Genomic DNA, 230,686 nt, shown 5'->3' with positions numbered 1-230,686 from the left:
AAAACTAAACCAGGATTTTTAGTAAAAATAAATAAGTTCCCCTTCTACTGACAGAAGGGGTTGATTTATTTAAAGAGTTAATATAGTTAAAGTTTTTTATTGAATAACTTGTAAAATATCATAAAATCCTTTAAAATAAAAATGTTGGAGGAATTTATGATTGTAAATCAAATTATGCGTATGATCCCGACGCTAAAGGTAAATAATAGAAATTTAAATGAATCATTTTATATTGAGACTTTGGGTATAAAACCCTTACTTGAAGAGTCAGCCTTCTTATCATTAGGAGACAAATCAGGCATTGAAAAGTTAGTTTTAGAAGAATCACCAAGTATGAGAAGCCGTAAGGTTGAAGGGGTAAAAAAATTAGCTAGATTGATTGTAAAAGTAGAAAATTCATCTGAGATTGAAGCGCTACTAGCTAGAATGGAAAAGCTTCCTCAACTCTATAAAGGAAACAAGGGATATGCTTTTGAGGTTCTTTCTCCAGAAGGCGATTGTGTCCTTGTTCATGCGGAAGATGATATTAGAGATTTGGAAAAGGTTGAAGAAGAAGTCACTTTTTCAAAAGACGAGAACGTGCAATATTTGACGGCGTTTGAAATCTCAGTGGAAGTTAACTTGCCAGAAGATACAAGCAGCTTACTTGAAAAAGAAGAAATCGAAAATCGAATCGCTTTTAGAGAAGCTCAAGGCGGTGATTTACTTGTTGAAAATAATGTAACTTGGGACTTGTCCATGTTGAAATTCCAAGTGAAAGAACTTGACCTAGCAAGTCTTCGCCAACGTTTTGAAGCTACAGGTTACTTTATTCCTAAATCTGAGAAGTTCTTCCTAACTAAGGATACCAACAATGTCGAATTGTGGTTTGAAGCAGTATGAAACAAAAAATCATTCAAAAAATAGAGCAACAAATTGAGGCAGGGATTTATCCTGGTGCCTCTTTTGCGTATTATCAGGATGGCGTTTGGTCAGACTGGTATCTAGGAAAAGCAAATCCTGAAATTGGTGAGAAGACGAGTGAAGGGTTGGTCTATGATTTAGCAAGTGTGAGCAAGGTCGTTGGAGTTGGGACGGTTTTAACTTTCTTCTGGAAGGAAGGAAAAATCGAGTTGGACCAGTCCATAACAGCTTATCTACCAGAGGCGGATTATCCAGATATCACCATTCGACAGTTACTGACGCATGCAACGGATTTAGATCCTTTTATTCCTAATAGGGATCAACTCTCAGCAGACCAACTTAAAGATGCCATGTTTCATCTTAATCGCCGAGAGAAACGAGCTTTTCTGTACTCGGATGTGCACTTTCTCTTGCTTGGTTTTCTCTTAGAATCCTATTTTGAAAGGGACTTGGACAAGATTTTGCAAGAGCAAGTTTTGAATCCTTGGGGAATGAAGGAAACTCGGTTTGGTCCAGTTAGCAGTGCTGTTCCAACGGTTCGTGGACAGAAAGCAGGAGTGGTACATGATCCCAAGGCGCGTTTACTAGGTAGACACGCTGGGAGTGCAGGTTTATTTTCAACTGTTCATGATTTAAAAATCTTCCTAGAGCATTATTTACAGGATTCCTTTGCTGAAGACTTAAGTCAAAATTATTCAGACTTGGATGACAAGGAACGTTCATTGGCTTGGAATGTAGAAGGTGATTGGCTGGATCACACAGGTTATACTGGAACTTTTATCATGTGGAATCGACAGAAACAAGAGGCGGCAATCTTTTTATCTAACCGAACCTATGAGAAAGATGAGCGTGCTCAGTGGATATTGGATCGTAATCAGGTCATGGACTTGATTCGTGAAGCAGACTAGGGAGGGCTCATGTCTAAAGCGTTAAAAGGAACTCTTTTTACAGTGATTGCAGGTATCGCATGGGGTCTATCAGGGACTAGCGGTCAATACTTGATGGCTCATGGAATTTCTGCTCTTGTTTTAACCAATATCCGTTTGATTATTGCAGGACTCCTTTTGGTTCTTTTGTCCTATATCAAGTCTAAGGAGCAATTCATATCTTTTCTAAAAGATAAATCAAGTCTGTTTTCTCTCTTGTTATTTTCTTTGTTTGGGCTCTTTTTAAATCAATTGGCCTATTTATCAGCTATTCAGGAGACAAATGCTGGAACAGCGACGGTCTTACAGTATGTCTGTCCAGTTGGAATCTTAGCTTATACTTGTATAAAAGATAGGGTAGCGCCTACTATAGCTGAAATTATTTCAATGATTTTGGCCATAGGTGGGACCTTTCTCATTGCAACCCATGGGCAGTTGGATCAGCTTTCTATGACACCAGCAGGACTCTTCTGGGGCTTGTTCTCAGCTCTGACCTATGCTCTTTATATCATTTTACCCATTAATTTGATTCAAAAGTGGGGGAGTATTTTGGTCATCGGTGTGGGAATGATGATCTCAGGTTTTCTAGCAGTGCCTTTTACAGGGATTATCGGGGCTGGTATTCCCTTATCTTTTGATATCTTTCTAGCTTTTGCAGGAATCATTCTGATAGGAACGGTCTTTGCCTATACTGCCTTTCTTAAAGGTGCCAGTATGATTGGACCAGTCAAGTCTAGCCTTCTAGCTTCGATTGAGCCTATCTCTGCAGTATTCTTTGCCTTTATGATTATGGGAGATATTTTTTATCCAGTAGATTTTCTTGGTATGGCAATGATTTTACTGGCTGTGACTATTATTTCTTTGAAGGATTTAATGTTAGAAAAGAAACAGACTCCAAAAAGGTCATAAAAAATCCACTCTTTATTTGAGTGGATTTTTTATATTTAGATATTTAAATATTTAATTTTTGTTTTCGTATGGCAAGATCAAGTTCAAGATGATACCTGTCATAGCTGAGAGAGCAGTACCAGAAAGTGTAACAGGTCCAAGTTTAAGGATTGCTCCACCAAGTCCAAGTACCAACATCGCACTTGCGATGATTAGGTTACGCATTTGACCAAAATCAACACGTTCCTTGATCAAGACTTTCAAACCGTTGCTTGCGATAACCCCGTATAGAAGGATTGACATACCACCAAGTACAGCGTTTGGAATTGTAGAAATCAAGGCAGTAAATTTACCAAGGAAGCTAAGGGTGATAGCGATAAAAGCAGCGTTACGGATAACAGAGACAGAAGCGATGCGAGTCATACCAATAACCCCTGTATTTTCACCGTAAGTTGTATTTGCTGGTCCACCAAGGAAGGCAGAAACAGAAGTTGCGATACCATCACCGAGAAGGGTGCGGTGAAGACCTGGATCTTTCAAGAATTGGCGTCCACAGATTTGACTTAGAACGGTGTGGTCACCGATATGTTCAGAAATGGTTACGATAGCGATTGGTAAGATGGCGATTGTTTCAGGACCAAAGTAAAGGTTGTATTGTTTGAAGGCACCACCTGTATTGAATGGTAGGTAGAAGCCAGGAATTTCAATCCAGTTAGCTTGAAGAACAGGAGTGAAGTCAACCAAGCCGAGCACTAGCGCAAAGAGATATCCTCCAATAATGGCAAAGAGGAAAGGAATAATACGAAGGAATCCCTTTCCTTTTGTATTGATAAAAGCAGCAATCAAGAAAGTAACAACGGCTACAAGAGCATTTTTCCAGTTGCCGTCAGCGACAAGGCCAGCGTTGGTTACGGCAGAACCAGCAAGCCCAAGACCGATAACGATAATCATAGGACCAATAATGATTGGAGGCAAGAGTTTATCAATCCATTTTGTACCTGCGAAGCGAACACTTGCAGCAACAAGGACATAAACAAAACCAGTTAGGATAACCCCTGTCTGAGCAGCAGATACATCACCCCCCATTTCTTTCATGGCAAGTGACATGGCTGTAATAAAGGCGAAAGAAGAACCAAGATAAACAGGAACTCTAAAACCTGTTGCAATCATATAGATGAGGGTACCAACCCCTGAAGCAAAGAGGGCAACGGATACAGGCATTCCCAAAATAAGTGGGACCAAAATTGTTGCACCAAACATAGCAAAAACGTGCTGGAAGCTAAGAAGAATTCCCTTACCAGCAGAAGGACGTTGATCGACGTCTAATAACAAATCAACAGTTGATTCTTGTTTCATAAATACCTCACTTTTGGGCATCAAAAAAGAGCCCATTATTTTACAGCAATAGGCTCTCAGAGTAAGACTTCATTAAAAAATAATTGATCACATTTTAATGAATGTTATGTATATCTGCGTCTTCGTCACCTCACGGGATGACATTAAAAACCTTTGCTTGTGATAGTATAGCAGAAAAAAATGATTTTGTAAATCATTTTTTCCCGAGCCCAGAAATAAGAAAGCGAGGTATGATTTTGTAAACGAATTTTTCCTGAGCCTAGAAATAAGAAAGCGAGGTTGATTTTGGCAGATGTCCGATTAATCATTCTAAAGTGGGCGTTTATTTGGCAAACCTGCTTTTCTTGGGTATTTATTTGGAGTTTCTTTTTTCTTTTCTACTATTGTTATGTAACGAGGGTCTCCATTGGGAAGAGTATAGCTGATGTTGTCCTCAACTTTGCTAAAGAGAAGGTTAAGAGCATTTTTTGCCTCTGTCAATTCCTCGGGTGCATTGCTTGCCTTGAGTGCGAGTAATTTGCCACCAACTTTTAGAAAAGGAATGGTTAATTCAGATAAGACTTGCATACGAGCAACTGCTCGAGCTGTGACGATATCAAACTGGGCACGAAAATTCTTGTCTTGACCGAAATCTTCTGCACGTCCATGGTAGAAGTGAACATTTTCTAACCCTAATTCTTGGGCTAAGAGATTAAGGAAGTTGATTCGCTTGTTTAGAGAGTCAATAATGGTCACATCTAGCTGAGGGTAGAGAATCTTCATAGGAAGACTTGGGAATCCTGCACCAGCGCCAATATCAAGTAACTTAATTTCTTGGTTTTCTATCAACCCTTGTAGGATAGGAGCGATGGAATCATAAAAGTGTTTAAGATAAACTTCTTCCTTTTCAGTAATTGCAGTCAGGTTGATTTTTTGGTTCCACTCGACTAAGAGTTCAAAATAGTGCTCAAATTGTGCTTTTTGCTGGTCAGTAAGATTAATATTCTGTTCAGCAAGTAGTGTGTAAAAAGTTTCTGGTTTCATAGTTATATCCTTCTTGTATATCATCTTATTTTACCACAAAAACATGGAAATTTGATATACTTGTACTAATCAAAAGGCAGAAAGGAGCTTTATGATGAATTGGATTTTTTATGGACTTCTTGCTCTAATTATTTTCTTGGTAATTGACTGCTATAATAAATTGGTGAAAAATCGTATGCAGACCAAGGAAGCTTGGAGTCAGATTGATGTTCAGTTGAAGCGTCGAAATGATCTCTTACCAAACTTAATTGAAACAGTAAAAGGTTATGCTAAATACGAAAGTTCCACTCTAGAAAAGGTGACTGAACTCCGTAGACAAGTAGCTGCAGCAACTACACCTGCAGAAGCCATGAAAGCTAGTGATGCACTGACTCGTCAGGTATCTGGTATTTTTGCGGTTGCAGAGAATTATCCTGACTTGAAGGCTAGTAGCAATTTTGCTCACTTACAAGAAGAACTGACTAACACAGAAAATAAAATTTCTTATTCACGTCAGCTCTATAATAGTGTCGTTAGCAACTACAATGTTAAATTAGAAACTTTCCCAAGTAATCTGGTTGCAGCTATATTTAGCTTCAAGGCAGCGGATTTCCTTCAAACTCCAGAAGAAGAAAAGGCTGTGCCTAGAGTTGATTTTAATGGTTTAGGTGACTAAGATGCTGTACAAACAAATCGCTAGTAATAAACGTAAAACTTGGATTCTTTTAATTGTCTTCTTTCTTTTGCTAGCCATAGTTGGTTATGCGGTTGGTTTTCTGTTCATGAACTCAGGTATCTGGGGAGTGACCATAGCTATGATTATCGGTTTCATCTATGCCTTGACCATGATTTTTCAATCTACAGAGATTGTCATGAGTATGAATGGTGCGCGTGAGGTTGATAGAAACGAAGAACCTGTTCTCTATCATGTTGTCGAGGATATGGCAATGGTGGCGCAGATTCCTATGCCACGAGTTTATGTAATTGATGACCCGGGTTTGAATGCCTTCGCCACCGGTTCGAATCCTCAAAATGCTGCTGTTGCTGCTACGTCAGGCCTTCTAGAGATTATGAATCGTGAGGAGTTAGAGGCAGTAATCGGGCATGAAGTTAGTCACATTCGCAACTTAGATATTCGAATCTCTACCATTGCTGTTGCTCTTGCTAGTGCCATCACTCTTTTATCGAGTATGGCTGGTCGTATGATGTGGTGGGGTGGAGCTAGTCGTAGTCGTAGAAGTAATGACCGTGATGGTGGAGGAATTGAAGTGATTATGTTAGTTGTTTCTCTCCTAGCCATCGTTCTAGCACCTCTTGCAGCAACTTTGGTGCAGTTAGCTATCTCTCGCCAACGAGAATTTTTAGCGGATGCTTCAAGTGTGGAATTAACACGCAATCCTCAGGGGATGATCAATGCCCTCCTTAAACTAGACAATAGTCAACCCATGAGTCATCATGTAGATGATGCTAGTAGTGCCCTTTATATCAATGATCCTCAAAAACCAGGTTTCTTAAAAAAATTATTTTATACGCACCCACCTATTTCAGAACGAATTGAGCGTTTGAAACATATGTAAAAAACATCCAGAGGTTTTTCTCTGGATGTTTGCTATTTTCTACAGTTATAAATCTTGTAAATCAACGACTTCCAACCCATTTTCGCTTAAATGATAGATACTCCTACAGACTTCTTTTAAGAAACGTCGATCATGCGAAACAGTGACAAGACCACCAGGATAATTGGCAAAAAGTTTTCTGATTTCTGGTTGAGAAGTTGGAGAAAAGTTTCGTGTGGGTTCATCCAGAAGGAGAAAGTTTGGTTTTCGCAGAACTAAATTCAAAAGAAGGAGTTTACCTTGTTGACCTCCAGATAAGGAGTGGATTTGGTGGTGCATCTCTGGATAGCTGAAATTAAGACTAGCTAAGTGAGATTGGATTTTCTGTAGTTCCTCTTTGTGTCCAGTTTGGCTGAGAAATTCTACTGGGGATAGATCCAATTGCAGTGTTTCTTGGTAATCTTGTGGCATAAAACCAAGCGAAATCTCTCTTTTGCCGCTTAGTAGTTGATGTAACTTTGCTAAAAGAGTGGATTTGCCAACGCCATTGGGACCGATAATGCCGATTTTATCTTGACCACGGACAGTTAATTGTAGCCCTTGAGACAGAATTCGTTGGCCAATGGATAAAGTCTCATTTTCTAGTCGAACTAAGACTTTTGAAGCCGCTAATGGCTCTATATCTGAAAAGAAAAGTTGGATTTGTTCCTCTTCAAGTGGCTTTTGGGTCATGGACTGATCTGCTTTTTCGTAGCGTTTTTCTTGTGAAAGAACATTTTTCATCTTTTTAGCCAATAGGCGACCAGCAGTACTGTCTTTGGTAGCTCGAAGTGCAGTTTCTACATTTTGCTTAACTCGGCGATGTTTTTCCATGGTTTTATCATAGGCTCTCTGGTCGTTAGCAGCTTGCTGACTTTGTCTGGCAAAATTAGCCTTTCTCTGCTCACTATAGCGATCATAGTCTAAATGCTCGACTAGCGTTTCCGCTTCTTTCCGATGCTTGACCAGTCGCAAGTGGACGATAGTATCAGCCGTTTGAGAAAGAAAGTCTTCATCATGGGAAATGAAAATAACTGTTTGCTTCATCTTCTGTATCTTCCTTTTTAGCCAATCAACCGTCTCAAGGTCTAGGTCATTTGAAGGTTCATCTAAAAATAGAACCTCAAAAGGTTTGGCTAACTCGTGGATGAGCTGAATTTTCAAAGCTTCGCCCCCTGATAGACTGCCAATTTCTTGGTCGCTAGCAAAACGGTCGCTATCAAAGTGCAATTCCTCCGCCAAACGATAAAGAATACTGTAGTCTAAATCAGCAGAATCGAAAAAGAAGTAGTCGTGTAGAGACTTTTTTTTCAGAATCTCAGGGAGTTTTTGAGGAATGTAGGCCAGTAATTGAAGGTCAGACTGGATGTCGCCCCTGATAGTAAAATCAGGTAATGCTTCTCCCATTAAAGCTCGTAGTAAAGTCGATTTACCATTTCCTTCTTCACCAATAATAGCAACCTTTTCTCCGTCTTGGATAGTCATGGTTAGGTCAGATACAAGATCTCGTAGATCTTTGTTTTGCGTGATAGTTAGATGATTGATTTTTATCATATTGTTGCCCTTTCTAGAATGTCGATAGTGCATAACAAAAAGCTCTACTTTATCTAGTAGAGCCAATCGTCTATGTCAAAAAATCCTCTTTTAAAAAGGCTGAAAATTCACAACAAAAAAGAGTACACAAAAAGAGACGAGAACAAGATCTACTAAATAAAGGTTCTTTATTTGATAGACTTAGTTGTTCATGTCTCCCTTACCTCCGAGTATTATTGCAATCATCATACTCTTTTTGAGAAAATTTGTCAAGATTAAGCTAGAAAATCCTCTATTTTTAAAACCCAAAAACAGGTCCGTAAAGTGTCAATGTATGTTTAACGTGATCGAAGTGGAACTTGTCATAGTTTCTCCAAGCAGTGCGGGCTTGATCAGTTAATTTCAGTGAACCAAGTCCAATCAAAAGACTGGTCCGTTGGTAAAAGCTTTCCAGTTCAATTAAGATAGAGTTGTCTAATTTCTCAGCTTTTTTGAGTGCTCTGAGAATTTCATCAATATTTTGCTGTAAGCGTAGGTCGTCAGGCAATCCTTGTTTGCAATTTTGGATAGCTTTATTCAAGTCGGAAACGAGTTGATAGGCTTCAGCTAAAAGAACTTTGTCTTCCATATGAGCGTCCTCCTTTGCTCATGTATTGACGCCTATAGTATAGCACAAAAAATAAAATTGTCATAATAAATATATCAAAAAAATAGAGAATGATTTTTTGAAAGTTTAGTTGCCTTGCTAGCGCTCTTTTCATGGTATAATCAAGTGAGTAAATCTTTATGGAGGAAGTATGAAATTAAATATTCAAGAAATTCGTAAGCAGCCTGAAGGCTTGCACTTTGAGCAAACTTTAGACTTGTCAGCTGACTTACGTGCTCGTAATCAAGAAATTATAGATGTAAAAGATATCCAAGCAGTAGGGAAGGTTCAGTACGAAGACCGTATGTTTTTCTTGGACTATCTCTTATCTTATACAATCGTTTTAGCTTCTAGCCGCAGTATGGAGCCGGTAGAATTGAAAGAGTCTTACCCAGTGACAGAAGTCTTTATGGAAGGTGCTACCAATCAATTGGACCAAGAAGTTCTAGATGATGACTTAGTATTACCGATTGAAAATGGTGAAATCGACCTTTCTGAGAGCGTATCTGATAATATCTTGCTAAATATTCCAATAAAGGTCTTAACAGCAGAAGAAGAGGCTGGTCAGGGATTTGTTTCTGGAAATGACTGGCAAATCATGTCCGAGGAAGAGTACCAAGCTCAACAAGCAGTTAAGAAAGAAGAAAATAGTCCTTTTGCAGGCTTGCAAGGGCTGTTTGACGGAGATGAGTAGATGGTTTTATCCAAAAAACGTGCCCGTCATGTCATAGAGGAAATCATTGCTCTTTTTCCAGATGCGAAACCAAGTCTAGATTTTCGTAATCATTTTGAGCTTTTGGTTGCCGTTATGCTATCTGCTCAGACGACAGATGCTGCAGTCAACAAGGCCACACCAGGTCTCTTTGCAGCGTTCCCTACGCCTCAAGCCATGGCAGATGCCAGTGAGAGTGAAATTGCAAAACATATTTCTCGTCTAGGTCTTTATCGAAACAAAGCAAAATTCCTCAAAAAATGTGCCCAACAACTTCTGGATGATTTTGGCGGTCAAGTTCCTCAGACCAGGGAAGAATTAGAAAGTTTGGCAGGAGTTGGGCGTAAAACAGCCAATGTAGTCATGAGTGTGGGTTTTGGAATTCCAGCTTTTGCGGTAGATACCCATGTGGAGCGCATTTGTAAACACCATGATATTGTTAAAAAATCAGCTACACCATTAGAAGTTGAAAAACGTGTGATGGAGGTCTTGCCACCAGAAAAGTGGTTGGCGGCGCATCAGGCCATGATTTACTTTGGTCGTGCTATCTGTCATCCCAAAAATCCAGAATGCGAACACTATCCACAGTTATACGATTTTAGTTCATTATAAGGCCAAGTATTGAATGTTTTTACTTGCTTTGCACTGGGCTTTGTGATATAGTAAGGACAATAAAATATTCCTTTAAACCTGTCCCGTGAGGCAGGCAAGGAGCTGGATTAAGTAGAAGGGTAAGTCTATACTGTTTACAGTAAGGCTCGCTTAGTTATACATTCTCAAGTCTCCTTGTGTAAGGAGACTTTTCTTTTTGGAGGTTTGTCATGAAGACAAAAGAAGTTGTAGACGAATTAACCGTCAAGCGAGCAATTACGCGTATCACTTATGAAATCATCGAACGCAACAAAGATTTGAATAAAATCATTTTAGCGGGTATCAAAACACGTGGTGTCTTTATTGCTCACCGTATCCAAGAACGTTTGGAACAATTGGAAAATATCTCTGTTCCTGTTGTAGAATTAGATACTAAACCTTTCCGTGACGATGTTAAAAGTGGTGAGGATACTTCATTGATTTCTGTCGATGTGACAGACCGCGAAGTCATTTTGGTGGATGATGTGCTCTATACAGGCCGTACAATTCGAGCTGCTATCGATAACATTGTCGGACATGGTCGCCCAGCGCGCGTGAGTCTTGCGGTGTTAGTTGACCGTGGACACAGAGAATTGCCAATTCGACCAGATTACGTTGGGAAAAATATTCCAACCAGTCGTTCTGAAGAAATCATCGTTGAGATGACAGAACTTGATGGCCAAGATAGAGTTTTGATTACTGAAGAAGCTTAATAGCTAAAGGAGTAGCCATGTCAGAAAATCAACAAGCACTCAACCATGTGGTGTCCATGGAAGATCTCACTGTGGATCAGGTTATGAAATTGATTAATCGAGGGATTGAGTTTAAGAATGGAGCTCAATTGCCTTACGAAGACCATCCCATTGTTTCCAATCTTTTCTTTGAAAATTCGACAAGAACGCATAAATCGTTCGAAGTTGCAGAGATTAAACTAGGATTGGAACGACTTGACTTTGATGTAAAGACAAGTTCAGTCAACAAGGGTGAGACACTCTATGATACCATCCTGACTTTGTCAGCGCTTGGTGTAGATGTCTGCGTTATTCGTCACCCTGAAGTTGATTACTACAGAGAATTGATTGCGAGTCCGACGATCACGACTTCGATTATCAACGGTGGCGACGGTTCAGGGCAACATCCTAGTCAGAGTCTGCTTGATTTAATGACAATTTACGAAGAATTCGGACATTTTGAAGGACTCAAGGTCGCGATTGCTGGAGACTTGGATCATTCACGTGTTGCCAAATCCAATATGCAGATTTTGAAACGTTTGGGAGCTGAACTTTACTTTGCAGGACCTGAGGAATGGAGAAGCCAAGAATTTGCTGACTATGGCCAGTTTGTTACCATTGATGAGATTGTTGACCAGGTGGATGTTCTGATGTTGCTTCGAGTCCAACATGAACGCCACGAGAGTGGAGCCGTCTTTTCAAAAGAAGGCTATCATGCTCAACATGGCTTGAACCAAGAACGCTACAATCGCTTAAAAGAAGAAGCAATCATTATGCATCCTGCTCCAGTAAATCGGGATGTAGAAATTGCTGACCACTTGGTTGAAGCTCCAAAATCACGTATTGTCCAACAAATGACCAATGGAGTCTTTGTTCGAATGGCAATCTTAGAATCCGTATTGGCAAGCAGAAAAGCCAAATAAGACACAAAACGTTAAAAGACGCCAGTGAGCGTCCACGAGAGGTGAGAATATGACAAAACGACTTCTAGTTTTAGAAGATGGCACAGTTTTTGAAGGTAAAGCCTTCGGTGCAGATATTGATGTAACAGGGGAAATCGTCTTTAATACAGGGATGACAGGCTATCAAGAATCCATTACAGACCAGTCTTATAATGGACAAATCTTGACCTTCACTTATCCACTGGTAGGGAATTATGGGATTAACCGTGATGACTACGAATCTATCAGCCCTACTTGTAAGGGAGTTGTAGTTTTCGAAGAGGCACGTAGAGCTAGCAACTGGCGTAACCAGATGACGCTGGATGAGTTCTTGAAAGCTAAGAAAATTCCTGGTATTTCAGGAATTGATACACGTGCGCTTACAAAGATTATCCGTAAACATGGAACCATGCGAGCAACTTTGACACACGCTGGAGACAGTATGGATCATGTTGCTGATCAACTTAAAGCGACTGTTTTACCGACTGATAATATCAGACAAGTTTCAACCAAGACTTCTTATCCAGCTCCAGGAGTTGGTTTGAGTGTTGTTCTAGTAGACTTTGGCCTTAAGCATTCTATTTTACGAGAACTTTCAAAACGTGATTGTAACGTGACTGTAGTTCCATACACAACTACAGCTGAGGAAATCCTACATTTGAATCCTGATGGAGTTATGTTGTCAAATGGTCCGGGAAATCCAGAAGATGTACCAGAAGCACTTGATATGATTCGTGGGATTCTTGGTAAGATTCCGATCTTTGGTATTTGTATGGGTCACCAGCTCTTTGCAATGGCAAATGGTGCAAAGACTTACAAGATGAAGTTTGGTCACCGTGGCTTTAACCATGCAGTTCGAGAAATTGCAACTGGGCGCGTGGACTTCACAAGTCAAAACCATGGCTACGCCGTTAGCCGTGAGGATTTACCAGATCACTTGATTATCACCCATGAAGAAATTAATGATAAGTCAGTTGAAGGGGTACGCCACAGATACCAACCAGGTTTCTCTGTGCAATTTCACCCAGACGCAGCTCCTGGTCCTCATGATGCAAGTTATCTATTTGATGAATTCATCGAGATGATGGAAGCCTTCAAACAAACAAATTAATGACGAGTGTGAAATCGTCGGAGAATTTATTTAATGGCAACCTGAGAGTTGCCGAATAGAAAGGCAGGTCGTTTCTTTTAGTTGCTATCAGGCGAACTAAAAACTCCCTGCACTAGATTTTTTACCGAAAATGATCGTTTCGCTAAAAAATCGTCGGAGAATTTATTTAATGGCAATCAGAGAGTTGCCGAATAGAAAGGAGAAGATACATTGTTCGCGGAAGTGAACACACCCTAAGAACTGTGTGAAAAAGATAAACATTGTCTTGACGCTGAAGGCGTCTGCACCAAGTTTCCTATTTTCACTGTGTTCTTTACGGGCTTTGTATCATAAACTATGCCTAAACGTACTGATATTCAAAAAATTATGGTGATTGGTTCTGGTCCGATTATTATTGGTCAGGCTGCTGAGTTTGACTATGCTGGAACCCAAGCCTGCTTGTCTTTGAAAGAGGAGGGTTACGAGGTTGTCTTGGTAAACTCAAACCCTGCGACTATTATGACGGATAAGGAGATTGCAGACAAGGTTTACATCGAACCGATTACACTTGAGTTTGTGACTCGTATTCTCCGCAAGGAACGTCCAGATGCTTTGCTTCCAACTCTTGGAGGTCAAACAGGGCTTAACATGGCAATGGAATTGTCCAAAAACGGTATTCTTGATGAATTGGGAGTAGAACTTCTCGGTACTAAATTGTCAGCCATCGATCAAGCGGAGGACCGTGACCTCTTTAAACAGTTGATGGAAGAGCTGAACCAACCAATTCCTGAATCAGAAATTGTTAACACAGTAGAAGAAGCAGTTGCCTTTGCAGCGACAATTGGTTATCCAGTTATCGTCCGTCCAGCCTTCACACTTGGTGGTACTGGCGGTGGTATGTGTGCCAACGAGGAAGAACTACGTGAAATTGCTGAAAATGGTTTGAAGTTGTCACCTGTTACCCAGTGTTTGATTGAACGTTCCATTGCCGGTTTCAAGGAAATCGAGTACGAGGTTATGCGTGACTCAGCTGACAATGCCCTTGTTGTTTGTAACATGGAAAACTTTGACCCAGTGGGGATTCACACAGGAGACTCCATCGTATTTGCCCCTGCGCAAACCATGTCAGACTATGAAAACCAAATGCTTCGTGACGCCAGCTTGAGCATTATCCGAGCTCTCAAGATTGAAGGTGGATGTAATGTTCAGTTGGCACTTGATCCACATAGCTTTAAGTACTATGTCATCGAAGTAAATCCTCGTGTATCTCGTTCTTCTGCCCTTGCTTCTAAGGCGACAGGTTACCCAATCGCTAAATTGGCTGCTAAGATTGCAGTAGGATTGACATTGGATGAGGTTATTAATCCTGTTACAGGTTCAACTTATGCCATGTTTGAGCCAGCCCTTGACTATGTGGTTGCAAAGATTCCACGCTTCCCATTTGACAAGTTTGAAAAGGGTGAACGTCGTCTCGGTACCCAGATGAAGGCAACTGGAGAAGTTATGGCCATCGGTCGCAACATCGAGGAATCACTTCTTAAGGCTTGTCGTTCGCTTGAAATTGGGGTGCACCACAATGAAATGCCTGAACTTGCAAATGTTTCAGATGATGCCTTGACTGAAAAAGTTGTCAAAGCACAAGATGACCGTCTTTTCTACGTATCTGAAGCCATTCGTCGCGGTTATACACCAGAAGAGATTGCAGATTTGACTAAGATTGATATCTTCTATCTTGATAAACTCTTGCATATCTTTGAAATTGAGCAAGAATTGGGCGCGCATCCTCAGGATGTCGATGTCTTGAAAACAGCAAAACTCAATGGTTTCTCAGATCGTAAAATCGCGGAAGTTTGGGGAACTACAGCTGATCAAGTTCGCCAACTTCGTTTGGAAAACAAGATTGTTCCAGTTTACAAGATGGTGGATACTTGTGCGGCAGAATTTGAATCAGAAACTCCATATTTCTATTCTACTTATGGTTGGGAAAATGAATCTATTAAGTCAGATAAGGAATCTGTACTTGTCCTTGGTTCTGGTCCAATCCGTATCGGTCAAGGTGTGGAGTTTGACTACGCAACTGTTCACTCAGTTAAGGCGATTCAAGCTGCTGGCTATGAAGCTATCATCATGAACTCAAACCCAGAGACAGTTTCAACAGACTTCTCTGTATCTGATAAACTCTACTTTGAACCATTAACGTTCGAAGATGTTATGAATGTTATCGATTTAGAGCAACCAAAAGGTGTTATCGTTCAATTTGGTGGTCAAACAGCTATCAACCTTGCTGAGCCATTGGCAAAAGCTGGTGTAACTATCCTTGGTACTCAAGTTGCTGACCTAGACCGTGCCGAAGACCGTGACCTCTTTGAGCAAGCCCTCAAAGACTTGGATATTCCACAGCCACCTGGCCAGACTGCAACCAATGAAGAAGAAGCGGTGCTTGCAGCGCGTAAGATTGGCTTCCCAGTCCTCGTTCGCCCATCCTATGTCTTGGGTGGACGTGCTATGGAAATTGTAGAGAATGAAGATGATCTTCGTTCTTACATGCGTACTGCGGTTAAGGCAAGTCCAGACCATCCAGTTCTTGTCGACTCTTATATCGTTGGACAAGAATGTGAAGTTGATGCCATCTCAGACGGACAAAATGTTCTCATTCCAGGTATCATGGAACATATCGAACGTGCTGGTGTCCACTCAGGTGACTCAATGGCTGTTTACCCTCCACAAACCTTGTCTCAAAAGGTGCAAGACACGATTGCAGATTATACTAAGCGTCTGGCAATTGGCCTCAACTGTCTTGGTATGATGAACATTCAGTTTGTTATCAAGGATGAGAAAGTATACGTCATTGAAGTAAACCCTCGTGCCAGCCGTACCGTACCATTCCTTTCAAAAGTAACCAATATCCCTATGGCACAGGTAGCGACTAAGTTGATTCTTGGTCAAAGTCTCGAAGAACTTGGTTACCAAGATGGACTTTACCCTGAAAGCACACGAGTTCATATCAAGGCACCAGTCTTCTCCTTTACCAAGCTAGCTAAGGTAGACAGTCTTCTCGGTCCTGAAATGAAATCGACAGGGGAAGTCATGGGTTCTGATACAACTCTTGAAAAAGCGCTCTATAAAGCTTTTGAAGCTTCATACCTTCACTTGCCTACTTTTGGTAATGTTGTCTTTACCATCGCTGATGATGCAAAAGAAGAAGCTTTAGATTTAGCTCGTCGTTTCCAAAACATTGGTTACGGAATCCTTGCAACTGCAGGAACAGCGGAGTTCTTTGCAAGTCATGGATTACAGACTCAACTTGTTGGTAAAATCGGTCATGATGAACACGATATCCCAAGCTACGTCCGCAAAGGAAAAATTCAAGCCATTATCAATACCGTCGGTACCAAACGGACAGCCGACGAAGACGGAGAACAAATCCGTCGATCTGCCATCGAACATGGGGTGCCTCTCTTTACAGCTTTGGATACAGCAGATGCCATGCTAAAAGTATTAGAAAGCAGAAGTTTTGTCACAGAAGCGATTTAATAAAAGAAGATTCTCATTTGAGAATCTTTTTTATTTATGAAAACAATGATAAGGTTTTTACAATCATTAAAATGTAATCAAATTGAAATATTTAGAAAAAGAAATATAATAAATGAAAAGATTATTAAATAAAAAAATCTTGTATATAAGGACTGATTTATGCATACATGTAAATATATATTATAAATTATAGATAGCTAAAAACACTGTTAAAATCCATAAGAAAGTGTTTTCCAGAGTATATAATTAATTGAATTAATATTGATTTTTTGATATGATGGAAATGCTAAAGTGGGTAAATTCTAGCTTTCAATTATTGTGCATAGGGTACAAGATTTGTAGAAATATTACTTTCTGTTAGTTAAATATATAAAAGGAGAACTTATCCATATGATAAGAAAGGAACAACAACGTTTTTCTTTGAGAAAATATAAGGTAGGTGTTGCATCTGTATTTTTAGGGACAACTCTTAGTTTTTTGATGGCTAATTGTGGTGCAGTTCAAGCTTCTGAGCTTCCTACACAATCAGCTTCTGAAGAAAAAACTGAGTTGGTGAAAAAGGATGTCAGCAGTGAGGATTCCTCTAAAAAGGAACAAGATGTTGTAGCAAATGTTGCAACTGCTGAGATTGCTGAAGGAAATAAAGCAGAAGAAGCAAAACCTACTTCTGAGTCTAAAGTAGAAGAAGCTAAATCTGAAGCGACTACTTCAGAAAAAGCATCAGAGGTAAAACCTGCTTCAACTAATACTGAAGTTGCCAATAAGGAAACTGCTAAGCCGGTCGAAAAAGCATCAGAGGTAAAACCTTCAGTTTCAGAAGGTGATAAACCGCGTGTACGTAGCCGTCGTGCTACAGCGGAAGATGCAGTTTCTGGAGACCACAACTCTAACCCAGTCAGTGTTAGTACATATCTAAAAGACGGTGAAACTGTTGACCCTGATATCACAAACCCAAATGGAGCTAAGGTTGAGTCACAAACTGTTCCTTCTGGTTATGCAAGAAAAGAAGGTGATTACTATACATATGCGGTTTGGGATTTAACTGAATTCAATAATCGTTATGGTACAAAATACTATGCACGTGCTTATAAGAGATTTGATGAATCTACAGATACAACAGTTGAATTGATTGATAAAACAACTGGTAATGTCGTAGAAACAAAAACAGTTACAGCTACAAGTGGTGTTCAAAAATTCACAACTACTACAACAGCGTCTAATAGTCAATTAACGTTCCAAGTAGATTATCAAGCTGGTACTGCTGAAAGAGGTAAAACAACTCAGCCATTTATTCAAAATGGTTATGAAGTTGGAAAGAGCATCACAGATTTAGTCGCACCAGGTCATAACCTTACACCTGCTGAACAAGCTCTTTATACTGAGGTTTATAACGCTCGTACGACAACAGATATTTTAAACGTTGTTGAACCAGCTTATAATGGTCGTACAATCACCGACTCAAACGCTAAAATCCCAGAAGCAATTAATAAAACAACTTACTATAGAGTAGTTGATAAAAACAATGCGACATTCAACGCAAATAAGACTGATAAAACTGTTCAAGATTATGTGCCAAATGGTAATGAAGTAGACCTAGCTAGATATACTCTTAAAGCTATGGAAGGTCAAAACTTCACAGCATCTGGTGAGCGTCAATTTGATGGCTATAAATTGTATCAAACAGCTGATGCAAATGACCAATCAGGTTATGTAAGTCGTCCTTACAAAGTTGGAACTAAATTCATGGACGCTGAGCGTGCAGGGATCAAACGGATTAAAGAAATCGTAGGTGAAGATGGAACTGTAGTTGTTCGTGTTTATCTTCTAGATCCAAAACAACAAAGCAAACGTTCTGATGGTTCATTAAGTACAGACGGTTACATGTTGCTTGCAGAAACAAAACCGATTAAACCAGGTGATTACAATAAAGAAGATTTAGTAGTTAAGAAATCACCTCTTACAACTATTGCGCACACAGTAACAGATCCAAGAACTGGAGCAAAAACAGAATATCCAAATGGTAAAGAACTTCCATTTGATTTCCAAACAGCAGCAGGATACACACCTAAGAAAACTGTATTCGTACCATTCTTGGGAGATAAGATTGGTCACCTTTCTCCAAATGCTCAATTGGAACGTGGAGTTAATGGAATCGGTACAAACGTTGACTTGCTCAACTCATTAACACCATACAAACAACCAATTTATTACTACGTCAAACAAAATCCAGTTGAAGTGACTCCGGAAGTTGAAAAACAATTGGACGGACGTGTCTTGACAGACGGCGAGTTCACATTCAAGTTAACAGAAGAGAAGAGCAGTCCTGATAAACACGAAGAAACTGTTACTAACAAGGACGGCAAAGCGACATTCAGCAAGCTTACATTTACTAAAGCTGGTACATACAAATACAAGATCACTGAACAAAAGGGTTCTGATGCAAATGTAGATTACGATTCGATGACAGTTACCATGACTGTCAATGTAACTGAGAACACTCAGGGTGACTTGGAAGCTACAGTTAAATACAGTTCAGAAGGTGGATTTAGCGCAAGTAATGATGATAAAATCTTCAATAACTATGTTGTTGCTCCAGTTGTTACAAGATTTGACTTTACTAAAAAATTAGCCGGTCGTAAGTTAAAAGCTGGTGAATTCAGCTTTGTTCTCAAAGATCAAGATGGTAATGTTATTGAAACAGTTAAGAATGATGAAGAAGGAAATGTGACCTTTACTGAATTGTCATATGACAATACTAAAATTGGTACCCACTCATACTCTGTTGAGGAAGTTATCCCAGCTGATGCAGATAAAGAATTTGGTATGACATACGATACCATGAAAGCATTTGTCCGTGTAAAAGTTGCTAAAAATGGCCATACCTTAACAACTGTTACAGATATTGCTTCAACAGGTGGTAAGAATGCTGCTGGGGAATCAACTGACACTCAAGAAGATACTGAATTCAACAACAAAGTCACTCCTCCAGCAACACCTGAATTCCAACCAGAAAAATTTGTCGTTTCTAAAGAGAAATATGATATTACTGGCAACAAGTTGATGAACGACGACGATGAGTTGGCAAATGAATACACTGAAACAAATGCAGATCCATATGTAGACAAGACCACTAACAACGAACCTGAAAACTTGAATACCAAGACAGTTAAACGTGGTTCTAAATTAGTTTACCAAGTATGGCTTGATACTACTAAATTCACTGAAGCGAATAACATCCAATACGTTGGTGTATCTGATACATACGACGCTGATAAATTGGACGTCAATGCAGCGGATATCAAAGCATATGATTCAGTAACTGGTGCAGAAGTAACCAATAAATTCGACATCAAAGTTGAAAATGGTACGATTACTGCAACTTCAAAAGATGAATTTATCAAAGATAAAGTGCATGCTCCTGTTATCGACACAACTGAGTTCGAATTTGGACGTTACTATAAATTTGATATTCCAGCAACTGTGAAAGAATCTGTTAAAGCTGGTGCTGATATTGAAAATACAGCCAACCAAACAGTTCACGTTTACAACCCAGTAAGCAAGACAGTTGAAAAACCTGAAAAACCAACACAAAAACGTGTCAACAGCGTTCCAGTTCCAGTGGAAATGAACTTCACTAAACGTTTGGATGGTCGTGAACTTCAAGCTAACGAATTCGAATTCGTATTGAAGAAAGACGGCGTTGAAGTTGAACGCGTGAAGAATGATGCTGCTGGTAATGTTGTCTTCAAGACTCTCGAGTTCGGTCGCGATGATCTTGGTAAGACATACAACTACACAGTAGAAGAAACTCCTGGTGCAGATGCAACTGTCAATTATGACACAATGGTTGCTACTGTTAAAGTAGTTGTATCACATGATGGTACAGCAAAGGCAATTGTTGCCAACGTAACAGATGCTGCTGATAAAGAGTTCAACAATACAGTTACTCCTCCAGAAGAACCTAAGTTCCAACCAGAGAAATACGTTGTTTCTAAAGAGAAATACGATATCACTGGTGATAAGCTCATTGATGACGATTCTGAGTTGACAGATAAATATGGTGAAACAAACGCGAATCCATACGCGGATAATACCATCAATAATGAAGTGGAAAACTTAAATACTAAGACTGTTGAACGTGGTTCTACATTAGTTTACCAAGTATGGTTGGATACAACTAAATTTGATGCCGCTAACAAGGACAACATCCAAACAGTTGGTATCTCAGATAACTATGATGAAGCTAAATTAAATCTTAATGCAGCTGACATCAAAGCCTACGACTCTGTAACAGGTGCAGAAGTAACTGATAAATTCGATATCGCTGTAAACGATGGTGTGATTACTACAACCCTTAAAGATGGCTTCACGAAGTCACTTGGTGACGCAGAAAACACACAAGTGATCGATACAACTAAATTCGAATTCGGACGTTATTACAAGTTCGATATCCCAACAACAGTGAAAGCTGATGTTCCTGGTGGTGTAGACATCGAGAATAGTGCGGCTCAAGTAGTAAACTACTACAACCCAACGACTAAAAAAGTTGAAAAACCAAGCAAACCAACTGAAAAACGTGTAAACAACGTCCCAATTCAAATTGAACTTGACTTCAAGAAAGCTCTTGCAGGTCGTCAATTGAAAGCGAATGAGTTTACTTTCCAATTGTTAGACGATGATGAATTCAATGTTCTTGAAACAGCAACTAATGATAAGGATGGTAAGATTAAATTCACTAGCCTTAAATACACAAACAATGATCTCGGTGTTTACCGTTACAAAGTAGTAGAAGTTGCTGGTACAGACTCAACCGTTACGTATGACAATATGAAGGCTGTTGTAACAGTCACTGTTTCTCATGATGGTACAGCTAAAGCTTTAGTTGCTAAGGTCGGAGATATTGCCGATAAAGAATTTAATAACACAGTTCGCCCTCCAGAAGAGCCTAAGTTCCAACCAGAGAAATACGTTGTTTCTAAAGCGAAATTCGATATTACAGGTACTAAGCTCGCTGATGACGATTCTGAGTTGACAGATAAATATGGTGAAACAAATACAAACCCATATGTGGATACAACTAACAACAACGAAGATGAAAATTTGAATACGAAACCAGTTGAACGTGGTCAAAAACTTTACTATCAAGTATGGTTGGATACAACTAAATTTGACGCAAACAACAAAGACAATATCCAAACAGTAGGAATCACAGATAACTACGACAAGGATAAATTGACTGTTAATGCTTCAGATATCAAGGTTTACGATTCCGTTACTGGTGCAGACGTTACGACGAAATTCGATATCTCTGATAACAATGGTGTTCTGACAGCTAACCTGAAAGATGGCTTCACGAAGTCACTTGGCGACGCTGAAAACACACAAGTGATCGATACAACTAAATTCGAATTCGGACGTTACTACAAGTTCGATATCCCAGCAACAGTGAAAGACGATGTCGTAGCTGGTGCAGATATTGAAAACAAGGCAGCACAAGTCGTTAACTACTACAACCCAGTAAGCAAGACTGTTGAAAAACCAAACAAACCAACTGAAAAACGTGTCAACAGTGTTCCAATCTCAGTAGAATTTAACTTCACTAAGAAATTGGAAGGTCGTGAACTGAAAGCTAACGAATTCACATTCGAGTTGAAAGACAGCGACAATGTTGTGATTGCGACTGCAACCAACGATGCGGCTGGCAAGATCAAGTTTGCTCCAGTAGATTACACTAATAAAGCTGGTGAAACTGTTACTGCCCTTAAATACAAGAAGGGTCAAGAAGGTACTTACAAGTACACTGTAACAGAGGTTAAGGGTACAGACGCAACTGTATCATACGATACAATGAAAGCAGAAGTAACTGTAACAGTATCTCATGACGGTACTGCGAAAGCCTTGATCACAAACGTGACAGAACCTGCGGATAAAGAATTTAACAACCGTGTGACTCCACCAGAAACTCCTGAGTTTAACCCAGAAAAATACATCCTTAATGAAGAAAAATTTGATATTACTGGAACTAAACTTCTGGATGATGATAAAGAGTTGACTGATAAAGTAGCTGATACCAACAAAGATCCATATGCGGATAAAGTTGATAACAATGAAGCACAAAATATCAATACTCAAACACTCCATAAAGGTGATAAGGTTGTTTACCAAGTATGGTTGGATACAACTAAATTCAAAGAAGGTCACAATATTCAATCTGTAGGAATTACAGATAAATATGACAACGAAAACTTGGATGTTAATGTATCTGAAATTAAGGCTTACGATTCAGTAACTGGAGCTGATGTGACTGACAAGTTCGATATCAAGGTTGAAGATGGTGTCATTACTGCTACATCTAAGGCTGACTTGACTAAGTCTCTTGGAGATGCGGAAGATACACAAGTAATTGATACTACTAAGCTAGCGTTTGGTCGTTACTATAAGTTTGATATTCTTGCACATATCAAGGACACTGCTAAGGAAGGTGTAGATATTGAAAATACAGCTTCTCAAATTGTTCACCAATATGATCCAACTAAGAAATCAGTTGAAAAACCAGAAAAACCAACTGAAAAACGTGTTGTTAATATCCCAGTAAAAGTTGAATTCAACTTCACGAAGAAATTGGAAGGTCGTGCGTTGAAAGCTGGAGAATTCAGCTTCGTATTGAAAGACAAAGATGGCAACGTAATTGAAACTGTAAGCAACGATGCAGAAGGTAAGATCAAGTTCTCAGCTCTTGAGTTCAAACGTGGTCAAGAAGGCACTCATATCTATCATGTAGAAGAAGTGAAAGGTACAGAGGCTGGAGTTGAGTATGACAAGATGGTAGTGACTGTTGGAGTTACTGTAACTAAGGATGGTAAAGTGTTAACCCTTACTTCACAAATGCCTGAAGATACTGAGTTTAACAACAAGGTAACACCGCCAACACCGCCAACACCGCCAACACCGCCAACACCGCCAACACCACCAACACCGCCAACACCACCAACACCACCAACGCCGCCAACACCACCAACACCACCAACGCCGCCAACACCACCAACGCCGCCAACACCACCAACGCCGCCAACACCACCAACGCCGCCAACGCCGCCAACACCACCAACACCGCCAACACCACCAACACCACCAACGCCGCCAACACCACCAACGCCGCCAACACCGGTAACACCACCAACACCGGTAACACCACCAACTCCAGAAAAACCTAAAGGTCCTGAGTTGCCAAATACTGGTGAACAATCTAAATCTGGAGTTGCCGCACTTGGTGCTGCGCTTGGTCTTGTAGGTCTAGGTTTGGTTGTAAAACGTAAAAAACGTGAAGAATAAAATATACAAAATCGCATTCATTTAGCGATGAACTAACGATTTTAGTTCTGAAATGAAAAGGCTTTGCTCGAAAGAGCAAGGCCTTTTTATTATTTTGAAATATTTATGAAATTTCATTGAAAGAAAATGAAAATTATTGAAATCACATATTTTTTTTGATAAAATTAGTATGTTTTTAAGAATCAAATCTTTTATACTTGAGAACATTTTAAATTTAAAATAAAAGAAGGAATTGTCATGTCATCGTTAAAGAATAATAAAACGATTAAGTATGCCTTGAGAAAAACCTCAGTTGCTTTTGGTTCTGTTGCAGTCGCAACAGTGATTGCTGCTGCAGGTATTGTCACTGTATCAGCCGATGAAACTTCATCAGTAACGACACCTGTTACTTCAACTACAACAGTAGCTGGAGAAGAAACAAAAGAAGTTGCGGTTCCAGAGAAGTTGGAAGAAGCTAAAACTGCTGCCACAAATGAAGGTCTTGAAGTTAAAGAAACTGAGACTAAAAAGCAAGATTCAGAGGAAGCTGCTGCTAAAGATTACGAAAAACAAGTTACTGATATTAATAAAACTGTAGCTGATTATAAAGCTGAAGTAGCAGCAAATCAAGAAGCTTACGAAAAAGAAAAAGCTGAAGTTGATGCTAAAAATGCTGCTGCACAAGCAAACTACGATAAAGAGCTTGAAGCTTACAACGAAAAACTTACTGCTTATAAAAAAGAATTGACTGAAAAATCAGCAGAAAAAACAGCAGTAGAACAGAGTAATGAAGAGGCACGTGTTGCTTATGAAAAAGCTCTTGAAGAATATAACACAGCACTTGCAGCATACAATGCATCTGTAACAGCAAATCAAGAAGCTACTGAAAGTAATAAATTAGCTCAAGTAGAATATGAAGCTAAATTAGCTGACTACAAGACTAAAAAAGCTGCTTATGATGAAGCACAAGCTGCTTACTTGATTGAGCTCGAAATTTACAACAAGAAAAAAGCACAATACGATGATGCTAAAGATGCCTTCAATAAGATGGTTGTAGAGCGTGGTGGAAATCCTGAGAAATACAAACAAGATTTGACATTCCTCTCTGAAGAACTTGCTGATGGTGAAACAACTAAAATCACACACCAAACAACTGGATTAACAACTTACTTGACAAAAGAAGGTCAAGCTCGTATGTACGGTGATGGTAAAGCTACTAAGATGTATGAAACTAAGAATCTACAAGATTCTGATGTGACAACTACAAATCCATATGCCAATAATGAAATTGAGTGGGGAGTAGTAAAAGTCGGAGACAAATTTGATGTGACATACACAGGACTTACTCAAGCTAAAATTGTAAAAGGTAGTGAAGAAAAACGTATTGCAAAAGTTGTTTATAAATACGAAGTGAAGAGCCTTCCATCATCAGATGGAAAAGGAATCGTTCAAATTTATAACGATCCAGCGGTTACAATGACAATTGGTAGCTCAACTGATACTGAAAACCCAGTTACAGTTGGTGTTGACATTGAGTTTTATGATGAAAATGACCAATTGATTGATTTGTCACAACACAATGCAATCCTTGCCCTTAACTCACTTAACCACTGGAATGGTGCATCTTATGTTGAAAATGACAAACCTCGTCCTCTAGTTGTTGAAGCTAAAGATAGCGAAGGCAATACAGTTCGTGGGACTTGGGATCCATATTCAGACGGAAGTGAACCAAAACTTGATGGTGCAGACGTTGTTGTGAAAAGCGGTAAAGCTGACTTCGGTAGTGCAGAAGTTGATATCAATGCTGATAATCCTTTGAAAATTGTTGCTCAAAAAGCAACATGGGTTGATGATGCCTTTAAAGTAACTGAAGAAGCAGTAGTTGATGCTACAACAGTGAATGCATCTGGTGGCGGAAATGGTCACTCAGTTGGTACTGAAGATTACACATTCGGTGATAAATCAGACGTTATCGGTTCTTACACTGTAGACGCTACATCAGGTGTTTTGAGATACACACCAAAAATGAAACACCAAGATACTCCTCACGTTGAGTCTGTAAACATTGGTGACAAAGAGTTTATTAAACTTCCAAATTCAAGTGTAGACCAATATTCATCGACAAAAGAAGTATCTGCTAAAGAACAAAACCAATACATGGCTCAAGGTGCTACATTTAATGCAGACTCTTCAAGTGAAACTAAGGGTTGGGATGATCCTAAGAGCCCTTACCTTTACTATGGTGGTGCTGCTGTTATTTTGAAAGATGGTCATCTTGAATTTACAGCAAAAGGTGCTAACGCAACAGACGAAGCAACTCTCTATTGGTTCTCTATCAACTCAAACGTTGGCTTCCCTCAAGATCCAGGTGAAGAGCCAGTTAAACCAACAGAACCAACACCTCCAGTTAAACCTGAAAAACCAGAATTGACAGAAGTACCAACTGTTAAAGAAAAACCAGTTCCACCGACAGAACCAGAATATAAAACTGTACCTGTCTTACCAAGTGAACCGGTTAAACCAGAAGCACCTGAGTTGGTGAAGGATCCTGTTAAGAAAGAAACAGAAAAACCAGTTGTTAAATGGAATAAAAATGTTGTGCTTATCAAGGAAAATGAAAAACCACAACCTAAACCAGAACCAAAACCAGAGCCTAAGCCAGAACCAAAACCAGAGCCTAAGCCAGAACCAAAACCAGAGCCTAAGCCGGAACCAAAACCAGAGCCTAAGCCAGAACCTAAGCTAGAGTCTAAGTCAGAGTCAAAATCAGAAACTAATCAAAAAGATTCAGAGAGAGTATTACCAAATACTGGTTCAGCTGATCAATCATTCATGACTTATTCAGCACTTATTGGTTTAGCTACTGCCGGTTATGCTTTGTCAAGAAAGAAAAAAGAAGACTAATTCATTCTGACAGTTTTAAAAAAGAAGACTAGTTTAGTCTTCTTTTTTTACTTAACTTTATCCAATAAAATTTAAAATATTAAACCGTTTACACTTGACAAAAATTGGTCTATACCATATAATGAAATAAAGAAATGTGGAGGAACAATTATGAAAGTTATTCAAGTAAAAAATCCTGAAGAAGGTGGAAAAGTAGCTTTTGAAATTTTAAAAGAAAAGTTAGCAAAGGGTGCTCAAACATTAGGACTTGCGACAGGTAGCAGTCCACTTGAGTTCTACAGAGAAATCGTAGAGAGTGACCTTGATTTTTCAAACCTTACAAGTGTCAACTTGGACGAATATGTAGGATTAGATGGAGATAATCCTCAATCTTATCGTTATTTCATGCAAGAACATCTGTTCAATAAAAAGCCATTTAAAGAAAGCTTTTTGCCTCGTGGAGTTAAAGACAATGCAGAAGAAGAAGTAGAACGCTATAATCAAATTCTTGCTGATCATCCGGTTGATTTGCAAATCTTGGGAATTGGTCGAAATGGTCACATTGGATTTAACGAACCAGGAACTCCGTTCGATAGCCAAACTCATCTTGTAGACCTTGATCAGTCTACCATTGAGGCTAATGCTCGTTTCTTTGATAAAATCGAAGACGTACCAACACAAGCTATTTCAATGGGTATTAAAAATATCTTAGATGCCAAATCTATTCTTCTCTTCGCTTATGGCCCATCAAAAGCAGAAGCTATTGCCGGAACTGTTGAAGGTCCAGTGACTGAAAATCTACCAGCAAGTAGTTTGCAAAATCATTCGGATGTGACTATTATTGCGGATGCAGAAGCACTTAGCTTGTTAAAGAAATAAGTTGACATTTATATAGACCAATCTATGGCTTACTTTGATTGGTCTTTTTGTTTGATATTTGATAAGTAAACATTTAAAAATATCTAGCAGTCAGGTTTAAAAAAGAACGGATTATAAAATAACAACACCTAATAAACGTAAAATATATAAAAAGTGTTTTTTTATAAATATATTTCAAACTATTTTATGAATAAAACTAGACTTTAGTAAAAAATACTGGTATACTGATATCGTTTAATGTCTAAACAATTAAATTTAAGGAGACTATTTAAGGTGAATAAGAAAAAAATAGCTTTTTTTTCGTTCATTATTTGCTTATTTACGATCATTTTTTCTCTTAGCTTGAACAAAGCTTTTGCAGAAAATGCAGCAAGTAGTAAGACTATTGATGCCATAACATCATTAGATATTGCAAATAATTCAGGTGGTAATCTTGAGAAAGATTTGGAACAGTGGGTTACATTTAGGCTTAACGCAACATATGATTTGACAGATAAAGATGTTAAAGCTGGTGATACCACGGTTGTAGATTTGTCAGATGCTTTATATATCGAATCAGAAAATTTTGAGATTCGTGATGAAAAAACAAATGAAGTCATCGCAAATGCTAAAATCGACGAAACTAAAAAACATATCGTATTAACGTATACGGATTATGTAGAAAAGCACTCTGATACCAGTGGATCTTTCTTTGTCTATACTCGAGTGGATTTCCAAAAACACCCTGAAAAAGGAGAAATCCCTGTCGAGGTAACAATTAATGGAAAAACACAGATCGTTGACAAGGTTAACTTTACCGGTGTTGGAGATGGAAACCCAGAGCTTTTTTCTAAAACAGGTTGGGTAAGTAATGCAGAGCAAAATATACTTTCTTACACTATCTCAATTAACCGTACTAAAGAAAGTGTCCAAGATGCAACTGTAGAAGACACGTTGAAGTTTTCTAATGCATCTTATATCAAAGATAGTATTCGAGTGATCAAGGGTAAGTTTGACTATGTGAAAGGTCTCTGGGAATTTACAGATAGAACAGATGTAACAGACCAACATACTGTTACAGTCAGTGAAGATGGTCAGTCATTTGTTATTCAACTTGGTGATATTACAGAAAATGACCAGTACCGCATTGAATATAATGTTCAAGCCAATTATTCACCAGCAGATGGCGAAATCTTGAATAATGACGCTGTCTTAAAAGGTAAAGGAATAACTATTAAAGAGGTTGTACAATCAACTGTAGTTCAAGTATCTGGTGGGTCAGGTATTGGATATGTATTCACGATTCACATCCATAAAGTTGATGATGAAAACCAACCGGTAGCTGGTGCTAAATTTAAGGTTGTTCGACAAGCTAACAATCAAGTGATTGGTGAGTATGTTACAGATGCTGAAGGGAAAATTACAGTAACTGGCCTTTTGAAAGACAAGTATATCTTAACTGAAGTTGAAGCACCAACAGGTTATGTGATAAATACAGCAGACACAGAAGTGAATGCAACAGATTTTGGAGCTGATAAATCAGTTACAAAAACAATCGTCAATCCAAAAGAACAAACCACAACTACGACAACCACAACAGAAGCGCCGACGACAACATCAACGACTACAACGACAGAAGCGCCGACGACAACATCAACGACAACCACAACAGAAGCGCCGACGACAACATCAACGACAACCACAACAGAAGCGCCGACGACAACATCAACGAGTACAACGACAGAAGCGCCGACAACAACATCAACGAGTACAACGACAGAAGCGCCGACAACAACATCAACGAGTACAACGACAGAAGCGCCGACAACAACCACAACGACTACAACGACAGAAGCGCCGACAACAACATCAACGAGTACAACGACAGAAGCGCCGACAACAACATCAACGAGTACAACGACAGAAGTGCCGACAACAACATCAACGACTACAACGACAGAAGCGCCGATAACAACCACAACGACTACAACGATAGAAGCGCCGACAACAACATCAACGAGTACAACGACAGAAGAGCCAACGACTACTTCAACGACTATAACAACTTCAAAACCAGAAGTATCTGAGACAACTACTACAGAAGATAAGCCAGGTCTTCCATATACTGGTGAGTCTACAGGTATTGCATTAGTAATTGCTGGTGTATCTATCTTGGCAGGTAGTCTCGTTATGAAAAAGAAATTTTCTAAATAATTGAGTTTAGAATAAGATAGTTAATAAAAAGGACTTTAGGGTCCTTTTTATTTGTCAATGAAAAATAATGAAATGCACTATTTTTCTTGACAATTTTCATCAATACATGTAAAATAGAATAGATCTTGAACTTGAAGGGAGTGAAAATAATGTCTAAAACAGTAGTACGTAAGAATGAATCTCTTGACGATGCACTTCGTCGTTTCAAACGTGCGGTTACTAAAGCTGGTACTCTTCAAGAAACACGCAAACGTGAATTCTATGAAAAACCTTCTGTAAAACGTAAACGTAAATCAGAAGCAGCTCGTAAACGTAAAAAATTCTAATTTGAAATGAAAGACTAGACTTATCTAGTCTTTTTTTGCTAATCACAAAGAGTAAAATCACAGTGAAGATTGTTAATTCAGTGTTAAACAGATATTCTAAACTTGGAAGCTTTTTGATTGTAGTTATGTGTTTTATATAAAGTTAAAATGTTGACGTTGAGAAAGTATCCTCGTTGAGGAAATTAAAAACATACTGACAGAAGTATAGGAAAACTGCTAGATATAGGTGCTGACAAAAACTATTAAAAGTCAATTTTTGAGAATAGATTTACTGATAAAAGAAAATTAAAACTCATCAATTAATCTGAAACAGTGTTGCTAAAGTCATTTGGCGCAGTAAAAATGACATTTTGTATTTTACCCCCCTTTTTTCTTGTTTTTTTGGTATAATTAAAAATATTAGTAGAAAAAATCTGAGAGGGCTTTATCATGAGAAAAACAAAAGTCGCAGTCGCTTTAGGAGCATTTTTGTTTCTTAGTGTCGGCGCGAGAGTAGAGGCGGACACAACTTCGCGGTCCGACGTCAATCGGATTCATTTCATTAATACCAAAGGAAGTCCAGGGACTGATGCCATTTTACTTGAAAGTAACGGGCATTATGCGTTGATAGATATGGGTGAAGACTATGACTTTCCAGATGGGAGCGATCCGCTTTATCCATTAAGATCGGGTATTATTACTTCAAATGTCTATGCAATTGAAGATCGACTTTTCCGTCATCTTGACCATGTAGGTGTTAAGAAGTTGGACTTTATGCTTGGAACGCATGTCCATAGTGACCATATTGGTGGAGCTGATGAAGTTCTAAAAAAATATAAGGTTGATAAATTTTATCTAAAACGATATTCGGATGATCGAATTGCCACTCAATGGGGCTTGTGGGATAATCTTTTTAACTATAATAATGCACTGAATGCAGCTAGAAAATATGGCGTTAATCTTATTCAAGATATCTCAGATAATGATAGTCATTTCAAATTGGGTGATATGGATATTCAGTTGTATAACTACAAAAATGAATATGGCCCAGATGGGAAATTAAAGAAAGTATATGATGACAATCCCAATTCTATTGTTGCTGTAGTTACAGTAAATGGGAAGAAAATTTATCTGGGTGGGGATCTTGATAACGTTTATGGAGCTGAAGATCGCTTAGGCCCACAAATTGGGAAAGTCGATTTAATGAAATGGAACCATCACCTTGACGGAAAAGTTTCAAACAGCATTAATTTTCTTAATAATCTTTCCCCATCTATTGTTGTGCAAACAACAGGATTGGATATAAATGTCCAAGCAACGAGAGATAAATTGAAACAGATGAATGTCCAAGTTGTTCATGCTTCAAGTGATAAGAAAGATGCGACTGTTTTTGATATAAAAACAGATGGTATTAATAATATTTCTCAAGAATTCCCGGATATTCCAAATACGAATTCACGTTGGATCACTGAAGATGGATATAAGAAGTATTATTTCGCTGATGATCAGATGGCAACAGGTTGGCATACAATTGATGGAGCAAAATACTTCTTCAATGGGAAAGGACATCTGCAACAAGATAAATGGCTTCAAGATTTTGATGACGAAGGTACTCTTAAGTCTTTATATATGGATAAAGATGGGAAGTTACAAACTTCCAAATGGCTTCAAATTGACAAGCAATGGTATTATGTGGATTCTAAAGGATATCGAAAAGAGTCCGAGTTAGCAATCATTGACGGTAAGACCTATTACTTTGACGAAAAAGGGATTATGCAAACTGGTACCAGAACAGTGAATGGAGCAACTCTGGTCTTTGATGATACAGGTGCGCTTTCAAATGAACTAAGAGCATCATCCTGGAATAAAATCGGTAATAAATGGTATTACCTAGATGAAAATAAAAAAATGACCATTGGTTTCAAAGAAATTGATGGAAAGATGTACTATTTCAATGAAGCCGGAGAAATGGGAACTTATTGGCAATATACGCACCAAAAATGGTATTACTTTAGTGCTTCAGGTGAAATGAAACGTGGTTGGCTCAATGATGCAGGTAAATGGTATTATCTAGATCCTAAAACTGGAGAAATGTTCACTGGTTCAAATAAAATTGACGGCAAACTCTATCGCTTCAATGATGGAGGCGTCATGGCAACTGGTTGGGAACAGTTTGATGGCAAATGGTACTATTATACATCTAGTGGCGATCAGAAAAAAGGCTGGCTTAAATACAACAATGACTGGTACTATCTCGAACTGAAAGATGGAGAGATGGTTACAGGAACCAAAGAAATCGATGGGCAACAATATAGCTTTAAAGATAGTGGTGCTATGGTTACTGGCTGGAAACAAACAGATGACAAATGGTACTATTATGCATCAAGTGGTGAATTGAAAAAAGGCTGGATTAAATATGCTGGTGATTGGTACTATCTTGATTCGAAAGATGGAGAGATGGTTACAGGAACCAAAGAAATCGATGGGCAACAATATAGCTTTAAGGCTAGTGGTGCTATGGTTACTGGCTGGAAACAAGCAGAAGACAAATGGTACTATTATGCATCAAGTGGTGAACAGAAAAAAGGTTGGATAAAATCTGCAGGTAAGTGGTACTACTTGAATCAAAATGACGGCGTTATGGTGACCGGCAGACAGGAAATTGATGGTCTCAAATATAGCTTTAACCAATCTGGAGCTATGGAAACCGGATGGGTATTTGACGGCAAAGATTGGTACTATCATAAAGAATCTGGAGCCATGGAAACTGGTTGGTTTAAATATTCTGGCAAATGGTTCTTCCTAGATGGTGATTCTGGAAAAATGCTTACTGGTATCCATGAAATCTCTGGAGATAATTATTACTTTAATATTGCAGGTGAAATGCAAGTTGGTTGGATTCAAGAAAAAGGGGACTGGTATTATTTCAAACCAAGTGGTGAAATGCTTCGTGATGGAATTACACCTGATGGCTATAAAGTCGCTAGTGATGGTAGATGGCGTTCAAATGGAGTGACTACCACAACGACGAGTGTAGAAGAAACAACTTCAAAAGATTCATCGCTTAGAGAAGCTTTTGAACCTACAACAGATGCTACCCAAACTAGTGAGGAAAAATCAGTTCCAGTTAGTGATGACAAAGCTTCTAACTAATCACTTTGTCGAATAGATTTTAAAGAAGGGATTAAATAACAGTTTGTTGTTTAATCTCTTTTTCTATAGGTTAAATCTTTTAAAGAGTTCTTCCTAAATAAATAGCGTAAAGACTGTTAAAAACATAAACTTATTTCTACAATCTGATATAATAGTAAGAGAACTCGATTTAAGGAGAAATATATGTCGGTTTTAGTCAAAGAAGTAATTGATAAGCTTAGATTAGACGTTGTCTATGGGGAGCCTGAATTACTTGAAAAGGAAATTAATACTGCAGATATAACGCGACCTGGTCTCGAAATGACAGGCTATTTTGATTACTATACTCCAGAGCGTATTCAATTGTTGGGAATGAAGGAGTGGTCCTATCTCATTAGCATGTCTTCTCACAACCGCTACCAGGTTTTGAAGAAATTATTTCAACCAGAAACACCTGCAGTTATTGTTTCGCGTGGTTTAGTAGTTCCAGAAGAAATGCTAAAGGCTGCTAGAGAATGTAAAATCGCTATTTTAACAAGTCGTACTGCAACCAGTCGTCTATCTGGTGAACTATCAAGTTACTTGGACTCTCGTTTGGCCGAACGCGCAAGTGTGCATGGTGTACTGATGGATATCTATGGTATGGGTGTTCTCATTCAAGGTGATAGTGGTATCGGTAAAAGTGAGACTGGACTTGAACTCGTCAAACGTGGACATCGTCTAGTAGCAGATGACCGTGTAGATATCTATTCTAAGGATGAGATGACACTTTGGGGAGAACCTGCTGAAATTTTGAAACATTTGTTAGAAATTCGTGGAGTAGGTATCATTGACGTCATGAGCCTTTATGGGGCTAGTGCCGTTAAGGATTCTTCACAAGTTCAATTGGCTGTCTATTTAGAAAATTACGATACTGATAAGGTCTTTGACCGTTTGGGGAATAATGCGGAAGAATTGGAAATCTCAGGTGTTTCTATTCCACGTATTCGTATCCCAGTAAAAACAGGACGTAATATCTCTGTCGTTATCGAGGCGGCTGCAATGAATTATCGTTCGAAGGAGATGGGCTTTGATGCGACACGCCTCTTTGAAGAACGATTGACAAAACTAATTGAAAGGAATGAGATGAAGAATGATTGATCCAGTTGCTTTTCAAATTGGTCCTTTGGGTATTAGATGGTATGCACTCTGCATCGTTTCAGGTCTTATTTTAGCAGTCTATCTTGCAAGTAAAGAAGCACCAAAAAAGAACATCTTATCCGATGACATTTTAGACTTTATTTTAATTGCTTTTCCTTTAGCTATCATTGGTGCTCGACTTTATTATGTCATTTTTAGATTTGACTACTATAGTCAGCACATGGGAGAGATTTTTGCCATTTGGAATGGAGGTCTTGCCATATACGGCGGTTTAATCACCGGAGCAATCGTACTCTATTTCTTTGCTGATCGTAGATTAATCAACACATGGGATTTCTTGGATATTGCTGCTCCAAGCGTTATGATTGCACAGAGCCTTGGACGTTGGGGGAATTTCTTTAACCAGGAAGCCTACGGAGCAGCTGTTGAAAATCTTGATTACCTACCTGGTTTTATTAAGAATCAGATGTATATCGATGGCTCATATCGGCAACCAACCTTCCTTTATGAATCTATCTGGAATCTCATTGGGTTTACGTTGATTATTATTTTTAGACGTCGATTAAAGAGTATTCGTCGTGGTTATATCACTGCCTTCTATCTAATTTGGTATGGATTTGGACGTATGATCATTGAAGGTATGCGAACAGATAGTCTCATGTTCTTTGGACTTCGAGTATCTCAATGGTTGTCAGTCCTTCTAATTGGACTTGGAATTTATATTATCGTTTATCAAAATCGGAAAAAAGCACCATTTTATAATGTAAAAAAGGAGAATTAAAATGTTAGAAGTTGCTTATATTATTGTGGCTATTGCCTTGATTGTATTTATTGTTTATTTGATTATAACCCTTCAAAAAGTTGGACGTGTAATCGATGAAACTGAAAATACTGTTAAAACGCTAACTTCGGATGTAAATGTCACTCTACATCACACAAATGAACTGCTTGCAAAAGTCAATGTACTTGCTGACGATATCAATGTCAAAGTTGCAACGATTGATCCACTCTTTACAGCAGTTGCAGACCTTTCTGTTTCTGTCTCTGACTTAAATGAGCAGGCTCGTGTCTTGAGTAAAAAAGCATCATCTGCAGGTTCAAAAACATTAAAGACTAGTGCAGGTTTATCTGCCGTTCGTATTGCAAGTAAATTTTTTAAAAAATAAAAAGGAGATAGCTCATGGGTAAATTATCATCAATCCTTTTAGGAACTGTTTCATGTGTGGCTGTTGCCTTGTTTCTAACAAGTGAAAAAGGGAAACGTGTTACTAGTCAGGCACAAGACTTTATTGAAGATTTGAGAGAAGATCCTGAATACGCTAAAGAACAAGTCTGCGAAAAGCTGACTGATGTCAAAGATCAAACCAAAGAATTTGTTCTTAAAACAAAGGAACAAATCGAATCTGGGGAAATTACTCTCGATACCGTCCTCGATAAAGCAAAATATCACGCTCAACAAGCTACTGAAGCTTCGAAAGAAACCTTGAACAGTCTCAAAGAACAATTGGAAGAAAAAGTAGTTGTTGAAGACCAAGAAGATGGTCAAGAAATTGTCATCGATATTCAAGAAGACTAAATAGAATCGCCATTTCCTGATTATCAAATGAATCAGGAATGGTGATTTTTTTCTTGAGTGAACTCTTTGTGGTATAATAAATACTATGCAGAAGAAACCGACATCAGCTTATGTGCACATTCCATTTTGTACACAAATCTGTTATTATTGTGACTTTTCAAAAGTTTTTATCAAGAATCAACCGGTAGATAGCTATCTAGAGCATCTGCTGCAAGAATTTCATTCTTATGACATTCAAAAGTTGCGTACGCTTTATATTGGAGGTGGGACACCGACAGCCTTGTCTGCGCCACAGTTAGAGTTGCTTCTGGATGGATTGACTAAAAACTTAGATTTATCAGTCTTAGAAGAATTGACCATTGAGGCCAATCCCGGTGATTTGGATGCTGATAAGATTGCTATTTTGAAAAATTCTGCAGTCAATCGTGTTTCACTAGGTGTTCAGACCTTTGATGACAAAATGTTGAAAAAAATTGGGCGTAGTCATTTGGAGAAGGATATTTATGAAAATATTGACCGCCTCAAATTGGCTGGTTTTGATAATATCTCTATTGATTTAATCTACGCCCTTCCTGGGCAAACCATGGACCAGGTCAAGGACAATGTCGCTAAGGCAATTGCCCTTGATATTCCTCATATGAGCCTCTACAGCTTAATTTTAGAAAATCATACGGTCTTTATGAATCGTATGAGACGAGGGAAACTACCTCTTCCTAAGGAAGAATTAGAAGCTGAGATGTTTGAGTATATCATTGCAGAGCTAGAAAAAGCTGGCTTCGAGCATTATGAGATTTCTAATTTTTCTAAACCAGGATTTGAAAGTCGTCACAATCTTATGTACTGGGATAATGCTGAGTATTATGGTATTGGTGCAGGTGCATCTGGCTATGTAGATGGTGTTCGCTATAAAAATCATGGGCCTATTCGCCATTATTTAAAGGCAGTAGAAGATGGGAATGCTCGTATCAACGAAGAACATCTGACTCAAAGGGAGCAAATGGAAGAAGAGATGTTCCTTGGACTTCGCAAGAAGTCTGGAGTTTCCATGGAGAGATTTGAAGAAAAATTTGGACAGTCTTTCCAAGAACTTTATGGGGACATCATCAAAGACTTGATTCAACAAGGTCTTATGCAGGTTGATGGCGATCATGTTCGTATGACTAAGAGAGGTCTCTTCTTAGGTGATACAGTAGCAGAAAGATTTATATTGGAGTAAAATTATGGGCTTAACTTATCAAATGAAAACTAAAATCCCTTTTGATATGGCTGACATGAACGGTCATATCAAGCTACCAGATGTTATCTTGTTATCCCTACAAGTATCAGGAATGCAATCAATTAATCTAGGAGTGAGTGACAAGGATGTTTTAGAACAGTATAATCTAGTTTGGATTATCACTGATTATGATATCGATGTGATTAGACTTCCTCGTTTTGCTGAGGAAATTACCATCGAAACAGAGGCCTTGAGCTACAATCGTCTATTTTGCTACCGCCGATTTACTATTTATGATGAAGATGGTCAAGAAATCATTCGCATGGTAGCTACATTTGTCCTTATGGATCGTGATAGTCGGAAGGTTCATCCTGTAGAACCTGAAATAGTCGCACCTTATCAATCTGAGTTTTCTAAGAAACTGATCCGTGGACCAAAATACGCTGAGTTGGAAGAAGCGATTAGCAAGGACTATCATGTCCGTTTTTACGACTTAGATATGAATGGCCATGTCAATAATAGCAAATACCTAGACTGGGTTTTTGAAGTTATGGGGGCAGATTTTCTAACCAATCATATCCCTAAAAAAATCAACCTCAAATATGTCAAGGAAGTTCGACCAGGTGGTATGATTACTTCTAGTTACGAATTGAATCAACTAGAAAGCAATCACCAAGTCACAAGTGATGGCGATATCAATGCTCAGGCAAAGATAACTTGGCAAAAAATTAACAAAGATTAGAAAGAAACGTATGACTTATAAAGGCTATTTGATAGATTTAGACGGAACGATTTACAAGGGTAAAGACCGCATCCCTGAAGGAGAAGCTTTTGTACATGAGTTGCAGAAAAGGGAAATTCCTTATCTTTTTGTAACAAACAACACTACTCGTACACCTGAAAGTGTTCAAGAGATGTTGGCAAATCAGTTTAATATTGACACGCCTGTATCGACAATCTATACTGCAACCTTAGCGACTATTGATTACATGAATGATTTAGGTCTTGAAAAGACTGTTTATGTAATTGGAGAAGCAGGGCTCAAGGAAGCAATCAAAGCAGCTGGTTATGTTGAATATAAAGAAAATCCAGCCTATGTGGTTGTAGGTTTGGACTGGCAAGTTGACTATGAAAAATTTGCTACGGCAACCCTAGCTATCCATAAAGGTGCTCATTTTATCGGCACCAACCCAGATTTGAACATCCCAACGGAACGAGGCCTTTTACCTGGTGCTGGTTCACTGGTTACTCTGCTCGAAGCAGCAACTCGCGTAAAGCCAGTTTATATTGGGAAACCTAATGCGATTATTATGGACAAAGCTGTTGAACATCTAGGACTTGAACGCCAAGAAATTGTCATGGTGGGGGATAATTATCTTACTGATATTCGAGCTGGTATCGATAATGGAATTCCAACTTTGTTAGTAACTACTGGTTTTACAAAACCTGAAGAAGTAGCGGATTTACCAATCGCCCCAACCCATGTCCTCTCAAGTCTAGCGGAGTGGAATTTTGATGAAAACTAAATATACTTTTGTAGGAAGTCTGTTCTTTCTCCTCTCGCTTGCTATTTTATTGACCATCTACCTGTCTTGGTTGATTTACCCTCTGGAGATTTCTTGGTTAAATCTGACAAGTCGCGTTCATGTCCAACCTCAGACCATCCAACATAACTTTAATGTTTTGATGGATTATTTGACCAATCCATTGAGTCAAGTATTAGCAATGCCAGATTTTCCTTCGTCTGCCTCTGGAATTCACCACTTTGTGGTTGTAAAGCGACTCTTTCACCTAGCGCAAGGAGTAGCGATAGTTACCCTACCGATTTTTTATCTTTTTTGGAAGCAAGTCATTCAGAAAGGTTTTCTGCCTCTATATCGCAGAGGTCTCTTGATTATGCTGTCTTTACCTTTGGTACTTGGTTTAGTTGGTGTCTTCATTGGGTTTGAACAATTCTTTACATTGTTTCATCAAATTCTTTTTGTAGGTGATGATACCTGGCTTTTTGATCCAGCAAAAGACCCAGTCATTCTTATTCTACCGGAGGACTTTTTCCTGCATGCCTTTCTTCTATTTTTCTGCTTGTATGAGTTGATTTTTGGATTCGTTTATCTTTTAAGTTGGAAAAAATTACCAAAAAGAGAAAAAATGCATAAAAATGTTTTAAAAAATTGTACGAAAAACCTATTTTCTTGAAAAAATAGGTTTTTTTACGGAAATAACTAGTCAAGCGCTTTATTTTTTTGTATAATAGAGTGAGAAAAGTATGCAAAGAAGAGAATAGCATGATTACACTATTTTTATCACCGAGTTGTACATCATGTCGTAAGGCAAAGGCCTGGCTTAATAATCATAAGGTGCCTTTCCAAGAGCACAATATTATGACCAGTCCTTTATCAAGAAAAGAATTGCAACAAATTCTTTCCTTGACCGAAAACGGTACCGATGACATTATTTCAACTCGTTCAAAAATTTTCCAAAAGTTAAATATCGATGTGGAAAGTATCTCGGTGACTGAGTTGCTTAGTTTAATTGAGCAATACCCTAGTCTTTTGCGTCGTCCTATCATTATTGATGATAAACGTATGCAGATTGGCTTTAATGAAGATGAGATTCGTGCATTTCTTCCTCGTAGTTATCGTAAGCAAGAATTGAAAGAAGCTACATTAAGAGCTGGTATTAATTAGATGAATAAACAGTATAGTTACCCACTAGATTTGTCGTGGAGCACTGAAGAACTTGCTTCAGTGCTTTCTTTTTTTAATGATGTTGAAGCTGCCTATGAGACACAGGTAGATGCTAAGAAACTATTAGATTCCTACAAGGTATTCAAGTCAGTTGTGCCTAGCAAGAGCGAAGAAAAACGTTTGGGACGTGAGTTTGAATCAGTTAGTGGATACTCTTTCTACCGTGCAGTCCAGTTGGCCAAAGAAAAAGGAGAAGGGAAGATTTCACTTGGAAAATAAATTTACATTTGCCAAAGAAATTGTCAGGGATGCTGGGGAATACATTCTCCAGCATATGAAAGAAGATCTCCATGTTGAGAGAAAGTCTTCCCCTACAGATTTGGTAACTAAGTTAGATAAAGAAGTTCAAGACTTACTTATTAAAAAAATCCGTTCTCGATATCCAGATGATCTATTTTGTGCAGAAGAAGGCTGCCTGCGTGCAGCAGTAGGACAAGGTTCGGTATGGATTATTGATCCTATTGATGGAACCAACAACTTCGTAGCACAAGGTGAAGATTTTGCTGTTATGCTGGCCTATTTTGAGGATGGTATTGGCAAGTTTGGTATTATCTATGATGTCATGAAAGGTGATTGCTACCATGGTGGAGGAGACTTCCCGCCCTGTCGCAATGATGAACCTTTACCACCATTTAAAAAGAAACCCTTGAGAGAATTTTTGGTAGCTGGTAATTCTGGAATGTTAGCGACTAACGAATGGGGCTTAGCAGATTTGGGAAACGCTGCACTTGGGACACGAGTTTATGGCAGTGCCGCTATTAGTTTTGCTAAGGTGCTATCAGGTCGACTTTTAACTTATATCACTTATTTACAACCTTGGGATTATGCAGCTGCAAGTATCCTAGGTGAGAGTTTGGGTTATAAGGTTCTTACAATTGCTGGTGAGGAAGTCGATTTTCAAACACGACAGGCCGTTATGATGGTGCCAGTCGAGATGAAAGATGAGATTCAATTCTATATCTATGAAAGGAAATAAACCTACATGCAATTTCCAGATGGATTTGTAAAAAAATATGAAGAAATACTTGGAGATGAGGCAAGAGCTTTTCTTGCCTCTTTTGATGATGAGGCTGTTTCTGCTTTTCGTATCAACCCTTTAAAAGAAAGACAGCTTTCTTTTTCAGATGCTATTCCCAATACACCCTGGGGCTACTATGGCAAGGTTTCAGGGAAATCACCAGAACATGTAACTGGCTTGGTTTATTCACAAGAACCTGCCGCTCAAATGGTCGCTCAAGTAGCTCAGCCAAAGCCAGGTATGAAGGTCTTAGACTTGGCAGCGGCTCCCGGTGGGAAATCCACTCAACTGGCCTCCTATCTTGCAGGAGACGGTCTTCTTGTTTCAAATGAAATTTCAAGTAAGCGAGCAAAAATACTGGTTGAAAATATGGAACGTTTTGGTGCGACAAATGTCGTTGTGACCAATGAATCAGCAGACCGTTTAGCCAAGATTTTTAAAGGCTATTTTGACCTAATCGTTTTAGATGCACCTTGCTCAGGAGAAGGGATGTTTCGTAAACAACCTGACGCTATGGATTATTGGAGTGTCGATTATCCTAGTCAGTGCGCTAGTTTACAACGTGAGATTTTAGCAGATGCAGTTACTATGTTGGCTGATGGTGGTCGACTAGTCTATTCAACCTGTACCTGGGCGCCAGAAGAAAATGAAGAAATCATTAGCTGGCTCATGGATAATTATGACTTTGAACTCATTCCAGTAGAACATATAAATGGTATGTCACAAGGAATCAACCAAGCTGAGACAGCTAGAATGTACCCTCATCACTTTAAGGGAGAAGGTCAGTTCGTGGCCCATCTTCAGTTTAAAGGTCAAAACAAGGCTGGGAAGTTCAAACCTTCTAAATCCAACCTATCTCGTGAACAGATTTCCTTATGGCAGGATTTTGAGAAAAAACACCTTAAAGAAAAACTGACCGGTGTCCTACAAGTTTTTGGAGACCAGCTTTATCTCTTGCCAGAAGTCCTACCCGATATAGGAAAACTCAAGATAGCTCGTAATGGTCTTCATCTTGGAACTTTTAAGAAAAAACGTTTTGAACCAAGTTTTGCTCTTGGCTTAGCTTTAAAACCAAGTCAGGTCAAGCAAGTCATTGAAATTCATCAAGAAGACTTTGTCAAATATGTGGCTGGTGAAACGGTCCAATTAGCTGAAACTCTTCCAAATGGTTGGTACCAAGTTTTGGTTGGTGGAAATGGTCTAGGATTTGCAAAAGTAACCGGAAATACCTTGAAGAATTATTTTCCCAAGGGCTTGAGGTTTCAGGTGAAAAACTAGTCAAAAACAGTATTCTATGTTATAGTGGAAGTATGGAATTTTCGTGAAAATCAATGGAAAATAAGGGCGAAATTCCAAGCTATTCATCATTATTTTCAAGGAGACAAATAGTGAAAAAATTTAAAAAACTCACCATTTCTCTTGCAACTCTTTTACTTGCTGGTTCGCTAGCAGGGTGTGCAAGTTGGATTGACCGTGGAGAGTCTATGACGGCTGTTGGTTCAACTGCCCTTCAACCTTTAGTCGAAGCGGCAGCAGATGAATTTGCGTCCGCACACGTTGGTAAAACAGTTAATGTTCAAGGTGGTGGATCTGGTACTGGACTATCTCAAGTTCAGTCTGGTGCAGTTGATGTTGGAAACTCTGATGTGTTCGCTGAAGAGAAAGATGGTATCGATGCGTCCGCGCTAGTTGACCATAAGGTTGCTGTTGCGGGGATAGCTGTTATCATCAACAAAGAAGTAGATGTTGATAATCTTACGACAGAACAACTTCGCAAAATATTTACAGGTGAAATTACCAACTGGAAAGAAGTCGGCGGTAAGGATTTAGCTGTTTCTATTATCAACCGTGCTGCGAGCTCAGGTTCTCGTGCTACCTTTGACAGTGTGATTATGAATGGTCAGTCAGCGGTACAAAGTCAGGAGCAAGATTCAAACGGTATGGTGAAGTCCATCGTTTCCCAAACACCTGGAGCTATTTCCTACCTAGCTTTCGCCTATGTTGATGATTCTGTTGGGACCATCAAACTTAACGGCTATGAACCAATTTCAGAGAATGTAACCACTAACAATTGGCCTTTGTGGTCTTATGAACACATGTATACACTTGGTGAGCCAAATGAATTGGTTGCCGAATTCCTAAACTTTGTCCTTTCAGACGAAGCTCAGAATGGAATCGTTAAAGGAATGGGCTATATTTCTGTTAAGGAAATGAAGGTTGAAAAAGATGCTGCAGGTACTGTGACAGCGATAGAAGGGAGTCAATAATGAATCAAGAAGAATTATCAAAAAAATTGCTCTCTCCTTCAAAAAACTCTCGTCTTGAGAAATTAGGAAAAGGGCTAACCTTTGCCTGTCTATCTTTGATTGTTATCATTGTGGCTATGATTTTAATCTTTGTAGCCCAAAAAGGTTTGTCGACCTTCTTTGTCAATGGTGTGAATATCTTTGATTTTCTCTTTGGTGCAACTTGGAATCCATCAGGTAAGCAATTTGGTGCCCTTCCAATGATTTTAGGTTCCTTTATTGTTACCATCCTATCTGCTCTTATCGCAACACCATTTGCCATTGGGGCAGCAGTCTTTATGACAGAAGTATCACCAAAAGGAGCTAAGATTTTGCAACCAGCTATCGAACTTCTAGTTGGGATTCCTTCGGTAGTTTACGGATTTATCGGTTTGCAGGTCGTCGTACCTTTTGTACGTAGTGTCTTTGGTGGAACAGGTTTTGGTATTTTATCGGGGATTTTCGTTCTCTTTGTTATGATCTTGCCGACTGTAACCTTTATGACAACTGATAGCTTACGTGCAGTGCCTCGTCACTACCGTGAAGCAAGTTTAGCCATGGGAGCGACTCGTTGGCAAACCATTTGGCGTGTGACCTTGAAGGCTGCTCGTTCAGGTATTTTTACAGCTGTAGTCTTTGGTATGGCGCGTGCTTTCGGTGAAGCCCTTGCGATTCAGATGGTTGTCGGTAACTCAGCAGTTGTTCCAACTTCATTGACAACACCAGCAGCGACTTTAACATCTGTATTGACTATGGGAATTGGTAATACAGTTATGGGAACTGTTGATAATAATGTTCTTTGGTCACTAGCCTTAGTATTACTCTTGATGAGCTTGGCCTTCAACAGTGTGATTAAATTGATTACGAAAGAAAGAGGAAAGAAAAACTATGCACGCTAAGAAATTAGATAAACTTGCAACAGCTGTCCTCTATACCATCGCAGGAATCATCGTGACTATTCTAGCTTCTTTGATTCTTTATATTTTGGTTCGAGGCTTGCCTCATGTTTCATGGTCATTTTTGACAGGAAAATCATCTTCTTATCAAGCAGGTGGTGGTATCGGGATTCAGCTTTATAATTCCTTCTTCCTTTTGGTCATTACCTTATTCATCTCTGTACCTCTATCAATGGGGGCTGGAATTTACTTGGCTGAGTATGCTAAAAAAGGCCGTGTTACCAATTTCGTTCGTACCTGTATTGAGATCTTGTCTTCTCTACCCTCTGTTGTTGTAGGTCTCTTTGGTTACCTCATCTTTGTAGTTCAGTTTGAGTATGGATTTTCTATTATTTCAGGTGCCTTGGCTTTGACCGTCTTTAACCTTCCACAGATGACACGTAATGTTGAAGACAGTTTGAAACACGTTCACCATACACAACGTGAAGCTGGTTTGGCGCTTGGACTTTCTCGTTGGGAGACAGTTCTTCATGTCGTTATTCCAGAAGCCCTTCCTGGTATTGTAACTGGTGTAGTACTTGCATCAGGTCGTATCTTTGGTGAAGCTGCAGCTCTTATCTACACAGCAGGACAATCAGCACCAGCACTTGACTGGTCTAACTGGAATGTTCTCAGCGTAAGCAGTCCAATCTCAATCTTCCGTCAAGCAGAAACCTTGGCTGTCCATATCTGGAAAGTCAACAGTGAAGGAACTATTCCTGATGGAACTCTCGTTTCAGCAGGTTCTGCAGCGGTGCTCCTCATCTTTATCTTGATCTTTAACTTTGGAGCACGTAAACTTGGAAGCTATCTACATAAGAAATTAACCGCTGCCTAAAGGAGAAGCCATGTCAAAATATAATTGGGATGAAAGGCATATCATTACTTTTCCAGAAGAAAAAGTGGCCCTCTCTACGAAGGATTTACATGTCTACTATGGTAAGAATGAATCCATCAAGGGCGTGGATATGCAATTTGAAAAAAATAAAATTACAGCCTTGATTGGTCCATCAGGATCAGGGAAATCAACCTACCTACGCAGTCTCAACCGTATGAATGATACCATTGATATTGCAAAGGTTACAGGACAAATTCTCTATCGAGGTATTGACGTTAACCGTCCTGAAATCAATGTTTATGAAATGCGTAAACATATCGGAATGGTGTTCCAACGTCCAAATCCATTTGCAAAATCAATCTATCGTAATATTACTTTTGCACATGAACGTGCAGGTGTTAAGGACAAGAAAGTCCTAGATGAAATTGTAGAAACATCTCTTCGTCAGGCTGCCCTCTGGGATCAGGTCAAAGATGACCTTCATAAGTCAGCCTTGACGCTTTCAGGTGGTCAGCAGCAACGTCTCTGTATCGCTCGTGCTATCTCAGTAAAACCAGACATCCTTTTGATGGATGAGCCGGCGTCAGCCTTGGATCCGATTGCGACAGCTCAGCTTGAAGAAACCATGTTGGAGTTGAAGAAGGACTTTACCATCATCATCGTGACCCACAGTATGCAACAGGCTGCGCGTGCAAGTGACTACACTGGATTTTTCTACTTGGGTGATCTAATTGAGTACGATAAAACGTCAAATATTTTCCAAAATGCTAAGCTACAGTCAACTAACGATTATGTAACTGGGCACTTTGGTTAGAAAGGGAGCAGTATGACAGAACCGATTTTACAGGTTTCAGACCTGTCTGTTTATTACAACAAAAAGAAGGCCTTGAATAGTGTTTCCTTATCCTTCCAACCCAAGGAAATCACAGCTCTTATAGGTCCATCAGGATCAGGGAAGTCAACCCTGCTCAAGGCTATTAATCGAATGGGTGACCTTAATCCAGAGGTGACAACTACTGGATCAGTGGTCTATAATGGTCACAATATCTATAGCCCTCGTACCGATACAGTTGAATTACGTAAGGAAATTGGGATGGTATTCCAACAACCTAATCCTTTCCCTATGTCTATCTATGAAAATGTCGTCTATGGTCTCCGTATCAATGGGGAAAAAGACAAGCAGATCTTGGATGAAGCTGTGGAGAAGGCTCTACAGCGTGCTTCAATCTGGGATGAAGTCAAGGACCGTTTGCATGATTCTGCAGTTGGTCTTTCAGGTGGTCAACAGCAACGTGTCTGTGTAGCTCGTGTATTGGCAACTAGTCCAAAGATTATCCTCTTAGATGAGCCAACATCTGCCTTAGACCCAATCTCAGCAGGAAAAATCGAAGAAACTCTGTATAGTTTGAAGGACAAGTATACCATGCTTTTGGTCACTCGTTCTATGCAGCAAGCATCTCGAATCTCTGATAAAACAGGATTTTTCCTCAATGGAGATTTGATTGAATTTAATGATACCAAGGAAATGTTCCTCTATCCTCAACACAAGGAAACTGAGGATTATATTTCAGGTAAATTTGGATAAGGAGAGAAAAGATGTTACGATCTCAATTTGAAGAAGATTTAGAGAAATTGCACAACCAATTCTATGCTATGGGACAAGAAGTTCTTTCCCAAATTAATCGCACAGTGCGCGCTTTTGTGACACACGACCGTGACCTGGCAAAAGAAGTCATCGAGGAAGACGCAGAAGTAAACGAATATGAAGTAAAACTTGAAAAGAAATCATTTGAAATTATTGCGCTTCAGCAGCCTGTTTCACAAGACTTGCGTACAGTTTTAACAGTACTTAAGGCAGTGTCTGACTTGGAACGTATGGGTGACCATGCGGTATCTATTGCAGAAGCAACTATACGTATGAAGGGTGAGCAACGTATCCCAGCAGTTGAGGAAGAAATCAAAAACATGGGACGCGATGTGAAAGCCTTTGTGGAAACAACTCTTGAACTTTACCTTAATGGATCAGTCGACAAGGCCTACGAAGTTGCAACCATGGATGAAAAAATTAACCATTATTTCGAAAATATTCGTGACCTTGCAACTGAAGAAATCAGAAAAAATCCAGATGCTATTGTCACAGGACGTGATTACTTCCAAGTCATTTCTTACTTGGAGCGCATTGGTGACTATGCAAAGAATATCTGTGAATGGGTTGTTTACTTTGAAACAGGTAAGATTGTCGAATTGTAAAATTGATTAAATATACAGAAAAGGAGCTGAATAATGAATAAAAGCTCCTTTTTTGTTAAAGAAATCGAAAAAAATAAATAAATATTAAAAATACACTTGACAAACAATTTTTATAGAGTTATAATTATACAAAATTAACAGAGAGGATGTTTATTTATGAAATTTAAAAAATGGATATTTGTTTTATGTAGTTTTCTTGCAAGTTTCTTTTTAGTAGCTTGCCAATCGTCTAGCTCAAGCTCACAGTCTGCAGTAGAGGCTATCAAACAAAAAGGGAAATTGGTGGTCGCAACAAGCCCAGACTATGCTCCATTTGAGTTCCAAGCACTTGTGGATGGTAAGAACCAAGTCGTCGGTGCTGATATTGATATGGCACAAGCTATTGCTGATGAACTTGGAGTAAAATTGGAAGTTTCAAGCATGAGTTTTGATAATGTTTTGACTAGTCTTCAAACAGGTAAAGCAGATTTGGCAATTGCTGGAATCAGTGCAACTGAAGAAAGAAAAGAAGTCTTTGATTTCTCAATTCCTTACTATGAGAACAAAATTAGCTTCCTTATCAGAAAATCTGACCTTGAAAAATACAAGGATTTAGATTCTCTTGCAAGTGCTAATATTGCGGCTCAAAAAGGAACTGTTCCTGAATCTATGGTTAAAGAGCAACTTCCTAAAGCGCAGTTGACTTCATTGACAAATATGGGAGAAGCTGTTAATGAACTTCAATCAGGTAAGGTTGATGCTGTTCATATGGATGAACCAGTTGCTCTAAGCTATGCTGGTAAAAACTCTGATTTGGCTGTTGCTACAGTAAGCTTGGCCATGAAAGAAGGCGAAGCAAATGCTGTAGCTATCAAAAAAGGCAATTCAGATTTGAAGGAAGTAGTTGATAAAGTCATTCAAAAATTGAAAGATGACGGAACTTATCAAAAATATCTTGAAAAAGCTGCTAAGCTAACAGAGGTTGAACAATAAAATAATAACAGAGGCTGGGACAAAAGTCCTAGCCTCTCAATTGTCATTGGATTATCAAGCAAGACGCAGTGGTTGAGTGGGCTCTACTACGCTGATTTCATCAGCTTTTACAGCCTTACTCAACTGTGCGGAGGTGGGACGACGAAATCGAATTCTAACGAATTACCGATTTCTGTCCCACTCTCTGTTTTTAAGTAATTTAATGTTGTTTCAAGATTTTCTAAAGGAACCTTAGCAAATTGATAAGGGCAAGTCTCAATGTAGGACGATTCGAAAAAGTCTAGATTTAAAGAGCTATGTTTGAGGCTTGCAATCTTAGGATAGTCTCTAAGATCAAGTAAGACTCCATCATGGAGAGAATAGATTGGCAAGGAAATGGGATAGTTATTTAAAAGTTGTTGGATGTGCTCCTGACTTTTCTCCTGAAGTGCCAATCTTGCTAGTCTGTTTTTCTCAAAGAGTTGACTATCAATATAAAGAGATAAGGCCTTTTGCATGATAAGGTTGTTATCATAGTCCAGAATGTTTTTATAGGCCACAAAAGCATTTTTAATAGCATTTGGAAGTATGAGAGCAGTGATTCGAAGTGCGGGGAAGATACTTGTAGAAAATGACTTGATATAGATGACTAAATCATTTTGGTCCAGATAATGAAAGGTTTGTCCTAACTTAGGATCTAGGTCTCCCAGATAATCATCTTCAACGATATAGATCTGGTATTTAGCTGCTAAGTCAAGGATAGCAAGTTTTTCCTCCTCGGAATAGGAATGGCCCAGAGGATAATGAAAACGGGGAATAGTATAGAAAAACTTAATCTTTCCACTCTTAAACTGTTTTTCAAGTTCGTTTAAATCAATACCGTCCACCCGACGTTCAATGGTTTGATAGGGAATGTTTTGAGCTAGTAGTAGTTGATTCATTCGATGATAGGTCGGTTGTTCAACCAGTATTTCCTGAGCTTGACCTGGAAAATCAATCTGAGAAAGAATAAACAGTGCTTGCTGGGTTCCAGATGTCATGACTAACTGATCTGCTTTACTATAAATCGCTTGATCAAAAAGTAATGTCTGAACAGATTTTCTTAATTCTTCTAGTCCCTCTTGGTTTTCATAGTAGTTGTAGAGATAATTTTCTCGTCCAATCAAGCTTTCATTGACGCAAAGCCGAAAATCATCATAGGCAGCCACATGTTCATCGTTAACGGAGATAATGAGGTCTTCGTGACTGGTTTGTTGCTCCAATACATAATAACCACTTTGAGGTTTGGAGTAGATGTATTTCTCGTATCGAAGTTCCATGAGTGCACGCTGAATAGTGTCCTTACTGCAGTGGAAATCTTGACTGAGTTTTCGAATAGATGGCAGGCGACTTCCTGTCGCAAATCTACCTGATTCTATCTTATTTTTTAGATAGTGTATGACTTGTTCGTACTTGCTTTCTTGCTTCATCCCAGACCTCTCTTGATTTTGTTACATTGTACCTTTTTTTAAAAAGTTTGGCAATGTTATACTTTTCGAAAATTAAATTCAAACCGCGTCAACGTCGCCTTGCCGTATATATGTTACTGACTACGTCAGTTCCATCTACAACCTCAAAACAGTGTTTTGAGCTGACTACGTCAGTTCTATCTACAACCTCAAAGCAGTGCTTTGAGCAACCTGCGGCTAGTTTCCTAGTTTACTCTTTAATTTTCATTAAGTATTAAAAGGCAGTCTAGCATTCAATTCTAATCAGAAATGTGATATACTTAGTAAGTAAAATTTTCAAAGAATAGTGAGATGATGAAGGTGCAAGAACCAGTGAAATTATTCCAATACAATACTTTGGGAGCCTTGATGGCTGGACTTTACGGTGGGACTATGACCGTTGGTGAATTGCTTGAACATGGAGATTTAGGACTAGGAACCCTAGATTCTATTGATGGAGAGTTAATTGTCTTAGATGGAAAGGCTTATCAAGCTAAGGGGTCAGGTGATAAACCTGAAATCGTTGAAGTGTCGCCAGATGCTCTGATTCCTTATGCGGCAGTTGTACCCCACCAGGCAGAAGTTATTTTTCGTCAGCGTTTTGAAATGACTGATCAGGAACTTGAAAAACGTATTGAGTCCTACTATGATGGGGAAAACCTATTTCGTTCGATTAAAATTCATGGTGATTTTAAACATATGCATGTTCGTATGATTCCAAAATCGACAAGCGAAACGAAGTTTGCTGAGGTTGCAACTCATCAACCTGAATATAGCTGTGACAATGTTTCAGGAACAATTGTTGGTTTCTGGACACCTGAAATTTTCCATGGCGTCAGTGTTGCTGGTTATCATTTGCACTTTATCTCAGATGACCTAACCTTTGGTGGCCACGTTATGGACTTTGTTATCAAGGAAGGAATTGTAGAGGTAGGTGCTGTTGACCAGCTGGATCAACGTTTCCCTGTCCAGGATCGTCAGTACCTCTTTGCTAAGTTTAATGTAGATGAGATGAAAAAAGATATCGATCAGGCTGAATAAAAGGAGAAAAGTATGAAAATTCATGTAATAATTACTATGATAGCTTTAGTTGTATTTCTTATAGCAGCCATTTGGTATGCAAAAAAGAAATACAAGATTAACCTTTCGGTACTAGGTCTTGGGGCAGTGGCATTCTTTGTTTCTTCTCAAGTCTTGGAGAAAATCGTTCACCTTTTGGTGCTTCATCCACAAAAAGACGGAACCATTTCGCTCATGCAGGAGCACCCTTTTTTATATGTCCTTTATGGAATTACTATGGCAGCTATCTTTGAAGAAACGGCTAGACTTGTCTTCTTTAAATGGTTAGAGAAGAAGAGAAACTTAGAAGATTCAGATGCCTTAGCTTATGGGTTGGGACATGGAGGTTTGGAGTTGCTCTACCTCGGAATGGGAAGTTTGATTAGTCTTTTGATCCTCCTATCATTATTAGAGTCTTCAAATCCCGATGTAGCGAATCTCCTTCCAAAAACTACACTCGAAACAGTTCAATCTCTATCTGCTTGGCAGGTTTATTTACTAGGTGTTGAACGTATACTTGCTCTGGTGATGCAAATCGGTCTTTCTTTCTGGGTTTATCAAGCAGTTCGTCAAAAGAATTGGATTTACTTAGTAGCTGCTTATGGTCTACATGCCCTATTTGATTTGGCTCCAAGTCTTTCACAGGTTGGTTGGATTTCAAATCCGCTTCTTGTCGAAGGATTGTTAGCAGTGGAAGTTGTTTTATTTGTATACTTTACAAAGTCAATTTTTTATAAAAAACAATAAACTAAAAGAGGCCTAGCCTCTTTTTAATATTGTCAGAGAAAAAGCTCATCAAATCATCGAAAAAAATCGCTAAAAATGGTATAATGGAATGAATTTTATAAAAGGATAAGAAAAATGACTGTATTAGATAAATTAAAAGAAAACCTAGAAGGAATTGATATTCGATTCGATGAGCCATTGAAAACTTATACCTATACCAAAGTTGGAGGGAAGGCGGATTACTTAGCTTTTCCTCGTAATCATTATGAGATGGCCCGTGTGGTTAAGTTTGCTAATCAAGAAAATATCCCATGGATGGTTCTTGGAAATGCCAGTAATATTATCGTCCGAGACGGTGGAATTCGTGGCTTTGTAATCATGTGTGACAAGCTCAACAATGTTTCGGTCGATGGTTACACGATTGAAGCAGAAGCGGGAGCTAACTTGATTGAGACCACTCGTATTGCTCTCCGCCATAGTTTGACGGGTTTTGAGTTTGCTTGTGGAATTCCAGGAAGCGTCGGTGGTGCTGTCTTTATGAATGCTGGTGCCTATGGTGGTGAGATTGCTCATATCTTGCAATCGTGTCAGGTTTTAACAAAAGATGGTGAAATCGAGACTTTATCTGCCAAAGACTTAGCCTTTAGTTATCGTCATTCAGCCATTCAAGAATCTGGAGCAGTCGTCTTATCAGCTAAATTCGCACTATCTCCAGGAAATTATGAGACTATCAAACAAGAAATGGAACGCTTGACTCATTTACGAGAACTCAAACAACCGTTGGAGTATCCTTCTTGTGGTTCTGTCTTTAAACGTCCGGTTGGGCATTTTGCAGGACAATTGATTTCAGAAGCTGGTTTGAAGGGCTACCGTATCGGTGGTGTCGAAGTCTCGGAAAAACATGCGGGCTTTATGATTAATGTAGCCGATGGGACAGCTCGAGATTATGAAGACTTAATTGAGTCTGTCATTGAAAAAGTTAAAGAACATTCAGGTGTTACCTTAGAGCGAGAAGTTCGTATCTTGGGTGAACACGAATAACATTATTATTACACATTATACAAAGATTGGGATTTTATCGCTAGATATGGTTTGGGTCAATTCCTTACAGTTATTGCTAGCATTTAACAAGGTCCCAATCTGTTAATTTACGAAGAAAAAGGAATTTAGAGGAATTGAAAAAACCAATTATCGAATTCAGAAACGTTTCTAAAGTTTTTGAAGATAGTGACACTAAGGTTCTCAAGGATATTAACTTTGAGTTGGAAGAAGGGAAATTTTATACACTGCTAGGAGCTTCTGGTTCAGGAAAATCAACCATCCTAAATATCATTGCAGGTTTGCTAGACGCAACGACGGGTGATATTTTGCTAGACGGTGTTCGTATCAATGACATCCCGACCAATAAGCGTGATGTTCACACGGTCTTCCAATCTTACGCCTTGTTCCCACATATGAATGTCTTTGAAAATGTTGCCTTTCCATTGCGATTGCGTAAGGTCGATAAAAAAGAAATCGAAAAACGTGTCTTAGAAGTTCTCAAGATGGTACAGCTTGAAGGCTATGAAAAACGTTCTATCCGTAGGTTATCTGGAGGACAACGTCAGCGTGTAGCTATTGCGCGTGCGATTATCAATCAACCTCGTGTGGTACTCTTGGACGAGCCCTTGTCAGCACTTGATTTGAAGTTGCGAACAGACATGCAATACGAACTCCGTGAACTCCAACAACGCTTGGGGATCACCTTTGTTTTTGTTACCCACGATCAGGAAGAAGCCCTGGCCATGAGTGACTGGATTTTTGTCATGAATGACGGTGAGATTGTTCAGTCTGGCACACCAGTTGATATCTACGACGAGCCTATCAACCACTTTGTAGCCACCTTTATCGGGGAATCAAATATCCTACCAGGTACTATGATTGAGGACTACTTGGTTGAGTTCAATGGCAAACGATTTGAAGCGGTCGACGGTGGGATGAAGCCAAATGAACCAGTCGAAGTCGTCATTCGTCCAGAGGACTTGCGCATTACTCTGCCAGAAGAAGGAAAACTTCAAGTGAAGGTCGATACGCAGCTCTTCCGTGGGGTTCACTATGAGATTATCGCCTATGACGAACTTGGTAATGAATGGATGATCCACTCAACTCGTAAGGCCATCGTTGGTGAGGAAATTGGTCTGGACTTTGAGCCAGAAGACATCCACATCATGCGTCTCAATGAAACAGAAGAAGAGTTCGATGCTCGTATCGAAGAATACGTAGAAATCGAAGAGCAAGAAGCAGGTTTGATTAACGCTATTGAGGAGGAAAGAGATGAAGAAAACAACCTCTAAACTCTTTGTAGTGCCCTACATGCTTTGGATTGCCCTCTTTGTATTGGCACCCTTGGTCTTGATTTTTGGACAATCATTTTTCAACATCGAAGGTCAGTTTAGTTTAGAAAACTATAAATCCTATTTTGCGTCACAAAACTTAACCTATCTCAAAATGAGTTTTAACTCTGTTCTTTATGCTGGGATTGTAACTCTAGTGACGCTACTTATCAGCTATCCAACAGCCCTCTTTTTGACTCGTCTCAAACACCGTCAACTCTGGCTCATGCTAATCATCTTGCCAACTTGGATCAACCTACTGCTCAAGGCTTATGCCTTTATCGGAATTTTTGGTCAAAACGGCTCTATTAATCAATTCCTAGAGTTTATCGGAATTGGTTCTCAGCAGTTGCTATTTACAGATTTCTCATTTATCTTTGTCGCAAGCTATATCGAGCTTCCCTTTATGATTTTGCCCATCTTCAATGTTTTGGATGATATGGATAACAATCTCATCAATGCCAGCTATGACCTTGGTGCGACCAAGTGGGAAACCTTCCGTCATGTCATCTTCCCTCTGTCTATGAACGGGGTGCGAAGCGGAGTACAGTCTGTCTTTATCCCAAGTTTGGGTGTGTTCATGTTGACGCGTTTGATTGGGGGGAACCGAGTGATTACCTTGGGGACTGCCATCGAGCAGAACTTCTTGACCAATGACAACTACGGCATGGGTTCAACTATCGGTGTGGTTCTTATCCTGACTATGTTTATCACTATGTGGGTGACTAAGGAAAGGAGAGAACGATGAAAAAATTTGCAAATCTTTACCTAGCCTTTGTCTTTATCGTCCTTTATTTGCCAATCTTTTACCTGATCGGCTATGCCTTCAATGCAGGGGATGATATGAATAGCTTTACAGGCTTTAGTTTGTCTCACTTTGAAACCATGTTTGGAGATGGGAGACTCATGCTCATCTTGGTTCAGACCTTTTTACTAGCCTTTCTATCAGCCCTGATTGCGACAGTGATTGGTACCTTTGGTGCTATCTACATCTACCAATCACGTAAAAAGTACCAAGAAGCCTTTCTATCTCTCAATAACATTTTGATGGTTGCACCCGACGTTATGATTGGCGCCAGCTTCTTGATTCTCTTTACACAGCTCAAGTTTTCACTTGGTTTTCTGACAGTTCTTTCCAGTCACGTTGCCTTCTCGATTCCAATCGTAGTGCTCATGGTCTTGCCTCGTCTCAAGGAAATGAACGGCGATATGATTCATGCGGCCTATGACCTTGGGGCTAGTCAGTTCCAAATGTTTAAGGAAATTATGCTCCCTTATTTGACGCCTTCTATCATTGCAGGTTACTTTATGGCTTTCACCTATTCATTGGATGACTTTGCCGTAACCTTCTTTGTAACGGGAAATGGTTTTTCAACCCTCTCAGTCGAGATATACTCTCGGGCTCGTAAGGGAATTTCGCTGGAAATCAATGCTCTTTCAGCCTTGGTCTTTCTCTTTAGTATTATCCTGGTTGTAGGGTATTACTTCATTTCACGTGAGAAGGAGGAGCAAGCATGAAACGACTCTATTCATTTTTAGCTGGAATTTTAGCGATTATCCTTGTCTTGTGGGGAATTTCCTACCATTTGGACAGTAAAATTAATAGTAGAGATAGTCAAAAGCTGGTTATCTACAACTGGGGAGACTATATCGCTCCTGAACTTCTGGAGAAATTTACGGAAGAAACAGGAATCCAAGTCCAGTACGAAACCTTTGACTCTAACGAAGCCATGTACACGAAAATCAAGCAGGGTGGGACAACCTATGATATTGCCATCCCAAGTGAGTACATGATCAACAAGATGAAGGATGAAGACCTCTTGGTTCCACTGGATTATAGTAAGATTGAGGGAATTGGGAATATCGGTCCAGAGTTTCTCAACCAGTCCTTTGACCCAAATAACCAGTACTCTATCCCATACTTCTGGGGGACTTTGGGAATTGTCTACAATGAAACTATGGTAGAAGAAGCACCTGAACATTGGGACGACCTCTGGAAACCAGAATACAAGGATTCTATTATGCTCTTTGATGGGGCGCGTGAGGTACTTGGTTTAGGTCTTAACTCACTAGGCTATAGCCTCAACTCAAAAGACCCAGAGCAACTATCACAAACGGTTGATAAACTGTATGAGCTGACTCCTAACATCAAGGCAATTGTAGCCGATGAGATGAAGGGATACATGATTCAGAACAATGCTGCTATCGGTGTGACCTTCTCAGGAGAAGCTAGCCAGATGTTGGAAAAGAATCCTAACCTCAAATATGTTGTGCCGACAGAAGCAAGTAACCTCTGGTTTGACAACATGGTTATTCCTAAAACTGTCAAGAACCAAGATGCAGCTTATGCCTTTATCAACTTCATGTTGAAACCTGAAAATGCTCTCAAGAATGCAGAGTATGTTGGCTATTCAACACCAAACAATGCTGCTAAGGAAATGCTCCCAGAGGAGACAAAAGAGGACAAGTCCTTTTATCCAGATGCAGATACCATGAAACACCTTGAAGTTTATGAGAAATTTGACCATAAATGGACAGGAGTCTACAGTGACCTCTTCCTACAGTTTAAAATGTATCGGAAGTAGGACTATATAAAAGAAAACGAATCAGTTAAACTGGTTCGTTTTTTATGATGAAATTAATAAATCAAACTTATTAAAGTTTGACCATAACTACGCCTTTTTGTATAATAATATATGAGAAATGTAAAGTTAAGTAAATATTATGGGGAAGAGTTTGTTATGGATATAAAGTTAAACGATATTTTGAATATAAGTGAGCAAAATCAGAGAAAATTCAAGGTAAAATTTAATAATTGGACGGGTGAAAATCCAATTCAGACCTATTTGAGAGACGAAGAAATAATTAATAACTACAACTTATTTTGGAGAACAAATAAGCGCTATTTCAATGTTGGAGATATTGTCATAAATTTCATTAAGATTGATAATAACAAATGGTTATTAACTACTATAAAAGAAGTGAGTAAGGAACTTTTTGTTACTGGAGGACAAAATTATGAAGGAATTGAATTAAAGGAATATTCAGCCCTTTTTGGTCGTCTAATTATTCGTTACAGAAAAGAATCTAGGGGTTCAGTTCTAAAGTATACAACTTGTAAGGAAAAACTTGTGGTAGAGCAATTGTTATCAGATTCATTTGGAGGAGAAGAATTTCCGGGATATGATAATATTTCTTTATCTTACAAAGAATTAGAATTGATTTTACGTTTGAGAAAAAAAGATTGGATAACCGCTTTAGAAAATCAAAAAGCTGTTTATCTTATTACGGATAAGCAGAATGGTAAATTATATGTAGGCTCAGCAACTTCAAACTACGGTATGCTTTTACAACGTTGGCAATCCTATGTGGATAATGGACATGGTAGCAATAAAGAACTTAGGATTTTAGTTGAAAAACAAGGGTTGAATTACGTTAAAGAAAATTTTCAATACTCTGTATTGGAAAACTATAACGGAAAAATAGATGATAAGTTTGTTTTAAAACGTGAGTCCTGGTGGAAAGAAGTTTTAAAATCTAGGGAACATGGTTATAATGCAAACTAGGAGGGAATATGAATAGTCTGAATGATTGGGAAAAAGCTCGTCGAGAAGAAGAATTGAATCAAGAGCTAAAAAGACAAAATAACTTGTTGGAACAGCAGAGATGGGAACAGCAGTTTTCTAACCAAAAGCAACAGGCAGCACTAGATGAACAAAATCGTCTTGCTCGAGAGCAACAAGAAACATTAAAAGAGAGAAATGAGTTAGAACGTCAGAGACAACGGGATGAAAAATCTCGTCATCAAAGAGAGTTAGAATTACGTATAGAACAACAATATAAAGATAATATTTTTGATTTAAAAAAACTGTGGGCTAAAGCTGAATCAGAAGACGAGAGAGTTAGGATACAGATACTTCTAGCAGAAGCAGAAGCTGAATATGATGAGTATTTACTTGAGAAAGAGAGAGAAATAGAACGACAACGTTTGGCTGCGGAGCAATTTCAATTAAAACAACAGGAAGAAAGGGAACAGAATGAATTATTAGAGCGTCGTAGACAAAAAGTAAGTAGAATAAAGTGGTTTTTCGGAATGGCTATAAGTTTTCTTTTATTAGCGATAATTGGAACTTTTTTCATAGGTATGACCAAGTCTAAATCATCTTATACTCATAACAGTAATAATCATTCAACTCAACCAACTACTTCAGAAACCTCGACTAGTTCAACAACCACAAGTTCACCTAGTACTAGTAAATCTCAAGATAAACAAAGATCAACAACATCTCCCACTACTAGACCACAAGCTACAAAAGTATATATTGGAAACTTTATTGGCCGAAAATCAATAGATGTGGTTGCTGAGCTCAAGGAGAAAAAAATTCCTGAAAATCTTATTAAGATTGTAGAAGAAGAATCAAGTGAAACAGAGGCAGGACTTGTTATGAGACAGAGTCTGCCAGAAGGAACCACTTATGATCTTAGTAAGGCGACGGAGATTACTTTGACCGTTGCCAAGAAGGTAACAAGAGTTCCTATGCCAAGTTATATTGGATCAAGCCTTGAATTTACCAAGAATAACTTGATTCAGATAGTAGGTGTAAAAGAGGCTAATATTGAAGTTGTAGAAGTCTCCACAGCTCCAGAAGGAACTGCTGAAGAGACCGTAGTTAGCCAAAGTCCAAAACCAGGTGAAGGTGTAGATTTGAACAATACACGAATTAAAATTTCAATATATAAGCCCAAAACTACTCAAACATCACAAGGCCGCTCTAGGTAAATTAAGAAATTTAAAGCTAAATTTATGATTCATTGCCATTAACCTTGACGAACCTTTCCAAAAACGGTATAATACTAGAGTTGAGAATTGATTTTCTCTCCATCTTAGTTCAGAGAATTGGCGGTGCTGCGAGCCATCTAAGATAGAAAATCATGCTACTCGATTGTAACAATTGCATAAGAATCAAGAATGACAAGTTCATTGAATGAAGGTGGTACCGCGGTTTTTCGCCCTTCGTGATATGGATTTGTCTTTTATTTTTGGAGGTGCTTATGAGAAGATTTCTTGTCAAACAAAAATTTCGACTAGGTGGGGAACGCTTTGATATTAAAGATGAAATGGGCAATGTCGCCTATCAGGTTGAGGGTTCATTTTTTCAGATTCCAAAGACCTTTACCATCTATGATGTAGCGGGTGATCAGGTCAGTGAGATTAGTAAAGAAATCTTGACCTTCATGCCACGCTTTGAGATTCAACTCAGTAATGGAGATCATTTTTATATCCGAAAGAAGTTGACTTTCTTCAAAGATAAGTATGAGTTTGACAACCTCGGTCTTCGTATAGAAGGAAATATCTGGGATTTAAACTTTAAACTCCTCGATGATCGTGATCAAGTGATTGCGGAGATTGCTAAGGAACTCTTCCATTTAACTTCTACCTATACCGTAACCGTCTATGACGAATCTTATGCAGACCTAGTCATTTCCCTCTGTGTCGCTATCGACTATGTGGAAATGCTAGAAAGCCAATCAAATTAGTAAAAAGGAGATACATATGAAACAATTATCTAGTGCACAAGTCCGCCAAATGTGGCTTGATTTCTGGGCTACAAAAGGCCACTCAGTTGAACCATCCGTTAGCTTGGTTCCAGTAAACGACCCAACGCTTTTGTGGATCAACTCAGGGGTTGCCACTCTTAAAAAATACTTCGATGGAACTATCAAACCTGAAAATCCACGTATTACCAATGCTCAAAAAGCCATCCGTACCAACGATATCGAAAACGTAGGGAAGACGGCCCGTCACCATACCATGTTTGAAATGTTGGGGAACTTCTCAATCGGGGATTACTTCCGTGATGAAGCTATTACATGGGCATATGAGCTTTTGACAAGTCCTGAGTGGTTTGACTTCCCTAAAGACAAACTTTACATGACTTATTATCCAGATGACAAGGATTCATACAACCGCTGGATTGAAGTGGGCGTGGATCCAAGTCATTTGATCCCAATCGAAGATAACTTCTGGGAAATTGGTGCTGGACCTTCTGGACCCGATACAGAAATCTTCTTTGACCGTGGGGAAGCCTTTGACCCAGAAAATATCGGCCTTCGTTTACTTGCAGAAGATATCGAAAATGACCGTTATATCGAAATCTGGAACATCGTTTTGTCACAATTTAACGCAGACCCTGCTGTTCCTCGTAGCGAGTACAAGGAATTGCCACACAAAAACATTGATACGGGCGCTGGTTTGGAGCGTTTGGTAGCTGTTATCCAAGGTGCTAAGACAAACTTTGAAACAGACCTCTTCATGCCTATCATTCGCGAAGTGGAGAAATTGTCTGGTAAGGTTTACGACCAAGATGGCGACAACATGAGCTTCAAGGTCATCGCTGACCACATCCGTTCTCTTTCATTTGCTATCGGTGATGGTGCCCTTCCTGGTAATGAAGGACGCGGTTATGTCCTTCGTCGTCTTCTCCGTCGTGCCTCTATGCATGGTCAAAAATTGGGTATCAATGAGCCTTTCCTTTACAAACTGGTTCCAACTGTTGGTAAGATCATGGAAAGCTACTACCCAGAAGTTCTCGAAAAACGTGACTTTATTGAAAAAATCGTTAAGAGCGAAGAAGAGTCATTTGCTCGTACCCTTCACTCAGGTCAACACTTTGCAGAAACTATCGTAGCAGACTTGAAAGAAAAAGGTCAAACGGTCATCGCTGGTCAAGATGTCTTCAAACTCTACGATACATACGGATTCCCAGTAGAATTGACAGAAGAAATCGCAGAAGAAGCTGGAATGACTGTAGATCGTGAAGGTTTTGAAGCAGCTATGAAGGAACAACAAGAACGTGCGCGTGCGTCTGCTGTCAAAGGCGGATCTATGGGGATGCAAAATGAAACCCTTCAAAACATTACAGTCGAGAGTGTCTTCAACTACAATGCTAGCCAATTGTCTTCTAAGTTGGTGGCTATCGTAGCGGATAATGCAGAAGTAGAAGCTGTAGCAGAAGGAACTGCATCACTGATCTTTACAGAAACTCCATTCTACGCTGAAATGGGTGGACAGGTAGCTGACCATGGTCAAATTTTGGATGCTGCAGGAAATGTCGTAGCGACTGTAACAGACGTTCAAAAAGCACCAAATGGACAAGCTCTTCATACTGTTGAAGTCCTTGCACCGCTTGCTTTGAGCCAAGAATACACTTTGGCCATCGATAGCAATCGTCGTCACCGTGTCATGAAGAATCACACAGCCACTCACTTGCTCCATGCGGCTCTTCACAATATCCTTGGACATCATGCTACTCAAGCAGGCTCACTCAACGAAGTAGAATTCCTTCGTTTTGACTTCACTCATTTCCAAGCCGTGACTCCTGAAGAATTGCGCGCTATTGAGCAACAAGTCAATGAGAAGATCTGGGAAGCCATCGCAGTCAAGACTGTTGAAACAGACATTGATACAGCCAAAAAAATGGGAGCTATGGCCCTCTTTGGTGAGAAGTATGGTAAGGAAGTTCGTGTTGTAACGATTGGTGACTACTCAGTGGAACTCTGTGGTGGTACTCACGTAGGTAACACTTCTGAAATCGGTCTCTTCAAGATTGTCAAGGAAGAAGGGATCGGATCAGGAACTCGTCGTATCTTGGCAGTGACTGGCAAGGAAGCCTTTGAAGCTTATCGTGAACAAGAAGATGCACTGAAAGCAGTCGCAGCAACCTTGAAAGCTCCTCAACTCAAAGAAGTACCTCACAAAGTCGAAGGACTTCAAGAGCAACTCCGTCAATTGCAAAAAGAAAATGCAGAATTGAAGGAAAAAGCAGCAGCAGCGGCAGCAGGTGACGTCTTCAAGAATGTTCAAGAAGCAAACGGCCACCGTTACATTGCCAGCCAAGTTTCAGTATCAGATGCAGGTGCCCTTCGTACCTTTGCGGATAACTGGAAACAAAAAGATTACTCTGATGTTCTTGTTCTTGTCGCAGCTATCGGTGATAAGGTCAATGTCCTTGTAGCCAGCAAGACAAAAGATGTGCATGCAGGTAATGTGATTAAAGAATTAGCGCCAATCGTTGATGGACGTGGTGGTGGTAAACCAGACATGGCCATGGCAGGAGGAAGCAACCAAGCGAACATTCAAGAATTGTTGGATGCTGTAGCAGGTAAATTGTAATATAAAAAATCTACCAATTTTGGTAGATTTTTTTGTTTATTTTGGTCTTGTTTAGAGTAATTTTTATCTATCACCTAAAAGTAAATGTATATAAAATACGTAAAAATCAAAAAAATGTACTCTGGATATAAAAAATGTATAATTTTTGTAGATAAAATATCTTATTTGTGATAAAATTAATTTGAGCCAATGTGTTTCAATTAATATAAAGGAGAAGAATGATGAACAGGAAAAATTCCTTATGGAAAGCCTTCTTGAGAAAAGGTTTTGTCCTATTCACCATATTAATGATGCTAGGGCAAATGAGTCAAGGAGCTGTATCAGTCCTGGCAAAAGAACTAGCAGTCGGAGATAATGGTGCCTTAGATGTTAGTCTCTTGTACGGAGATAAACAAGAGCATCCGGGTGGTATGGCCTATAACACATCTGATACCATGTCTGGCTATATTCAGATTACCCCAAAAAATCTGACGACAGATATCAATGATGTAATGGTGAATGTAGTCCTACCTGGGAAATACTTATCGGAAGTTAGTGTTCCAGAATTCACTAGTAGTTCTCAACATGATGAACCAACAGTGACCAAGGTGGGAGATGATTACCAAATCAGCCTACATTTCACCAATTACCAAAAGTCAGAGGTGTTGACACTACCATTCATCGCTAAGTTTAAGCTAGGATTTCCTCCTACAAACTACTCGATGGATATCACAGGGAAATTGAATGTTAATGGTGCTGAAACTGCCTTAAATAGTATTACCTGGAAACCTCAATACAAGGACTATACCTTGACCAAGTTTATCAATCAGAACTATGATGCGACCATGTCTAAAGACTATGCAGAAGCATCTCCAGGTATCGTAACAGGAGCTGATGGTAAAAAGTATATTGAAAAAGCTACTTCAGTTCCATTTGCCTTCTTGTTAGATGGGATGCGTGGACAGTACAACGGTAGCTATCGCCAGCTGGAATCTGCAACGATCACAGATAAACTGCCAACCTATACGGACAAAGATGGAAAAACTCGTACAGCGGTTCTAGATACGGAAAAATCTGAAGGCTGGGTCGACAATGGGGATGGTACGGTTTCAAAAACCTTTGTAGCAAATGCAAATACCAATCTTCAAAGCTACCATTCTGATTTGATGCAACAGATCCAAGACAAGAGTTTCTTGTACTTGAAATTCCCAGACTTGGTCATGGAAAAAGACCAAACCTTAGAAGATGTCTTAGTGAAAGATTTGACCAATACTGCGTCTGTCGTGGGGATTCCTGCGGAACGTGGTGAGGGAGAACCGGATGTAACGGCTGAAGATTCTCTCATCTTCCGACTCACTTCGCGTGACTTGGAAGGAAAAGGATCTTTTGCCAAACAAGCTGAAGGTAATGTCTACGATTCGACAGACTACAAGGCAGCTAATTATAAGTGGCTATTGAAATACAATAACGTCACACCATTTGCTCAAAAGAATATCGTATTTTATGATGAGCAAGTAGACTCTCGCTTGAAGTTTACTAAGATTGAATATTCTCGCATGATGATTGGGATCTATGGAAATGGACCTCTGATCAATCAATATGTGAAACGTATCATCCTTACAATGGAAGATGGTTCTACTAAAGAAATCCAACCAGAGGCAGATAAGGATGGATTTGGAAGCATTGATTTGACCAAATACGGAACTGTCGTTGGCTGGAAATTGGAGATGAAAGATGATTTCGAACTTCCATCTGGTCAAGGGATTTATATTGCTACCTATACTGCCTTCAAGGATCCAGAAAAGACCCAATACGACGAGAACGATGATAGCAAGAATGCCTATGAAAATACTGGTCGCATTACTTACAAAACTCAATCAGGAGCAGACAGAGACCAATCTGCTAAATGGCAGTTCAAGCTTCTTCCATTGACAGAAAATGTTGAACTGACTAAGAATACCGATTATAACAATGTCCAATTCACAGATGGAAAAACCATTCGTTTTGCCCTATCTACTAATAATGTTCGCTTAGATCCAGGTAAGGATTACAAGGACTTGCGTGTTATTGATCTCTTTGACCCAAATACGCTGGAAATTGACTTCAATTATCTAGATCAATATTTTGATAAGAATAACACTCGTTTTTATGCCCCTTGGTACAAATCCTATGAGGTCATTGAAAACTACCATAACTCTGGACGTTCTGCCTTGATTATCCATTTGGATCAAAAGGAATTTATCAAACGCTCCCTAGAGACTGGTGGCAAGGCTAATTTGCCATTCATCTATACCAAACTAAAAGGGAAAGCCGAAGGTGGAACTTTTACCAATCATATCTATCTTGCAGGAGAAGGCCTTTGGGATCTAGAAACTGCTAACCCGAATACAGTTGCAGTAGATAGCTATGATTTAAACAACAATGGTTCGACAACGGATAAGATTCCTCATGCAGAATCAAACTATACCATTGTTGCAGCTGAAGGTGTTTATGCTCGTAAGTTCATTGCCAAAAACGATGACTTGTCTGATGCCTCAACAGTAACTCGTACCTTTAAACCAGGGGAAACCTTCAATTATAAATTAACAATCAAAAATAATACAGATAACCCTGTTGAAAATACGGTTATCTATGACGTTCTTCCTAAAGTAGGAGATGTCAATACACTGGATGCTTCAGCCCGTAAGACAGAATATACAGTTAGTCTTCGTGGTCCTATCACTGCTCCAGAAGGATGGACAGCATACTACACAACAGACACCACAGTTACAGCTAGTACCATGGCACAAGCTGCAGATAAAGATATTTGGTCAGCAGATATCACAGACTATAGTAAAGTAACAGGAATTAAGATTGTTGCCAACGAAGGAACAACGATTGCTGCTCGTAGCCAAGTAGATATTGCTGTACCTGTTGTCAATCCAAGCGAATTGACAGAGCAAGTTAAACAATTGATGCTAGATCGTACAGAAGACAACAAGGACAACGGTGGCCGTTCAGGTGTAGTACAAGCTCATAACCAATTTGGTTACAAGGCTAAAGGTCATGAAGGAAACCGTGAGTCTAACACAGTAACTTCTCAAATCTTTGCCGCTAGCTTCCATGTGAAGAAAGTGGATAAAGACGATACTAGCAAAGGATTAGCTGGTGCTGAGTTCAATTTATTGGATGCTAGTGGTGCAGTCCTTGCGACCCAAGTTTCTGATAAGGATGGAAATGTTGCTTTTACAACCTTAACAGAAGGAACTTATACTCTTAAAGAAACTAAAGCACCAACTAACTATAAGTTGGATGAGACTGAGCATGCAGTCGTGGTGTCCTACGATGCAGATCAACAGATCTATCATGTCACAATTGACGGAGAAGCTATTGGTTCAAAAGCTTCACCAAAACTAATCACAAATGAGAATGATATCAAATATCTCAATCTAGAAGCGACTAAAGTTTGGGATGACCAAGACAACGTAGAAGGTCTTCGTCCTGAATCAATTGAGTTCCAATTGTACAAGAATGGAACAGCAGAAGGAAAACCAGTAGCCCTTTCAGCAGGAAATAACTGGAAAGTAACCTTTAGCAATCTTCCAGATAAAGATAGTAATGGCAACCTCATCAGCTATACAGTAAAAGAAGTTAAAGTACCAACTTATTACACAGTTGATAAAGAAGAAGCTCAGTTTGTAGATGGAAAAGCAACAATTACCAATAAGCGTACTCCTGAAACAACAGAAGTAACTGTGAAAAAAGTTTGGGATGATGCTAAAAATCAAGACGGTCTCCGTCCTGCCAGCATTACAGTTCATCTCTTAGCTAATGGTGAGAAAGTCCAAACAGCAACAGTTTCTGGTGAGGGTGAAACATGGAGTCATACCTTCACAAACCTACCAGTCTATAAAAAAGGTCAAAAAATCATCTACACTGTGACAGAAGATACTGTAGCAAACTACTCAACAGCTATCGACGGTACAACTATCACAAACACTTACAAACCAGGTAAAACTAGTTTAACAGTGACTAAGAAATGGGCTGATTCAGAAAACCAAGATGGCCTTCGTCCTAAGACTATCAAGGTTCAACTCTATGCCGATGGTCAAGAATTAGGTAAAGTAGTAGAGCTTTCTGAAGACAACAAATGGACTTACACCTTCTCTGATTTGGATGAGAAAAAAGATGGCAAAGCTGTTCAATATACAGTGAAAGAAACAGAAGTGCCAGAAGGTTATACTCAAACGGTTGAAGCAACCAATCCAGGTCAGGTAGTGATTACGAATACCCACACTCCTTCTAAGACTAAAGTTCAAGTAACTAAGAAATGGGATGATGCCAACAACCAAGATGGTATTCGTCCAGCATCAATTACGGTTAGACTCTATAAGGATGGTGCACCTACAGACCAGACTCTGGAATTGTCAGAAGCTAATCAATGGTATGGAACCTTTGAAAACCTTGATGTAAATGTAGCTGGTAAATCCCTTAACTACACTGTAAAAGAAGAGAATGTCCCAGAAGGCTATACTCTTTCAATCGATGACAAGGATCCAGCACATCTTGTCTTGACCAATAAGCATGAGCCAACTGTCACTCAGGTCAAGGTCACCAAGAAATGGGATGACGCTAATAACCAAGATGGCCTACGTCCAAAAGAAATTCGCGTCCAATTGTATGCAGGTGATCAAAAGCTAGGCAAGGAAGTTGTCTTATCTGCAGACAATAAATGGACTCATACCTTTGAGAAACTTGCTGAAAAAGCAAACGGACAAGCTATTCACTATTCTGTGAAAGAAGTGGACGTTCCGGAAGGTTACACCGTAACAGAAGAGAGCAAGGAGAAGGGTGATGTCGTCTTGACCAACACGCACACTCCAAGTACGGTGGATATTCCAGTCACTAAGATCTGGGTGGACAATGACAACCAAGATGGTCTTCGTCCAGCTAAAATCACTGTGAAGCTTCTGGCCAATGGTGTAGAAGTGGCTCGCAAAGATATTACAAGCGAGACCGATTGGAAAGAAACCTTTACTGGCCTTCCTAAGTTTAAGGATGGCAAGGAAATCGTCTACACCCTTCAAGAAGAAAAGGTTGAAAATTATTCACCAAGCATTGACCAAGAAAGCTATACTATTACCAATACACACACTCCAGGTAAGACCACCCTCTCTGTAACCAAACAGTGGGATGACCAAGAGGACAAAGATGGCCTTCGTCCGAAGAGTGTGAAAGTCCAACTTTATGCGGATGGTAAGAAATCTGGTGAAGTCATTGAGTTGTCAGCTGAGAACAAGTGGACTCATACCTTTGCGAACTTAGACAAAAATGTCAAGGGCAAAGCTATCACCTACATGGTGGAAGAAGTCGATGTTCCAACAGGTTACCAAGTGACGAAAACCGATGACGGTCAAGGTAATGTTGTTCTGACAAATAAACATGAACCAAGTATTCCTCCAACTACAACAACTGAAGAACCGAAGAAGAAAGTTGAGTTGCCAAATACTGGTTCAACTGAATCTATTCTTAGCCTAATCTTAGCTCTTACTGGAGTTAGTCTTGCAGCTTATCTGCTTAAAAAGAAGAAACATTAAGTGTAAGCTTCAATAAAATCTTGTTTAAGAATCCAAAAAAATAAGAGGTCCATAGGGCCTCTTATTTTTATTATGTAAAGCTCTTAAATGCGAGACTAAAAACCCCAGTCGGAATGATTGGGGTTTTTAGTTATTCATTTTAAACGATACCTTGGGCAATCATAGCATTTGCTACGTTTTCAAAGGCTGCAATATTTGCACCTGCAAGATAGTCAGTTCCAAGACCATAAGTTTCTGCAGTTGTTTTAGCAGTGTTGAAGATGTTAGTCATAATATCTTTCAAACGACCGTCAACTTCTTCACGTGTCCATGAAAGGCGAAGACTGTTTTGGCTCATTTCAAGAGCAGATACAGCTACACCACCAGCATTGGCAGCTTTGGCAGGTCCGTAAAGGATTCCATTTTCCTTGTAGACTTTGATAGCTTCAAGGTCACTTGGCATGTTAGCTCCTTCAGATACACAGATAACTCCTTGAGCAACCAAGCGTTTCGCAGCTTCACCGTTGATTTCGTTTTGAGTCGCACATGGAAGAGCGATATCGTAGCTACCAGTGTAAGTCCATACAGAACCTTCATAGTAAGTAGCAGTTGGTTTTTCTGCAGCATACTCAGTCAAACGAGCACGGCGTTTTTCTTTAACATCTGTAAGAAGGTCAAAGTCAATACCATTTTCGTCGATGACATAACCGTTTGAGTCTGATACAGAGATAACAGTTGCACCAAGTTCAGTTGCTTTTTGAAGAGCGTATTGAGCTACGTTACCAGAACCTGAAATCACAACTTTCTTACCTGCAAAGCTGTTGCCGTTAGCTTTAAGCATTTCTTCAGTGTAGTAAACCAAACCGTAACCAGTTGCTTCTGGACGAATCAAGCTACCACCAAATCCAAGCGGTTTACCAGTCAAGACACCAGCATCAAATTGGTTGAGGCGTTTGTATTGACCGTAAAGGTAACCAATTTCACGTCCACCTACACCGATATCACCAGCAGGTACGTCAAGAGATGGTCCGATGTATTTTTGCAATTCAGTCATGAAGCTTTGGCAGAAACGCATCACTTCAGCATCAGTTTTGCCTTTAGGATCGAAGTCTGATCCACCTTTACCTCCACCGATTGGAAGTCCAGTCAAAACGTTTTTAAAGATTTGTTCGAATCCGAGGAATTTCAAGATCCCTTGGTTAACAGTTGGGTGGAAACGAAGTCCGCCTTTATATGGTCCAACAGCTGAGTTAAATTGAACACGGTAACCACGGTTAACTTGAACTTTTCCATCACGGTCAACCCAAGGAACACGGAAAGAAATTACGCGCTCAGGCTCAGTGATACGTGCCAAGATATTTTCTTCAATATACTCAGGGTGTTTTTCAAAGACAGGCTCCAAAGTGCTGAAGAATTCTTCAACCGCCTGGAGAAATTCAGCCTCATGCCCGTTACGAGCTTTTACAGTTTCAAACACGCTTTGGATATATTCTTTAGCAGATGTCATATCGTTCTCCTTTTTGTTGTCATATTTTATTACATGAGACATTATAGCAGAAAAATTTTTTACTGTAAAGGAAAAAACACAAATTTTCTAAAAATTCTTTCAATTTAGCAACAGCTCTATTTTTCAGCAAAAAAGCCAACATTTTTATGAGGTTAGTTTTATTAAAAGAGTCCTATCAAAGTATGGTATAATAATGGAGATATAAAGGAATCTGGAGGAATAGAATCATGGTATCAACTAAAACACAAATTGCTGGTTTTGAATTTGATAATTGCTTGATGAATGCGGCAGGGGTTGCTTGTATGACCATTGAGGAATTGGAAGGTGTTAAAAACTCAGCAGCAGGAACTTTTGTCACAAAAACAGCAACCTTGGAATTTCGTCAGGGAAATCCTGAACCACGTTATCAAGATGTTCCACTAGGTTCTATTAACTCGATGGGCCTCCCAAATAATGGTTTAGACTATTACTTAAAGTATCTATTGGAATTACAAGAAAAAGAACCAAACCGTACCTTCTTTTTATCATTAGTTGGAATGTCTCCAGAGGAAACTCATACCATCTTGAAAAAGGTGCAAGAAAGTGATTTCCACGGTTTGACAGAACTGAATCTTTCATGTCCAAATGTTCCTGGTAAGCCTCAGATTGCCTATGATTTTGAAACAACAGACCGTATCTTGTCAGAAGTCTTTGAATATTTCACTAAACCTCTAGGAATCAAGCTCCCACCTTACTTTGATATTGTTCACTTCGATCAGGCTGCCGCTATTTTTAACAAATATCCACTCAAGTTTGTCAATTGTGTCAACTCTATCGGAAATGGTCTTTATATTCAAGATGAGTCGGTCGTGATTCGCCCTAAAAACGGTTTTGGTGGGATCGGTGGAGAATACATCAAACCTACTGCCCTTGCTAATGTCCATGCTTTCTATCAACGCTTAAATCCAGAAATCCAAATCATCGGAACTGGTGGTGTGCTTACAGGACGTGATGCTTTTGAACATATTTTATGTGGTGCCAGCATGGTACAAGTAGGAACTACTCTTCATAAAGAAGGAGTAGGTGCTTTTGAGCGTATTACCCAGGAACTAAAAGAAATCATGGTGGAAAAAGGTTATCAAAGCCTAGATGATTTCCGTGGTAAATTACATTATATTGATTAAATAAAAGTGAAACTAAAAAGAAAGGAGAATAGATGCTAGCCATAGAAGAAAGTCGAAAATTGTCCTTAGCTAACCTTTCGAGTTTGACCCTGTTTACAGGGGGCGACCAAGGCCAGTATGACGTCATGAAAACACAGGTTCTCAAACAAATCGGCTACGATCATGCAGATTTGAACTTTGCTTATTTTGACATGAAAGAAGTAGACTACAAAAGCTTGGAATTAGAGCTAGTTAGTCTTCCTTTCTTTGCGGATAAAAAGATTGTTATTTTAGATCATTTTCTCGACATAACGACAGCTAAAAAACGCTATCTATCTGATGATGAACTTAAATCTTTCGAAGCCTACCTGGAAAATCCTTTACCTTCTAGTAAACTAGTCATTTTTGCTGAAGGGAAGTTGGATAGTAAGAGACGTTTGGTCAAATTGCTCAAGCGCGATGCGACAGTTTTTGAAGCCATCGAGCCAAAAGAGCAAGAAATACGAGCTTATTTTCAAAAGTGGGCTCAGGAATTAGGACTTACCTTTGCTGGAAAATCCTTCGAACAGTTGCTTATCAAATCAGGTTTTCAATTCAGTGAAATTCAAAAAAATCTACTCTTCCTACAGGCTTACAAGGATAATGGTGACATTACAGAAGAAGACATTGTTGAAGCCATACCAAAGACTTTGCAGGATAATATCTTTGATTTAACTCAGTTAATTTTAGGGAAGAAGATCGATCAGGCGCGTGATTTAGTAAAAGATTTGACCTTGCAGGGAGAAGATGAGATTAAACTGATTGCCATTATGCTGGGACAGTTTAGACTCTATACCCAGGTAAAAATATTGCAAGAGTCTGGTCAGACAGAATCTCAGATGGTCAGCAGTTTAGGTCACTATCTTGGTCGCAATCCTAATCCTTACCAAATAAAATTTGCTCTTCGTGACACACGAGGTTTGTCCTTGAATTTCTTACAGGATTCTATCCGTTATCTTATTCAAGCAGATTATCAAATTAAGACTGGTGTTTACGAAAAAGGCTACCTGTTTGAGAATGCTTTGTTGCAAATTGCAAGCCAGTCAAATTGAGCAAAAAACTTGAAAAAATAGGTTGTTTGCGTTATCATTTTTATATAAAAAGAAAAAGAGGTATTACAGATGGCTATTATCTTACCAGATCTTCCATACGCTTACGATGCATTGGAACCATACATTGATGCTGAAACAATGCACTTGCACCATGACAAACACCACCAAACATACGTAAACAACGCAAACGCAGCTCTTGAAAAACACCCTGAAATTGGTGAAGACATCGAAGCATTGCTTGCAGATGTTGAATCTATCCCAGCTGATATTCGTCAAGCGCTTATCAACAACGGTGGTGGACACTTGAACCACGCTCTTTTCTGGGAATTGATGACTCCTGAGAAGACAGCTCCTTCAGCAGAACTTGCAGCGACAATCGATGAAGCTTTTGGTTCATTCGAGGAATTCCAAGCAGCCTTCACAGCAGCAGCAACAACTCGTTTCGGTTCTGGATGGGCATGGTTGGTTGTTAACAAAGAAGGTAAGCTTGAAGTGACTTCAACTGCAAACCAAGACACACCAATCTCAGAAGGTAAGAAACCAATCTTGGGCTTGGACGTTTGGGAACATGCTTACTACGTGAAATACCGCAACGTTCGTCCTGACTACATCAAAGCTTTCTTCTCAGTGATTAACTGGAATAAAGTAGACGAGCTTTACGCAGCAGCTAAATAATAGTAACACTAACACCTTTTGGTTAGAATTTTATCTACTTTAAAAGGTGTTTTTTGTTTGCTTTGATTAGAAGTATCTGCCTCATGATTTTCCTTTGTTGGATAGGCTTTATTTATGGTATAATGATAAGATAGAAAACGAAGGAGAAATCATGAATATTCAACAATTACGCTACGTTGTGGCTATTGCTAATAGTGGTACTTTTCGTGAAGCGGCTGAGAAGATGTACGTTAGCCAACCGAGTCTATCTATTTCTGTAAGAGACTTGGAAAAAGAGCTCGGATTCAAGATTTTCCGCAGAACCAGTTCTGGAACTTTCCTTACTCGTCGAGGTATGGAATTTTATGAAAAGGCACAAGAGTTGGTCAAAGGATTTGATGTTTTCCAAAATCAGTATGCCAATCCTGAAGAGGAAAAGGATGAGTTTTCAATAGCCAGCCAGCACTATGATTTCTTGCCTCCAACCATTACAGCTTTTTCTCAACAATACCCAGATTATAAGAATTTCCGAATTTTTGAATCTACAACGGTTCAGATTTTGGATGAAGTAGCCCAAGGGCACAGTGAAATTGGGATTATCTATCTTAACAATCAAAACCAAAAGGGTATCATGCAGCGGGTTGAAAAATTAGGTCTTGAAGTGATTGAGTTGATTCCTTTCCAAACGCATATTTATCTACGTGAGGGCCATCCCTTGGCTAAGAAAAAAGAATTGGTCATGGAAGATTTGGCTGAATTGCCAACCGTTCGTTTCACACAAGAGAAGGATGAATATCTCTATTACTCAGAAAACTTTGTGGATACAAGTGCCAGCTCTCAAATGTTCAACGTCACAGACCGCGCTACCTTAAATGGAATTCTTGAAAGAACAAATGCTTATGCGACTGGTTCAGGATTTTTGGATAGCGATAGTGTTAATGGCATTACTGTTATTCCACTTAAAGACAATCTCAATAATCGCATGGTTTATGTCAAACGTGAAGAGGTTGAATTGAGCCAAGCGGGGACTTTATTCGTAGAGGTTATGCAAGAGTATTTTAGTCAGAAGAGGAAGGTATGAAAAAAAGAGGAATAATAGCAGGATTCATAGTTGCCTTAATAGTGTTAGATCAACTGGTAAAAGCTTATGTCGTTCAGAATATTGCTCTAGGTGAAGTTAAAACGTGGATTCCAAATCTTGTTAGTTTAACCTATCTGCAAAACAGGGGTGCGGCCTTCTCCATGCTACAAGATCAACAGTGGTTTTTTGCAGTGATTACACTAGTAGTCATGGTGGGAGCTATTTGGTATTTGCATAAGCATATAGAGGATTCCCTCTGGACGGTATTTGGTTTGGTCTTAATCATTGCAGGTGGTCTGGGTAACTTTATCGATCGCGTCAGTCAAGGATTTGTCGTGGATATGTTCCACTTAGACTTTGTTAATTTTGCCATATTCAATGTAGCTGATAGTTATCTGACAGTAGGAGTCGTTGTGTTATTACTTGCAATGCTAAAAGAGGAAATGAATGGAAATTAGAATTGAAAGAGGTGGGGTACGTTTAGATAAGGCTTTGTCAGATTTGACAGAATTGTCGCGCACTCTCTCCAACGAACAAATCAAGTCAGGTCAAGTCCTGGTTAACGGCCAGGTTAAGAAAGCCAAGTATACGGTCCAAGAAGGAGATATTGTCACCTATCAAGTTCCGGAACCAGAAGTTTTAGAGTATGTGGCTGAAGATATTCCTTTAGAAATTATTTACCAAGATGAGGATGTAGCAGTAGTCAACAAACCTCAAGGTATGGTCGTTCATCCAAGTGCTGGTCATACTAGTGGTACCTTGGTTAATGCCCTCATGTATCATATCAAGGACCTATCAGGAATCAATGGCGTATTGCGTCCAGGGATTGTCCATCGTATTGATAAAGATACATCTGGTCTTTTGATGATTGCTAAAAATGATGAAGCGCATGTGGCACTGGCTCAAGAGTTAAAAGACAAAAAATCACTGCGTAAATATTGGGCCATTGTTCATGGAAATCTTCCAAATGATCGAGGTGTTATTGAGGCACCGATAGGAAGAAGTGAGAAAGATCGCAAGAAACAAGCTGTTACCGCTAAAGGGAAACCAGCAGTGACACGTTTCCAAGTCTTGGAGCGCTTTGGGGATTATACCTTGCTGGAATTACAACTGGAAACAGGACGAACTCACCAAATCCGTGTGCATATGGCTTATATTGGTCATCCTGTCGCTGGCGATGAGGTCTATGGTCCTCGTAAAACTTTGAAAGGTCATGGGCAGTTTCTTCACGCTAAGACACTTGGATTTACCCATCCAAGAACTGGTGAAACCATGGAATTTACTTCCGATATTCCAGCTATCTTTAAAGATACTTTGGAAAAACTTCGAAACAACTAAACAAAAAAAGGACTCAACTGAGTCCCTTTTTATTTGCGTTTTTTCTTAGCTTTTTTCATTTTATTGGCCATGCGTTTCATGGATTGCTTCATGGCAAATTCACCGATTTTACCTTTGAGGCCTCCACCGAGCATCTGGCTCATATCAGGCATCCCAGCTCCTCCGAGAGCAGACATATCCGGCATACCACCTTGTCCCATCATACCTTCAAGGGCGGACATATCCATGCCTCCAGGCATATTTTTAGGAAGGTTGTTAGGGTTGATACCCATTTGTTTCATCATCTTGTTCATGTCACCAGACATGACACCTTGCATGAGTTGTTTAGCTTGGTTGAAGTCCTTGATGAACTTATTGACTTCGATAAAAGTATTACCAGAACCAGCAGCAATACGACGACGACGACTTGGTGTGAGCAAATCTGGATTTTCACGTTCTTCCGGAGTCATGGAAGACACGATAGCACGTTTGCGAGCGATTTGTTTTTCATCCACCTTCATATTTTGAAGGGCAGGATTGTTGGCCATACCAGGAATCATCTTGAGCAAATCTTCCATTGGCCCCATATTTTGCACCTGATCCAACTGATCGATGAAATCATTGAAATCAAAGGTGTTTTCCCGCATCTTTTCAGCCATTTCAAGGGCTTTTTGCTCATCGTATTCTTGGGAAGCTTTCTCAATCAGAGTCAGCATATCTCCCATACCGAGAATACGGCTGGCCATACGGTCAGGGTGGAAGGTTTCAATATCAGTAATCTTTTCACCAGTACCAGTGAATTTGATTGGTTTTCCTGTGATATGACGAACAGAAAGAGCAGCACCACCACGAGTGTCCCCGTCAATCTTGGTAAGGATGACACCAGTAACTTCTAATTGAGCGTTAAATTCTCGCGCAACGTTAGCAGCTTCTTGACCTATCATGGCATCGATGACGAGAAGGATTTCATTTGGTTGAGCAAGAGCTTTAACATCACGAAGCTCATTCATGAGAAGCTCGTCAATTTGCAAACGACCGGCTGTATCAATCAAGACATAATCGTTATGGTTGGCTTTAGCTTGCTCCAAACCTTGGCGAACAATCTCAACTGCAGGAACTTCAGTACCAAGAGCAAAGACAGGAACATCAATTTGTTGTCCAAGTGTTTTGAGCTGGTCGATGGCCGCAGGACGATAGATGTCGGCTGCAATCATCAAAGGACGAGCATCCTCTTCCTTTTTAAGTTTGTTAGCTAATTTTCCAGCAAAGGTTGTTTTACCAGCACCCTGCAAACCAACCATCATGATGATTGTAGGAATCTTAGGAGACTTGATAATCTCAGCTGTATCAGAACCAAGAATTTCTGTTAACTCCTCATTAACAATCTTGATGATTTGTTGAGCTGGATTGAGGGTGTCAATGACTTCATGCCCGACCGCACGTTCACGAATTTTTTTGATAAAGTCCTTAACCACTGGCAAAGCAACGTCGGCTTCTAAAAGTGCAAGACGAATTTCCTTGGTTGCTTCTTGGATATCGCTCTCGGTGATTTTTCCTTTTTTACGTAGATTTTTAAAGACGTTCTGCAAACGTTCTGTCAAATTTTCAAATGCCATTATTTTCTCCTATTTTTCAATTCAGTGGAAACCGTCCGAAATGTTGCAAACACTCTAGTTCTTCGGGTGTGACTTCTTTCATGATTTCATTTGGGTATCCCCAACAGCTAAAACCTATTTGCATGGCTTTGGAGATATCATTGGGCGAGATAATCTGTAGCCGACTAGGAAATGGTTCCTCTGCAGCTAATAATTTACAGGGTATTCCTTTATAGATGACAAGATTTTCCATGATTACTCCCGATTGTCAATACTGGTCAAAATCTCAATTTGCTCTTGTAGAAAAGCATCTTCTGGATAACGCTCCAAAATCTGATCAAAAATCTGACTTCGAACAATGTAGTCAGAGTACATATGAAGCTTCATCTCATAATCTTCCAGTATTTTTTCTGTACGTTTGATATTGTCATAAACAGCTTGGCGACTAACGCCGAATTCTTCAGCGATTTCAGCCAAACTATAGTCGTCAGCATAGTAGAGTTCAATATAGTTCATCTGCTTATCAGTCAAAAGGGCTGCATAAAATTCAAACAGAGCATTCATTCGATTGGTTTTTTCAATTTCCATAAGATTTATTATACCAAAAAATAGGCTAGACTGCTAGTAATGGATTGATTTTAGAAGCAAGTGAGAAAAAGTCTTTTTAACGGTTATTTTCTGACTATGAATCCTTTTTTTGGTATAATGGAGTGTATTATAATGTTTTAGAAAGAGGTTCTTATGAAAGAATTAGAAACCGTGTTAGAGCAACGTTTTAAGCTTGTTTTTTCAGATAAACAATTACTTGAAACAGCTTTTACTCACACTAGTTATGCAAACGAGCACCGCCTCTTAAAAATTTCACACAATGAGCGCTTGGAATTTTTAGGAGACGCTGTTCTGCAATTATTGATTTCAGAATATCTGTACAAAAAATATCCTAAAAAACCAGAAGGTGACCTGTCTAAACTCCGTGCCATGATTGTACGTGAAGAGAGTTTGGCTGGTTTTGCCCGTGACTGCCAGTTTGACCAGTTTATCAAGCTAGGAAAGGGAGAGGAAAAATCTGGAGGACGTAATCGAGATACCATCTTGGGAGATGCTTTCGAAGCCTTTTTGGGTGCTCTGCTTTTAGATAAGGATCTACTTACGGTAAAAGAGTTTATCTACCAGGTCATGATTCCAAAAGTTGAGGCTGGTGATTTTGAGATGATTAAAGACTACAAGACCCACCTTCAAGAATTACTCCAAGTCAATGGTGATGTCGATATTCGTTATCAGGTGATTTCGGAAAATGGTCCTGCCCATGATAAGATGTTTGAGGTTGAAGTCCTTGTCGAGGGTCAAAGTTTAGGTAGGGGTCAAGGACGATCAAAAAAATTGGCCGAACAAGAAGCCGCTAAAAATGCAGTTGAGGAAGGACTGGATTCATGTATTTAAAGGAAATTGAGATTCAGGGGTTCAAGTCCTTTGCTGACAAGACCAAGGTTGTTTTTGACCAGGGGGTTACAGCAGTTGTAGGACCTAATGGTTCTGGAAAATCAAACATCACGGAAAGTCTACGTTGGGCACTAGGTGAATCTAGTGTAAAAAGTTTACGTGGTGGAAAAATGCCTGATGTTATCTTTGCAGGAACAGAAAGCAGAAAACCTTTAAACTATGCTTCTGTGGTTGTTACCCTAGATAACCAGGATGGCTTCATCAAAGATGCAGGTCAGGAAATTAAGGTAGAGCGTCACATCTATCGTACAGGAGATAGTGAGTACAAGATTGACGGCAAAAAAGTCCGTCTTCGTGATATACATGATCTCTTCTTAGATACTGGACTTGGGCGCGATTCCTTCTCTATTATTTCCCAAGGGAAGGTTGAAGAGATCTTCAACTCTAAACCTGAAGAACGTCGGGCTATTTTTGAAGAAGCTGCCGGAGTCTTGAAGTATAAGACTCGTCGCAAAGAGACGGAAAGCAAGCTCCAACAAACTCAAGACAATCTAGACCGTTTGGAAGATATCATTTATGAGCTAGATAATCAAATCAAGCCGTTAGAAAAGCAAGCAACAACAGCTCGTAAATTTATAGAATTAGATGGTCAGCGTAAGGCGATTTACTTGGATGTTTTAGTTGCACAAATTCAAGCAAGTAAAGCTGAATTGGATCTAACAGAAGAAGAATTAAACCAAGTTCAAGAACTTTTGATCAGCTATTATCAAAAGCGTCAAGAGTTAGAAGAAGAAAATCAAACTCTCAAAAAGAAACGTCATGATTTGCAAGCTGAAATGTCAAAAGACCAGTCCACACTGATGGATTTGACTGGTTTAATCAGTGAATTAGAGCGTAAGTTAGCCTTGTCAAAACTGGAAACAGAACAAGTCGCTCTCAATCAACAAGAAGCTCAAGCACGTTTGGCTAGTTTGGACGAAAAGAGAAATGCTCTCATTCAGGAGAAGGAAGAAAAAGAAGCAAATCTCAGTCAGTTAGAAGAAAATTTAGAGGTCAATACTAAGGAACTCAATCGTTTAGAAGCAGAGTTATTAGCTTTTTCTGATGATCCAGATCAAATGATTGAGCAATTACGTGAACGTTTCGTGGCTTTCTTACAGGAAGAAGCGGATGTCTCTAACCAATTGACACGGATTGAGAACGACCTTGAAAATAGTCGCCAACAGACTCAAAAGCAAGAAGAACAATTAGAGTCCTTGAAGGAACAATTGGCTTCTGCCAAGTCTAAGGCTACCGAGCAAGAAGTTGCCCTTAAATCAGCTAAAGAAGAAGTACAAAGCTTACTTGCTGACTATCAGACCAATGCCAAGCAAGAAGAAGAACAAAAGCAGGCTTATCAAAGTCAGCAAAATCAACTCTTTGACCGTTTGGATAATCTAAAAAACAAACAGGCCAAGGCGCAAAGTTTGGAAAATATTCTTAAAAACCATAGTAATTTCTATGCAGGTGTTAAGAGTGTTCTCCAAGAAAAAATTCGTTTAGGCGGTATTATTGGAGCAGTTAGTGAACATTTAACTTTTGATGTTCGTTATCAAACAGCTCTTGAAATTGCCCTCGGAGCAAGTAGCCAACACATCATCGTTGAAGATGAGCAGGCAGCGACTAAGGCTATCGACTTCCTTAAACGAAATCGAGCTGGTCGTGCGACTTTCCTACCTTTGACAACTATTAAGGCTCGGAGCATTTCTGGGCAGAATCAAGATGTGATTGCCTCAAGTCCTGGTTTTCTTGGCATGGCAGATGAACTGGTTACTTTTGATGTCAAGCTTGAAGCTATCTTTAAAAATCTGCTAGCTACGACAGCTATCTTTGATACAGTGGAGCATGCACGTGATGCGGCTCGTAAGGTACGCTATCAAGTTCGTATGGTAACGCTAGATGGAACAGAGCTACGAACAGGTGGTTCTTATGCAGGTGGTGCTAATCGTCAAAATAACAGCATATTCATCAAACCTGAATTGGAGCAGTTGCAAAAAGAAATCGCTCAAGAAGAAAAACTTCTTCGTCAAGAGGAAGAAAATCTGAAGTCAGTTCAAGAAGCCTTGAATGAACTTAGTCAAACTTTGGAGACCATTAAGTCCCAAGGGGAGCAAGCTCGTATCCAGGAACAAGGCTTGTACCTAGCTTATCAACAAACTAGCCAGCAGGTCGAAGAACTCGAAACCCTTCTAGAACTTCAGGAAAAAGAATTAAATAACCTCAGAGGTGGAGATTGGCAAGCTGAAAAGGAAAAATGTCAAGAACGACTTGCATTTATTGCAACTGAAAAGCAAAAGCTGGAATCTGAAATCGAAGAAATCAAGTCCAATAAAAATGCTATTCAGGAACGCTACCAAAACTTGCAGGATAAACTTTCTCAAGAACGTCTGCTCAAAACAGAAATGATAGGGCGAAAACGTTACGAAGTTGCGGATATTGAACGGATTAACAAAGAACTTGAGAACCTCAATATCGAGCAAGAAGAGATTGAACGTCTTTTGCAAGAAAAAGTAGACAATCTTGAAAAAGTTGATACAGAACTTTTGGCCAAGCAGGAAGCAGAAGCCAAGAGTCAAAAAGAAGAAATTCAACAGGGACTCATTCGTAAGCAGTTTGAACTCGACGACATTGAGGGACAATTGGATGATATTGCCAGTCATTTAGAACAAGCTCGTCAGCAAAATGAAGAATGGATTCGTAAGCAAACACGTGCGGAAGCGACTAAAGAGAAGATTACAGATCGTCTTCGTTATCTTCAAGGCCAGCTGACAGAGGAATATCAGATTAGCTATACGGAAGCTTTAGAGCAAGTCAATCCGTTAGAAGATTTGGCAATCGCTGAACAAAAGGTGAAGGATTTGGAGAAATCCATTCGTTCACTTGGTCCGGTCAATTTGGATGCCATTGAACAGTTTGACGAAGTACACGAACGCTTGGAATTCTTGAATACTCAACGAGATGATATTCTTTCTGCTAAAAACTTACTTCTTGAAACCATTACAGAGATGAACGATGAAGTGAAAGAACGCTTTAAGTCAACCTTCGAAGCTATTCGTGAGTCCTTTAAAGTGACCTTTAAGCAGATGTTTGGTGGTGGTCAAGCAGACCTAATTCTGACAGAAGGAGATTTATTGACTGCAGGTGTCGAAATCTCTGTTCAACCACCAGGTAAGAAAATCCAATCTCTCAATCTCATGAGTGGTGGAGAGAAGGCCTTGTCAGCTCTAGCTCTACTTTTCTCAATCATTCGTGTCAAGACCATTCCATTTGTTATCTTGGATGAAGTAGAGGCTGCACTCGACGAAGCTAACGTTAAACGCTTTGGGGATTATCTCAACCGATTTGATAAGGACAGCCAATTTATCGTTGTGACTCACCGTAAGGGAACCATGGCAGCAGCAGATTCTATCTATGGAGTAACCATGCAGGAATCTGGTGTTTCTAAGATTGTTTCCGTTAAACTAAAAGATTTAGAGAATATGGATGCTTAGTTTGATTTCAATATATAATTTCAAGCTATAGCATGTAGAATGACCTTCAAGAAGTCGGAAAGGTTACAAAAATAAATTGAGGAGTTTATATGGATTTTGACCTATTCCTAATGATTTGTAATTATATTGGGACTATAGCCTTTGCGGCGTCAGGAGCCATCAAAGGATTTGGTAAACGTTTAGACATTTTCGGGATTAGTTTATTGGCAATTGTAACGGCAGTAGGCGGTGGGATTTTGAGAGATTCTATTATCAGTCGTTTTCCCTCCGCTCTCGCAGATCCTGGACCGATTTATGTCTCGATCTTTGTAGCGGTTATCATGTATATCTTTGTGACTTCCAAACAAGCCAATGCTAGTCATGAAAAAAAATTTTACAAGTGGCTGAGAGAAACTTATCTCATCTTTGACTCGATTGGGTTGATTATCTTCTCTCTAATCGGGGCAACAGCTTTAGCTGATAGTAAATTGAATTTAATGTCTGCTGGGATTTTGGCCTGTTTAACGGGAGCAGGTGGTGGTATTATCCGAGACCTCCTGATCAATGAAGTTCCAAGTGTTCTAAAAGAAGATATCTATGCCCTTCTATCTTTTGTAATTGGCGTTATTTATTACTGGTTGGCCTTTGTCCTCCATTTTCCAAGAATTACTGCCTTTATCATTCTCTCAATTGTCGGTTTTGTGATTCGACTCTGTATTATTAAGTTTAAGCTCTCTTTGCCAAATATGGATAAGAGAACTTTGAACTAAGGAATAAACGAAACTTATTTTATATAGGCGTCTAATCTCGTATGGATTAGGCGCTATTTACTTTTTCTATGGTATAATAGAAGATAGATTTACTACTGGAGAATAGAAGGATTTATGATTAAACTAGTCGCAACTGATATGGACGGGACTTTTCTAGATGAAGCTGGCCAATTTGATATGGAGCGCTTAAAAGCTCTTCTCTCATCCTACAAAGAGAGAGGAATCTATTTTGCTGTAGCATCAGGTCGTGGTCTCTTATCACTTGAAAAACATTTTGCAGATGTCAAAGATGAGATTATTTTTATCGCTGAAAATGGGAGTCTCGTTCGTTTTCATGGAGAGGACCTTTATGAAGCAACCATGCCACGTGATTTTTACCTGTCAACTTTTGAAAAAATAAAAACTTCACCATATTTTGATGAGAGGAAGATGCTTTTGACTGGTAAAGAGGCTTGCTATGTCTTAGAAACAGTGGATGAAACCTATCTTATGTTTAGCCATCATTACAATGAAAATATCAAAAAAGTAGCCAGTCTAGAAGATATTACCGATGAGATTTTCAAATTCACAACGAACTTTACTGAAGAGACAGTAGAAGCCGGAGAAGCTTGGGTCAATGAACATGTGCCTGGTGTTAAGGCTATGACTACTGGTTTTGAATCCATCGATATTGTTCTAGATTATGTTGATAAGGGAGTTGCGATTGTCGAGCTAGCAAAAAAATTAAATCTAGATATGGATCAAGTGATGGCCTTTGGTGATAATCTCAATGACCTTCACATGATGCAGGTTGTAGGGCACCCAGTCGCACCTGAAAATGCACGTCCAGAGATTCTAGAACTAGCTGAAACAGTTATTGGACACCACAAAGACCAATCAGTTATCGCTTATATGGAGGAATTGTAATGGCAGATATTAAATTAATTGCTTTGGACTTAGATGGTACTTTGCTGACGACAGACAAAAAATTGACAGAACGTACCAAGGCCACTTTGAAGGCTGCGCGTGAACAAGGAGTCAAGGTAGTCCTAACAACTGGACGTCCCCTAAAGGCTATGGATTTCTTCCTCAAAGAACTTGGAACAGATGGTCACGATGACGAATATACCATCACATTCAACGGCGGATTGGTTCAGAAAAATACAGGTGAAATCCTTGATAAGACAGTCTTTTCCATCGATGATGTGAGCCGTATTTACGAAGAAACTGAAAAACTAAATATTCCATTAGATGCTATTTCTGAAGGCATCGTTTATCAGATTCAATCAGACCAAGAAAGTTTATACGCTCAGTTTAACCCAGCTTTAACCTTCATTCCAACCGCCTTTGAAGATTTGTCTAGTCAGATTACTTACAATAAATGTGTCACTGCCTTTCCTCAAGAACCCTTGGATGCAGCTATTCATAAGATTTCTCCTGAATTGTTTGACAAATATGAAATTTTTAAATCACGTGAACTCTTGCTAGAATGGTCACCAAAGAATGTTCATAAAGCGACAGGACTAGCTAAGTTAATTGAGCATTTAGGAATTGACCAAAGTCAAGTGATGGCTTGTGGAGATGAAGCTAATGACCTTTCGATGATTGAATGGGCAGGTCTTGGTGTAGCCATGCAAAATGCTGTGCCTGAGGTCAAAGCAGTTGCAAACGTGGTAACGCCTATGACCAATGACGAGGAAGCAGTCGCCTGGGCAATTGAAAAATATGTACTGAAGGAGAATTAAAGTATGGGATTATTTGACCGTTTATTTGGGAGAATAGAAGAACCAAAAATTGAAGATGTCGTTAAAGAAGCATTAGAAAACATTGATTTATCAGATGATAACGAGCAAAACGAGGCATCGGAATCTGAAAATGCTGTAGTGACTGAACCAGAAGAGGTTACCTTATCAGAAGAACCTCAGGAAGAAATCAATGATGGCTCATCTGAAGTAGAGATTGTTGAGGAAGCAATCTCTGAGCCGATCGACGAAGTTGAAGTTTCTCAAGATGAATCAAATCTATTTGAAGAGGCAGAAAGTCCTCAAGTGGAATCATCTCACGTTGAAGATATGACTTCAAACGATGAAGAAGAGGATTTTAATCAACTTCAATCAGACGAAACAGAATCAGAAATTTTTGAAGAAGAGGAAGCAAATCAAGCAACCGAGGAAACTCCTCAAGTACAAGAGACTGTACAGGAAAAGTATGATCGTAGTCTCAAGAAAACTCGTACGGGATTTGGTGCCCGTTTGAATGCCTTCTTCGCTAATTTCCGATCAGTTGATGAAGAATTCTTTGAAGAACTAGAAGAACTCTTAATCATGAGTGACGTTGGTGTCCAGGTGGCTTCAAATCTTACGGAAGAATTGCGTTATGAAGCCAAGCTAGAAAATGCTAAGAAACCTGAAGCACTTCGTCGTGTTATCATCGAAAAATTGGTGGAGCTCTATGAGAAGGATGGCAACTACAACGAAAGTATTAATTTCCAAGATGGGTTGACTGTCATGCTCTTTGTAGGTGTTAATGGTGTCGGGAAAACAACTTCTATTGGTAAATTAGCTCATCGCTACAAGCAAGCTGGTAAGAAAGTTATGCTGGTTGCTGCGGATACCTTCCGTGCTGGTGCGGTAGCTCAGCTAGCAGAATGGGGTCGTCGTGTCGGTGTGCCTGTTGTAACGGGTCCAGAAAAAGCTGATCCAGCCAGTGTGGTCTTTGATGGAATGGAACGTGCAGTAGCAGAAGGTATTGATATTCTCATGATTGATACAGCTGGACGTTTGCAAAACAAAGAAAACTTGATGGCAGAGTTGGAAAAAATTTGTCGTATCATCAAGCGTGTTGTGCCTGAAGCACCTCATGAAACATTCCTAGCTCTTGATGCGTCAACTGGTCAAAATGCTCTTGTACAAGCTAAAGAATTTTCAAAAATCACTCCATTGACAGGTATTGTATTGACCAAGATTGATGGAACTGCTAGAGGTGGTGTCGTTCTTGCTATCCGTGAAGAACTGAATATCCCTGTTAAGTTGATTGGATTTGGTGAAAAAATCGATGATATCGGTGAATTCAATTCTGAAAACTTTATGAAGGGGCTTTTAGAAGGTTTGCTATAAAAGAAAATCCTGCAAGAATTCTTGCAGGATTGTTTTTGATTATTCTAATCGACCATCTTCACGATAGGCGATATCCGGTTGCCAAGTCCATTCAGCTCCGTATTTTTTGAGTAAATCAAAGCTAGCTTGAGGTCCCATGCTACCAGCTTTGTAGTCATGAAGGGGAGCACCGTTTTCAGCCCAAAGTTTCTCAATACGGTCAATCAATTTCCATGATGCGCTTACTTCTTCCCAGTGGCTGAAGTTGGTTGAATTATTGTTCAAAACATCATAGATCAGTTTTTCATATGGATCTGGTGAAGCACCTGTAGCTGTAGCATCAGTTCTGTAGTCAAGCGAATTAGGTGCAAGCTTGAACTCTTCTCCAACTTCTTTACCGTTAAGGCTGAGAGAGAAACCTTCTGTTGGTTGGATATAGATGGTCAAAATATTTGGTGCTAGAGGCTCTCCAAAAATTGAATCCATTTGCTTAAAGACGATATTGACATGCGTTCCCTTTTCAGTCATTCGTTTACCTGTACGGAAGAAGAAAGGTACACCACGGAAGCGGTCAGTATCTACAAAGAATGTACCTGAAGCAAATGTTTCTGTCATAGATTCAGGGTTGACATTTGGTTCGCTACGGTAAGAAATATATTTCATGCCATCGACTTTACCAGAACGATATTGGCCACGGATAAATTGTTCTTTGAGTTCCTCGTCTGTAGGTTGGTAGAGGTTCTTGAAGACCTTGATTTTCTCCGCACGAATGTCATCTTTGGTAAAGCTTGCGGGCTTATCCATAGCTAGGAGTGATAGAAGTTGTAGAGTATGGTTTTGAACCATATCACGAAGGGCACCAGACTCATCATAGTAGCCACCACGTTCTTCAACACCGAGACGCTCTGCAAATGTAATCTGAACATTATCGATGTGCTCACGATTCCAAACATTTTCAAAAATCATATTGGCAAAACGAATGGCAAAAATGCTCTGAATCATTTCCTTACCGAGATAGTGGTCAATACGATAGATTTGGTCTTCGTTAAAAGTAGCAAGGAGTTCTTCGTTTAGTTTGCTTGCAGTCTCATAGTCTGTTCCAAAAGGTTTTTCAACAATCAAACGTTCAAAGCCTTTACCGTCAACGATTTGCTCTGACTTGAGGTGCTTGGCGATGGTACCAAAGAATTGAGGTGCCATTGAGAGGAAGAAAAGTTTGTTGTGTTCAGCTTGATATTTTTCGTTTAACTCAGCCTGAAGCTTGCGTAATTCGATGTAGTGCTCAGTGTCATTAACATCGTGACTTTGATAGTAAAAATGACTAGCAAATGCTTGAGCTTCTTCTACGCTATCTGCCAAGTCCAAAATAGATTCGACAACAACAGATTCGAAATACTCTTTACTCCAAGGTCTACGAGCAGTACCAATAACAGCAAAATGATCAGATAGATTACCTGATTTGTAAAGTCTAAAAAGTGAAGGGTAGAGCTTGCGTTTAGCCAAATCTCCACTTGCACCGAAAATTGTAACAATAACTTTAGATGACATCCAGCTACCTAATTTCTATTTTGTTTCCTAGTCCAACTAGACAGGGGAAAACCCCATTTTCATATCCTTTATTTTATCATAATTTTCTAAAAAAACCAAAATTCCAATACAAGTAAGAAAAAAACTGCAAGGGATACCTTGCAGTTTTTTTAAGCGTTGAGGACCTTGTCCAAAAATTCTTTTAGACGAGGGTGTTGTGGGTTATCAAAGATTTGATCAGGAGTTCCATCTTCTAGAAATTCACCGTCTGCAGTAAATATAACACGATTGGCAACCTTACGAGCAAATCCCATCTCGTGAGTTACGATGATCATGGTCATGCCTTGCTCTGCCAATTCCTTCATAACGTTAAGAACGTCGCCAACCATTTCAGGGTCAAGGGCAGAAGTTGGCTCATCAAAGAGCATGATATCAGGGTTCATTGCTAAACCTCGAGCAATAGCTACACGTTGTTTTTGTCCACCAGACAAACTATCAGGATTAGCATTGGCCTTGTCAGCAAGTCCAACTTTTTCAAGAAGTTCCATCCCCAATTTTTCAGCTTCTGGTTTGGTTAATAACTTATGCTCGATAGGAGCAAAAGTGATATTTTCCAAGACAGTCATATGTGGAAAGAGATTGAAGTGCTGGAATACCATTCCTACATTTTCACGAACATGGTCCACGTTGGTTGCTTTGTCAGTCAAATCATAACCATTAACTGTGATATGACCTTTTGTCCCTTCTTCGAGGAGATTCAAGCTACGCAAGAAAGTTGACTTACCTGACCCAGAAGGACCGATGATACAAACAACATCACCTTCGTAGAATTTTACAGAGATTCCTTTTAGAACCTTGTTTTTTCCATATTGTTTATGTAAATTATCGACATCAATTTTTAATTTTGCCATTATTGAATCCTCTTTTCTAAGCGTTTTGCTAGTCTAGTTAGAAGAGTGATAATCACAAGGTAAAAGACTGCGAGAATTGCATACATTTTGAAACTTTGGTAGTTACGAGCAATGATGATCTTACCAGTTTGGAAAAGTTCAACCAAACCGATTGCAGATACGATTGTCGTATCTTTCAATGCGATAACAAATTGGTTAACGAAGTTTGGAAGCATAAGTTTGGTTGCTTGAGGCAAGACAATCTTACGCATGGTTTTTCCATATGAAATCCCCAGACTTCGGCTGGCTTCCATTTGCCCAACAGGAACGGCTTTGATACCACCACGAACAATTTCAGCGATGTAGGCTGCTGAGTTTAGGGAGAGGGCAATTGTACCAGCAACAAAGTCGTTGATTGGGCTTTGTTGTCCTGTAAGGGATTCGATAAAGTTAGGAATTCCCCAGAAAATAAATGCTGCAAGAATCATCAATGGAATACCACGGATCACATCGACAAAGATTTCTGAAATCAAACGGAGTGATTTATAAGGACTGACGCTAAAAATACCAAAGACAATTCCGATAAAAATCGCAATTACAAATGAAATAAGGGCTAATGAGAGAGTAATTCCAAGTCCGCTGAGGAGTTGTTTGTAGTTGTTTTTCAACAATCCCCAAATAGTTGTTTCATCAGCAGTTGAACTTGTAGTAGTAGAGTTGCTAGCTAAATACTTATCAAGAATTTTTTGGAATTCTCCATTTGCTTTAAGATTTGCAAGTCCGTTATTGAACTTCTCTAGCAATTCTGGATTACTTCCTTTTTTTACAGCAAAAGCAGTTTCGCCAATTGGTGTACCTTCGATAGGTGTTTTCAACTTTTGTCCTTGACTGATAGAATATTTAATAACAGGTTCGTCATCCATAACGGCATCAATTGAACCAGTATTTAAACTATCATACATAGATGCAGCATCTGAAAAGGTCTTAATTTTGTATCCGTATTTGCTTTGATTCTCGTTTAAGAATGTTTGTGAAGCAGTACCGTTTTTCACACCTACAGTCTTACCGTTCAAATCTTCATAAGAAGAAATGGTACTTGATTCCTTAACTCCAAGAATAGTATTAGCTGTATAGTAAGAATCAGAAAAATCAAAGGTTTCTTTACGAGCATCAGTCACTGACATACCTGCAATGATACCGTCTGCTTGTCCAGATTGGACTGCGTTAATAGCAGCATCAAAACCAGGATTGGTAATCTCTACCTCAAAGCCTTGGTCTTCAGCGATAGCCTTGATTAGATCCATATCGATACCAGTGTATTGGTTGCTTGAGTCCTGGAAAACAAATGGTGCAAATGACGAGTCACTGGCAATGACATACTTGGTTTTTTCTGTATCAGCTTTTGCTAATCCTAGTGAAAAAATAGGAAATAAAATAAGCAAACATGCTAGTATTTTTTTCTTCATGTGATGTCTCCTTTCAGGGTATTTTCAAATTATAGCAGAAAAAATTGTATCCGGCAAATATTTTATATTTATATGTTAGAAGATATAACATATAATAAAGTGAGGTGGTCTGTTGAGAAACAGAAACTCTTTCCTTTTTATGGTAAAATAGAAGGATAGAAAATGTGTATGAGGCTATTATGATCAATAGAATTACAGACAATAAATTTAAACTAGTATCTAAATACCAACCGTCTGGGGATCAACCGCAGGCTATTGAGCAGTTGGTAGATAACATCGAGGGTGGTGAAAAAGCTCAAATCTTGATGGGGGCGACTGGTACAGGGAAAACCTATACCATGAGTCAGGTGATTTCCAAAGTTAATAAACCAACTCTAGTCATCGCCCACAATAAGACCCTAGCAGGCCAGCTCTATGGGGAGTTCAAAGAATTTTTCCCAGAGAATGCTGTCGAGTATTTTGTTTCCTACTATGATTATTATCAGCCTGAGGCTTATGTGCCATCTAGCGATACCTACATTGAGAAGGACAGCTCTGTTAATGACGAGATTGATAAGCTTCGTCACTCAGCAACATCAGCTCTATTAGAACGCAACGATGTCATCGTTGTCGCATCTGTTTCTTGTATCTATGGGTTGGGTTCTCCTAAGGAATATGCTGATAGTGTGGTGAGTCTGCGACCAGGACTTGAGATTTCTCGTGACAAACTTTTGAATGACTTGGTTGATATTCAGTTCGAACGTAATGATATTGACTTTCAACGTGGGAAATTCCGTGTACGTGGCGATGTGGTAGAGATTTTCCCTGCTTCGCGTGATGAACATGCCTTCCGGGTTGAGTTCTTTGGGGACGAGATAGACCGCATCCGTGAGGTTGAAGCTCTAACTGGTCAAGTCCTTGGTGAAGTGGACCATTTGGCGATTTTCCCAGCCACTCACTTTATGACCAATGACGACCACATGGAAGTAGCTATTGCTAAGATTGAGGCTGAGTTGGAGGAGCAGTTAGCTATCTTTGAGAAGGAAGGTAAGCTCCTTGAAGCCCAGCGTTTGAAACAGCGTACGGAGTATGATATTGAGATGCTCCGTGAAATGGGTTATACAAATGGTGTCGAAAACTACTCCCGTCACATGGATGGACGAAGCGAAGGAGAGCCTCCGTATACGCTTCTTGATTTCTTCCCTGATGATTTTTTGATTATGATAGATGAGAGTCATATGACCATGGGGCAAATTAAAGGGATGTATAATGGAGACCGTTCTCGTAAGGAAATGTTGGTTAATTATGGTTTCCGTTTACCTTCTGCCCTAGACAACCGTCCTCTTCGTCGGGAAGAGTTTGAAAGTCATGTTCACCAGATTGTCTATGTATCAGCGACACCTGGAGATTATGAGATGGAACAAACGGACACCGTGATTGAGCAAATCATCCGTCCAACAGGTCTTTTGGATCCAGAAGTGGAAGTGCGACCAACTATGGGACAGATTGATGACCTCTTAGGTGAAATCAATGCCCGTGTTGAAAAGAACGAGCGTACCTTTATTACTACCTTGACCAAGAAAATGGCAGAAGATTTGACTGACTATTTCAAAGAAATGGGCATCAAAGTCAAGTACATGCACTCGGATATCAAGACCTTGGAGCGAACGGAGATTATTCGTGATTTGCGTCTTGGCGTTTTTGATGTCTTAATCGGGATTAACCTCCTTCGTGAAGGGATTGACGTTCCAGAGGTAAGTTTGGTTGCCATTCTTGATGCTGACAAGGAAGGTTTTCTCCGAAATGAACGTGGTCTAATCCAAACCATTGGTCGTGCAGCCCGTAATAGTGAAGGTCATGTCATTATGTATGCTGATACTATGACTCAATCTATGCAAAAAGCCATCGATGAAACGGCTCGTCGTCGTAAGATTCAAATGGCCTATAATGAAGAGCATGGTATTGTTCCCCAAACCATCAAGAAGGAAATCCGTGACCTGATTTCTGTTACAAAAGCTGTGGCTAAGGAAGAAGATAAAGAAGTCGACATCAATAGCCTTAACAAACAAGAACGCAAAGAATTGGTGAAAAAACTGGAAAAACAAATGCAAGAAGCTGTCGAAGTGCTTGACTTCGAGTTGGCAGCGCAAATCCGTGATATGATGTTGGAAGTGAAGGCTTTGGATTAGGGGAAATGAATTTTAAATATGTTTAACTAGGAGAATGTAGTAATGAAAAAAGCATTAGTGTTGAATTTCAGTTTTATCGCGATTATCCTCTCAGCCTGTTTTATAAGTTTTGTAGTCATTTTAGTAGTTAACTTTCATAATACTTTTTCTGGACCAAATCAAAAAGATATTGAGACGGCAGCAAGCAGAACACTGAATTTATATGGTTTTAAAGGTGATGTGAAGGTTACGAAGTTTTCTAGATATAGATGGCCTTCTGAAGATTATGAAATTGAATATGATTACACTGAAGAGGTTAATGGTAGGAAAATCACTGTAAGTGACAGTTTGATTTATTTTCCTAAATCTCCAGGAAGCTCTAAGCGGACGAGTGAAGAACTAGCCTACGATGGAACTACTAAAACGATGTTACGAGAATTCTCTGGTATAGCTGATCAATTACTCAATCAACATCCATATAGTGTGTCTAACAAAGAAAAGGTAGAGAGTTTTTTCAAGCAATATGAAAATTCCAACTTGGAATTCGTAAATAGTTACTGGAGTGTCGATGAGAGTGCCCAAAATATTGAAGAATATTACGCTCTAATAGAAAAGAATCGTAAAGAAGGGAAAGCTTTTCAGGGGTTATATGATATTCCTATTGATGAATTTCTAGAAAAAGGAATTATTAAAGGAAGTATTAGATACAAAGACACGGTTTTAGAAGAGGGTGAAAAAGATTATTTTGATAGTGAAGGTGGAGTGACAGAATTTATTTCAAATGGGATTGATAGTGCAGAGTTGCCAGATGCCATTTATACTGTCTCTTACTACTATGGTGCTAAAGGTTATCGTTCAGGAAGCAGTGTCTCTTTAAAAATTCAGAATCATAAACTTATAAGTTACGAAAAAAACAGAACTGGTAGGATTTAGCTGATAAAATTAAACTTATCAGATTGTATCTCAAAAATGAGATTATAATATAAATATCTTTGAACAGTTATTAACACGAAAGATTAAGAAACGATGAGTAAGAATGACAGTACACAGAAAACATCAAAAAAACACTATAAGCAAAATCAAAAAATAAGCTGGCTGGATAAAGTAAAATTGTGGTTGCTACAGCATTCAAAAATAGCTTTTCTATTAGATAGTAGTATATTTTTCTTATCAGCTTTTGGGATAATCTATTTGTTGTTTGGGACAACTCTTGTTCCAAAACCATATCAAAACCTCAATTATGTCTTTCCACTTTATATGAATCTAGTATTCTTAGTGAATATACTTTATCAGGGTATTTTTAGAGATAATTTCGATGGAATGACTAGAGTCCAAGATTTTGCAAATCCATTCTTGTACCTGAATGGAGTAGGTTTTCTGTTTCACTTATTTTTTGGAATAATGGGTCGAAATAGAAAGAGTATTCCTCCCTTGCTAACTGTAGACCGCCGCTACATCTGGTTTCCTATTCTTACCTATGTAATCTTCTTTCTTGTGGCTATGTTGATCATTTTAATTTCCAAGCATCTTGATAACAAAAAGAGAGAAGAAGAAAATGGGGAAAATCCACTCAAATGAAAAATAATCAAAGAAAATCAAATACAAAAAAGAATCTATCAAGGAAAGAAAGTTTTCAGTCCTGGCTAGATTATCATAAAATTATAGGCTTTTTCCTGATCCTTGGTCTCATCTTAGGAATAGGAATAGGTATCAATCTTATTTTTAATAGTCTTCCTATTCCGTCGCCCTATAGAAATATCAATTATAGTTTTCCATTATATTTAAATCTTTTTTGTCTGGTATATCGATTATTTGACTATTGGTTCCTAGACTTGTCTGGGTCAAGGATGACAATAAAAAGATATGCAGATTTATTTATTTATCTTAATAGTATCGGTTTAGTGGCCCATCTCTTTATCGGGGTTGGTGGAAAAAATAGTAAAGGGATTTTGCCATCTCTATTATCCCTAGATCACCGCTATATTTGGTTTCCTATTGCAACCTATCTGATCTTTTTCAGTTTGGCATTTATTATAACTCTAGTAATGAAATATATTGAAAAGAAAAGGAGTTAATCATGACGAAACATCTAACTGTTTTTAGAATTATTTACCTTTTGTTCCTGGTATTTGTACTGATTCATTTTATCTTAGGTTTGTTCGGTTTAGCTTTTACACCTATCGTGTGGAATATCTGGTTTTTTGCCCTTGGCTTAACCTTGTTTATTCATCCATGGACAATCTTCTATAAAACTAGAATTTTTCAATGGCATCATCTTATTTTTCAGGCTCTCAGTGGTTTTTTTGCACTTTTAATCTGGTTGATGATATTCTTTTTCCTATCTTTCATTCCAGACTCATCGATTCCTGTCAGTATAGACTATCAAGTTAATACTAAAGACAAGGAGATAAGGATTAATAGAGGATCTTTTCTTGATGATATTCGAGAATATCACGACTGGATTAATCCTTTGATTATGAAATCTAAAGTTAAGTATAAGATAGAAAATTAAACATTAGAAAGTGGGTCCTATGTCTCGAGCACAATTAACCATTCTTACCAATATTTGTTTGATTGAAGACCTTGAAAAGCGGCGCGTGGTTATGCAGTATCGATCACCTGAAACCAACCACTGGTCTGGCTACGCTTTTCCAGGAGGTCATGTTGAAAATGGAGAGGCTTTTGCAGAATCTGTTATTCGTGAAATATACGAGGAAACAGGTCTGACAATCCAAAGTCCTCAACTGGTTGGCATTAAAAATTGGCCTTTAGATTCGGGTGAACGCTATATTGTTTTTTGTTACAAGGCGACTGAGTTTACTGGCACTCTCCGTTCTTCAGAAGAAGGAGAAGTTTCCTGGATACAAAAAGACCAGATTCCAAATTTGGATCTGGCCTATGATATGTTACCTTTGATGGAGATGATGGAAGCTCCAGACAAGTCTGAATTTTTCTATCGTCATCGTACAGAAGACGGATGGGAAAAGGAAATATTTTAGTCTTTTACCAAATATCCTAACTTGTCCAAGGCCTTCTCGATATAGAGGAGGTCTTGTTCGTTTTCAGCTTCGACTAGGTGATAATGGACGCCATCTGTTAATTCAGAAAGTGATCTAAAGTCAGAGCGTTCGACTTGCTCTAAAAAATGCTGAACGTCACGGCGACAAGAGAGTTTGAGCAAGGTTTCAATTTCCCCGTAGACAGGATGATCAATCAAGGTATTCTGAACACGTCCCCCGTTATCGACGATAGCTAGAAGTTCTTGCTCCATATCTTCCTCTTTGTGTTTAACCTTAAAGAGTTTGTGAACAAAAGGATTGGCTTTATTTTCTTTATAAATATAGCCACGATTGGTTGATAGAATGGGAGCCCCATTAGCACGCAACACAGCGATATCCTGGACAATGATCTGTCGAGTCACGTGAAAATATTCTGCTAAACTTTGGCCATTCATTGGCTTTTGAGCTTCTTTTAAGAGTTGAATAAGCGATTCTTTGCGGTCTTTAGTCATGATTTACTTTCTTAATGGCGTTTTTTTAGTGCTTTATAAACAGCTAATGCTAAGTAATAGTCTATCATACTATGAACAATAGTTCCAAAACCAACTAATACAAAGAGAACATAGAACATATTTTTTAAGTCTGTTCCTGTACTAGCATAGAAGATGATACAAGCAAAGACTTCCGCGATAGCATGTACTATACCAAGTACAAAGTTAAAAATCAAGGAAGATTTCTTGTTGTCCAAGGTTTGAGGATGTTTTTGAAGGTAGAAAGCTCCCAGGGTTCCAAAGAAGATATGAGAGAAGGCGCGAAGTACGATGACAATTGGATAACCCGCTAGCAGGAAGCCGATACTAGAAGCAATGATGACAAAAATTGCCATCCAAGGCGAGAGAAACATAGCGATAAAAATAGCTACGTGACTTCCAAGAGTGTAGGAAGCGGGTGGGATAACGATTTTAAATGGCATCACTATAGGAATCAAAATAGCGATAGCTGTCAGCAATGCGGTTAAAGTCATGAATTGGGTTTTCTTTTTTGTATTCATAATAACTCCTTTTATCTGTATATACTGTTGTATAGTACACTATATATTTTTCCCCGTCAAGAGAGAAATTGAATTTTGAGGAAAAAATAGTTAAAATAAAGTAAAGTATCTTAGAAAGAGCAGAGAGTCAAGATGATAGATATTCTTTATCCAATTTTTATCATTCATTTTATATCTAAGCAGAAAAAAATAGGATTCCAAGTATCAAAATTCACAACATTTACAGCCTATAGTTTTTTGATTATATCTTTAATTAGAATTGCATTTGGATCCTTAGGACTATTCCTTTTCTCGATTCCCATATTCGGTTTCCTCTATTTTGCAGTTATAGGTGAAATTCTTTTTCATATTAGCATCATTTACGGAATCATTTTACTTTTCTTGTCCTTAACTTGTTTCTTAGACAGTCAAAAAAGTAATCAGGATATCCAAATAACAGAAAATTCTCCATTTATATTTCATGTGTTAATGTTGATCTTTCATGCGCTCTTAATCTATACTACCTTGGTACCAATCTTTTCCATTCAATGATAAAATCTAATTATTTTATTCCATAAACATCAGTAGAAGCAGGACAAAAAATAATCAATTTTTTTTACAAAAAGACTTGCTTTGAAGTAACAAGTGTGATATACTTATAAATGGTTTGAAAAAACTGCCTAAGACAGTAGGGGAGCTCGACTCATAAATATCCTACCGAGGACAAAACGTATCATGTAAAAAGAAGCGTATTGTACTTTCGTGTCTAGGTTTGGGCGCGTTTTTCTTTTGGAAAAATTCCCCAAGCAAAATAATTACGGAGGTGAACACACTAATGAGTGAAGCAATTATTGCTAAGAAAGCGGAACTAGTTGACGTAGTAGCTGAGAAAATGAAAGCTGCTGCATCAATCGTCGTTGTAGACGCTCGTGGTTTGACAGTTGAACAAGATACAGTTCTTCGTCGTGAGCTTCGTGGAAGCGAAGTTGAGTATAAAGTTATTAAAAACTCAATCTTACGTCGTGCAGCTGAAAAAGCTGGTCTTGAAGATCTTGCATCTGTTTTTGTTGGACCATCTGCAGTAGCATTTTCTAACGAAGATGTTATCGCACCAGCGAAAATCTTGAACGACTTTGCTAAAAACGCTGACGCACTTGAAATCAAAGGTGGTGCAATCGAAGGCGCTGTCGCATCAAAAGAAGAAATCGTTGCTCTTGCAACTCTTCCAAACCGCGAAGGACTTCTTTCTATGCTCCTTTCTGTACTTCAAGCGCCAGTGCGCAACGTTGCTCTTGCAGTCAAAGCGGTTGCAGACAACAAAGAAGACGCAGCTTAATCTTAAGCTACGCAGTGTAGCCTAGCTACAAAAAATATAAAAATTAAAATATAAACTTATTTGGAGGAAATAACAATGGCATTGAACATTGAAAACATTATTGCTGAAATTAAAGAAGCTTCAATCCTTGAATTGAACGACCTTGTAAAAGCTATCGAAGAAGAATTTGGTGTAACTGCAGCTGCTCCTGTAGCTGTTGCTGCAGCTGGTGCTGCTGACGCTGGTGCTGCTAAAGACTCATTTGACGTTGAATTAACAGCTGCTGGTGACAAAAAAGTTGGCGTTATCAAAGTTGTACGTGAAATCACTGGTCTTGGACTTAAAGAAGCTAAAGAACTTGTTGATGGTGCACCAGGTGTCATCAAAGAAGGCGTTCCAACTGCAGAAGCTGAAGAAATCAAAGCTAAATTGGAAGAAGCTGGAGCTTCAGTTACTCTTAAATAATAGAGTAACGCAAATTGAATGCGAAAGCCTAGTATATTAAGGTTAAGAATTGCTTAAGGTGATTTAAATCTTAATAGGGGACTTATTCCCCACCAAATCCCCGCCAAGATCTAACTTGGCGGGGATTTTTTTCTACAACAAAATAGGCTCCATAATTCCTATGTTAGTTTTAGTCTAAATAGAAATTATAGAGCCTTTTTTCTAAATCCAATCATCGCCTTCAACTGGTGCATAAGCCCACCACACCCAGGCTAAACCAAGATCAGTAGCTTGAATATTATTATTTTGAATAGTAATTAAATTATGCTGAAGTGCAAAATCAATGTATTCATCTTATTGATTTCTTTTATCAGCATAACCTTCTTCAATTAATTTTGAGATTGATTCAGGTAAACTCACGTAATCTAAAAAACTAGTATGGTAGACTTATGAACGCCAAGTTTACTTGCAATTTGGCAAGATTTTAAACCTAAATCCAAGTAAGTTTCTATCTTTATTCGGTCGGTTATGGTAAGATGGGAGTAGCTCATAGTTTTTCCTCGGGTTCTGTTTGTGTGGTTACTTACAGTTTACACCAATGAAACGCTATGAGTTTTTTTGTTGCACTATATTTTACAATTTATCGTATAAATTAAACAATTGTGTTATAATGAAACTATATAGAATTTTAAATTTTCTCAAAAACCTTCTATAACTAAGAACACATAAGGAGGTAAAATGGTGAAGCGTTCTAAAATAACAAAAGTTTTTCAGCTTTCACTCGTTATCATATTTATTTTAGTCTTGTTAGGGCTCTTTGTTCCCCAGCAGTTTCAAAATATTAGTTCTTATTTAAAAAATCTCTTAACAACTAGTGTTGGCTGGTTTTACTTGTTATTGGTTACGGGGATTTTAGTTTTTTGTGTCTTTTTAATTGTAAGTCCGATAGGGCAGATTCGTTTGGGTAATCCCACGAGTCGGCCAGAGCATTCGACGACGTCATGGATTGCCATGATGTTTTCTGCTGGAATGGGGATTGGTCTGGTCTTCTATGGGGCAGCAGAGCCTTTGAGTCACTTTGCTATCTCGACGCCCAATGCAGAAATAGGCAGTGCGGATGCTCTTGCAGATGCTTTTCGTTTTACTTTTTTTCACTGGGGATTTCATGCTTGGGCGGTCTATGCCCTGGTGGGATTGTCTTTGGCTTATTTTGGCTTTCGTAAACGGGAGAAATATCAGCTCTCAGTCGTCTTTAAGCCTCTTTTTGGAAAATATGCGGACGGACCAATAGCAACCATTATCGATACCATCACCATTATTGCGACAGTGATTGGAGTAGCGACAACGCTCGGCTTTGGTGCCTCACAAATCAATGGTGGTCTCTCCTATGTCTTTGGTATTCCTAATAATAGTCTTGTGCAAGTCATCATTATCATCATTGCGACAATTCTTTTTCTTATTTCTGCCTTATCAGGTTTAGGAAAGGGTGTTAAAATCCTATCTAATACAAACTTGATTTTAGCTGTTGTCTTGCTTGCTGGAGTCATAGTTTTGGGGCCAACGATTAAGATATTTGACACCATGACAGACTCTATCGGCCTTTATTTTCAAAACTTCTTCCGTATGAGTTTTCGAGCGGCGGCTTTTGATGAGACCAAGCGGGATTGGATTAACAAATGGACCATTTTTTACTGGGCATGGTGGATTTCCTGGTCACCTTTTGTGGGCGTCTTTATTGCCCGTATCTCAAAAGGTCGGACTATTCGCGAATTTTTGACAGTAGTGCTTTTGGCACCAACAGTCCTTAGTTTTATCTGGTTTTCTGCTTTTGGTACCTTATCTACTTCACTACAAGATTCGGGGGTTGATTTGATACGTTTTGCCACAGAAGAAATTCTTTTTGCCTCTTTTAATGAATATCCTCTGGGAAGTGTCCTTTCACTCCTGGCAATTACTTTAGTTTTAACCTTCTTTGTGACCTCGGCGGATTCTGCCACCTATGTTTTGGCCATGTTGTCTGAAGATGGCGATCTAAATCCAAGTAATCGTAAAAAGGTGGTTTGGGGTGTCATGCTGGCCTTGATTGCTATTGCACTCATGTTTTCTGGTGGATTGACAGCTTTACAAAACACGCTCATTATTGTCGCTTTTCCATTTTCCATAGTACTAGTGTTGATGACGTGGTCGCTTATGAAAGAGTTATATCACGAAAAAGAGCAAATGGGACTTGCCATTACACCAGACCGATATCCAGAGAAGAATCAACCGTTTAAATCTTATGAGGAAAATTAGGAGGATGGCATGGAGTTAAGAGTGCTTCGTTATTTTATTACTATTGCTGAAGAGGGGAGTATCTCCAAGGCATCTGAGAAGCTGGAGCTTCAGTTACTCTTAAATAATAGAGTGACTACATTTGTAGCTTAAAAATATGATTAAACCACTATTCTTAGGAGTAGTGGTTTTTCTTTTGTTCGAAAAGTGTTACAAGAACAATAGTTGTTCTATCTTTAGATTATTTAGTAGTGATTCCTTATGTAAAAAATTTACTTTTTAATTCCTTTCTGTTATAATAGATGGCAAGAAAGAATATCTTATCAGTAGATCCTAAGCGAGCCTGTGGTAGTGGGAGTCAGGTGGTTAAGAGATAAGTGTGGCGCTTTTGGTATTTTAATAAAAGTAATGAAGTAATAAATTAGGGTGGAACCGCGTTTCTGACGCCCCTAGGTCACAGACTTAGGAGCAGAGACTCGGTTCTTTTTGTATCCAAAGTCGTTAGAATTTAAAAAAGGAGTAGAAGATGTCTAAAAAATTGACTTTCCAGGAAATTATCCTTACTTTGCAACAATACTGGAATGACCAGGGTTGTATGCTGATGCAGGCTTATGATAACGAAAAAGGTGCAGGAACCATGAGCCCTTACACTTTCCTACGTGCTATTGGTCCTGAACCATGGAACGCAGCCTATGTAGAGCCATCTCGTCGTCCAGCAGATGGTCGTTACGGGGAAAACCCAAACCGTCTTTACCAACACCACCAATTCCAAGTGGTTATGAAACCATCACCTTCAAATATCCAAGAACTCTACCTTGAGTCGTTGGAGAAATTGGGAATCAATCCTTTGGAACACGATATTCGTTTCGTTGAAGATAACTGGGAAAACCCATCAACTGGTTCAGCTGGTCTTGGATGGGAAGTATGGCTTGATGGTATGGAAATCACTCAGTTCACTTACTTCCAACAAGTAGGTGGTTTGGCAACAGGTCCTGTTACTGCTGAGGTTACCTACGGATTGGAACGTTTGGCTTCTTATATTCAAGAAGTAGACTCAGTTTACGATATTGAGTGGGCTCCAGGAGTGAAATACGGAGAAATCTTCCTTCAACCAGAATATGAGCATTCAAAATACAGCTTTGAAGTTTCTGACCAAGATATGCTTCTTGAAAACTTCGAAAAATTTGAAAAAGAAGCAGGACGTGCTTTGGAATTGGGACTTGTACACCCAGCCTATGATTACGTTTTGAAATGTTCACATACCTTCAACTTACTTGATGCTCGTGGAGCGGTATCAGTTACAGAACGTGCCGGCTACATTGCTCGCATCCGTAACTTGGCTCGTGTCGTAGCCAAAACCTTCGTTGCAGAACGCAAGAAACTCGGCTACCCACTTCTAGATGAAGCCACACGCGCAAAACTCTTAGCAGAAGAGGAAGAATAAAGAGAGCGTATTAGATGGGATTGACTGATAGAGCAATCCTACAGAACCAGTTGCCGCAGTGATAATGGTCTCGTTAGAGGAACTAACGAGACCAGGAAAAATTGGAGACTTTAGGCTCCAATTTTAGCAATGAAACGACGAAGTCGGTTGCTTGCGTGCCAATCACATAAGGCAAACTGGAAAAAAAGATATTTTTCGGAGAAAAAAACATGACAAAAAACTTATTAGTAGAACTAGGACTCGAAGAGTTACCAGCCTACGTTGTCACACCAACTGAAAAACAACTAGGTGAAAAAATGGCAGCTTTCTTAGATGAAAATCGCCTTTCATACGAAGGAATTCAAACTTTCTCAACACCACGTCGTTTGGCTGTTCGTGTACTTGGTTTAGCAGACCAACAAACAGATTTGACTGAAGATTTTAAAGGACCTTCAAAGAAAATCGCCTTGGACGCAGATGGGAACTTTTCTAAAGCTGCTCAAGGATTTGTCCGTGGAAAAGGCTTAACTGTGGATGATATTGAATTCCGTGAAATTAAAGGTGAAGAATATGTCTATGTAACCAAGCATGAAGCTGGAAAACCTGCTGAAGAAGTGTTGACAGGAATTCCAGAAGTATTGGCTAGCCTTAGCTTCCCAGTAAGTATGCACTGGGCAAATAATACCTTTGAATACATTCGTCCGGTCCATACATTGATAGTCCTTTTGGATGATGAAGCTCTTGATATGGACTTTCTAGATATTCATTCGGGACGAATTAGCCGTGGACATCGTTTCCTCGGACATGAAGTTGAAATTCGTCATGCTGATAGTTACGAAGAAGATTTGCGTAAAGTTTATGTCATTGCTGATAGCATTGAACGCGAAAATATGATTCGTGAACAAATCAAGGCTATTGAAGTAGAACAAGGTGTTCAAGTTCAGGTTGATGAAGGTCTTTTAAATGAAGTTTTGAATTTGGTTGAATACCCAACTGCCTTCATGGGGAATTTTGATCCTAAATATCTAGAGGTTCCAGAAGAAGTTTTAGTTACTTCAATGGAAACTCATCAACGCTACTTTGTAGTCCGTGATCTTGAAGGAAATCTAAAACCAAACTTTATTTCTGTTCGAAACGGTAATGCAGAGCATTTGGAAAATGTTGTTCGAGGGAATGAGAAAGTCTTAGTTGCACGTCTTGAAGACGGAGAATTCTTCTGGCGTGAAGATCAAAAATTGAAAATTGAAGATTTAGTAGCTAAACTATCACATGTAACCTTCCATGAAAAGATTGGTTCATTACGTGAACACATGATCCGTACAGGACAAATTGCTATTCTATTAGCAGAAAAAGCTGGCTTATCAGTAGATGAAACTGTTGATCTTGCACGTGCTGCAGCTATTTATAAGTTTGATCTCTTAACTGGTATGGTAGGTGAATTTGATGAGCTTCAAGGGGTCATGGGCGAGAAGTATGCTCTTCTTGCTGGGGAGAACGCAGCAGTGGCACAAGCTATTCGTGAACACTATCTTCCGGATTCGGCTGACGGAGCTCTTCCTGAGTCTAAAGTCGGAGCTATTCTTGCACTAGCTGATAAATTAGATACTCTCTTATCTTTCTTCTCGGTTGGCTTGATTCCATCAGGTTCAAACGACCCATATGCTCTTCGACGTGCAACACAAGGAATTGTTCGAATCTTGGAAGACTTTGGTTGGAAGATTCCAATGGACGAATTGATTGCGAGCCTTTATGCCTTATCATTTGAAAGTCTAACTTATGATAATCAAGAAGAAGTGCTTAACTTCATTAAAGCTCGTGTTGATAAGATGATGGGTTCTACTGCAAAAGATATCAAAGAAGCTGTTCTCGCAAGTTCGAATTTTGTTGTTTCTGATATGATTGAAGCTGCAGAAGCTTTAAGCGAAGCTGCAAATACTGAAGATTACAAATCATCAGTTGAGTCTCTATCTCGTGCCTTTAATCTAGCTGAAAAAGCAGATGGTTTGCTTAAAGTTGATGCAAGTCTTTTTGAAAATGAACAAGAAAAAGAACTTGCTCAAGCAGTAGAAAGTCTTGAATTGAAAGGTTCAGCTAGTGATAAATTAACGCAACTATTTGCTCTTAGTCCAGTAATTGATGAATTCTTTGACAATACCATGGTTATGGCAGAAGATGTTGATGTGAAGAACAACCGTTTAGCTATCCTTGCTGTACTTGTTAATAAAGCAAAAACAGTAGCTGCTTTCAATCTTCTCAATACAAAATAAAAATAAATTGGAGGTCCAAATATGACACCAGAAAAAATCGCTCGTATTAATGAGCTTGCTAAAAAGAAAAAAACAGAAGGGTTGACTGCGGAAGAAAAAGTAGAACAAGCCCAACTTCGTGAAGAATACATTGAGGGATATCGTCGAGCAGTTCGTCACCACGTTGAAGGAATTAAAATCGTGGATGAGGAAGGAAATGACGTGACACCTGAAAAACTTCGACAAGTGCAACGCGAAAAAGGTTTACACGGTCGAAGTCTAGACGATCCCAATTCATAAGCTAAATAAAACCTCGGTTAGTGTCTGCTAACCGAAGTTTTTTATATTGAAAAAAGGAACCATTTGGTTCCTTTGGGTTATTTTTTAGTTACTTGCACCAGAAGTAGCATCAGCATCACTATGTCCTCCAGCGTCAGATGCACCAGAAGTAGCATCGGCATCACCATGTCCTCCAGCAGGAGCAAATGGGCCGCTACCTCCTACCAAACGTTGACCGGTTTCTTTCAAGTACCAATCAAGCCATGGTTGGAAGTTAAAGACAATTTCATTGATACCAGCATATGATCCATCAGGATAGTACATAGCTTGGTAGTTGTGAGTATTGATAACACCTGCAGGTGAACCAGGAACAATTGTACGTACGTATTCTTGGTTGCCATTGCGAAGTGTTCCGATAACCCACTCTACATTTTTCATACGTGCTGGAGGGAGTGAACCATGAATAGTAGACATACGACCGCCTGATTGGGAAGGAACTCGCTTCGCAAACATAGTATTAGGGTCTTGGTGGGCATTGTTATAGTAGAGGAATTGATTGTTATCGTCAGCGTATGTCAATTCAAAAGGCATAGCTTTCAAGAACATATCAATCTGGTTAACAGTCAAGATACCATGGTCAAGTTTAACATATGTATCACCTGAAACAGCACCTGTGATTTCTGCAACTTTTTCTACCCAGTTTGGATCGTCTGGATCAACCTCTGTAATAGTTGTAGCGATTGGTTTGCCACAATCCAAGTCTTCTGGTTCAATTGGTTTTGGTTTTTTCAATTTAGAAACGACTCCTACGTATTTGACAAAGTTATCTAAGCAAGTTTCAAGGAATTTAACTGTTCCTTCGTTAATAATGTTTCCATTAGCGTCAAAAGCTTCTTTAGCTTTTCCAAGGAGGAATTCATTACCTGGCAATGTGTAGGCATTCACTCCTGGTGCATCAAGAATTTTACGAAGGTGAACTTGAGCACGTGAAGTTCCTTGGTCATAGTATGATGCACCCACAATCATAACTGGTTTGTTTTCAAATGGATGAACTTCAAATGAAAGCCATTCAAGTACAGACTTAAGTGAAGCAGAAATAGTGTGGTTGTGTTCAGGAGTTGCAATGATTACACCATCGGCACGAGTAATTTTGTTGTAAAGAAGGCGCAACTGGAAGCTGTCATCCCATTTTTCGTCTTGGTTAAACATTGGAACTTCATCGATTTCCAAAACTTCTAGTTCAAATTTAAATTTAAACTGACGGCGGATGAATTCCAAGAGTTTGCGGTTATATGATTGATCATAGTTTGATCCAACAAGTCCAACAAATTTCATTCTTTCGATCTCCTATCTTACAATTTTTCCCAGTCAAAGTCTTCAGCATCTTTGCGAAGAAGTTCTTGAGCGTTACGCAATTTTTCAGTAACTTTAACAAAGATACGGAAGTCATCAAAGATGGCATCCAATTTCTTGATAACATCAAGATCTACCAAGTCACCATTCTGATCAAATGCTTGAAGAGAATGAGAAAGCAAGAATTCATCTGGGAGAACATTTGCTTTGATTTCAGGAGCATTTAGAATTTGACGAAGTTGCAATTGAGCACGTGAAGAACCAAGTGTACCGTATGAAGCACCTGTAATCATAACAGGTTTGTTCAAAAGTGGGAATACACCATATGAAATCCAAGCAAGAGCGCTCATAAGAACAGCTGGGATTGAGTGATCGTATTCAGGTGTACCGATAATAACTCCATCAGCAGCTTCGATTTTAGCAGCGATTTCCGTAGCTTCAGCTGGGATTTGTTTGTCAGCTGGTTTGTTAAATACAGGTAGATCTTTAATTTCTACCAATTCGATTTCTGCTTTGTCAGCAAAGTGTTTCTGCATATATTGAAGCAGTTGGCGGTTTGTGGAACGTTTTGAGTTTGTTCCTACAATAGCAATAAGTTTAAGCATGGGCTTTCCTTTCTCTTTTGCATTATTAATTAATTACCGTTGGATACCAGATGAACAAGCGACATGTCCATCTTTGTCAATGAGGATGGCTTCGATACCATCAATATTTTCGACTTGCCACATAATAGAGGCGCTACGTTCGCCAAACAAACGAGTGGTCCATATCTCACCGTCGACTGAACGGTCAGATACAATGGTTAAACTGGCTAAATCCGTTTCAATGGGATAACCTGTCTCACTATCAAAAATGTGATGATAATCCTTGCCGTTGATTTCAAGATGCCGTTCATAAATCCCAGATGTAACCACTGATTTTCCAGTAATAGACAAGGTCATCAGGTGATTACCGCGTGGATTATTTGGATCTTGAATGCCGATTTGCCACGGACGTCCATCTTTTGATTGGTTGTTCCCAATTGTGAGGATGTTTCCTCCAAGATTGATAAGAGCAGAGGTGACACCTTTTTCTCTCAGGAAAGCAGCAACCTTATCTGCACTATAGCCCTTCGCTAAACATCCTAAGTCAATTTTCATTCCCTTTTTTTCTAGGAAAACTGTGGAATGTATTGAATCGAGTTTGATATAACTGGGGTTTATCAATGGTAGAACAGAAGTTATCTCTTCAGGACTAGCAACCTTTGCGTCGGAAAAACCAATACGCCAGGTTTGAATCAAAGGCCCGATACTAATATTGAGATGACTTTTAGGTGCCAGACTGTGTTCTAAACCTAATGAAATCAGTTCAAGCAAATCAGGGTGGACTTTAACTGGGGCAATACCTGCCTGATAGTTAATTTCCATTAATTCAGATTCAGCACTATTGGCATTAAACCGAAATTCAAGCTCTTTAAGCAAATCAAAAGCTTGTCTGAGCAGACAATCAGCCCGATCATGTACTAAGGAAATGGAAATTGTAGTTCCCATTAGTCGTTCAGAAGATGAACAGAAAGGCAAAAAACTAACTCCTTTCAAGTCAATTGGAAATAGTTGTAAATCCTGTCATGAAAGTAACTTTGAGATTTATATTTTATTCCCGTATAAATAGAATATCATAAAGTCAGCGTTTTCACAATTTATTTTTTTAAAAAAGTCAAGAAAAATGCTTAAAAACATAATTATGAAAAATAATACTCTTGATAAGTTTTTTTTATAATAAATTAATATTTAATTCTAGTCAAAATTAAGTAATTTCAAACAAAAAAACTTGTAAACGCTAACAGAAAGTGTTATAATACTTAGGAAAAAAAATTAAAGGTAGGATTTATCTTATGAGTAAAATCGTAGTTGTGGGTGCTAACCACGCTGGAACTGCATGTATCAACACTATGTTGGACAACTTTGGAAGCGAAAACGAGATCGTTGTATTTGACCAAAACTCAAATATTTCATTCCTTGGATGTGGAATGGCTCTTTGGATCGGTGAGCAAATCGACGGTCCTGAAGGCTTGTTCTACTCTGATAAAGAAACGCTTGAAGCTAAAGGTGCGAAAATTTACATGAACTCACCTGTACTTTCAATCGACTACGATAACAAAGTTGTTACTGCAGAAGTTGAAGGAAAAGAACACAAAGAATCATACGATAAGTTGATCTTTGCTACTGGTTCTACACCAATTTTGCCTCCAATTGAAGGTGTTGAAATTGTTAAAGGTAACCGTGAGTTCAAAGCAACTCTTGAAAACGTACAATTTGTTAAGTTATACCAAAATGCTGAAGAAGTTATCAACAAACTTGCTGATAAGAGCAAACACCTTGAACGTATCGCTGTAGTTGGTGGTGGTTACATTGGTGTTGAGCTTGCTGAAGCTTTCGAACGTCTTGGAAAAGAAGTTGTCCTTGTTGATATCGTTGACACAGTATTGAACGGATACTATGACAAAGACTTCACACAAATGATGGCTAAAAACTTGGAAGACCACAACATCCGTTTGGCTCTTGGACAAACTGTTAAAGCTATCGAAGGTGAAGGTAAAGTTGAACGCTTGGTAACTGACAAAGAAACATTTGACGTTGATATGGTTGTTCTTGCAGTTGGTTTCCGTCCAAACACTGCTCTTGCTGACGGTAAGATCGAACTCTTCCGTAACGGTGCCTTCCTTGTTGACAAGAAACAAGAAACATCAATCCCAGGTGTATACGCTATTGGTGACTGTGCGACTGTTTATGACAACGCTCGTAAAGACACTAGCTACATCGCACTTGCTTCAAACGCTGTTCGTACTGGTATTGTTGGTGCTTACAACGCTTGTGGACATGAACTTGAAGGAATCGGTGTTCAAGGCTCAAATGGTATCTCAATCTATGGTCTCCACATGGTTTCAACTGGTTTGACACTTGAAAAAGCAAAAGCTGCAGGCTACAATGCAACTGAAACTGGATTTAACGACCTTCAAAAACCAGAATTTATGAAACATGATAACCATGAAGTTGCTATCAAGATTGTTTTTGATCGCGACAGCCGTGAAATCCTTGGTGCTCAAATGGTATCTCGCGATTCAGCAATCAGTATGGCTATCCACATGTTCTCACTTGCTATCCAAGAACATGTTACAATTGATAAATTGGCATTGACTGATCTATTCTTCTTGCCACACTTCAACAAACCATACAACTACATCACAATGGCAGCATTGTCAGCTGAAAAATAATATCTATTAAAACAGAAGAGCATGCTCTTCTGTTTTTTTGTATATTGAAATAAAAAAGCAATCCTATGATTAGGTTGCTTTTCTGTTTTAAATTGCTAGTTTACCTTGGGTCAAATGTAAATCCTTCCCCTAGGATTTCATGGGCTTCAGTAATAGTGATAAAAGCCATAGGATCTACAGAATGAATCATTTCTTTCATCTTAACCATTTCATTTCTAGCTACAATACAGTAGACAATCTTTAAATCGTTTTTACTGTAGTAACCTTGACCGGAGATAAAAGTTACACCTCGACCAAGTTCATCATTAATTTTATCAGCTAGTTCCATTGGCTTTTGTGTGATAATCATGAAGCCTTTACCAGCATAACCACCCTCTCCAATCAAATCGATAACTCGAGATACTATAAAGTCGAATAGAAGAGTATAGGTTACTAAACGTAGATCTTGGAAGATAATTAAAATTAGCATAAGAATGAAGAAGTCTAAGCCAAAAAGTAATTTTCCGACTGAAATATTGGTATATTTATTAAGGATACGAGCGACGATATCAGTACCACCAGTTGTTCCACCCGCGTTGAAAATAACACCAAGTCCAACACCTAGGAGTACTCCTGAGACCAAAGCTACGATAACTAAATCACCTTCAAGATTAAACTGAAGAGGAATCTTCTCAAAGATAGCTAACCAGACGGAGACGGCAATGGTTCCAAGTAGACTGGAATATAGTGATCTTAGTCCAAAAATTTTCCAAGCGAGAATAAAGAGCGGGATGTTAATGATGATGTTCATCAATGAGATAGGGATATTAAAGAGATAGTAGGTAATCAAGGTAATCCCTGTGGCTCCACCTTCAAATAAATGATGTGGGACTACAAAATATGTGAGTCCGAATGCGAAGATAGCAGCTCCGAATATGATAGTTATTGTTGATTTAATATGCCGTAGCATAGAGCTCCCTCCTATTTTTGTACAAAAATGAAGTAGTAAGAGTTGGACTATAAGAATTTATTTTACAGTTTCATGGAATGAATCTTATCAGGATCAGGTGTGACACGAAGCGTTTTTTGACCAGTATAAGTCACGAATCCTGGTTTTCCGCCAGTTGGTTTATTAAGCTTTTTAACCTCAATCATGTCAACTTGAACGAGATTTGAGAGGCGTCCTTTCGAATAGTAGGCTGCAAGTTCTGCAGCATCCGTCTTGACTTCGTCAGAAGGATTCAGATTTCCTGAGATAACAACATGACTTCCAGGAATATCTTTAGCATGGAACCAAAGTTCCTCTTTGCGTGCTATTTTAAAGGTCAACTCTTCGTTTTGAAGATTGTTTCGTCCAACGAGAATAATGGTTTTACCATCGCTAGCCAGATATTTTTCTGGTTTTTTACGCTTTTGGATTTTCTCTCGTTGACGTCTTCTGATGAATCTAGTTTGGATTAATTCCTCACGAATTTCAGCAATCTCATCTAGCCCAGCTTGGTTTAGAACAGTTTCTACGCTTTCCAGATAAAGAATAGTAGCCTTGGTTTCCTCTATCAACTCTGTCAGATATTTAACAGCCTCTTTTAACTTCTGATATCGTTTGAAGTATTTTTGCGCATTCTGATTAGGTGTCAATGCTTTATCAAGAGCGATAGTGATGGGTTGATTGGTATAGTAGTTATCTAAGACGACTTGGTCTTGGTCGTTTGGGACTTGATGAAGGAAAGTCGTTAGTAACTCCCCTTTTTGTCTGAATTCTTCCGCATTTTCGGTAGCCTGAAGTTCTTTTTCTTGTTTCCTAAGTTTTTGGCGATTTTTTTGTAGTTCATTTTCAACACGACGAATGAGTTCACTAGCCTGTTGTTTGACACGGTCGCGCTCAGCCTTATCTTTGTAAAAAACATCAAGAAGTTGAGATAAGCTTGAAAAATGTCCTTCAATTTTAGTTGAAAAAGGGACACAAGAAAAAGACTTATCTGTTAGGCAAGGTTTAGTTTCTTGCTTAAAAAAGTTACGGAAATTAGAAAGTTTATCATTAACTAATAAATTTTCCAATTCATTCGCCGTATCACGACCTAGTCCTTGAAACAGACTTTGAATGTTTCTCGCTGTTAATTCCTGTGTTTGTAGGATTTCAAAAAGTTTTTCATCCTTAATGGTAAAAGGATTGAGGGCCTCTGTACTTGGTGGGGCTATGTAAGTTGCACCAGGTAGGAGTGTACGGTAACTATTTTGAGAGAAACCAATGTGCTTGATAACCTCAAGAACTTTGTTGCTAGACTTATCTACGAGGAAGATATTACTATGTTTACCCATAATTTCAATGATGAGGGTGGCTTGAATATCGTCTCCAATCTCATTCTTGTTAGAAACAGTGATTTCAACGATTCGATCGTTCTCAATCTGCTCGATAGACTCGATAACAGCACCCTGTAAATATTTCCTTAAAACCATGATAAAGGTAGAAGGTTGAGCAGGGTTTTCAAAGGTCGTTTCTGTCAACTGGATGCGTCCAAAAACAGGGTGAGCAGAAAGGAGCAGACGATGACTTTGGCGATTGCTACGGATTTGTAAGACCAATTCTTGGTCAAAGGGTTGATTAATTTTTTGAATGCGACCGTTTAGTAGTTCAGCTCGCAATTCCTCAACCATGTGGTGTAAAAAAAATCCATCAAATGACATGGTTCTCTCCTTATGAATGTATTCCATAGTATTATATCAAAAAGGTAGAATAAAATCATAAAAATATGGTATAATAAGGCCAAGTAAAGAGAATCGAGAAGCACATGTATATTGAAATGGTAGATGAAACTGGTCAGGTTTCTAAAGAAATTTTAAAGCAAACAAAAGAAATTTTGGAATTTGCTGCTAAAAAAATTGGAAAAGAAGACAAGGAGATGGCAGTCACTTTTGTTACCAATGAACGCAGTCATGTACTCAATTTAGAGTTTCGTGATACTGACCGTCCAACAGACGTTATTAGTCTTGAATACAAACCTGAATTAGAGATTACCTTTGACGAAGAGGATTTGGCAGAAGATCCTGACTTAGCAGAAATGATGTCAGAATTTGATGCTTATATCGGCGAGTTATTCATTTCAATTGATAAAGCGCATGAGCAAGCTGAAGAGTACGGTCATAGTTTTGAACGTGAAATGGGCTTTTTAGCTGTGCACGGTTTTTTACACATAAACGGTTATGATCACTACACTCCGGAAGAAGAAGCGGAGATGTTCGGTTTACAAGAAGAAATTTTAACAGCCTATGGACTCACAAGACAATAAACGAAAATGGAAGAATCGCGACTTGCTCTCAAGTTTAGATTTTGCCCTGACAGGTATTTTTACTGCCATAAAAGAAGAGCGTAATATGAGGAAGCATGCGGTAACTTCTCTCTTAGTTCTACTTGCAGGCATTGTTTTTCAAGTTTCCAGAATTGAATGGCTCTTTCTCCTATTAAGCATTTTTTTAGTAATTACTTTTGAGATTTTGAATTCTGCTATTGAAAATGTAGTGGATTTGGCTAGCCATTATCACTTTGATATGCTTGCAAAGAAGGCTAAAGACATGGCTGCAGGTGCAGTTCTTGTTGTGTCTTTATTTGCTGCAGTGACTGGACTTATCATTTTCATCCCTAGGATTTGGGATTTGCTATTTTAAACATTATAGAGGTAACTATGACATTTAAATCAGGCTTTGTAGCCATTTTAGGACGTCCCAATGTTGGGAAGTCAACTTTTTTGAATCATGTCATGGGGCAAAAAATTGCCATCATGAGTGACAAGGCGCAGACAACGCGCAACAAGATTATGGGAATCTACACGACCGATAAGGAACAGATTGTCTTTATCGATACGCCGGGAATTCACAAACCTAAGACAGCTCTTGGAGATTTCATGGTAGAGTCAGCCTATAGCACTCTTCGTGAAGTCGATACCGTTCTCTTTATGGTTCCTGCTGATGAACCACGTGGGAAGGGTGACGATATGATTATCGAACGACTCAAGGCTGCTAAGGTTCCTGTGATTCTCGTGGTAAACAAGATTGACAAGGTGCACCCAGACCAACTTTTAGCTCAAATCGATGATTTCCGTAATCAGATGGACTTTAAGGAAATTGTGCCAATTTCAGCTCTTCAAGGAAATAATGTTTCTCGTCTAATCGACATTCTCAGTGAAAACCTTGAAGAAGGATTCCAATATTTCCCAGCAGACCAAATTACAGACCATCCAGAACGTTTCTTGGTTTCTGAGATGATTCGTGAAAAAGTGTTACACTTAACTCGTGAAGAAATTCCACATTCAGTTGCAGTAGTGGTAGATTCTATGAAACGAGATGAGGAGTCTGATAAAGTTCATATCCGAGCAACCATCATGGTTGAACGCGACAGCCAAAAAGGAATTGTCATCGGTAAAGGTGGTGCCATGCTTAAGAAAATTGGTACCATGGCTCGTAAAGATATCGAACTTATGCTAGGAGATAAGGTTTTCCTAGAAACCTGGGTTAAGGTCAAGAAAAACTGGCGTGATAAAAAGCTGGATTTGGCTGACTTTGGCTATAACAAAAAAGAATATTAAGAAGAGGTGGGCGGTAGCCTGCTTCTTGTTTTTAGTGAAGGAGGAGTTATGCCTGAATTACCTGAGGTCGAAACAGTTCGACGAGGTCTTGAAAAATTGATTCTAGGGAAGAAGATTTCAAACATTGAGATTCGCTATCCTAAGATGATTAAGACGGATTTAAACCAATTTCAGAAAGAGTTACCTGGTCAAGTGATTCAGTCAATGGGACGTCGAGGAAAATATCTACTTTTTAACCTTAGAGATAAAGTTTTGATTTCTCATCTTCGGATGGAAGGGAAGTATTTTTATTATCCTGACGAGATTCCTGAACGAAAGCACGCCCATATCTTAGTTCATTTTGAAGATGGTACCACCTTAGTTTATGAGGATGTCCGTAAGTTTGGTACCATGGAACTGTTGGCGCCTGAACTCTTGGATTCTTACTTTATTTCAAAAAAACTTGGACCAGAACCAACTGATCAAGATTTTGATTTAGGAAGATTTAAACTAGCCTTGAAAAAGTCTAAAAAATCCATTAAATCTCATTTGCTGGACCAGACTCTTGTAGCGGGATTAGGAAATATCTATGTTGATGAAGTTCTTTGGAGAGCGAAGGTTCACCCTTCTAGACATTCTAACAGTTTAAATGCTAAAGAGGCCAGAAAAGTCCATGATGAAACGATTAAGGTTTTAGGACAGGCTGTTGAAAAGGGTGGTTCAACGATTCGTAGCTATACCAATGCTTTTGGCGAGGACGGGACCATGCAAGAGTTTCATCAGGTCTATGATAAAGCTGGACAAGCTTGTTCACGTTGTGGATCCACCATCGATAAAATTCAACTTGGTGGACGTGGAACCTATTTTTGTCCAAAATGTCAAAGGAGAAAGTGATGGGAAAAATAATAGGAATAACTGGTGGTATTGCATCTGGGAAATCCACCGTCACAAATTTTCTAAGACAAAAAGGATTTGAAGTGGTAGATGCGGATGCAGTCGTCCACCAACTCCAAAAGCCTGGTGGCCGACTTTTTCAGATTTTAGTGGAACACTTTGGTGAGAAAATCCTTCTGGAAAATGGAGACTTGAATCGCCCCTTACTTGCTAGTCTGATTTTCAACAACTCTGATGAGAGAGAATGGTCTAAACAGACTCAAGGGAAAATTATCTGTCAAGAATTGGGGTCTCTGAGAGAAAAGTTAGCTCAGACTGAGGATATATTTTTCATGGATATTCCGTTACTTTTTGAACAGGACTATGCTTCATGGTTTGATGAAACTTGGTTAGTTTATGTATCACCAAATGTGCAATTAGAACGTTTGATGAAGAGAGATAATCTATCAAATGAAGCAGCTGAAGCTCGGTTAGCTTCTCAGTGGCCTTTAGAAGAAAAGAAAAAAATGGCTAGTCATATATTAGACAACAATGGCAGTCGAGATCAGCTCTTGAGTCAAGTAGTAAGTATACTTGAAGGAGGCGATACCCATGCAAGAGATTAGTTGGAAGGATAATCTTCGTATTGCTTGGTTTGGCTGTTTTTTAACAGGAGCCAGCATTTCTCTCGTTGTTCCTTTTATGCCTATTTTTGTAGAGCAATTAGGAGTTGAAGGGGATCAAGTTGCTTTTTATTCAGGTTTAGCTATTTCTGTTTCTGCCGTTTCTGCAGCCTGTGTATCACCAATCTGGGGTATCTTAGCAGACAAATATGGGCGAAAACCTATGATGATTCGTGCGGGGATAGCCATGACTATTACCATGGGAGGACTGGCTTTTGTCCCAAATATTTTCTGGCTCTTGTTTCTACGTTTTCTCAATGGCGTTTTTACAGGTTTCGTACCCAATGCGACAGCTTTGATTGCGAGTCAAGTCCCTAAAGACAAGTCGGGGTACGCCCTAGGAACTTTATCAACTGGCGTTGTCGCTGGAACTTTAACAGGTCCATTTGTTGGTGGTCTTATTGCAGAATTTTTTGGAATTCGGAATGTGTTTTTATTGGTTGGCAGTTTCTTGTTTTTAGCTGCTATTCTAACCATTCTTTTTATTAAAGAAGACTTTCAACCTGTGACGAAAGAAAAAGCACTCCCGACCAAAGAGCTTTTTAAATCTATTAAGTATCCTTTTCTCTTGATAAATCTATTTTTAACTAGTTTTGTAATTCAGTTTTCTGCACAATCGATAGGTCCCATCCTTGCTCTTTATGTACGAGATCTTGGACAGAAAGAGAATCTTCTCTTCGTATCTGGTTTGATTGTGTCTAGCATGGGATTTTCAAGTATGATGAGTGCAGGAGTCATGGGGAAATTAGGTGATAAAGTAGGGAATCATCGACTACTTGTTGTGGCTCAGGTATATTCAGTTTTCATATATCTATTATGCGCAAATGCAACAAGTCCATTTCAATTAGGATTCTATCGTTTTCTATTCGGGATAGGTACAGGCGCTCTGATACCGGGTGTTAATGCACTCCTCAGTAAAATAACTCCCAAAGCAGGCATTTCAAGAGTATTTGCCTTTAATCAAGTCTTCTTTTATCTAGGGGGTGTGATAGGTCCCTTGGCAGGATCAGCAGTAGCTGGCCAATTTGGCTACCACTCTGTATTTTATGCAACAGCTCTTTGTGTAGCTCTGAGTTGTACATTTAATCTTATCCAATTTAGAACATTATTAAAAGTGAAGGAAATCTAGTGCGCGTAAAAATAAATTTAAAATGCTCCTCTTGTGGCAGCATCAATTATCTAACCAGTAAAAACTCAAAAACACATCCAGATAAGATTGAAGTCTTAAAGTATTGTCCCAAAGAAAGAAAAGTGACTCTACATCTTGAATCTAAGTAGAAATTATGGTAAAATAATAGGGATTTTAAGGAGTTTGATATGTATAACCTATTATTAACCATTCTATTAGTATTATCTGTTGTGATTGTGATTGCAATTTTTATGCAACCAACTAAAAACCAATCTAGCAATGTATTTGACGCCAGCTCAGGTGATTTGTTTGAACGTAGCAAAGCGCGTGGTTTTGAAGCTGTAATGCAACGTTTGACAGGAATCTTAGTCTTTTTCTGGCTAGCCATTGCCTTAGCATTGACGGTATTATCAAGTAGATAAGAAAATAATGGGCGAGACTAGGTCTTAGCCTATTTTTATTTTGAAAGAAATAAGGTTTTACACAAAAAATAGTATACAAATCTAGAAAGAAAACATGAAAGATAAAATAAAAGAATATTTAGAAGAGAAGGGAAGAGTTACGGTAAATGATCTAGCTCAAGCTCTGGGAAAGGAGAGCTCTAAGGATTTTAGTGAGCTCATCAAAACTTTGTCTCTGATGGAAAGAAAGCACCAGATTCGCTTTGAAGAAGATGGTAGTCTCAATTTAAGCAAAAAGAAGAAGCATGAAATTACCCTTAAAGGGACTTTTCATGCTCATAAAAACGGCTTTGGTTTTGTAAGTTTAGAAGGTGAAGAAGACGATCTTTTTGTTGGGAAAAATGATGTTAACTATGCTATTGATGGGGATACTGTAGAGATTGTTATTAAGAAAGTTGCAGATCGCCAAAAAGGAACTGCTGCAGAAGCTAAGATTATCGATATTTTAGAACACAGTTTAACAACAGTTGTTGGCCAAATCATTCTTGATGAGGAAAAACCTAAGTATGCTGGTTATATCCGTTCTAAAAATCAAAAAATTAGCCAACCGATTTATGTCAAGAAACCTGCTCTCAAGCTAGAAGGGACAGAAGTTCTCAAGGTCTTTATCGATAAATACCCAAGTAAGAAACATGACTTTTTTGTAGCTAGTGTCTTAGATGTTGTGGGACATTCAACTGATGCAGGAATTGACGTTCTTGAGGTCTTGGAATCAATGGATATCGTCTCAGAGTTTCCAGAGGCTGTTCTTAAGGAAGCAGGGAGCGTTCCAGATTCACCATCTGAGGCGGATTTGGAAGGACGTCTAGATCTGAGAGATGAAATTACATTTACCATAGATGGAGCGGATGCTAAGGACTTAGACGATGCAGTTCACATCAAGCCATTGAAGAATGGTAATTTTGAACTAGGAGTTCACATCGCAGATGTTTCTTATTATGTAAAGGAAGGTTCTGCTCTTGATAAGGAAGCCCTTAATCGTGCGACTTCTGTCTATGTAACAGACCGCGTGGTTCCAATGCTTCCAGAACGCCTTTCAAATGGTATTTGTTCTCTTAATCCTCAAGTAGACCGCTTAACTCAGTCTGCCATTATGGAGATTGATAAACATGGTCGTGTTCGTAATTATACGATTACGCAGACTGTTATCAAGACAAGCTACCGTATGACCTATAGTGATGTCAATGACATTTTAGCTGGTGACGAGGAGAAGAGACAAGAGTATAAGAAAATTGTTCCTAGCATCGAACTCATGGCTAAGCTTCATGAAATTCTTGAAGATATGCGGATTAAGCGTGGAGCTCTAAATTTTGATACCAATGAAGCTAAAATATTGGTTGACAAGAAAGGGAAACCAGTAGATATTGTTCTTCGTCATCGTGGGACTGCAGAACGTATGATTGAGTCCTTTATGTTGATTGCTAACGAAACAGTTGCTGAGCATTTTAGCAAGCTTGATTTACCTTTCATCTATCGTATCCATGAGGAACCTAAAGCTGAGAAAGTTCAGAAGTTTATTGATTACGCTTCTAGTTTTGGCTTACGAATCTACGGAACTGCTAGTGAGATTAGTCAAGAAGCCCTCCAAGATATCATGCGCGCCGTTGAGGGAGAACCTTACGCGGATGTATTGTCGATGATGCTTTTGCGTTCGATGCAACAGGCTCGTTATTCTGAGCATAACCATGGGCACTATGGCCTAGCAGCAGACTATTACACTCACTTTACCAGTCCGATTCGCCGTTATCCGGATCTCTTGGTTCACCGTATGATTCGTGACTATGGACGTTCTAAAGAAGTGGCGGAACATTTTGAACAGGTCATTCCAGAGATTGCGACCCAGTCATCCAACCGTGAGCGCAGAGCTATTGAGGCAGAGCGTGAAGTTGAAGCTATGAAAAAAGCCGAATACATGGAAGAGTTTGTGGGTGAAGAGTATGATGCTGTTGTTTCCAGTATTGTAAAATTCGGACTCTTTGTTGAATTGCCAAATACAGTCGAAGGCTTAATTCACATTACCAATTTGCCTGAATTCTATCATTTTAACGAACGTGATTTAACCCTTCGTGGGGAGAAATCAGGAATTACTTTCCGAGTGGGTCAGCAGATACGTATTCGTGTTGAAAGAGCTGATAAGATGACTGGTGAGATTGATTTCTCCTTTATTCCAAGTGAATTTGATGTGATTGAGAAAGGTTTAAAACCGTCTGGCCGCAAGGATAGAGGTCGTCGTTCGGATAAGAAAGAAGACAAGAGAAAAGCCGGTCACTCAAGTGATAAGCGCAAGCATTCATCAAAAGACAAGAAGAAAAAGAGCAAGAAACCTTTTTATAAGGAAGTAGCAAAGAAAGGAGCCAAGCATGGCAAAGGGCGAGGGAAAGGTCGTCGCGCAAAATAAAAAGGCGCACCACGACTATACAATCGTAGATACGCTAGAAGCAGGAATGGTTTTGACAGGAACTGAAATCAAGAGCGTTCGAGCAGCTCGTATCAATTTGAAAGATGGGTTTGCCCAAGTGAAAAACGGCGAAGTTTGGTTGAGCAATGTTCATATCGCTCCTTATGAGGAGGGCAATATCTGGAACCAAGAACCAGAACGTCGTCGAAAACTTCTCCTTCATAAAAAACAAATCCAGAAACTAGAGCAAGAAACAAAAGGAACAGGAATGACTCTGGTTCCACTTAAAGTCTATATCAAAGACGGCTATGCCAAACTCCTCTTAGGGCTTGCTAAAGGGAAACATGACTACGATAAACGGGAGTCAATCAAACGTCGTGAGCAAAATCGTGATATCGCGCGTGTTATGAAAGCTGTTAACCACCGATAGAAAGAGTGAAGAATATGGAAAAACTAGTTGCCTACAAACGCATGCCTGTCTGGAATAAAGACACCATGCCAGAGGCTGTTCAAAGAAAACACAATACTAAGGTCGGAACCTGGGGGAAGATTACCGTATTAAAAGGAGCTCTTAAGTTTATTGAATTGACTGAAGAGGGAGAAGTTATAGCTGAGCACCTCTTTGAAGCAGGTGCTGATAATCCTATGGCACAACCTCAAGCTTGGCACAGAGTGGAAGCTGCCACAGATGATGTGGAGTGGTACTTGGAATTTTATTGTAAACCAGAGGATTATTTCCCAAAGAAATACAATAGCAATCCAGTTCATTCGGAAGTCTTAGAAGCTATGCAGACCGTGAAATCGTGTAAAGCACTAGATCTGGGCTGTGGTCAAGGAAGAAATGCACTCTTTTTAGCTCGGCAAGGATTTGATGTTACAGCAGTGGATCAAAATGAGCTATCCCTTGAAATCTTGCAAAGCATCGTAGAGCAAGAAGATTTAGAAATGCCTGTCGGTCTCTATGATATTAATTCAGCAAGCATAGGCCAAACTTACGATTTTATCGTATCGACAGTTGTTCTCATGTTTTTACAAGCAGATCGTATTTCGTCTATCATTCAAAATATGCAAGAACAAACCTCTATCGGTGGCTATAATTTGATTGTTTGTGCTATGGATACAGAGGATTACCCATGTTCTGTTAATTTCCCATTCACCTTTAAAGAGGGGGAGTTGGCTAATTACTACAAGGACTGGGAATTGGTTAAATACAATGAAAATCCAGGTCATTTACATCGTCGTGACGAAAACGGCAATCGTATTCAACTACGCTTTGCGACCATGTTGGCAAGAAAAGTAAAATAAAAGACTAAGGGAATAGAAAAGGATTTTTCTATTTCCTTTTTTGTTACCCTAATAAGAAAGGAAGTTCTCAATTTATGCTATACTAGAAGTAGGAGAAGTCGATGAAGTTAAACAGAATCGTGATAGTTTTAAAATGATTCTAATCGACCACTATTCCATCGGACTTTTTTGTCTAGGAGGTCTTAGGATGACTAGTCTTTTAATTGAACTGTATGACCGTCATACCATTGAGAAAAATGTCTACCAAGCTTTTGTCAGTGATTGTGATGAAATTTTATTTTTATCTTTGAAAAAAATTGCTGAAGAAGAAAGAGTATCCCTGAAACATTTTTTATTGGAACAAGTACCCCACTTAAAACAAGTACATTTTCGTCAATTTAAGCTAAATAAAGTCTGGCAGGATTTAGACCTCTTTATAGAAAGTTATGATTCAGTTACAATTGATGTTTTTGGTGGAGATAATCTATTAGCGATTGTCTTATTTCAATATGGTTTAGAAAATAATATTCCGATTATTGCTATGGATGTTGAACAAGGAAAACAGTATGCATTAGGAAGGACTAAAATTGAGGATGAAGTCCTAGACATTCCTAGTCTATCCATTGAACAGTTGGTAGCCTTACGTGGTGGTAAAATTTTGAAATCAAGACGACCTCAGCATACGGTTAAGCAAATTGAAGCTATCAAAAAATTGGCCAAGTACGCTATTGAGAATCCAGAAGAATGGTATCAGATTACTCAATTTTTTGCGATAGCAAAAACAGCCGATTTTCACTCTGAAACAGCAAAAGTTTTGGAAAGTAACGGAAAAACCTACTCCTATCCAGCTAAATTGATTCCTCTATTTAAGGATGCCAATTTACTAAAAATCGAAGAGGAAAAAAGAGATAGGGTTGCCTATACATTTCTCAGTCCAGAAGCACATTTGTTATGTCGCACCAAGGGACATATTTTGGAGCTTTATATCTATTTACTAGCCCTTTAGTCTGAGTATTTTGACGAATGCCTTATTGGCGCTGAGATTGATTGGAATGGTATCTTTCCTGAGATGGACAATGTTCAAAATGAGATTGATGTTATCTTTCGTAAAGGTCACTCAGTAGTATTCATTTCCTGTAAAATGACAGATTTATCAGTTGAAGCTATTAACGAACTTGAAGTTTATGCCAATCATTTTGCAGGTGACAATTGTTTGAAAATGATTGTTTGCTCAGGCAAGATTAACCCGGTTTACAGTCATCGTTGTCAGGAATATGGTGTAATGGTGATTAAGCAGGATCAAATACAGAATCTCATCCCTATGGTTCAGAAATATATTAAAAATCAAAGAAAATAGTTGAGAATTATATAGTATAAAAGGTTGAATCTATCAGACTTTTTCTTCTTCTTTTCGAATGGAATAGAAAAGGAGGTCTCTATGTTTCTAGCGAGGGATAAAAATGGGAATTTAATTAGCGCTTTAGGGGATGAAGTAAAGAAACAAACTTATTATTGCCCAGCTTGTGGAGCACGTGTTCGCTTGAGAAAAGGGAAAAATGTACGAACGCATTTTGCTCATGAAAGTCTAAAAAAATGTGATTTTTTCCATGAAAATGAAGGACCAGAACACCTGGAAAACAAGGAGCAATTGTTTTATTGGGCTAAGAAGAATGATGAGGTTGAAATGGAATATCCGATACCTGAACTGAAGCAAATTGCTGATATCTTTATCAATAAACAACTAGCCCTAGAAGTTCAGTGTAGTCCAATTTCTTGTGAACTTTTAAGGGAGAGAAGCAATGGTTATCGAAGTCTAGGTATTCAAGTTTTGTGGTTACTTGGAGAAAAACTATGGATAAAAGAGCGACTAACTCAACTACAGAGAGATTTTCTTTATTTCAGTAATAATATGGGCTTTTATCTTTGGGAGTTAGACCATAAAAGACGAGTTTTGAGACTTAAGTACTTACTCCACCAAGATTTGAAGGGAAAACTTCATTATCAGGTCAAGGAATTTTCTTATGGCAAAGGGAATCTTCTAGAAATATTACGGACTCCTTATCAACAACAAAACCTGATTTCTTTTTCAGTTGAGCAAGACAGGAACATCTGTTATTACATTCAAAAACAACTTTATTATCAAAATCCCTATTGGATGAAGCAACAAGCTCAAGCCTATTTGAGCGGAGAGAATCTTTTGAATCGGAAGAAACAGGACTGGTATCCCCAATTAAGGCCGATAGAAAACGGATCTTTTTGTCAAATTAAACAAGATATTCATGATTATTATCGCAACTTTCGAATTTATTATCAAAAAAATCCTCAAACTGAGTTACAAAAGCTCTATCCACCTGCCTTTTATCAGCGTTATTTCCTGAAAAATATGGTAAAATAGAAAGGATGGAGGTAATTTATGGTATTACAACGAAATGAAATAGATGAAAAAGATACATGGGATTTGTCCACTATCTTTGAAACAGACCAAAAATGGGAAGAAGAGCTCGCCCTTTTAACGGAAGATACAAAACAAGCAGCTAGTCTTGAGGGACATCTCTTGGATAGTGCAGTAAGCCTTCTTGATATTACGGAGCGTTATCTGGACTTGAGTCGTCGTCTTGAAAAACTCTATGTCTATGCACATATGAAAAACGACCAAGATACTCGAGTAGCTAAGTATCAAGAATACTATGCAAAAGCAATGGCTCTTTATAGTCAACTTGATCAGGTCTTCTCTTTCTATGAGCCGGAATTTATGGCTATCACAGAAGATCAGTATCAAAACTTTTTAACAGAAGAACCAAAACTCCAGCCTTATAAACACTTCTTTGATAAACTATTGCAAAATAAGGACCATGTCCTTTCACAACGTGAAGAAGAGTTGCTTGCAGGTGCTGGTGAAATCTTCGGTGCTGCTAGTGAAACCTTTGCTATTTTAGATAATGCAGATATTGTCTTTCCATTCGTTAAAGATGAAGATGGAAATGAAGTTCAATTGTCACACGGTGTTTATATGCGCTTTGTAGAATCTAAAAATCGTGAGGTTCGTCGTGGAGCTTATGAAGCTCTTTACTCTACCTATGAACAATACCAGCACACTTATGCTAAAACCTTGCAGACCAATGTTAAAGTGCAAAACTATCGTGCTAAGGTTCGTAACTACAAGAGTGCGCGTGAAGCAGCTCTTGCAGCTAACTTTGTGCCAGAAAGTGTTTATGATAACCTAGTGTCTGCCGTTCGTAAGCATTTGCCACTCTTACATCGTTATCTAGCTCTTCGCTCAAAAATCTTGGGTATTCCAGACCTCAAGATGTACGATGTCTATACACCATTGTCTTCAGTAGAATACAGCTTTACTTATGAGGAAGCCTTAAAGAAGGCAGAAGAAGCTTTGGCAGTTCTTGGTGAAGATTACTTGAGTCGTGTGAAACGTGCCTTCAGCGAACGTTGGATTGATGTGTATGAAAATCAAGGCAAGCGTTCAGGTGCATATTCAGGTGGATCATACGATACAAATGCCTTCATGCTACTTAACTGGCAGGATAACCTCGATAATCTCTTTACCCTTGTCCATGAGACAGGTCACAGTATGCATTCTAGCTATACGCGTGAAACCCAGCCTTATGTCTACGGGGATTACTCAATTTTCCTAGCTGAGATTGCTTCAACAACCAATGAAAACATCCTGACAGAAAAATTATTGCAAGAAGTTCAAGATGATGCAACACGCTTTGCGATTCTCAACAACTTCTTGGATGGTTTCCGTGGAACAGTATTCCGCCAAACTCAATTTGCAGAATTTGAACATGCCATCCACCAAGCAGATCAAAACGGTGAAGTTTTAACAAGTGAGTTCCTAAACAATCTCTATGCAGACTTGAACCAAGAATACTATGGTTTGAGCAAAGAAGATAATCCACAAATCCAGTACGAGTGGGCTCGAATTCCTCATTTCTACTATAATTACTATGTATATCAATATTCAACTGGTTTTGCAGCAGCTTCAGCCTTGGCTGAAAAGATTGTTCATGGTAGCCAAGAGGATCGTGACCGTTATATTGAATACCTGAAGGCTGGGAAGTCAGACTATCCACTCAACATCATGCGTAAAGCTGGTGTTGACATGGAAAAAGAAGATTATCTCAACGATGCCTTTGCAGTCTTTGAACGTCGTTTGGATGAGTTTGAAGCCCTTGTTGAAAAATTAGGATTAGCATAAAATGGTTGAGTCATACAGTAAAAATGCTAACCACAACATGCGACGTCCTGTCGTAAAAGAAGAAATCGTCGAATTTTTACGTCAACGACAAAAGCAAGTGTCAGGTTCCTTAAAAGAACTAGAAAACTTTGCTCGCAAGGAAAATATTCCAATCATCCCTCATGAAACTGTCGCTTATTTCCGTTTCCTAATGGAAACAATTCAACCAAAAAATATTTTAGAGATTGGGACAGCGATTGGATTTTCAGCTCTTTTAATGGCAAATCATGCCCCAAACGCAAAAATTACAACCATTGATCGGAATCCTGAAATGATTGGTTTTGCCAAGGAGAATTTCGCCAAGTTTGATAATCGCCAACAAATTACTCTCTTGGAAGGCGATGCGGTAGACGTCTTGTCAACATTGACAGATACCTATGACTTTGTTTTTATGGATTCTGCCAAGTCCAAATACATCGTATTTCTTCCAGAAATTCTCAAACACCTAGATGTTGGAGGAGTAGTCGTCTTGGATGATGTTTTTCAAGGTGGTGACATCGCTAAGGATATCATGGAAGTTCGACGTGGACAACGAACAATCTATCGTGGTTTACAAAGACTATTTGATGCAACTTTAGATAACCCAGGACTAACAGCCAGTCTGGTTCCTCTTGGAGATGGGATATTGATGCTGAGAAAGACTCAAGCAGTAGTTGAACTGCCAGATTTTGATTAATTTCAGATTTTTTTAAGACAATTTAGTAAAATAGATAAGGTAAACATTTATCTAGTGTATAAAAAAGGAGTAAACATGAAGAAAAAATTATTGGCTGGTGCCATCACTTTGTTATCAGTAGCTACTTTGGCTGCTTGCTCAAATAGCTCTGAAGGAGCTGACCTCATTACTATGAAGGGTGATGTTATCACAGAACATCAATTCTATGAAGAAGTGAAAAACAACTCAACTGCTCAACAAGTTTTGCTTAATATGACTATTCAAAAAGTTTTCGAAAAACAATATGGTTCTGAAGTAAGTGAAAAAGAAGTAGATGACGCTGTAGCAGAAGAACAGAAGAAATATGGTGATAGCTATCAAATCGTTCTTTCTCGTGCTGGTATGACAGCAGAAAGCCGTAAAGCTCAAATTCGTACAAGTAAATTAGTTGAGTATGCTGTTAAAAAAGCTGCAGAAGCTGAATTGACGGATGAGAACTACAAAAAAGCTTATGACGAGTACACTCCAGAAGTAACTGCTCAAATTATTAAACTTGACAGTGAAGATAAGGCTAAAGAAGTTCTTGCTAAAGCAAAAGAATCTGGAGCTGACTTCGCACAATTGGCTAAAGATAATTCAACAGACGAAAAGACAAAATCAAATGGTGGAGAAATCACCTTCGACTCTGCATCAACAGAATTGCCAGACGTTGTTAAAAAAGCAGCCTTTGCCCTTGATGTTGATGGTGTTTCAGATGTGATTACAGCTCCGGGTACACAAGCATATACTAGTAGCTTCTATATTGTAAAATTGACTAAGAAAACTGAAAAATCTTCTAATATTGATGATTATAAGGAAAAATTGAAGACAATCATTCTTACTCAAAAACAAAATGACGCTACCTTCGTTCAAAGTATTATTAGTAAAGAATTGCAAGCCGCAAATATTAAGGTTAAGGACCAAGCCTTCCAAAATATCTTTACTCAGTATATCCAAAGTGATACAACAAGTGAAACTACAACTACGTCAGCAGCAACCGATACTACAACAACAGCAGGTGAAACTACAACAACGTCTTCAAACTAAAGATGACAACTCTATCTTTCTACTCTTGAAAGATAGAGTTTTTTTAAATCTTCCTTAGTTAAAAGTTATAAATGAAAATAATTGCTGTGTGACTTCTTCAAGCTTAAATTCTAACCTTTATAGGGTAAGAGTTTTTTTCTAACTCAAAAAATGGTATAATAGCAAGAAAACTAAAATTAATAAAAAATAAGATTTGTTAGTGGTGAAGTATGAAAATTAGTAAACGGCACCTGTTGAATTATTCCATTTTAGTGCCCTATATCCTCTTGTCTGTTTTGGGCTTGATAGTGGTATATTCGACAACGAGTGCGTCCTTAATCCAAGAAGGACAGAGCGCTTTTCAATTAGTTCGAAACCAAGGTATATTTTGGTTCGCTAGTTTAATACTGATTGCAGTTATCTATAAGTTGAAGCTAGGATTTTTACGTAATGAACGCTTGTTATTCATTGTGATGTTTTCAGAGTTAGTATTGCTTGCTCTAGCACGTTTGATTGGGATTCCTATTAATGGTGCCTACGGTTGGATTAAAGTAGGACCAATTACTGTTCAACCTGCCGAATACTTGAAAATTATTATTATCTGGTACTTGGCTCAACGTTTTTCAAAACAACAAGAAGAAATTGGTGTCTATGACTTTCAAGTTTTAACTCAAAACCAATGGTTACCAAGATCTTTTAATGATTGGCGATTTGTACTCATAGTCATGATTGGTAGCTTGGCTATCTTCCCTGACCTTGGAAATGCGACAATTCTCTTTTTAGTAGCATTGTTGATGTACTCAATTAGTGGAATAGCTCATCGATGGTTCGCAACCATTCTCGGAATATTGACCAGTGTATCCTTTGTATCATTAACTGCCATTAAATTGATTGGTGTTGATAAGGTTTCGAAGATTCCTGTATTTGGTTATGTAGCTAAACGCTTTAGTGCCTTCTTTAATCCATTTGATGACGTAGCTGGTGCGGGACACCAATTAGCCAATTCGTACTATGCAATGGTTAATGGTGGCTGGTTTGGCTTAGGTTTAGGTAACTCTATCGAAAAGCGCGGTTATCTACCTGAAGCACACACGGATTTTGTGTTCTCGATTGTTATTGAAGAGTTTGGTTTTGTCGGAGCCAGTCTTATTTTAGCTCTCTTATTCTTCTTAATCCTCCGCATTATCTTGGTTGGTGTTCGAGCAAAAGATCCATTTAACTCAATGGTGGCAATCGGTATCGGTGGAATGATTTTGATCCAGGTATTCGTCAATATAGGTGGGATCTCAGGTTTGATTCCATCTACAGGTGTAACCTTCCCATTCCTTTCTCAGGGAGGGAATAGTCTATTGGTTCTTTCTGTAGCCATCGCCTTTGTCTTAAATATCGATGCTAGTGAAAAACGTGCAAAACTTTACAGCGAGTATGAAACACAGCTCTAAGAAAAAGTAACAAGGAGAAAAAAATGTCTCTTCAAAAGTTAGAAAATTTTGGTAACAAAACTGTCGTGCAAGAAGAAGTTCAAATCTTGACAGATTTACTTGAAGATATCACGAAAAATATGCTTCCCGCTGATACCTTTGACAAGATTATGCAGTTGAAGGAGCTATCATCAAAATTAGACTATCAAGGTTTGGATAAAGTAGTAAGAGGTCTTTCCAATGATGAAATGGTCTACATTTCTAGATATTTCTCTATTTTGCCACTTTTGATTAATATTTCTGAAGATGTTGACTTGGCATACGAAATCAACCATCTAAATAATATTGGCCAAGATTATCTCGGTAAATTATCAACAACCATTGAAATGGTCGCTGAAAAAGAAAATGCCGCTGAAATTCTTGAACGTCTGAATGTCGTGCCAGTATTGACAGCCCACCCAACACAAGTGCAACGGAAGAGTATGTTGGATTTGACCACACATATTCATACTCTCTTGCGTAAATACCGTGATGTGAAAATGGGTCTTATTAACGAGGAAAAATGGCACAATGATCTTCGTCGCTATATTGAGATTATCATGCAGACGGATATGATTCGTGAGAAGAAACTAAAAGTAACGAATGAAATCACTAACGTGATGGAATATTACAATAGTTCCTTCCTTCAGGCAGTACCAAATCTAATGCTAGAATATAAACGTCTTGCGAAAGAACAAGGAATTGACCTTAAACAAGCCAAACCTATTACTATGGGAATGTGGATTGGTGGAGACCGAGATGGAAATCCATTTGTAACTGCTGAAACTCTCATGCGTTCAGCAACCATTCAAAGCGAAGTCATCTTCAACTACTATATCAGCAAGATTTCTAGTCTCTATCGTACTTTCTCTCTTTCTACTAATCTATCCAAGACAAGTAAGGCTGTTGAAGAAATGGCAGCTCAATCTCAAGATACTTCTGTTTTCCGCGAGAAAGAACCTTATCGTCGAGCTTTTCACTTTATTCAATCAAAATTGATTCAAACACTATTGAATCTAAAAGAGTGGGCGGTTGTTGGTTCATCAGCAGATGAACGTCATCATGTCGAACGTCTTCTTGGCGCTCAAGGGCATCAACAAGGAGAAATCACTGACTATATCAGCAATCGAATCTCAGGAGCTATCCAAGATTTGGCAGATGAGCGTCCTCCTTACTACGAAACAATTGAAGAGTTTAAGCATGACTTATATGTCATTAAGGATTCATTGCTTGAAAATAAGGCAGAAGCCTTGTTGACAGGTGAGTTTGCAGAGCTTTTAGAAGCAGTCGAAGTATTCGGATTCTTCCTGGCATCAATCGATATGCGCCAAGACTCAAGCGTCCATGAAGCCTGTGTTGCTGAATTGTTAGCATCTGCTGGTATTAATGACCACTATAGCGATTTGTCAGAAGATGAAAAGTGCGAGTTGCTTTTACATGAATTGTTAGAAGATCCTCGAATCTTGTCAGCGACTCATGCTGAGAAGTCTGAACTGCTCGAAAAAGAATTGGCTATTTTCCAAACTGCTCGTGAATTAAAAGATCGTTTGGGAGAAGACGTTATTCGTCAAACAATTATCTCTCATGCAACTAGCGTATCTGATATGTTAGAATTGGCAATCATGCTTAAAGAAGTTGGTCTTGTAGATGATGAAAAAGCGCGTGTACAAATCGTTCCTCTTTTTGAAACAATCGAAGACTTAGATCATTCTGAAGAAACAATGAGAAAGTATTTCTCTTTACCACTTGCTAAGAAGTGGATTGCTTCTAGAGATAATTACCAGGAAATCATGCTTGGCTACTCTGATAGTAACAAAGATGGTGGATACCTCTCATCTTGTTGGACACTCTATAAGGCACAAAAACAATTGACTGCTATTGGTGATGAGTTTGGTGTCAAAGTAACCTTCTTCCACGGTCGTGGGGGTACCGTTGGTCGTGGTGGTGGCCCTACTTATGATGCCATTGCTTCTCAACCACTCAAATCCATCAAGGATCGTATCCGTTTGACTGAACAAGGTGAAGTTATCGGAAATAAATACGGAAACAAGGATGCAGCCTACTATAACCTTGAAATGCTGGTTTCAGCAGCTATTAACCGTATGATTACTAAGAAGAAGAGTGATACCAATACATCAAATCGCTATGAAGCCATCATGGATCAAGTGGTAGAACGCAGCTACGATATCTACCGTGAGCTCGTATTTGGAAATGAACATTTCTATGATTATTTCTTTGAATCTAGTCCAATCAAGGCAATCTCAAGTTTCAATATTGGTTCTCGTCCAGCAGCTCGTAAAACGATTACTGAAATTGGTGGTCTACGCGCCATCCCTTGGGTATTCTCATGGTCACAAAGTCGTGTTATGTTCCCAGGTTGGTATGGAGTTGGTTCAAGCTTTAAGGAATTTATCGATCAGGATCCTAAAAATATCGAAACGCTTAGAGAAATGTATCAAAACTGGCCATTCTTCCAGTCTCTTCTCTCTAACGTAGATATGGTTTTGTCAAAATCTAACATGAACATTGCCTTTGAATACGCTAAACTATGTGAAAGTGAAGAAGTACAAGCAGTCTTCTATACTATCTTAGATGAATGGCAATTGACCAAGAACGTTATCTTGGCCATCGAAGGCTACGAAGAACTTCTGGCAGAAAATACGTACTTGAAAGATAGTCTAAACTACCGTATGCCTTATTTCAATATCCTTAACTATATTCAGTTGGAGTTGATTAAGCGTCAACGTCGTGGTGAGCTTTCTTCAGATGAAGAAAGATTAATTCATACGACTATTAACGGAATTGCTACAGGATTACGTAATTCAGGTTAATATAAACTTCATTTTCCAAAAACCGTAGGAATTTTCGTAATTTTTTAAAATAATTCATGAAAACTCTTGACAAGCTTTAGGAAAATGATATAATTTAAGCATTCAGAAAGTAATCATCGAATTTTTCTAGAGAGTCTGTGGTTGGTGGAAACAGATAGGTGGAAGTGATGAAAATTGGGCTGAATGTTATTAAGAATTTGAAATCATAAGAATTCGGTGAGCACACCTTACAGTGCAACTCGTTTTAGCGAGTAAGAGCGATAGGACTAGTTCCTATAATTGAGGTGGCACCGCGCATCGACGTCCTCACACAAGTTTTTTGTGTGAGGACTTTTTCTATGGGGAGTAAAAAATTATGGAAATCAAACGATGGCGTCGCTTGAATAAGTGATTGAATAAAAAAAATAATAAGTTAAGAAGAAATAAGGAGAAAATTATGAAGAACAAACGTCTACTCGGCATTATCGTAGCATTAGCACTTGTAGTTGGTGGAAGCTTAGTATATTCTAGCTTAACGAAACAAGAAACTAAAACTGAGACAGCTAATAAAACAGCTAAGGTTGGTGTTCTTCAGTTTGTAAGCCATCCATCACTTGATTTGATTTACCAAGGAATCCAAGATGGACTTGCTGAAGAAGGTTATAAAGGTGACCAAGTTAAAATCGACTTTATGAACTCTGAAGGTGACCAAAGTAAGGTTGCTACAATGAGTAAACAATTGGTGGCAAACGGAAATGATGTCGTTGTCGGAATCGCAACACCTGCGGCTCAAGGTCTTGCAAGTGCAACAAAAGACCTTCCTGTTATCATGGCTGCTATCACAGACCCAATTGGTGCTAACCTTGTACAAAACTTGGAAAAACCAGGTGGGAACATCACTGGGGTGTCTGACCACAACCCTGCTGAACAACAGGTTGAATTGATCAAAACATTGACTCCTGATGTTAAGACAGTTGGAGCTCTTTACTCAAGTAGTGAAGATAACTCTAAATCTCAAGTTGAAGAGTTCAAAACTTACGCTGAAAAAGCTGGTTTGAAAGTAGAAACTTTTGCAGTTCCATCAACTAACGAAATTGCTTCTACAGTAAACGTCATGACTGGAAAAGTAGATGCAATCTGGGTTCCAATTGACAACACAATCGCATCTGCGTTCTCAACTGTAGTATCAAGTAACCAAACAGCTAAAAAACCAATCTATCCAAGTGCAACTGCAATGGTAGAAGCCGGTGGTTTGGCATCAGTCGTTGTGGATCAACACGATCTTGGTGTGGCTACTGGTAAGATGATCGCTAAAGTCTTGAAGGGTGAAAAACCTGCTGATACTCCAGTCAATGTCTTCTCAACTGGTAAATCAGTGATCAACAAAAAACTAGCTCAAGAACTTGGAATCACTATTCCAGAATCAGTTCTTAAAGAAGCTGGTCAAGTAATCGAATAAGAATGAAGGAGGAGTTGGAGACATCTCCTCCAATTTTTAAAAGAAGGAAATGAATGTAACATGATAGTATCGATAATTTCACAAGGATTTGTCTGGGCTATTCTAGGTTTGGGAATCTTTATGACCTTTCGAATCCTCAACTTTCCAGATATGACAACGGAGGGCTCTTTCCCGTTGGGAGGAGCGGTAGCAGTAACTCTAATCACACAAGGAGTCAATCCTTTTCTTGCTACCTTAGTAGCTGTTGGAGCAGGCTGTCTTGCAGGTTTAGCGACTGGTCTTCTTTACACGAAAGGAAAGATTCCAACACTCTTGTCTGGTATTTTGGTGATGACTTCTTGCCATTCTATCATGCTCATGATTATGGGACGCGCAAACCTTGGGCTTTTGGGAACCAAACAAATCCAGGATGTTCTTCCTTTCTCATCTGAGGTTAATCAATTATTTACAGGCTTGATTTTTGTGACTTTGGTTATCCTTCTCATGCTTTTCTTCCTAGATACCAAACTTGGACAGGCCTATATCGCGACAGGAGATAATCCAGATATGGCTCGTAGTTTTGGTATCAATACTGGACGCATGGAGCTTATGGGCTTGGTCTTGTCAAATGGTGTGATCGCACTTGCTGGTGCCCTTATCGCTCAACAAGAAGGCTATGCCGATGTCTCTCGTGGTATCGGTGTTATCGTAGTTGGTCTTGCTAGCTTGATTATCGGTGAGGTCCTCTTTAAGAGTCTTACCCTAGCAGAACGCTTGGTTACCATTGTTGTTGGTTCGATTAGTTACCAATTCTTGGTATGGGGAGTCATTGCTCTCGGATTTAACACCAGCTACCTCAGACTTTACAGTGCTCTTATCCTAGCCACTTGTCTAGTCATTCCAACCCTTAAGGATAAATACTTGAAAGGAGTCAAGTTAAGCAAATGACAGCAATTGTTGAATTAAAAAATGCCACAAAAATTGTGAAAAATGGCTTCGACGAGGGAAAAATTATCCTAAACGATGTTTCACTTGAAATTTTTGAACATGACTTCATCACAATCTTGGGTGGAAATGGAGCAGGGAAGTCAACTCTATTTAATAGCATTGCGGGGACTCTACCATTGACAAGTGGTAGCATTCGCATCATGGGCGAGGATGTAACTCATTTTAGCCCTGAAAAGCGTGCCAAGTATCTTTCTCGTGTTTTTCAAGATCCTAAGATGGGGACAGCTCCACGTATGACGGTTGCAGAAAATCTTTTGATTGCCAAGTTCCGTGGAGAAAAACGTGGACTTTTCCCAAGAAAATTGTCATCCTATAAGGAAGAATTTCAAGCAACCATTGAGAAGGTTGGCAATGGGCTAGAGAATCATTTGGATACTCCGATTGAGTTTTTATCAGGTGGACAAAGACAGGCTTTGAGTCTCTTAATGGCAACACTAAAACGTCCAGAACTACTTTTGTTAGATGAACACACGGCTGCACTTGACCCTAAAACAAGTGTTGCCTTGATGGAATTGACAAATGACTTTGTTAGCAAGGATCATCTAACAGCTTTGATGATTACCCACCATATGGAAGATGCTCTAAAGTATGGAAATCGCTTGATTGTTATGAAAGATGGACAAATCATCCAAGATTTGAATAAGGATGAAAAAGCCAAGATGAAGATTTCAGATTACTATCAACTGTTTGATTAGGAGTTCATATTTACAATAAGCTTAGAGATAATTTTTACCTCTAAGTTTTTTGTTTTTGAAATGAATAGAAAATTTTAACTATGATTTTTTATTTTCAAGGTTATTTGCTTTTAAATGAAATTTTACTTTAAAAAGTTCATAATCTATGAAATAGGAGTATGTAAAGGGGATGAAATGGTTTACTTTTTTTCAGAAATAAAGTATACTATATAAAGTAAACTGTGATAAAATGGAGGTATTGTCTATGGTTGACAAGAGAGTCATCGAAGAAATCAAAAACAATACCAATATTGTCGAAATCATAGGAGAAGTAATTTCCTTACAAAAATCTGGACGGAACTTTTTAGGGCTCTGTCCTTTTCATAGTGAAAAGACCCCTTCCTTTAACGTAGTGGAAGATAAGCAGTTTTACCACTGTTTTGGTTGTGGCCGTTCTGGAGATGTCTTTAAGTTTATTGAAGAATATCAACAAGTTACCTTTGCCGATGCCGTGAGGATTCTAGGCGAACGTCTTGGGATGCACCTGAAAACTCCTGTCCATAACACTGCTCAACATACGTCCCCTCATCAAAATCTTTATGAGATGCATGATAAGGCTGCACGCTTTTATCATGCTATTCTCATGACAACAAAAATGGGTGAGGAAGCAAGAAACTATCTCTATAAACGTGGCTTGACTGATGATGTCATTAAACATTTTATGATTGGTTTAGCTCCTGCTGAACGTTCTTATCTCTACCAACGTTTAGCTAATGATTATAGCGAAAAGGACTTGCTGGATTCAGGTCTGTTTTATCTTTCCGAGAGTAATCAATTCTTTGATACCTTCCATAACCGGATTATATTTCCACTCTCAAACGACCAAGGAAAGGTAATTGCTTTCTCTGGACGGATTTGGCAAGAGACAGATTCTCAAACTGCCAAGTATAAAAATAGTCGAGCGACGGCGATTTTTAACAAGAGCTACGAATTATATCATTTGGATAGGGTAAAAAAAGGCTCAGGTAAAGCTCCTGAAATTTACCTGATGGAAGGCTTTATGGATGTTATCGCTGCCTACCGTGCTGGTATTGAAAATGCAGTAGCTTCCATGGGAACGGCCTTGACTGCTGAACACGTCGAACATCTCAAACGCTTTACAAAAAAAGTGATTATCACTTATGACGGTGATAAGGCAGGACAAGCTGCAACTGCTAAAGCTTTGGACGAGCTTAAAGATCTACCTGTACAAGTAGTCCAGATTCCTGATGCAATGGATCCTGATGAGTATTTACAAAAGAATTCTCCAGAGGATTTGGCTTATCTTTTATCCAATACTCGAATCAGTCCGATTGAGTTTTATATCCATCATTACAAACCTAGTAATAGTGAAAATCTCCAAGCACAGATTGAGTTCATTGAGAAAATTGCACCTCTTATCGTCAAAGAACCTTCTATCACAGCTCAGAACACCTATATTCATTTACTGACGGATCATTTACCATCTTTTGATTTTCAACAAGTAGAGCACATTATTAATGAAAGTCGTGTTAGACAGAGACAAGAGAAGGTTAAGCAAGTCGTTAATCCGACACCTATCACAATGTCAGTTTCTAAACAACTGACAGCAGTTATGAGGGCTGAAGCGCATATTCTTTACCGTATGATGGAACATCCTTTGGTGCTCAATGATTATCGCTTAAGAGATGATTTTGTATTTGAAACACCTGAGTTTCAAACCTTGTATGGTCTGCTGATTGATAATGGATTAATCACTTCGGAAGATTTGGCTAACCAGACTAGAGAAGTTGAAAATGCTTGGTACCAAGTGTTAGCCTTGGATTTACCTTCTGAAATGTCTCCAGAAGAGTTAAAAGAAGTGGAAGAGTCGAGAAATCGTGCTCTGTTGAATCAACAAAATTTGCAGATTAAAAAGAAGGTTCAGGAAGCTAGTCATGTAGGTGATACAGAAACTGCTTTAGAAGAGCTTGAACGCTTAATTGCCCAAAAAAGAAGAATGGAGTAAGAATGGCAAAAAAACAAAAAGAAGTAACAACTTTTGATGTCCAAGTCGCTGAGTTTATTCGTAACCATAAGAAAACTGGTACTGCGACAGATGATGAAATTAACAATGTCCTTGTAATTCCTTTTGCTCTTGATGTTGAAGGGATTGAAAATCTTTTGCAACGTATTCAAGATGCAGGTATTGCAATCACGGATAACGAAGGAAATCCAAGTGAACGTGTTCTAAGTACAGAAGAAGAACCGGAACTAAGTGATGAGGACTTAATTGGTTCTACATCTGCCAAGGTCAATGACCCTGTTCGTATGTACTTGAAAGAAATTGGAGTTGTACCTCTTCTTACAAACGAAGAGGAAAAAGAGTTGGCCCTTGCTGTTGAGGCTGGCGATGTTGAAGCTAAGCAACGTCTAGCAGAAGCTAACCTTCGTTTGGTTGTGTCTATCGCGAAACGCTATGTTGGACGTGGAATGCAATTCCTTGACTTAATCCAAGAGGGTAACATGGGGCTTATGAAAGCCGTTGATAAATTTGACTACTCTAAAGGGTTCAAATTCTCAACTTATGCAACTTGGTGGATCCGTCAGGCTATTACTCGTGCCATTGCTGACCAAGCTCGTACCATCCGTATCCCAGTTCATATGGTTGAAACCATTAACAAACTTGTTCGTGAACAACGTAATCTTCTTCAAGAGTTAGGACAAGATCCTACTCCTGAGCAAATTGCTGAACGAATGGATATGACGCCTGATAAGGTTCGTGAAATCCTTAAGATTGCTCAAGAACCAGTTTCTCTAGAAACGCCTATTGGTGAAGAAGATGATAGCCATCTTGGTGACTTTATCGAAGATGAAGTGATTGAAAATCCAGTTGACTACACAACTCGTATCGTTTTGCGCGAACAGTTGGATGAAGTTTTGGATACTCTTACAGATCGTGAAGAAAATGTTCTTCGTCTTCGTTTTGGTCTCGATGATGGGAAAATGCGTACGCTAGAAGATGTGGGTAAAGTCTTCAATGTTACACGTGAGCGTATTCGTCAGATTGAAGCAAAAGCTTTGAGAAAACTTCGCCAACCAAGTCGAAGCAAACCGCTTCGTGACTTTATCGAGGATTAAGATAGAGGAGACTGAATATGACTTACACAGAAGAGCAAATTGAAAATATCAAAACACGGATTTTGACAGCTTTAGAAGAAGTTATTGACCCAGAATTAGGCATCGATATCGTTAACCTAGGTCTGATTTATGAGATTCGTTTTGATGGTGATACAGGAGATACAGAGATCGATATGACTTTGACAACTATGGGTTGTCCATTGGCAGATCTCTTAACCGATCAAATTTATGATGCAATGACAGATGTTCCAGAGGTTACCAACGTCGAAGTTAAATTAGTTTGGTATCCAGCTTGGACGGTTGAAAAAATGAGTCGCTATGCGCGCATTGCTTTAGGAATTAAGTAGAATAAAACAAAAAAAGAGAAATAGCATAATTGTTAGGAATTTCCCTGGCTTTTATGCTATCTCTCTTTTAATTTGCTGATTTTCTTTCAATAAAATGATATAATGGATAGTATGGAAAAAGAGAAATTACGCATCAATATGCTAAGCTCAAGTGAAAAGGTAGCAGGCCAAGGTGTTTCTGGAGCTTACCGTGAACTTGTGCAACTTTTGAAACGTGATGCGAAAGACCAACTAATTGTAACGGAGAATCTTCCTGTAGAAGCTGATGTTACTCATTTTCATACAATCGATCTTCCTTATTATTTGTCAACATTCCAAAAGAAGCGTTCTGGTCGTAGAATTGGTTATGTCCATTTCTTGCCGGATACCTTAGAAGGTAGCTTGAAGATTCCATTCTTCCTAAAAGGAATCGTGAAGCGGTACGTATTTTCCTTTTATGACCGTATGGAACATTTGGTTGTGGTCAATCCTACTTTCATCGAAGATTTGGTTGCAGCTGGGATTCCCCGTGAAAAAGTAACCTATATCCCAAACTTTGTGAATAAAGAAAAATGGCATCCACTTCCTGTAGAAGAAGTAAGTAAACTTCGACATGACATGGGGTTGAGCGAAAATCAATTCGTAGTAGTAGGAGCTGGGCAGGTTCAAAAGCGTAAAGGGATTGATGATTTCATTACACTTGCTGAAGAGTTACCAGATATTACCTTTATTTGGGCTGGTGGCTTCTCTTTTGGTGGTATCACGGATGGTTATGAACGCTATAAAAAAATCATGGATAATCCTCCAAAAAATTTAATTTTCCCTGGGATTGTTGAGCCAGAACGGATGAGAGAGCTGTACGCTTTGGCAGATTTGTTCTTACTTCCTAGTTATAACGAGCTCTTTCCAATGACCATTCTTGAAGCTGCAAGTTGTGAAGTACCCATTATGCTTCGAGATTTAGATCTTTATAAGGTGATTCTAGAAGGAAATTATCGACCAACTACTGATGTGGAAGATATGAAAGAAGCCATTTTGGAATACAGAGCGCATCCAGAAGCACTAAAAGAATTAAAAGAGAGGGCTAAGGCTATTTCTAGAGAATATTCAGAAGAGCATCTCTTGGAAATCTGGCTTAAATTCTATCGGGAGCAAGCAGCTTTAGGAAAAAAATGAGGTAGTATATGCGAATTGGATTATTTACAGATACTTATTTCCCACAGGTCTCGGGTGTTGCGACCAGTATTCGAACCTTAAAAACTGAGCTTGAAAAGCAAGGGCATGCAGTCTTTATCTTTACGACAACTGATAAGGATGTTAATCGCTATGAAGACTGGCAAATTATCCGTATTCCTAGTGTTCCATTCTTTGCCTTTAAAGATCGTCGTTTTGCTTACCGTGGATTTACAAAAGCTCTTGAGATTGCGAAACAATATCAGTTAGACATTATTCATACCCAGACAGAGTTTTCTCTTGGTTTATTGGGAATATGGATTGCACGAGAACTGAAAATTCCAGTTATTCATACTTATCATACCCAGTATGAGGATTATGTTCATTATATTGCTAAGGGGATGTTGATTCGTCCAGGTATGGTCAAATACCTAGTCCGTGGTTTTCTACATGATGTCGACGGAGTTATTTGTCCTAGTGAGATAGTCCGTGATCTTTTATCCGATTATAAGGTAAAGGTTGAAAAGCGTGTCATTCCTACAGGTATTGAACTCGCCAAGTTTGAACGGCCCGAGATTGGTCCTGAACACATTAGTGACTTACGGGATAAACTAGGGATCCAACAAGACGAAAAGATGCTTCTAAGTCTTTCTCGAGTTTCTTACGAGAAGAATATTCAAGCAGTTCTGGCAGCCTTACCAGATGTCTTAAAAGAAGAACCAAATGTTAAATTGGTTGTAGCTGGTGATGGTCCTTATTTGAAAAATCTTAAGGAGCAAGCAGAAGACTTACAGATTCAAGATTCTGTTATCTTTACAGGGATGATTCCGCCAAATGAAACGGCACTTTATTATAAGGCAGCTGATTTCTTTATATCGGCTTCTACAAGTGAGACTCAGGGATTGACTTATCTTGAAAGTTTGGCTAGTAAGACTCCTGTTATTGCCCATGGGAATCCTTATCTGGATAATCTAATCAACAATAAAATGTTTGGAACCCTTTATTATGAGGAAAGGGACTTGGCAGGAGCGATTCTTGAAGCCTTACTTGTTACACCGTCAATGGATGAAAAACACTTAGCTGAAAAATTATATGAAATCTCAGCTGAGAATTTTGGTAAAAGAGTTCATGAATTCTATCTAGATGTCGTTATTTCAAATAATTTTGCCAAAGAAACAAGAACTGACGAACCTGTTACAAAACGTATTTTAAAGACAGTCTTCTATATTCCGCAACAGGCCGTTAAGATGCCAGTTAAAAGTTCTAGACGTATGCTTAAGGCATCAAGAAAACAATTAAAAAATTTAAGAAAATATTTGAATGATTAAATTCTTCCGATGAAAGGATAAAACAATGAATAAGAAATTGATGAGAAGTGGTAGAGATCAAAAAATTGGTGGTGTCTGCGCAGGAGTAGCACATTATTTTAATATCGACCCTACCATTGTTCGTGTTATTTGGGGAGTTTTGGCTTTCTGTTATGGAGCTGGAATCGTTGCTTACTTGATTTTGTGGGCAATTGCTCCTGTATCAGATGAATTTTAAATTAGAGAAAATAATAAAGGAGAGATTATGGCATTCGGTGATAATGGTAAACGTAAAAAAACTTTCTTTGAAAAACTAACAATGTTTGTCGTATTAATCATGTTGTTTGTTACTTTAGCGGGTATTTTTGCGACTGCAATTGGTGTATTTAGCAGATTCTAAATTGCTAGTTGGAGGATATATTTCAAATAGTTGGTGTCTGGGATTTCCCAGCCCTTTTTAAAGCGAGAAGAGAATATGAGTATGTTTTTAGATACAGCCAAGATTAAGGTAAAGGCTGGTAATGGTGGCGATGGCATGGTTGCTTTTCGTCGTGAAAAATACGTCCCTAACGGTGGACCTTGGGGCGGTGATGGAGGACGTGGTGGTAACGTTGTTTTCGTTGTAGACGAAGGTTTACGTACCCTTATGGACTTCCGTTACAATCGTCATTTCAAAGCCCAATCTGGTGAAAAAGGAATGACAAAAGGAATGCACGGTAGAGGGGCAGAAGACTTAATTGTCCGTGTACCTCAAGGGACAACTGTGCGTGATGCTGAGACTGGAAAAGTCATCACTGATTTAATTGAGAATGGTCAAGAGTTTATTGTGGCTCATGGTGGACGTGGCGGACGTGGAAATATCCGTTTTGCAACACCAAAAAATCCTGCGCCAGAAATCTCAGAAAATGGAGAACCAGGTCAGGAACGTGAATTACAGTTAGAACTTAAAATTCTTGCGGATGTTGGCTTAGTTGGCTTCCCATCTGTCGGTAAATCAACCTTGTTAAGTGTTATTACTTCTGCAAAACCAAAAATTGGAGCTTACCATTTTACAACAATTGTTCCTAATCTTGGTATGGTCCGGACTCAATCCGGTGAATCCTTTGCAGTCGCAGACCTTCCTGGATTGATTGAAGGTGCAAGTCAAGGCGTTGGACTAGGAACTCAGTTCTTGCGTCATATTGAGCGTACCCGCGTTATCTTGCATATCATTGATATGTCTGCCAGTGAAGGACGTGATCCTTACGAGGATTATCTAGCGATTAATAAGGAACTTGAATCTTACAATCTTCGTCTGATGGAGCGTCCACAAATCATTGTTGCCAACAAGATGGATATGCCAGAGAGTCAGGAAAACCTTGAAGAGTTCAAGAAAAAATTGGCTGCAAATTATGATGAATTTGAGGAATTACCGCCAATCTTCCCAATCTCAGGTTTGACCAAGCAAGGCCTTGCACCTTTATTAGATGCAACGGCAGAACTTCTTGATAAGACGCCAGAATTTCCAATTTACGATGAATCTGAAATGGAAGAAGAAGCATATTATGGCTTTGATGAAGAAGAAAAACCATTTGAGATTGGTCGTGATGATGATGCAACATGGGTTCTTTCCGGTGAAAAACTCATGAAACTCTTTAATATGACTAATTTTGACCGAGATGAGTCTGTTATGAAGTTTGCCCGTCAGTTGCGTGGTATGGGAGTTGATAAAGCTCTGCGTGCTCGTGGCGCTAAGGATGGCGACCTTGTTCGTATTGGTAAATTTGAGTTTGAATTTGTAGACTAGGAGTTAGCTATGGGTGATAAACCAATATCTTTCCGAGATGCTGATGGAAATTTTGTTTCTGCAGCAGACATCTGGAATGAAAAGAAATTAGAAGAACTTTTTAATCGCCTCAATCCCAATCGTTCATTGAGACTTGCGAGAATGAAAAAACAAGCCGAAGAATAAAAGTACCCGTGATATTTGTATCACGGGTTTTCTAATTAACTAACTACTTTTGATAAGGAATTTCTAGACTAGACTGAGCAAGATCTACAGTTAATTGATAGTCTGTATTATCACGTACCGTAATCTCAAAATCAGTTGTATAAAGAACGAGACGGACTGTATCGCCTTCTTTTAGTTTATAAATAGTTGGTTGTAGTTCAAATTGGAATTCCATCCATTCATCAGCCCTAACTTCTTCAATTTTCAGTAAATCATGGCGATTTTGAAGATTGAGGTAGCCTTTGGTGATAACACGCTGTGCATTTGGGCTAAATGGTAGTTCGCAAAGATTTTCAAGCATGTGGTAACGACCGTTATCGATTGTACGAACGGACAAGACTCCTGGATAAGGTTGAAGATATTTCTTTTGACCAAGTTCGAGAAGTTGAGCAGAAAGTAAGCCTTTGTTTGTACTTGACTTGAGACGAAGATTTAGTTTAACACGTCCATTAAGATGAAGATCCTCTGTCACTGGCAGGTCAATGGTTACCTGATTGACCTTACCTTGATAGAGTTCATTATTAAAGGTTTGGTAAGTTTTTCCGAATCGTTCAAAGTCTGAATCTTGGTAATGGTTTTCAATGACAGCTTCGCCAGTACCTAAAGAGAAAGTTTTATGTTCACTTTGATTTCCAAAGTCATTTAGTTTATGCCATGTTTGAGGAGCAGTATTGTCCTGCCAAACGACTCTTGGAAGTTGGTAGTCAGTTTCTTGCCCCAATAATTTCTGTGTTAAAAGAGCATTCATGGATTCACGGAAATCAATAGACTGCCAGTTGTTCATATAAACATGTGCCCCGTTATGATAAAAGAGGTGTTTATTAATATTGCTTGGAAGAGCATTGAACATTTGATAGACATGTAGTGGTTTGACATTCCAGTCTTGTGAACCGTGAGTAAAGACAACTTCAGCCTTAACCTTAGAAGCGTTAAGGAGGTAGTTTCTGTCATGCCAAAATTGGTTATAATCCCCAGTTTTACGGTCAAGATTTTTCTTTAGTTTTTCTATGGATTTTTTATGAGCCTCGTTTCCACGAATAAAGTCACCAGCTAAGAGATTACGAGAATAAGTTAATTCATCTAATGAATCGAAGTCCTCCCCAGGATAGCCTCCTGGGCTTGTTACCAGACCATTTTCTCGATAATAGTTGTACCAAGAAGAAATACCTGCTTCAGCAATAATGACTTCTAAACCATCAACTCCTGTAGTAGCCAGACCATTAGACATTGTTCCCAGGTAAGAAAGTCCAGTAGTTGCTACTTTACCATTTGACCAGTCAGCTTTTACTTGACGTTCACGAGTATGGTCTGTGAAGGCACGGCAACAACCATTGAGCCAATCAATAACATTTTTATAAGCTTCGACTTGTCGGTAGTCACCATTGGTCATTTGACCTTGAGAATCCTTGGTACCAAGACCTGATACATAGATATTTGCAAATCCTCTTGGAAGGAAGTAGTCATTAAGTGTGTAGCTACTATTGATATGAGTGAGTTTTTCTTCAGCATTAGCAACAAGATCTGCTTCGCCAACTGGATCAACAAAACTAATCCTTGGTTCATTTAAGCTAATCTCGTGCGGTTCTTTAACGGCTAATTTCCCTTCCATCTTGTAAAGGGCTTTATCGCTAGCCTTATCATTGGTTCCTTGATGGTAAGGACTTGCCGTCATAACAGATGGGATTTTCCCATTGTATGCTGGACGAATAATGTTTACCTTAATGAGATCAGGCAGACCATCCTTGTCAGAGTCAACGCGAGTTTCTACATAAACAACTTCACGAATGACATTGTTTGCAGAGAAGGTTGCCAAACTCTTACCATTGAAGTAGTGGTAGTTATTGTCCTCAGGAATAAGATCATCACTCACCAATTGGTCAATCAAGGTATTTCCTTTTTTAGTGCGCGTGTTAAGGAGTTGATAGAGATTATCAATCAAATTTCCGTAAACAATTGGGAATGCTGTATCTTCATGAAAAGCAATACTATTTTCAAAGTCTACTAAGTAACTGAATCCAAGTAACTGGAATGCTACAGTATAGAAAATCTCTGCAGTTAATTCACGTTCTGAATTGAAGAAAGTGAGAAGATCAGTCTCCTTATCAACTGCTAAAGCGGAAAGTGGATAGTCGGTATTTTTGTAATTGAAGAAACAAGTTCTAACAAATGACTCAAACTGTTCTTTATTTGAAGCTGATAGATCAAGTTTAAAGCCAAGATCAGATAATTCCTTTAGTGCTTGTTGATTTGTAACGGGATAATAACTAAATTGATTAAAACGCATTGATATCTCCTTTAAAGATTCATTCAAAAGTCATTATATCAAAAAAATATGGAAAATAACAGAAACAGTTGATAGATATGTGATAGGCGAGTGAAAAGAATCATATGTGGCTAGTATAAAGCCTTATTTCCATTTTTTGAGTATCTTATAAGGATATGCTATACTAGATATATGTTAGATTTGGAGAAATATGGCGTATCCATGTGGGAAGAAGATAAAATTCGCTCTTTTCGCAAAAAGTTATTAGCTTGGTATGATGAAAATAAGCGAGATTTACCTTGGAGAAGAAGCAAGAATCCTTACCATATTTGGGTATCTGAAATTATGTTGCAGCAAACAAGAGTTGATACTGTCATTCCCTATTACGAGCGTTTCCTAGAATGGTTTCCGACTGTAGAGAGTTTAGCAATCGCACCTGAAGAACGTTTATTAAAAGCATGGGAAGGACTTGGTTATTATTCTCGTGTTCGCAATATGCAAACAGCAGCTCAGCAGATTATGAATGAGTTTAATGGAGAAATTCCTTCAACTTACGAAGGAATTTCAAGTCTGAAGGGGATTGGTCCCTATACGGCTGGTGCAATTTCAAGCATTGCTTTTAATCTTCCACAACCAGCAGTTGATGGGAATGTCATGCGTGTTCTGGCTCGTCTATTTGAAGTCAATCATGATATTGGAAATCCTAGCAATCGGAAAATATTTCAGGCTATGATGGAAATCTTGATTGATCCAGATCGTCCAGGTGATTTTAATCAGGCCTTGATGGATTTAGGTTCAGATATTGAGGCTCCAGTTAACCCTAGACCAGAGGATAGTCCTGTTAAAGAATTTAGCGCTGCCTATAAATATGGAACTATGGATCGCTATCCCGTTAAAGCACCAAAGAAAAAGCCGGTTCCTATTTATCTAAATGCTTTAGTGGTACAAAATAGTAAAGGACAGTTTTTACTAGAGAAAAATGAAAGTGAAAAGTTGCTTGCTGGATTTTGGCATTTCCCCTTGATTGAGGTAGAGGAATTTTCAAAAGACGAAGAATTAAATCTCTTTAGTCAAGTGGCTGAATCATTCCAGCAGCTCGGTCCTTCACCTCAAGAAAGCTTTGAGCAGGATTATGATTTAGAGGTTGACTGGCAGGATACCCATTTTGAAGAAGTGAAACATGTCTTTAGCCATCGAAAGTGGCATGTCCGAATTTTAGCCGGGCAGGTAGTTGATGACAAAGAATATAGCGATAAAGAAGTTGTTTGGTTAACTCCAGAAGAGTTTGACCTTTACCCACTAGCAAAACCTCAACAAAAGATTTGGCAAGTGTATTTAAAAAGATGCTGATAATACTAGTCTTTCGTGTCTTCTTTGCATTTTTTTGGTATAATTGATATAAGGAAAAAGGTGACTATATGAAAAAAATATTGATTGTTGATGATGAGAAACCAATCTCAGATATTATTAAGTTTAATATGACTAAAGAGGGTTATGAAGTTGTAACAGCCTTTAATGGACGTGAAGCTATTGAACTGTTCGAAGCTGAAAAACCAGATATCATTATTTTGGACTTGATGTTACCAGAAATTGATGGTCTGGAAGTGGCTAAAACGATTCGCAAGACAAGTAGTGTTCCAATTATCATGCTTTCAGCAAAAGATAGCGAGTTTGATAAGGTTATCGGTCTTGAGCTTGGAGCTGATGATTATGTAACAAAACCATTTTCAAACCGTGAGCTACAAGCGCGTGTTAAGGCTTTGCTTCGTCGTACTGATTTAATAGCAGTGGAGAACCAAGAAGAAGATACAAAATTACAAAGTCTTCAAATTGGGGATTTAGAGATTCTTCCGGATGCTTATGTGGCGAAAAAATATGGTGAAGAATTGGATTTAACTCATAGAGAGTTTGAGTTATTGCATCACTTAGCTTCTCACCTTGGTCAAGTTATTACCCGTGAACACCTTCTTGAAACTGTTTGGGGTTATGATTATTTCGGTGATGTTCGTACTGTTGATGTTACCATTAGACGTCTACGTGAGAAAATTGAAGACACACCAAGCAGACCTGAGTATATCTTGACTCGTCGTGGTGTGGGTTATTACATGAGAAATAATGATTAATATAATTAAACAAACGATTCTGACAAGAGATTTTATCTTTGTTCTCATTTTAATTGGATTTATCATGCTCGTGAGTTTCCTTTTGCTTGAAGGTCGAAGGGATAATATCCGTCTTAAACAGTTAAATCAAAAGGTTAAAGATTTAATTGCCGGTGATTATTCCCAAGTACTGGATATGCAGGGGAATAGTGAAATCACTAATATCACGAATAACTTAAATGATTTGTCAGAAGTTATTCGTCTGACGCAGGAAAACTTAGAGCAGGAAAGCAAAAGGTTGCATAGTATCTTGTCATACATGACTGATGGTGTCCTTGCAACTAACCGTCGAGGCCAAATCACTATGATTAATGATATGGCTAAAAGACAACTTGGGGTAGAAAGTGATGAAGCTCTAAATCAGAATATACTTGAGTTACTTAAGATTGAGGATGAGTACGAACTTAGAGACTTGATTACACAGAGTCCAGAATTGATGATTTATTCTCAAAATGTCAATGGAGAGTATATCAGTTTACGTGTTCGTTTTGCCCTCATACGAAGAGAATCAGGCTTCATTTCAGGGCTTGTAGCTGTGCTTCATGATACGACTGAGCAAGAAAAAGAAGAGCGTGAGAGAAGACTCTTCGTTTCAAACGTTAGTCATGAGTTACGGACTCCATTGACTAGTGTAAAATCTTACTTGGAAGCCTTGGATGAAGGAGCTCTTTCAGAACCAGTTGCACCAGACTTTATTAAGGTCTCGCTTGATGAGACCAATCGTATGATGCGTATGGTGACAGACCTCTTACATCTATCACGTATTGATAATGCAACCAGTCATTTAGATGTTGAATTGATTAACTTTACAGCTTTTATTACTTTCATCCTGAACCGTTTTGACAAGATTCGAGCCCAGGATGAGGAAAAGAAATATGAGATTGTTCGAGATTATCCGATTACATCTGTCTGGATTGAAATTGACACTGATAAGATGACTCAGGTTATTGATAATATTCTTAACAATGCTATCAAGTATTCTCCAGATGGTGGGAAAATTACGGTTAGCATGAAAACCACTGATGACCAGATGATTTTATCTATTTCAGACCAAGGTCTAGGAATTCCTAAAGAAGATTTACCAAAGATTTTTGACCGTTTTTATAGGGTTGATAAGGCTAGAAGCCGTGCCCAAGGTGGTACTGGTTTAGGGCTTGCTATCGCTAAAGAAATCGTCAAACAACATAATGGATTTATTTGGGCTAAGAGTGAATACGGTAAGGGTTCAACCTTTACCATTGTACTTCCTTATGATAGAGATGCTGTGAAGGAAGAAGTATGGGAGGATGACGTAGAAGACTAGAATGAGTGAAACAGGCTTTAAATATAGTATTTTAGCATCGGGTTCTAGTGGGAATTCCTTCTATCTAGAAACCCCTAAGAAAAAGATTTTAGTAGATGCCGGCTTATCCGGTAAAAAAATCACAAGTTTATTAGGTGAAATCAATCGTAAACCAGAAGATTTGGATGCGATATTAATCACGCATGAACACACGGATCACATACATGGTGTTGGAGTTTTAGCGCGTAAATATGGCATGGACCTCTATGCCAATGAGAAAACTTGGCAAGCTATGGAAAATAGTAAGTACTTAGGTAAAGTTGATTCTTCTCAAAAGCATATTTTTGAAATGGGAAAAACCAAAACATTTGGAGATATTGATATCGAGAGTTTTGGTGTTAGTCACGATGCAGCGGCTCCACAGTTTTATCGATTTATGAAGGACGATAAGAGTTTCGTCATGCTGACAGATACAGGTTATGTCAGTGACCGTATGGCTGGTATCGTTGAAAATGCAGATGGCTACCTTATCGAGTCAAATCATGATGTAGAAATTTTGCGAGCTGGATCTTATGCTTGGCGACTCAAACAACGGATTCTTTCTGACCTCGGTCACCTTTCGAATGAAGATGGTGCAGATGCAATGATACGTACACTTGGTAATCGTACCAAAAAAATCTACTTGGGACATTTATCAAAGGAAAACAATATCAAGGAGCTTGCCCACATGACCATGGTCAATCAGCTAGCTCAAGCGGATCTCGGTGTAGGAGTAGATTTTCAAGTTTATGATACGTCTCCTGATACCGCAACACCATTGACAGATATATAAAAAAAGAAGGCAAATGCCTTCTTTTTATTATGCTTTTTACAAACCAGCAAATTCTTTGATTTCTTGTGCAGACATAGAAGAATCACAACGAACCTTGATTTCTCCGTTAGCAACATGTACGAATCCAGGTACTGTAGGGATTTCATAACGTGAGCGGAAGTCTTGCAATGCATCGAGCTGGCTTGGTTCTTCGCTGTTGATGAAGTAGATGTGTGCTTTTGTTTCGGCAACGACACCAGCCAAAGTTCCGGCAAATTTACGGCAGTAAGGACAAGTTTTACGTCCAACAAAGAAAGTTGCAGTTTCTTTGTTATCAAGGGCTTCTTGAGCACGCGCTACAGTTGTAACTTCAAGCTCTTTAATATCTTCTAAGAATTGTTCCATGAGTTTACCTCGCTTTCATTGATAAATCTAGTATGCCATAAAGTTTTTAAAAATGCTTAGATTTGATACGAAAAAAGATGAGATGGTCTATCTCATCTTTTTAAGTTGTTATTTTACAAAAGCGTTGATTTCAGCTTCAATGTTTGCAATTTTGGTTTGTGAATCTTCATTGCTTTCACCAACCACTGCAATATAGAATTTAATTTTTGGTTCAGTACCTGAAGGACGAACAGCAATCCAAGAACCATCCGCAAGTGTGTATTTCAAGACATCACTTGGAGGAGTTGTCAAGGCTGTTACAGTGCCATCTGTAGCAGTAGATGTTTGAGCTTTAAAGTCTTCAACAACAGTAATTGCTGTATTATTGAATTCTTTTGGACCATTGTCACGGAATTTAGCCATAATTGCCTTGATCTGCTCAGCACCATCAACACCTGAAAGGGTAACAGAAATAGTCTTTTCAGCATAGTAGCCGTATTCTTTGTAGATTTCTTCGATACCATCTGCAAGTGTCAAACCACGAGAGCGGTAGTAGGCAGCAAGCTCAGCAACTACAAGAACGGCTTGGATAGCATCTTTATCACGTACGAATGGTTTAATCAAGTAACCGAAGCTTTCTTCAAATCCCATCATGTAAGTGTGATTGTGTTTTTCTTCGAATTCTTGGATTTTTTCAGCGATAAATTTGAAACCAGTCAAAACGTTGAACATAGTTGCGCCGTAGCTTTCAGCAATCTTAGTAACCAAGTCAGTTGATACGATTGATTTGCAGAGGGCAGCATTTTCTGGAAGGGTTCCAGCATTTTTGTGGGCTTCCAAGATGTATTTAGCCATGATAGCACCGATTTGGTTCCCTGAAAGGTTAAGGTAGCTACCGTCTTTTTGAAGAACTTCGACACCAACGCGGTCAGCGTCAGGGTCAGTTGCGACAAGAACATCAGCACCTACTTGGCGACCAAGTTCTTCAGCAAGAGCAAAGGCTGCTTGATTTTCTGGGTTTGGAGATTTCACAGTAGAGAAGTCTGGATCTGGTGTTGCTTGAGCTTCCACGACTTGTACAGAGTCAAATCCTGCTTGAGCAAGAGCACGACGAGCCAACATTTCACCAGTACCATGAAGTGGAGTGTAGACAATTTTCATGTCCTTACCAAATTCTTCAATCAAGGCAGGGTTGATATTTACATCTTTAACTTCTTTGAGGTATTCGGTATCGACTGCTTCACCAATAACTTCAATCAAACCAGATGCTTTTTCTGCTTCTACATCAGCAACTTCAACAGCAAATGGATTTTCGATAGCACGGATGTAGCTAGTCAAAGCGTCCGCATCATGTGGAGGCATTTGGCCACCATCTTCACCATAAACCTTGTATCCATTAAATGGAGCTGGGTTGTGACTAGCTGTAATCATGATTCCTGCAAAACAGTTGAGGTGACGAACAGCAAATGAAAGTTCTGGAGTTGGACGAAGACTTTCAAAGACATAGGATTTAATACTGTGTTTAGCAAGAACTGCTGCAGACTCAAAGGCAAATTCTGGAGAGAAGTGACGGCTATCGTAAGCAATGGCTACACCACGTTCTTTTTCATTTCCCCCTTTTGACTCAATCAAACGAGCCAAACCTTCAGTTGCTTGACGGACAACATAGATGTTAATACGGTTTGTACCTGCACCAATCAATCCGCGCATACCAGCTGTACCAAATTCAAGATTAGTATAGAAGGCGTCTTCCTTTGTTTTTTCATCCATATTTTCTAAATCTTGACGAAGGTAGTCAGGAAGTTCTGCAAAATTTACCCATTTTTGGTAATTTTCTTGATAAGTCATAGGAAATCTCCTTTATTATATATTCTAATCGGCTTCATTATACCATGAAATGAAGTTTTAGTAAAACGTTAGCATGAGTTTCTGATAAGTTGTAAAATGTAGCTTAAGAACAACCCTTGAACGGCTTAAAGAAACATGCTATACTTACTGTATGATTATTTTACAAGCAAATAAAATCGAACGCTCTTTTGCAGGAGAGGTTCTTTTTGAGAATATTAACCTCCAAGTAGATGAAAGAGATCGTATCGGTCTTGTTGGGAAAAATGGAGCGGGTAAGTCTACACTATTAAAGATATTAGTCGGAGAAGAAGAACCAACCTCTGGAGAGATTAATAAGAAAAAAGATATTTCCCTTTCTTACTTAGCACAGGATAGTAGATTTGAATCAGACAACACAATCTATGACGAGATGTTGCATGTTTTTGATGACTTACGGTCTACTGAGAAACAGCTTCGTCAGATGGAGCTCGAGATGGGTGAAAAGACAGGTGCGGATTTAGAAAAACTAATGGCTGACTACGATCGTTTGTCAGAAAACTTCCGTCAGGCCGGAGGTTTCACCTACGAAGCGGATATTCGGGCTATTTTAAACGGATTTAAATTCGATGAATCGATGTGGCAGATGAAGATTGCCGAGCTCTCTGGTGGTCAAAATACTCGTCTTGCACTGGCAAAAATGCTCCTTGAAAAACCGAATCTCTTGGTTTTGGATGAGCCAACCAACCACTTAGATATTGAAACTATCGCCTGGTTAGAAAATTACCTCGTAAACTATAATGGTGCCCTTATTATCGTCAGTCATGACCGTTATTTCCTCGATAAGGTTGCAACTATAACACTTGACTTAACCAAACATTCCTTAGACAGATACGTAGGAAACTACACTAGCTTTGTGGAGCAGAAGGAGCAAAAACTCGCAACTGAAGCCAAAAACTACGAAAAGCAACAGAAGGAAATTGCTGCCTTAGAAGACTTTGTCAATCGGAATCTTGTTCGAGCATCGACAACCAAACGTGCGCAATCACGGCGCAAACAACTAGAAAAAATGGAACGTTTGGACAAGCCTGAAGCTGGAACTAAATCTGCTAATATGACCTTCCACTCTGATAAAACATCTGGTAATATTGTTTTAACTGTTGAAAATGCTGCGATTGGCTATGATGGAGAAATATTATCAGAGCCTATCAACCTCGACCTTCGTAAGATGAATGCAGTAGCGATTGTAGGTCCTAATGGTATTGGTAAGACGACCTTTATCAAGTCTATTGTTGATCAGATTCCTTTTATTAAGGGTGAGAAGCGTTTTGGCGCTAATGTCGAAGTTGGCTACTATGACCAAACTCAAAGTAAGTTAACACCAAGCAATACAGTTTTAGATGAACTTTGGAATGATTTTAGATTGACGCCAGAAGTTGAAATCCGTAATCGCTTAGGTGCATTTCTTTTCTCTGGGGACGATGTTAAGAAATCAGTTGGTATGCTTTCAGGTGGAGAGAAAGCTCGCTTGCTCTTAGCTAAACTTTCTATGGAAAACAATAACTTCCTGATTCTCGACGAGCCTACAAACCACTTGGACATCGATAGCAAGGAAGTCTTGGAAAATGCTTTGATTGACTTTGATGGGACTTTACTTTTTGTCAGCCATGATCGTTACTTTATCAACCGAGTAGCCACTCATGTTCTAGAATTATCTGAAAATGGCTCAACCCTCTATCTTGGTGATTATGACTATTATGTCGAAAAGAAAGCAGAGCTAGTAGCTAGTCAAGCGGAAGAAGTGGCAGCTGTTAACCAAGAAAAAGAAGTTTCTTCAGTTAATGATTACCAAGCTCAGAAAGAGAGTCAAAAAGAACTGCGTAAGTTGATGCGCCAGATTGAGAGTCTGGAAATGGAAATTGAAGAACTGGAAAATAAAACCCAAGATATTTCTGACCAAATGCACACTACCAATGATGCAGATGAACTGATGCAATTACAAGCAGAACTGGATAAGATTAGCCATCGGCAGGAAGAAGCTATGCTTGAGTGGGAAGAGTTGTCCGAGCAGGTATAAAAAAACAGCGATTGACGCTGTTTTTTTATTCTATCTATCCACCCTGAGGGAATCGAACCCCCATTTCAAGAACCGGAATCTTACGTGATATCCATTACACTAAGGGTGGAAACTCTCATCATTATATCAAAAATAGGAGTTTTACTCAAGACCAATATAATGCTAAATAAAAGTAAAAAAAAGGATTTAGACAAATCTAAATCCTTTTACATTCTTAGTTTTTTTCAAGAAGTGCTTTGATTTCTTGAAGAACTTCCAATTCAGTTGGACCAGCTGGAGCTGCTTCAACTTCTTCTTTCTTACGAAGGTTTTGAGCTTTCTCAATTCCTTTAACTACAAAGAAAAGAACAGTACCAACTACTACGAAGTTGATGACAGCGCTCAAGAAGTTACCGTAAGCAACACCGTTCCATGAAAGTTCAGCAATGCGGTCAACTTTCGCAGCTTTCAAAGCTGGGTTCAATAGTAGTGGAGTGATGATATCATTAACGAATGAAGTTACGATAGCACCAAAAGCAGTAGCGATGATCACACCGACAGCAAGGTCTACGACGTTACCGCGGAGCAAGAAATCCTTAAGATCCTTTAACATAATCTTTTTCCTTTCAAAATTTTACACACAACATTATATCGTAAATTTGTGGGGAAAGCAAGAAAAGTGCTCAATGATTTTTAAAAACAAAAAGCTTGCTAAATAAGTAGTTTAGAACGACTATTGTAACCTGTGCAAAAATGATTTCTATGGTGTTAACCATGTTGATGTCATCACCAACAAATTGACCGATAATATGAGGAAATTTAGTAACAAAGATAAAGGTTAATGCCATATCAAGTAAGAAGGTAAAAGCTCTAGCTCCTGAGAATTTAATGAGACGCCCAAACCAATTTTCACGTTTTTGTTTAAAAACAATGGTATCGTTGGTAAAAAAGGCAAATAAAATACCCGTTATATTACCTAAAGCTGTAGCGACCAACTCTTGTCTAGTTATAAAAAATATGATCATGCGTGTTCCTACTGAAACTATGGTAGTAGCAACACCGAAAAATAAATAGGATAAAATTTCGTTATCGAAGAATTTTTTTATGTATCTTTTCATAAGATTAGTATAGCATAAAGACTATAATTGTGCTATACTTATAAAGTTGACTTGCTCAACCCTTGGTGCTTAGCTTCTTTCACCAAGCATATTATACGCGGGATAGCCGCTAAAGGAGAAAATATGAAAAAACTAACTGTTCGTGATTTGGCAGATATTGCCATTGTCGCAGCTATTTACGTGGTTTTGACAATCACACCACCACTCAATGCTATCAGTTATGGTGCTTATCAGTTCCGTATTTCTGAAATGATGAACTTCCTAGCTTTTTACAATCCTAAGTACATTATCGGTGTTACTCTTGGATGTATGATTGCCAACTTCTTCAGTTTCGGACTCATTGATGTCGCTGTAGGTGGAGGCTCAACTCTTGTCTTCCTTAGCTTAGGAGTTTGGTTGTTCAGTAAATATAGTAAAGACTATCTTTTTAATGGATTGATTCGTAAAGATCATTTCTTCTTTTCAATTCTATTTTCAATTTCAATGATTACCATTGCTGCTGAATTAAACATCGTAGCAGAAGCACCTTTCTTCTTTACTTGGTTCACGACTGGTATCGGAGAGTTCGCTTCACTAATTGTCGGAGCAATTATCATTGGTAAAATTGGTCAACGTATTGATTTGACTAGATAAAGATATCACATCAACCATTCATAAAAAGGGCTGAACTTTGTTCAGTCTTTTTCTTTGTCCATAAAACTAGTAGTTCAATAAAAGTGATATAATAAAGAAAAAAGGGATTATTTTAATATGTATAGTTATCGTATTTCAGTTTTTGAAGTCCTTTGGAAAAATCAAGTCATTAGATTTTTGTTAATTTTTTTAGCACTATTTTATTTCTATCTTTTTTTCCAAAGAGTTAAGACATCTTTAAAAAGTGGTGGGAGTATGTTGGATCCTTTTCATATTGCAAAGGGAAGATTATACATTCACACGATTATTCTTTTTAGAAAAAGGATTGTTCCTCTAGCTGAAATTAAACAGATTGATATTGATTACGTTCGAGGGAGAAGAATGAATGGGGACAGGTATCATCTGTACTTTACAAGGAAAGATGGAAAATCTTTTACTTTTCATTTTGGAAAAAGCAAAAGAAACGAGGAGTTATTGAAAAATCTTGCCAATGTGGCCAAGAAGTGCCATATTAAAATCTATTATTATTATTAAGAGTCGATTGCTAAAATTGGATTGTTGTCACTTGTGACAGTTGTCAAAGCTGGGAGAGTAGCTAATATGAATCAACTACAAGTAATAAGAAAAGATAAACAACTAAGAATTTTATTGATGCAAGAATGCGGTATTCTCTTTTATGACCAGTTGAAAGAGGTTGAATTTTCTCAGAACAATGAAGTTTATTCTCTTTCGCCCATAGCCTTTGCTAAAGATGGTAGTGGGGGAGAATATGTAATTCTTGAGGATCAGAGTATAGGTTTTATAGGGAGTGAAGGCCAAGTTGACCGGGTAGCAGAAAGCCTTGATGAATTGCTTACTTTCTTACTTCATGCTGGTTCTATCTCAGACTTTTCCTGTCGGTTACTCTATCAAAACAAGCATTTGTTGGCAAAATTCTGTCAGGGATTTATTAACAAAGCACGAGAAAACTACCAGTCAAAAGGTGAATTGTGGGATAAAGTGAGAGCTGGACTTGCACAAGAGTTGGGACTTAAATTTCAGCCAGAAAAACTGCAAGAGTTAGCCTTCAATTTTTATCAATCAGCGATAAGAACCCCTCTATTCACTTGTAAATATGGTCATGGTGAGAATGAATATGTCTGCGATTCTGTTTTATCAGATATTGTCGGCTTGTGGGTTTCAGAGCTGGTAGGACTGACTGCAGAAGAAATTATGAATTATAATCGTTTCGGAAATATTGATGAAAGAGGTTCTATTTAATTAAAGTATTGTGTCTATTTTAAGTATCTTGATTAGAAATATACTCCGGTTAGATTCAAGAAAACGCTTCCCATAAATGTAGTTTTATGTTATAATATTCACAAATAAAAAGTTTTAGGAGTTTATATGGTTTCATCAGAATTTATCTCAAAAATTGAATTTGCTTGTAAAAAGAAAGAAAGTCTTTATTCAAATAGCAAATTCAAGTATGCTATCCGTTCAATGTTTGCAGGTGCATTCCTTACCTTCAGTACAGCAGCTGGAGCTGTTGGTGCTGACTTGATCAATAAGATCGCTCCTGGTAGCGGACGCTTCCTTTTCCCATTTGTTTTCGCATGGGGATTGGCCTACATTGTCTTCTTGAATGCTGAGTTGGTTACATCTAATATGATGTTCCTTACAGCTGGTAGCTTTTTGAAAAAAATTAGCTGGAGAAAAACAGCTGAAATTCTCTTGTATTGTACTTTCTTTAACTTAATTGGTGCGCTTATCGCTGGTTGGGGATTCGCACACTCAGCAGCTTACGCAAACTTAACACATGATAGCTTTATTTCTGGCGTTGTAGAAATGAAGTTGGCACGTTCGAATGAATTGGTATTACTTGAAGGTATTTTAGCGAATATCTTTGTAAATATCGCAATTCTATCATTTGTTTTGGTTAAAGATGGTGGAGCTAAACTTTGGTTGGTTCTTTCAGCCATTTACATGTTTGTATTCTTAACGAACGAACACATCGCCGCAAACTTTGCATCATTTGCGATTGTGAAATTCAGTGTCGCTGCTGATTCAATTGCAAACTTCGGTATTGGAAATATCCTTCGTCACTGGGGTGTGACCTTTATCGGTAACTTTATTGGTGGTGGTTTACTAATTGGATTACCTTACGCTTTCTTAAACAAAAACGAAGATACATATGTAGATTAAAAGTTGGATTGATTCCAACTTTTTCTTTTTGTTTTTCCATGCTATAATGAAAGTAGTAATGTTAAATTTAGAGGAAAATCATGAACGAAATTAAATGTCCAAATTGTGGCGAAGTTTTTACTGTTAATGAAAGTCAATATGCAGAACTAATTTCTCAAGTTCGCACTGTAGAGTTTGACAAGGAGTTACATGCCCGAATCAAGCAAGAATTAACGTTGGTGGAACAAAAAGCTTTAAATGAACAACAGGCAAAACTCGCTCAAAAGGATCAAGAAATTGCCCAGCTACAAAGTCAAATCCAAAACTTCGATACAGAAAAAGAATTGGCCAAAAAAGAAGTGGAGCAAAGTGCTAGCCAAAGTCTGTTGGAAAAAGAAAAAGAGGTCCAAGCTCTTGAGAATCAATTGGCTACCTTGCGCTTGGAGCATGAAAATCAACTACAAAAAACTCTTTCTGATCTTGAAAAAGAACGCGATCAGGTCAAAAATCAGCTCCTTTTACAAGAAAAAGAAAACGAACTTTCTCTTGCTTCGGTGAAACAAAACTATGAAGCCCAGCTTAAGGCAGCTAATGAGCAGGTTGAGTTCTATAAAAATTTCAAGGCTCAACAATCTACAAAGGCCATTGGTGAAAGCCTGGAACAATATGCAGAAAGTGAGTTTAACAAGGTTCGTAGCTTTGCCTTCCCCAATGCTTACTTTGAAAAAGACAACAAGGTCTCTGCTCGTGGTTCTAAAGGGGACTTTATCTTCCGAGACTTTGATGAAAATGGGCTAGAATTCATTTCCATCATGTTTGAGATGAAAAATGAAGCTGATGGGACTGAAAAGAAGCATAAGAATGCGGACTTTTACAAGGAGTTGGACAAGGATCGTCGTGAGAAGAACTGTGAGTATGCCGTATTAGTGACTATGCTTGAGGCTGATAATGACTACTTCAATACTGGAATTGTTGACGTCAGCCACGAGTATGAGAAGATGTATGTGGTGCGTCCTCAGTTCTTTATCCAGTTGATTGGTCTTTTACGCAATGCGGCTCTTAACTCTCTTAAATACAAGCAAGAATTAGCACTTATCCGAGAACAAAACATTGATATCACTCATTTTGAGGAAGACTTGGAAGCTTTCAAGGTAGCCTTTGCCAAGAACTACAATTCAGCATCTGTCAACTTCGGTAAGGCTATTGACGAAATCGACAAGGCCATCAAACGGATGGAAGAGGTCAAGAAATTCTTGACCACATCAGAAAACCAACTCCGCCTCGCAAACAATAAGTTGGATGATGTTTCCGTTAAAAAATTGACTCGTAAAAATCCAACTATGAAAGCAAAGTTTGATGCCTTGAAGGGGGAGTAGAAAGCAACATATGAACGGTATTATCAATTTAAAAAAAGAAGCAGGTATGACCTCCCATGATGCGGTCTTTAAACTGCGTAAGATTTTGGGTACCAAGAAAATCGGACACGGTGGGACCTTGGATCCGGATGTTGTGGGTGTTTTACCCATTGCTGTGGGAAAGGCGACTCGCATGGTAGAGTTCATGCAGGATGAGGGTAAGGTCTACGAGGGGGAAATCACTCTAGGCTATTCAACGACAACTGAGGATGCTAGTGGTGAAATAGTTGATGAAACTCCAGTTTTAGCTCCATTGGATGACAAGATTGTCGATGAAGCCATTGCGAGCTTGACAGGTCCTATCACTCAAATCCCTCCAATGTACTCAGCCGTTAAGGTCAATGGTCGTAAGCTCTATGAGTATGCGCGTACTGGTCAGGAAGTGGATCGTCCTGAACGTCAGGTAATCATTTATAATTTTGAAAGAACGAGTCCGATTTCTTATGATGGGCATCTTGCACGATTTACTTTTCGTGTAAAATGCAGTAAGGGAACTTATATCCGTACTTTGTCTGTTGATCTTGGAGAAAAACTTGGCTATGCAGCTCATATGTCTCATTTAACACGAACAAGCGCTGCGGGCTTGCGGTTAGATGATGCTTTGACCTTGAATGAAATTGAGGAAAAGGTTCAAGCTGGTGAATTGGACTTTCTCCATCCTCTAGAGATTGGGACTGGTGACCTTGTCAAAGTTTTTCTTACACCTGAACAGGCAGAAGAAATCCGTTTTGGACGATTTATTGAGTTAAAACAACCAGAAAACCAATTAGCTGCTTTTGAAGGCGAGAAGCTTCTTGCTATATTGGAGAAACGAGAACAGCTTTACAAACCGAGAAAGGTTTTCTCTTAAGTATTTGACAAACTAATGATTTTTATTTACTAGTCCAAAGATGAGATCTTCTCATCTTTTTAAAATATTTGCAGATTAATAGTTTTAAAATTTTATGTCCTAAAAAACCATTGAAAATACAGTGTTATTTGACAGTTTGGTTTACTTATGATAAGATTTAATTTAAGAAAAGTTAGAGAAAAATTGAGGATATTATGAGTATTGAAATGACTGTCAGTGAGATTGCTGAGGTCTTGGGTCTATCCCGACAAGCAATCAATAATCGTGTCAAAGAATTACCTGAAGAAGATATTACAAAAAACGACAAAGGTGTCACTGTTGTTACCCGTAGTGGATTGATCAAACTTGAGGAAATCTACAAAAAGACTATCTTTGAAGATGAACCAGTTAGTGATGAAGTTAAGCAGCGAGAACTCATGGAGATTCTTGTTGATGAAAAGAATGCCGAAATCATCCGTCTTTATGAGCAATTAAAAGCTAAAGACAAGCAACTGGCTGAAAAAGATGAACAGATGCGTGTTAAAGACCGCCAAATCGCTGAAAAAGATAAGCAATTGGATCAACAACAACAGTTGACTCTTCAAGCAATGAAGGATCAAGAAACACTTCAGTTGGAGTTGGATCAAGCTAAGCAAGAAGTACAAGCATCGAAGAAAGGCTTCTTTGCTCGCTTATTTGGAAAATAAGAAAAAACTGCTTGGTTTCTATAAATAGACCAGGTGGTTTCTTTTTACAAACTAATTAGGTACGATAAGATGGAAATATTAAGAGAGTATATCTCATTTGATTTAGAATTTAACAAACACCAGTATAAGACTCATTTGATTCAAGTATCAGCGGTACATTTTAAAGACGGTGAAGAAGTAGGAGCGTTTGACTCTTATGTCTACACTGATGTTCCTTTGAAAAGTTTTATCAATGGTTTGACTGGTATTACTTCGGAGACTCTCAAAGATGCTCCAAAGGTAGAAGAAGTTCTCCAAAAGTTTCAAGATTTCGTTGGTAACTTGCCTCTCATTGGTTATAATGCAGCAAAAAGTGATTTACCAATTCTACTAGAGAATGGATTTGACTATAGTCATCAATATCTAGTTGATGTCTATAACGAAGCACTGGAGCGACGTAGTTCAGATCTCCACGGAATCGCCAATCTAAAATTACAAACTGTTGCTAATTTTCTAGGTTTTAAAGGGCAATCTCATAATAGTCTAGAGGATGCTCGTATGACTGCTCGAGTGTATGAAGCTTTTCTGGAGTCAGATGAGAGTAGACTGTTACTCAATTCTCAGACTAGTCTCAATTCGAATCCATTTGGTGCCTTAGATTTATCACAACTTTTTGATTAGGAGTTTTTATGAAACCTGAAAAACCGAAAAAATTGGGTTTTAAAAAGATTTACCTTAATCTAGATAAAATCCTCTTTCTATTCTTTCTAATCTTTATGTTGGTCGACTATATCTGGTTGCCACTAAACTCAGTGATAGCTGGATTTTTACTAAGTCAGACTGGATATTTGTTTATTTCCTACAACAATATTTTTGAGATTATAAAAAACGCACCCATAGTCAGTCTTGGCTTCGTAATCTTAATAGCCATCAATCTACTTGTAGCCTATTTTCAACTTAGTATTCTCTTTATAGGAGCTCGCCACCTCCTATATCACGAAAAAAGGACTCTTATAGAATATAGTCGAAAAGTATTTCGTGAAAGCCTTGCTTTTATGAAGAAGATGACTCTTTCAAAAGCTATGTTTATCTTTCTTTTCGTAGCCATGCTGTTTCCTTTTATCAGAAAGATATTTAAGATTTATTATTTCAATAAGATTGTGATTCCAGAGTTTATCCAAACCTATATGGAAGCTAACTATTGGTTATGGTGGGTAGTTATTATCAGCTTATCAGTCTTATTCTTTTATGTTTCTGTTCGATTGGTATTCACTTTACCAAAAATTTTCTATGATAAGATGACTGTGAAGGAAGCAGTTGTTTATAGTCTGGATAAAACGAAGAATTTCTTTTGGTTTTATGCCTGGCATTTATTTTTAATTGTTGTAAAAACCAATCTATTCTTCTATCTTCCTCTCGTCCCTTTACTATCAACCCAGTATATAGTAGATAGCCTTACTCAGAGAGAGTCTCTGGTCCTTGCTATTTTGAATTTTGTTCTGATCAAGAATTTGCACTATATGGCACTGACTTATTTCCTTGTCAAATTCACATCTTTCTTAACGGGAGAAGAACTTGACATTATGCCAAGGCGGGAGAAGGACCATACCATGAGATGGGGAGTCATGGTTTGTGCGAGTATCTTCTTTGCGATTGAAGGATATAATTATCTTGAAGCTCCAGTAGTCAATCCACCTCTTGTCATTTCACATCGTGGTGTATCAAATGGAAATGGTGTCCAAAATACAGTAGAATCTTTAGAAAAAACAGCGCAATTAAAACCGGATTTAATCGAGATGGATGTTCAGGAAACCAAGGATGGCCAATTCGTCATGATGCATGATGCTAAACTAAAAGGATTAGCAGGTATCAATAAAACACCGCAAGATTTGACCTTAGAAGAGTTAAAGCAGATTGATATTCATGAGAATGGTTATGAGACAAAGATTTCAAGTTTTGATGATTATCTGAATCGTGCAAATGAACTGCATCAGAAACTACTCATTGAAATTAAGACCAGTCACAAAGATAGCCCGCAGATGATGGAGCATTTTCTAGAAAAATACGGTGCAAAAATTAAGGTTTATGGTCATCAAATGCAATCCTTAGATTATAAGGTAATTGAAAAAGTGAGAGAGTATGACAAGGATATTCCTGTCTACTTTATTCTTCCCTATAATTCTGTTTTTCCTAGAACGTTGGCAACTGGTTACACAATGGAGTACTCTACTTTGGACGAATATTTTGTAACGAAATTATGGAACACTGAGCAAAAACTCTATGTATGGACAATCAATAGTTCTGAATCGTTTAATAAGTCCTTTCACCTAGGTGTTGACGGAATGATTACGGACGACTTGGAAGGAATAAAAGAGGAGCTAAAAACGGCTCAGGAAGACCCTGAATATAGCGACTTACTGCTGAATAAAGCAACTGAATTCTTTGCTTTTTAGCATAAATTAAAAGAGGCTGACAAACAGCCTCTTTTTGATAAGATTGTTAAAATGGCAACTTACCTGCAAATGCACCAAGTTTCTTTTTAGTCGTTTCATCAATTTCTTCAAGAGCAGCATTGAGTGCTTGCACGGTCATATCTGATAGAGTTTCAATATCCTCAGCATCCACAACTGCAGGATCAAAATCAATTTTTACAACTTTTTTATCACCTGTCAAGGTAGCAGTTACAAGGTTTTGAGCAGAAGTTCCAACAAATTCTGTAGCCGCAAGTTCAGCTTGACTTTGCTCCATTTGCTTTTGAAGTTTTTGAGCTTGACGCATCATGTTTTGCATATTCATCATGGTGGTAGTTAGCTTCCTTTTCTTTTATTTTCCATTTTATTTTATCAATTTTAATACGAAAAGTCTATTTTTAATTTTAGTGCTCTTTTTCTATCTAAATTCATTTTAAGGTTTCTTTAAGTTTTCTATACTATTCTGAAGAACTCTATATTAATCGAGAGCTAGAAATGACAGATTAGAACTCAATTTTGCCAAAAACGTGATTTTGATACTAGTTTCTAGCTAGAGGGACCTAGTATTTATTTTAAGATAGTGCTAGATTATGATATAATAGGAAAGAATGAGTTTTTAGTACAAACCAAAGGAGAATCAATATGATTTATGCTGGAATTTTAGCAGGTGGAACCGGCACGCGCATGGGAATTAGTAACTTACCCAAACAATTTCTTGAGTTGGGAGATCGCCCAATTCTAATTCATACAATTGAAAAATTCGTCTTAGAACCAAGTATTGAAAAAATCGTTGTTGGGGTTCATGGCGACTGGGTGACACATGCAGAAGATTTAGTTGAAAAATTCCTTCCACTCCACAAGGAACGTATCATCATTACAAAAGGTGGGGCTGATCGTAATTCTAGTATTGAAAAGATTATTGAAGCCATCGATGCTTACCGTCCACTGACAGAAGATGATATCGTAGTAACACATGATTCGGTTCGTCCCTTTATCACTCTTCGTATGATTCAAGACAATATCGCTCTTGCTCAAAAACATGATGCGGTTGACACTGTGGTTGAAGCGGTGGATACAATTGTTGAAAGTACAAACGGACAATTTATCACAGATATTCCAAATCGTGCTCATCTTTACCAAGGACAGACTCCACAAACATTCCGTTGTAAAGACTTTATTGATTTGTATGGTTCATTATCAGCAGAAGAAAAAGAAATTTTAACAGATGCATGTAAAATCTTTGTCATTAAGGGTAAAGATGTGGCCTTGGCTAAAGGTGAATACTCAAACCTTAAAATTACAACAGTTACAGACTTGAAGATTGCTAAAAGCATGATTGAGAAAGACTAGAGACATGATTAATCAAATTTATCAACTGACAAAACCAAAATTTATCAATATTAAATATCAGGAAGAAGAGATTGACCAAGAGAATCATATCCTCATTCGACCAAATTATATGGCGGTTTGTCATGCGGATCAACGCTATTACCAAGGAAAGCGTGATCCCAAAATATTATCTAAAAAGCTTCCAATGGCTATGATTCATGAGTCTTGTGGAACTGTTATTTCTGATCCAACAGGTACCTATAAGGTTGGTCAGAAGGTTGTTATGATTCCAAATCAACCACCTATGCAAAGTGACGAGGAGTTCTATGAAAACTACATGACAGGTACCTACTTCTTGTCAAGTGGTTATGATGGATTCATGCGTGAGTTTGTTTCTCTTCCAAAAGATCGTGTAGTAGCTTATGATGACATCGAAGATACGGTAGCTGCTATCACTGAATTTGTCAGTGTTGGTATGCATGCCATGAATCGTTTTTTGACAGTTTCTCATAGCAGAAGACAGAGAATAGCTGTCATTGGTGATGGTAGTCTAGCCTTTGTCATGGCAAATATTATCAACTATACCTTGCCTGAAGCTGAAATTATCGTAATTGGTCGTCACTGGGAAAAGTTGGAACTCTTCTCTTTTGCTAAAGAGCTTTACATCACTGATAGTATCCCAGAGGATCTTAGTTTTGACCATGGTTTTGAATGCTGTGGTGGTGATGGATGTGGACCTGCTATAAATGACTTGATTCGTTACATCAAACCCCAGGGAACTCTATTAATGATGGGTGTTAGTGAGTATAAGGTAAATATAAATACCCGTGATGCCCTCGAAAAAGGTTTGTTACTTGTAGGTTCTTCTCGTTCTGGGCGAATTGACTTTGAAAAGGCAATTCAAATGATGGAAGTCAAGAAATTTGCAAATCGTTTGAAGAATATCATTTATCTAGAGGAACCTGTAAGAGAAATTAAAGATATTCACCGAGTTTTTGCAACCGACTTAAATACTGCTTTTAAGACAGTCTTTAAGTGGGAAGTCTAATGGAGGATGATTATGAAGGAAATCGTTAAAGAAAAGATTGCATCTTTATTATCTGGTGGTGAAGAAATTCAGAGTGTTGAACAATTAGGTGGGATGACCAATCAAAACTACTTGGTCAAAACATCTTCGAATCAATATATTGTTAAGTTTTTCGGAAAAGGTACAGATAAATTAATCGACCGCCAAAATGAAAAGTTCAATCTTGAATTGTTGAAAGATTTGAAATTAGATGTAGAAAATTATCTTTTCGATATTGATGCAGGTATCAAGGTCAATCAATATATTGAAAATGCAGAGACACTTGATTCAACTACCATTAAAACTAAATTTGAGAAGATAGCTCCAATTTTACAAACGATCCATGCTTCGGGTAAAGAATTAAAAGGAGAGTTTGCTCCTTTTGAGGAAATTAAAAAATATGAATCATTGATTCAAGGGGAGATTTCTTATCCTAATTATGAAGTTGTCAGAAAATCTGTATTTTCTCTGAAAGACCAACTTGAAGAAATTGGAATGGATAAGAAATCATGTCATATTGATTTGGTTCCAGAAAACTTTATTGAAGGACCAGATGGACATCTTTATCTGATTGATTGGGAATATTCTTCCATGAACGACCCTATGTGGGACCTTGCAGCACTCTTTTTAGAATCTGAATTTACACCGGAAGAAGAGGCAGACTTTCTAGCTTATTACGAGGGTGATAAGACTCCTGTTTCGAGAGAGAAAATTCGTATATATAAGATTTTACAAGACATTATTTGGAGCCTATGGACCATTTACAAAGAGGAAAATGGTGCAGATTTTGGAGATTACGGAATCACTCGTTATAATAGAGCTGTAAAAGAATTAGATTGTGAAGGAGATTTAGATGAAAACTAAAAATGGAGTTTCTTTTGGGCTACTATCAGGTGTGTTCTGGGGATTAGGATTAACTATTAGTGCTTATATATTTTCAATATTCACGGATTTATCGCCCTTTGTAGTAGCAGCAGCGCACGACTTTCTTAGTATTTTTATCTTGCTAGGATATCTTTTAGTTAAAGAAGGTAAGGTACGTTTTTCAATCTTCTTGAACATTCGAAATGTCAGTGTTATTATTGGAGCACTATTGGCTGGACCAATTGGCATGCAGGCCAATCTCTATGCAGTCAAGTATATCGGTAGTTCTTTAGCATCATCTGTTTCAGCGATTTATCCTGCGGTTTCTGTCCTTCTTGCCTTCTTTATCCTAAAACATAAGGTTTCGAAGAATACAGTATTTGGAATTTTATTAATCATTGCAGGAATTATTGCTCAGACCTACAAGGTCGAACAGGTCAATTCATTCTATATTGGTATCCTCTGTGCCTTGATCTGTGCCCTTGCTTGGGGAAGTGAAAGTGTTCTCAGCTCATTTGCTATGGAAAGTGAACTCAGTGAACTCGAAGCACTCTTGATACGACAAGTCACATCTTTCTTGTCCTACCTTGTTATTGTTCTCTTCTCGCATCATTCATTTGCAGAAGTGGCAAATGGACAATTATTGGGACTTTTGATTATCTTTGCAGCATGTAATATGATTTCTTACCTTGCCTACTACATTGCTATCAATCGATTGCAGCCAGCAAAAGCTACTGGATTAAATGTGAGTTATGTAGTATGGACTGTCCTGTTTGCAGCAATTTTCTTGGGTTCGCCCCTTAATTTGCTGACCATCATTACTTCACTTATCGTAATGGCTGGTGTTTACATTATTATTAAAGAATAAAGGAGAAAACGCGTGAAAGCGATTATCTTAGCAGCGGGATTGGGAACTCGTTTGAGACCCATGACAGAAAATACTCCCAAAGCCTTGGTACAAGTCAATCAAAAACCTTTGGTTGAATATCAAATTGAATTTTTAAAAGAACGTGGAATTGATGACATTATCATCGTTGTAGGTTATTTAAAAGAACAATTCGACTATCTTAAAGAAAAGTACGGTGTGCGTTTAGTCTTCAACGATAAGTATGCGGATTACAATAACTTTTACTCTCTTTACTTGGTAAAAGAAGAGTTGGCTAACAGCTACGTTATTGATGCTGATAATTATCTTTTCAAGAATATGTTCCGCAATGATATCGAGCGTTCAACATATTTTAGTGTTTATCGTGAAGATTGTGATAATGAGTGGTTCCTAGTTTACGGAGATGATTACAAAGTTCAAGATATCATTGTAGATAGCAAAAATGGACGCATCTTGAGTGGTGTGTCATTCTGGGATGCTCCAACAGCTAAGAAAATTGTTGGGTTCATCGATGAAGCCTATGCAAGTGGCGAGTTTGTTGACCTTTACTGGGACAATATGGTTAAAGATAATATCAAAGAACTAGATGTATATGTAGAAGAGTTAGAAGAAAATTCCATCTACGAAATTGACAGTGTCAAAGATTATCAAAAATTAGAGCAGATTCTATCTTCACAAAAATAAGCAACTTTTATGAACTGATACCTTACCTATTTTTACTTGACTTTTCATGTTTGATACAGTATACTAGTGAAAATTTAACCTTTAAGGGAAGTCCAGAGAGATTCACAAGGTGTCAGAGAAAAGAAGCTACAATGGGAACAAGTAAGCAAGTGCTTATTTGCTACTTTTGTGTAAATATCTTAACTGAAACCTTGCTATTGCAAGGTTTTTCTTTATCTGATTCCCTTAAAATTTAAGGAGGAAAAGTTATGAATCCAAATTGTAGAAAACGCATGGGTGCTATTCGCTTGGAAAATATGAAAGTGATTGTTCAAGAGGAAATCGCACCAGCAATCTTTGAGCTGGTACTTAAAGGAGACATGGTTGAAGCTATGAAAGCTGGACAATTTCTTCATTTACGTGTACCTGATGATGCCCACCTCTTGCGTCGTCCAATTTCAATCTCATCCATAGATAAATCTAAGAAACAATGTCATCTGATTTATCGCATCGAAGGCTCTGGTACAGCTATCTTTTCAACCTTAAAAACTGGTGATAGCTTAGATGTTATGGGACCTCAAGGAAATGGATTTGATTTGTCTGATTTAGACAAGCAGAATCGTGTTCTTCTAGTTGGTGGAGGAATCGGAGTACCACCCTTAATCGAAGTAGCTAAACAACTGTATGAGAGTGGTGTAGAAATTACAACTGTTCTAGGATTTGCTACTAAAGATGCTGTCATTTTGGAAGATGAATTAGCCAAATATAGTAAAGTATTTGTGACGACCGATGATGGCTCTTATGGGATCAAGGGGAATGTCTCAGTTGTGATTAAGGAATTGGACAGTGAATTTGATGCTGTATACTCTTGTGGAGCACCTGGTATGATGAAATACATCAATCAAACCTTTTACGACCATCCAAGAGCCTATCTATCTTTAGAATCACGTATGGCCTGTGGTATGGGGGCTTGCTATGCTTGTGTCCTAAAAGTACCAGATAGTGAAACAGTTAGTCAACGTGTCTGTGAAGATGGACCTGTATTTAAAACCGGAACAGTAGTTTTATAAGGAGAGTGTCATGACTACAAATCGATTACAAGTTTCTCTACCTGGCTTAGAGTTAAAGAATCCTATCATTCCCGCATCAGGCTGTTTTGGTTTTGGTCAAGAGTATGCTAAATACTATGATTTAGATCTCTTAGGGTCTATCATGATTAAAGCAACTACACTTGAGCCACGTTTTGGGAATCCTACTCCAAGAGTGGCAGAAACTCCTGCTGGTATGCTTAATGCTATTGGTCTACAAAATCCTGGTTTAGATGTCGTTCTGTCTGAAAAGTTACCTTGGCTTGAAAGAGAATATCCAAATCTCCCTATCATCGCCAATGTTGCTGGATTTTCAAAACAGGAGTATGCAACCGTTTCTCATGGAATTTCAAAGGCAAATAATGTAAAAGCTATCGAGCTCAATATTTCATGTCCTAACGTTGACCATGGAAATCACGGTCTTTTAATCGGGCAAGACCCAGATTTGACTTTTGATGTGGTTAAAGCAGCTGTAGAAGCGTCAGATGTTCCAGTCTACGTTAAACTAACTCCAAGTGTGACTGATATTGTAACCATAGCGAAGGCAGCAGAAGATGCCGGTGCTAGCGGTCTTACCATGATCAATACTCTTGTTGGTATGCGTTTTGATCTCAAGACAAGAAAACCAATCCTCGCAAATGGAACAGGTGGGATGTCAGGTCCAGCAGTCTTTCCAGTTGCACTTAAATTAATTCGCCAGGTAGCACAAACAACGAGTCTGCCAATTATCGGTATGGGGGGAGTTGATTCAGCTCAAGTTGCCTTAGAAATGTATCTAGCAGGTGCTTCAGCAATCGGTGTCGGAACAGCAAACTTTACAAATCCGTATGCTTGTCCAGATATTATCGAAAATCTGCCAAAAGTTATGGACAAATATAACATCGAAAGTCTGGAACAACTTAGGAAAGAAGTAAAAAGTAGCTTATAGTCTTTTTAAATTCGTAATGTTTTGAATGCCTTCTTCTTTTTGGTATAATATAACTATGATTGTAACAATACCTATTAAAACTGAAAAAGACATTGCAACCCCAGGACCGACTGTCCTAGTATTAGGATATTTTGATGGTATCCACCTAGGGCATCAAAAACTATTTAGTATAGCTGGTGAAATAGCTGCAAAGAAAAGATTAAGCGTTGCCTTAATTACTTTTCATGAATCACCAAAATTAACCTTAAAAGCCTATTCGCCAGAAAATTTGCTTCATATCCTAAATGCGGACGAGCGTGAACGCAAATTTAAACGAGCTGGAGTTGAAAATCTCTATCTGATGGATTTCTCAAGTCGTATTGCTAATATGACAGCGCAAGAGTTCGTAGATAGCTTTGTCAAGGAAGTTAAAACTGATACCATTGTAGTTGGATTTGACTATAGTTTAGGTTCAGATCGAAAATCTGCAGAGGATTTAAAAGAAATCTTCGACGGAGAAGTAGTTGTAGTACCACCTGTAGAAGATGAAAAAGGAAAGATTAGCTCTACTCGTATTCGTCAAGCCATCCTAGAAGGGGATGTGAAAGAAGCTGGGCAATTACTAGGAAGCCCTCTTCCGACAAGAGGAATTGTGGTACATGGTAATGCCCGTGGACGTACAATTGGATATCCCACTGCTAATCTTGTCCTCTTAGACCGTACTTATATGCCAGCAGATGGTGTCTATACTGTTGATATCGAAATCAAGAGAAAACTCTATCGAGGGATGGCAAGTGTCGGTAAGAATGTTACCTTTGATGGAGAAGAAGAGCGCTTTGAAGTCAATATCTTTGATTTTGATGAGGATATTTATGGAGAGACTGTGACCGTCTATTGGTTAACTCGTATCCGAGATATGGTAAAATTTGACAGTGTTGAACAACTGGTCAAACAACTTGAAGAAGATGAAAAAGCTGCAAGAAAATAAAAGAATCAAAAAGTTCGAATGATTGTTCGAGCTTTTTGTTTTGCAAAAGTAGTCGATTAAGAGTCTTAGAGATATTTTTACTATCGGTAAAATTTTGGGAAAAAGCAAAGTTTTAGCTTGACATCTTAAATTTTAAGGAGTAGAATGTTTACTAGTTAATTAAATGGTTAAACACTAGTTAAGGAGTTGTGATGAAACAAAGAAGTGTCCTTTGGTTTATGATTGGTCTTTTTGTTCTGATTTTAGGAGCTTGCGGACAAAAGGGCAATCAAGAAAGCAAGAAAGCTAAGGGAATGAAAATAGTGACCAGTTTTTATCCAGTCTACGCCATGGTTAAAGAGGTTTCTGGTGATTTAAATGATGTTCGGATGATTCAGTCTAGCTCCGGTATTCATTCCTATGAACCATCCGCAAATGATATTGCAGCTATTTATGATGCTGATGTCTTTGTTTATCATTCACATACCTTGGAGTCATGGGCAGGAAGTCTAGATTCTAGCCTACAAAATTCTAAAGTAAAAGTCATAGAAGCGTCTGATGGTATGACCTTGGAGCGTGTGCCTGGCTTGGAAGATATGGAAGCTGGTAAAGGAGTTGACGAGAAAACCTTGTATGATCCTCATACATGGCTTGATCCTGAAAAGGTTGCAGAAGAAGCGCAGATTATTGCTGACAAGTTATCCGAACAGGACAGTGCTAACAAGGAAACTTATCAGAAAAATGCGCAAAACTTCAGTGCAAAAGCTCATGACTTAACCAAGAAATACCAGCCAATCTTTGAAAAATCGGGTCAGAAAACATTTGTAACTCAACACACGGCCTTTTCTTATTTGGCTAAACGATTTGGACTAAATCAACTTGGGATTGCAGGAATATCTCCTGATCAAGAACCAAGCCCAAGACAGTTAACTGAAATCCAAGAGTTTGTCAAGACTTATAAAGTTAAAACTATTTTTACAGAGTCTAATCTTTCTTCTAAAGTTGCGGACACGCTCGTTAAATCAACAGGTGTGAGTCTTAAAACTCTAAATCCTTTAGAGGCTGATCCACAAAATGACAAGTCTTACTTGGAGAATCTTGAAGAAAATATGGCTATCTTAGCACAAGAATTGAAATGAGGAGTTTATGAAAATTAATAAAAAATATTTAGCAGGATCTGCAGTGGTCCTTACCTTAAGTGTCTGCGCTTACGCTTTAAATCAACATCAAGCCCCAGAGAAAAAAGAAAATAACCGTGTTTCTTACGTTGATGGAAAAGAGTCTGAAGCTAAGAAGAATGAATCTTTGACACCAGACCAAGTTAGCAAGAAGGAAGGTATAGAAGCTGAGCAAATTGTTACGAAGATTACGGACCAAGGATATGTAACTTCCCACGGCGACCATTTTCATTTTTACAATGGTAAGGTACCATATGATGCCATTTTTAGCGAAGAGTTAGTCATGAAAGATCCAAACTATCAGTTGAAAGATGAAGATATTGTTAATGAGATTAAGGGTGGATACATTATCAAGGTGGATGGGAAATACTATGTCTACTTGAAGGATGCTAGTCATGCAAATAATATACGTACCAAAGAGCAAATTGAGCGCCAAAAACAAGAACATACTTCAGATCAAACTAGTGTAAGCACTGAAGTTCTTTCTGCTAGAGCACAAGGTCGATACACAACCGACGATGGGTATGTCTTTAATCCTTCGGATATCATAGAGGATACAGGTGATGCATTTATCGTTCCTCACGGAGGTCATTATCATTACATTCCTAAGAGTGATCTGTCAGCGGGTGAATTAGCTGCCGCAAAAGCTTATTTATCTGGCAATAGTTCAGCTCTCAGTCAACCCTTGTCACTGACACCGAATAATGGTGTTTCTGCAGCAGATGATGGTTATGTCTTTAACCCTAATGATATTGTCAGAGATACTGGCGATGCTTATATCGTACGACATGGGGACCACTATCACTATATCCCTAAATCATCTCTTAACAATCATCAAGCACAATCTAACACTCCAAGCTTAGAAAGTCCTTCTAATTCTACACCAAATAATCCGTTACCACATGTTCACCATGAAGAAGAGGAACACGATCATGGTTTTGATGCAAATAGAATTATAAGTGAAGATTCAGAAGGTTTTGTCATGAGTCATGGAGATCACAATCATTACTTCTTTAAGAAAGATTTGACACCTGAGCAAATCAAGGCAGCACAAGATCATTTGAAAGCTAAGTCACCAGTGACACCAAGTCCAAGTCATGAGGACCATGATGAAGATGAGCATGACCACCATCATGGTGAAGACCATGATCACGGCTTTGATGCGGATAGAGTCATCAGCGAAGATGCAGCTGGCTTTATCATGAGTCATGGTGATCACAATCATTACTTCTTTAAAAAAGATTTATCCCCTGATCAAATTAAGGCTGCCCAAGATCACTTGTACGGCAATAAACATTCAGAAACTAGCCCAGATAACCACAGTAGTAAACCAGAAGAACACCATCATGATAACCATGGAAACCATCATGAAGAAGAACATGATCATGGCTTTGCAGTTGATCGAGTGATCAGTGAAGATGAAAAAGGATTTGTTGTTTCTCATGGAGATCATAATCACTATTTCTTTAAAAAAGATTTGACGCAAGATCAGATTAAAGCTGCTCAAGAACATTTGCATAGACACCATCAGGCAGAGCCTGTAAAACCTCTTGCCAAGACTGTTGAAAGTTTCTCTCGAGATGCTAGCGATGAAGAAAAGATGGCTTATATCTCTAAAACCTATGGTGTTCCGCTTGAAGCGATCCGAATTTCAAATGGATTCTTTGTATTCGGAAATCCAGACCAGGCTTATGACCCAACTCACATTCACCCTTATGCGGTTCGAAAGGAACACGTTCGAATTCCGCTTCAAACAGGTGATGCAGAGCTTGATTTTCTAAACGAACTTTATACAACTGCACTTCGTGACGGTGTTTCTCCTTATAGCTTACAGGTTGAAAATGGTAGTTTTGTTATCCCTCATGGCGACCATAACCATTACATTAAAGTTCAGACTAAAGGTTATGAAGTTGCTTTGAAACATAAGATTCCTGCCTTGCAATCCAACTACCAACCAGGATCTTTTGATGAAGTTACTGTCCAAAATAAGGTTGATCAACTTCTAGCAGAAAGTCGTGAAGTTTACAAGGATAAACCAATTCAACAAAGACAGATTGAGCTTGCCTTGGGACAATTCTCTGAAAATATGAAGAAGCTCTCAACAAACTCTACAGCTGGTTATCTAGCTGCTTTAGATCTATTTGACAAGCAGTATATCCATGTTGATGCTAGCGTAAAACCAACAGAAATCAGTCCTTTAGACAAGAAATATCAAGCTTTAGTAGATAAGATTAATACCTTGGATACAGATGCATATGGACTTCCTAAGAAGGATCTCTTGACTCAGCTTCAGGAAAACAAATTGGCTCAAGATGAGGCTGGTTTAGATGCAGTAGAAGCAAAACTAGAAGCTCTTCAAGACTTTAATGATCGAACTGGAGTTACAACAGTTGAGTACATTAAGTATTTCTATCAACATTTATCTGATAATCACTTAAATGACACTCTTAGAAATAAAGTTGCTAACTTAACTTGGACACTTTATCAATCACAATCCTTCCTTAAGGCGACTGACTTAAACAAACTATTCCCAGATATCTATCAAACAAAACTGGAAGTTGAAGAAGCTCTGAAGAATGAACCTGGAACAAGTAAGCCTTCTGAAACAATCTTAGATACAGAAAAAGTGGATGGCCATAGTGCAAAAACTGCAGTCTATGAGTTTTTGAAAGGTTTGTATGATGATATTAAGCCTGAGGAACAAAGCAATCATGTTCGAAAAGCTCAAGTAGAAGGACTCTTAACGAAAGCTGATGAATTAGTTGCTCAAGTCAAAGAAGAAGGCGTAAAAGCTTCACTCGCTGACGAAGTGAAAAATCTGAAAGCTGCTCTAGATAAAGAGGACGTAGACCTTGATGAATTAAACACGCAAGTCCAAGATCTTATAAAACGAATTTCTCAAACCATTCAGACTGAACGTGAGAATGATAATCAAGACCCAGAGGTTTTGGTTCTCTATCAAAAATTATATAATGGAGTCCTTGCCCTTCATACTTATTTGGAAATGAATAATGGTTCTGATGCGGACTTTGAAAAAGTAGACGCCTTGTTTGATAAATTATCTGCTGCAAGCAAAGACAAACAAGCTCTTCTAGCACTTGCGCAAGAAATTGTCTCATTAAACCAAGAACTTCAATCTAAAGCTAAGCCGGGTGAAGCAAGTTCTGAAACAACTAGCAAACAAGTAAGCGACAAACAGACTGAATCAAGCAATCCAACGACTAGTTCTCCGGAAACGACAGAGAAAGAAGTCAACTAAAAAAGAAGTAGCAAAGCTACTTCTTTTTTTAGTCTTTATAAGATACAATTCCAATGATTGTATCAACTGCACGCTCCATAGTTTGGAGGCTGACGTATTCAAAACGTCCGTGCATATTCTCGCCACCAGCGAAGATATTTGGAGTAGGAATTCCCATGAAGGAAATCTTAGAACCGTCAGTTCCACCACGAATAGGCTCGATAATTGGTGTAATATCAAGACTTTCCATCACTGATTTAGCGATTGTTACTGGCGTCATATCTTTTTCTATGACTTCTTTCATATTGTAGTATTGGTCTGTCAAAGTCAGGGTTACACGATCACTGCCAAGTTCTTGGTTCATCTTATCAGCAATAGCTTGCATAGTGGCTTTGCGTGCTTCGAAGTTTTCTTTTTCAAAGTCACGAATGATATAGCTAGCACGCGCTTCCTCGACAGTACCAGTGACATCCATGAGATGGTAGAAACCTTGGTAACCATCAGTCAATTCAGGTCGGTCACCAGCTGGAAGTTGGTTATGGAAGTCAATTGCCAACTGAAGGGCGTTAACCATTTGTCCCTTAGCAGTTCCTGGGTGTACATTACGACCTTGGAAGTGAAGTTCAGCACCGGCAGCTGAGAAAGTTTCGTATTGAAGTTCACCAAGAGGTCCACCGTCAACTGTATAAGCAAAGTCAACATTGAAGTCCTCTGCGTCAAATTTATTGGCGCCGACGCCGATTTCTTCATCTGGTCCGAAGCCAACACGGATTTCGCAGTGCTTAATTTCAGGATGAGCGTTCAAGTATTCGATAGCTGTCATGATTTCAGCGATACCAGATTTGTCGTCAGCACCGAGAAGTGTAGTTCCATCAGTAGTAATCAAAGTTTGGCCTGGATATTTCTCTAGGCTCTTGAAATCTGCTGGATCAAGTTTGAAACCAGAAGCGCCAAGTTCGATAGCCCCACCGTCGTAATTTTCAATAACCTGAGGATTGACGCCTTCAGCATTAAAATCAGCTGTATCCATGTGGGAGATAAAACCAATCTTACGAGTCAAACCAGGGTCGTTAGCTGGTAGAGTACCGATAGCAAAACCGTTTGGCAAATAATAGACATTTTGCAAACCGACACGCTTCATCTCTGGGATGAGGACATTAGTCGCAAAGTCAACTTGACTCTGAGTGCTTGGTGTAGTAGTAGAATTTTCGTCTGAACGTGTGTTAACCTTAACATAAGTTAAAAAACGCTCTAGTAATGTAGGGTATTTCATCATAACTCCTTTTTATAATTTTTTATTTACCTAAACAAAATTGACTAAATAACTGGGTGATGAGTTCGTCTGGAGCAGCATCTCCGGTGATTTCCCCAAGAATTTCCCAGGTGCGGGTCAAATCAACTTGAAGCAAATCAACTGGCATTCCCAGTTCAAGTCCTTCATTAACTGCTTGCAGACTTTCAACTGCCTTTTCAATTAATGAAATATGTCGAGCGTTGGATAGATACGTAGCATCTTGTTCGACCAAGCCAGCATTTTCAAAGAAGAGGTTGTTAATCCGTTCTTCAATCTTATCAATGTTTTGATTTTTAAGGACTGATATGCGGATGACATCATCTGGAAGTTCGGTAGTTTCAATAGCTTCTGGTAAATCTGTCTTGTTAAGAAGAATAATACGGTTGGTATCTTGACTAATTTCAAGAAGTTGTCTATCTTGAGTAGTTAGAGGCTCGCTAGCATTTAAGACAAGGAGTACCAAGTCAGCTTCCTTAAGAGCTTTTTTCGAGCGTTCAACACCGATTTGCTCAACAATATCATCCGTCTCACGAATACCTGCAGTATCAATCAATTTTAGAGGAACCCCGTTAATGTTGACGTATTCTTCGATGACATCGCGCGTAGTACCCGCAATATCGGTTACGATAGCCTTGTCTTCACGAAGGAGATTGTTGAGAAGACTGGATTTCCCAACGTTTGGACGACCAATGATGGCTGTTGAAATTCCTTCTCGGAGAATCTTCCCACGACGTGCCGTTTTTAAGAGATTGGTTAAGAGGTGTTCAAATTCTAAAGTTTTTTCACGGATTACAGCAGTAGTAGCCTCTTCCACATCGTCATACTCAGGATAGTCGATATTAACCTCAACTTGTGCCAGAGTATTGAGAATCTCTTGGCGCGTATTGTTAATGAGCTCAGAAAGGGAGCCATCTAACTGCTTGACCGCAATATTCATGGCTTTGTCTGTCTTGGCGCGGATGATATCCATAACGGCCTCAGCTTGAGTCAAGTCTACGCGACCGTTGAGGAAGGCACGTTTAGTAAACTCACCAGGTTCAGCCAACCGAGCCCCTTCACGGATAGCCAGTTGTAGAATTTCATTAGTTACGGCGATTCCACCGTGGGTATTAATTTCAATAATATCCTCACGAGTGAAGGTCTTTGGAGATTTCATAGCACCAACCATGACCTCGTCCATAACCTTTCCTGTCTGAGGATCAACGATGTGTCCGTAGTTTAGAGTATGGCTAGCAACCTTACTCAAATCCTTGCCTTTAAAAATTTTCTGGGCGATCGTAAAACTATCCGTTCCGCTTAAACGAACAATCCCAATAGCCCCTTCACCAAGCGGAGTCGAGATGGCTGCGATGGTATCAAATTCACGTGTAATCATTTCATTTCCTTTTTACAATATATATACAAATATCACTTAAGATTGTAACAAAATATAGTGTTTTATTCAACGAATGCCACTTATAAAGAAAAGCCTAAGCAAATTGCTTAAGCTTACTTAGTGCGCATTTCACCTTGTGGGAAATAAGTTCCTTCAGGCATATCGTTAATAATAACGTGAACAGCTGACTGAGGTGCTCCTGTGTTACGAACAACAGCTTCTGTTACTTCCTTAGCTAGGGCTTTCTTTTGCTCTAGAGTGCGTCCTTCAAATAAATCAATGCGTACAAATGGCATAATTGCGTCCTCCACTAGTTATTTGATTTCTTCTATTTTACCACATTTTGTCATTTAAAGCTTTGAGAAATTATGGTATACTAGAATATAGCAAAAATTTAGAAATGGACGTGAAATAGAAGCATGGCACAGTTGTATTATCGTTATGGGACCATGAACTCTGGAAAAACCATCGAGATTCTCAAGGTAGCCTATAACTACGAGGAGCAAGGAAAAGGAGTTGTGATTATGACTTCAGCTCTGGATACGCGTGACGGTGTTGGCTATGTTTCAAGTCGCATTGGGATGAAAAGACCAGCAATTACTATTGACGAAACAACAGATATCTTTGGATTTATACGAGATTTACCTGAAAAACCTTACTGTGTACTTGTCGATGAAGCCCAGTTTTTAAAACGTCACCATGTTTACGACCTAGCTCGTGTTGTTGATGAGTTAGACATACCTGTTATGGCATTTGGTTTAAAAAATGACTTTCGTAATGAGCTGTTTGAAGGTTCTAAACACCTCTTGCTCTTAGCAGATAAGATTGATGAAATCAAGACCATCTGTCAGTATTGTAAGAAAAAAGCGACTATGGTCTTGCGTACGCAGGACGGACTGCCTGTTTATGATGGTGAACAAATCCAGATTGGTGGAAATGAAACCTATATCTCAGTTTGCCGTAAACATTATTTTGCCCCTGAAATCAATAAGGAGAATAAGAAAGAATGAATATCTATGATCAACTACAAGCAGTAGAAGACCGTTATGAAGAATTGGGAGAATTGCTGAGTGACCCTGATGTGGTCTCTGATACCAAACGTTTTATGGAGCTTTCAAAAGAAGAAGCTTCTACTCGTGATACCGTTACAACCTACCGTGAATACAAACAAGTTCTTCAAAACATTGTCGACGCTGAGGAAATGATTAAGGAATCAGGTGGAGATGCGGATTTGGAAGAAATGGCCAAGCAAGAATTAAAAGACGCAAAGGCTGAAAAAGAAGAGTACGAAGAAAAACTGAAAATCTTGCTCCTTCCTAAAGATCCAAACGATGATAAGAACATTATCCTAGAAATCCGTGGTGCAGCTGGTGGAGATGAAGCAGCTCTCTTCGCTGGAGATCTTCTAACTATGTACCAAAAGTATGCTGAAGCCCAAGGTTGGCGCTTTGAAGTCATGGAAGCTTCTATGAATGGTGTTGGTGGTTTTAAAGAAGTGGTTGCCATGGTATCAGGTCAGTCTGTTTACTCTAAACTTAAGTACGAATCAGGTGCCCACCGTGTTCAACGTGTCCCTGTGACAGAAAGCCAAGGTCGTGTACACACTTCAACAGCGACTGTCCTTGTCATGCCTGAAGTGGAAGAGGTAGAATATGATATTGATCCAAAAGACCTTCGTGTAGATATTTACCACGCATCTGGTGCTGGTGGACAGAACGTCAACAAGGTTGCGACAGCCGTTCGTATCGTTCACTTACCAACTAATATCAAGGTTGAGATGCAGGAAGAACGTACCCAGCAGAAGAATCGTGAGAAGGCCATGAAGATCATTCGTGCACGTGTGGCAGACCACTTTGCTCAGATTGCCCAAGATGAGCAAGATGCTGAACGTAAGTCTACTATCGGTACTGGTGACCGTTCAGAGCGTATTCGTACATATAACTTCCCACAGAACCGTGTGACAGACCACCGTATTGGCTTGACGTTACAAAAACTTGACACAATTCTAGCTGGTAAATTAGATGAAGTTGTAGATGCCTTGGTTCTTTACGACCAAACACAAAAATTGGAAGAATTAAACAAATAATGAAATTAGCTCAAATATTTAAAGATTTTGAGGAAAAGTTAATAGCACAAGGAGAGGAAGCAGAAAGCCTCTCTTTTGTCTATCGTAGCTTAAAAAATCTCTCTTTTACAAACTTTGTCTTTGCTCTCCAGCAAGAGGTAACTGAGGAAGATAAACACTTCGTAGAAGAAATTTACACAAAACTGGCAAATCATATACCTGCCCAGTACATTATAGGTCATGCTGAATTCTTTGGGATGCAGTTAAAAGTAGATGAGCGGGTTTTGATTCCTCGACCTGAAACAGAAGAGTTGGTGGAGCTTATCCTAGCTGAAAATCCTAATGGAAATCTCAAGGTCTTGGATATTGGTACAGGAAGTGGTGTAATTGCCCTTTCTTTAGCTAAAAATAGAGCAGATTGGTCAGTCACAGCTGCTGATATTTCACAAGATGCATTAGACCTAGCAACGGAGAATGCAAGGAGTTTAGATTTAGAAATCACATTTATCAAATCTGACTGTTTCTCCGAAATTTCTTCAAAATATGATATAATTGTATCCAATCCACCATACATTTCTCGAGCAGATGAGGAAGAAGTTGGTTTGAATGTTCTGCATTCAGAGCCACATTTAGCCCTTTTTGCAGACGAGGAAGGTCTAGCGATCTATCGCAGAATCGCAGAAGAATCAAAGGACTATCTAAATGACGGTGGTAAGATTTATCTTGAAATTGGCTACAAACAAGGTCAAAGTGTACCCGCTCTCTTTATGGAAAATCTTCCTGAGAAACGAGTTCGAACGCTCAAAGACCAATTTGGCCAAGATAGGATGGTTGTCATTGATGATGGAGAAAATTAAGCAAGAGTTGGAAAAGGGTGGAGCAGTAGTTTTGCCGACTGAAACAGTTTATGGCCTCTTTGCAAAAGCGCTAGATAAAAAAGCTGTTGATCATGTCTACCAGCTTAAAGGTCGTCCAAGAGACAAGGCACTCAATCTCAATGTCGCAAGTCTAGACGATATCTTGAACTTTTCTAAGAATCAGCCACCTTATTTACAAAAACTTGTTGAAAGTTTTTTGCCAGGCCCATTGACCATTATCCTAGAAGCTAATGACAAGGTTCCTGACTGGGTTAATTCAGGATTGATGACAGTGGGATTTCGGATGCCGAGTCATCCTGTAACTCTGGAGTTGATTCGTGAGTTTGGCCCCCTAATCGGACCTTCTGCCAATCTCTCAGGCCAATCAAGTGGAGTTAGCTTTAAAGAAATTTTAAAAGACTTTGGGCAAGAGGTTCTGGGATTCGAAGATGATGCTTTTTTAACAGGTCAAGATTCGACTATTTTAGACTTATCTGGCGACAAGGTGAAGATTCTACGCCAAGGATCCATCACCCGACAAGATATTCTCGCAATGATACCAGGAATCCCTTTTGAGGAGGTATGATATGCTACGTGATATAAAAACAGTAGATGTTAAAGCGATTTGTGTCATTAACAAAGAAGCGCTAGGTTATGCTTTTAGTCCAGAGGAAACGGCTGGTCAACTAGCTAAGTTGTCTCAAGACCCCCATCACTTCCTATTAGGTTTTGAAGATTCAACCAGCCATGACTTACTTGGTTATGTTCATGCTGAGGTTTATGAATCCCTTTATTCAAAACCAGGTTTTAATATCCTGGCTTTAGCTGTTTTACCTCAAACACAAGGTAAAGGAATCGGTAAAACATTGCTTGAAGGATTAGAACAGGAAGCAGAAAAACGTGGCTATAACTTTATTCGCTTAAATTCTGCAGACCATCGTACAGGTGCGCATGCATTTTATGAAAGAGTTGGTTATACCTGCGATAAAATGCAGAAACGATTCATTAAATTAATAAAAGGAGAAGACCTATGATTTTTGACAAAGATGATTTTAAAGCCTATGACGCGGATCTTTGGAATGCCATTGCCAAAGAAGAGGAACGCCAACAAAATAATATTGAATTAATTGCTTCAGAGAACGTAGTTTCTAAAGCTGTTATGGCTGCTCAAGGGTCTATCTTGACTAATAAATACGCCGAAGGTTATCCAGGACGTCGTTATTACGGTGGAACTGATGTAGTAGATATTATCGAAACTCTAGCTATCGAACGTGCGAAGGAGATTTTTGGAGCAAAGTTTGCTAATGTACAACCCCACTCAGGAAGTCAAGCCAACTGTGCAGCATACATGGCTTTGATTGAGCCAGGTGATACAGTTATGGGAATGGATTTGGCTGCAGGTGGTCATCTGACTCACGGGGCTCCTGTAAGCTTCTCAGGTCAAACCTACAACTTTGTTTCATACAGCGTTGATCCTGAAACAGAACTCTTGGACTTTGATGTCATCTTGAAACAAGCCCAAGAAGTAAAACCAAAACTAATTGTTGCTGGTGCTTCAGCCTATTCTCACATTATTGATTTTTCTAAATTCCGTGAAATCGCAGATGCAGTCGGTGCTAAGCTTATGGTAGATATGGCTCACATTGCTGGTTTGGTTGCTGCTGGTCTTCATTCAAGTCCAGTACCATACGCCCATATCACTACAACAACGACCCACAAAACCCTTCGTGGTCCGCGTGGTGGTTTGATTTTGACTAACGACGAAGAGCTTGCTAAGAAAATTAATTCAGCTATTTTCCCGGGTATCCAAGGTGGTCCTTTAGAGCATGTTGTTGCTGCTAAGGCTGTTGCCTTCAAAGAAGTCTTGGATCCAGCCTTCAAGGAATATGCTGCTAATGTCATCAAGAACAGTAAGGCTATGGCTGAAGTATTCCTGAAAGATCCTGATTTCCGTATTATCTCTGGTGGCACTGAAAACCACCTCTTCCTAGTGGATGTCACTAAGGTTGTAGAAAGTGGAAAAGTAGCTCAAAATTTGCTGGATGAAGTTAATATTACCCTAAATAAGAACTCTATCCCTTATGAAACCTTGTCACCATTTAAGACTAGTGGTATTCGTATCGGAGCGGCAGCAATTACTGCTCGTGGTTTTGGTGAAAAAGAAAGCCATCAAGTTGCTGAACTTATCATTAAAGCCCTTAAGAATGCAAAAAACGAAGCTGTCTTAGAAGAAGTGAGAAGTGCAGTAAAATCCTTGACAGATGCCTTCCCATTATACGAGGACTAATATTTTATGGATATTTATATTAAGAAAGCCATCATCCATCAGTTCAGCCCTGATGACACAGAGTTGCTCCTAGCGGATAAGTTTCTCAATATCACTCCTAAAATCGAGGAATACTTGCGTAAAAAAGTGGAGCGTGTGTATTCGGATGATGCCAAAACTGGTATTTTTGAAGAGGATAATCCTTTTTTCAATCACATCACAGAAGATTTAATGGAAACATCTGTTACAATTGCTAATCTCTGGAAAGAGGAATTCTCTGTATCTGAAAACCAAAAGACTAATGACTTGGTTTTTGTCCAGTTTTCAAAAGAGGGGGTAGACCACTTTGCCTTTCTTCGAATTGCATTGCTTGAAACCTTGACACACTTGGGAGGCGAGGTTGACAATCCAATCAAACTAACTCAAAATAACTTACCTGGGTTTGGAACAGGAGCAGATGAAGCCCTGGTTGTTAATCTTCAAAGTCGCAAGTATCACTTGATTGAAAAACGCATCAAGTATAATGGAGCCTTTTTAAACTATTTTTCTGAGAATCTTATCCAAGCACAACCAAAGATTTCACCTAAGAAATCCATTAAGGAACTAGAAAAAACGGCTCAAAAGATTGCCGAAACCTTTAACACAGATGATTTTCAATTTCAATCTAAAGTTAAATCAGCGATTTTCAATAATATCGAAGAGAATAATGAGCTCTCTCCAGAGAAATTAGCCAATGATCTTTTTGACAATAATCTTACTGCTCGACTTAGCTTCATTGACCAGGTTAAAGAAGCAGTACCAGAGCCAGTACAGTTTGATGAGATTGATGCCAGTCGTCAGTTAAAGAGATTTGAGAATCAGAAACTTTCCTTGTCAAACGGAATTGAACTCATCGTACCAAACAATGTCTATCAAGATGCGGAATCAGTTGAGTTCATTCAAAACGATAATGGAACCTATTCTATCTTAATCAAAAACATCGAGGATATACAAAATAAATAATGTTTAAATTTATACGAAGAATGCTGGTACTAGCAGTCTTCCTTTTCGCTGGATATAAAGCTTATCTGATTCGTCAGGATGTCAAACAAGTCATGACCTACCAACCCATGGTTCGTGAAATCTTGAATGAAAGAGATACCCCAGCAAACGAAGAGCTTGTGCTCGCCATGATTTATACAGAAACTAAGGGTAAAGAAGGAGACGTGATGCAGTCAAGTGAATCTGCTAGTGGCTCTACTGATACCATAAACGATAATGCAAGTAGTATTCGGCAAGGGGTTCAAACCTTGACAGAAAATCTCTATCTAGCTCAAGAAAAAGGAGTGGATGTCTGGACAGCCATTCAAGCTTATAACTTTGGACCTGCTTATATCGATTTTATCGCCCAGAATGGGAAAAAGAATACTCTTGTACTAGCTAAGCAATACTCCAGAGATACAGTTGCACCTATATTAGGAAATACAACAGGTAAAACCTATCGCTACATCAATCCCATTTCTATTTTTCAAGGTGGAGAACTTTATGTCGATGGGGGAAACTATTATTACTCTAGACAGGTTCAAGTAAATCTCTATATCATGAAAATTTTTAATCTATTTTAAGCATCTAGAAATTCTAGGTGCTTTTATAAGTTTTCTTTAAGGATACTTTAATATGCTAGAATGGAAAAGGAGGAACGTCTCATGCGAAAGAAATTCTTTCTGACGAGTGCTGCAGTTCTTTTGGCGGTTGCAACATTGCAAAACGTTCAAGCAGCTACTGATGTTCAAAAAGTAATTGATGAAACTTATGTTCAACCTGAGTATGTCTTGGGTTCTTCACTAACAGAAGATCAAAAAAATCAAACACTTAAAAAACTAGGCTATGATGCCTCTAAAGATACTAAAGACTTGAAAACCATGACACCAGATGTCTACTCAAAAATTATGAATGTCGCCAACGACTCTAGTCTTCAACTTTATTCATCAGCGAAAATTCAAAAATTAGGAGATAAATCTCCACTTGAAGTCAAGATTGAAACACCTGAAAATATCACAAAAGTAACCCAAGACATGTACCGTAATGCGGCTGTTACCTTAGGTGTCGAGCACGCGCGTATCACCGTTGCGGCACCAATTCCTGTAACAGGGGAAAGTGCTTTAGCAGGGATTTACTATTCCCTTGAGTCTAATGGTGTAAAATTACCTCAAGAAAATAAAGACTTGGCTCAGGAAGAGCTCAAGGCCTTGTCAGACATTAACGATGAAAACAAGGACAAATCAGGATTCGATGCCAATAAACTGAACGTTGCACTTGCTGATATCAAGGCTGCAGTCGCTAAGGCTAAAGAGTCCAAAGGTGAACTTACAGAAGATGATGTTCGTAAAATTGTCGAAGATACTTTAAAAAACTACAAACTGGATCAAGTTGTTACAGGCAATCAGGTCAATGTCATCATTAACTTTGCCTTCAATCTTTCTAAGAGCGATATTCTTAATAACGAAGACTTTACTAAGACGCTAAAAGATCTGAAACAAAGTATAGTTGCTCAAGCAGGTGACAGTTTCAGCAATATCGATCTTAACTTTGATGCCAATAAAGCTATTCAAGACGGTGGCAATATCCTTAGCTCTATTTGGCAAGCCATTCTTGATTTCTTCAAGAGTTTTGGTGCTTAGGTCAATTCATGGTATAATAGATGGTAACAGGATTGTTGCCGTCTTTTTTGTCGGCTTATAGAAAGTGAAACATATGTTAAAGAAAAATGATATTGTAGAAGTTGAGATTGTCGATTTGACCCATGAGGGAGCTGGCGTTGCCAAGGTAGATGGCTTGGTCTTTTTTGTAGAGAATGCTCTACCGACTGAAAGAATCCTTATGCGTGTCCTTAAAGTTAATAAAAAGATTGGTTTTGGTAAGGTCGAGGAGTATCTCGTTCAGTCACCTCATCGTAACCAAGATTTAGATTTGGCTTACTTGCGTTCAGGGATTGCTGACTTGGGTCATCTTGCTTATCCAGAGCAACTTAAGTTTAAAACTAAACAAGTAAAAGATAGTCTTTATAAGATTGCTGGTATCAGGGATGTAGAGGTTGCTGATACTCTTGGTATGGAAAATCCTATCAAGTATCGTAACAAGGCTCAGGTTCCTGTACGTAGAGTAAATGGTGTTCTAGAAACTGGTTTCTTCCGTAAGAATTCTCACGACCTTATGCCGTTGGAAGATTTTTACATTCAGGAACCAGTCATTGACCAGGTTATTCTTGCATTACGTGATTTACTCCGTCGATATGACTTGAAGCCTTATGATGAGAAGGAACAGTCTGGCTTGATTCGTAACCTTGTTGTGCGTCGTGGCTATCATTCAGGTCAAATCATGGTTATTTTGGTGACAACTCGTCCTAAAATTTTCCGTGTGGAACAGTTGATTGAACAATTGATTAAGCAATTTCCAGAAATTGTGTCTGTTATGCAGAATATCAATGACCAGAATACCAATGCGATTTTCGGGAAAGAATGGTGTATACTTTATGGTCAAGACTACATTACCGATCAAATGTTGGGCAATGATTTCCAAATCTCAGGTCCCGCCTTTTACCAGGTCAATACAGAAATGGCAGAGAAGCTTTATCAGAGAGCCATTGATTTTGCGGAGTTAAGAGAAGACGATGTGGTGATCGATGCCTACTCAGGAATCGGAACTATTGGCTTATCTGTCGCTAAGCATGTTAAGGAAGTTTATGGTGTCGAAGTTATCCCCGAAGCAGTTGAAAATAGCCAGAAGAACGCAGAGTTGAACGGTATCACCAATGCCCACTATGTCTGTGACACAGCTGAAAATGCCATGAAGAATTGGCTCAAAGAAGGCATCCAACCAACTGCCATCCTAGTTGACCCTCCACGCAAGGGCTTGACCGAAAGCTTTATCAAAGCAAGCGCCCAAACAGGAGCTGACCGTATCGCCTATATCTCCTGTAATGTTGCCACCATGGCGCGTGATATCAAACTCTACCAAGAGTTGGGCTATGAATTGAAGAAAGTCCAGCCGGTGGATCTTTTTCCGCAGACGCATCATGTTGAGGCAGTGTCACTGCTTGTACGAGCTGAGACATCAGCGAAGTAGAAGCAGATATTCTACCCATGGGATAGCTGTCGTAGAGTAAGGAGTTTACGACGAAACGATACGGTTATAGGGAACCGCCGAGTGTGTAGCTTTGCTCGTAAAAGCCTAGAAAGCTTGGTATGAATCAATAATGAAAAGCCTTGATTGTAAGGCTTTTTTTGTGTTTTTGTGATAGAATATAGGTAGTTATAATCGACAGCAACTAAGAAGCAGTAACAAATATTACATATAAAATAATCAAAATAAGGGCAATAAAATGACAGAAATTGACAAAAAGAATTTAAAAAATTATCTTTATTGTACATTTGGAATTACTTATATATCTTGGGGGATTCTTGCCATCTTTACTCAATCTCATATTTTGGGATTAGAAACAATTATAGGAAGAATATTACATATAGTAGGTGCACTTGGACCAGCTATTGCAAGTGGCTTTTATTTGAAAAGGAATAATATAAAATTTAAACATTTTGTATTTAGTAAGAAAGGAAATAGTAGTATTTATTTCATTATTCATTTGTTAGCAATTTTGATACTATTTTCTGTATCTTCCTTAGAATTAAATGGAGTATCCATTTATCTGATGCTATTATTTTTTATACAACTAATTTTTTTGGTGGTGGACATGAAGAATTAGGATGGAGAGGAATATTACAGCCCTTACTTGATATAAAATATACTTATTGGCAATCTAATTTGATTGTAGGATCAATTTGGGGAATATGGCATCTGCCTTTATGGTTTATAGTTGGAGAAAGTCATCAAGGATTTCCTTTCATTTTATTTTTTATATATACATTATTTTTAAGTTTTGTTTTAGGGCTTCTTTACCGTCAAACGAAATCTGTGGGATACTGTATATTATTTCATGCGTTCGCAAATTTGTTAAATCTCTATTTTGTGTTAAAGATTAATGTTATTTTTATTATCATTTTTATTGCTTATTTAATTTATACAATATTGGCGAGTAATAGAATTAGTAAGGAAAAGAATTTATATCCAAAATAACAGGATATACTCTAGAAAATGAAGATGATTTTGTTCACGGTAATAAAGTAGGAATAACGAACATTTAGATGAAAGGTTTAGAGTAAACATGAGTCTCTTATTTAAAGAATTTAAAACCATTTGTTTCCATTTAAATCGAGTCGGAATTACACCGACACTGATGGGGTCTTTGGGATTGGAGTTTAGAACGAAAGAAAATTGGGGGCCGTCTGACATTGACATTCATGTACCTGGTGACCCTAGAGGTTGGGAAGCACCTGACCATCTCAGAATTTATGACTGGGACAAGATAATGAAAGTGATGAAAGACTTAGGCTACGTCTTAATAGATATTCATGAGCATGAATTCCAAAAGGATAGAGAGAGTGTTGAATTTGGAAGTATCGATTCCTTACTTGATTTTGCAGGAGTTTCGGAATCGGATATAGAGCTTATTCACATTGAAGGCATCACTTTTCGTCTTCCAAGTCTGGAGCAGTATCTAAGTATTTACAAAGCTTCTTCTCAAGACTCCTATCGAAATGATCACAATAACAATAAGGATTTTAAAAAGATCGAGTGGCTGGAAAGACATTTGTAAATTATCATATGAAAAGTAGTAAGTTGTAAAACTGGCTGCTATGTTATTTTTTTATAATTTTTGTTGGTTATTTAATTTATACGATATTGGCTAGTAATAGAATTTGTGAGGAAAAATGGTTTTAAATGTTAGATAAGGATATCCATTATTGAATGTGACGATTGGCCAATTTAGATGATTATTGTTAGAGAATTTTCTATTGTAATGTCAAGTGGAATAATAGATGCCGTTTCTTCTGGAAGAGGTTCTTCGCACAGAACACATAACCTGTCTATCAAAGGCAGAGTGGATTTCATTTAAGTAAATCTCAGTTTGTACTTGTTCCATATTGAAGCAGTGAAGTAGAAGTGGATACTTCCGACACATGCGATAGAAACCGTAGAATTAGGAGTAATTGGAGCAGATGACTACATTTCATAAAAAGATAAATAATGAACCGTTCATGTTGTTGGAGCTCGGCATAAATGAAAATGGGTATAAGTTTGCTTCTGATATCAAGACAGCACTATCTACAGCTAAAGGTGAACTTGATTTAGTATCTAGTAAATTAGAGGAAAGCTTAGATTCCTTGAAAAAGCTAACACCTGAATGTGATAAGACCGATTACATTTTATCTGCGTGTAGTGGAGCCCTATGTGGTGTTATAGATGTATTTTTGGTAGGAAAACCGGGAGAGTCTCCAATTGGAGAAATTACAGATAAGTGGTTTGCTAATAGAACAGAAGACTTTGCTAAATTGTGTGGATGGAGGGGTGATAAAGGAAATTTATCATCAGCAATTAGACACTTAGAGAAAAAGTTCAAAATACCTTACGATCAAAATGGTATTGGAGACATAGCGAAGGAATTAAAGGATTTGACGCCAACTAATCATCATTTTAAGTCGTTAGGACACAATCCTACAATACTTGGGATCTTCTTTTCCATTCTAGATCAGTTTACAAATACATCGCATTTTGTTTCAGAAGGAGAATTGATCACATTCTCTAAATTTGATGGTGATTTTCATTTAGAAGGTAAAGATATACCAAGCAAACTGTTCTGCGGATTTGCAAATTGGTTCGGACACTTGATCTCAGATATATCAGGATCATCAAGTAGTAAAGGAAGAGGGATGGGTATTCCTTCACCTTTATGGAGCTGGACAAATGATATTATTACAATAAAGAGGAACTTTAATCTTCCTGTTGGAGAATTTGATAAATCAATAAATGAACTAGCACTCGATATTTATAAGCAAGGCTATGATACAAGATTTCAGACGGCACAAACTATACCGGTCTTAGTTAATGAATCATTGGTAAGGTTAATTTATTCAATAAGACGTCTAGTAAGATATTTCTCAATAACAAAAAAGGACGATAGATCCTTTCCGTTGTTATGGAAGTCATGTGAACCATTTTCGAATGCGTCAGTAAAACGAATGTTGACAGTAGCACATGGTACTTTCTGTGTTATAGACGCAGGAGATGCTATTGCAAGAGGCGTTAGTAAAGGTGGTGGTAGCTTTAATGTTACCGAATTTGTGATGAGATTGAATATTTTCGGAATTGGAAGATTTACGTTTTCATTATATGGAGAGACAAGCAGAGGTTTAAAGCGTCATGATATCAAAGAGAATATAATTATCATGAAACGTGAAAAATTAATACTCGCTGATTATGTTGATGGTTTGAAGTTCCTTGCTGAAATATATGATGATGAGTCATTGCTGTTATTTACAAGAGAATTAAAAGAAAGTGATATGTATGTTCAAGCCTTTGAGAAGTCTGTAATTTTGGCAGAAAAAAGAAATGTTCCTAAAGATGAGATACTTAGAAATAAAGCAGATATCGATTCTTATTTTAAAGGGAGTGAGAAAGAAGAATGAGTAAAAAGAAACAGAAGAAATCAAAACTCCAAGTAGCTCAAGATAAAGCTCAGGCTGCAATCAAAGAAACAAATAATGCCATTGGAGAGCTAGGAGAATATACAAGAAGTTTATACAAGTCATTAACAAGCATACAGGAACAATTTGATAAAATACGCAATGTACCTAGTGAACAGAAGCTTCAGTATGAAGAATTAAAACAGATAAGATTAAATTGGAAGCAACAAGCAGATAAGATTGATAAGGACTATAAAAATGTAACAGTAAAAAATGCAGGTGTAGGAGCAGCTGGAACAGGACTGGGTGTTGCAGTAGTAACAATGGGGCCGACAGTAGCAATGGGTGTTGCTACAACTTTTGGAGTTGCATCAACTGGTACTGCTATCTCTACTTTAAGCGGAGCTGCGGCTACTAATGCTGCATTGGCATGGCTTGGTGGTGGAGCACTTGCTGCAGGTGGTGGCGGAATGGCAGCAGGAAATGCTTTTCTTGCTTTGGCGGGTCCAGTTGGATGGGCTATCGCCGGTGTCTCTTTATTAGCTAGTGGATTAATCTTTTGGAAAAGTAAGAGTGATAAGAACCACTTAGAAAATGTATTTATTGCTATAAGTGAAAGAGATATAAAATCATATGAGCTTGCTATTATTGAATTAAAGGAACGTATTAGTCGAATTATTGATGAGAACAGTAAATTAACTGATGCCATAGGTGAAATTGAAAGTTTTGGGTTAGATTATAATAAGATGTCTGAAGCGCAACAATATGCACTTGGTTCATATGTAAATCTGATGCTTTCATCAACGCAGTTGCTAGTAAATCCAATACAAGGATTATTACCTAAATTTTCTGAGGAAGATTTTGATAGCTTTATGTCTTGGAAAGATAGAGAAATAAATAAAGAGACTTGCACAGAACACAAGGATTTTATTGTGTCTTTAGCAAATCTTCTTTATAAGATTGAACTTTATGATCGTGATAAAAAGCTATTATGGAAGTCTCTTAGAAATAATAAGAAGATGCTTAAATCGATGGATATCTCAAAGAAAGAGTTTGATTTGGATATCATGAATGAAATTATGGAAGCATTAAATTTCAAATATAAAATAAGAGGTAGTGAGGGTGTGGAATAGAAAAGGACTACCGTATAAAGGTTGAAAAAATATATATTATTGATTTAACTGAATTTGCAGAGCAATGAGGAGCAATCCCATATGAGCAGTGAGAAATATGTGGAAATGAGAAAATACGATATACGCATGTTATGATGCATCCTAATTACGCCAAAGAAGTATGGTAGAATGTATCCTGGTGCTGATTACTCGGCAAAGTATTACTAAAAATCCTACAGGAAGGAGTTTAAATATGAAATTCCATGAATTTGGGGATAAGAATTTGCCTCCTATCCTACTGATACATGGCGGTGGCAGTTCTTGGTGGAACTATCTTCGTCAAGCACGAATCTTGTCGGGAGAATACCGTGTTATTTTACCTACTTTAAATGGCCACGGGGAGGAATATCAACTCGATTATGTTTCCACTGAAGATTCTGCCTTGGAAATCTTGGACTATATCAAAGAGAATTGTGGTGGGAAGGTATTTGCGATTGGTGGCGTTTCACTTGGTGGTCAAATTGCTATGGAGCTTTTGTCAATAGACAGCGATGTAGCAGAGAAAGCCATCATAGACGGAAGCCTTTGTATTCCTCAACCGGGGTTGGCTAAACTCAGCATCTTTCTGGTACGTCTATTTGGCAAGCTGATGTTTAGTAAATTTTCTTGTAAACTTCAATTAGGCATGATGAACAAAATCTATCCTAAACTCGCTTATCCAGAGGAACTAAAAGCTTATTATTTGGAGGATCTGCCAAGGACACCTATCAAAACATTAGTGACTATTTACAAAACCTATATGGAGCGTTACAAACTTAAGGATACGATTTCTGCTAGCAAGGCGCAGGTTCTGTATATTTATGGTGAAAAAGAATTGAACTGTGTGAAAGCATCGGCAAAATTATTTCAAAAACTGCATCCAAATACGATTTTGTATGAAGCCAAGGGCTATCATCATGGCTATTTGTCAGCTTATCTGCCTCAAGAGTGGATTGATTTGGTTGAGCCGTTTTTAAAGAGTGATCCATTGGAAATGTGTGATGAATCTGATATATCATAAGGAGGAATCTGATGCTAGGAGCAATAGTTGGAGACATTGTAGGTTCTGTTTATGAATGGGACAACATTAAAACGAAGGATTTTCCCTTGTTTAGGGACGATTGTTTTTTCACAGATGACACGGTGATGACTTGTGCTGTTGCAGAAGCCATTATGAATGGCAGTCAGAAGGATGACTTTATTGACGCCATGAAAAAATATGGTAGGATGTATCCCGATGCAGGTTACGGTGCAAGATTTGGAAATTGGGTTGATGGCGACGATCGAGAACCTTATAATAGCTTTGGAAATGGCTCAGCAATGCGTGTTTCTCCATGTGCCTGGACCATGGATTGTAGTTTTTGTGCACGAACGGGAGCCTGGCCGTCCAGAAGAACTCTTGCACGACTTTCTGCAGAGGTGACGCATAACCATCCAGAGGGGGTCAAGGGAGCTATGGCGACGTCTGATGCTATCTTTATGTGTCGTTATTACTTTGGAGGTTACAGTGGTGACTATGGAAAACCGATCAACGATAACCCTACAAAGTGCAAGAGACTCATCAAGGAATACATAGAGCAAGAGTATGGATATAATCTTTCTCAAACACTAGATGAAATTCGTCCTACTTATCGTTTCAATGAAACTTGCCAGGATACGGTACCTCAGGCCATCATTGCCTTTCTTGAAAGTACAGACTTCGAAGATGCTATCAGAAATGCTATTTCTCTCGGCGGAGATAGTGACACTCTTGCTGCCATCACAGGAAGTATAGCAGAGGCTGCTTATGGTATACCTGATTGGATTAAGAAAAAGGCATATACCTATCTAGATGAGCCTTTAAAGGATGTCCTCAGACGATGGGAAGAAACGGTTGTAATAAAATAATAGATAGGCGTTATGCGGACCGATACTGAATGACAGAGGGTTATCGATGGTTATATTGGAATTGTATCAAGGTGATTATAAAAAAGATTTAGTCGTGTTTGATTCTTTAGAAGAGGGAAGAGCCTTTGTAGCGCAAATCCCGGGATATACTTTAGAAAAAGAAGATAGTTTTGATGTGGAGTATTTTAATCCAAAAAATCTACCAGATTATATGGAGATTGTCTTCAATGGAAATATTGTCCCTTTATCTAGATTTTCGTTTAATTCTGAGGAAAATGTGTACATTATTTGGAAAGAAATTTCGAATCTATCCGTTAAAAACGATAAAATGATCGAAGGAGCTACAAAAGTAGATGCATATGTCGTGAATAACGATGAAGTGAAAGCTTATGTCGAAGCACGAGAAGCTAACTTCCGCAAGGCAAAAGTATTCCTAGAAAACAAAGGGTATGAAGTTGACAGAAGCTTTTTCGGAAGTGAAGACGGCGAAGCGATTCTCTACAGAAAACGCGGCACCAAAGATTGGCACTTTTTGTGTCACTTAGACCCGTTGTTTGTAAAGATTGAAGATGTCGAAGGGTATGTGAAAGAAGCGATGGAAGATATTTAATAGTCAACCAATGTTCGTTTTAAGATTGTGTCACTTCTTGTGTGACCTGATTAATTTGCAAAGAGAAAATCTTTTGAACTATTAGTTTTTTTAAGGAGAAAAAGCATTATGAAAATGACAATCGGGAAAGATTATATAGTGAAAAAAGATATTTTCGGTTTAAAAAAAGATGAACTTTGGACCTTAGTTGACAAGGGTTATCAGGCTTATTTTGGTGAACATAATTTCGTATTTGTCAATGATGATAAAGTGAAGGTATTTGCAGTTTTACAAGATAGTTCAGAAGAAGAAATACAAATTTACGATCATCTTGATGACTATCTTGAAGAAGTCGCTCATGAGAATTTCTAGAGGATGTGAGTTACAAATTGAAAATGCTTACTTTTAATTCAGCTTAGACCTAATGAATCAATTTTAAGTTAAGGGTTTATATTTGAAATAGAGTCTTCATAGAGACTTCTTCGTTATAAAAAAACTAGACTGAAACCAAGGTGAAAACCGTCTGGTTCAGTCTTTTTTTCTGTTAATGTAGTATAATAAAGGGGGTGGGAATTCTATTTTTTAATAGGATTATTCTAAGAACGAAAACATCTAGAAAGAGGAAAAAAATGAAACAATCACTTGAATTTTTAAAAGAAAGAATCACCGATAAGATGCCCTTGGGGGATATGGTAGCTATCTTTGAAGATTTGTGTCGTGAGCCTGTTGAGGATGAAATGATTTTATTTGAAACAGGGACATTTACAAGTATATCTGATAAACCCTTGTTTCAACTTTCATTAGTAAGGCAAGTTCCGAATGAAGACGAAGAATTTTATCAAGTACACCTTGATATTTTCTATGAAGCTAGTCGTGAGAATAAAATTTTTAGTGAATCAACCTGGGATGAGGATTTAGAGGAAAATATTTTTGAATACATTAGAAATTCAGAAGTATTTTCCTATGCTAAAGATCAGGAATACCTAGCAGTCAAAATGTATATGGACCAAACTTGATAAGGCTAGTTAAAGTAATGAAATTTAATGACAGGAGAATTATAAATGAAAAAAATTATGGTAATCATCAATCCAACCTCTGGTGGCGAAAAAGCTTTGGATTATAAGGTGAAGTTAGAAAATAAAGCTAGAGACTACTTTGATGATGTAGAGATTAAAATTACAGAAAAAGCTCAAGATGCAACAAACTTTGCAGAAGAAGCTTCTCGAGAGCATTATGATGCTGTTCTTGTTTTTGGTGGAGATGGGACTGTCAATGAAGTAATCTCTGGTATTGCAGAAAAAGATTATATTCCTAAACTCGCGATTATCCCAGGAGGAACTGGAAATCTCATTACGAAATTATTAGAAATCAATCAAGATATTGACGGTGCGATTGACGAGCTAGATTTTAGTTCTACCAACAAGATTGATATCGGAAAATCTAACGGAAACTATTTTGGTTATATCTTTAGTATTGGTTCATTACCAGAAGCCATCCATAATGTTGGGATAGAAGATAAGACGAAGTTTGGCATGCTCGCCTATGCGATTAATACCATGAAGTCTGTGGTTACAGATCAAGCATTTAATATTACAGTTGAGACTGAAAATGGAAATTATATTGGCCCAGCCAGCCATGTTTTAGTTCTCTTCACCAATTATTTCGCTGACAAGAAGATTTTTGACGAAAACAAGGATGGTTATGCCAATATTTTGATTTTAAAAGATGCGTCTATTCTCACTAAATTGTCTGTAATCCCTGATTTATTAAAGGGAGATGTTGTCGTAAATGATAATATCGAGTATCTAAAAGCTCGTCACCTCAAAATCTCTTCAGATAGTGAATTAGAAACAGATGTTGATGGTGACAAATCCGATAATTTACCAGTAGAAATCAAGGTACTAGGGCAGCATATAGAAGTTTATTCACAGTTAAAAGAATAAGAAATTTTTAACAAAGAAATACATAAACGTGGGTATCTAGATATACCATTTTCATGAATAGTAAGAATAGCTCTCATACAAAAACAAGTCGTTGAAGATAAGGAGTAAAAATATGGAATTACAAGATTTTACGAAACAAGAACAAGAAATGATTAAAAAGGGATTAACATTTTCTAAACTTAGTGATAAAGAAACTGCTGATAAGATTATCGCCTTAATCCCTCAAGAATACATTAAGCGTATCCCGTTTTTTGTTAGAAAACATGCAATTACTCGTACGATTAAGAGAATCTCTCTTGATTATCCGGAATTGTACGCTGTTGCTGAACAAGAAGGGCAACTTCCAGAAAAAGAAGCTCAAGAATTACGACAAATTCTTACAGATATTTTCCAAGAAAAAATGAATAAGCATAAAATCAAGTAGGAGCGCCTAAACGCTCATCTATTTGATTATATGCTTACTAATGACTAAAACTAACACTCCATCATTCCCACACGCTATGTTGGGCTCTGACTCCATAGCTATCAATCGAACCATCTGAATTGAACTTGGATTCAATACGGTATCTTTTCCAGAGATCGTAATCTGCTGTTTGGATGGTTAGGATAAAGTTGGTATCCTTATCAGAAACATTATAATCAGCTGGATTGACTTCAAAGATATCGATTAATTTTCGCGTTTGAAAGTCTTGGAGCTTGAGATTTGCTAGCTTGACATGATTGATGGAAATTTCTTCTAGTTGATTGCTATCCTTAGGTGTTCTGTAATAGGTGATGACGCAGTTTTTAAGTTGATCAGTATCTTTTCCTGTAGGAGTAAGGCTCATAAAGCCGTAGGACTGATTATCTCGCTTGACTTCGAGAAGCTGACCGTAGTAGAAGTGGTCGTTTTTTGGGTTGGTGATGGAAGTCTCTGGACTTTTATCTTCGAAGCTAAAGCCTTTGTCCAAAAGCTCGGAAGCCTTAGTCTCCCCGATAATGACAGTGGTATCTTGAATGGTTACTGGAACAGGTTGAGCTGGAAGACCACTCATCATGATGCAAAACATAAAAACATAACTTGTTAAAAAAGCTATCCCGATAAAAGCGTTGGTTGATGCATAGACATGACTGTTATGAAAGTTTTTTCTTATAGCCAGTACAACAAATTTGCCAATACTTTTTAAAACCATACTAACAAGTACGATAAAAAATTGTTTTTTCAAACATTCATAAATGGCTTGAGGAAAGCTATTACCATGATAGTAGAAGCCAGCTAAAACGACTAGATTTACGATTAAATAGATCAGCAAGAACCAATGGATCTCCTTTAGGGCATTGGCATCAGTGATTTCTTCATAATCAACGTGAATTCTTCCTTGAATAGCATGGCCAAATTTATAAATCCATTTAGGAGCGTCTTTGCCTTTTTTAACCGCAACTACAAGTCTAATATAGAGATAAATGGTAAAGCATAAGGATAGAAAGAGAAGAGCATAAAAAATCAAAACAACAGTAGTGAACATGGCTATTTCCCCTTTTCTCACCAATGAATACAGAACAATTTATTAGCTCCATTATAGCACTTTCTTGGGAAATAGAGCCAGAAATATCAGCAAAATCCTTAAAGATAAAAGATGGGTATCATTGACATTCATGCTATACCGATTGTACGGATAGAAGGTAGTCCTTTCTTACTAATCGTTTTATTAGTTGGGAATTGGACATTAAAGAGAAAGATAAGATTTGAGAGAGAACGTAAAGGAGTAGAGAGCCATGGGTAGAACGGTGATTATAGGTACTTTAATAGTTTTTTCAATCTTTAATCTGCTACTCGGTCTGGGTTTTTATCTCTTTCTAAAAAAGAGGAAAGAGAATGGGCAGTCATTGTACGAAACTCCTGTAAATCAACAAACTCGAACAGAAAAACTGGGTTTAGGAGAGATTTTGGTCTACCTGTCCCTGATTGTAATCGCAGGGATCTTTGCTTTTCAGACCTTAAATAGAGGTGGTGTTGGGAATTCTATTTTAGCCAAAATGATCCTCCTCCCAGCTATAATGGCTCTTTTCAATGCAAGAAAAAGGACTGGAAAATCTTTACTTGCCCTCCTTATAACCTTTATGGTCTTTCTGGTAGGAGTCATGTTTAATCTCACGATTGGTTTGCCACCTCAAGCACCGATTTTGCAAATTAATGAAAGTAAAATCATTTTAGCAGAAACTAAAGCCAGTGAGCTGATGGATGCTGGATTTGATATCTATGTAAGACAGGGCGATGGTGCTAGTGACTACGAAGAACTCCTGACAGACGGAAGTTTCCAAAAGTATTCGGGTGATAAAACAGTTACCATCGAAAAAGGCTTCAGACTTGATAGCAATGCAGTCCCTTACGCTCCCTATCTCCTAGCAAAAGATGGCATAGTACTGGGGAGTATTTCCTTTTACGGTGCTGAGGACCAGGATGTGGCTTTAGAAGATTCTAAGGTTATTCAGGTTCGATTTAATAAAGACAGTATTGAAGAAGCAAAGAAACATTATATCACTTTCAAGTTAGATGAACTCGACTTAACTAAGCGATTGGACCTTCCTCTTGTTCAAAAAACTTTTAAAAAGCATCTATGGTCCACTCCACCATCAAGTACAAACGATGTCACTCAATTGTGGTATGGGTTACAGTGGTCAAGTAACAGTGACTCTCTATTTTGGAATGAGTATTACAGCCTTATCCGTCTAGATGAAAATTATTTGATGACTGATTTTGAGCTAGCTGTTCAAATAGCGAAAAATGAGTAGATATATTTTTAATTAGTGACTGTACTTATAGATAATTAAGGGACTAACTATTTTAGTTCCTTTTTAGTTTTTTAAAACTTAATTTAAAACGGTTTCTATTTTCAAGTTAAATTAATTTCACGAACGAAAAAATGAATTTATTTAAAAAAGTTTCTAGAAATACTTTACAAGTCTCTGAAAACATGATATAGTAATGAAGCTTAGAAAATGAGATGATGTTTTCTAGCAAATATAAACCCGACTAAAAAATGCCTACGGACAGGCAGGGTTGAATGCCGAAGCGTGGTTGGAAAGCCACATTATTGATAGGGTTAAAAGCCTACTTTTATAAGTTGATGTTAGGACATTTGTCCTAATTCGTATAGATTTGTTAGTGTGGTGAAAGCACACGTCATCTTGTGAAACGATCAATAAAGTACGTAATATTTGCTACTAGAGAGTTAGGAAACATCAGGAACAGACATACTCAAAAGAAACAAACATAAACACGTCAGTAGATTGTAGAGCAGGTGCCAACCTGCTCTTTTTTCATGAGTACCTTTTGAGCCTTAGATGATTAAGGTAAGAAAACTATGATAAAGGAGTATGTCTAAAACATGTTAAATCAAAACCAAGCTCCCATCTATGAGGGGCTGGTCAAGTTACGAAAGAAAAGAATTGTACCATTCGATGTACCAGGTCACAAGCGGGGACGCGGTAACCCAGAATTAGTCGAACTGTTAGGGGAAAAGTGTGTTGGTATAGATGTTAATTCTATGAAGCCTTTGGATAATCTAGGGCATCCCATTTCGATTATCCGAGAAGCAGAGGAGTTGGCAGCAGAAGCTTTTGGTGCAGCTCATGCCTTTTTAATGATCGGTGGAACAACATCATCGGTACAAACCATGATTCTCTCCACCTGTAAAGCGGGAGATAAGATCATCCTCCCTCGAAATGTCCATAAATCAGCTATTAATGCACTCGTTTTATGTGGCGCCATTCCCATTTATATCGAGATGAGTGTGGATCCAAAAATAGGTATTGCACTGGGACTTGAAAATGAGCGTGTAGCACAAGCTATAAAGGACCATCCAGATGCTAAGGCTATCCTGATAAACAATCCAACCTACTATGGAATTTGTTCAGACCTTAAGGGGCTAACGGAGATGGCTCACGCTGCAGGAATGAAAGTCTTAGTAGACGAGGCGCACGGTGCTCATCTGCACTTTACAGATAAACTTCCTCTATCCGCTATGGATGCAGGAGCAGATATGTCAGCTGTATCCATGCATAAGTCTGGTGGCAGCTTGACACAAAGTTCACTTCTTTTAGTTGGCGATCAGATGAATCCTGAGTACGTACGTCAGATTATTAATCTGACACAGTCGACATCAGCATCCTACTTACTAATGGCTAGTTTGGATGTTTCTCGTAGAAACTTAGCCCTTCGTGGCAAAGAGTCCTTTGAGAAGGTCATTGAGCTATCTGAGTACGCTCGTCGAGAAATCAACGCTATTGGTGGCTACTATGCCTACTCAAAAGAGCTAGTAGACGGTGTGTCCGTTTGCGATTTTGACGTGACCAAGCTGTCAGTTTACACCCAAGGAATCGGTCTAACAGGTATTGAGGTTTATGACCTTTTGAGAGATGAATATGACATTCAGATCGAGTTTGGCGATATTGGGAATATCTTAGCCTACATTTCGATAGGGGACCGCATTCAAGACATTGAACGCTTGGTTGGTGCTTTGGCTGATATCAAGAGACTATATTCACGAGATGGAAAAGATTTGATTGCTGGAGAATATATTCAGCCTGAGCTAGTGCTGTCTCCTCAGGAAGCCTTCTATGCAGAGAGAAGAAGCTTAACATTAGACGAGTCCGTTGGTCAAGTATGCGGGGAATTTGTCATGTGCTATCCTCCAGGTATTCCAATTCTAGCGCCAGGTGAACGGATCACACGAGAAATTGTTGATTATATCCAATTTGCCAAAGAACGTGGTTGTTCCCTCCAAGGAACGGAAGATCCAGAGGTCAATCACATCAATGTTATTGAGAGAAAGGAGAACTAAATGGATTTATGGTTTTCTGAAGTTCATACTCCAGATGTGAAATTATCCCTGAGAACAGCCAAACAACTCTACGCTGGTAAAAGTGAATGGCAGGATATTGAAGTTTTAGATACGCCAGCTTTTGGAAAGATTTTGATTTTAAATGGGCATGTCTTGTTCTCAGATGCAGATGACTTTGTATACAACGAAATGACTGTCCACGTTCCCATGGCTGTCCATCCCAATCCAAAGAAAGTCTTGGTTATCGGGGGTGGCGACGGTGGTGTTGCCCAAGTATTAACGCTTTATCCTGAATTGGAACAAATCGATATCGTGGAACCGGATGAGATGTTGGTTGAGGTCTGTCGAGAGTATTTTCCAGACTTTGCTGCAGGGCTAGATGATCCTCGTGTTACCATCTACTACCAAAATGGACTTCGCTTTTTACGAAATTGCGAAGATGATTACGACATTATCATCAACGATGCGACAGATCCATTTGGACATACAGAAGGGCTCTTTACTAAGGAATTTTACGGCAATAGCTATAGAGCCTTGAAAGAAGATGGAATCATGATTTATCAGCATGGTAGTCCCTTCTTTGACGAAGATGAGTCTGCTTGCCGAAGCATGCACCGTAAGGTCAATCAAGCCTTTCCAATTAGCCGGGTCTATCAGGCGCATATTCCAACCAGTCCTGCTGGCTATTGGTTATTTGGGTTTGCATCGAAAAAATATCACCCTGTCAAAGATTTTGACAAGGAAGGCTGGAAAAAACGCCAGCTTTTCACAGAATACTACACTGCAAACTTACATATTGGTGCTTTTATGTTGCCTAAGTATGTAGAAGACATTTTAGAAGAAGAGGAAGGAAAAAAATGAGTCGTTTATTAGTTATCGGATGTGGGGGCGTTGCCCAAGTTGCTATTTCAAAGATTTGTCAAGATAGCGAAACTTTTAAAGAAATTATGATTGCTAGCCGTACAAAGTCGAAATGTGATGACTTAAAGGCTAAATTAGAAGGAAAAACAAGTACTAAAATTGAAACAGCTGCTCTTGATGCTGACAAAGTAGAAGAAGTGATTGCCTTGATTGAAAGCTACAAGCCAGAAGCTGTTTTGAACGTAGCTTTACCATACCAAGATTTGACCATTATGGATGCTTGTTTGGCGACAGGTGTCCACTATATTGACACAGCCAACTATGAGGCTGAGGATACAGAAGACCCTGAATGGCGTGCCATCTATGAGAAACGTTGCAAGGAACTTGGTTTTACAGCTTACTTTGATTACTCATGGCAGTGGGCTTATCAGGATAAATTCAAAGAAGCAGGATTAACAGCTCTGCTTGGATCTGGTTTTGATCCAGGGGTAACTAGCGTCTTTTCAGCGTATGCCCTCAAACATTACTTTGACGAAATCCACTATATCGATATTTTAGACTGTAATGGTGGTGACCACGGTTATCCATTTGCGACAAACTTCAACCCAGAAATCAATCTACGTGAGGTTTCTGCACCAGGTTCATACTGGGAAGACGGAAAATGGGTAGAAGTCGAAGCTATGTCTATCAAGCGTGAGTATGATTTTCCTCAAGTTGGGCAAAAAGACATGTATCTTCTTCACCATGAAGAAATTGAATCATTGGCCAAAAACATTCCAGGCGTTAAACGGATTCGTTTCTTTATGACTTTTGGTCAATCTTATCTTACACACATGAAATGCTTAGAAAATGTTGGCCTCCTTCGTACAGATGCTATTAATTTTAACGGACAAGAAATCGTTCCAATCCAATTCTTGAAAGCCTTGCTTCCAGATCCTGCAAGCCTTGGTCCACGCACAGTTGGTAAAACCAATATCGGTTGTATCTTTACAGGTGTCAAAGATGGCGTTGAAAAGACAATCTACATTTACAATGTTTGCGACCATCAGGAGTGCTATGCAGAAGTTGGTTCACAGGCAATTTCTTACACAACAGGTGTTCCTGCTATGATTGGAACAAAATTAGTGATGGATGGCACTTGGAAACAACCAGGAGTGTATAATCTTGAAGAGTTGGATCCAGATCCATTCATGGAAGCTTTAAATAAATACGGTTTGCCATGGGTTGTGGTTGAAAATCCACAAATGGTGGACTAATGAAGTTAGAACAAGTACCAACGCCTTCTTATATCATTGACTTAGGAAAATTAGAAGAGAATTGCTGCATTCTACAAGAGGTTCAAGAAAAAGCAGGTTGCAAGGTTTTACTGGCTCAAAAGGCTTATTCTCTCTATAAAACCTATCCCCTAATCAGCCAATATCTCTCTGGTACAACGGCTAGTGGACTCTATGAAGCTAAGTTAGCTAGGGAAGAATTTCCAGGGGAAGTCCATGTATTTGCGCCTGCTTTCAAGGAAGCTGACATGGAAGAGTTGCTTCAAATATCTGATCACATTGTTTTTAACTCAGAGAGACAATTACGAAAATACGGTCAAATTTGTCGTGAGGCTGGGATCAGTGTAGGTCTTCGCATCAATCCTCAATGTTCAACGCAGGGTGACCACGCGCTTTATGACCCTTGTGCTCCTGGATCCCGTTTCGGAGTGACTTCAGATAAGATACCGAGTGATTTGCTGGACTTGGTGGACGGACTTCATTTCCACACTCTTTGTGAGCAAGGGGCAGATGATTTAGCGACAACTTTAAAAGCAGTAGAAGACCAGTTTGGACAGTACTTGCATCACGTTAAATGGCTCAATATGGGTGGTGGACATCACATTACAAGAGAAGATTACGATGTTGATTTGCTGATTTCTGAAATAAAGCGTATTCGAGAAACTTATAACCTTGACGTTTATATTGAACCTGGAGAAGCGATTGCTCTTAATGCGGGCTATCTAGCTACTGAAGTCTTAGACATCGTTGAAAATGGGATTGAGACCTTAGTACTAGACGCTTCAGCAAGCTGCCATATGCCTGATGTCCTTGAAATGCCTTATCGCCCACCATTGAGAGACGGTTTCGAAGCGAAAGAAAAAGCTTATACTTATAGATTATCTTCTAATACCTGCTTAACAGGTGATATCATTGGTGACTATAGTTTTGAAAATCCAGTTGAGATAGGAGATAGACTGTACTTTGAGGACATGGCAATCTACTCCTTTGTTAAGAATAATACCTTTAACGGCATTGGGCTACCAAGTTTGTATCTCATGGATAAAGAGGGTGAATGCAGTCTAGTCAAGGCCTTTGGTTACCAAGACTTTAAGGAGAGATTATCATGATGGACAGTCCAAAGAAATTAGGTTATCGCATGCCAGCAGAGTATGAACCCCATCATGGGACCCTCATGATATGGCCTACTCGACCAGGATCATGGCCATTTCAAGGTAAGGCTGCAAAAACAGCTTTTAGCCAGATTATTAAAACCATTGCTCAAGGGGAAACAGTCTATCTTTTGGTGGAGCAGGACTATCTATTTGAAGCCCAATCCTATCTTGGAGATCAGGTCGTTTATCTAGATATCCCAACCAATGATGCCTGGGCTCGTGATACTGGTCCGACCATTCTCCTTAATGATAAAAGGGAAAAGTTAGCGGTAGACTGGTCTTTCAATGCCTGGGGTGGTGCTGTGGATGGTCTCTACCAGGACTATGAAGCAGATGACCAAGTGGCCAGTCGTTTTGCAGAAGTCTTAGAGATACCTGTTTACGATGCAAAACCTTTTGTACTAGAAGGTGGAGCTATTCACAGTGACGGTCAAGGAACGATTCTTGTAACTGAAAGTTGCCTCCTCAGTCCGGGTCGTAATCCTCACATGACTAAAGAGGAGATTGAAAATGCCTTACTAGAGAGTCTTGGAGCTGAAAAAGTCATCTGGCTACCTTACGGCATTTATCAGGACGAAACCAATGAACACGTCGACAATGTAGTAGCCTTTGTTGGTCCTGCTGAGGTTGTTTTAGCTTGGACGGACGACCAAGACGATCCCCAGTATGCCATGTCTGCTGCAAATCTAGCTCTTTTGGAGAATGAAACAGATGCAAAGGGGCGGAGTTTCACCATCCATAAACTTCCAATTCCAGCGCTTCATCAAGTAGTGACGGAAGAAGATTTGCCGGGCTATTCATATGAAGAAGGAGAAGAGGAGCGCTATGCTGGTGAGCGTTTAGCAGCATCCTATGTGAACTTCTATATTGCCAATAAATCTGTCTTGGTGCCACAATTTCAGGACGAAAACGACCAAGTGGCCTTGGATATCCTGAGTAAGTGTTTCCCAGACCGTGAAGTCGTAGGAATCCCTGCAAGAGATATTCTTTTAGGTGGTGGAAATATCCACTGTATTACCCAACAAATTCCAGAATAGGAGAAAAAGATGAGAAATGTAACGGTTGCAGCTATTCAGATGCAATGCGCTAAGGATGTGGAAACGAATATCCAAACAGCTGAACGTCTAGTTCGACAAGCTGCTGAGCAAGGTGCGCAAATTATTCTCTTGCCTGAATTATTTGAACGTCCCTATTTCTGTCAGGAACGTCAGTATGAATACTACCAGTATGCCCAGTCGGTGACAGAAAATACAGCTATTCAGCATTTTAAAGTAATTGCCAAGGAACTAATGGTCGTTTTACCGATCAGTTTCTACGAAAAGGATTGTAATGTCTTATACAATTCGATAGCTGTCATTGATGCAGATGGAGAAGTACTAGGCGTTTATCGGAAGACTCACATTCCTGATGACCATTATTATCAAGAGAAATTCTTCTTTACTCCTGGAAATACTGGTTTTAAAATTTGGGATACTCGCTATGCCAAGATTGGTATTGGAATCTGCTGGGACCAGTGGTTCCCTGAAACAGCCCGTTGCCTTGCCTTAAATGGTGCAGAATTGCTCTTTTACCCAACAGCCATTGGTTCGGAGCCAATTTTAGATACAGATAGTTGTGGACATTGGCAACGTACCATGCAAGGACACGCAGCAGCAAATATTGTCCCAGTTATTGCAGCCAATCGTTATGGTTTGGAAGAAGTCACTCCTTGCGAGGAAAATGGAGGACAAAGTTCAAGTCTGAATTTCTACGGTTCATCCTTTATGACCGATGAAACAGGAGCTATCTTGACTCAAGCAGAACGACAAGACGAAGCCATCCTCTTAACTACTTATGATCTCGACAAGGGTGCAAATGAACGCCTAAACTGGGGCTTGTTTAGAGATAGAAGGCCGGACATGTATAAAGATATTGTGAGATAATAACAAAAAGTAGCCCGCTCAGGCTACTTTTTTAAAATTCTTTATAAACATAAGGGTTCTCAGGTTTGTCCACTTTGATGAAAGACTGGACTTCAAGGGTTGGGAGAACCTGGTTGAGTTCCTTATGATAGTGATTGCTAATCTTACCTTTGACTTTTACCCAGGTGTTATTCTCATAATGATTGGTATTTCCTATGGTTAAGAGGCCAAAAACTCCTGAATCAGCGATACAGTGCATAATACCAAAACGAAAAACAAATTGACTATTGGTATGATTTGGATCGTTGTAGACAAAGCCAATAAACTCGATTTCCTTGCCTTCAAATTCATTTGGATAATCATAGATAGCTTCCATGACCTCCAGGTAATTTTCATCATTGATAACTATACTAGATTGAGCTAAGTATTTATCAGCAGTTTTCCTAACAATATTTTCATGAGCTGTTTGTGAATAAAAGCGACTGGTATCCGGTTTGAGATATTGACTGCTCGTTCCTTCACTTGCTTGAATTGCCTTGTCAGTTCCTTCCGACAAAGGGAAATAATATCCTTTTGCCGATACTGTTTGTGAATCCAGAGTGACAGTTGGAAAGGTAAATCCAACTAACAAGGGTAAACTTAAGAGGATAAAACTAGCAAGCTTAGCTGAAAAACTATGCAAGTGACTATGTTCTTTCAAACGCTTGAAGCAAATATAGGCTTGAACAATGGCTAGTAACATAGATAAAACCATAGTGATATAAGCCAGATATGAGTAGTGGAGGTTTAGATACTGATTGAGCTTACCTGATAGGTGCAGATAAAGGGTTAAGATAAAATAGCCAAATAAGATAAAAAATCGAATCATAGCATCCCCCCGACTAGATAAGAATAGACAAGAACAACAAGAGTTACAATGGTCATGAATTGCCAAATAAAGCGAGTTTTAAGATAATTCTTCATCATGAGTAAGTTCTTGACATCAAGCATAGGGCCTATAACCAGAAAGGCAAGCACTGGAGCAAAGCCAAAACTAGAGAGAAGAGAAGAACCGATAAAGGCATCCGCTTCACTACAGAGTGATAGAAGGAAGGACAGGACCATCAAAAGAACAATAGCAAGTAGTGGTGTTGCGCTGATGGATGTCAGGATACGAGTTGGTACATAGACCTGGACTATGCTGGCAAAAAGACAGCCAAAGACCAAATAACGTCCCATATCAAAGAATTCATCAATAGCTTGGATAAAGACTTGAACCAGTTTTTGACTTTTTGACAAGTGAGAAAAATCATGCTCATGGCAAGCCAATCTATTTTCTTTTTGAATAGGTTCCTCCCAGACAAAACCAAGAAAGATTCCAAATATAGTAGCTACTAGAAATGCGCCTAAAGCTCTTAGGATAACCATTTGAATAGAATTACCAAAGGCTGAATAGGTCGCAAAAAGTACGATGGGATTGATGATAGGAGCTGTGACCAAAAAAGGAACAGCCGTATAGCTAGGAACCTTTTTCTCTAAGAAACGATTAATGATAGGAACAATTCCACATTCACAAGAAGGAAAGAGAAATCCTATAAAGGTACCAAAAAAGATTCTCCCCAAGCGATTTTTAGGGAGAAATTGATAAACTTTTTCAGGAGTGACATAGACTCCAATAGCACCAGAGATTATGCTACCAATTAAGACAAAGGGTAAAGCTTCAAGGATAATTGATAGAAAAATGGCACCAGCTTGTAAAACACTTGAATGCAGACTTTGAAAGAGATCCATCTATTTTTTCTTTTCTGCTTTTTCTTTCTTTTCTTTGTCATCAGGAAATGTTACTTGTTTCAAATCAGGAAGTTTGGCAAACTCTTCGAACATTTTATCTAAGTCATCAGTTTTTGTAAATTTAACAGCCATAAGGCATACCTCGATTCTTTTAGTTAACACTATTATACTATTATTTCTGGGAAATAGTTATATTTTATAATCAAGTTCCTTTTTATCTTTATAAAGTTGAAATAAAGCAACAAATTAATGAAAACAAGCTTTCGCGCTTATGGTATAATAGTTTCATGGATAAAAAATATGAAAAAATTTCCCAAGATTTGGGTGTAACTTTAAAGCAGATTGATACTGTCTTGTCTTTGACAGCAGAAGGAGCAACTATCCCCTTTATAGCCCGTTATCGGAAAGATATGACCGGAAGTCTAGATGAGGTGGCCATTAAGGCTATTATCGACCTCGATAAGAGTTTAACTGCTCTAAATGATCGTAAGGAAGCGGTCTTAGCAAAAATCAAAGAGCAAGGCAAGTTAACTAAGGAGTTAGAAGAAGCAATTCTATCAGCTGAAAAATTAGCAGATGTCGAAGAACTTTATCTTCCCTATAAGGAAAAACGTCGCACCAAGGCAACCATTGCGCGTGAGGCAGGGCTATTTCCTCTTGCTCGTTTAATCTTACAGAATGTTTCTGATCTAGAAAAGGAAGCAGAAACATTTGTATGTGAAGGTTTCGAGACCCCACAAGATGCTTTAGCAGGTGCTGTTGATATCTTGGTTGAAGCACTATCTGAAGATGTCAACTTGCGTTCAATGACTTATCAAGAGGTCCTTAGACATTCTAAGATTACTTCACAAGTCAAGGACGAAAGTTTGGATGAGAAGCAAGTTTTTCAGATTTATTACGATTTCTCAGAAACAGTTGCCAATATGCAGGGTTACCGTACGCTTGCTCTTAATCGTGGTGAGAAGCTAGGCATTTTGAAGATTGGATTTGAGCATGCAGTTGATCGTATTCAAGCCTTCTTTGCTGCTCGTTTCAAGGTTAAGAATGCTTATATAGACGAAGTGATTCAGCAATCTGTTAAGAAAAAAGTATTACCAGCTATTGAGCGTCGTATTCGTGCCGAGCTAACAGAAAAGGCAGAAGAAGGAGCTATCCAACTCTTCTCAGAAAACCTTCGAAATCTTCTCCTTGTTGCACCTCTTAAAGGGCGCGTGGTCCTTGGATTTGACCCTGCCTTTCGTACAGGTGCCAAGCTTGCAGTTGTAGATGCGACTGGGAAGATGCTGACAACGAAAGTTATTTATCCAGTCAAACCAGCTTCAGCTCGTCAGATTGAGGAAGCCAAACGTGATTTAGCAGATTTGATTGGCCAATACGGTGTTGAAATCATCGCTATCGGAAATGGAACTGCCAGCCGTGAGAGTGAAGCCTTTGTTGCTGAAGTTCTCAAAGATTTTCCAGAAGTCAGCTATGTTATTGTTAGCGAAAGTGGAGCTTCTGTATACTCTGCCAGCGAACTTGCCCGTCAAGAGTTTCCTGAGTTAACCGTTGAAAAACGTTCAGCTATTTCTATCGCTCGTCGTTTGCAAGACCCACTTGCAGAATTGGTTAAAATTGATCCCAAATCTATCGGTGTTGGTCAATACCAGCACGATGTTAGCCAAAAGAAATTGTCTGAAAGTCTGGACTTTGTCGTAGATACTGTCGTTAACCAAGTCGGTGTCAATGTCAACACAGCCAGTCCAGCGCTACTTTCCCATGTTGCAGGGCTTAACAAAACGATTTCAGAAAACATCGTTAAGTATCGTGAAGAAGAAGGCAAAATCACTTCTCGTGCTCAAATCAAGAAAGTACCTCGACTGGGAGCAAAAGCTTTTGAACAGGCAGCAGGTTTCCTTCGCATTCCTGAAAGCAGCAATATCCTTGATAATACAGGTGTTCACCCGGAAAACTATGGTGCTGTCAAGGAACTCTTCAAACGTTTGGACATTAAAGACCTAAATGAAGAAGCGCAAGCTAAACTCAAATCTATTTCAATCAAGGAAATAGCAAAAGAATTAGACCTTGGTCAAGAAACTCTTAAAGATATTATTGCAGACCTTCTCAAACCAGGTCGTGATTTCCGTGATTCTTTTGATGCTCCAGTTCTACGCCAAGATGTTTTGGATATCAAGGATTTAAAAGTTGGACAGAAACTTGAGGGAGTAGTTCGCAATGTCGTTGACTTCGGTGCCTTTGTTGACATTGGTATTCATGAGGATGGGCTTATTCATATTTCTCACATGAGTAAGAAATTTATCAAGCATCCTAGTCAAGTCGTTTCAGTTGGTGATTTGGTAACAGTTTGGGTAAAAAAAATCGATGTCCAACGCGAAAAAGTAAATCTGTCGCTCCTTGCACCAGATGAATCTAACTGATTACGTTAAACAAGTCTCTTTAGAAGACTTTGGAAAATCTTTCAAACACCAAGCACAATGGAACTCTCGTCTGCGGTCGACAGGTGGACGATTTTTCCCTAAGGATGGGCATTTAGACTTTAATCCAAAAGTCTATCAAGAGCTAGGGTTAGAAGTTTTTCGGAAGATTGTTCGTCACGAACTCTGTCATTATCATTTATACTACGAAGGTAAAGGATATAAACATAAAGATATAGCTTTTAAAGAACTGTTAAAAGAAGTAGACGGTCTCCGCTTTGTTCCTCCCTTATCAACTGCTTCTCAAAAACCAGCTTTGGTTTATAAATGTCACTCTTGTGGCCAAGCTTATCAGAGAAAACGTCGAATTGATACAAAACGTTATCGATGTGGTCTTTGTCATGGGAAGCTCATCCTACAAAATCAGCCCAAGGACTGATGCAGGGAGCTTTAGTTCATGTTATACTTACTTCAAGAATACCGAAAGAGGTACAAATCATGAATAAAAATTTTTATAAAATGAGACGAAATCGGATGATATCAGGAGTTCTTGCTGGACTATCTGATAGATGGGATCTTGATGTGACATTGGTACGCTTTATTTTTGCTATCTTTACAATCGCAAATTTTGGACTCGGAATCATCATCTATATCATCCTAGCCTATATCTTGCCAATCAAGGAAGATATCGAAGCTGACATGTACGGAACAGGCCCACGCAAAATGAAAGAAGCTGAACCAATCGATGATGACAAAGGTTGGTTTTGGTAACCATCTTACCATTTATTTGAACTATTAAACCCTTGTAATTACAAGGGTTTTTCTTTTGCTTAAAAATTTGTGGTAAACTAATAGTAGTTCATATCGAAAAAAATAATCTAATCTTACAAAAATGTAAGATTAAAGCTCCATTTGTAAGGTTATGTTATGGAACCAACTCTTTTTTTAGAGTACACTTATATCATAAAGATAAAGGAGCAAAACAATGAAAAATATTTTACAGAAGAAACAAACAAGTAAACCGAGCCCTAAGGATATCGAGCGAGTTGAGCTCGGCATTCAAATGATGCAGGCTCAGTTTCAATTAATGGGATATTAAAAAGGAGATTATCATGACACTATTAGATGTAAAACACGTACAAAAGATTTATAAAACTCGCTTTCAAGGCAACCAAGTAGAAGCCCTGAAAGATATTCACTTTACCGTTGAAAAAGGCGACTACGTCGCTATCATGGGTGAGTCTGGATCTGGAAAATCTACTCTACTCAATATTCTTGCTATGCTTGACAAGCCAACGCGTGGGCAGGTCTTCCTAAACGGAACTGACACAGCCACCATTAAAAATTCTGAAGCATCAAGCTTCCGTCGTGAAAAGTTAGGCTTTGTCTTCCAAGATTTTAATTTGTTAGATACGCTTTCTGTTAAAGACAATATCTTACTCCCTTTGGTATTGTCTAGAAAGCCTATTACAGAAATGATGAAAAAATTGGTCGTAACGGCTGAAAATCTTGGCATCAATCAATTGCAGGAGAAGTACCCTTATGAAATCTCTGGAGGGCAAAAACAACGGGTAGCAGTTGCACGGGCTATCATCACAGAACCAGAAATTCTTCTTGCGGACGAGCCAACAGGTGCCCTAGACTCTAAATCGTCTGCAGCCCTCCTTGATATCTTTGATCAGATCAACGAGCAAGGACAAACCATTCTCATGGTAACCCACTCAACAGCTGCGGCCAGCCGTGCAAAACGTGTTCTTTTCATCAAGGACGGTATTCTCTATAATCAAATTTATCGAGGTGAAAAGACGGATCGTCAGATGTTCCAAGAAATCTCTGACACCTTGACTGTTATGGCAAGTGAGGTGAACTAGTATGTTTCGATTAACCAATAAGTTGGCCATTTCCAACTTAATCAAAAACCGCAAACTCTATTACCCTTTTGCACTGTCTGTCATTTTGGCAGTCACTATAAGCTATCTCTTTTACTCTCTGACCTTCAATCCCAAGATTGCGGAAATCCGTGGAGGATCCACCATTCAAGCTACTCTAGGATTTGGTATGTTTGTCGTCACTCTTGCGTCAGCCATTATCGTCCTTTATGCCAATAGTTTTGTTATGAAAAACCGCTCCAAGGAGTTGGGGATTTATGGTATGTTGGGCTTGGAGAAGCGTCATCTGATCAGTATGACCTTTAAAGAGTTGGTGATATTTGGAATTCTAACTGTTGGAGCAGGTATCGGTGTTGGAGCCTTGTTTGACAAGTTGATTTTCGCGTTCTTGCTTAAACTGATGAAATTAAAGGTTGAGATGGTCGCTACCTTCCAGATGAAAGTTGTCATTACAGTACTTGTTGTCTTTGGTTTGATTTTCCTAGGCCTCATGTTTCTGAATGCCCTTCGAATCGCCCGTATGAATGCCCTCCAGCTCTCGCGTGAGAAAGCAAGCGGAGAGAAAAAAGGTCGCTTCCTTCTTCTCCAAACCATTCTTGGTTCCATTAGCTTAGGGATTGGCTATTATCTTGCCCTTACAGTAAAAGATCCTCTTACAGCCCTAACAACATTTTTCCTAGCTGTTTTGCTGGTTATCTTTGGTACTTATCTTTTGTTCAATGCAGGGATTACAGTTTTCCTTCAAATCTTAAAGAAAAATAAAAAATACTATTACCAACCAAATAATCTCATCCCAGTGTCCAACTTGATTTTCCGTATGAAGAAAAATGCGGTTGGACTAGCAACTATCGCAATTTTGTCAACAATGGTTTTAGTAACCATGTCAGCAGCAACAAGCATTTTCAATGCCTCAGAAAGCTTTAAAAAAGTGATGAATCCGCATGACTTTGGGATTACTGGACAAAATGTTGAAAAAGAAGATTTGGACAAACTCTTGAGCCAGTTTGCAAGTGACAAAGGTTATAGTGTCAAAGAGAAAGAAGTTCTTCGTTACAGTAACTTTGGTGTTGCAAATCAAGAAGGAACCAAGTTAACCATTTTTGAAAAAGGACAAAACCGTGTCCAACCAAAAACAGTTTTCATGGTATTTGACCAAAAAGAATATGAAAATATGACTGGTCAAAAACTTTCTCTATCAGGCAATGAGGTCGGACTCTTTGCTAAGAATGATGGACTAAAAGGACAGAAAAATCTAACTTTAAATGACCATCAATTTTCTGTAAAAGAAGAATTTACTAAAGATTTTATTGTGAACCATGTCCCAAATCAGTTTAATATTTTTACTGCTGATTACAATTATCTTGTTGTTCCAGATTTACAAGCCTTTTTGGACCAATTCTCAGATTCGGCTATCTATAATCAGCTTTACGGTGGTATGAATGTAAATATCAGTGAAGAAGAACAAATCAAGGTCGCTGAAGAATATGAAAAATACTTACAAAAGTTTAATGCTCAATTAAACACTGAAGGTAGCTATGTGTATGGTAGCAATCTAGCAGATGCTAGTGCTCAAATGAGTGTCCTCTTTGGCGGTGTCTTCTTTATTGGTATTTTCCTATCCATTATCTTTATGGTCGGAACTGTTCTGGTCATCTACTACAAACAAATTTCTGAAGGATATGAAGACCGTGAGCGCTTTGTTATCCTGCAAAAAGTTGGCTTAGACCAAAAACAAATCAAGCAAACTATTAACAAGCAAGTTTTGACTGTCTTCTTCCTTCCGCTAATCTTCGCCTTTCTACATTTGGCCTTTGCTTATCACATGTTAAGTTTGATTCTCAAGGTTATTGGAGTTATCGATACAGCCATGATGTTAACCGTAACACTTTCTATCTGTGGGATCTTTGCCCTCATCTACGTACTTATCTTTATGATTACTTCAAGAAGCTATCGTAAGATTATCCAGCTATAATAAAAAATAAATACCTCGATTTTTTCGAGGTATTTTTATGTTTTAAATGCTAAACAATTGTCCAAATAGATAAGTAACACCCATGGTCAAAAGGCCGATGCAAAGGTTACGAATCATAGCTATTTTGGTTGGTGCTTTTCCAAGTTTGGCACTTGTATATCCAGTGACTAGAAGTGAAATTGCTACAATAACAACAGTAGCAGGGATTCGGTATTCGCTTGGGAAAATGGTAATTGAAAGCATTGGCGGAAGACTTCCGAGGACAAAGGCAATAAAGCTAGATGCTGCAGCATGCCAAGGATTAGTGAATTCTTCATATTCGATTCCGTACTTTTCCTCGACTAGAGCCTTAAGTGGATTTTTTAGAAAAGCTTTGTTAACTAATAGTTGGGCTGATGTTTCACACTCACCATTTTGAAGATAAGCTGCGTAGAGAGATTTTTTAGCAGCTTCCATATCTTTATCCAAAAGTAGTTGTTCGCGGGCTACCGCGGCTTCCTCAGTGTCTTTCTGAGTAGATACGGATACATACTCGCCGCCAGCCATAGAAAAGGCACCAGCAAGAATTGCAGCTAATCCTGAGAGGAAGATAATCCAGATATTCGTTGTAGCACTCGCTACGCCGATAACAACTCCAGCGATAGAGATGATTCCATCATTTGCTCCCAGTACACCAGCGCGCAAGATATTTAAACGGCCAGCAAAGTTTGCATCAATTTCATGAGTAATTTCTGACATAGTGATCTCCTTTCTAAACATTATAAAGTATAGGAGCAGTGAATACAAACTTTTTAAACTATCTGAAAAAAGTTCTACAATTCTAATAATAGCCATAGCTATTTCTTATGCCAATATATAATAAAGTTGTATTTGTAACTAACTGACATAGATGATACAATTATTTTAATGAAATCTTTGGAGGTCTGATAATGACTCGTGAATTTAAATTTGAAACCCTACAATTGCATGCTGGACAAGTAGTAGATGCTACTACCAAGTCTCGTGCTGTCCCTATTTATCAAACAACATCTTTTGTATTTGAAGATACACAGGAGGGTGCAGACCTTTTTGCCCTTCAAAAAGCTGGAAATCTCTATACTCGTATTACCAATCCAACAACTTCAGCTTTTGAAGAGCGTATTGCAGCACTAGAAGGCGGAGTAGGTGCACTTGCCACAGCTTCTGGGATGGCAGCTCTTACTTATACTATACTTGGACTTGCTCATGCAGGAGACCACGTGGTTGCAGCTTCAACTATCTACGGTGGGACCTTTAACCTTTTGAAAGAAACCCTTCCTCGTTACGGAATCACCACAACTTTTGTTGATATTGATAATCTAGAAGAAGTAGAGGCAGCGATTAAAGACAATACCAAACTTGTTTTGATTGAAACTTTGGGTAATCCGGTTATCAACATTCCTGATATTGAAAAAATAGCTGAAATTGCTCACAATCACCAAATTCCTTTGGTTGCTGATAATACATTTGCAACACCATATCTCATTAATGTCTTTTCACACGGTGTAGATATCTCAGTTCACTCGGCTACTAAGTTTATCGGAGGACACGGTACAACAATCGGTGGTGTTATCGTTGATAGTGGGAAGTTTGACTGGGCAGCTTCAGGGAAATTCCCTCAATTTGTCAATGAAGATCCAAGCTACCATAATTTAAGCTATACTCGTGATGTAGGTGCTGCAGCCTTCATCGTTGCTGCTCGTGTTCAATTGCTTCGCGATATGGGAGCTGCCCTTTCACCATTTAACTCATTCTTGCTCCTACAAGGTCTTGAAACACTATCTCTCCGTGTTGAACGTCATGTTCAAAATGCTGAGAAAATTGTTGATTTCCTGGTTAATCATCCAAAGGTTGAAAAAGTCAACTATCCAAAATTAGCTGATAGCCCTTACCATGCCTTGGCGGAGAAATATTTACCAAAAGGTGTTGGTTCAATCTTTACCTTCCATGTTAAAGGTGGAGAAGCAGAAGCTCGTAAGGTGATTGATAGCTTAGAAATCTTTTCAAACCTTGCAAACGTAGCAGATGCCAAATCATTAGTCGTTCATCCGGCAACTACAACTCATGCTCAATTGTCTGACTCTGATCTAGAAGCAGCAGGAGTAACTAAAAATCAAATCCGACTTTCAATCGGTCTTGAAAATGTCGATGATTTGATTGAAGATTTACGACTAGCACTTGAAAAAATCTAAAAATAACTAGTTTTTATGAAATTAAGCATCCTTCTCACGAATAATAAAGTGAGGAGGATTTTTATGTATAGTATTTCATTTCAAGAAGATTCACTTTTACCAAGAGAAAGACTAGTTAGGGAAGGAGTAGAAGCTCTCAGCAATCAAGAATTACTAGCTATTTTGCTAAGAACAGGAACAAAACAGGCTAATGTTTTTGAAATAGCACAGAAGGTCTTAAATCAGCTAACATGTTTAACCGACCTAAAAAGAATGAGCCTACAGGAATTGCAGACTCTATCGGGTATTGGACGTGTTAAGGCTATCGAATTACAAGCTGTTATCGAATTAGGCTACCGTATCCATAAAAGGGAAACAGTGGAAATGGAGAGTATCCTTAGTAGTCGAAAGTTAGCTAAAAAGATGCAAGCTGAGCTTGGAGATAAAAAACAAGAGCACCTAGTAGCGCTCTATCTGAATACACAAAATCAAATCATTCACCAGCAGACTATTTTTATTGGGTCAGCTACTAGAAGTATTGCTGAACCGAGAGAAATTCTCCACTATGCCCTAAAGCACATGGCAACATCTGTGATTCTGGTTCATAATCATCCATCAGGAGCAGTAGTTCCTAGTCCTAATGATGACCATGTTACCAAGCTTGTTAAAGAAGCCTGCGAGATAATGGGTTTGGTCTTATTGGATCATCTAATTGTTTCTCATTCTGATTACTTTAGTTATCGAGAGAAGACAGACTTGATATAGAATTAATCAGTGAAATTTAGACCCCTTATTAAGCTCTTGTAAAGCATAGGATTCTACTTCGTTCATATCAATTTTAGGAAGAGGATCAATTGTTGGGACTAGTAATTTTTCTTGTACGATAAAGTCGACAATCGCATTGAAATCTTTAATTTTATAATATTTTTTTGAGTGGATGAGAATATCTCTGTAAAAAAAATCGATGAACGAAATCTGCCTTTAAATTTGGCATCTGCCTTTTTACAAAATTGTTTCGCTTTTTTAGACCACTCTTTAAGTTGTTTTTGTTTTTCTTTTTGAGATAGTTTATCAAGATTCTCTTTATCCTTAGAAAATGATTGATAACTTTCAGCTGTTAAAAGTCTGTATAGATTAGAAAGTTGAAAGCAAACCTCTATTTTCTTTTCCTTATCAATTAAGAAATGATCAAATTCCTTGCTCTTAACAGATGTGAAAATATTCGTTTCTATATCTCTCAAAATTTCATGAGTTGAAGGGATTTTAAGTTCATTCATAATTAATTAACCAATTCATCGAATTTAAAGTTCATTGACGACATAGTCAAAAAGTGTTTTATCTTTTGGGCGATTTTCAAAAAGAAATTCTGGATGCCATTGAACACCAAGATAAGGGAACCCATCCGTACTTATAATAGCCTCAATAACACCATCCTTAGGATCATATGCTATAACCTTAAGATTAGGTGCCAAATCTTTAATGCTCTGATGGTGGAAAGAGTTGATATGAGAGATTTCTCCATAGATTTCTCGAAGGATAGTATCTGGTTCGGTAACAAGTCGCTGACTAGTATATTCAGCAGAAGTATCTTGCCAATGGTCTTCGATATCTTGGTAAAGTGTTCCCCCCATGGCAACATTAAAGAGCTGGGTACCACGACAGACCGAAAAAATTGGTTTATTCTGTTTGATTGCTTCTTTGATAAGTGCTAGTTCAAAAATATCTCTTTGAAGATGGTAGTCATCACTATCGATAGCCTTTGGTTCACTATAGTATTTTGGGTCAACATTTTGCCCACCTGTAAGGATAAGTTTATCAATTAAACTAATGTAGTAACTGGCCATTTCTTCATCACCAATTGGTAGGATAATGGGGATACCTCCAGCTTCTTTAACACCTTCAACAAAACCTTTTGCTGCATAACTGAGCATGATATCATCATCTGGATGAGCTTTTTCATTTCCTGTAATCCCAATAACTGGTTTATTCATAAATACTTACGCTTTCTAATCCTCTTTACGCATAAAATAGAGGAGAGTTTGAAGTTCACTTGTAAGATCGACATACTGAACAACTACTTCTTTAGGAAGATGTAGGTGAACAGGAGAAAAACTGAGAATACCTTTGATGCCAGCATCAACCAACAATTCAGCAACTTCCTGAGATTTAACACTAGGAACAGTTAGAATCGCTGTCTTTATATTGGCATCCTTGATTTTTTCTTTTATTTGCGATATTCCGTAGATTGGAACACCGTCAGGAGTCTGGGTACCAACCTCAGGATGATCATCTAGGTCAAAAGCCATAACGATTTTCATCTTATTACGCTCGTGAAAGCGGTAGTGGAGGAGGGCATGTCCCATATTTCCAATACCAACCAGCATAACGTTGGTAATAGAGTTATCATTTAAAAGATCGGCAAAAAAATTCATGAGCTTCTTGACATCATAGCCAAAGCCACGTCTTCCAAGTTCGCCAAAGTAAGAGAAGTCACGACGAACAGTCGCAGAATCTATACCAATTGCCTCTGCAATTTGTTTGGAATTAGCTCTTTCAATTTTCTCAGCATTAAATCTTTTAAAAATACGATAGTAGAGAGAAAGTCTCTTTGCTGTTGCCTTTGGAATAGCAGACTGTTTTTCTTTCACAAAATCACAACCTTTCTAACTACTATTTTATAGAAAGCTTGTGAAAATTGCAACAATAACGAAAAAAAACTAAGAAAAATCTTAGTTTAGGTATTTTCGTGATAGGTTGTTAAAAAACGATAGAGGTTCCCAAGAAGACCTTGATAGATTTCAACTCCATTGTGTGTTAATGAAGTGATAAGAGTCGTATCAGGAAGGGTTACACAACCCGATAGAGAGAGCATAAGAGCTTCATAGTCTTCATATTCTTGCACACGCTCTACTTGATAGGAGTCCTTGTAAGTTAATCGAAACATAATAATCTTCTACCTTTCGCTTTTTGTAAATACGCCACGCTCAACAAGACTATCCATCAAGAAGTAGAATTTCTCTTGGTGGATATGTGTTTCTTCTGATTTGAAAATATCAACTAAACGCAGACCAGATTTATCAGTGATATTGATTTTCGCGCCTGTTAAGTCTTTATTAATGATAATTTTCAGCTGGAAACCTTCTCCACTATTTGGAACCTTTTCAAGTAGACGTGTCAGTTCATAGTTACCAACTTTAGTTTCAAAAAAAGTATTATCTTTAAGAGTAAATTTCTTTACAGTTGGGCTAAGTGTGTAATCGTAACGGCAATTTTTTAGTTTAATTGTTTGTTCGAATGCCATTGAGTTATCCTCCGATGATATTTTTAAGAGTATTAGCGAGAGTTATCATCTCTTGTTCTGTATTTTGAGGTGAAATGCTGATACGAACGGATTCGTGCAAACGAGGTGAATCTTCTCCGTAGAGTGCCTGAAGAACATGACTGACCTGAACAACACCAGCAGTACAAGCAGAACCAGTCGAGATAGAAATCCCTTCAAGGTCTAGACGAAGTAGCAGTAGGTCGTTTCGTTGTCCTGGAAATCCAATGTTGAGGACATAGGGAAGTTGCTCTTTACCTTGGTTTAGATAGTAGTTTGATCCATCCATTTCAGCTAGAAATGTTTCTTGTAGTTTTTGAACTTTTTCGAAATTAGGCTCTATATGTTCAAGATCATCCTTTAGAGCTGCGACCATCCCTATAATTGCAGGAAGGTTTTCTGTTCCTGCTCTTTTTTTCTGTTCTTGATCTCCACCGTGTAGATAAGAATCAAAATCTGTAGAAGCTGCATAGAGGAAACCAACACCTTTAGGACCATAAAACTTATGAGCAGAAGCACTGAGAAAATCAATCCCCAATTCTTCAGGGAGAATCTCTAATTTACCAACCGCCTGAACTGCATCAACATGATAAACAGCTGGATGATTTTTTAGAACATCACCAATTTCATCAATCGGTAATAGAGTTCCTGTTTCATTGTTTGCAAACATAGTAGATACTAAGATGGTATCTTCACGGAGTGCATTTTTGACTTGGTCTGCAGTGATTTCTTGATTTACAGGTTTCAAAACAGTTACTTCAAACCCGAAATTTTCAACCAAATATTCAATTGGTTCAAGCACAGCGTGATGCTCAATAGCAGTAGTAATGATGTGTTTCCCACGCCCTTGGTGACGAAGGCAGTAACCAATAATTGCTGTATTATTACTTTCTGTACCACCAGAGGTGAAGAAAACGTGCTGTGGCTTTGTTCCTAGTAAACTCGCTAACTCTTGACGCGCTTCTCGTAATAATTTACCTGCTTGACGTCCATGGCTATGAATACTAGAAGGGTTCCCATATGTTTCTTGCATGACTTGAGTCATTGCTGAGATAGCTACAGGTGACATGGGTGTCGTAGCAGCATTATCCAAATAAATCAAAAACTCACCTAATTTCTATTTAAATTTAAACAGTGGACTAACTGGTTTTCTTTCATGAATACGAACCATGGCATCACCAATTAATTCGCTTGCAGTAATGTATTTTACATTTTTTGGTTTTTTACTTTCTGTTACGACAGAATCTGTAACCAAGATTTCTTTGATATTAGCTGCATCAAGCAATTCTGCAGCGCTGTCAACGAAAAGTCCATGACTTGAAACTGCATAGATTTCAGTTGCACCATCGCGTTCTAGGATTTTAGCAGCTTCAGAGAAAGTACGACCTGTATTTAGAATATCATCAATCAAGATTGCTTTCTTGCCTTCAACCTCACCGATAATGTATCCCTGACTACGTTCAGAATCATCTTGAGCATAGTCGATGATAGCAATCGGTGCATCAAGGTACTCAGCAAGGCTACGAGCACGTTTTACGCCTGAATTTTTAGGGCTAACAACAACCACATCTGAACCTGTCAAACCTTTATCGCAATAATGTTTTGCAAAAAGAGGAATTGTGTAGAGGTTGTCAACAGGAATATCAAAGAAACCTTGAACCTGAACAGCGTGAAGATCAAGTGTCAATACACGACTAACTCCGGCTTTAACCAACATATTTGCAACAAGTTTAGCTGTAAGGGGTTCGCGAGAAGAAGCGATACGGTCTTGACGAGCATAACCAAAATAAGGCATGACAACATTGATTGTATTTGCACTAGCACGAACACAGGCATCAACAGTAATTAAAAGTTCCATCAAATGATTGCTAACAGGATAAGAAGTAGACTGGATGATATAAACATCATAGCCACGAACACTTTCTTCGATGTTAACTTGGATTTCACCATCTGAGAATTGACGTGATGATAATTTTCCAAGGGGAACACCTGCAGCATCTGCGATTTTTTGAGCAATTTCATGGTTTGATGAAAGTGAAAAAAGCTTCATATTCTTTGTATCTGACATTGATAAACCGTCCTCTATAAACTACGTGAATCAGCAAAAGCAAACAATTTTAAAACAAGTGTTTTCTGTTACAGATTCTAATATTTTTTATCTCTTTTATTTTATCAAAAAAAGTTGATTATTTCAGGATTTTTTCATATTTTCTATAAATCGTACTAATTTTGAAGGTGCTTTCTTGTATTCGATATTATTTGCCTGTAAAAACTCCTGAAAATCAAGACTTCCCTGGTCTCCATTTTCGACTTCCAGCTCTAATTCATAATCAACAACATCGAAGTAGGTACTTTGATCTAGTGCCATCAGTCCGATAGAAGTCTCTTTCTCATAACGAACAGTGGTTAAACAACCTAAAACAACCCATCCACTTGGTGAAACACCTCGATTTGAAAGTTCTTCTAAAATCATACCCTGAGGAAGTTTGCATTCCTCTAAACATTTCTTTGCCTCTTCTAGAGTGAGAGCTTGATTGTATTCCATATTGCCTACAGCTTGAGGAATTTTTATCGTTAATTCAGCGCTATCTTCAAAAGTCCGAATACGCATGGCTATCTTATTGCTACGTAGCTTATAGTCACAAGTATCTAAGTAGTAGTTGTTTTGCGTAATAGGAGTAATATCCGAAAAATATTCTTTTAATTTTATATAGTCTTCTTTTTTTAGAAGAGTTTTTAATTCTATTTCTAAATGTTTCATTTTGAGAACCTTTTATTTTGTTTGAAAGCGATTTATGGTATAATAATAACTGTATTTATTGTATATGATTTTCAAATGAAAATCAAAGAGTAAATGAATATTGTAGCTAAAGAGGGGTGAATCTATAAAATCTATGATTACTGAATGGGAAGAATTTTTAGATCCTTACATTCAAGCTGTTGGCGAGTTAAAAATAAAACTACGGGGGATTCGAAAACAGTACCGCAAACAAAATCGACATTCACCAATTGAATTCGTAACAGGGCGTGTGAAACCTATTGAAAGTATCAAAGAAAAAATGGTTCGTCGTGGAATAACCTATGACACGCTTGAACAAGATTTGCAAGATATTGCAGGATTGCGTGTGATGGTTCAATTTGTAGACGATGTGAATGAGGTTGTATCTATCCTTCGTAAAAGACAGGATATGAGAGTTGTTCAAGAACGAGATTATATCACTCATCGTAAGGCGTCAGGTTATCGTTCTTACCATGTAGTTATTGAATATACAGTCGATACCATAAATGGTGCAAAAACCATCTTAGTTGAGATTCAAATTCGTACTTTGGCAATGAACTTTTGGGCGACGATTGAACATTCACTCAACTATAAATATCAAGGAGATTTCCCAGAAGAAATTAAGGAAAGGCTTGAGATTACCGCTAGAATTTCTCATCAGCTAGACGAGGAAATGAGCAAGATTCGAGATGACATTCAAGAAGCACAAGCACTCTTTGATCCTTTGCATCGGAAATTAAATGACGGGGTAGGAAATAGTGACGATACAGATGAAGAATACAGGTAAAAGGGTTGATCTGATCGCCAACCGTAAACCTCAAAGTAGAAAAGTGTTGTACGAACTCAAGGATCGTTTGAAGAATCATAATTTTATACTTAATGATAAAAATCCTGATATTGTTATCTCCATTGGAGGAGATGGAATGCTTCTATCTGCTTTTCACAAGTATGAAGATCAGTTAGATAAGGTTCGTTTTGTTGGGGTTCATACGGGACATCTTGGTTTCTATACTGATTATAGAGACTTTGAATTAGATCAGCTAGTTACTAATTTACAGTTGGATACAGGAGCTAAGGTTTCGTATCCATTATTAAATGTCAAAATTTATCTAGAAAATGGTGAAGTTAAAATCTTCCGTGCTCTAAACGAAGCTAGTATTCGTAGAGCAGATCGAACTATGGTTGCTGATGTCGTGATAAATCACGTCCCCTTCGAACGCTTTCGAGGTGATGGATTGACTGTATCAACTCCAACAGGAAGTACAGCCTACAATAAATCACTTGGTGGTGCTGTCCTACATCCGACCATAGAAGCATTACAATTAGCGGAAATTGCTAGTCTGAATAATCGAATTTATCGAACACTTGGTTCTTCAATCATTGTTCCTAAGAAAGATAAAATCGAACTAATACCAACTCGAAATGATTATCATACTATCTCTATCGATAATAGTATCTATTCTTTCCGAAATATTGAAAAAATAGAGTACCAAATCGACCACCACAAGATTCATTTCGTTGCCACTCCAAGCCACACCAGTTTTTGGAATCGAGTTAAGGATGCCTTTATTGGTGAGGTGGACGAATGAGGTTTCAATTTATTGCCGACGAACATGTTAAGGTAAAAACCTTTCTAAAGAAACATGAAGTTTCCAAAGGTTTACTTGCCAAGATTAAGTTTCGAGGTGGTGATATTCGGGTGAATGGGCATCCGCAGAACGCTACCTACCTCTTAGATATTGGGGATGAGGTTGTCATTGATATTCCTCCAGAAGAAGGTTTCGAGACACTGGAAGCCATAGATTATCCCTTGGATATTTTGTTTGAAGATGACCACTTTCTAATTCTAAACAAACCATTCGGGGTGGCCTCTATTCCTAGTGTTAATCACTCAAATACTATTGCTAATTTTATTAAAGGTTACTACGTAAAACAAGTTTACGAGAATCAGCAAGTGCACATTGTAACTAGATTAGATAGAGACACGTCTGGTTTGATGCTATTTGCCAAACATGGATATGCTCATGCAAGGCTAGATAAACAACTTCAGAAAAAAAGTATTGAAAAACGGTACTTTGCTCTTGTAAAAGGAGTAGGTATTTTAGAACCAGAAGGAAATATCATAGCTCCCATTGCGAGAGACGAAGATTCTATCATCACAAGGCGTGTAGCTAAAGGTGGTAAATATGCTCACACAGAATACAAGGTCATAGCATCCTATGGAGACATACATTTAGTCGATATTCGATTACATACTGGGAGAACACACCAAATTCGTGTTCATTTTTCACATATTGGTTTTCCCTTACTTGGAGATGACCTCTATGGCGGAAGTTTAGAGCATGGCATACAGCGTCAAGCGCTACATTGCCATTTCTTATCTTTTTATCATCCTTTTCTTGAAGAACAGTTGGAAATATCATCTCCGCTGCCAGATGATTTTAAGAATTTAATAACTAAGTTATCAATTAATTAATATTAAAGGAGAAAACTCATGGAAGTTTTTGAAAGTCTAAAAACCAACCTAGTTGGTAAAAATGTACGCATTGTTCTACCCGAAGGGAAAGAACCTCGTATCCTACAAGCTACAAAACGTTTGGTGAAAGAAACAGATGTTACCCCAGTTTTGCTTGGTAAACCTGAAAAAATCAAAATCTACCTTGAAATCGAAGGAATTCATGAGGGGTATGAAGTCATCGACCCAGATCATTACGATAAATTTGACGATATGGTTGCTTCTCTTGTAGAACGTCGTAACGGTAAGATAACAGAAGAAGAAGCTACTAGACTCTTGAGTGAAGACGTTAACTACTTTGGTGTTATGCTAGTTTATATGGGCTTGGTTGACGGTATGGTTTCAGGTGCACTTCACTCAACTGCTGCAACTGTTCGCCCAGCACTTCAAATCATTAAAACTCGTCCAAATGTAACTCGTACTTCAGGTGCTTTCTTAATGACTCGTGGTTCAGAACGTTATCTTTTCGGAGACTGTGCAATCAACATTAATCCTGATGCTGATGCCCTAGCTGAAATTGCTATTAACTCAGCAATCACAGCTAAAATGTTTGGTATCGAGCCAAAAATTGCAATGTTAAGTTACTCAAGTAAAGGTTCTGGTTTCGGTGAAAACGTTGATAAAGTGGTAGCAGCTACTAAACGTGCACACGAATTGCGTCCTGACCTTGAAATTGATGGAGAATTGCAATTTGACGCTGCCTTCCACCCTGAAACAGCAGCTTTGAAAGCTCCAGGAAGTAAAGTGGCTGGACATGCAACTGTCTTCATCTTCCCAAGTATCGAAGCAGGAAATATTGGATACAAGATTGCAGAACGTCTAGGTGGTTTCTCAGCTGTAGGACCTGTTTTACAAGGTTTGAATAAGCCAGTTAATGACCTTTCACGTGGATGTAGCTCAGATGATGTTTATAATCTTACTCTCATCACTGCAGCACAAGCTATTTACCAATAAAATTTCCAAAGCCCCACTTCTTTAAGAGGGGCTTTTCTAGTCTTTTAATTGTCTAACCCCCTGCAAAACTATCTAAATTATGGTAAAATAGACAGTAATCATCTATGATTTATCGATTAAGTTTGTATGAAGAAAAGGAAATAGAATGGCTATTATTCAATGGTTTCCTGGCCATATGTCAAAAGCGAGAAGACAGGTTCAGGAAAATTTAAAATTTGTTGATTTTGTGACAATTTTAGTTGATGCACGTTTGCCTTTGTCAAGTCAAAATCCAATGCTGACTAAAATTGTAGGAGATAAACCAAGGCTCCTGATTTTAAACAAGGCAGATCTTGCTGACCCAACCCATACAAAAGAATGGCGTCAACACTTTGAAGCACAAGGAATACAAACACTAGCCATTAATTCAAAAGAGCAAGTTACAGTTAAAGTGGTTACAGACGCTGCCAAAAAGCTTATGGCAGATAAAATCGCTCGTCAAAAAGAACGTGGGATTCAAATTGAAACCTTGCGTACCATGATAATCGGTATTCCAAACGCTGGTAAATCAACGCTGATGAACCGTTTGGCTGGTAAGAAAATTGCTGTAGTTGGTAACAAACCAGGTGTGACAAAGGGCCAACAATGGCTCAAAACAAATAAAGATTTGGAAATCTTGGACACTCCAGGGATTCTCTGGCCAAAATTCGAAGATGAAACTGTCGCTCTTAAACTTGCCCTTACAGGAGCCATCAAGGATCAGTTGCTTCCAATGGATGAAGTGACAATTTTTGGTCTTAATTACTTTAAAACCCATTATCCTGAAAAGCTTCAAGAACGTTTTAAACAAATGAATCTGGATGACGAAGCTCCAGAAATTATCATGGATATGACGCGTATCCTTGGTTTCCGTGATGATTACGATCGTTTTTACAATCTCTTTGTTAAAGAAGTTCGTGATGGAAAACTTGGTAACTATACCTTAGATACATTGGATGATCTCAATGGCAACGATTAAAGAAATAAAGGAAGAATTAGCAAAGATAAGAGAACTTGAAAGTCCCTTATTTAAGGAATTTGAAAAAGATTCTCGTACTGGTGTACAAAAGGAAATTGAAAAGCGTAAAAAGGCCATCCAAACAGAAATAGATGAAAATCTTCGCTTAGAAGCTATGCTTCGATATGAAAAAGAACTTTACGTTCAGGGGATTAACCTAATTGCAGGTGTAGATGAGGTTGGACGTGGTCCGCTAGCTGGTCCAGTAGTGGCTGCTGCAGTGATTTTACCTCAAAATTGTAAAATTAAAGGTTTAAATGACAGTAAAAAAATTCCTAAGAAAAAACATGAGGAGATTTTTCAGGCTGTCAAAGAGAATGCCCTAGCAATCGGTATCGGGATTATGGACAATCATGTCATTGACCAAGTCAATATCTATGAAGCGACGAAACTAGCCATGAAAGAAGCTATTTATCAGCTTGATCCTCAACCAAAGCACCTCTTGATTGATGCTATGAAATTGGACTTGCCAATCACTCAGACATCTATTATCAAAGGAGATGCTAATTCCTTATCTATTGCAGCAGCATCGATTATAGCTAAAGTTACCAGAGATAAGATCATGGCTAACTATGACGAAGAATTTCCTGGCTATGATTTTGCTCAAAATGCTGGCTATGGAACTGCTAAGCATTTAGAAGGAATTGAAAAGCACAGTGTCACACCTATTCATCGCACCAGTTTTGAACCGATTAAAACGATCGTCTCAGAAACTAGTAAAAGATAATTAAAGGAGAGAATTATGGAGGAACAATCGGAAATACTTAGCTCCAAGAAAGAATTTGCTTTCGCGTCCAGTACGATCTTAGCTCAAGTAGGGCGAGGTATTATTGTCGGATTAGTCGTAGGAATTATTGTCGGATCATTTCGATTTTTGATCGAAAAAGGCTTTCATATTGTTCAAGGATTTTATCAAGACCAAGAAAATCTGATACGGAATCTATTGATTATTTTATTGTTTTATATGCTAATTTGCTTAGTTAGTGCCAAATTAACACGGTCAGAAAAAGATATCAAAGGTTCTGGTATTCCTCAAGTTGAGGCAGAGTTAAAAGGTCTCATGTCTCTCAACTGGTGGAGTGTGCTATGGAAGAAATACATTCTTGGTATTCTCGCAATTGCAAGTGGACTCATGTTAGGTCGTGAAGGTCCTAGTATTCAGCTAGGTGCCGCTGGAGGAAAAGGAATTGCTAAATGGCTCAAGTCTAGCCCTGTTGAGGAGCGTTCTTTGATTGCTAGCGGAGCTGCTGCTGGACTTGCTGCAGCCTTTAATGCACCGATTGCGGGGTTATTATTTGTAGTAGAAGAAGTCTATCACCATTTTTCGCGATTCTTCTGGGTTTCTACCTTGGCTGCTAGTCTAGTAGCAAACTTTGTTTCCCTTCTCATCTTTGGCTTAACACCTGTTTTGGATATGCCGGATGAGATCCCACTTATGAGTCTTAGTCAATATTGGATTTATCTACTTATGGGGATTTTTCTTGGATTTTCAGGTTTTCTTTATGAAAAAGCCGTTCTGAATGTCGGGAGAGTTTATGAATGGTTTGGCCAAAGGCTTCACGTTGATAAAGCTTATCATCCGATTTTTGCTTTTATTCTTATTATTCCAGTAGGAATTTTTCTACCTCAGATACTTGGTGGCGGGAATCAAGTTGTCTTATCCTTAACAGAACAAAATTTTAGTTTCCAAATTCTCTTACTTTACTTTATCATTCGCTTTATCTGGAGCATGATCAGTTACGGAAGTGGACTGCCAGGTGGTATTTTCTTACCGATTTTATCATTAGGTTCTTTACTTGGCGCTCTAGTAGGAGTTATTTGTGTCAATCTCGGACTCGTCACGCAACAGCAATTTCCTATATTTGTAATTCTTGGAATGAGCGGTTATTTTGGGGCTATCTCAAAAGCACCTTTGACAGCTATGATTCTTGTAACTGAAATGGTTGGTGACATCCGAAACCTTATGCCTTTAGGTATGGTGACCCTAGTAGCTTACATCGTCATGGATTTGCTCAAAGGAGCTCCTGTCTATGAAGCCATGCTGGAGAAAATGTTACCTGAATCAGCAACTGATGACGGAGAAGTTACACTGATAGAAATCCCTGTTTCAGACAAAATAGCTGGAAAACAAGTACATGAACTCAATTTACCTCATAATGTGCTTATCACAACCCAAGTACATAACGGTAAAAGTAAGACAGTTAATGGTTCTACAAGGATGTATCTAGGGGATATGATTCATCTCGTGATTCCAAAAAGTGAAATTGGGAAAGTAAAAGATTTGTTGTTGTAGGAAGCTATTTACATAATTTATATTATGTGTTAAAGAGGTTCAAAATAAAAAAAGTTTGAAGCGTAATTGGCAGATTGTTACTTATTAAAAAACTCGATTCTAAATGAAGATGTCGAGTTTTTTTGTATGAGATTAATTTGTATGTGATTATACTTAAGAGAATCAAAAGTATTCTATAGAGAAAATTGATTGAGCATTGATTTAACAAATCGGATACTATTTTTTATAGTTTATTAAGTAAAACTAAAATTTTTTGTACTTTACCCTAGACAGTGGATAAACCCTTGGCACGACTGAGTTTAAGGCGTAATGTACACTCTTTGAAAAATGTACTTTATAATCGAAATGTACTTTATTTTAATGCTGGATAAAGTACATTTTTTGATTGAGTAGCTTAGATGCGTAATGTATCAAAATAGTCCCTTTTAACCCCCTTGTAGGCCTAGAAACTTTGATTTAATCAGTTTTTTGAATTTAGTAAAGTACATTTTCACTAAAATTCAGGTTTGAAAATTTTCCAGTTTTCACTTTTATAAAGTATAAAATTAACTATTTTCTTGATGAAAAAAATTTCCAGTTATACGCAGTATTTCTATATATCTCCTATAACATCTTTCCGAAAAACTATAATTTTCTTGAAAAAAATATCTGGATATGCTATACTACTCGTATAGAAAGATTTGGAGAAAAACATGAAACGTGAGATTTTACTGGAACGAATCGATAAACTTAAACAAATCATGCCTTGGTACGTTTTGGAATACTATCAATCTAAACTAGCTGTCCCTTATAGCTTTACAACCTTATATGAATACTTAAAAGAATACGATCGATTTTTTACCTGGGTCTTGGAGTCTGGTATCTCGGACGCTGATTCTATGGCTAATATTCCTTTATCGGTTTTGGAGAATTTAACCAAAAAAGATTTAGAATCTTTTATCCTATATTTACGTGAACGTCCCTTACTTAATGCTAATACAACTAAACAAGGTGTATCCCAAACAACGATTAACCGTACCCTTTCTGCCCTTTCTAGTCTCTATAAGTACTTGACTGAAGAGGTTGAAAATGAACAAGGGGAACCTTATTTCTACCGAAATGTCATGAAAAAGGTTGCTACTAAGAAAAAGAAAGAAACTTTGGCTGCTCGAGCCGAAAATATCAAGCAAAAGCTCTTTTTAGGCGATGAAACAGAGGGATTTTTGAATTATATCGATGAGGAATACCCCAAAACTCTCTCAAATAGAGCCCTATCTTCCTTTAATAAGAACAAAGAGCGTGATTTAGCTATTATTGCCCTACTTTTGGCCTCAGGAGTTCGTTTATCTGAAGCAGTTAATCTTGATATAAGAGATTTGAACCTTAAAATGATGGTCATTGATGTAACAAGAAAAGGTGGAAAACGAGACTCAGTTAATATTGCTACCTTTGCAAAACCATATCTTGAACAATATCTTGCTATTCGAGATAAAAGATATAAAACAGAAAAAAAAGATACAGCCCTCTTTCTAACCCTTTATCGTGGTGTTCCTAATCGAATTGATGCTTCTAGCGTAGAAAAAATGGTGGCCAAGTATTCTGAAGACTTCAAAGTCCGTGTTACTCCTCATAAACTTCGCCATACACTCGCAACTCGACTATATGATGCAACCAAATCACAGGTTTTGGTCAGCCATCAACTTGGACATGCAAGCACGCAAGTCACGGATTTATATACCCATATCGTAAATGATGAACAAAAAAATGCTTTAGACAGTTTATAAACTTTACATAATTTAAATTACGAAAACCCTAAACTTAGTTTAGGGTTTTTAGTTTATATTTGTCTATTTGATTGAAATCATTTTATTGAGAAATAATCTTTAGAATGTGTTTCAAACGCCATTGATACAGAATACCGCTTATAATTAAACTTACAATCAAACTAATCCAATAAGAATATGCTCCTAATGAGGTATAAAAATCTAAAGCTAAACCAAGGGGGATTGCTACTCCCCAGTATCCTAGAATACCAAGATAGAATGGAATTACAGTATCCTTGTACCCACGTAAAATACCTTGAAGAGGAGCTGCAAATGTATCGGCTAGTTGGAAGAATAAACTATAGGTTAAAAAATTTGCTGTTAGGGCGATAAAATCTGGATCTTGGCCATAAAGTCCTGCTACTGCTTCTCTATACAAATAAAGAAAAGAAAGAGTTAAACCAGCAAAAACGAATGCTAGTAAACGACCTATGCGTATGTATTGTTTAGCATCATTAAATCGTTTTGCACCAACTTCGTAAGAGACTACGATTGCCATAGCTGTAGAAATACTCATAGGAAATGCGTACATTAAACTAGAAAAGTTCATAGCTGACTGATGACTGGCAATAATGAAAGATGAAAATTTTGACATTATTAAGCCAACAGCTGAAAAGACAGCCACTTCTGCAAAAACAGTACCACCGATTGGTAATCCTAAGACAATCCCTTCCTTTATCTTTTCTAGGTTTAAAGGAGATAATTGATTCAGTTTAAACTCCTTAAGCCTCTCATGTTTTTGTAAAACGTAAAGAGAAATGAATAGGACACACCAGTAAGCTAGTGAAGTTCCTAATCCTGCCCCTGCTCCACCTAACTCAGGAAATCCTAATTTACCATAAATTAATAAATAATTAAATCCGCTGTTGAGAGGAAGTAAGAGAAGCATCAAATACATGGAAAGTTTTGTCATTCCTAAGGAATCTAGAAGTGAACGTACTACACTGAATAGTAAAAGTGGTATGATACCAATGGCTAACAAGCGTAAATAACGAATTGCTATATCTTTAACAGCAGGCTCTAAACTCATATTTTGAAGAACTACTGGAGCTGCTAAAAATACCAAGGAAAAAAGAATGAGAGACAAGCCAAGGGATAAATACATAAATTGATAGTAATCTGATGCAACTTCATTCTTTTTACCCTGACCAAGATGCTGTCCAATAATTGGCACCAAAGCAGAGACAATCCCAGTTAAAAATGTAAAAAAGGGATTCCAAAGACTTGTCGCCATAGAGACACCAGCTAAATTAAGCGTATCATATTGCCCAGTCATGGTTGTATCTATGAATGATGCGGAATAGTTAGCAAATTGATAAATCAAGATTGGAAAAAAGATTTTTAAAAATAAGAGAATTTTTTCTTTTTTATTTTGTGTTGAATACATACCTACTCTTTCTAGTTATCAATAGAATATTAATGGTAAACAGTAAGAATATCTGTATAAAGTTTTAATCTGCTTGGTAAACGATTTGTCCCTTACAGATAGTATATTTAACTTGACCTTTTAACTCTTCACCGATAAATGGGGAGTTAGATGCTTTTGAAGCAAAATGTGATTCTACGATACGGTCTGCTTTAGGATCAAAAATAGTGATATCAGCTGGACCATTTTCAGCCAAATAACCTGCTTCAAAATGATACAATTTTGCTGGATTTACTGTCATTTTTTCTAATAATTCCATCAAGCTTAGCTCGCCAGCTTCGACTAAGTAGGTTAAACCAAGTGACAAAGAAGTTTCTAAACCAGTCATACCTGATGGTGCTTTAGTGATATCCTCGACATTCTTCTCATCTACATGGTGAGGCGCGTGGTCAGTCGCAATCACGGAAATGACTCCAGATTTTAGTCCTTCGATAACAGCCAAGCGGTCTGATTCCAATCGTAAAGGTGGGTTCATTTTTGCATTGCTTCCTTGGGTCAAGAGAAGAGCTTCAGTTTTAGAAAAATGTTGTGGAGCTACTTCTGCTGTTACCTGGGCACCTAGACCTTGAACAAACTCTACTACTTTAACACTTTCTTCTTTAGATAAATGCTGAATATGAACATGAGCCTTAGTTGCATAAGCAATCATGACATCACGAGCAATCATAGCGTACTCTGCAACTCCTGTTGCACCGCAGATATGAAAATGCTCTTTAGCGATATTCTCGTTAAAACCAAGCGTACCATTCAAGCCAGGATCTTCTTCATGAAGACTAATAAAAGTATTTAGTTTCTTCGCTTCTTCCATGGCTTCCTTGACAACTTTACTACTTTCAAGAGGAATTCCGTCATCAGAAAAACCAACTGCCCCTGCTTCTAAAAGGGCTTTAAAATCAGTTAAGTCTTGACCATTAAAGTTTTTGGTAATTGTAGCCACAGACTTAACGTTAATCTTTTCCTTAGCTGCAGATTGAAGAACTTCCTCTAAAGTCTCAACATCTGAGATAGTTGGATTGGTATTAGCCATCATAACGACTGTTGTAAAACCACCTGCTGCAGCT

General features: G+C 38.5%; 212 protein-coding genes, 1 tRNA gene, 4 pseudogenes, 1 riboswitch and 1 other annotated feature (2 of these 219 cut by a window edge). Of the genes and pseudogenes, 172 read left to right on the top strand and 45 right to left on the bottom strand.

Annotated features, from left to right (window positions below):
• The 4 genes from ACXYSN_RS03400 to ACXYSN_RS03385 all read left to right on the top strand — a co-directional run.
• Positions 1-8 carry the 3' portion of an endonuclease/exonuclease/phosphatase family protein gene (locus ACXYSN_RS03400; RefSeq protein WP_458636157.1) on the top strand. Its footprint begins 811 nt before the window's first position, so 8 of the gene's 819 nt are visible here — the last part of the coding sequence; the start codon falls outside the window, past its left edge; the stop codon is at positions 6-8.
• Between the two features lie 148 nt (positions 9-156).
• Positions 157-882 carry a CppA N-terminal domain-containing protein gene (locus tag ACXYSN_RS03395; protein WP_458636156.1) on the top strand — a complete coding sequence of 242 codons (726 nt, stop codon included), beginning with the start codon at positions 157-159 and terminating at the stop codon, positions 880-882.
• Positions 879-1,811: a serine hydrolase domain-containing protein gene (locus ACXYSN_RS03390; RefSeq protein ID WP_458636155.1), complete on the top strand. Its 933-nt coding sequence runs from the start codon at positions 879-881 to the stop codon at positions 1,809-1,811. Before ACXYSN_RS03395 ends, ACXYSN_RS03390 begins: the two co-directional genes overlap by 4 nt.
• 9 nt (positions 1,812-1,820) lie before the next feature.
• On the top strand, positions 1,821-2,738 hold the full coding sequence (locus ACXYSN_RS03385; protein ID WP_458636154.1) for a DMT family transporter: 918 nt from the start codon (positions 1,821-1,823) through the stop codon (positions 2,736-2,738).
• Positions 2,739-2,789: 51 nt separating this feature from the next.
• Here ACXYSN_RS03385 and ACXYSN_RS03380 read toward each other — a convergent pair whose 3' ends face one another.
• Both ACXYSN_RS03380 and rsmG read right to left on the bottom strand, forming a co-directional pair.
• Positions 2,790-4,073, bottom strand: a complete 1,284-nt coding sequence (locus ACXYSN_RS03380; RefSeq protein WP_458636153.1) for a uracil-xanthine permease family protein — start codon at positions 4,071-4,073, stop codon at positions 2,790-2,792.
• Positions 4,074-4,382: 309 nt separating this feature from the next.
• Complete coding sequence (gene rsmG, locus ACXYSN_RS03375; protein WP_458625129.1) at positions 4,383-5,096, bottom strand: 16S rRNA (guanine(527)-N(7))-methyltransferase RsmG; 714 nt, start codon at positions 5,094-5,096, stop codon at positions 4,383-4,385.
• A 94-nt stretch (positions 5,097-5,190) separates the two neighbouring features.
• Here rsmG and ACXYSN_RS03370 point away from each other — a divergent pair, with 94 nt between their 5' ends.
• Together ACXYSN_RS03370 and htpX are read left to right on the top strand one after the other, a co-directional pair.
• Positions 5,191-5,751, top strand: coding sequence for a LemA family protein (locus tag ACXYSN_RS03370; RefSeq protein ID WP_458636408.1), 561 nt, complete (start codon positions 5,191-5,193; stop codon positions 5,749-5,751).
• A gap of 1 nt (position 5,752) precedes the next feature.
• Positions 5,753-6,652, top strand: coding sequence for a zinc metalloprotease HtpX (htpX, locus tag ACXYSN_RS03365; RefSeq protein ID WP_458636152.1), 900 nt, complete (start codon positions 5,753-5,755; stop codon positions 6,650-6,652).
• Positions 6,653-6,697: 45 nt separating this feature from the next.
• Here htpX and ACXYSN_RS03360 read toward each other — a convergent pair whose 3' ends face one another.
• Together ACXYSN_RS03360 and ACXYSN_RS03355 are read right to left on the bottom strand one after the other, a co-directional pair.
• Positions 6,698-8,257: an ATP-binding cassette domain-containing protein gene (locus ACXYSN_RS03360; protein ID WP_458636151.1), complete on the bottom strand. Its 1,560-nt coding sequence runs from the start codon at positions 8,255-8,257 to the stop codon at positions 6,698-6,700.
• Between the two features lie 244 nt (positions 8,258-8,501).
• Complete coding sequence (locus tag ACXYSN_RS03355) at positions 8,502-8,831, bottom strand: helicase BlpT (RefSeq protein WP_458636150.1); 330 nt, start codon at positions 8,829-8,831, stop codon at positions 8,502-8,504.
• Positions 8,832-9,000: 169 nt separating this feature from the next.
• Between ACXYSN_RS03355 and ACXYSN_RS03350 the strand changes: the two genes are divergently transcribed.
• The 31 genes from ACXYSN_RS03350 (at position 9,001) to ACXYSN_RS03200 (ending at position 48,167) form a co-directional block, all read left to right on the top strand.
• Complete coding sequence (locus tag ACXYSN_RS03350) at positions 9,001-9,543, top strand: YceD family protein (RefSeq protein WP_458636149.1); 543 nt, start codon at positions 9,001-9,003, stop codon at positions 9,541-9,543.
• Positions 9,544-10,173, top strand: a complete 630-nt coding sequence (nth, locus tag ACXYSN_RS03345) for an endonuclease III (protein WP_458636148.1) — start codon at positions 9,544-9,546, stop codon at positions 10,171-10,173.
• A 209-nt stretch (positions 10,174-10,382) separates the two neighbouring features.
• Positions 10,383-10,904, top strand: a complete 522-nt coding sequence (gene pyrR / locus ACXYSN_RS03340; protein ID WP_000850019.1) for a bifunctional pyr operon transcriptional regulator/uracil phosphoribosyltransferase PyrR — start codon at positions 10,383-10,385, stop codon at positions 10,902-10,904.
• Positions 10,905-10,921: 17 nt separating this feature from the next.
• Positions 10,922-11,845, top strand: a complete 924-nt coding sequence (locus ACXYSN_RS03335) for an aspartate carbamoyltransferase catalytic subunit (protein ID WP_458636147.1) — start codon at positions 10,922-10,924, stop codon at positions 11,843-11,845.
• Positions 11,846-11,894: 49 nt separating this feature from the next.
• Positions 11,895-12,974, top strand: coding sequence for a carbamoyl phosphate synthase small subunit (locus ACXYSN_RS03330; RefSeq protein ID WP_254733501.1), 1,080 nt, complete (start codon positions 11,895-11,897; stop codon positions 12,972-12,974).
• A 336-nt stretch (positions 12,975-13,310) separates the two neighbouring features.
• Positions 13,311-16,487, top strand: a complete 3,177-nt coding sequence (carB, locus tag ACXYSN_RS03325; RefSeq protein ID WP_458636146.1) for a carbamoyl-phosphate synthase large subunit — start codon at positions 13,311-13,313, stop codon at positions 16,485-16,487.
• 390 nt (positions 16,488-16,877) lie between these two features.
• Entirely contained in the window at positions 16,878-23,819 is a 6,942-nt protein-coding gene (locus tag ACXYSN_RS03320; RefSeq protein WP_458636145.1) for a Spy0128 family protein, read from the top strand.
• Positions 23,820-24,056: 237 nt separating this feature from the next.
• Positions 24,057-26,702, top strand: a complete 2,646-nt coding sequence (locus tag ACXYSN_RS03315; RefSeq protein WP_458636144.1) for an LPXTG cell wall anchor domain-containing protein — start codon at positions 24,057-24,059, stop codon at positions 26,700-26,702.
• Positions 26,703-26,852: 150 nt separating this feature from the next.
• Entirely contained in the window at positions 26,853-27,560 is a 708-nt protein-coding gene (locus tag ACXYSN_RS03310) for a glucosamine-6-phosphate deaminase (RefSeq protein ID WP_006150776.1), read from the top strand.
• Between the two features lie 273 nt (positions 27,561-27,833).
• Positions 27,834-29,753: an Ig-like domain-containing protein gene (locus ACXYSN_RS03305; RefSeq protein ID WP_458636143.1), complete on the top strand. Its 1,920-nt coding sequence runs from the start codon at positions 27,834-27,836 to the stop codon at positions 29,751-29,753.
• Positions 29,754-29,902: 149 nt separating this feature from the next.
• Positions 29,903-30,079, top strand: coding sequence for a 30S ribosomal protein S21 (gene rpsU / locus ACXYSN_RS03300; RefSeq protein WP_000048054.1), 177 nt, complete (start codon positions 29,903-29,905; stop codon positions 30,077-30,079).
• Between the two features lie 429 nt (positions 30,080-30,508).
• A complete protein-coding gene (locus ACXYSN_RS03295; protein ID WP_458636142.1) occupies positions 30,509-33,211 on the top strand; it encodes an MBL fold metallo-hydrolase in 2,703 nt (900 codons plus the stop codon).
• 183 nt (positions 33,212-33,394) lie between these two features.
• Positions 33,395-34,330 carry an HPr(Ser) kinase/phosphatase gene (hprK, locus tag ACXYSN_RS03290; protein WP_441348363.1) on the top strand — a complete coding sequence of 312 codons (936 nt, stop codon included), beginning with the start codon at positions 33,395-33,397 and terminating at the stop codon, positions 34,328-34,330.
• A complete protein-coding gene (gene lgt / locus ACXYSN_RS03285) occupies positions 34,323-35,111 on the top strand; it encodes a prolipoprotein diacylglyceryl transferase (protein WP_441348362.1) in 789 nt (262 codons plus the stop codon). Before hprK ends, lgt begins: the two co-directional genes overlap by 8 nt.
• 1 nt (position 35,112) lies before the next feature.
• Positions 35,113-35,496: a DUF948 domain-containing protein gene (locus ACXYSN_RS03280; RefSeq protein ID WP_278478423.1), complete on the top strand. Its 384-nt coding sequence runs from the start codon at positions 35,113-35,115 to the stop codon at positions 35,494-35,496.
• A gap of 14 nt (positions 35,497-35,510) precedes the next feature.
• On the top strand, positions 35,511-35,906 hold the full coding sequence (locus tag ACXYSN_RS03275; protein ID WP_458636141.1) for a YtxH domain-containing protein: 396 nt from the start codon (positions 35,511-35,513) through the stop codon (positions 35,904-35,906).
• Between the two features lie 85 nt (positions 35,907-35,991).
• On the top strand, positions 35,992-37,122 hold the full coding sequence (hemW, locus tag ACXYSN_RS03270; RefSeq protein ID WP_458636140.1) for a radical SAM family heme chaperone HemW: 1,131 nt from the start codon (positions 35,992-35,994) through the stop codon (positions 37,120-37,122).
• A gap of 4 nt (positions 37,123-37,126) precedes the next feature.
• Positions 37,127-37,864 carry an acyl-[acyl-carrier-protein] thioesterase gene (locus ACXYSN_RS03265; protein ID WP_303942951.1) on the top strand — a complete coding sequence of 246 codons (738 nt, stop codon included), beginning with the start codon at positions 37,127-37,129 and terminating at the stop codon, positions 37,862-37,864.
• A 10-nt stretch (positions 37,865-37,874) separates the two neighbouring features.
• Complete coding sequence (locus ACXYSN_RS03260) at positions 37,875-38,648, top strand: TIGR01457 family HAD-type hydrolase (RefSeq protein ID WP_458636139.1); 774 nt, start codon at positions 37,875-37,877, stop codon at positions 38,646-38,648.
• Positions 38,638-39,318, top strand: coding sequence for a TIGR01906 family membrane protein (locus tag ACXYSN_RS03255; RefSeq protein ID WP_458636138.1), 681 nt, complete (start codon positions 38,638-38,640; stop codon positions 39,316-39,318). The genes ACXYSN_RS03260 and ACXYSN_RS03255 overlap by 11 nt, the downstream gene beginning before the upstream one ends.
• Before the next feature lie 89 nt (positions 39,319-39,407).
• Entirely contained in the window at positions 39,408-39,809 is a 402-nt protein-coding gene (locus ACXYSN_RS03250; RefSeq protein WP_025170030.1) for a Spx/MgsR family RNA polymerase-binding regulatory protein, read from the top strand.
• Positions 39,810-40,088 (top strand): UPF0223 family protein, encoded by a 279-nt coding sequence (locus tag ACXYSN_RS03245; RefSeq protein WP_004252549.1) that lies wholly within the window; start codon positions 39,810-39,812, stop codon positions 40,086-40,088. It abuts the gene before it with no gap.
• A complete protein-coding gene (locus ACXYSN_RS03240; protein ID WP_458636137.1) occupies positions 40,078-40,845 on the top strand; it encodes an inositol monophosphatase family protein in 768 nt (255 codons plus the stop codon). The genes ACXYSN_RS03245 and ACXYSN_RS03240 overlap by 11 nt, the downstream gene beginning before the upstream one ends.
• 6 nt (positions 40,846-40,851) lie before the next feature.
• The gene (locus ACXYSN_RS03235) at positions 40,852-42,165 is read left to right on the top strand and encodes an RsmF rRNA methyltransferase first C-terminal domain-containing protein (protein ID WP_458636136.1); all 1,314 of its coding nucleotides are present in this window, start codon (positions 40,852-40,854) and stop codon (positions 42,163-42,165) included.
• 110 nt (positions 42,166-42,275) lie between these two features.
• On the top strand, positions 42,276-43,154 hold the full coding sequence (locus ACXYSN_RS03230; protein ID WP_458636135.1) for a phosphate ABC transporter substrate-binding protein PstS: 879 nt from the start codon (positions 42,276-42,278) through the stop codon (positions 43,152-43,154).
• On the top strand, positions 43,154-44,071 hold the full coding sequence (gene pstC / locus ACXYSN_RS03225; protein WP_006150773.1) for a phosphate ABC transporter permease subunit PstC: 918 nt from the start codon (positions 43,154-43,156) through the stop codon (positions 44,069-44,071). Before ACXYSN_RS03230 ends, pstC begins: the two co-directional genes overlap by 1 nt.
• Positions 44,061-44,945, top strand: coding sequence for a phosphate ABC transporter permease PstA (pstA, locus tag ACXYSN_RS03220; RefSeq protein ID WP_006150807.1), 885 nt, complete (start codon positions 44,061-44,063; stop codon positions 44,943-44,945). The genes pstC and pstA overlap by 11 nt, the downstream gene beginning before the upstream one ends.
• A 10-nt stretch (positions 44,946-44,955) precedes the next feature.
• Entirely contained in the window at positions 44,956-45,759 is an 804-nt protein-coding gene (pstB, locus tag ACXYSN_RS03215) for a phosphate ABC transporter ATP-binding protein PstB (protein WP_060955554.1), read from the top strand.
• A 12-nt stretch (positions 45,760-45,771) separates the two neighbouring features.
• On the top strand, positions 45,772-46,530 hold the full coding sequence (gene pstB, locus ACXYSN_RS03210; RefSeq protein ID WP_006150787.1) for a phosphate ABC transporter ATP-binding protein PstB: 759 nt from the start codon (positions 45,772-45,774) through the stop codon (positions 46,528-46,530).
• Positions 46,531-46,541: 11 nt separating this feature from the next.
• Complete coding sequence (phoU, locus tag ACXYSN_RS03205) at positions 46,542-47,195, top strand: phosphate signaling complex protein PhoU (RefSeq protein ID WP_006150750.1); 654 nt, start codon at positions 46,542-46,544, stop codon at positions 47,193-47,195.
• A 156-nt stretch (positions 47,196-47,351) separates the two neighbouring features.
• Entirely contained in the window at positions 47,352-48,167 is an 816-nt protein-coding gene (locus tag ACXYSN_RS03200; protein WP_458636134.1) for an ABC transporter substrate-binding protein, read from the top strand.
• A gap of 119 nt (positions 48,168-48,286) precedes the next feature.
• On the opposite strand, the gene ACXYSN_RS03195 is transcribed toward ACXYSN_RS03200, so the two are convergent.
• Positions 48,287-49,615, bottom strand: a complete 1,329-nt coding sequence (locus ACXYSN_RS03195) for an aminotransferase-like domain-containing protein (protein WP_458636133.1) — start codon at positions 49,613-49,615, stop codon at positions 48,287-48,289.
• Positions 49,616-49,945: 330 nt separating this feature from the next.
• Here ACXYSN_RS03195 and budA point away from each other — a divergent pair, with 330 nt between their 5' ends.
• The 12 genes and pseudogenes from budA to ACXYSN_RS03135 all read left to right on the top strand — a co-directional run bounded on the left by budA (position 49,946) and on the right by ACXYSN_RS03135 (position 67,518).
• A complete protein-coding gene (gene budA, locus ACXYSN_RS03190; protein ID WP_458636132.1) occupies positions 49,946-50,674 on the top strand; it encodes an acetolactate decarboxylase in 729 nt (242 codons plus the stop codon).
• A gap of 12 nt (positions 50,675-50,686) precedes the next feature.
• The gene (locus tag ACXYSN_RS03185) at positions 50,687-51,439 is read left to right on the top strand and encodes a YhfC family intramembrane metalloprotease (RefSeq protein WP_458636131.1); all 753 of its coding nucleotides are present in this window, start codon (positions 50,687-50,689) and stop codon (positions 51,437-51,439) included.
• Positions 51,440-51,553: 114 nt separating this feature from the next.
• A complete protein-coding gene (murB, locus tag ACXYSN_RS03180; RefSeq protein ID WP_458636130.1) occupies positions 51,554-52,459 on the top strand; it encodes a UDP-N-acetylmuramate dehydrogenase in 906 nt (301 codons plus the stop codon).
• 134 nt (positions 52,460-52,593) lie between these two features.
• Positions 52,594-53,751, top strand: a complete 1,158-nt coding sequence (locus ACXYSN_RS03175) for an ABC transporter ATP-binding protein (protein ID WP_368909656.1) — start codon at positions 52,594-52,596, stop codon at positions 53,749-53,751.
• Positions 53,732-54,538: an ABC transporter permease gene (locus tag ACXYSN_RS03170; RefSeq protein ID WP_458636129.1), complete on the top strand. Its 807-nt coding sequence runs from the start codon at positions 53,732-53,734 to the stop codon at positions 54,536-54,538. Before ACXYSN_RS03175 ends, ACXYSN_RS03170 begins: the two co-directional genes overlap by 20 nt.
• On the top strand, positions 54,535-55,308 hold the full coding sequence (locus ACXYSN_RS03165) for an ABC transporter permease (RefSeq protein ID WP_458636128.1): 774 nt from the start codon (positions 54,535-54,537) through the stop codon (positions 55,306-55,308). Before ACXYSN_RS03170 ends, ACXYSN_RS03165 begins: the two co-directional genes overlap by 4 nt.
• Positions 55,305-56,375: an ABC transporter substrate-binding protein gene (locus tag ACXYSN_RS03160; RefSeq protein WP_458636127.1), complete on the top strand. Its 1,071-nt coding sequence runs from the start codon at positions 55,305-55,307 to the stop codon at positions 56,373-56,375. The genes ACXYSN_RS03165 and ACXYSN_RS03160 overlap by 4 nt, the downstream gene beginning before the upstream one ends.
• Positions 56,376-56,486: 111 nt before the next feature.
• Positions 56,487-57,356 carry a GIY-YIG nuclease family protein gene (locus tag ACXYSN_RS03155; RefSeq protein WP_458636126.1) on the top strand — a complete coding sequence of 290 codons (870 nt, stop codon included), beginning with the start codon at positions 56,487-56,489 and terminating at the stop codon, positions 57,354-57,356.
• Between the two features lie 755 nt (positions 57,357-58,111).
• A pseudogene (locus ACXYSN_RS03150) lies at positions 58,112-58,570 on the top strand (PASTA domain-containing protein); the annotation flags it as partial.
• Between the two features lie 272 nt (positions 58,571-58,842).
• Entirely contained in the window at positions 58,843-59,328 is a 486-nt protein-coding gene (locus tag ACXYSN_RS03145; RefSeq protein ID WP_458636125.1) for an LURP-one-related/scramblase family protein, read from the top strand.
• Positions 59,329-59,344: 16 nt separating this feature from the next.
• Positions 59,345-61,963 carry an alanine--tRNA ligase gene (gene alaS / locus ACXYSN_RS03140; RefSeq protein ID WP_458636124.1) on the top strand — a complete coding sequence of 873 codons (2,619 nt, stop codon included), beginning with the start codon at positions 59,345-59,347 and terminating at the stop codon, positions 61,961-61,963.
• A gap of 218 nt (positions 61,964-62,181) precedes the next feature.
• Positions 62,182-67,518: a Cna B-type domain-containing protein gene (locus ACXYSN_RS03135; protein ID WP_458636123.1), complete on the top strand. Its 5,337-nt coding sequence runs from the start codon at positions 62,182-62,184 to the stop codon at positions 67,516-67,518.
• Positions 67,519-67,657: 139 nt separating this feature from the next.
• Here the strand turns inward: ACXYSN_RS03135 and gdhA are convergent, their stop codons facing one another.
• On the bottom strand, positions 67,658-69,004 hold the full coding sequence (gene gdhA / locus ACXYSN_RS03130; RefSeq protein WP_303943017.1) for an NADP-specific glutamate dehydrogenase: 1,347 nt from the start codon (positions 69,002-69,004) through the stop codon (positions 67,658-67,660).
• Between the two features lie 227 nt (positions 69,005-69,231).
• On the opposite strand from gdhA, the gene ACXYSN_RS03125 reads away from it, so the two are divergent.
• The 6 genes from ACXYSN_RS03125 (at position 69,232) to ACXYSN_RS03100 (ending at position 74,310) form a co-directional block, all read left to right on the top strand.
• A complete protein-coding gene (locus ACXYSN_RS03125; RefSeq protein ID WP_458636122.1) occupies positions 69,232-70,167 on the top strand; it encodes a dihydroorotate oxidase in 936 nt (311 codons plus the stop codon).
• Positions 70,168-70,199: 32 nt separating this feature from the next.
• On the top strand, positions 70,200-71,237 hold the full coding sequence (holA, locus tag ACXYSN_RS03120; RefSeq protein WP_458636121.1) for a DNA polymerase III subunit delta: 1,038 nt from the start codon (positions 70,200-70,202) through the stop codon (positions 71,235-71,237).
• A gap of 69 nt (positions 71,238-71,306) precedes the next feature.
• Entirely contained in the window at positions 71,307-71,912 is a 606-nt protein-coding gene (sodA, locus tag ACXYSN_RS03115) for a superoxide dismutase SodA (protein WP_458636120.1), read from the top strand.
• Positions 71,913-72,063: 151 nt separating this feature from the next.
• Entirely contained in the window at positions 72,064-72,972 is a 909-nt protein-coding gene (locus tag ACXYSN_RS03110) for a LysR family transcriptional regulator (RefSeq protein ID WP_458636119.1), read from the top strand.
• Positions 72,969-73,430: a signal peptidase II gene (gene lspA, locus ACXYSN_RS03105; protein ID WP_458636118.1), complete on the top strand. Its 462-nt coding sequence runs from the start codon at positions 72,969-72,971 to the stop codon at positions 73,428-73,430. Before ACXYSN_RS03110 ends, lspA begins: the two co-directional genes overlap by 4 nt.
• Positions 73,420-74,310 carry an RluA family pseudouridine synthase gene (locus ACXYSN_RS03100; RefSeq protein ID WP_458636117.1) on the top strand — a complete coding sequence of 297 codons (891 nt, stop codon included), beginning with the start codon at positions 73,420-73,422 and terminating at the stop codon, positions 74,308-74,310. The genes lspA and ACXYSN_RS03100 overlap by 11 nt, the downstream gene beginning before the upstream one ends.
• A 29-nt stretch (positions 74,311-74,339) precedes the next feature.
• Here the strand turns inward: ACXYSN_RS03100 and ffh are convergent, their stop codons facing one another.
• Genes ffh through ACXYSN_RS03085 form a run of 3 tightly spaced genes read right to left on the bottom strand, consistent with a single transcriptional unit; the run spans position 74,340 to position 76,472 of the window.
• Entirely contained in the window at positions 74,340-75,905 is a 1,566-nt protein-coding gene (ffh, locus tag ACXYSN_RS03095; RefSeq protein ID WP_458636116.1) for a signal recognition particle protein, read from the bottom strand.
• 16 nt (positions 75,906-75,921) lie between these two features.
• Entirely contained in the window at positions 75,922-76,137 is a 216-nt protein-coding gene (locus tag ACXYSN_RS03090) for a 2-oxoglutarate:acceptor oxidoreductase (protein WP_414265674.1), read from the bottom strand.
• Positions 76,138-76,139: 2 nt separating this feature from the next.
• Positions 76,140-76,472, bottom strand: a complete 333-nt coding sequence (locus tag ACXYSN_RS03085; protein WP_000402062.1) for a putative DNA-binding protein — start codon at positions 76,470-76,472, stop codon at positions 76,140-76,142.
• Between the two features lie 153 nt (positions 76,473-76,625).
• Between ACXYSN_RS03085 and rnc the strand changes: the two genes are divergently transcribed.
• From rnc to ftsY, 6 genes are all read left to right on the top strand, one after another.
• Complete coding sequence (gene rnc / locus ACXYSN_RS03080) at positions 76,626-77,324, top strand: ribonuclease III (RefSeq protein WP_458636115.1); 699 nt, start codon at positions 76,626-76,628, stop codon at positions 77,322-77,324.
• A complete protein-coding gene (gene smc / locus ACXYSN_RS03075; RefSeq protein WP_458636114.1) occupies positions 77,315-80,854 on the top strand; it encodes a chromosome segregation protein SMC in 3,540 nt (1,179 codons plus the stop codon). Before rnc ends, smc begins: the two co-directional genes overlap by 10 nt.
• Positions 80,855-80,943: 89 nt before the next feature.
• Positions 80,944-81,603, top strand: a complete 660-nt coding sequence (locus tag ACXYSN_RS03070; RefSeq protein WP_458636113.1) for a trimeric intracellular cation channel family protein — start codon at positions 80,944-80,946, stop codon at positions 81,601-81,603.
• Positions 81,604-81,717: 114 nt separating this feature from the next.
• Positions 81,718-82,509 (top strand): Cof-type HAD-IIB family hydrolase, encoded by a 792-nt coding sequence (locus ACXYSN_RS03065; protein ID WP_458636112.1) that lies wholly within the window; start codon positions 81,718-81,720, stop codon positions 82,507-82,509.
• Positions 82,509-83,327: a Cof-type HAD-IIB family hydrolase gene (locus ACXYSN_RS03060; protein ID WP_458636111.1), complete on the top strand. Its 819-nt coding sequence runs from the start codon at positions 82,509-82,511 to the stop codon at positions 83,325-83,327. Before ACXYSN_RS03065 ends, ACXYSN_RS03060 begins: the two co-directional genes overlap by 1 nt.
• A gap of 3 nt (positions 83,328-83,330) precedes the next feature.
• On the top strand, positions 83,331-84,698 hold the full coding sequence (gene ftsY, locus ACXYSN_RS03055) for a signal recognition particle-docking protein FtsY (RefSeq protein ID WP_458636110.1): 1,368 nt from the start codon (positions 83,331-83,333) through the stop codon (positions 84,696-84,698).
• A 39-nt stretch (positions 84,699-84,737) separates the two neighbouring features.
• Here the strand turns inward: ftsY and zwf are convergent, their stop codons facing one another.
• From zwf to ACXYSN_RS03040, 3 genes are all read right to left on the bottom strand, one after another.
• Positions 84,738-86,225, bottom strand: a complete 1,488-nt coding sequence (gene zwf, locus ACXYSN_RS03050; protein WP_458636109.1) for a glucose-6-phosphate dehydrogenase — start codon at positions 86,223-86,225, stop codon at positions 84,738-84,740.
• Between the two features lie 149 nt (positions 86,226-86,374).
• Positions 86,375-87,115, bottom strand: coding sequence for an amino acid ABC transporter ATP-binding protein (locus ACXYSN_RS03045; protein WP_006150592.1), 741 nt, complete (start codon positions 87,113-87,115; stop codon positions 86,375-86,377).
• Positions 87,115-88,560, bottom strand: coding sequence for an amino acid ABC transporter substrate-binding protein/permease (locus ACXYSN_RS03040; RefSeq protein ID WP_458636108.1), 1,446 nt, complete (start codon positions 88,558-88,560; stop codon positions 87,115-87,117). The genes ACXYSN_RS03045 and ACXYSN_RS03040 overlap by 1 nt, the downstream gene beginning before the upstream one ends.
• Positions 88,561-88,739: 179 nt before the next feature.
• On the opposite strand from ACXYSN_RS03040, the gene uvrB reads away from it, so the two are divergent.
• From uvrB to ACXYSN_RS03010, 6 genes are all read left to right on the top strand, one after another.
• Positions 88,740-90,728 carry an excinuclease ABC subunit UvrB gene (gene uvrB, locus ACXYSN_RS03035; protein WP_458636107.1) on the top strand — a complete coding sequence of 663 codons (1,989 nt, stop codon included), beginning with the start codon at positions 88,740-88,742 and terminating at the stop codon, positions 90,726-90,728.
• Positions 90,729-90,770: 42 nt separating this feature from the next.
• On the top strand, positions 90,771-91,640 hold the full coding sequence (locus tag ACXYSN_RS03030) for a hypothetical protein (protein WP_458636106.1): 870 nt from the start codon (positions 90,771-90,773) through the stop codon (positions 91,638-91,640).
• A gap of 93 nt (positions 91,641-91,733) precedes the next feature.
• Entirely contained in the window at positions 91,734-92,285 is a 552-nt protein-coding gene (locus tag ACXYSN_RS03025; protein ID WP_458636105.1) for a hypothetical protein, read from the top strand.
• Positions 92,282-92,782 carry a hypothetical protein gene (locus ACXYSN_RS03020; RefSeq protein WP_458636104.1) on the top strand — a complete coding sequence of 167 codons (501 nt, stop codon included), beginning with the start codon at positions 92,282-92,284 and terminating at the stop codon, positions 92,780-92,782. The genes ACXYSN_RS03025 and ACXYSN_RS03020 overlap by 4 nt, the downstream gene beginning before the upstream one ends.
• Before the next feature lie 2 nt (positions 92,783-92,784).
• Positions 92,785-93,219, top strand: a complete 435-nt coding sequence (locus tag ACXYSN_RS03015; RefSeq protein ID WP_458636103.1) for a hypothetical protein — start codon at positions 92,785-92,787, stop codon at positions 93,217-93,219.
• A gap of 19 nt (positions 93,220-93,238) precedes the next feature.
• The gene (locus ACXYSN_RS03010; RefSeq protein ID WP_458636102.1) at positions 93,239-93,706 is read left to right on the top strand and encodes an NUDIX domain-containing protein; all 468 of its coding nucleotides are present in this window, start codon (positions 93,239-93,241) and stop codon (positions 93,704-93,706) included.
• Here ACXYSN_RS03010 and ACXYSN_RS03005 read toward each other — a convergent pair.
• Positions 93,703-94,218 carry a 3H domain-containing protein gene (locus ACXYSN_RS03005; RefSeq protein WP_458636101.1) on the bottom strand — a complete coding sequence of 172 codons (516 nt, stop codon included), beginning with the start codon at positions 94,216-94,218 and terminating at the stop codon, positions 93,703-93,705. The genes ACXYSN_RS03010 and ACXYSN_RS03005 overlap by 4 nt on opposite strands.
• Before the next feature lie 11 nt (positions 94,219-94,229).
• Complete coding sequence (locus tag ACXYSN_RS03000; protein ID WP_458636100.1) at positions 94,230-94,757, bottom strand: ECF transporter S component; 528 nt, start codon at positions 94,755-94,757, stop codon at positions 94,230-94,232.
• Between the two features lie 640 nt (positions 94,758-95,397).
• Positions 95,398-95,533, top strand: a sequence feature (ribosomal protein L10 leader region).
• Between the two features lie 38 nt (positions 95,534-95,571).
• Here ACXYSN_RS03000 and rplJ point away from each other — a divergent pair.
• Positions 95,572-96,072, top strand: coding sequence for a 50S ribosomal protein L10 (gene rplJ / locus ACXYSN_RS02995; RefSeq protein WP_049530475.1), 501 nt, complete (start codon positions 95,572-95,574; stop codon positions 96,070-96,072).
• Positions 96,073-96,147: 75 nt separating this feature from the next.
• Positions 96,148-96,516, top strand: coding sequence for a 50S ribosomal protein L7/L12 (gene rplL / locus ACXYSN_RS02990; RefSeq protein WP_001196964.1), 369 nt, complete (start codon positions 96,148-96,150; stop codon positions 96,514-96,516).
• A 416-nt stretch (positions 96,517-96,932) separates the two neighbouring features.
• Here rplL and ACXYSN_RS02985 read toward each other — a convergent pair.
• A pseudogene (locus ACXYSN_RS02985) lies at positions 96,933-97,046 on the bottom strand (helix-turn-helix domain-containing protein); the annotation flags it as partial.
• 187 nt (positions 97,047-97,233) lie between these two features.
• On the opposite strand from ACXYSN_RS02985, the gene ACXYSN_RS02980 reads away from it, so the two are divergent.
• The 5 genes from ACXYSN_RS02980 (at position 97,234) to ACXYSN_RS02960 (ending at position 102,735) form a co-directional block, all read left to right on the top strand.
• Positions 97,234-98,787, top strand: a complete 1,554-nt coding sequence (locus ACXYSN_RS02980) for a BCCT family transporter (RefSeq protein WP_458636099.1) — start codon at positions 97,234-97,236, stop codon at positions 98,785-98,787.
• A gap of 9 nt (positions 98,788-98,796) precedes the next feature.
• A complete protein-coding gene (locus ACXYSN_RS02975) occupies positions 98,797-98,919 on the top strand; it encodes a hypothetical protein (RefSeq protein WP_458636098.1) in 123 nt (40 codons plus the stop codon).
• 373 nt (positions 98,920-99,292) lie between these two features.
• Positions 99,293-100,210: a glycine--tRNA ligase subunit alpha gene (gene glyQ, locus ACXYSN_RS02970; protein ID WP_000038760.1), complete on the top strand. Its 918-nt coding sequence runs from the start codon at positions 99,293-99,295 to the stop codon at positions 100,208-100,210.
• A 209-nt stretch (positions 100,211-100,419) separates the two neighbouring features.
• The gene (gene glyS, locus ACXYSN_RS02965; protein ID WP_458636097.1) at positions 100,420-102,456 is read left to right on the top strand and encodes a glycine--tRNA ligase subunit beta; all 2,037 of its coding nucleotides are present in this window, start codon (positions 100,420-100,422) and stop codon (positions 102,454-102,456) included.
• A gap of 21 nt (positions 102,457-102,477) precedes the next feature.
• Positions 102,478-102,735, top strand: coding sequence for a DUF896 family protein (locus ACXYSN_RS02960; protein WP_235084062.1), 258 nt, complete (start codon positions 102,478-102,480; stop codon positions 102,733-102,735).
• A gap of 84 nt (positions 102,736-102,819) precedes the next feature.
• Here ACXYSN_RS02960 and ACXYSN_RS02955 read toward each other — a convergent pair whose 3' ends face one another.
• Genes ACXYSN_RS02955 through ACXYSN_RS02945 form a run of 3 tightly spaced genes read right to left on the bottom strand, consistent with a single transcriptional unit; the run spans position 102,820 to position 105,626 of the window.
• Positions 102,820-104,049 carry an NAD(P)H-dependent oxidoreductase gene (locus tag ACXYSN_RS02955; protein WP_441348318.1) on the bottom strand — a complete coding sequence of 410 codons (1,230 nt, stop codon included), beginning with the start codon at positions 104,047-104,049 and terminating at the stop codon, positions 102,820-102,822.
• A gap of 17 nt (positions 104,050-104,066) precedes the next feature.
• Entirely contained in the window at positions 104,067-104,672 is a 606-nt protein-coding gene (locus ACXYSN_RS02950; RefSeq protein ID WP_006150642.1) for an NADPH-dependent FMN reductase, read from the bottom strand.
• 33 nt (positions 104,673-104,705) lie between these two features.
• Positions 104,706-105,626 carry an FAD:protein FMN transferase gene (locus ACXYSN_RS02945; RefSeq protein WP_458636096.1) on the bottom strand — a complete coding sequence of 307 codons (921 nt, stop codon included), beginning with the start codon at positions 105,624-105,626 and terminating at the stop codon, positions 104,706-104,708.
• 314 nt (positions 105,627-105,940) lie between these two features.
• Between ACXYSN_RS02945 and nox the strand changes: the two genes are divergently transcribed.
• Complete coding sequence (gene nox, locus ACXYSN_RS02940) at positions 105,941-107,320, top strand: H2O-forming NADH oxidase (RefSeq protein ID WP_458636095.1); 1,380 nt, start codon at positions 105,941-105,943, stop codon at positions 107,318-107,320.
• Between the two features lie 100 nt (positions 107,321-107,420).
• Here nox and ACXYSN_RS02935 read toward each other — a convergent pair whose 3' ends face one another.
• Positions 107,421-108,269 carry a YitT family protein gene (locus ACXYSN_RS02935; RefSeq protein WP_303943719.1) on the bottom strand — a complete coding sequence of 283 codons (849 nt, stop codon included), beginning with the start codon at positions 108,267-108,269 and terminating at the stop codon, positions 107,421-107,423.
• Between the two features lie 62 nt (positions 108,270-108,331).
• Entirely contained in the window at positions 108,332-109,984 is a 1,653-nt protein-coding gene (locus ACXYSN_RS02930) for an Rqc2 family fibronectin-binding protein (RefSeq protein WP_458636094.1), read from the bottom strand.
• Positions 109,985-110,088: 104 nt separating this feature from the next.
• Between ACXYSN_RS02930 and ybeY the strand changes: the two genes are divergently transcribed.
• The 30 genes and pseudogenes from ybeY to ACXYSN_RS02780 all read left to right on the top strand — a co-directional run bounded on the left by ybeY (position 110,089) and on the right by ACXYSN_RS02780 (position 139,946).
• Positions 110,089-110,586: an rRNA maturation RNase YbeY gene (gene ybeY, locus ACXYSN_RS02925; RefSeq protein WP_458636093.1), complete on the top strand. Its 498-nt coding sequence runs from the start codon at positions 110,089-110,091 to the stop codon at positions 110,584-110,586.
• A complete protein-coding gene (locus tag ACXYSN_RS02920) occupies positions 110,567-110,962 on the top strand; it encodes a diacylglycerol kinase family protein (RefSeq protein ID WP_006150596.1) in 396 nt (131 codons plus the stop codon). The genes ybeY and ACXYSN_RS02920 overlap by 20 nt, the downstream gene beginning before the upstream one ends.
• A gap of 17 nt (positions 110,963-110,979) precedes the next feature.
• On the top strand, positions 110,980-111,879 hold the full coding sequence (gene era, locus ACXYSN_RS02915) for a GTPase Era (protein WP_006150601.1): 900 nt from the start codon (positions 110,980-110,982) through the stop codon (positions 111,877-111,879).
• Positions 111,880-111,927: 48 nt separating this feature from the next.
• Positions 111,928-112,752 (top strand): DNA-formamidopyrimidine glycosylase, encoded by an 825-nt coding sequence (gene mutM, locus ACXYSN_RS02910; RefSeq protein WP_458636092.1) that lies wholly within the window; start codon positions 111,928-111,930, stop codon positions 112,750-112,752.
• Positions 112,752-113,357: a dephospho-CoA kinase gene (gene coaE, locus ACXYSN_RS02905; RefSeq protein WP_458636091.1), complete on the top strand. Its 606-nt coding sequence runs from the start codon at positions 112,752-112,754 to the stop codon at positions 113,355-113,357. Before mutM ends, coaE begins: the two co-directional genes overlap by 1 nt.
• A complete protein-coding gene (locus tag ACXYSN_RS02900) occupies positions 113,344-114,543 on the top strand; it encodes a multidrug efflux MFS transporter (RefSeq protein WP_458636090.1) in 1,200 nt (399 codons plus the stop codon). Before coaE ends, ACXYSN_RS02900 begins: the two co-directional genes overlap by 14 nt.
• Positions 114,543-114,692: a 50S ribosomal protein L33 gene (gene rpmG, locus ACXYSN_RS02895; protein WP_001809104.1), complete on the top strand. Its 150-nt coding sequence runs from the start codon at positions 114,543-114,545 to the stop codon at positions 114,690-114,692. Before ACXYSN_RS02900 ends, rpmG begins: the two co-directional genes overlap by 1 nt.
• Before the next feature lie 39 nt (positions 114,693-114,731).
• Positions 114,732-114,965 (top strand): preprotein translocase subunit SecG, encoded by a 234-nt coding sequence (gene secG, locus ACXYSN_RS02890; protein ID WP_000282517.1) that lies wholly within the window; start codon positions 114,732-114,734, stop codon positions 114,963-114,965.
• Between the two features lie 94 nt (positions 114,966-115,059).
• Entirely contained in the window at positions 115,060-117,402 is a 2,343-nt protein-coding gene (gene rnr, locus ACXYSN_RS02885) for a ribonuclease R (protein WP_458636089.1), read from the top strand.
• The gene (smpB, locus tag ACXYSN_RS02880; protein WP_006150623.1) at positions 117,365-117,832 is read left to right on the top strand and encodes an SsrA-binding protein SmpB; all 468 of its coding nucleotides are present in this window, start codon (positions 117,365-117,367) and stop codon (positions 117,830-117,832) included. Before rnr ends, smpB begins: the two co-directional genes overlap by 38 nt.
• Positions 117,833-117,846: 14 nt before the next feature.
• A complete protein-coding gene (gene tehB, locus ACXYSN_RS02875) occupies positions 117,847-118,707 on the top strand; it encodes an SAM-dependent methyltransferase TehB (RefSeq protein WP_441348309.1) in 861 nt (286 codons plus the stop codon).
• Between the two features lie 187 nt (positions 118,708-118,894).
• Positions 118,895-120,043 (top strand): annotated as a pseudogene (locus tag ACXYSN_RS02870) (PDDEXK family nuclease).
• An 81-nt stretch (positions 120,044-120,124) separates the two neighbouring features.
• On the top strand, positions 120,125-121,081 hold the full coding sequence (locus tag ACXYSN_RS02865; RefSeq protein WP_458636088.1) for a competence protein CoiA: 957 nt from the start codon (positions 120,125-120,127) through the stop codon (positions 121,079-121,081).
• 18 nt (positions 121,082-121,099) lie between these two features.
• Positions 121,100-122,902, top strand: coding sequence for an oligoendopeptidase F (pepF, locus tag ACXYSN_RS02860; RefSeq protein ID WP_458636087.1), 1,803 nt, complete (start codon positions 121,100-121,102; stop codon positions 122,900-122,902).
• 1 nt (position 122,903) lies between these two features.
• Positions 122,904-123,617: an O-methyltransferase gene (locus ACXYSN_RS02855; RefSeq protein WP_458636086.1), complete on the top strand. Its 714-nt coding sequence runs from the start codon at positions 122,904-122,906 to the stop codon at positions 123,615-123,617.
• Positions 123,618-123,692: 75 nt separating this feature from the next.
• Positions 123,693-124,682: a peptidylprolyl isomerase PrsA gene (prsA, locus tag ACXYSN_RS02850; RefSeq protein WP_458636085.1), complete on the top strand. Its 990-nt coding sequence runs from the start codon at positions 123,693-123,695 to the stop codon at positions 124,680-124,682.
• 209 nt (positions 124,683-124,891) lie between these two features.
• Positions 124,892-126,103, top strand: coding sequence for a cell division peptidoglycan polymerase FtsW (ftsW, locus tag ACXYSN_RS02845; RefSeq protein ID WP_458636084.1), 1,212 nt, complete (start codon positions 124,892-124,894; stop codon positions 126,101-126,103).
• A 23-nt stretch (positions 126,104-126,126) separates the two neighbouring features.
• Positions 126,127-128,952 (top strand): phosphoenolpyruvate carboxylase, encoded by a 2,826-nt coding sequence (gene ppc / locus ACXYSN_RS02840; protein ID WP_458636083.1) that lies wholly within the window; start codon positions 126,127-126,129, stop codon positions 128,950-128,952.
• A 436-nt stretch (positions 128,953-129,388) separates the two neighbouring features.
• Entirely contained in the window at positions 129,389-130,390 is a 1,002-nt protein-coding gene (gene trpX, locus ACXYSN_RS02835; protein WP_458636082.1) for a tryptophan ABC transporter substrate-binding protein, read from the top strand.
• 60 nt (positions 130,391-130,450) lie between these two features.
• Positions 130,451-131,317, top strand: a complete 867-nt coding sequence (locus ACXYSN_RS02830; RefSeq protein WP_036752806.1) for an ABC transporter permease — start codon at positions 130,451-130,453, stop codon at positions 131,315-131,317.
• Positions 131,314-132,072, top strand: coding sequence for an ABC transporter ATP-binding protein (locus ACXYSN_RS02825; RefSeq protein WP_458636081.1), 759 nt, complete (start codon positions 131,314-131,316; stop codon positions 132,070-132,072). The genes ACXYSN_RS02830 and ACXYSN_RS02825 overlap by 4 nt, the downstream gene beginning before the upstream one ends.
• A gap of 244 nt (positions 132,073-132,316) precedes the next feature.
• Positions 132,317-134,077: a DNA primase gene (gene dnaG / locus ACXYSN_RS02820; protein WP_458636080.1), complete on the top strand. Its 1,761-nt coding sequence runs from the start codon at positions 132,317-132,319 to the stop codon at positions 134,075-134,077.
• A gap of 2 nt (positions 134,078-134,079) precedes the next feature.
• Positions 134,080-135,189 carry an RNA polymerase sigma factor RpoD gene (gene rpoD / locus ACXYSN_RS02815; protein ID WP_004252673.1) on the top strand — a complete coding sequence of 370 codons (1,110 nt, stop codon included), beginning with the start codon at positions 134,080-134,082 and terminating at the stop codon, positions 135,187-135,189.
• Between the two features lie 17 nt (positions 135,190-135,206).
• Positions 135,207-135,536 carry a metal-sulfur cluster assembly factor gene (locus ACXYSN_RS02810; RefSeq protein WP_441348297.1) on the top strand — a complete coding sequence of 110 codons (330 nt, stop codon included), beginning with the start codon at positions 135,207-135,209 and terminating at the stop codon, positions 135,534-135,536.
• A gap of 111 nt (positions 135,537-135,647) precedes the next feature.
• A complete protein-coding gene (locus tag ACXYSN_RS02805; RefSeq protein WP_458636407.1) occupies positions 135,648-136,691 on the top strand; it encodes a glycosyltransferase family 4 protein in 1,044 nt (347 codons plus the stop codon).
• An 8-nt stretch (positions 136,692-136,699) separates the two neighbouring features.
• Positions 136,700-138,016 (top strand): glycosyltransferase family 4 protein, encoded by a 1,317-nt coding sequence (locus tag ACXYSN_RS02800; RefSeq protein ID WP_458636079.1) that lies wholly within the window; start codon positions 136,700-136,702, stop codon positions 138,014-138,016.
• Between the two features lie 25 nt (positions 138,017-138,041).
• Positions 138,042-138,233 carry a PspC domain-containing protein gene (locus ACXYSN_RS02795; protein WP_006150624.1) on the top strand — a complete coding sequence of 64 codons (192 nt, stop codon included), beginning with the start codon at positions 138,042-138,044 and terminating at the stop codon, positions 138,231-138,233.
• A 27-nt stretch (positions 138,234-138,260) separates the two neighbouring features.
• On the top strand, positions 138,261-138,395 hold the full coding sequence (locus ACXYSN_RS02790; protein WP_000863850.1) for a DUF4044 domain-containing protein: 135 nt from the start codon (positions 138,261-138,263) through the stop codon (positions 138,393-138,395).
• A 75-nt stretch (positions 138,396-138,470) separates the two neighbouring features.
• Complete coding sequence (gene obgE, locus ACXYSN_RS02785; protein ID WP_458636078.1) at positions 138,471-139,781, top strand: GTPase ObgE; 1,311 nt, start codon at positions 138,471-138,473, stop codon at positions 139,779-139,781.
• A gap of 9 nt (positions 139,782-139,790) precedes the next feature.
• The gene (locus ACXYSN_RS02780; RefSeq protein ID WP_458636077.1) at positions 139,791-139,946 is read left to right on the top strand and encodes a hypothetical protein; all 156 of its coding nucleotides are present in this window, start codon (positions 139,791-139,793) and stop codon (positions 139,944-139,946) included.
• Positions 139,947-139,989: 43 nt separating this feature from the next.
• Here ACXYSN_RS02780 and ACXYSN_RS02775 read toward each other — a convergent pair whose 3' ends face one another.
• Positions 139,990-142,269, bottom strand: a complete 2,280-nt coding sequence (locus tag ACXYSN_RS02775; protein ID WP_458636076.1) for a Xaa-Pro dipeptidyl-peptidase — start codon at positions 142,267-142,269, stop codon at positions 139,990-139,992.
• A gap of 171 nt (positions 142,270-142,440) precedes the next feature.
• Here ACXYSN_RS02775 and mutY point away from each other — a divergent pair, with 171 nt between their 5' ends.
• The 4 genes from mutY to ACXYSN_RS02755 all read left to right on the top strand — a co-directional run bounded on the left by mutY (position 142,441) and on the right by ACXYSN_RS02755 (position 146,524).
• Positions 142,441-143,598 carry an A/G-specific adenine glycosylase gene (gene mutY / locus ACXYSN_RS02770; RefSeq protein WP_458636075.1) on the top strand — a complete coding sequence of 386 codons (1,158 nt, stop codon included), beginning with the start codon at positions 142,441-142,443 and terminating at the stop codon, positions 143,596-143,598.
• 68 nt (positions 143,599-143,666) lie between these two features.
• Entirely contained in the window at positions 143,667-144,371 is a 705-nt protein-coding gene (gene yycF / locus ACXYSN_RS02765; protein ID WP_235084093.1) for a response regulator YycF, read from the top strand.
• Positions 144,364-145,713 (top strand): cell wall metabolism sensor histidine kinase VicK, encoded by a 1,350-nt coding sequence (gene vicK / locus ACXYSN_RS02760; protein WP_006150645.1) that lies wholly within the window; start codon positions 144,364-144,366, stop codon positions 145,711-145,713. The genes yycF and vicK overlap by 8 nt, the downstream gene beginning before the upstream one ends.
• Position 145,714: 1 nt before the next feature.
• Positions 145,715-146,524 (top strand): MBL fold metallo-hydrolase, encoded by an 810-nt coding sequence (locus ACXYSN_RS02755; RefSeq protein WP_006150622.1) that lies wholly within the window; start codon positions 145,715-145,717, stop codon positions 146,522-146,524.
• Between the two features lie 36 nt (positions 146,525-146,560).
• Here the strand turns inward: ACXYSN_RS02755 and ACXYSN_RS02750 are convergent, their stop codons facing one another.
• Positions 146,561-146,908, bottom strand: coding sequence for a thioredoxin domain-containing protein (locus tag ACXYSN_RS02750; protein WP_458636074.1), 348 nt, complete (start codon positions 146,906-146,908; stop codon positions 146,561-146,563).
• A 108-nt stretch (positions 146,909-147,016) separates the two neighbouring features.
• Positions 147,017-148,735 (bottom strand): phospho-sugar mutase, encoded by a 1,719-nt coding sequence (locus ACXYSN_RS02745; RefSeq protein ID WP_458636073.1) that lies wholly within the window; start codon positions 148,733-148,735, stop codon positions 147,017-147,019.
• A 151-nt stretch (positions 148,736-148,886) separates the two neighbouring features.
• Here ACXYSN_RS02745 and ACXYSN_RS02740 point away from each other — a divergent pair, with 151 nt between their 5' ends.
• Positions 148,887-150,788, top strand: a complete 1,902-nt coding sequence (locus ACXYSN_RS02740) for an ABC-F family ATP-binding cassette domain-containing protein (RefSeq protein ID WP_458636072.1) — start codon at positions 148,887-148,889, stop codon at positions 150,786-150,788.
• A 37-nt stretch (positions 150,789-150,825) separates the two neighbouring features.
• Here ACXYSN_RS02740 and ACXYSN_RS02735 read toward each other — a convergent pair.
• The 3 genes from ACXYSN_RS02735 to ACXYSN_RS02725 form a co-directional block, all read right to left on the bottom strand.
• Positions 150,826-150,897: transfer RNA gene (locus ACXYSN_RS02735), tRNA-Arg, on the bottom strand.
• Positions 150,898-151,002: 105 nt separating this feature from the next.
• Positions 151,003-151,380 carry a large conductance mechanosensitive channel protein MscL gene (gene mscL / locus ACXYSN_RS02730; protein WP_303942763.1) on the bottom strand — a complete coding sequence of 126 codons (378 nt, stop codon included), beginning with the start codon at positions 151,378-151,380 and terminating at the stop codon, positions 151,003-151,005.
• 70 nt (positions 151,381-151,450) lie between these two features.
• Positions 151,451-151,885: a GtrA family protein gene (locus tag ACXYSN_RS02725; RefSeq protein ID WP_373113535.1), complete on the bottom strand. Its 435-nt coding sequence runs from the start codon at positions 151,883-151,885 to the stop codon at positions 151,451-151,453.
• Between the two features lie 28 nt (positions 151,886-151,913).
• Positions 151,914-152,011: riboswitch (PreQ1 riboswitch) on the top strand.
• Here ACXYSN_RS02725 and ACXYSN_RS02720 point away from each other — a divergent pair.
• The 9 genes from ACXYSN_RS02720 to ACXYSN_RS02680 all read left to right on the top strand — a co-directional run bounded on the left by ACXYSN_RS02720 (position 152,009) and on the right by ACXYSN_RS02680 (position 160,064).
• On the top strand, positions 152,009-152,518 hold the full coding sequence (locus tag ACXYSN_RS02720; protein WP_004252705.1) for a QueT transporter family protein: 510 nt from the start codon (positions 152,009-152,011) through the stop codon (positions 152,516-152,518). It overlaps the preceding riboswitch by 3 nt.
• A 117-nt stretch (positions 152,519-152,635) precedes the next feature.
• On the top strand, positions 152,636-153,052 hold the full coding sequence (locus ACXYSN_RS02715) for a hypothetical protein (RefSeq protein WP_225750391.1): 417 nt from the start codon (positions 152,636-152,638) through the stop codon (positions 153,050-153,052).
• 66 nt (positions 153,053-153,118) lie between these two features.
• Complete coding sequence (locus ACXYSN_RS02710; protein WP_458636071.1) at positions 153,119-153,778, top strand: hypothetical protein; 660 nt, start codon at positions 153,119-153,121, stop codon at positions 153,776-153,778.
• Between the two features lie 126 nt (positions 153,779-153,904).
• On the top strand, positions 153,905-154,702 hold the full coding sequence (locus ACXYSN_RS02705) for a formate/nitrite transporter family protein (RefSeq protein WP_016465911.1): 798 nt from the start codon (positions 153,905-153,907) through the stop codon (positions 154,700-154,702).
• Between the two features lie 80 nt (positions 154,703-154,782).
• Positions 154,783-156,057: a DUF2130 domain-containing protein gene (locus ACXYSN_RS02700; RefSeq protein ID WP_458636070.1), complete on the top strand. Its 1,275-nt coding sequence runs from the start codon at positions 154,783-154,785 to the stop codon at positions 156,055-156,057.
• Positions 156,058-156,067: 10 nt separating this feature from the next.
• Positions 156,068-156,946 carry a tRNA pseudouridine(55) synthase TruB gene (truB, locus tag ACXYSN_RS02695; protein WP_458636069.1) on the top strand — a complete coding sequence of 293 codons (879 nt, stop codon included), beginning with the start codon at positions 156,068-156,070 and terminating at the stop codon, positions 156,944-156,946.
• 194 nt (positions 156,947-157,140) lie between these two features.
• Positions 157,141-157,632 (top strand): DUF536 domain-containing protein, encoded by a 492-nt coding sequence (locus tag ACXYSN_RS02690; protein WP_004252719.1) that lies wholly within the window; start codon positions 157,141-157,143, stop codon positions 157,630-157,632.
• Between the two features lie 69 nt (positions 157,633-157,701).
• Positions 157,702-158,292, top strand: coding sequence for a 3'-5' exonuclease (locus tag ACXYSN_RS02685; protein ID WP_458636068.1), 591 nt, complete (start codon positions 157,702-157,704; stop codon positions 158,290-158,292).
• Positions 158,293-158,300: 8 nt separating this feature from the next.
• Entirely contained in the window at positions 158,301-160,064 is a 1,764-nt protein-coding gene (locus ACXYSN_RS02680) for a glycerophosphoryl diester phosphodiesterase membrane domain-containing protein (protein ID WP_458636067.1), read from the top strand.
• Between the two features lie 46 nt (positions 160,065-160,110).
• On the opposite strand, the gene ACXYSN_RS02675 is transcribed toward ACXYSN_RS02680, so the two are convergent.
• Positions 160,111-160,410, bottom strand: a complete 300-nt coding sequence (locus ACXYSN_RS02675; protein WP_458636066.1) for a YbaB/EbfC family nucleoid-associated protein — start codon at positions 160,408-160,410, stop codon at positions 160,111-160,113.
• 314 nt (positions 160,411-160,724) lie between these two features.
• Here ACXYSN_RS02675 and ACXYSN_RS02670 point away from each other — a divergent pair, with 314 nt between their 5' ends.
• The 10 genes from ACXYSN_RS02670 (at position 160,725) to ACXYSN_RS02625 (ending at position 172,289) form a co-directional block, all read left to right on the top strand.
• On the top strand, positions 160,725-161,432 hold the full coding sequence (locus ACXYSN_RS02670; protein ID WP_006149770.1) for an IspD/TarI family cytidylyltransferase: 708 nt from the start codon (positions 160,725-160,727) through the stop codon (positions 161,430-161,432).
• A gap of 4 nt (positions 161,433-161,436) precedes the next feature.
• Positions 161,437-162,459 carry a ribitol-5-phosphate dehydrogenase gene (locus tag ACXYSN_RS02665; RefSeq protein ID WP_441348273.1) on the top strand — a complete coding sequence of 341 codons (1,023 nt, stop codon included), beginning with the start codon at positions 161,437-161,439 and terminating at the stop codon, positions 162,457-162,459.
• Positions 162,460-162,471: 12 nt separating this feature from the next.
• Complete coding sequence (locus ACXYSN_RS02660) at positions 162,472-163,341, top strand: phosphotransferase (RefSeq protein ID WP_458636065.1); 870 nt, start codon at positions 162,472-162,474, stop codon at positions 163,339-163,341.
• Entirely contained in the window at positions 163,331-164,209 is an 879-nt protein-coding gene (locus ACXYSN_RS02655; protein ID WP_458636064.1) for a DMT family transporter, read from the top strand. Before ACXYSN_RS02660 ends, ACXYSN_RS02655 begins: the two co-directional genes overlap by 11 nt.
• A gap of 12 nt (positions 164,210-164,221) precedes the next feature.
• Complete coding sequence (locus ACXYSN_RS02650) at positions 164,222-164,911, top strand: sugar phosphate nucleotidyltransferase (RefSeq protein WP_458636063.1); 690 nt, start codon at positions 164,222-164,224, stop codon at positions 164,909-164,911.
• A gap of 248 nt (positions 164,912-165,159) precedes the next feature.
• Positions 165,160-165,960, top strand: a complete 801-nt coding sequence (locus ACXYSN_RS02645) for a dihydroorotate dehydrogenase electron transfer subunit (protein WP_458636062.1) — start codon at positions 165,160-165,162, stop codon at positions 165,958-165,960.
• A gap of 10 nt (positions 165,961-165,970) precedes the next feature.
• Entirely contained in the window at positions 165,971-166,906 is a 936-nt protein-coding gene (locus ACXYSN_RS02640) for a dihydroorotate dehydrogenase (protein ID WP_458636061.1), read from the top strand.
• A gap of 55 nt (positions 166,907-166,961) precedes the next feature.
• The gene (locus tag ACXYSN_RS02635; protein WP_458636060.1) at positions 166,962-167,873 is read left to right on the top strand and encodes a bifunctional riboflavin kinase/FAD synthetase; all 912 of its coding nucleotides are present in this window, start codon (positions 166,962-166,964) and stop codon (positions 167,871-167,873) included.
• Between the two features lie 191 nt (positions 167,874-168,064).
• The gene (locus ACXYSN_RS02630) at positions 168,065-168,991 is read left to right on the top strand and encodes a metal ABC transporter solute-binding protein, Zn/Mn family (protein ID WP_458636059.1); all 927 of its coding nucleotides are present in this window, start codon (positions 168,065-168,067) and stop codon (positions 168,989-168,991) included.
• A 7-nt stretch (positions 168,992-168,998) separates the two neighbouring features.
• Positions 168,999-172,289 (top strand): pneumococcal-type histidine triad protein, encoded by a 3,291-nt coding sequence (locus tag ACXYSN_RS02625; RefSeq protein ID WP_458636058.1) that lies wholly within the window; start codon positions 168,999-169,001, stop codon positions 172,287-172,289.
• Positions 172,290-172,317: 28 nt separating this feature from the next.
• Here ACXYSN_RS02625 and pepT read toward each other — a convergent pair whose 3' ends face one another.
• The 3 genes from pepT to ACXYSN_RS02610 form a co-directional block, all read right to left on the bottom strand.
• Positions 172,318-173,541 (bottom strand): peptidase T, encoded by a 1,224-nt coding sequence (gene pepT, locus ACXYSN_RS02620; protein ID WP_458636057.1) that lies wholly within the window; start codon positions 173,539-173,541, stop codon positions 172,318-172,320.
• A gap of 22 nt (positions 173,542-173,563) precedes the next feature.
• Positions 173,564-174,937, bottom strand: a complete 1,374-nt coding sequence (mnmE, locus tag ACXYSN_RS02615) for a tRNA uridine-5-carboxymethylaminomethyl(34) synthesis GTPase MnmE (RefSeq protein WP_458636056.1) — start codon at positions 174,935-174,937, stop codon at positions 173,564-173,566.
• Positions 174,938-175,050: 113 nt separating this feature from the next.
• Complete coding sequence (locus ACXYSN_RS02610; RefSeq protein WP_001117401.1) at positions 175,051-175,233, bottom strand: 4-oxalocrotonate tautomerase; 183 nt, start codon at positions 175,231-175,233, stop codon at positions 175,051-175,053.
• 123 nt (positions 175,234-175,356) lie between these two features.
• Between ACXYSN_RS02610 and ACXYSN_RS02605 the strand changes: the two genes are divergently transcribed.
• The 21 genes and pseudogenes from ACXYSN_RS02605 (at position 175,357) to ACXYSN_RS02505 (ending at position 193,678) form a co-directional block, all read left to right on the top strand.
• On the top strand, positions 175,357-175,947 hold the full coding sequence (locus ACXYSN_RS02605; protein WP_006149748.1) for a thymidine kinase: 591 nt from the start codon (positions 175,357-175,359) through the stop codon (positions 175,945-175,947).
• Positions 175,944-177,023: a peptide chain release factor 1 gene (gene prfA, locus ACXYSN_RS02600; RefSeq protein ID WP_006149747.1), complete on the top strand. Its 1,080-nt coding sequence runs from the start codon at positions 175,944-175,946 to the stop codon at positions 177,021-177,023. The genes ACXYSN_RS02605 and prfA overlap by 4 nt, the downstream gene beginning before the upstream one ends.
• A complete protein-coding gene (gene prmC, locus ACXYSN_RS02595; protein ID WP_458636055.1) occupies positions 177,023-177,859 on the top strand; it encodes a peptide chain release factor N(5)-glutamine methyltransferase in 837 nt (278 codons plus the stop codon). The genes prfA and prmC overlap by 1 nt, the downstream gene beginning before the upstream one ends.
• Positions 177,843-178,445 carry an L-threonylcarbamoyladenylate synthase gene (locus tag ACXYSN_RS02590; RefSeq protein WP_458636054.1) on the top strand — a complete coding sequence of 201 codons (603 nt, stop codon included), beginning with the start codon at positions 177,843-177,845 and terminating at the stop codon, positions 178,443-178,445. Before prmC ends, ACXYSN_RS02590 begins: the two co-directional genes overlap by 17 nt.
• A 1-nt stretch (position 178,446) precedes the next feature.
• Positions 178,447-178,893 (top strand): GNAT family N-acetyltransferase, encoded by a 447-nt coding sequence (locus tag ACXYSN_RS02585; RefSeq protein ID WP_458636053.1) that lies wholly within the window; start codon positions 178,447-178,449, stop codon positions 178,891-178,893.
• Positions 178,890-180,146 (top strand): serine hydroxymethyltransferase, encoded by a 1,257-nt coding sequence (gene glyA, locus ACXYSN_RS02580; RefSeq protein WP_458636052.1) that lies wholly within the window; start codon positions 178,890-178,892, stop codon positions 180,144-180,146. Before ACXYSN_RS02585 ends, glyA begins: the two co-directional genes overlap by 4 nt.
• A gap of 6 nt (positions 180,147-180,152) precedes the next feature.
• Positions 180,153-181,127, top strand: coding sequence for a nucleoid-associated protein (locus tag ACXYSN_RS02575; protein ID WP_458636051.1), 975 nt, complete (start codon positions 180,153-180,155; stop codon positions 181,125-181,127).
• Positions 181,127-181,729, top strand: a complete 603-nt coding sequence (locus ACXYSN_RS02570) for a lysozyme family protein (protein WP_458636050.1) — start codon at positions 181,127-181,129, stop codon at positions 181,727-181,729. The genes ACXYSN_RS02575 and ACXYSN_RS02570 overlap by 1 nt, the downstream gene beginning before the upstream one ends.
• An 81-nt stretch (positions 181,730-181,810) precedes the next feature.
• Positions 181,811-182,785, top strand: coding sequence for a DUF1002 domain-containing protein (locus tag ACXYSN_RS02565; protein ID WP_458636049.1), 975 nt, complete (start codon positions 181,811-181,813; stop codon positions 182,783-182,785).
• Positions 182,786-182,858: 73 nt separating this feature from the next.
• Complete coding sequence (gene rlmD / locus ACXYSN_RS02560; protein ID WP_458636048.1) at positions 182,859-184,229, top strand: 23S rRNA (uracil(1939)-C(5))-methyltransferase RlmD; 1,371 nt, start codon at positions 182,859-182,861, stop codon at positions 184,227-184,229.
• A gap of 256 nt (positions 184,230-184,485) precedes the next feature.
• A pseudogene (locus ACXYSN_RS02555) lies at positions 184,486-185,237 on the top strand (lysostaphin resistance A-like protein).
• 88 nt (positions 185,238-185,325) lie between these two features.
• Positions 185,326-185,817, top strand: a complete 492-nt coding sequence (locus tag ACXYSN_RS02550) for a phosphoribosylanthranilate isomerase (RefSeq protein WP_458636047.1) — start codon at positions 185,326-185,328, stop codon at positions 185,815-185,817.
• A 403-nt stretch (positions 185,818-186,220) separates the two neighbouring features.
• On the top strand, positions 186,221-187,687 hold the full coding sequence (locus tag ACXYSN_RS02545) for a hypothetical protein (protein WP_458636046.1): 1,467 nt from the start codon (positions 186,221-186,223) through the stop codon (positions 187,685-187,687).
• Positions 187,684-188,817, top strand: a complete 1,134-nt coding sequence (locus ACXYSN_RS02540) for a hypothetical protein (protein WP_458636045.1) — start codon at positions 187,684-187,686, stop codon at positions 188,815-188,817. The genes ACXYSN_RS02545 and ACXYSN_RS02540 overlap by 4 nt, the downstream gene beginning before the upstream one ends.
• Positions 188,818-189,049: 232 nt before the next feature.
• The gene (locus ACXYSN_RS02535) at positions 189,050-189,856 is read left to right on the top strand and encodes an alpha/beta fold hydrolase (RefSeq protein ID WP_458636044.1); all 807 of its coding nucleotides are present in this window, start codon (positions 189,050-189,052) and stop codon (positions 189,854-189,856) included.
• 11 nt (positions 189,857-189,867) lie between these two features.
• Positions 189,868-190,722: an ADP-ribosylglycohydrolase family protein gene (locus ACXYSN_RS02530; protein WP_458636043.1), complete on the top strand. Its 855-nt coding sequence runs from the start codon at positions 189,868-189,870 to the stop codon at positions 190,720-190,722.
• Positions 190,723-190,768: 46 nt separating this feature from the next.
• Complete coding sequence (locus ACXYSN_RS02525; RefSeq protein WP_458636042.1) at positions 190,769-191,332, top strand: hypothetical protein; 564 nt, start codon at positions 190,769-190,771, stop codon at positions 191,330-191,332.
• 108 nt (positions 191,333-191,440) lie between these two features.
• Positions 191,441-191,683, top strand: coding sequence for a phosphohydrolase (locus ACXYSN_RS02520; protein WP_458636041.1), 243 nt, complete (start codon positions 191,441-191,443; stop codon positions 191,681-191,683).
• Between the two features lie 257 nt (positions 191,684-191,940).
• Positions 191,941-192,327, top strand: coding sequence for a hypothetical protein (locus tag ACXYSN_RS02515; protein ID WP_458636040.1), 387 nt, complete (start codon positions 191,941-191,943; stop codon positions 192,325-192,327).
• A gap of 45 nt (positions 192,328-192,372) precedes the next feature.
• Positions 192,373-193,254, top strand: a complete 882-nt coding sequence (locus ACXYSN_RS02510; RefSeq protein WP_458636039.1) for a diacylglycerol/lipid kinase family protein — start codon at positions 192,373-192,375, stop codon at positions 193,252-193,254.
• Between the two features lie 112 nt (positions 193,255-193,366).
• The gene (locus tag ACXYSN_RS02505) at positions 193,367-193,678 is read left to right on the top strand and encodes a hypothetical protein (RefSeq protein WP_458636038.1); all 312 of its coding nucleotides are present in this window, start codon (positions 193,367-193,369) and stop codon (positions 193,676-193,678) included.
• Between the two features lie 61 nt (positions 193,679-193,739).
• Here ACXYSN_RS02505 and ACXYSN_RS02500 read toward each other — a convergent pair whose 3' ends face one another.
• Positions 193,740-194,759 carry a hypothetical protein gene (locus tag ACXYSN_RS02500; RefSeq protein ID WP_458636037.1) on the bottom strand — a complete coding sequence of 340 codons (1,020 nt, stop codon included), beginning with the start codon at positions 194,757-194,759 and terminating at the stop codon, positions 193,740-193,742.
• Positions 194,760-195,009: 250 nt separating this feature from the next.
• On the opposite strand from ACXYSN_RS02500, the gene ACXYSN_RS02495 reads away from it, so the two are divergent.
• From ACXYSN_RS02495 to aguB, 7 genes are all read left to right on the top strand, one after another.
• Positions 195,010-196,026, top strand: coding sequence for a hypothetical protein (locus tag ACXYSN_RS02495; RefSeq protein WP_458636036.1), 1,017 nt, complete (start codon positions 195,010-195,012; stop codon positions 196,024-196,026).
• Positions 196,027-196,622: 596 nt separating this feature from the next.
• A complete protein-coding gene (locus ACXYSN_RS02490) occupies positions 196,623-198,077 on the top strand; it encodes an aminotransferase class I/II-fold pyridoxal phosphate-dependent enzyme (protein WP_254804010.1) in 1,455 nt (484 codons plus the stop codon).
• Positions 198,078-198,938, top strand: coding sequence for a polyamine aminopropyltransferase (speE, locus tag ACXYSN_RS02485; RefSeq protein ID WP_049504668.1), 861 nt, complete (start codon positions 198,078-198,080; stop codon positions 198,936-198,938).
• Positions 198,935-200,194, top strand: a complete 1,260-nt coding sequence (locus tag ACXYSN_RS02480; protein WP_414315901.1) for a saccharopine dehydrogenase family protein — start codon at positions 198,935-198,937, stop codon at positions 200,192-200,194. Before speE ends, ACXYSN_RS02480 begins: the two co-directional genes overlap by 4 nt.
• Positions 200,194-201,321 (top strand): carboxynorspermidine decarboxylase, encoded by a 1,128-nt coding sequence (gene nspC, locus ACXYSN_RS02475; protein WP_458636035.1) that lies wholly within the window; start codon positions 200,194-200,196, stop codon positions 201,319-201,321. The genes ACXYSN_RS02480 and nspC overlap by 1 nt, the downstream gene beginning before the upstream one ends.
• The gene (aguA, locus tag ACXYSN_RS02470; RefSeq protein ID WP_458636034.1) at positions 201,318-202,403 is read left to right on the top strand and encodes an agmatine deiminase; all 1,086 of its coding nucleotides are present in this window, start codon (positions 201,318-201,320) and stop codon (positions 202,401-202,403) included. The genes nspC and aguA overlap by 4 nt, the downstream gene beginning before the upstream one ends.
• A gap of 9 nt (positions 202,404-202,412) precedes the next feature.
• Positions 202,413-203,288: an N-carbamoylputrescine amidase gene (gene aguB / locus ACXYSN_RS02465; RefSeq protein ID WP_458636033.1), complete on the top strand. Its 876-nt coding sequence runs from the start codon at positions 202,413-202,415 to the stop codon at positions 203,286-203,288.
• A 31-nt stretch (positions 203,289-203,319) separates the two neighbouring features.
• Here aguB and ACXYSN_RS02460 read toward each other — a convergent pair whose 3' ends face one another.
• From ACXYSN_RS02460 to ACXYSN_RS02450, 3 genes are read right to left on the bottom strand one after another with little or no spacing between them, the layout of a single operon-like run.
• Positions 203,320-204,135 (bottom strand): TIGR03943 family putative permease subunit, encoded by an 816-nt coding sequence (locus tag ACXYSN_RS02460; RefSeq protein WP_458636032.1) that lies wholly within the window; start codon positions 204,133-204,135, stop codon positions 203,320-203,322.
• Entirely contained in the window at positions 204,132-205,037 is a 906-nt protein-coding gene (locus tag ACXYSN_RS02455; protein ID WP_458636031.1) for a permease, read from the bottom strand. Before ACXYSN_RS02455 ends, ACXYSN_RS02460 begins: the two co-directional genes overlap by 4 nt.
• On the bottom strand, positions 205,038-205,169 hold the full coding sequence (locus ACXYSN_RS02450) for an SPJ_0845 family protein (protein ID WP_148131582.1): 132 nt from the start codon (positions 205,167-205,169) through the stop codon (positions 205,038-205,040). It abuts the gene before it with no gap.
• A 155-nt stretch (positions 205,170-205,324) separates the two neighbouring features.
• On the opposite strand from ACXYSN_RS02450, the gene ACXYSN_RS02445 reads away from it, so the two are divergent.
• From ACXYSN_RS02445 to ACXYSN_RS02425, 5 genes are all read left to right on the top strand, one after another.
• Positions 205,325-207,454 (top strand): Tex family protein, encoded by a 2,130-nt coding sequence (locus ACXYSN_RS02445; protein WP_458636030.1) that lies wholly within the window; start codon positions 205,325-205,327, stop codon positions 207,452-207,454.
• Positions 207,441-207,890 (top strand): SprT family protein, encoded by a 450-nt coding sequence (locus ACXYSN_RS02440; RefSeq protein ID WP_458636029.1) that lies wholly within the window; start codon positions 207,441-207,443, stop codon positions 207,888-207,890. Before ACXYSN_RS02445 ends, ACXYSN_RS02440 begins: the two co-directional genes overlap by 14 nt.
• A 59-nt stretch (positions 207,891-207,949) precedes the next feature.
• On the top strand, positions 207,950-208,222 hold the full coding sequence (locus ACXYSN_RS02435; protein ID WP_458636028.1) for a PspC domain-containing protein: 273 nt from the start codon (positions 207,950-207,952) through the stop codon (positions 208,220-208,222).
• Between the two features lie 341 nt (positions 208,223-208,563).
• The gene (locus ACXYSN_RS02430) at positions 208,564-209,322 is read left to right on the top strand and encodes an ABC transporter ATP-binding protein (RefSeq protein ID WP_006152604.1); all 759 of its coding nucleotides are present in this window, start codon (positions 208,564-208,566) and stop codon (positions 209,320-209,322) included.
• A gap of 1 nt (position 209,323) precedes the next feature.
• Positions 209,324-211,312: an ABC transporter permease gene (locus ACXYSN_RS02425; RefSeq protein ID WP_458636027.1), complete on the top strand. Its 1,989-nt coding sequence runs from the start codon at positions 209,324-209,326 to the stop codon at positions 211,310-211,312.
• A gap of 42 nt (positions 211,313-211,354) precedes the next feature.
• On the opposite strand, the gene ACXYSN_RS02420 is transcribed toward ACXYSN_RS02425, so the two are convergent.
• Complete coding sequence (locus tag ACXYSN_RS02420; RefSeq protein ID WP_458636026.1) at positions 211,355-212,050, bottom strand: VIT1/CCC1 transporter family protein; 696 nt, start codon at positions 212,048-212,050, stop codon at positions 211,355-211,357.
• A 191-nt stretch (positions 212,051-212,241) separates the two neighbouring features.
• Here ACXYSN_RS02420 and ACXYSN_RS02415 point away from each other — a divergent pair, with 191 nt between their 5' ends.
• Together ACXYSN_RS02415 and radC are read left to right on the top strand one after the other, a co-directional pair.
• A complete protein-coding gene (locus ACXYSN_RS02415) occupies positions 212,242-213,522 on the top strand; it encodes an O-acetylhomoserine aminocarboxypropyltransferase/cysteine synthase family protein (RefSeq protein WP_458636025.1) in 1,281 nt (426 codons plus the stop codon).
• A gap of 63 nt (positions 213,523-213,585) precedes the next feature.
• Complete coding sequence (radC, locus tag ACXYSN_RS02410) at positions 213,586-214,266, top strand: RadC family protein (protein WP_458636024.1); 681 nt, start codon at positions 213,586-213,588, stop codon at positions 214,264-214,266.
• Between the two features lie 98 nt (positions 214,267-214,364).
• On the opposite strand, the gene ACXYSN_RS02405 is transcribed toward radC, so the two are convergent.
• The 8 genes from ACXYSN_RS02405 to ACXYSN_RS02370 form a co-directional block, all read right to left on the bottom strand.
• Positions 214,365-214,778 carry a hypothetical protein gene (locus ACXYSN_RS02405; RefSeq protein WP_458636023.1) on the bottom strand — a complete coding sequence of 138 codons (414 nt, stop codon included), beginning with the start codon at positions 214,776-214,778 and terminating at the stop codon, positions 214,365-214,367.
• Positions 214,779-214,802: 24 nt separating this feature from the next.
• A complete protein-coding gene (locus ACXYSN_RS02400; protein ID WP_458636022.1) occupies positions 214,803-215,492 on the bottom strand; it encodes a gamma-glutamyl-gamma-aminobutyrate hydrolase family protein in 690 nt (229 codons plus the stop codon).
• 15 nt (positions 215,493-215,507) lie between these two features.
• On the bottom strand, positions 215,508-216,149 hold the full coding sequence (locus tag ACXYSN_RS02395) for a redox-sensing transcriptional repressor Rex (protein ID WP_458636021.1): 642 nt from the start codon (positions 216,147-216,149) through the stop codon (positions 215,508-215,510).
• Between the two features lie 86 nt (positions 216,150-216,235).
• Entirely contained in the window at positions 216,236-216,445 is a 210-nt protein-coding gene (locus ACXYSN_RS02390) for a DUF4649 family protein (RefSeq protein ID WP_006150724.1), read from the bottom strand.
• 9 nt (positions 216,446-216,454) lie between these two features.
• Complete coding sequence (locus ACXYSN_RS02385) at positions 216,455-216,802, bottom strand: DUF1831 domain-containing protein (RefSeq protein ID WP_254725908.1); 348 nt, start codon at positions 216,800-216,802, stop codon at positions 216,455-216,457.
• A 4-nt stretch (positions 216,803-216,806) separates the two neighbouring features.
• Positions 216,807-217,922 (bottom strand): cysteine desulfurase family protein, encoded by a 1,116-nt coding sequence (locus ACXYSN_RS02380; RefSeq protein WP_458636020.1) that lies wholly within the window; start codon positions 217,920-217,922, stop codon positions 216,807-216,809.
• Between the two features lie 15 nt (positions 217,923-217,937).
• On the bottom strand, positions 217,938-218,888 hold the full coding sequence (locus tag ACXYSN_RS02375; protein WP_006150727.1) for a ribose-phosphate diphosphokinase: 951 nt from the start codon (positions 218,886-218,888) through the stop codon (positions 217,938-217,940).
• Positions 218,889-219,011: 123 nt separating this feature from the next.
• Positions 219,012-219,581, bottom strand: coding sequence for a CYTH domain-containing protein (locus ACXYSN_RS02370; protein ID WP_458636019.1), 570 nt, complete (start codon positions 219,579-219,581; stop codon positions 219,012-219,014).
• Positions 219,582-219,714: 133 nt separating this feature from the next.
• Here ACXYSN_RS02370 and ACXYSN_RS02365 point away from each other — a divergent pair, with 133 nt between their 5' ends.
• The 8 genes from ACXYSN_RS02365 (at position 219,715) to xerS (ending at position 228,160) form a co-directional block, all read left to right on the top strand.
• Positions 219,715-220,386 (top strand): GTP pyrophosphokinase, encoded by a 672-nt coding sequence (locus ACXYSN_RS02365; RefSeq protein WP_006150695.1) that lies wholly within the window; start codon positions 219,715-219,717, stop codon positions 220,384-220,386.
• Complete coding sequence (locus ACXYSN_RS02360) at positions 220,370-221,188, top strand: NAD kinase (protein ID WP_458636018.1); 819 nt, start codon at positions 220,370-220,372, stop codon at positions 221,186-221,188. The genes ACXYSN_RS02365 and ACXYSN_RS02360 overlap by 17 nt, the downstream gene beginning before the upstream one ends.
• Complete coding sequence (locus ACXYSN_RS02355) at positions 221,185-222,075, top strand: RluA family pseudouridine synthase (RefSeq protein WP_458636017.1); 891 nt, start codon at positions 221,185-221,187, stop codon at positions 222,073-222,075. Before ACXYSN_RS02360 ends, ACXYSN_RS02355 begins: the two co-directional genes overlap by 4 nt.
• 18 nt (positions 222,076-222,093) lie before the next feature.
• Complete coding sequence (gene pta, locus ACXYSN_RS02350; protein ID WP_458636016.1) at positions 222,094-223,068, top strand: phosphate acetyltransferase; 975 nt, start codon at positions 222,094-222,096, stop codon at positions 223,066-223,068.
• A gap of 145 nt (positions 223,069-223,213) precedes the next feature.
• Positions 223,214-224,065, top strand: a complete 852-nt coding sequence (gene ylqF / locus ACXYSN_RS02345) for a ribosome biogenesis GTPase YlqF (protein ID WP_458636015.1) — start codon at positions 223,214-223,216, stop codon at positions 224,063-224,065.
• The gene (locus ACXYSN_RS02340; RefSeq protein WP_458636014.1) at positions 224,052-224,831 is read left to right on the top strand and encodes a ribonuclease HII; all 780 of its coding nucleotides are present in this window, start codon (positions 224,052-224,054) and stop codon (positions 224,829-224,831) included. The genes ylqF and ACXYSN_RS02340 overlap by 14 nt, the downstream gene beginning before the upstream one ends.
• A gap of 15 nt (positions 224,832-224,846) precedes the next feature.
• Complete coding sequence (locus tag ACXYSN_RS02335) at positions 224,847-226,397, top strand: ClC family H(+)/Cl(-) exchange transporter (RefSeq protein WP_458636013.1); 1,551 nt, start codon at positions 224,847-224,849, stop codon at positions 226,395-226,397.
• 692 nt (positions 226,398-227,089) lie between these two features.
• On the top strand, positions 227,090-228,160 hold the full coding sequence (xerS, locus tag ACXYSN_RS02330; protein ID WP_458636012.1) for a tyrosine recombinase XerS: 1,071 nt from the start codon (positions 227,090-227,092) through the stop codon (positions 228,158-228,160).
• 82 nt (positions 228,161-228,242) lie between these two features.
• Here the strand turns inward: xerS and ACXYSN_RS02325 are convergent, their stop codons facing one another.
• Together ACXYSN_RS02325 and ACXYSN_RS02320 are read right to left on the bottom strand one after the other, a co-directional pair.
• Positions 228,243-229,586: an MATE family efflux transporter gene (locus ACXYSN_RS02325; protein WP_458636011.1), complete on the bottom strand. Its 1,344-nt coding sequence runs from the start codon at positions 229,584-229,586 to the stop codon at positions 228,243-228,245.
• 64 nt (positions 229,587-229,650) lie between these two features.
• Positions 229,651-230,686, bottom strand: partial view of a dihydroorotase gene (locus ACXYSN_RS02320; RefSeq protein WP_458636010.1) — the 3' portion only. Its footprint extends 236 nt past the window's final position; only the last 1,036 of its 1,272 coding nucleotides appear in the window; the start codon falls outside the window, past its right edge; it ends in the stop codon at positions 229,651-229,653.

It is taken from the genome of Streptococcus sp. V869, from assembly GCF_054353515.1.
Note: the sequence above shows the minus strand (reverse complement) of the source record. Positions and strands in the feature narration are given on the sequence as shown.

Bases quoted from the DNA above. Each gene is read 5' to 3' on its own strand.
- tehB (WP_441348309.1), top strand. From the start codon at position 117,847: ATGGAAAAACTAGTTGCCTACAAACGCATGCCTGTCTGGAATAAAGAC.
- ACXYSN_RS02980 (WP_458636099.1), top strand. From the start codon at position 97,234: ATGGTGAAGCGTTCTAAAATAACAAAAGTTTTTCAGCTTTCACTCGTT.
- aguB (WP_458636033.1), top strand. From the start codon at position 202,413: ATGAGAAATGTAACGGTTGCAGCTATTCAGATGCAATGCGCTAAGGAT.
- ACXYSN_RS02360 (WP_458636018.1), top strand. From the start codon at position 220,370: ATGAAGAATACAGGTAAAAGGGTTGATCTGATCGCCAACCGTAAACCT.
- ACXYSN_RS02795 (WP_006150624.1), top strand. From the start codon at position 138,042: ATGAATAAGAAATTGATGAGAAGTGGTAGAGATCAAAAAATTGGTGGT.
- ppc (WP_458636083.1), top strand. From the start codon at position 126,127: ATGTCTCTTCAAAAGTTAGAAAATTTTGGTAACAAAACTGTCGTGCAA.
- ACXYSN_RS02975 (WP_458636098.1), top strand. From the start codon at position 98,797: ATGGAGTTAAGAGTGCTTCGTTATTTTATTACTATTGCTGAAGAGGGG.
- ACXYSN_RS02505 (WP_458636038.1), top strand. From the start codon at position 193,367: ATGGAATTACAAGATTTTACGAAACAAGAACAAGAAATGATTAAAAAG.
- rsmG (WP_458625129.1), bottom strand. From the start codon at position 5,096: ATGAAACCAGAAACTTTTTACACACTACTTGCTGAACAGAATATTAAT.
- ACXYSN_RS03010 (WP_458636102.1), top strand. From the start codon at position 93,239: ATGTCTCGAGCACAATTAACCATTCTTACCAATATTTGTTTGATTGAA.
- pstA (WP_006150807.1), top strand. From the start codon at position 44,061: ATGCACGCTAAGAAATTAGATAAACTTGCAACAGCTGTCCTCTATACC.
- ACXYSN_RS03100 (WP_458636117.1), top strand. From the start codon at position 73,420: ATGGAAATTAGAATTGAAAGAGGTGGGGTACGTTTAGATAAGGCTTTG.
- dnaG (WP_458636080.1), top strand. From the start codon at position 132,317: ATGGTTGACAAGAGAGTCATCGAAGAAATCAAAAACAATACCAATATT.
- ACXYSN_RS02585 (WP_458636053.1), top strand. From the start codon at position 178,447: ATGCTACGTGATATAAAAACAGTAGATGTTAAAGCGATTTGTGTCATT.
- ACXYSN_RS02365 (WP_006150695.1), top strand. From the start codon at position 219,715: ATGATTACTGAATGGGAAGAATTTTTAGATCCTTACATTCAAGCTGTT.
- ACXYSN_RS03125 (WP_458636122.1), top strand. From the start codon at position 69,232: ATGGTATCAACTAAAACACAAATTGCTGGTTTTGAATTTGATAATTGC.
- ACXYSN_RS02575 (WP_458636051.1), top strand. From the start codon at position 180,153: ATGGATATTTATATTAAGAAAGCCATCATCCATCAGTTCAGCCCTGAT.
- glyA (WP_458636052.1), top strand. From the start codon at position 178,890: ATGATTTTTGACAAAGATGATTTTAAAGCCTATGACGCGGATCTTTGG.
- ACXYSN_RS03275 (WP_458636141.1), top strand. From the start codon at position 35,511: ATGGGTAAATTATCATCAATCCTTTTAGGAACTGTTTCATGTGTGGCT.
- ACXYSN_RS02665 (WP_441348273.1), top strand. From the start codon at position 161,437: ATGATTAATCAAATTTATCAACTGACAAAACCAAAATTTATCAATATT.
- ACXYSN_RS02525 (WP_458636042.1), top strand. From the start codon at position 190,769: ATGGTTATATTGGAATTGTATCAAGGTGATTATAAAAAAGATTTAGTC.
- yycF (WP_235084093.1), top strand. From the start codon at position 143,667: ATGAAAAAAATATTGATTGTTGATGATGAGAAACCAATCTCAGATATT.
- ACXYSN_RS02625 (WP_458636058.1), top strand. From the start codon at position 168,999: ATGAAAATTAATAAAAAATATTTAGCAGGATCTGCAGTGGTCCTTACC.
- uvrB (WP_458636107.1), top strand. From the start codon at position 88,740: ATGATCAATAGAATTACAGACAATAAATTTAAACTAGTATCTAAATAC.
- holA (WP_458636121.1), top strand. From the start codon at position 70,200: ATGCTAGCCATAGAAGAAAGTCGAAAATTGTCCTTAGCTAACCTTTCG.
- murB (WP_458636130.1), top strand. From the start codon at position 51,554: ATGACTGTATTAGATAAATTAAAAGAAAACCTAGAAGGAATTGATATT.
- pepT (WP_458636057.1), bottom strand. From the start codon at position 173,541: ATGAAATACCCTACATTACTAGAGCGTTTTTTAACTTATGTTAAGGTT.
- ACXYSN_RS03110 (WP_458636119.1), top strand. From the start codon at position 72,064: ATGAATATTCAACAATTACGCTACGTTGTGGCTATTGCTAATAGTGGT.
- carB (WP_458636146.1), top strand. From the start codon at position 13,311: ATGCCTAAACGTACTGATATTCAAAAAATTATGGTGATTGGTTCTGGT.
- pstB (WP_060955554.1), top strand. From the start codon at position 44,956: ATGTCAAAATATAATTGGGATGAAAGGCATATCATTACTTTTCCAGAA.
- ACXYSN_RS02865 (WP_458636088.1), top strand. From the start codon at position 120,125: ATGTTTCTAGCGAGGGATAAAAATGGGAATTTAATTAGCGCTTTAGGG.
- ffh (WP_458636116.1), bottom strand. From the start codon at position 75,905: ATGGCATTTGAAAATTTGACAGAACGTTTGCAGAACGTCTTTAAAAAT.
- hemW (WP_458636140.1), top strand. From the start codon at position 35,992: ATGCAGAAGAAACCGACATCAGCTTATGTGCACATTCCATTTTGTACA.
- ACXYSN_RS02720 (WP_004252705.1), top strand. From the start codon at position 152,009: ATGAAAAAACTAACTGTTCGTGATTTGGCAGATATTGCCATTGTCGCA.
- ACXYSN_RS02495 (WP_458636036.1), top strand. From the start codon at position 195,010: ATGGGTAGAACGGTGATTATAGGTACTTTAATAGTTTTTTCAATCTTT.
- sodA (WP_458636120.1), top strand. From the start codon at position 71,307: ATGGCTATTATCTTACCAGATCTTCCATACGCTTACGATGCATTGGAA.
- rlmD (WP_458636048.1), top strand. From the start codon at position 182,859: ATGTTAAAGAAAAATGATATTGTAGAAGTTGAGATTGTCGATTTGACC.
- ACXYSN_RS02610 (WP_001117401.1), bottom strand. From the start codon at position 175,233: ATGCCATTTGTACGCATTGATTTATTTGAAGGACGCACTCTAGAGCAA.
- ACXYSN_RS02440 (WP_458636029.1), top strand. From the start codon at position 207,441: ATGAATCTAACTGATTACGTTAAACAAGTCTCTTTAGAAGACTTTGGA.
- ACXYSN_RS02460 (WP_458636032.1), bottom strand. From the start codon at position 204,135: ATGATTCGATTTTTTATCTTATTTGGCTATTTTATCTTAACCCTTTAT.
- ACXYSN_RS02670 (WP_006149770.1), top strand. From the start codon at position 160,725: ATGATTTATGCTGGAATTTTAGCAGGTGGAACCGGCACGCGCATGGGA.
- ACXYSN_RS02750 (WP_458636074.1), bottom strand. From the start codon at position 146,908: ATGGAACAATTCTTAGAAGATATTAAAGAGCTTGAAGTTACAACTGTA.
- ACXYSN_RS02405 (WP_458636023.1), bottom strand. From the start codon at position 214,778: ATGAATGAACTTAAAATCCCTTCAACTCATGAAATTTTGAGAGATATA.
- htpX (WP_458636152.1), top strand. From the start codon at position 5,753: ATGCTGTACAAACAAATCGCTAGTAATAAACGTAAAACTTGGATTCTT.
- ACXYSN_RS02455 (WP_458636031.1), bottom strand. From the start codon at position 205,037: ATGGATCTCTTTCAAAGTCTGCATTCAAGTGTTTTACAAGCTGGTGCC.
- ACXYSN_RS02490 (WP_254804010.1), top strand. From the start codon at position 196,623: ATGTTAAATCAAAACCAAGCTCCCATCTATGAGGGGCTGGTCAAGTTA.
- ACXYSN_RS02415 (WP_458636025.1), top strand. From the start codon at position 212,242: ATGACTCGTGAATTTAAATTTGAAACCCTACAATTGCATGCTGGACAA.
- rplJ (WP_049530475.1), top strand. From the start codon at position 95,572: ATGAGTGAAGCAATTATTGCTAAGAAAGCGGAACTAGTTGACGTAGTA.
- ACXYSN_RS02740 (WP_458636072.1), top strand. From the start codon at position 148,887: ATGATTATTTTACAAGCAAATAAAATCGAACGCTCTTTTGCAGGAGAG.
- ACXYSN_RS03350 (WP_458636149.1), top strand. From the start codon at position 9,001: ATGAAATTAAATATTCAAGAAATTCGTAAGCAGCCTGAAGGCTTGCAC.
- ACXYSN_RS02825 (WP_458636081.1), top strand. From the start codon at position 131,314: ATGACAGCAATTGTTGAATTAAAAAATGCCACAAAAATTGTGAAAAAT.
- ACXYSN_RS02480 (WP_414315901.1), top strand. From the start codon at position 198,935: ATGAGTCGTTTATTAGTTATCGGATGTGGGGGCGTTGCCCAAGTTGCT.
- ACXYSN_RS02660 (WP_458636065.1), top strand. From the start codon at position 162,472: ATGAAGGAAATCGTTAAAGAAAAGATTGCATCTTTATTATCTGGTGGT.
- ACXYSN_RS02725 (WP_373113535.1), bottom strand. From the start codon at position 151,885: ATGAAAAGATACATAAAAAAATTCTTCGATAACGAAATTTTATCCTAT.
- ACXYSN_RS03165 (WP_458636128.1), top strand. From the start codon at position 54,535: ATGAAAAAATTTGCAAATCTTTACCTAGCCTTTGTCTTTATCGTCCTT.
- rnr (WP_458636089.1), top strand. From the start codon at position 115,060: ATGAAAGATAAAATAAAAGAATATTTAGAAGAGAAGGGAAGAGTTACG.
- ACXYSN_RS02960 (WP_235084062.1), top strand. From the start codon at position 102,478: ATGACACCAGAAAAAATCGCTCGTATTAATGAGCTTGCTAAAAAGAAA.
- ACXYSN_RS02655 (WP_458636064.1), top strand. From the start codon at position 163,331: ATGAAAACTAAAAATGGAGTTTCTTTTGGGCTACTATCAGGTGTGTTC.
- ACXYSN_RS02530 (WP_458636043.1), top strand. From the start codon at position 189,868: ATGCTAGGAGCAATAGTTGGAGACATTGTAGGTTCTGTTTATGAATGG.
- ACXYSN_RS03145 (WP_458636125.1), top strand. From the start codon at position 58,843: ATGAGAAGATTTCTTGTCAAACAAAAATTTCGACTAGGTGGGGAACGC.
- ACXYSN_RS02545 (WP_458636046.1), top strand. From the start codon at position 186,221: ATGACTACATTTCATAAAAAGATAAATAATGAACCGTTCATGTTGTTG.
- ftsY (WP_458636110.1), top strand. From the start codon at position 83,331: ATGGGATTATTTGACCGTTTATTTGGGAGAATAGAAGAACCAAAAATT.
- hprK (WP_441348363.1), top strand. From the start codon at position 33,395: ATGTCGGTTTTAGTCAAAGAAGTAATTGATAAGCTTAGATTAGACGTT.
- gdhA (WP_303943017.1), bottom strand. From the start codon at position 69,004: ATGACATCTGCTAAAGAATATATCCAAAGCGTGTTTGAAACTGTAAAA.
- smpB (WP_006150623.1), top strand. From the start codon at position 117,365: ATGGCAAAGGGCGAGGGAAAGGTCGTCGCGCAAAATAAAAAGGCGCAC.
- ACXYSN_RS02775 (WP_458636076.1), bottom strand. From the start codon at position 142,269: ATGCGTTTTAATCAATTTAGTTATTATCCCGTTACAAATCAACAAGCA.
- xerS (WP_458636012.1), top strand. From the start codon at position 227,090: ATGAAACGTGAGATTTTACTGGAACGAATCGATAAACTTAAACAAATC.
- ACXYSN_RS02425 (WP_458636027.1), top strand. From the start codon at position 209,324: ATGTTTCGATTAACCAATAAGTTGGCCATTTCCAACTTAATCAAAAAC.
- mscL (WP_303942763.1), bottom strand. From the start codon at position 151,380: ATGTTAAAGGATCTTAAGGATTTCTTGCTCCGCGGTAACGTCGTAGAC.
- ACXYSN_RS03260 (WP_458636139.1), top strand. From the start codon at position 37,875: ATGACTTATAAAGGCTATTTGATAGATTTAGACGGAACGATTTACAAG.
- ACXYSN_RS03015 (WP_458636103.1), top strand. From the start codon at position 92,785: ATGACGAAACATCTAACTGTTTTTAGAATTATTTACCTTTTGTTCCTG.
- smc (WP_458636114.1), top strand. From the start codon at position 77,315: ATGTATTTAAAGGAAATTGAGATTCAGGGGTTCAAGTCCTTTGCTGAC.
- ACXYSN_RS02435 (WP_458636028.1), top strand. From the start codon at position 207,950: ATGAATAAAAATTTTTATAAAATGAGACGAAATCGGATGATATCAGGA.
- ACXYSN_RS03235 (WP_458636136.1), top strand. From the start codon at position 40,852: ATGCAATTTCCAGATGGATTTGTAAAAAAATATGAAGAAATACTTGGA.
- ACXYSN_RS02950 (WP_006150642.1), bottom strand. From the start codon at position 104,672: ATGCTTAAACTTATTGCTATTGTAGGAACAAACTCAAAACGTTCCACA.
- ACXYSN_RS03380 (WP_458636153.1), bottom strand. From the start codon at position 4,073: ATGAAACAAGAATCAACTGTTGATTTGTTATTAGACGTCGATCAACGT.
- ACXYSN_RS02705 (WP_016465911.1), top strand. From the start codon at position 153,905: ATGGTTTCATCAGAATTTATCTCAAAAATTGAATTTGCTTGTAAAAAG.
- ACXYSN_RS02450 (WP_148131582.1), bottom strand. From the start codon at position 205,169: ATGGCTGTTAAATTTACAAAAACTGATGACTTAGATAAAATGTTCGAA.
- ACXYSN_RS03030 (WP_458636106.1), top strand. From the start codon at position 90,771: ATGAAAAAAGCATTAGTGTTGAATTTCAGTTTTATCGCGATTATCCTC.
- ACXYSN_RS02645 (WP_458636062.1), top strand. From the start codon at position 165,160: ATGAATCCAAATTGTAGAAAACGCATGGGTGCTATTCGCTTGGAAAAT.
- ACXYSN_RS03000 (WP_458636100.1), bottom strand. From the start codon at position 94,757: ATGAATACAAAAAAGAAAACCCAATTCATGACTTTAACCGCATTGCTG.
- rpoD (WP_004252673.1), top strand. From the start codon at position 134,080: ATGGCAAAAAAACAAAAAGAAGTAACAACTTTTGATGTCCAAGTCGCT.
- ACXYSN_RS03045 (WP_006150592.1), bottom strand. From the start codon at position 87,115: ATGGCAAAATTAAAAATTGATGTCGATAATTTACATAAACAATATGGA.
- ACXYSN_RS02605 (WP_006149748.1), top strand. From the start codon at position 175,357: ATGGCACAGTTGTATTATCGTTATGGGACCATGAACTCTGGAAAAACC.
- ACXYSN_RS03265 (WP_303942951.1), top strand. From the start codon at position 37,127: ATGGGCTTAACTTATCAAATGAAAACTAAAATCCCTTTTGATATGGCT.
- ACXYSN_RS02920 (WP_006150596.1), top strand. From the start codon at position 110,567: ATGGACTCACAAGACAATAAACGAAAATGGAAGAATCGCGACTTGCTC.
- ACXYSN_RS03060 (WP_458636111.1), top strand. From the start codon at position 82,509: ATGGCAGATATTAAATTAATTGCTTTGGACTTAGATGGTACTTTGCTG.
- ACXYSN_RS02745 (WP_458636073.1), bottom strand. From the start codon at position 148,735: ATGACTTATCAAGAAAATTACCAAAAATGGGTAAATTTTGCAGAACTT.
- ACXYSN_RS03085 (WP_000402062.1), bottom strand. From the start codon at position 76,472: ATGGAAATTGAAAAAACCAATCGAATGAATGCTCTGTTTGAATTTTAT.
- coaE (WP_458636091.1), top strand. From the start codon at position 112,752: ATGGGAAAAATAATAGGAATAACTGGTGGTATTGCATCTGGGAAATCC.
- ACXYSN_RS02535 (WP_458636044.1), top strand. From the start codon at position 189,050: ATGAAATTCCATGAATTTGGGGATAAGAATTTGCCTCCTATCCTACTG.
- ACXYSN_RS03135 (WP_458636123.1), top strand. From the start codon at position 62,182: ATGATGAACAGGAAAAATTCCTTATGGAAAGCCTTCTTGAGAAAAGGT.
- radC (WP_458636024.1), top strand. From the start codon at position 213,586: ATGTATAGTATTTCATTTCAAGAAGATTCACTTTTACCAAGAGAAAGA.
- ACXYSN_RS03280 (WP_278478423.1), top strand. From the start codon at position 35,113: ATGTTAGAAGTTGCTTATATTATTGTGGCTATTGCCTTGATTGTATTT.
- ACXYSN_RS02500 (WP_458636037.1), bottom strand. From the start codon at position 194,759: ATGTTCACTACTGTTGTTTTGATTTTTTATGCTCTTCTCTTTCTATCC.
- vicK (WP_006150645.1), top strand. From the start codon at position 144,364: ATGATTAATATAATTAAACAAACGATTCTGACAAGAGATTTTATCTTT.
- ACXYSN_RS02325 (WP_458636011.1), bottom strand. From the start codon at position 229,586: ATGTATTCAACACAAAATAAAAAAGAAAAAATTCTCTTATTTTTAAAA.
- ACXYSN_RS02710 (WP_458636071.1), top strand. From the start codon at position 153,119: ATGAATCAACTACAAGTAATAAGAAAAGATAAACAACTAAGAATTTTA.
- ACXYSN_RS03040 (WP_458636108.1), bottom strand. From the start codon at position 88,560: ATGAAGAAAAAAATACTAGCATGTTTGCTTATTTTATTTCCTATTTTT.
- aguA (WP_458636034.1), top strand. From the start codon at position 201,318: ATGATGGACAGTCCAAAGAAATTAGGTTATCGCATGCCAGCAGAGTAT.
- ACXYSN_RS02755 (WP_006150622.1), top strand. From the start codon at position 145,715: ATGAGTGAAACAGGCTTTAAATATAGTATTTTAGCATCGGGTTCTAGT.
- ACXYSN_RS02855 (WP_458636086.1), top strand. From the start codon at position 122,904: ATGGTTGAGTCATACAGTAAAAATGCTAACCACAACATGCGACGTCCT.
- ACXYSN_RS02515 (WP_458636040.1), top strand. From the start codon at position 191,941: ATGAAACAATCACTTGAATTTTTAAAAGAAAGAATCACCGATAAGATG.
- ACXYSN_RS02570 (WP_458636050.1), top strand. From the start codon at position 181,127: ATGTTTAAATTTATACGAAGAATGCTGGTACTAGCAGTCTTCCTTTTC.
- ACXYSN_RS03160 (WP_458636127.1), top strand. From the start codon at position 55,305: ATGAAACGACTCTATTCATTTTTAGCTGGAATTTTAGCGATTATCCTT.
- ACXYSN_RS02805 (WP_458636407.1), top strand. From the start codon at position 135,648: ATGGAAAAAGAGAAATTACGCATCAATATGCTAAGCTCAAGTGAAAAG.
- ACXYSN_RS02540 (WP_458636045.1), top strand. From the start codon at position 187,684: ATGAGTAAAAAGAAACAGAAGAAATCAAAACTCCAAGTAGCTCAAGAT.
- ACXYSN_RS02830 (WP_036752806.1), top strand. From the start codon at position 130,451: ATGATAGTATCGATAATTTCACAAGGATTTGTCTGGGCTATTCTAGGT.
- nspC (WP_458636035.1), top strand. From the start codon at position 200,194: ATGAAGTTAGAACAAGTACCAACGCCTTCTTATATCATTGACTTAGGA.
- ACXYSN_RS03065 (WP_458636112.1), top strand. From the start codon at position 81,718: ATGATTAAACTAGTCGCAACTGATATGGACGGGACTTTTCTAGATGAA.
- phoU (WP_006150750.1), top strand. From the start codon at position 46,542: ATGTTACGATCTCAATTTGAAGAAGATTTAGAGAAATTGCACAACCAA.
- ACXYSN_RS03320 (WP_458636145.1), top strand. From the start codon at position 16,878: ATGATAAGAAAGGAACAACAACGTTTTTCTTTGAGAAAATATAAGGTA.
- ACXYSN_RS02700 (WP_458636070.1), top strand. From the start codon at position 154,783: ATGAACGAAATTAAATGTCCAAATTGTGGCGAAGTTTTTACTGTTAAT.
- ACXYSN_RS03315 (WP_458636144.1), top strand. From the start codon at position 24,057: ATGTCATCGTTAAAGAATAATAAAACGATTAAGTATGCCTTGAGAAAA.
- ACXYSN_RS02935 (WP_303943719.1), bottom strand. From the start codon at position 108,269: ATGCTACGGCATATTAAATCAACAATAACTATCATATTCGGAGCTGCT.
- ACXYSN_RS03245 (WP_004252549.1), top strand. From the start codon at position 39,810: ATGAATAAACAGTATAGTTACCCACTAGATTTGTCGTGGAGCACTGAA.
- trpX (WP_458636082.1), top strand. From the start codon at position 129,389: ATGAAGAACAAACGTCTACTCGGCATTATCGTAGCATTAGCACTTGTA.
- pta (WP_458636016.1), top strand. From the start codon at position 222,094: ATGGAAGTTTTTGAAAGTCTAAAAACCAACCTAGTTGGTAAAAATGTA.
- ACXYSN_RS02810 (WP_441348297.1), top strand. From the start codon at position 135,207: ATGACTTACACAGAAGAGCAAATTGAAAATATCAAAACACGGATTTTG.
- nth (WP_458636148.1), top strand. From the start codon at position 9,544: ATGGTTTTATCCAAAAAACGTGCCCGTCATGTCATAGAGGAAATCATT.
- zwf (WP_458636109.1), bottom strand. From the start codon at position 86,225: ATGTCATCTAAAGTTATTGTTACAATTTTCGGTGCAAGTGGAGATTTG.
- ACXYSN_RS02715 (WP_225750391.1), top strand. From the start codon at position 152,636: ATGTATAGTTATCGTATTTCAGTTTTTGAAGTCCTTTGGAAAAATCAA.
- ACXYSN_RS03005 (WP_458636101.1), bottom strand. From the start codon at position 94,218: ATGACTAAAGACCGCAAAGAATCGCTTATTCAACTCTTAAAAGAAGCT.
- prsA (WP_458636085.1), top strand. From the start codon at position 123,693: ATGAAGAAAAAATTATTGGCTGGTGCCATCACTTTGTTATCAGTAGCT.
- prfA (WP_006149747.1), top strand. From the start codon at position 175,944: ATGAATATCTATGATCAACTACAAGCAGTAGAAGACCGTTATGAAGAA.
- ACXYSN_RS02430 (WP_006152604.1), top strand. From the start codon at position 208,564: ATGACACTATTAGATGTAAAACACGTACAAAAGATTTATAAAACTCGC.
- glyQ (WP_000038760.1), top strand. From the start codon at position 99,293: ATGTCTAAAAAATTGACTTTCCAGGAAATTATCCTTACTTTGCAACAA.
- ACXYSN_RS02900 (WP_458636090.1), top strand. From the start codon at position 113,344: ATGCAAGAGATTAGTTGGAAGGATAATCTTCGTATTGCTTGGTTTGGC.
- ACXYSN_RS02790 (WP_000863850.1), top strand. From the start codon at position 138,261: ATGGCATTCGGTGATAATGGTAAACGTAAAAAAACTTTCTTTGAAAAA.
- pstB (WP_006150787.1), top strand. From the start codon at position 45,772: ATGACAGAACCGATTTTACAGGTTTCAGACCTGTCTGTTTATTACAAC.
- ACXYSN_RS03390 (WP_458636155.1), top strand. From the start codon at position 879: ATGAAACAAAAAATCATTCAAAAAATAGAGCAACAAATTGAGGCAGGG.
- ACXYSN_RS02420 (WP_458636026.1), bottom strand. From the start codon at position 212,050: ATGTCAGAAATTACTCATGAAATTGATGCAAACTTTGCTGGCCGTTTA.
- ACXYSN_RS03395 (WP_458636156.1), top strand. From the start codon at position 157: ATGATTGTAAATCAAATTATGCGTATGATCCCGACGCTAAAGGTAAAT.
- ACXYSN_RS03195 (WP_458636133.1), bottom strand. From the start codon at position 49,615: ATGAAGCAAGAAAGCAAGTACGAACAAGTCATACACTATCTAAAAAAT.
- ACXYSN_RS02370 (WP_458636019.1), bottom strand. From the start codon at position 219,581: ATGAAACATTTAGAAATAGAATTAAAAACTCTTCTAAAAAAAGAAGAC.
- glyS (WP_458636097.1), top strand. From the start codon at position 100,420: ATGACAAAAAACTTATTAGTAGAACTAGGACTCGAAGAGTTACCAGCC.
- speE (WP_049504668.1), top strand. From the start codon at position 198,078: ATGGATTTATGGTTTTCTGAAGTTCATACTCCAGATGTGAAATTATCC.
- ACXYSN_RS02520 (WP_458636041.1), top strand. From the start codon at position 191,441: ATGAAAATGACAATCGGGAAAGATTATATAGTGAAAAAAGATATTTTC.
- ACXYSN_RS03070 (WP_458636113.1), top strand. From the start codon at position 80,944: ATGGATTTTGACCTATTCCTAATGATTTGTAATTATATTGGGACTATA.
- ACXYSN_RS02675 (WP_458636066.1), bottom strand. From the start codon at position 160,410: ATGATGAATATGCAAAACATGATGCGTCAAGCTCAAAAACTTCAAAAG.
- ACXYSN_RS02680 (WP_458636067.1), top strand. From the start codon at position 158,301: ATGAAACCTGAAAAACCGAAAAAATTGGGTTTTAAAAAGATTTACCTT.
- ACXYSN_RS02335 (WP_458636013.1), top strand. From the start codon at position 224,847: ATGGAGGAACAATCGGAAATACTTAGCTCCAAGAAAGAATTTGCTTTC.
- ACXYSN_RS02635 (WP_458636060.1), top strand. From the start codon at position 166,962: ATGATTGTAACAATACCTATTAAAACTGAAAAAGACATTGCAACCCCA.
- lgt (WP_441348362.1), top strand. From the start codon at position 34,323: ATGATTGATCCAGTTGCTTTTCAAATTGGTCCTTTGGGTATTAGATGG.
- obgE (WP_458636078.1), top strand. From the start codon at position 138,471: ATGAGTATGTTTTTAGATACAGCCAAGATTAAGGTAAAGGCTGGTAAT.
- ylqF (WP_458636015.1), top strand. From the start codon at position 223,214: ATGGCTATTATTCAATGGTTTCCTGGCCATATGTCAAAAGCGAGAAGA.
- ACXYSN_RS03185 (WP_458636131.1), top strand. From the start codon at position 50,687: ATGAAAATTCATGTAATAATTACTATGATAGCTTTAGTTGTATTTCTT.
- ACXYSN_RS02800 (WP_458636079.1), top strand. From the start codon at position 136,700: ATGCGAATTGGATTATTTACAGATACTTATTTCCCACAGGTCTCGGGT.
- ACXYSN_RS02355 (WP_458636017.1), top strand. From the start codon at position 221,185: ATGAGGTTTCAATTTATTGCCGACGAACATGTTAAGGTAAAAACCTTT.
- secG (WP_000282517.1), top strand. From the start codon at position 114,732: ATGTATAACCTATTATTAACCATTCTATTAGTATTATCTGTTGTGATT.
- pepF (WP_458636087.1), top strand. From the start codon at position 121,100: ATGGTATTACAACGAAATGAAATAGATGAAAAAGATACATGGGATTTG.
- mnmE (WP_458636056.1), bottom strand. From the start codon at position 174,937: ATGATTACACGTGAATTTGATACCATCGCAGCCATCTCGACTCCGCTT.
- ACXYSN_RS03355 (WP_458636150.1), bottom strand. From the start codon at position 8,831: ATGGAAGACAAAGTTCTTTTAGCTGAAGCCTATCAACTCGTTTCCGAC.
- ACXYSN_RS03020 (WP_458636104.1), top strand. From the start codon at position 92,282: ATGAAAAATAATCAAAGAAAATCAAATACAAAAAAGAATCTATCAAGG.
- ACXYSN_RS02445 (WP_458636030.1), top strand. From the start codon at position 205,325: ATGGATAAAAAATATGAAAAAATTTCCCAAGATTTGGGTGTAACTTTA.
- ACXYSN_RS03200 (WP_458636134.1), top strand. From the start codon at position 47,352: ATGAAATTTAAAAAATGGATATTTGTTTTATGTAGTTTTCTTGCAAGT.
- ACXYSN_RS02340 (WP_458636014.1), top strand. From the start codon at position 224,052: ATGGCAACGATTAAAGAAATAAAGGAAGAATTAGCAAAGATAAGAGAA.
- era (WP_006150601.1), top strand. From the start codon at position 110,980: ATGACATTTAAATCAGGCTTTGTAGCCATTTTAGGACGTCCCAATGTT.
- ACXYSN_RS02685 (WP_458636068.1), top strand. From the start codon at position 157,702: ATGGAAATATTAAGAGAGTATATCTCATTTGATTTAGAATTTAACAAA.
- mutM (WP_458636092.1), top strand. From the start codon at position 111,928: ATGCCTGAATTACCTGAGGTCGAAACAGTTCGACGAGGTCTTGAAAAA.
- ACXYSN_RS03360 (WP_458636151.1), bottom strand. From the start codon at position 8,257: ATGCACTATCGACATTCTAGAAAGGGCAACAATATGATAAAAATCAAT.
- ybeY (WP_458636093.1), top strand. From the start codon at position 110,089: ATGTATATTGAAATGGTAGATGAAACTGGTCAGGTTTCTAAAGAAATT.
- mutY (WP_458636075.1), top strand. From the start codon at position 142,441: ATGTTAGATTTGGAGAAATATGGCGTATCCATGTGGGAAGAAGATAAA.
- ACXYSN_RS03255 (WP_458636138.1), top strand. From the start codon at position 38,638: ATGAAAACTAAATATACTTTTGTAGGAAGTCTGTTCTTTCTCCTCTCG.
- ACXYSN_RS02955 (WP_441348318.1), bottom strand. From the start codon at position 104,049: ATGAAATTTGTTGGACTTGTTGGATCAAACTATGATCAATCATATAAC.
- ACXYSN_RS03090 (WP_414265674.1), bottom strand. From the start codon at position 76,137: ATGGAAAATCTTGTCATCTATAAAGGAATACCCTGTAAATTATTAGCT.
- ACXYSN_RS02630 (WP_458636059.1), top strand. From the start codon at position 168,065: ATGAAACAAAGAAGTGTCCTTTGGTTTATGATTGGTCTTTTTGTTCTG.
- ACXYSN_RS03370 (WP_458636408.1), top strand. From the start codon at position 5,191: ATGAATTGGATTTTTTATGGACTTCTTGCTCTAATTATTTTCTTGGTA.
- pstC (WP_006150773.1), top strand. From the start codon at position 43,154: ATGAATCAAGAAGAATTATCAAAAAAATTGCTCTCTCCTTCAAAAAAC.
- ACXYSN_RS02640 (WP_458636061.1), top strand. From the start codon at position 165,971: ATGACTACAAATCGATTACAAGTTTCTCTACCTGGCTTAGAGTTAAAG.
- budA (WP_458636132.1), top strand. From the start codon at position 49,946: ATGATGAAGGTGCAAGAACCAGTGAAATTATTCCAATACAATACTTTG.
- ACXYSN_RS03295 (WP_458636142.1), top strand. From the start codon at position 30,509: ATGAGAAAAACAAAAGTCGCAGTCGCTTTAGGAGCATTTTTGTTTCTT.
- ACXYSN_RS02385 (WP_254725908.1), bottom strand. From the start codon at position 216,802: ATGGCATTCGAACAAACAATTAAACTAAAAAATTGCCGTTACGATTAC.
- ACXYSN_RS03170 (WP_458636129.1), top strand. From the start codon at position 53,732: ATGAAGAAAACAACCTCTAAACTCTTTGTAGTGCCCTACATGCTTTGG.
- ACXYSN_RS02510 (WP_458636039.1), top strand. From the start codon at position 192,373: ATGAAAAAAATTATGGTAATCATCAATCCAACCTCTGGTGGCGAAAAA.
- rplL (WP_001196964.1), top strand. From the start codon at position 96,148: ATGGCATTGAACATTGAAAACATTATTGCTGAAATTAAAGAAGCTTCA.
- rpsU (WP_000048054.1), top strand. From the start codon at position 29,903: ATGTCTAAAACAGTAGTACGTAAGAATGAATCTCTTGACGATGCACTT.
- ftsW (WP_458636084.1), top strand. From the start codon at position 124,892: ATGAAAATTAGTAAACGGCACCTGTTGAATTATTCCATTTTAGTGCCC.
- ACXYSN_RS02390 (WP_006150724.1), bottom strand. From the start codon at position 216,445: ATGTTTCGATTAACTTACAAGGACTCCTATCAAGTAGAGCGTGTGCAA.
- ACXYSN_RS02930 (WP_458636094.1), bottom strand. From the start codon at position 109,984: ATGTCATTTGATGGATTTTTTTTACACCACATGGTTGAGGAATTGCGA.
- ACXYSN_RS02780 (WP_458636077.1), top strand. From the start codon at position 139,791: ATGGGTGATAAACCAATATCTTTCCGAGATGCTGATGGAAATTTTGTT.
- ACXYSN_RS02400 (WP_458636022.1), bottom strand. From the start codon at position 215,492: ATGAATAAACCAGTTATTGGGATTACAGGAAATGAAAAAGCTCATCCA.
- ACXYSN_RS02375 (WP_006150727.1), bottom strand. From the start codon at position 218,888: ATGTCAGATACAAAGAATATGAAGCTTTTTTCACTTTCATCAAACCAT.
- alaS (WP_458636124.1), top strand. From the start codon at position 59,345: ATGAAACAATTATCTAGTGCACAAGTCCGCCAAATGTGGCTTGATTTC.
- pyrR (WP_000850019.1), top strand. From the start codon at position 10,383: ATGAAGACAAAAGAAGTTGTAGACGAATTAACCGTCAAGCGAGCAATT.
- ACXYSN_RS03025 (WP_458636105.1), top strand. From the start codon at position 91,734: ATGAGTAAGAATGACAGTACACAGAAAACATCAAAAAAACACTATAAG.
- ACXYSN_RS03335 (WP_458636147.1), top strand. From the start codon at position 10,922: ATGTCAGAAAATCAACAAGCACTCAACCATGTGGTGTCCATGGAAGAT.
- ACXYSN_RS02565 (WP_458636049.1), top strand. From the start codon at position 181,811: ATGCGAAAGAAATTCTTTCTGACGAGTGCTGCAGTTCTTTTGGCGGTT.
- ACXYSN_RS03250 (WP_025170030.1), top strand. From the start codon at position 39,408: ATGATTACACTATTTTTATCACCGAGTTGTACATCATGTCGTAAGGCA.
- ACXYSN_RS03330 (WP_254733501.1), top strand. From the start codon at position 11,895: ATGACAAAACGACTTCTAGTTTTAGAAGATGGCACAGTTTTTGAAGGT.
- ACXYSN_RS02550 (WP_458636047.1), top strand. From the start codon at position 185,326: ATGAGTCTCTTATTTAAAGAATTTAAAACCATTTGTTTCCATTTAAAT.
- lspA (WP_458636118.1), top strand. From the start codon at position 72,969: ATGAAAAAAAGAGGAATAATAGCAGGATTCATAGTTGCCTTAATAGTG.
- ACXYSN_RS02690 (WP_004252719.1), top strand. From the start codon at position 157,141: ATGAGTATTGAAATGACTGTCAGTGAGATTGCTGAGGTCTTGGGTCTA.
- ACXYSN_RS03155 (WP_458636126.1), top strand. From the start codon at position 56,487: ATGAGAAATGTAAAGTTAAGTAAATATTATGGGGAAGAGTTTGTTATG.
- rnc (WP_458636115.1), top strand. From the start codon at position 76,626: ATGAAAGAATTAGAAACCGTGTTAGAGCAACGTTTTAAGCTTGTTTTT.
- ACXYSN_RS02590 (WP_458636054.1), top strand. From the start codon at position 177,843: ATGATGGAGAAAATTAAGCAAGAGTTGGAAAAGGGTGGAGCAGTAGTT.
- prmC (WP_458636055.1), top strand. From the start codon at position 177,023: ATGAAATTAGCTCAAATATTTAAAGATTTTGAGGAAAAGTTAATAGCA.
- truB (WP_458636069.1), top strand. From the start codon at position 156,068: ATGAACGGTATTATCAATTTAAAAAAAGAAGCAGGTATGACCTCCCAT.
- ACXYSN_RS03385 (WP_458636154.1), top strand. From the start codon at position 1,821: ATGTCTAAAGCGTTAAAAGGAACTCTTTTTACAGTGATTGCAGGTATC.
- ACXYSN_RS03310 (WP_006150776.1), top strand. From the start codon at position 26,853: ATGAAAGTTATTCAAGTAAAAAATCCTGAAGAAGGTGGAAAAGTAGCT.
- nox (WP_458636095.1), top strand. From the start codon at position 105,941: ATGAGTAAAATCGTAGTTGTGGGTGCTAACCACGCTGGAACTGCATGT.